Annotated in this window: 217 protein-coding genes, 2 tRNA genes and 1 riboswitch (2 of these 220 cut by a window edge); of the genes, 136 read left to right on the top strand and 83 right to left on the bottom strand. The window is 60.7% G+C overall.

Features of this window, described 5'->3' with window-relative positions:
* Together IPK09_10635 and IPK09_10630 are read right to left on the bottom strand one after the other, a co-directional pair.
* Nucleotides 1-400, bottom strand: partial view of a response regulator transcription factor gene (locus tag IPK09_10635; GenBank protein ID MBK7984072.1) — the 5' portion only. 332 nt of this gene lie to the left of the window's left edge; the window shows 400 of its 732 coding nt (coding positions 1-400); it begins with the start codon at nt 398-400; the stop codon falls past the left edge of the window.
* A 43-nt stretch (nt 401-443) separates the two neighbouring features.
* Entirely contained in the window at nt 444-1,643 is a 1,200-nt protein-coding gene (locus IPK09_10630; protein ID MBK7984071.1) for a histidine kinase, read from the bottom strand.
* Between the two features lie 168 nt (nt 1,644-1,811).
* On the opposite strand from IPK09_10630, the gene IPK09_10625 reads away from it, so the two are divergent.
* The 7 genes from IPK09_10625 (at nt 1,812) to IPK09_10595 (ending at nt 9,761) form a co-directional block, all read left to right on the top strand.
* On the top strand, nt 1,812-2,366 hold the full coding sequence (locus IPK09_10625; GenBank protein ID MBK7984070.1) for a GspH/FimT family pseudopilin: 555 nt from the start codon (nt 1,812-1,814) through the stop codon (nt 2,364-2,366).
* Nucleotides 2,367-2,579: 213 nt separating this feature from the next.
* A complete protein-coding gene (locus IPK09_10620) occupies nt 2,580-3,143 on the top strand; it encodes a GspH/FimT family pseudopilin (GenBank protein ID MBK7984069.1) in 564 nt (187 codons plus the stop codon).
* 37 nt (nt 3,144-3,180) lie between these two features.
* Entirely contained in the window at nt 3,181-3,699 is a 519-nt protein-coding gene (gene pilV / locus IPK09_10615) for a type IV pilus modification protein PilV (GenBank protein MBK7984068.1), read from the top strand.
* Between the two features lie 15 nt (nt 3,700-3,714).
* A complete protein-coding gene (locus IPK09_10610) occupies nt 3,715-4,587 on the top strand; it encodes a PilW family protein (GenBank protein MBK7984067.1) in 873 nt (290 codons plus the stop codon).
* A 17-nt stretch (nt 4,588-4,604) separates the two neighbouring features.
* The gene (locus tag IPK09_10605; protein MBK7984066.1) at nt 4,605-5,384 is read left to right on the top strand and encodes a hypothetical protein; all 780 of its coding nucleotides are present in this window, start codon (nt 4,605-4,607) and stop codon (nt 5,382-5,384) included.
* A 51-nt stretch (nt 5,385-5,435) separates the two neighbouring features.
* Complete coding sequence (locus IPK09_10600) at nt 5,436-9,224, top strand: hypothetical protein (GenBank protein MBK7984065.1); 3,789 nt, start codon at nt 5,436-5,438, stop codon at nt 9,222-9,224.
* A 96-nt stretch (nt 9,225-9,320) separates the two neighbouring features.
* A complete protein-coding gene (locus IPK09_10595) occupies nt 9,321-9,761 on the top strand; it encodes a type IV pilin protein (protein MBK7984064.1) in 441 nt (146 codons plus the stop codon).
* A gap of 60 nt (nt 9,762-9,821) precedes the next feature.
* On the opposite strand, the gene ispH is transcribed toward IPK09_10595, so the two are convergent.
* From ispH to murJ, 6 genes are all read right to left on the bottom strand, one after another.
* Nucleotides 9,822-10,775, bottom strand: a complete 954-nt coding sequence (gene ispH / locus IPK09_10590) for a 4-hydroxy-3-methylbut-2-enyl diphosphate reductase (protein MBK7984063.1) — start codon at nt 10,773-10,775, stop codon at nt 9,822-9,824.
* Between the two features lie 30 nt (nt 10,776-10,805).
* Complete coding sequence (locus IPK09_10585; GenBank protein ID MBK7984062.1) at nt 10,806-11,306, bottom strand: lipoprotein signal peptidase; 501 nt, start codon at nt 11,304-11,306, stop codon at nt 10,806-10,808.
* Entirely contained in the window at nt 11,306-14,140 is a 2,835-nt protein-coding gene (ileS, locus tag IPK09_10580) for an isoleucine--tRNA ligase (protein MBK7984061.1), read from the bottom strand. The genes IPK09_10585 and ileS overlap by 1 nt, the downstream gene beginning before the upstream one ends.
* A 66-nt stretch (nt 14,141-14,206) precedes the next feature.
* Entirely contained in the window at nt 14,207-15,184 is a 978-nt protein-coding gene (ribF, locus tag IPK09_10575) for a bifunctional riboflavin kinase/FAD synthetase (protein ID MBK7984060.1), read from the bottom strand.
* Nucleotides 15,185-15,314: 130 nt separating this feature from the next.
* Nucleotides 15,315-16,775 carry a cobalamin-dependent protein gene (locus IPK09_10570; protein MBK7984059.1) on the bottom strand — a complete coding sequence of 487 codons (1,461 nt, stop codon included), beginning with the start codon at nt 16,773-16,775 and terminating at the stop codon, nt 15,315-15,317.
* Between the two features lie 90 nt (nt 16,776-16,865).
* Nucleotides 16,866-18,407 (bottom strand): murein biosynthesis integral membrane protein MurJ, encoded by a 1,542-nt coding sequence (murJ, locus tag IPK09_10565; protein MBK7984058.1) that lies wholly within the window; start codon nt 18,405-18,407, stop codon nt 16,866-16,868.
* A 178-nt stretch (nt 18,408-18,585) separates the two neighbouring features.
* Between murJ and rpsT the strand changes: the two genes are divergently transcribed.
* Nucleotides 18,586-18,852 (top strand): 30S ribosomal protein S20, encoded by a 267-nt coding sequence (rpsT, locus tag IPK09_10560; GenBank protein MBK7984057.1) that lies wholly within the window; start codon nt 18,586-18,588, stop codon nt 18,850-18,852.
* Nucleotides 18,853-18,926: 74 nt separating this feature from the next.
* On the opposite strand, the gene IPK09_10555 is transcribed toward rpsT, so the two are convergent.
* The 5 genes from IPK09_10555 to rpsU form a co-directional block, all read right to left on the bottom strand.
* A tRNA-Ile gene (locus IPK09_10555) sits at nt 18,927-19,002 on the bottom strand.
* A gap of 48 nt (nt 19,003-19,050) precedes the next feature.
* The gene (gene rpoD, locus IPK09_10550) at nt 19,051-20,916 is read right to left on the bottom strand and encodes an RNA polymerase sigma factor RpoD (GenBank protein ID MBK7984056.1); all 1,866 of its coding nucleotides are present in this window, start codon (nt 20,914-20,916) and stop codon (nt 19,051-19,053) included.
* Between the two features lie 88 nt (nt 20,917-21,004).
* Nucleotides 21,005-22,747: a DNA primase gene (locus IPK09_10545; GenBank protein ID MBK7984055.1), complete on the bottom strand. Its 1,743-nt coding sequence runs from the start codon at nt 22,745-22,747 to the stop codon at nt 21,005-21,007.
* Between the two features lie 109 nt (nt 22,748-22,856).
* On the bottom strand, nt 22,857-23,303 hold the full coding sequence (locus tag IPK09_10540) for a GatB/YqeY domain-containing protein (GenBank protein MBK7984054.1): 447 nt from the start codon (nt 23,301-23,303) through the stop codon (nt 22,857-22,859).
* Nucleotides 23,304-23,342: 39 nt separating this feature from the next.
* Nucleotides 23,343-23,558, bottom strand: a complete 216-nt coding sequence (gene rpsU / locus IPK09_10535; GenBank protein MBK7984053.1) for a 30S ribosomal protein S21 — start codon at nt 23,556-23,558, stop codon at nt 23,343-23,345.
* A 110-nt stretch (nt 23,559-23,668) separates the two neighbouring features.
* Between rpsU and tsaD the strand changes: the two genes are divergently transcribed.
* Complete coding sequence (gene tsaD, locus IPK09_10530) at nt 23,669-24,685, top strand: tRNA (adenosine(37)-N6)-threonylcarbamoyltransferase complex transferase subunit TsaD (protein ID MBK7984052.1); 1,017 nt, start codon at nt 23,669-23,671, stop codon at nt 24,683-24,685.
* Nucleotides 24,686-24,742: 57 nt separating this feature from the next.
* Here tsaD and IPK09_10525 read toward each other — a convergent pair whose 3' ends face one another.
* Genes IPK09_10525 through IPK09_10515 form a run of 3 tightly spaced genes read right to left on the bottom strand, consistent with a single transcriptional unit; the run spans nt 24,743 to nt 28,871 of the window.
* A complete protein-coding gene (locus IPK09_10525; GenBank protein MBK7984051.1) occupies nt 24,743-26,095 on the bottom strand; it encodes a phosphomannomutase in 1,353 nt (450 codons plus the stop codon).
* Nucleotides 26,096-26,118: 23 nt separating this feature from the next.
* Nucleotides 26,119-27,543 (bottom strand): mannose-1-phosphate guanylyltransferase/mannose-6-phosphate isomerase, encoded by a 1,425-nt coding sequence (locus tag IPK09_10520; protein ID MBK7984050.1) that lies wholly within the window; start codon nt 27,541-27,543, stop codon nt 26,119-26,121.
* On the bottom strand, nt 27,540-28,871 hold the full coding sequence (locus IPK09_10515) for a UDP-glucose/GDP-mannose dehydrogenase family protein (GenBank protein MBK7984049.1): 1,332 nt from the start codon (nt 28,869-28,871) through the stop codon (nt 27,540-27,542). Before IPK09_10515 ends, IPK09_10520 begins: the two co-directional genes overlap by 4 nt.
* 247 nt (nt 28,872-29,118) lie before the next feature.
* Between IPK09_10515 and IPK09_10510 the strand changes: the two genes are divergently transcribed.
* The 5 genes from IPK09_10510 (at nt 29,119) to IPK09_10490 (ending at nt 35,610) form a co-directional block, all read left to right on the top strand.
* The gene (locus tag IPK09_10510; GenBank protein ID MBK7984048.1) at nt 29,119-30,171 is read left to right on the top strand and encodes an oxidoreductase; all 1,053 of its coding nucleotides are present in this window, start codon (nt 29,119-29,121) and stop codon (nt 30,169-30,171) included.
* A 98-nt stretch (nt 30,172-30,269) separates the two neighbouring features.
* On the top strand, nt 30,270-32,459 hold the full coding sequence (uvrD, locus tag IPK09_10505; GenBank protein MBK7984047.1) for a DNA helicase II: 2,190 nt from the start codon (nt 30,270-30,272) through the stop codon (nt 32,457-32,459).
* Nucleotides 32,460-32,539: 80 nt separating this feature from the next.
* The gene (locus IPK09_10500; GenBank protein ID MBK7984046.1) at nt 32,540-32,869 is read left to right on the top strand and encodes a DHCW motif cupin fold protein; all 330 of its coding nucleotides are present in this window, start codon (nt 32,540-32,542) and stop codon (nt 32,867-32,869) included.
* Nucleotides 32,870-33,086: 217 nt separating this feature from the next.
* Entirely contained in the window at nt 33,087-34,853 is a 1,767-nt protein-coding gene (locus IPK09_10495; GenBank protein MBK7984045.1) for a type II/IV secretion system protein, read from the top strand.
* 130 nt (nt 34,854-34,983) lie between these two features.
* Complete coding sequence (locus tag IPK09_10490; GenBank protein MBK7984044.1) at nt 34,984-35,610, top strand: outer membrane beta-barrel protein; 627 nt, start codon at nt 34,984-34,986, stop codon at nt 35,608-35,610.
* Between the two features lie 121 nt (nt 35,611-35,731).
* On the opposite strand, the gene IPK09_10485 is transcribed toward IPK09_10490, so the two are convergent.
* Nucleotides 35,732-35,932: a heavy-metal-associated domain-containing protein gene (locus IPK09_10485; GenBank protein MBK7984043.1), complete on the bottom strand. Its 201-nt coding sequence runs from the start codon at nt 35,930-35,932 to the stop codon at nt 35,732-35,734.
* Nucleotides 35,933-36,216: 284 nt separating this feature from the next.
* On the opposite strand from IPK09_10485, the gene glnA reads away from it, so the two are divergent.
* From glnA to IPK09_10460, 5 genes are all read left to right on the top strand, one after another.
* Nucleotides 36,217-37,626 (top strand): glutamate--ammonia ligase, encoded by a 1,410-nt coding sequence (glnA, locus tag IPK09_10480; GenBank protein MBK7984042.1) that lies wholly within the window; start codon nt 36,217-36,219, stop codon nt 37,624-37,626.
* Nucleotides 37,627-37,906: 280 nt separating this feature from the next.
* Nucleotides 37,907-38,965 (top strand): nitrogen regulation protein NR(II), encoded by a 1,059-nt coding sequence (glnL, locus tag IPK09_10475; protein ID MBK7984041.1) that lies wholly within the window; start codon nt 37,907-37,909, stop codon nt 38,963-38,965.
* Nucleotides 38,962-40,362, top strand: coding sequence for a nitrogen regulation protein NR(I) (gene glnG / locus IPK09_10470; GenBank protein ID MBK7984040.1), 1,401 nt, complete (start codon nt 38,962-38,964; stop codon nt 40,360-40,362). The genes glnL and glnG overlap by 4 nt, the downstream gene beginning before the upstream one ends.
* Nucleotides 40,363-40,377: 15 nt before the next feature.
* Complete coding sequence (trmL, locus tag IPK09_10465; protein MBK7984039.1) at nt 40,378-40,842, top strand: tRNA (uridine(34)/cytosine(34)/5-carboxymethylaminomethyluridine(34)-2'-O)-methyltransferase TrmL; 465 nt, start codon at nt 40,378-40,380, stop codon at nt 40,840-40,842.
* Nucleotides 40,843-40,950: 108 nt separating this feature from the next.
* A complete protein-coding gene (locus tag IPK09_10460; GenBank protein MBK7984038.1) occupies nt 40,951-41,610 on the top strand; it encodes a glutathione S-transferase family protein in 660 nt (219 codons plus the stop codon).
* A gap of 51 nt (nt 41,611-41,661) precedes the next feature.
* Here the strand turns inward: IPK09_10460 and IPK09_10455 are convergent, their stop codons facing one another.
* Both IPK09_10455 and IPK09_10450 read right to left on the bottom strand, forming a co-directional pair.
* Nucleotides 41,662-42,456 (bottom strand): hypothetical protein, encoded by a 795-nt coding sequence (locus IPK09_10455; protein ID MBK7984037.1) that lies wholly within the window; start codon nt 42,454-42,456, stop codon nt 41,662-41,664.
* A 53-nt stretch (nt 42,457-42,509) separates the two neighbouring features.
* A complete protein-coding gene (locus IPK09_10450; protein ID MBK7984036.1) occupies nt 42,510-42,755 on the bottom strand; it encodes a DUF2970 domain-containing protein in 246 nt (81 codons plus the stop codon).
* A 122-nt stretch (nt 42,756-42,877) separates the two neighbouring features.
* Between IPK09_10450 and IPK09_10445 the strand changes: the two genes are divergently transcribed.
* The 3 genes from IPK09_10445 to IPK09_10435 all read left to right on the top strand — a co-directional run bounded on the left by IPK09_10445 (nt 42,878) and on the right by IPK09_10435 (nt 45,738).
* Nucleotides 42,878-44,194, top strand: coding sequence for an acyl-CoA synthetase (locus tag IPK09_10445; protein MBK7984035.1), 1,317 nt, complete (start codon nt 42,878-42,880; stop codon nt 44,192-44,194).
* Nucleotides 44,184-44,489: a hypothetical protein gene (locus tag IPK09_10440; GenBank protein ID MBK7984034.1), complete on the top strand. Its 306-nt coding sequence runs from the start codon at nt 44,184-44,186 to the stop codon at nt 44,487-44,489. Before IPK09_10445 ends, IPK09_10440 begins: the two co-directional genes overlap by 11 nt.
* 67 nt (nt 44,490-44,556) lie before the next feature.
* Complete coding sequence (locus IPK09_10435) at nt 44,557-45,738, top strand: class I SAM-dependent methyltransferase (protein ID MBK7984033.1); 1,182 nt, start codon at nt 44,557-44,559, stop codon at nt 45,736-45,738.
* A 37-nt stretch (nt 45,739-45,775) separates the two neighbouring features.
* Here IPK09_10435 and IPK09_10430 read toward each other — a convergent pair whose 3' ends face one another.
* Together IPK09_10430 and IPK09_10425 are read right to left on the bottom strand one after the other, a co-directional pair.
* On the bottom strand, nt 45,776-46,543 hold the full coding sequence (locus IPK09_10430) for a class I SAM-dependent methyltransferase (GenBank protein ID MBK7984032.1): 768 nt from the start codon (nt 46,541-46,543) through the stop codon (nt 45,776-45,778).
* 9 nt (nt 46,544-46,552) lie between these two features.
* Nucleotides 46,553-47,404, bottom strand: coding sequence for a hypothetical protein (locus IPK09_10425; protein ID MBK7984031.1), 852 nt, complete (start codon nt 47,402-47,404; stop codon nt 46,553-46,555).
* A 350-nt stretch (nt 47,405-47,754) separates the two neighbouring features.
* On the opposite strand from IPK09_10425, the gene IPK09_10420 reads away from it, so the two are divergent.
* The 12 genes from IPK09_10420 to IPK09_10365 are packed head-to-tail and all read left to right on the top strand — an operon-like array spanning nt 47,755 to nt 57,703.
* Nucleotides 47,755-48,024 (top strand): acyl carrier protein, encoded by a 270-nt coding sequence (locus IPK09_10420; protein ID MBK7984030.1) that lies wholly within the window; start codon nt 47,755-47,757, stop codon nt 48,022-48,024.
* A gap of 37 nt (nt 48,025-48,061) precedes the next feature.
* Nucleotides 48,062-48,961 carry a lipid A biosynthesis acyltransferase gene (locus tag IPK09_10415; GenBank protein ID MBK7984029.1) on the top strand — a complete coding sequence of 300 codons (900 nt, stop codon included), beginning with the start codon at nt 48,062-48,064 and terminating at the stop codon, nt 48,959-48,961.
* The gene (locus IPK09_10410; protein ID MBK7984028.1) at nt 48,958-49,647 is read left to right on the top strand and encodes a YdcF family protein; all 690 of its coding nucleotides are present in this window, start codon (nt 48,958-48,960) and stop codon (nt 49,645-49,647) included. Before IPK09_10415 ends, IPK09_10410 begins: the two co-directional genes overlap by 4 nt.
* Nucleotides 49,647-50,438 carry a beta-ketoacyl synthase chain length factor gene (locus IPK09_10405; GenBank protein MBK7984027.1) on the top strand — a complete coding sequence of 264 codons (792 nt, stop codon included), beginning with the start codon at nt 49,647-49,649 and terminating at the stop codon, nt 50,436-50,438. The genes IPK09_10410 and IPK09_10405 overlap by 1 nt, the downstream gene beginning before the upstream one ends.
* Before the next feature lie 44 nt (nt 50,439-50,482).
* On the top strand, nt 50,483-50,884 hold the full coding sequence (locus tag IPK09_10400; protein ID MBK7984026.1) for a hydroxymyristoyl-ACP dehydratase: 402 nt from the start codon (nt 50,483-50,485) through the stop codon (nt 50,882-50,884).
* Nucleotides 50,881-51,438: an outer membrane lipoprotein carrier protein LolA gene (locus IPK09_10395; protein ID MBK7984025.1), complete on the top strand. Its 558-nt coding sequence runs from the start codon at nt 50,881-50,883 to the stop codon at nt 51,436-51,438. The genes IPK09_10400 and IPK09_10395 overlap by 4 nt, the downstream gene beginning before the upstream one ends.
* A gap of 25 nt (nt 51,439-51,463) precedes the next feature.
* Nucleotides 51,464-53,794 (top strand): MMPL family transporter, encoded by a 2,331-nt coding sequence (locus IPK09_10390; GenBank protein MBK7984024.1) that lies wholly within the window; start codon nt 51,464-51,466, stop codon nt 53,792-53,794.
* 9 nt (nt 53,795-53,803) lie between these two features.
* Nucleotides 53,804-54,994: a beta-ketoacyl-[acyl-carrier-protein] synthase family protein gene (locus tag IPK09_10385; protein ID MBK7984023.1), complete on the top strand. Its 1,191-nt coding sequence runs from the start codon at nt 53,804-53,806 to the stop codon at nt 54,992-54,994.
* Nucleotides 54,991-55,812, top strand: a complete 822-nt coding sequence (locus IPK09_10380) for a beta-ketoacyl synthase chain length factor (protein ID MBK7984022.1) — start codon at nt 54,991-54,993, stop codon at nt 55,810-55,812. The genes IPK09_10385 and IPK09_10380 overlap by 4 nt, the downstream gene beginning before the upstream one ends.
* On the top strand, nt 55,809-56,528 hold the full coding sequence (gene fabG, locus IPK09_10375; GenBank protein MBK7984021.1) for a 3-oxoacyl-ACP reductase FabG: 720 nt from the start codon (nt 55,809-55,811) through the stop codon (nt 56,526-56,528). The genes IPK09_10380 and fabG overlap by 4 nt, the downstream gene beginning before the upstream one ends.
* Nucleotides 56,529-56,534: 6 nt before the next feature.
* A complete protein-coding gene (locus IPK09_10370; protein MBK7984020.1) occupies nt 56,535-57,317 on the top strand; it encodes a glycosyltransferase family 2 protein in 783 nt (260 codons plus the stop codon).
* On the top strand, nt 57,314-57,703 hold the full coding sequence (locus IPK09_10365) for a hypothetical protein (GenBank protein MBK7984019.1): 390 nt from the start codon (nt 57,314-57,316) through the stop codon (nt 57,701-57,703). Before IPK09_10370 ends, IPK09_10365 begins: the two co-directional genes overlap by 4 nt.
* Nucleotides 57,704-57,992: 289 nt before the next feature.
* On the opposite strand, the gene IPK09_10360 is transcribed toward IPK09_10365, so the two are convergent.
* The 8 genes from IPK09_10360 to IPK09_10325 all read right to left on the bottom strand — a co-directional run bounded on the left by IPK09_10360 (nt 57,993) and on the right by IPK09_10325 (nt 67,215).
* On the bottom strand, nt 57,993-58,439 hold the full coding sequence (locus IPK09_10360; protein MBK7984018.1) for an EF-hand domain-containing protein: 447 nt from the start codon (nt 58,437-58,439) through the stop codon (nt 57,993-57,995).
* Between the two features lie 128 nt (nt 58,440-58,567).
* Complete coding sequence (locus tag IPK09_10355) at nt 58,568-60,832, bottom strand: AMP-binding protein (GenBank protein MBK7984017.1); 2,265 nt, start codon at nt 60,830-60,832, stop codon at nt 58,568-58,570.
* Between the two features lie 12 nt (nt 60,833-60,844).
* The gene (locus tag IPK09_10350; protein MBK7984016.1) at nt 60,845-62,437 is read right to left on the bottom strand and encodes a peptide chain release factor 3; all 1,593 of its coding nucleotides are present in this window, start codon (nt 62,435-62,437) and stop codon (nt 60,845-60,847) included.
* 84 nt (nt 62,438-62,521) lie between these two features.
* Nucleotides 62,522-63,658, bottom strand: a complete 1,137-nt coding sequence (locus tag IPK09_10345) for a methyltransferase domain-containing protein (GenBank protein ID MBK7984015.1) — start codon at nt 63,656-63,658, stop codon at nt 62,522-62,524.
* 2 nt (nt 63,659-63,660) lie between these two features.
* A complete protein-coding gene (locus IPK09_10340) occupies nt 63,661-64,425 on the bottom strand; it encodes an endonuclease III (protein MBK7984014.1) in 765 nt (254 codons plus the stop codon).
* 57 nt (nt 64,426-64,482) lie between these two features.
* Complete coding sequence (locus tag IPK09_10335) at nt 64,483-65,289, bottom strand: endonuclease (protein ID MBK7984013.1); 807 nt, start codon at nt 65,287-65,289, stop codon at nt 64,483-64,485.
* Entirely contained in the window at nt 65,282-66,616 is a 1,335-nt protein-coding gene (locus tag IPK09_10330; GenBank protein MBK7984012.1) for a DNA cytosine methyltransferase, read from the bottom strand. The genes IPK09_10335 and IPK09_10330 overlap by 8 nt, the downstream gene beginning before the upstream one ends.
* Nucleotides 66,617-66,642: 26 nt before the next feature.
* A complete protein-coding gene (locus IPK09_10325) occupies nt 66,643-67,215 on the bottom strand; it encodes a Uma2 family endonuclease (GenBank protein MBK7984011.1) in 573 nt (190 codons plus the stop codon).
* Between the two features lie 140 nt (nt 67,216-67,355).
* Here IPK09_10325 and purE point away from each other — a divergent pair, with 140 nt between their 5' ends.
* The 5 genes from purE to IPK09_10300 all read left to right on the top strand — a co-directional run bounded on the left by purE (nt 67,356) and on the right by IPK09_10300 (nt 73,687).
* The gene (gene purE / locus IPK09_10320; GenBank protein MBK7984010.1) at nt 67,356-67,853 is read left to right on the top strand and encodes a 5-(carboxyamino)imidazole ribonucleotide mutase; all 498 of its coding nucleotides are present in this window, start codon (nt 67,356-67,358) and stop codon (nt 67,851-67,853) included.
* Complete coding sequence (locus IPK09_10315; GenBank protein MBK7984009.1) at nt 67,850-68,962, top strand: 5-(carboxyamino)imidazole ribonucleotide synthase; 1,113 nt, start codon at nt 67,850-67,852, stop codon at nt 68,960-68,962. The genes purE and IPK09_10315 overlap by 4 nt, the downstream gene beginning before the upstream one ends.
* A gap of 90 nt (nt 68,963-69,052) precedes the next feature.
* Nucleotides 69,053-71,818: a valine--tRNA ligase gene (locus tag IPK09_10310; protein ID MBK7984008.1), complete on the top strand. Its 2,766-nt coding sequence runs from the start codon at nt 69,053-69,055 to the stop codon at nt 71,816-71,818.
* Between the two features lie 31 nt (nt 71,819-71,849).
* Nucleotides 71,850-72,929: a DUF2333 family protein gene (locus tag IPK09_10305; protein MBK7984007.1), complete on the top strand. Its 1,080-nt coding sequence runs from the start codon at nt 71,850-71,852 to the stop codon at nt 72,927-72,929.
* 2 nt (nt 72,930-72,931) lie between these two features.
* Nucleotides 72,932-73,687 carry a metal-dependent hydrolase gene (locus IPK09_10300; GenBank protein ID MBK7984006.1) on the top strand — a complete coding sequence of 252 codons (756 nt, stop codon included), beginning with the start codon at nt 72,932-72,934 and terminating at the stop codon, nt 73,685-73,687.
* Nucleotides 73,688-73,698: 11 nt separating this feature from the next.
* Here the strand turns inward: IPK09_10300 and IPK09_10295 are convergent, their stop codons facing one another.
* The gene (locus IPK09_10295) at nt 73,699-74,988 is read right to left on the bottom strand and encodes an NCS2 family permease (protein ID MBK7984005.1); all 1,290 of its coding nucleotides are present in this window, start codon (nt 74,986-74,988) and stop codon (nt 73,699-73,701) included.
* A gap of 299 nt (nt 74,989-75,287) precedes the next feature.
* Here IPK09_10295 and msrP point away from each other — a divergent pair, with 299 nt between their 5' ends.
* On the top strand, nt 75,288-76,196 hold the full coding sequence (gene msrP / locus IPK09_10290; protein ID MBK7984004.1) for a protein-methionine-sulfoxide reductase catalytic subunit MsrP: 909 nt from the start codon (nt 75,288-75,290) through the stop codon (nt 76,194-76,196).
* A 33-nt stretch (nt 76,197-76,229) separates the two neighbouring features.
* On the opposite strand, the gene IPK09_10285 is transcribed toward msrP, so the two are convergent.
* Together IPK09_10285 and IPK09_10280 are read right to left on the bottom strand one after the other, a co-directional pair.
* Nucleotides 76,230-76,877 (bottom strand): DUF3047 domain-containing protein, encoded by a 648-nt coding sequence (locus IPK09_10285; GenBank protein MBK7984003.1) that lies wholly within the window; start codon nt 76,875-76,877, stop codon nt 76,230-76,232.
* Nucleotides 76,874-78,349, bottom strand: a complete 1,476-nt coding sequence (locus tag IPK09_10280) for a hypothetical protein (protein ID MBK7984002.1) — start codon at nt 78,347-78,349, stop codon at nt 76,874-76,876. Before IPK09_10280 ends, IPK09_10285 begins: the two co-directional genes overlap by 4 nt.
* A 139-nt stretch (nt 78,350-78,488) precedes the next feature.
* Here IPK09_10280 and IPK09_10275 point away from each other — a divergent pair, with 139 nt between their 5' ends.
* Nucleotides 78,489-79,010, top strand: coding sequence for a 6-carboxytetrahydropterin synthase (locus tag IPK09_10275; GenBank protein ID MBK7984001.1), 522 nt, complete (start codon nt 78,489-78,491; stop codon nt 79,008-79,010).
* A 93-nt stretch (nt 79,011-79,103) separates the two neighbouring features.
* On the opposite strand, the gene IPK09_10270 is transcribed toward IPK09_10275, so the two are convergent.
* From IPK09_10270 to IPK09_10215, 12 genes are all read right to left on the bottom strand, one after another.
* A complete protein-coding gene (locus IPK09_10270; GenBank protein ID MBK7984000.1) occupies nt 79,104-79,445 on the bottom strand; it encodes a hypothetical protein in 342 nt (113 codons plus the stop codon).
* An 83-nt stretch (nt 79,446-79,528) separates the two neighbouring features.
* Nucleotides 79,529-81,823, bottom strand: a complete 2,295-nt coding sequence (locus tag IPK09_10265) for a HEAT repeat domain-containing protein (protein ID MBK7983999.1) — start codon at nt 81,821-81,823, stop codon at nt 79,529-79,531.
* A 404-nt stretch (nt 81,824-82,227) separates the two neighbouring features.
* Nucleotides 82,228-83,022 carry a thymidylate synthase gene (gene thyA / locus IPK09_10260; protein MBK7983998.1) on the bottom strand — a complete coding sequence of 265 codons (795 nt, stop codon included), beginning with the start codon at nt 83,020-83,022 and terminating at the stop codon, nt 82,228-82,230.
* Nucleotides 83,023-83,054: 32 nt separating this feature from the next.
* Entirely contained in the window at nt 83,055-85,790 is a 2,736-nt protein-coding gene (locus IPK09_10255) for a histidine kinase (protein MBK7983997.1), read from the bottom strand.
* Nucleotides 85,790-86,092 carry a hypothetical protein gene (locus IPK09_10250; protein MBK7983996.1) on the bottom strand — a complete coding sequence of 101 codons (303 nt, stop codon included), beginning with the start codon at nt 86,090-86,092 and terminating at the stop codon, nt 85,790-85,792. The genes IPK09_10255 and IPK09_10250 overlap by 1 nt, the downstream gene beginning before the upstream one ends.
* Nucleotides 86,093-86,155: 63 nt before the next feature.
* On the bottom strand, nt 86,156-88,255 hold the full coding sequence (locus IPK09_10245) for a PAS domain-containing protein (GenBank protein ID MBK7983995.1): 2,100 nt from the start codon (nt 88,253-88,255) through the stop codon (nt 86,156-86,158).
* A 4-nt stretch (nt 88,256-88,259) separates the two neighbouring features.
* Nucleotides 88,260-88,637, bottom strand: a complete 378-nt coding sequence (locus IPK09_10240) for a response regulator (protein ID MBK7983994.1) — start codon at nt 88,635-88,637, stop codon at nt 88,260-88,262.
* 39 nt (nt 88,638-88,676) lie between these two features.
* Nucleotides 88,677-89,000: a hypothetical protein gene (locus IPK09_10235; protein MBK7983993.1), complete on the bottom strand. Its 324-nt coding sequence runs from the start codon at nt 88,998-89,000 to the stop codon at nt 88,677-88,679.
* Nucleotides 89,001-89,440: 440 nt separating this feature from the next.
* Nucleotides 89,441-91,330: a tRNA uridine-5-carboxymethylaminomethyl(34) synthesis enzyme MnmG gene (gene mnmG, locus IPK09_10230; protein ID MBK7983992.1), complete on the bottom strand. Its 1,890-nt coding sequence runs from the start codon at nt 91,328-91,330 to the stop codon at nt 89,441-89,443.
* Nucleotides 91,331-91,399: 69 nt separating this feature from the next.
* Nucleotides 91,400-92,374 (bottom strand): ABC transporter substrate-binding protein, encoded by a 975-nt coding sequence (locus tag IPK09_10225; protein MBK7983991.1) that lies wholly within the window; start codon nt 92,372-92,374, stop codon nt 91,400-91,402.
* A 15-nt stretch (nt 92,375-92,389) separates the two neighbouring features.
* Nucleotides 92,390-93,091, bottom strand: a complete 702-nt coding sequence (locus tag IPK09_10220) for an ABC transporter permease (GenBank protein ID MBK7983990.1) — start codon at nt 93,089-93,091, stop codon at nt 92,390-92,392.
* Nucleotides 93,092-93,153: 62 nt separating this feature from the next.
* The gene (locus tag IPK09_10215) at nt 93,154-93,924 is read right to left on the bottom strand and encodes an ABC transporter ATP-binding protein (protein ID MBK7983989.1); all 771 of its coding nucleotides are present in this window, start codon (nt 93,922-93,924) and stop codon (nt 93,154-93,156) included.
* A 269-nt stretch (nt 93,925-94,193) separates the two neighbouring features.
* On the opposite strand from IPK09_10215, the gene IPK09_10210 reads away from it, so the two are divergent.
* A complete protein-coding gene (locus tag IPK09_10210; protein ID MBK7983988.1) occupies nt 94,194-94,931 on the top strand; it encodes a phosphoadenylyl-sulfate reductase in 738 nt (245 codons plus the stop codon).
* 117 nt (nt 94,932-95,048) lie between these two features.
* On the opposite strand, the gene IPK09_10205 is transcribed toward IPK09_10210, so the two are convergent.
* Nucleotides 95,049-95,849 (bottom strand): GGDEF domain-containing protein, encoded by an 801-nt coding sequence (locus tag IPK09_10205; protein MBK7983987.1) that lies wholly within the window; start codon nt 95,847-95,849, stop codon nt 95,049-95,051.
* 117 nt (nt 95,850-95,966) lie between these two features.
* Here IPK09_10205 and IPK09_10200 point away from each other — a divergent pair, with 117 nt between their 5' ends.
* Nucleotides 95,967-96,512 carry a hypothetical protein gene (locus IPK09_10200; GenBank protein ID MBK7983986.1) on the top strand — a complete coding sequence of 182 codons (546 nt, stop codon included), beginning with the start codon at nt 95,967-95,969 and terminating at the stop codon, nt 96,510-96,512.
* On the opposite strand, the gene IPK09_10195 is transcribed toward IPK09_10200, so the two are convergent.
* From IPK09_10195 to IPK09_10180, 4 genes are all read right to left on the bottom strand, one after another.
* Nucleotides 96,509-99,931, bottom strand: a complete 3,423-nt coding sequence (locus tag IPK09_10195) for a glycosyltransferase (GenBank protein ID MBK7983985.1) — start codon at nt 99,929-99,931, stop codon at nt 96,509-96,511. The two genes, IPK09_10200 and IPK09_10195, sit on opposite strands and share 4 nt — an antisense overlap.
* Nucleotides 99,932-100,092: 161 nt before the next feature.
* A complete protein-coding gene (locus tag IPK09_10190; protein ID MBK7983984.1) occupies nt 100,093-102,267 on the bottom strand; it encodes a discoidin domain-containing protein in 2,175 nt (724 codons plus the stop codon).
* Nucleotides 102,268-102,328: 61 nt separating this feature from the next.
* On the bottom strand, nt 102,329-103,144 hold the full coding sequence (locus IPK09_10185) for an ABC transporter permease (protein MBK7983983.1): 816 nt from the start codon (nt 103,142-103,144) through the stop codon (nt 102,329-102,331).
* Nucleotides 103,141-104,076, bottom strand: a complete 936-nt coding sequence (locus IPK09_10180) for an ABC transporter ATP-binding protein (protein ID MBK7983982.1) — start codon at nt 104,074-104,076, stop codon at nt 103,141-103,143. The genes IPK09_10185 and IPK09_10180 overlap by 4 nt, the downstream gene beginning before the upstream one ends.
* 242 nt (nt 104,077-104,318) lie before the next feature.
* On the opposite strand from IPK09_10180, the gene IPK09_10175 reads away from it, so the two are divergent.
* Nucleotides 104,319-104,693 (top strand): hypothetical protein, encoded by a 375-nt coding sequence (locus IPK09_10175; protein ID MBK7983981.1) that lies wholly within the window; start codon nt 104,319-104,321, stop codon nt 104,691-104,693.
* Nucleotides 104,694-104,725: 32 nt separating this feature from the next.
* Here the strand turns inward: IPK09_10175 and IPK09_10170 are convergent, their stop codons facing one another.
* Nucleotides 104,726-105,004 carry a hypothetical protein gene (locus tag IPK09_10170; protein MBK7983980.1) on the bottom strand — a complete coding sequence of 93 codons (279 nt, stop codon included), beginning with the start codon at nt 105,002-105,004 and terminating at the stop codon, nt 104,726-104,728.
* A gap of 251 nt (nt 105,005-105,255) precedes the next feature.
* On the opposite strand from IPK09_10170, the gene IPK09_10165 reads away from it, so the two are divergent.
* Genes IPK09_10165 through glcF form a run of 3 tightly spaced genes read left to right on the top strand, consistent with a single transcriptional unit; the run spans nt 105,256 to nt 109,123 of the window.
* Nucleotides 105,256-106,770, top strand: coding sequence for an FAD-binding protein (locus IPK09_10165; protein MBK7983979.1), 1,515 nt, complete (start codon nt 105,256-105,258; stop codon nt 106,768-106,770).
* Nucleotides 106,767-107,882: a glycolate oxidase subunit GlcE gene (gene glcE / locus IPK09_10160; GenBank protein MBK7983978.1), complete on the top strand. Its 1,116-nt coding sequence runs from the start codon at nt 106,767-106,769 to the stop codon at nt 107,880-107,882. Before IPK09_10165 ends, glcE begins: the two co-directional genes overlap by 4 nt.
* On the top strand, nt 107,882-109,123 hold the full coding sequence (gene glcF / locus IPK09_10155) for a glycolate oxidase subunit GlcF (protein MBK7983977.1): 1,242 nt from the start codon (nt 107,882-107,884) through the stop codon (nt 109,121-109,123). Before glcE ends, glcF begins: the two co-directional genes overlap by 1 nt.
* On the opposite strand, the gene IPK09_10150 is transcribed toward glcF, so the two are convergent.
* Nucleotides 109,112-110,752: a SagB/ThcOx family dehydrogenase gene (locus IPK09_10150; GenBank protein MBK7983976.1), complete on the bottom strand. Its 1,641-nt coding sequence runs from the start codon at nt 110,750-110,752 to the stop codon at nt 109,112-109,114. The two genes, glcF and IPK09_10150, sit on opposite strands and share 12 nt — an antisense overlap.
* Nucleotides 110,753-110,824: 72 nt before the next feature.
* Between IPK09_10150 and IPK09_10145 the strand changes: the two genes are divergently transcribed.
* The 5 genes from IPK09_10145 to IPK09_10125 all read left to right on the top strand — a co-directional run bounded on the left by IPK09_10145 (nt 110,825) and on the right by IPK09_10125 (nt 117,236).
* Nucleotides 110,825-111,031 carry a hypothetical protein gene (locus IPK09_10145; GenBank protein MBK7983975.1) on the top strand — a complete coding sequence of 69 codons (207 nt, stop codon included), beginning with the start codon at nt 110,825-110,827 and terminating at the stop codon, nt 111,029-111,031.
* Between the two features lie 300 nt (nt 111,032-111,331).
* Complete coding sequence (locus IPK09_10140; protein MBK7983974.1) at nt 111,332-111,799, top strand: bacterioferritin; 468 nt, start codon at nt 111,332-111,334, stop codon at nt 111,797-111,799.
* Nucleotides 111,800-111,801: 2 nt separating this feature from the next.
* Nucleotides 111,802-112,158: a ferrous iron transport protein A gene (locus IPK09_10135; GenBank protein ID MBK7983973.1), complete on the top strand. Its 357-nt coding sequence runs from the start codon at nt 111,802-111,804 to the stop codon at nt 112,156-112,158.
* Nucleotides 112,155-114,059 carry a ferrous iron transporter B gene (locus tag IPK09_10130; protein ID MBK7983972.1) on the top strand — a complete coding sequence of 635 codons (1,905 nt, stop codon included), beginning with the start codon at nt 112,155-112,157 and terminating at the stop codon, nt 114,057-114,059. Before IPK09_10135 ends, IPK09_10130 begins: the two co-directional genes overlap by 4 nt.
* Nucleotides 114,060-114,791: 732 nt before the next feature.
* Entirely contained in the window at nt 114,792-117,236 is a 2,445-nt protein-coding gene (locus IPK09_10125; GenBank protein MBK7983971.1) for a GNAT family N-acetyltransferase, read from the top strand.
* On the opposite strand, the gene IPK09_10120 is transcribed toward IPK09_10125, so the two are convergent.
* Both IPK09_10120 and xth read right to left on the bottom strand, forming a co-directional pair.
* Nucleotides 117,237-118,538, bottom strand: coding sequence for an AmpG family muropeptide MFS transporter (locus tag IPK09_10120; GenBank protein ID MBK7983970.1), 1,302 nt, complete (start codon nt 118,536-118,538; stop codon nt 117,237-117,239).
* Nucleotides 118,528-119,301, bottom strand: coding sequence for an exodeoxyribonuclease III (xth, locus tag IPK09_10115; GenBank protein MBK7983969.1), 774 nt, complete (start codon nt 119,299-119,301; stop codon nt 118,528-118,530). The genes IPK09_10120 and xth overlap by 11 nt, the downstream gene beginning before the upstream one ends.
* Nucleotides 119,302-119,383: 82 nt before the next feature.
* On the opposite strand from xth, the gene pyrE reads away from it, so the two are divergent.
* The 3 genes from pyrE to clpA all read left to right on the top strand — a co-directional run bounded on the left by pyrE (nt 119,384) and on the right by clpA (nt 122,798).
* Nucleotides 119,384-120,043 (top strand): orotate phosphoribosyltransferase, encoded by a 660-nt coding sequence (pyrE, locus tag IPK09_10110; protein MBK7983968.1) that lies wholly within the window; start codon nt 119,384-119,386, stop codon nt 120,041-120,043.
* Nucleotides 120,044-120,186: 143 nt separating this feature from the next.
* Entirely contained in the window at nt 120,187-120,513 is a 327-nt protein-coding gene (clpS, locus tag IPK09_10105) for an ATP-dependent Clp protease adapter ClpS (GenBank protein ID MBK7983967.1), read from the top strand.
* Nucleotides 120,514-120,548: 35 nt separating this feature from the next.
* Nucleotides 120,549-122,798 (top strand): ATP-dependent Clp protease ATP-binding subunit ClpA, encoded by a 2,250-nt coding sequence (gene clpA, locus IPK09_10100; protein MBK7983966.1) that lies wholly within the window; start codon nt 120,549-120,551, stop codon nt 122,796-122,798.
* An 87-nt stretch (nt 122,799-122,885) separates the two neighbouring features.
* On the opposite strand, the gene infA is transcribed toward clpA, so the two are convergent.
* Nucleotides 122,886-123,104 carry a translation initiation factor IF-1 gene (infA, locus tag IPK09_10095; protein MBK7983965.1) on the bottom strand — a complete coding sequence of 73 codons (219 nt, stop codon included), beginning with the start codon at nt 123,102-123,104 and terminating at the stop codon, nt 122,886-122,888.
* Nucleotides 123,105-123,203: 99 nt separating this feature from the next.
* Here infA and IPK09_10090 point away from each other — a divergent pair, with 99 nt between their 5' ends.
* From IPK09_10090 to IPK09_10075, 4 genes are read left to right on the top strand one after another with little or no spacing between them, the layout of a single operon-like run.
* Nucleotides 123,204-123,671, top strand: a complete 468-nt coding sequence (locus IPK09_10090; GenBank protein MBK7983964.1) for a flavodoxin family protein — start codon at nt 123,204-123,206, stop codon at nt 123,669-123,671.
* A gap of 47 nt (nt 123,672-123,718) precedes the next feature.
* Nucleotides 123,719-124,462, top strand: coding sequence for a monofunctional biosynthetic peptidoglycan transglycosylase (gene mtgA / locus IPK09_10085; protein MBK7983963.1), 744 nt, complete (start codon nt 123,719-123,721; stop codon nt 124,460-124,462).
* Entirely contained in the window at nt 124,441-124,722 is a 282-nt protein-coding gene (locus IPK09_10080) for a SelT/SelW/SelH family protein (protein ID MBK7983962.1), read from the top strand. The genes mtgA and IPK09_10080 overlap by 22 nt, the downstream gene beginning before the upstream one ends.
* A 50-nt stretch (nt 124,723-124,772) precedes the next feature.
* Complete coding sequence (locus IPK09_10075) at nt 124,773-125,288, top strand: disulfide bond formation protein B (protein ID MBK7983961.1); 516 nt, start codon at nt 124,773-124,775, stop codon at nt 125,286-125,288.
* A gap of 26 nt (nt 125,289-125,314) precedes the next feature.
* Here IPK09_10075 and hemL read toward each other — a convergent pair whose 3' ends face one another.
* Genes hemL through IPK09_10060 form a run of 3 tightly spaced genes read right to left on the bottom strand, consistent with a single transcriptional unit; the run spans nt 125,315 to nt 128,114 of the window.
* Nucleotides 125,315-126,601, bottom strand: coding sequence for a glutamate-1-semialdehyde 2,1-aminomutase (gene hemL, locus IPK09_10070; protein MBK7983960.1), 1,287 nt, complete (start codon nt 126,599-126,601; stop codon nt 125,315-125,317).
* Nucleotides 126,602-126,603: 2 nt separating this feature from the next.
* Nucleotides 126,604-127,230: a thiamine phosphate synthase gene (locus IPK09_10065; protein ID MBK7983959.1), complete on the bottom strand. Its 627-nt coding sequence runs from the start codon at nt 127,228-127,230 to the stop codon at nt 126,604-126,606.
* A complete protein-coding gene (locus tag IPK09_10060; GenBank protein MBK7983958.1) occupies nt 127,227-128,114 on the bottom strand; it encodes a hydroxymethylpyrimidine/phosphomethylpyrimidine kinase in 888 nt (295 codons plus the stop codon). The genes IPK09_10065 and IPK09_10060 overlap by 4 nt, the downstream gene beginning before the upstream one ends.
* Nucleotides 128,115-128,201: 87 nt before the next feature.
* On the opposite strand from IPK09_10060, the gene IPK09_10055 reads away from it, so the two are divergent.
* Nucleotides 128,202-128,366 (top strand): rubredoxin, encoded by a 165-nt coding sequence (locus tag IPK09_10055; protein MBK7983957.1) that lies wholly within the window; start codon nt 128,202-128,204, stop codon nt 128,364-128,366.
* A 13-nt stretch (nt 128,367-128,379) separates the two neighbouring features.
* Entirely contained in the window at nt 128,380-128,901 is a 522-nt protein-coding gene (locus IPK09_10050; GenBank protein MBK7983956.1) for an O-acetyl-ADP-ribose deacetylase, read from the top strand.
* Between the two features lie 53 nt (nt 128,902-128,954).
* Here the strand turns inward: IPK09_10050 and IPK09_10045 are convergent, their stop codons facing one another.
* On the bottom strand, nt 128,955-130,997 hold the full coding sequence (locus IPK09_10045) for an elongation factor G (protein ID MBK7983955.1): 2,043 nt from the start codon (nt 130,995-130,997) through the stop codon (nt 128,955-128,957).
* Nucleotides 130,998-131,292: 295 nt separating this feature from the next.
* On the opposite strand from IPK09_10045, the gene IPK09_10040 reads away from it, so the two are divergent.
* Nucleotides 131,293-132,342 (top strand): transglycosylase SLT domain-containing protein, encoded by a 1,050-nt coding sequence (locus IPK09_10040; protein ID MBK7983954.1) that lies wholly within the window; start codon nt 131,293-131,295, stop codon nt 132,340-132,342.
* A gap of 9 nt (nt 132,343-132,351) precedes the next feature.
* Here IPK09_10040 and IPK09_10035 read toward each other — a convergent pair whose 3' ends face one another.
* Entirely contained in the window at nt 132,352-133,116 is a 765-nt protein-coding gene (locus IPK09_10035) for a class I SAM-dependent methyltransferase (GenBank protein ID MBK7983953.1), read from the bottom strand.
* Nucleotides 133,117-133,226: 110 nt separating this feature from the next.
* Nucleotides 133,227-133,577: a phasin family protein gene (locus tag IPK09_10030; GenBank protein MBK7983952.1), complete on the bottom strand. Its 351-nt coding sequence runs from the start codon at nt 133,575-133,577 to the stop codon at nt 133,227-133,229.
* A gap of 384 nt (nt 133,578-133,961) precedes the next feature.
* Here IPK09_10030 and IPK09_10025 point away from each other — a divergent pair, with 384 nt between their 5' ends.
* Nucleotides 133,962-135,248, top strand: coding sequence for a citrate synthase (locus tag IPK09_10025; GenBank protein ID MBK7983951.1), 1,287 nt, complete (start codon nt 133,962-133,964; stop codon nt 135,246-135,248).
* Between the two features lie 103 nt (nt 135,249-135,351).
* Here the strand turns inward: IPK09_10025 and IPK09_10020 are convergent, their stop codons facing one another.
* A complete protein-coding gene (locus tag IPK09_10020) occupies nt 135,352-137,436 on the bottom strand; it encodes a D-alanyl-D-alanine carboxypeptidase (GenBank protein ID MBK7983950.1) in 2,085 nt (694 codons plus the stop codon).
* A gap of 328 nt (nt 137,437-137,764) precedes the next feature.
* Complete coding sequence (trmB, locus tag IPK09_10015) at nt 137,765-138,478, bottom strand: tRNA (guanosine(46)-N7)-methyltransferase TrmB (protein ID MBK7983949.1); 714 nt, start codon at nt 138,476-138,478, stop codon at nt 137,765-137,767.
* 232 nt (nt 138,479-138,710) lie between these two features.
* On the opposite strand from trmB, the gene IPK09_10010 reads away from it, so the two are divergent.
* From IPK09_10010 to IPK09_09980, 7 genes are all read left to right on the top strand, one after another.
* Entirely contained in the window at nt 138,711-139,043 is a 333-nt protein-coding gene (locus tag IPK09_10010; protein ID MBK7983948.1) for an H-NS histone family protein, read from the top strand.
* A 126-nt stretch (nt 139,044-139,169) separates the two neighbouring features.
* A tRNA-Gly gene (locus tag IPK09_10005) sits at nt 139,170-139,243 on the top strand.
* 131 nt (nt 139,244-139,374) lie between these two features.
* On the top strand, nt 139,375-140,178 hold the full coding sequence (gene dapB, locus IPK09_10000; protein ID MBK7983947.1) for a 4-hydroxy-tetrahydrodipicolinate reductase: 804 nt from the start codon (nt 139,375-139,377) through the stop codon (nt 140,176-140,178).
* A gap of 155 nt (nt 140,179-140,333) precedes the next feature.
* Nucleotides 140,334-141,476 (top strand): glutamine-hydrolyzing carbamoyl-phosphate synthase small subunit, encoded by a 1,143-nt coding sequence (carA, locus tag IPK09_09995; GenBank protein ID MBK7983946.1) that lies wholly within the window; start codon nt 140,334-140,336, stop codon nt 141,474-141,476.
* Between the two features lie 49 nt (nt 141,477-141,525).
* Nucleotides 141,526-144,750: a carbamoyl-phosphate synthase large subunit gene (gene carB / locus IPK09_09990; protein ID MBK7983945.1), complete on the top strand. Its 3,225-nt coding sequence runs from the start codon at nt 141,526-141,528 to the stop codon at nt 144,748-144,750.
* The gene (greA, locus tag IPK09_09985; GenBank protein ID MBK7983944.1) at nt 144,747-145,226 is read left to right on the top strand and encodes a transcription elongation factor GreA; all 480 of its coding nucleotides are present in this window, start codon (nt 144,747-144,749) and stop codon (nt 145,224-145,226) included. Before carB ends, greA begins: the two co-directional genes overlap by 4 nt.
* Before the next feature lie 19 nt (nt 145,227-145,245).
* Nucleotides 145,246-146,064, top strand: coding sequence for a trypsin-like peptidase domain-containing protein (locus IPK09_09980; protein MBK7983943.1), 819 nt, complete (start codon nt 145,246-145,248; stop codon nt 146,062-146,064).
* 85 nt (nt 146,065-146,149) lie between these two features.
* On the opposite strand, the gene IPK09_09975 is transcribed toward IPK09_09980, so the two are convergent.
* Complete coding sequence (locus tag IPK09_09975; GenBank protein ID MBK7983942.1) at nt 146,150-146,395, bottom strand: type B 50S ribosomal protein L31; 246 nt, start codon at nt 146,393-146,395, stop codon at nt 146,150-146,152.
* Nucleotides 146,396-146,599: 204 nt separating this feature from the next.
* Between IPK09_09975 and rimO the strand changes: the two genes are divergently transcribed.
* The 7 genes from rimO to ubiB all read left to right on the top strand — a co-directional run bounded on the left by rimO (nt 146,600) and on the right by ubiB (nt 153,678).
* Nucleotides 146,600-147,916, top strand: coding sequence for a 30S ribosomal protein S12 methylthiotransferase RimO (rimO, locus tag IPK09_09970; GenBank protein MBK7983941.1), 1,317 nt, complete (start codon nt 146,600-146,602; stop codon nt 147,914-147,916).
* A 293-nt stretch (nt 147,917-148,209) separates the two neighbouring features.
* A complete protein-coding gene (gene hslV, locus IPK09_09965; GenBank protein ID MBK7983940.1) occupies nt 148,210-148,752 on the top strand; it encodes an ATP-dependent protease subunit HslV in 543 nt (180 codons plus the stop codon).
* Nucleotides 148,753-148,818: 66 nt separating this feature from the next.
* Nucleotides 148,819-150,153, top strand: coding sequence for an ATP-dependent protease ATPase subunit HslU (gene hslU, locus IPK09_09960; protein ID MBK7983939.1), 1,335 nt, complete (start codon nt 148,819-148,821; stop codon nt 150,151-150,153).
* 9 nt (nt 150,154-150,162) lie between these two features.
* Nucleotides 150,163-150,519, top strand: coding sequence for a DUF971 domain-containing protein (locus IPK09_09955; protein ID MBK7983938.1), 357 nt, complete (start codon nt 150,163-150,165; stop codon nt 150,517-150,519).
* A 27-nt stretch (nt 150,520-150,546) separates the two neighbouring features.
* Nucleotides 150,547-151,296 carry a bifunctional demethylmenaquinone methyltransferase/2-methoxy-6-polyprenyl-1,4-benzoquinol methylase UbiE gene (ubiE, locus tag IPK09_09950; GenBank protein MBK7983937.1) on the top strand — a complete coding sequence of 250 codons (750 nt, stop codon included), beginning with the start codon at nt 150,547-150,549 and terminating at the stop codon, nt 151,294-151,296.
* A gap of 69 nt (nt 151,297-151,365) precedes the next feature.
* Nucleotides 151,366-151,977, top strand: coding sequence for an SCP2 sterol-binding domain-containing protein (locus tag IPK09_09945; protein MBK7983936.1), 612 nt, complete (start codon nt 151,366-151,368; stop codon nt 151,975-151,977).
* A gap of 27 nt (nt 151,978-152,004) precedes the next feature.
* Nucleotides 152,005-153,678: a ubiquinone biosynthesis regulatory protein kinase UbiB gene (gene ubiB / locus IPK09_09940; GenBank protein ID MBK7983935.1), complete on the top strand. Its 1,674-nt coding sequence runs from the start codon at nt 152,005-152,007 to the stop codon at nt 153,676-153,678.
* Between the two features lie 59 nt (nt 153,679-153,737).
* Here ubiB and IPK09_09935 read toward each other — a convergent pair whose 3' ends face one another.
* From IPK09_09935 to gpmA, 3 genes are all read right to left on the bottom strand, one after another.
* Nucleotides 153,738-154,283: a DJ-1/PfpI family protein gene (locus tag IPK09_09935; protein ID MBK7983934.1), complete on the bottom strand. Its 546-nt coding sequence runs from the start codon at nt 154,281-154,283 to the stop codon at nt 153,738-153,740.
* Nucleotides 154,284-154,316: 33 nt separating this feature from the next.
* Complete coding sequence (locus IPK09_09930; protein MBK7983933.1) at nt 154,317-155,678, bottom strand: S41 family peptidase; 1,362 nt, start codon at nt 155,676-155,678, stop codon at nt 154,317-154,319.
* 206 nt (nt 155,679-155,884) lie between these two features.
* Complete coding sequence (gpmA, locus tag IPK09_09925) at nt 155,885-156,631, bottom strand: 2,3-diphosphoglycerate-dependent phosphoglycerate mutase (protein ID MBK7983932.1); 747 nt, start codon at nt 156,629-156,631, stop codon at nt 155,885-155,887.
* Nucleotides 156,632-156,902: 271 nt separating this feature from the next.
* Here gpmA and IPK09_09920 point away from each other — a divergent pair, with 271 nt between their 5' ends.
* From IPK09_09920 to IPK09_09895, 6 genes are all read left to right on the top strand, one after another.
* A complete protein-coding gene (locus IPK09_09920; protein ID MBK7983931.1) occupies nt 156,903-157,241 on the top strand; it encodes a winged helix-turn-helix transcriptional regulator in 339 nt (112 codons plus the stop codon).
* Between the two features lie 69 nt (nt 157,242-157,310).
* Nucleotides 157,311-157,529, top strand: coding sequence for a DUF2892 domain-containing protein (locus tag IPK09_09915; GenBank protein ID MBK7983930.1), 219 nt, complete (start codon nt 157,311-157,313; stop codon nt 157,527-157,529).
* Nucleotides 157,526-157,987 (top strand): rhodanese-like domain-containing protein, encoded by a 462-nt coding sequence (locus IPK09_09910; protein ID MBK7983929.1) that lies wholly within the window; start codon nt 157,526-157,528, stop codon nt 157,985-157,987. The genes IPK09_09915 and IPK09_09910 overlap by 4 nt, the downstream gene beginning before the upstream one ends.
* A 26-nt stretch (nt 157,988-158,013) precedes the next feature.
* Complete coding sequence (gene grxC / locus IPK09_09905) at nt 158,014-158,268, top strand: glutaredoxin 3 (protein ID MBK7983928.1); 255 nt, start codon at nt 158,014-158,016, stop codon at nt 158,266-158,268.
* A 110-nt stretch (nt 158,269-158,378) separates the two neighbouring features.
* Complete coding sequence (gene secB, locus IPK09_09900) at nt 158,379-158,846, top strand: protein-export chaperone SecB (GenBank protein MBK7983927.1); 468 nt, start codon at nt 158,379-158,381, stop codon at nt 158,844-158,846.
* 4 nt (nt 158,847-158,850) lie between these two features.
* Complete coding sequence (locus IPK09_09895) at nt 158,851-159,858, top strand: NAD(P)-dependent glycerol-3-phosphate dehydrogenase (GenBank protein ID MBK7983926.1); 1,008 nt, start codon at nt 158,851-158,853, stop codon at nt 159,856-159,858.
* Nucleotides 159,859-159,885: 27 nt separating this feature from the next.
* On the opposite strand, the gene IPK09_09890 is transcribed toward IPK09_09895, so the two are convergent.
* Together IPK09_09890 and IPK09_09885 are read right to left on the bottom strand one after the other, a co-directional pair.
* Complete coding sequence (locus tag IPK09_09890) at nt 159,886-160,494, bottom strand: DUF2889 domain-containing protein (GenBank protein MBK7983925.1); 609 nt, start codon at nt 160,492-160,494, stop codon at nt 159,886-159,888.
* Nucleotides 160,495-160,534: 40 nt separating this feature from the next.
* The gene (locus IPK09_09885) at nt 160,535-160,747 is read right to left on the bottom strand and encodes a DUF1289 domain-containing protein (protein ID MBK7983924.1); all 213 of its coding nucleotides are present in this window, start codon (nt 160,745-160,747) and stop codon (nt 160,535-160,537) included.
* 641 nt (nt 160,748-161,388) lie between these two features.
* Between IPK09_09885 and IPK09_09880 the strand changes: the two genes are divergently transcribed.
* A complete protein-coding gene (locus tag IPK09_09880; GenBank protein ID MBK7983923.1) occupies nt 161,389-161,661 on the top strand; it encodes a hypothetical protein in 273 nt (90 codons plus the stop codon).
* Between the two features lie 65 nt (nt 161,662-161,726).
* Here IPK09_09880 and IPK09_09875 read toward each other — a convergent pair whose 3' ends face one another.
* A complete protein-coding gene (locus IPK09_09875) occupies nt 161,727-162,341 on the bottom strand; it encodes a hypothetical protein (protein MBK7983922.1) in 615 nt (204 codons plus the stop codon).
* A gap of 224 nt (nt 162,342-162,565) precedes the next feature.
* Here IPK09_09875 and IPK09_09870 point away from each other — a divergent pair, with 224 nt between their 5' ends.
* The 6 genes from IPK09_09870 (at nt 162,566) to IPK09_09845 (ending at nt 170,254) form a co-directional block, all read left to right on the top strand.
* Entirely contained in the window at nt 162,566-163,678 is a 1,113-nt protein-coding gene (locus IPK09_09870) for a pilus assembly protein PilM (GenBank protein MBK7983921.1), read from the top strand.
* A gap of 70 nt (nt 163,679-163,748) precedes the next feature.
* Nucleotides 163,749-164,252, top strand: coding sequence for a PilN domain-containing protein (locus tag IPK09_09865; protein MBK7983920.1), 504 nt, complete (start codon nt 163,749-163,751; stop codon nt 164,250-164,252).
* Nucleotides 164,249-164,926 carry a type 4a pilus biogenesis protein PilO gene (locus IPK09_09860; protein MBK7983919.1) on the top strand — a complete coding sequence of 226 codons (678 nt, stop codon included), beginning with the start codon at nt 164,249-164,251 and terminating at the stop codon, nt 164,924-164,926. Before IPK09_09865 ends, IPK09_09860 begins: the two co-directional genes overlap by 4 nt.
* Nucleotides 164,923-165,516 carry a pilus assembly protein PilP gene (locus IPK09_09855; GenBank protein ID MBK7983918.1) on the top strand — a complete coding sequence of 198 codons (594 nt, stop codon included), beginning with the start codon at nt 164,923-164,925 and terminating at the stop codon, nt 165,514-165,516. Before IPK09_09860 ends, IPK09_09855 begins: the two co-directional genes overlap by 4 nt.
* A gap of 31 nt (nt 165,517-165,547) precedes the next feature.
* A complete protein-coding gene (locus IPK09_09850; GenBank protein ID MBK7983917.1) occupies nt 165,548-167,794 on the top strand; it encodes a type IV pilus secretin PilQ in 2,247 nt (748 codons plus the stop codon).
* 33 nt (nt 167,795-167,827) lie between these two features.
* Nucleotides 167,828-170,254, top strand: coding sequence for a hypothetical protein (locus IPK09_09845; protein ID MBK7983916.1), 2,427 nt, complete (start codon nt 167,828-167,830; stop codon nt 170,252-170,254).
* 595 nt (nt 170,255-170,849) lie between these two features.
* Here IPK09_09845 and IPK09_09840 read toward each other — a convergent pair.
* The gene (locus IPK09_09840) at nt 170,850-174,221 is read right to left on the bottom strand and encodes a PASTA domain-containing protein (protein MBK7983915.1); all 3,372 of its coding nucleotides are present in this window, start codon (nt 174,219-174,221) and stop codon (nt 170,850-170,852) included.
* A 308-nt stretch (nt 174,222-174,529) separates the two neighbouring features.
* Here IPK09_09840 and aroK point away from each other — a divergent pair, with 308 nt between their 5' ends.
* Both aroK and aroB read left to right on the top strand, forming a co-directional pair.
* Nucleotides 174,530-175,060, top strand: a complete 531-nt coding sequence (gene aroK, locus IPK09_09835) for a shikimate kinase AroK (protein ID MBK7983914.1) — start codon at nt 174,530-174,532, stop codon at nt 175,058-175,060.
* A 27-nt stretch (nt 175,061-175,087) separates the two neighbouring features.
* On the top strand, nt 175,088-176,182 hold the full coding sequence (gene aroB / locus IPK09_09830) for a 3-dehydroquinate synthase (protein ID MBK7983913.1): 1,095 nt from the start codon (nt 175,088-175,090) through the stop codon (nt 176,180-176,182).
* Nucleotides 176,183-176,226: 44 nt separating this feature from the next.
* Here aroB and IPK09_09825 read toward each other — a convergent pair whose 3' ends face one another.
* The 3 genes from IPK09_09825 to IPK09_09815 form a co-directional block, all read right to left on the bottom strand.
* Nucleotides 176,227-176,826: a CBS domain-containing protein gene (locus IPK09_09825; GenBank protein ID MBK7983912.1), complete on the bottom strand. Its 600-nt coding sequence runs from the start codon at nt 176,824-176,826 to the stop codon at nt 176,227-176,229.
* A 77-nt stretch (nt 176,827-176,903) separates the two neighbouring features.
* A complete protein-coding gene (locus IPK09_09820) occupies nt 176,904-177,356 on the bottom strand; it encodes an NUDIX domain-containing protein (protein MBK7983911.1) in 453 nt (150 codons plus the stop codon).
* A gap of 19 nt (nt 177,357-177,375) precedes the next feature.
* The gene (locus tag IPK09_09815; GenBank protein ID MBK7983910.1) at nt 177,376-178,455 is read right to left on the bottom strand and encodes a uroporphyrinogen decarboxylase; all 1,080 of its coding nucleotides are present in this window, start codon (nt 178,453-178,455) and stop codon (nt 177,376-177,378) included.
* Between the two features lie 763 nt (nt 178,456-179,218).
* Between IPK09_09815 and IPK09_09810 the strand changes: the two genes are divergently transcribed.
* Nucleotides 179,219-180,487: an EAL domain-containing protein gene (locus IPK09_09810; GenBank protein MBK7983909.1), complete on the top strand. Its 1,269-nt coding sequence runs from the start codon at nt 179,219-179,221 to the stop codon at nt 180,485-180,487.
* A gap of 7 nt (nt 180,488-180,494) precedes the next feature.
* Nucleotides 180,495-181,094, top strand: a complete 600-nt coding sequence (locus IPK09_09805; GenBank protein ID MBK7983908.1) for a hypothetical protein — start codon at nt 180,495-180,497, stop codon at nt 181,092-181,094.
* Nucleotides 181,095-181,198: 104 nt separating this feature from the next.
* On the opposite strand, the gene IPK09_09800 is transcribed toward IPK09_09805, so the two are convergent.
* Nucleotides 181,199-183,481, bottom strand: a complete 2,283-nt coding sequence (locus IPK09_09800) for an NADP-dependent malic enzyme (protein MBK7983907.1) — start codon at nt 183,479-183,481, stop codon at nt 181,199-181,201.
* Between the two features lie 216 nt (nt 183,482-183,697).
* Here IPK09_09800 and IPK09_09795 point away from each other — a divergent pair, with 216 nt between their 5' ends.
* The 4 genes from IPK09_09795 to recD all read left to right on the top strand — a co-directional run bounded on the left by IPK09_09795 (nt 183,698) and on the right by recD (nt 192,591).
* A complete protein-coding gene (locus IPK09_09795) occupies nt 183,698-185,212 on the top strand; it encodes a fumarate hydratase (protein ID MBK7983906.1) in 1,515 nt (504 codons plus the stop codon).
* 117 nt (nt 185,213-185,329) lie between these two features.
* Nucleotides 185,330-186,988, top strand: a complete 1,659-nt coding sequence (locus IPK09_09790; protein MBK7983905.1) for a hypothetical protein — start codon at nt 185,330-185,332, stop codon at nt 186,986-186,988.
* Between the two features lie 26 nt (nt 186,989-187,014).
* A complete protein-coding gene (recB, locus tag IPK09_09785) occupies nt 187,015-190,632 on the top strand; it encodes an exodeoxyribonuclease V subunit beta (GenBank protein ID MBK7983904.1) in 3,618 nt (1,205 codons plus the stop codon).
* A gap of 21 nt (nt 190,633-190,653) precedes the next feature.
* Nucleotides 190,654-192,591, top strand: a complete 1,938-nt coding sequence (gene recD / locus IPK09_09780) for an exodeoxyribonuclease V subunit alpha (protein MBK7983903.1) — start codon at nt 190,654-190,656, stop codon at nt 192,589-192,591.
* A gap of 211 nt (nt 192,592-192,802) precedes the next feature.
* Here recD and IPK09_09775 read toward each other — a convergent pair whose 3' ends face one another.
* From IPK09_09775 to IPK09_09765, 3 genes are all read right to left on the bottom strand, one after another.
* On the bottom strand, nt 192,803-193,138 hold the full coding sequence (locus IPK09_09775) for a hypothetical protein (GenBank protein ID MBK7983902.1): 336 nt from the start codon (nt 193,136-193,138) through the stop codon (nt 192,803-192,805).
* A gap of 34 nt (nt 193,139-193,172) precedes the next feature.
* Nucleotides 193,173-194,090 (bottom strand): hypothetical protein, encoded by a 918-nt coding sequence (locus IPK09_09770; GenBank protein ID MBK7983901.1) that lies wholly within the window; start codon nt 194,088-194,090, stop codon nt 193,173-193,175.
* A 448-nt stretch (nt 194,091-194,538) separates the two neighbouring features.
* Nucleotides 194,539-194,769, bottom strand: a complete 231-nt coding sequence (locus tag IPK09_09765) for a hypothetical protein (protein ID MBK7983900.1) — start codon at nt 194,767-194,769, stop codon at nt 194,539-194,541.
* Between the two features lie 218 nt (nt 194,770-194,987).
* On the opposite strand from IPK09_09765, the gene rpsL reads away from it, so the two are divergent.
* The 32 genes from rpsL (at nt 194,988) to rplQ (ending at nt 213,277) form a co-directional block, all read left to right on the top strand.
* Nucleotides 194,988-195,362: a 30S ribosomal protein S12 gene (gene rpsL, locus IPK09_09760; protein ID MBK7983899.1), complete on the top strand. Its 375-nt coding sequence runs from the start codon at nt 194,988-194,990 to the stop codon at nt 195,360-195,362.
* A 27-nt stretch (nt 195,363-195,389) separates the two neighbouring features.
* Nucleotides 195,390-195,860, top strand: a complete 471-nt coding sequence (rpsG, locus tag IPK09_09755; protein MBK7983898.1) for a 30S ribosomal protein S7 — start codon at nt 195,390-195,392, stop codon at nt 195,858-195,860.
* 39 nt (nt 195,861-195,899) lie between these two features.
* Entirely contained in the window at nt 195,900-197,999 is a 2,100-nt protein-coding gene (gene fusA, locus IPK09_09750) for an elongation factor G (protein MBK7983897.1), read from the top strand.
* A 40-nt stretch (nt 198,000-198,039) separates the two neighbouring features.
* Nucleotides 198,040-199,230: an elongation factor Tu gene (gene tuf, locus IPK09_09745; GenBank protein ID MBK7983896.1), complete on the top strand. Its 1,191-nt coding sequence runs from the start codon at nt 198,040-198,042 to the stop codon at nt 199,228-199,230.
* A gap of 5 nt (nt 199,231-199,235) precedes the next feature.
* Entirely contained in the window at nt 199,236-199,550 is a 315-nt protein-coding gene (rpsJ, locus tag IPK09_09740; protein ID MBK7983895.1) for a 30S ribosomal protein S10, read from the top strand.
* 76 nt (nt 199,551-199,626) lie between these two features.
* Nucleotides 199,627-200,271 carry a 50S ribosomal protein L3 gene (gene rplC / locus IPK09_09735; GenBank protein MBK7983894.1) on the top strand — a complete coding sequence of 215 codons (645 nt, stop codon included), beginning with the start codon at nt 199,627-199,629 and terminating at the stop codon, nt 200,269-200,271.
* A gap of 9 nt (nt 200,272-200,280) precedes the next feature.
* Nucleotides 200,281-200,904: a 50S ribosomal protein L4 gene (gene rplD, locus IPK09_09730; GenBank protein MBK7983893.1), complete on the top strand. Its 624-nt coding sequence runs from the start codon at nt 200,281-200,283 to the stop codon at nt 200,902-200,904.
* Entirely contained in the window at nt 200,901-201,200 is a 300-nt protein-coding gene (gene rplW, locus IPK09_09725; protein MBK7983892.1) for a 50S ribosomal protein L23, read from the top strand. Before rplD ends, rplW begins: the two co-directional genes overlap by 4 nt.
* 42 nt (nt 201,201-201,242) lie before the next feature.
* Nucleotides 201,243-202,070, top strand: a complete 828-nt coding sequence (gene rplB, locus IPK09_09720; GenBank protein MBK7983891.1) for a 50S ribosomal protein L2 — start codon at nt 201,243-201,245, stop codon at nt 202,068-202,070.
* Nucleotides 202,071-202,146: 76 nt separating this feature from the next.
* Entirely contained in the window at nt 202,147-202,419 is a 273-nt protein-coding gene (gene rpsS / locus IPK09_09715; protein ID MBK7983890.1) for a 30S ribosomal protein S19, read from the top strand.
* A gap of 10 nt (nt 202,420-202,429) precedes the next feature.
* Entirely contained in the window at nt 202,430-202,759 is a 330-nt protein-coding gene (gene rplV / locus IPK09_09710; protein MBK7983889.1) for a 50S ribosomal protein L22, read from the top strand.
* Nucleotides 202,760-202,775: 16 nt separating this feature from the next.
* The gene (gene rpsC / locus IPK09_09705) at nt 202,776-203,459 is read left to right on the top strand and encodes a 30S ribosomal protein S3 (protein MBK7983888.1); all 684 of its coding nucleotides are present in this window, start codon (nt 202,776-202,778) and stop codon (nt 203,457-203,459) included.
* A gap of 63 nt (nt 203,460-203,522) precedes the next feature.
* Entirely contained in the window at nt 203,523-203,936 is a 414-nt protein-coding gene (gene rplP, locus IPK09_09700; protein ID MBK7983887.1) for a 50S ribosomal protein L16, read from the top strand.
* Nucleotides 203,936-204,130 (top strand): 50S ribosomal protein L29, encoded by a 195-nt coding sequence (gene rpmC / locus IPK09_09695; GenBank protein ID MBK7983886.1) that lies wholly within the window; start codon nt 203,936-203,938, stop codon nt 204,128-204,130. The genes rplP and rpmC overlap by 1 nt, the downstream gene beginning before the upstream one ends.
* The gene (gene rpsQ, locus IPK09_09690; protein MBK7983885.1) at nt 204,127-204,387 is read left to right on the top strand and encodes a 30S ribosomal protein S17; all 261 of its coding nucleotides are present in this window, start codon (nt 204,127-204,129) and stop codon (nt 204,385-204,387) included. Before rpmC ends, rpsQ begins: the two co-directional genes overlap by 4 nt.
* A 70-nt stretch (nt 204,388-204,457) precedes the next feature.
* Nucleotides 204,458-204,826 carry a 50S ribosomal protein L14 gene (gene rplN / locus IPK09_09685; GenBank protein MBK7983884.1) on the top strand — a complete coding sequence of 123 codons (369 nt, stop codon included), beginning with the start codon at nt 204,458-204,460 and terminating at the stop codon, nt 204,824-204,826.
* 18 nt (nt 204,827-204,844) lie between these two features.
* Complete coding sequence (gene rplX / locus IPK09_09680) at nt 204,845-205,162, top strand: 50S ribosomal protein L24 (protein ID MBK7983883.1); 318 nt, start codon at nt 204,845-204,847, stop codon at nt 205,160-205,162.
* Between the two features lie 10 nt (nt 205,163-205,172).
* On the top strand, nt 205,173-205,712 hold the full coding sequence (gene rplE, locus IPK09_09675) for a 50S ribosomal protein L5 (GenBank protein ID MBK7983882.1): 540 nt from the start codon (nt 205,173-205,175) through the stop codon (nt 205,710-205,712).
* Nucleotides 205,713-205,731: 19 nt separating this feature from the next.
* Nucleotides 205,732-206,037, top strand: coding sequence for a 30S ribosomal protein S14 (gene rpsN, locus IPK09_09670; protein MBK7983881.1), 306 nt, complete (start codon nt 205,732-205,734; stop codon nt 206,035-206,037).
* 97 nt (nt 206,038-206,134) lie between these two features.
* Nucleotides 206,135-206,533, top strand: coding sequence for a 30S ribosomal protein S8 (gene rpsH / locus IPK09_09665; protein MBK7983880.1), 399 nt, complete (start codon nt 206,135-206,137; stop codon nt 206,531-206,533).
* A 12-nt stretch (nt 206,534-206,545) separates the two neighbouring features.
* The gene (rplF, locus tag IPK09_09660; protein ID MBK7983879.1) at nt 206,546-207,118 is read left to right on the top strand and encodes a 50S ribosomal protein L6; all 573 of its coding nucleotides are present in this window, start codon (nt 206,546-206,548) and stop codon (nt 207,116-207,118) included.
* A 9-nt stretch (nt 207,119-207,127) separates the two neighbouring features.
* Nucleotides 207,128-207,502 (top strand): 50S ribosomal protein L18, encoded by a 375-nt coding sequence (gene rplR / locus IPK09_09655; protein MBK7983878.1) that lies wholly within the window; start codon nt 207,128-207,130, stop codon nt 207,500-207,502.
* A gap of 18 nt (nt 207,503-207,520) precedes the next feature.
* On the top strand, nt 207,521-208,024 hold the full coding sequence (gene rpsE, locus IPK09_09650) for a 30S ribosomal protein S5 (GenBank protein MBK7983877.1): 504 nt from the start codon (nt 207,521-207,523) through the stop codon (nt 208,022-208,024).
* Nucleotides 208,025-208,029: 5 nt separating this feature from the next.
* Nucleotides 208,030-208,212: a 50S ribosomal protein L30 gene (gene rpmD, locus IPK09_09645; GenBank protein MBK7983876.1), complete on the top strand. Its 183-nt coding sequence runs from the start codon at nt 208,030-208,032 to the stop codon at nt 208,210-208,212.
* Between the two features lie 4 nt (nt 208,213-208,216).
* Entirely contained in the window at nt 208,217-208,651 is a 435-nt protein-coding gene (gene rplO, locus IPK09_09640; GenBank protein ID MBK7983875.1) for a 50S ribosomal protein L15, read from the top strand.
* Nucleotides 208,652-208,657: 6 nt separating this feature from the next.
* Nucleotides 208,658-209,986 carry a preprotein translocase subunit SecY gene (gene secY, locus IPK09_09635; protein MBK7983874.1) on the top strand — a complete coding sequence of 443 codons (1,329 nt, stop codon included), beginning with the start codon at nt 208,658-208,660 and terminating at the stop codon, nt 209,984-209,986.
* 69 nt (nt 209,987-210,055) lie between these two features.
* A complete protein-coding gene (gene rpmJ, locus IPK09_09630; GenBank protein MBK7983873.1) occupies nt 210,056-210,169 on the top strand; it encodes a 50S ribosomal protein L36 in 114 nt (37 codons plus the stop codon).
* A 92-nt stretch (nt 210,170-210,261) separates the two neighbouring features.
* Nucleotides 210,262-210,618, top strand: coding sequence for a 30S ribosomal protein S13 (rpsM, locus tag IPK09_09625; protein ID MBK7983872.1), 357 nt, complete (start codon nt 210,262-210,264; stop codon nt 210,616-210,618).
* A gap of 42 nt (nt 210,619-210,660) precedes the next feature.
* Entirely contained in the window at nt 210,661-211,050 is a 390-nt protein-coding gene (gene rpsK, locus IPK09_09620; protein MBK7983871.1) for a 30S ribosomal protein S11, read from the top strand.
* Nucleotides 211,051-211,065: 15 nt separating this feature from the next.
* Nucleotides 211,066-211,686: a 30S ribosomal protein S4 gene (rpsD, locus tag IPK09_09615; GenBank protein ID MBK7983870.1), complete on the top strand. Its 621-nt coding sequence runs from the start codon at nt 211,066-211,068 to the stop codon at nt 211,684-211,686.
* A gap of 20 nt (nt 211,687-211,706) precedes the next feature.
* Complete coding sequence (gene rpoA / locus IPK09_09610; GenBank protein MBK7983869.1) at nt 211,707-212,822, top strand: DNA-directed RNA polymerase subunit alpha; 1,116 nt, start codon at nt 211,707-211,709, stop codon at nt 212,820-212,822.
* 74 nt (nt 212,823-212,896) lie between these two features.
* Nucleotides 212,897-213,277, top strand: coding sequence for a 50S ribosomal protein L17 (rplQ, locus tag IPK09_09605; protein MBK7983868.1), 381 nt, complete (start codon nt 212,897-212,899; stop codon nt 213,275-213,277).
* A 683-nt stretch (nt 213,278-213,960) separates the two neighbouring features.
* Here rplQ and IPK09_09600 read toward each other — a convergent pair.
* The 3 genes from IPK09_09600 to IPK09_09590 are packed head-to-tail and all read right to left on the bottom strand — an operon-like array spanning nt 213,961 to nt 217,899.
* Nucleotides 213,961-214,965: an NAD(P)H-quinone oxidoreductase gene (locus IPK09_09600; GenBank protein MBK7983867.1), complete on the bottom strand. Its 1,005-nt coding sequence runs from the start codon at nt 214,963-214,965 to the stop codon at nt 213,961-213,963.
* Between the two features lie 52 nt (nt 214,966-215,017).
* Nucleotides 215,018-215,704 (bottom strand): NrdJb, encoded by a 687-nt coding sequence (locus IPK09_09595; GenBank protein MBK7983866.1) that lies wholly within the window; start codon nt 215,702-215,704, stop codon nt 215,018-215,020.
* A 35-nt stretch (nt 215,705-215,739) separates the two neighbouring features.
* Nucleotides 215,740-217,899 carry an adenosylcobalamin-dependent ribonucleoside-diphosphate reductase gene (locus IPK09_09590; GenBank protein MBK7983865.1) on the bottom strand — a complete coding sequence of 720 codons (2,160 nt, stop codon included), beginning with the start codon at nt 217,897-217,899 and terminating at the stop codon, nt 215,740-215,742.
* 473 nt (nt 217,900-218,372) lie between these two features.
* Here IPK09_09590 and IPK09_09585 point away from each other — a divergent pair, with 473 nt between their 5' ends.
* Both IPK09_09585 and IPK09_09580 read left to right on the top strand, forming a co-directional pair.
* A complete protein-coding gene (locus IPK09_09585) occupies nt 218,373-218,981 on the top strand; it encodes a hypothetical protein (protein ID MBK7983864.1) in 609 nt (202 codons plus the stop codon).
* Nucleotides 218,982-219,021: 40 nt separating this feature from the next.
* Nucleotides 219,022-219,585, top strand: a complete 564-nt coding sequence (locus tag IPK09_09580; protein MBK7983863.1) for a hypothetical protein — start codon at nt 219,022-219,024, stop codon at nt 219,583-219,585.
* An 84-nt stretch (nt 219,586-219,669) separates the two neighbouring features.
* On the opposite strand, the gene metF is transcribed toward IPK09_09580, so the two are convergent.
* From metF to IPK09_09565, 3 genes are all read right to left on the bottom strand, one after another.
* Complete coding sequence (metF, locus tag IPK09_09575) at nt 219,670-220,542, bottom strand: methylenetetrahydrofolate reductase [NAD(P)H] (protein MBK7983862.1); 873 nt, start codon at nt 220,540-220,542, stop codon at nt 219,670-219,672.
* A 104-nt stretch (nt 220,543-220,646) separates the two neighbouring features.
* Nucleotides 220,647-222,065, bottom strand: coding sequence for an adenosylhomocysteinase (locus IPK09_09570; GenBank protein ID MBK7983861.1), 1,419 nt, complete (start codon nt 222,063-222,065; stop codon nt 220,647-220,649).
* A 17-nt stretch (nt 222,066-222,082) separates the two neighbouring features.
* A riboswitch (S-adenosyl-L-homocysteine riboswitch) is annotated at nt 222,083-222,162 on the bottom strand.
* 19 nt (nt 222,163-222,181) lie between these two features.
* Nucleotides 222,182-223,342, bottom strand: a complete 1,161-nt coding sequence (locus tag IPK09_09565; GenBank protein MBK7983860.1) for a methionine adenosyltransferase — start codon at nt 223,340-223,342, stop codon at nt 222,182-222,184.
* Nucleotides 223,343-223,516: 174 nt separating this feature from the next.
* Here IPK09_09565 and IPK09_09560 point away from each other — a divergent pair, with 174 nt between their 5' ends.
* The 4 genes from IPK09_09560 to IPK09_09545 all read left to right on the top strand — a co-directional run.
* Complete coding sequence (locus tag IPK09_09560; protein MBK7983859.1) at nt 223,517-224,080, top strand: hypothetical protein; 564 nt, start codon at nt 223,517-223,519, stop codon at nt 224,078-224,080.
* Nucleotides 224,081-224,169: 89 nt separating this feature from the next.
* A complete protein-coding gene (locus IPK09_09555) occupies nt 224,170-226,278 on the top strand; it encodes a DUF4214 domain-containing protein (GenBank protein MBK7983858.1) in 2,109 nt (702 codons plus the stop codon).
* A 203-nt stretch (nt 226,279-226,481) separates the two neighbouring features.
* Nucleotides 226,482-226,715 (top strand): MoaD/ThiS family protein, encoded by a 234-nt coding sequence (locus IPK09_09550; protein MBK7983857.1) that lies wholly within the window; start codon nt 226,482-226,484, stop codon nt 226,713-226,715.
* Between the two features lie 4 nt (nt 226,716-226,719).
* Nucleotides 226,720-226,791: the 5' end (the start) of a molybdenum cofactor biosynthesis protein MoaE gene (locus IPK09_09545; protein MBK7983856.1), read on the top strand. The gene runs 366 nt beyond the window's last position; the window shows 72 of its 438 coding nt (coding positions 1-72); the start codon lies at nt 226,720-226,722; its stop codon lies off the right edge, out of view.

Raw genomic sequence — 226,791 nt, 5'->3', positions numbered from 1 at the left:
CCGTTGCCGCGTCGCCGGTTGTCAGGCTCGCCAGCTGGGCGCGATTGAGGCGACTGGCGTTGGCCAAGGCCCGTTCCAGTCGCTCCAACCGCACTGGTTTGAGCAAATAAGCCACCGCTTGGGCATCAAGGGCTTCCAGAGCATGTTCGCCGTAGGCCGTGACGAAAATTACGGCAGGAGGCCGGGCGAGTGTCCCTAGCCGTCGCGCGGTTTCCAAGCCATCCACGCCCGGCATCTGAATGTCCAGTAGGACGATATCCGGCGCTGTAGTTTCCGCCAGCCGCAAAGCTTCTACGCCGTTGCTGGCCTCACCGCACGAATGATAGTCGGTAAGCTGATTGAGCAAGTCGCGTAATCGATCACGGGCAGGTGGCTCATCGTCGACAATTAATACGTTCATTCTTGGCATTCAAACCGACTGGTTTGCTACAAACGTATTGACATTATACAAAAATGCCGGGTTTTTGCCGAAAAACCGTTGTCATTGGAGCTTCTAGGGGGATTGAAAAAGCGATCTGGTAATAGCTGGGTGTTTCAGTAATTTCTAGAGGATTTGGAGCCTCATAAGCCAATTGTAGGCGTTGCCGGATATTTTGTTGCGCGATGCCGTGGCCCGGTCTCGCCATCGCACCTTCAGTCGAACGCGGATTGGCTACGGTGATTCGTAAAGCGCGAGCTTGTCGTTCGATGCGAATGATCAGCGTTCCGCCTTCTGGTAACGGTTGGATACCGTGGTGGATGGCATTCTCGGCCAAGGGCTGCAACAGCAAGGCAGGGGTCGGCAGGCCGAGTGGTAAGTCCTCATCCAGTTGCCAATCGACCTTTAACCGTTCGCCCAAACGCAGGCTTTCGATCGCGAGATAGCGGCGGGTGAGTTCGATCTCGGCCTCCAGGGTAATACGTTCTTGATAGGAGAGCGCCGAGCGCAACATGTCGGCCAAGTCGAGGACAGCTTGTTCGGCCCGGTCGGGTTGGCTGTGAATCAGGCTGGCGATGGTATTGAGAGCATTGAACAGAAAATGCGGGTGGATACGCGCTTGCAAGGCTTGCAAGCGCGCTCGCGCTTCGGCTTCAACATTGCGTTGCCATTGATGTTGGATGTAAAAATAACGTAATGCGATCAGGGTGATGATGCCGCCGATAGCGAGGTTGCGAATCAGCAGCATGGCGGGTGGTATCGAGGTTTTGACTAAATCGGCGGATGGTTTCATATACCACCCACCGAACAGTGAAAACAGCAGAATAATCAGTAATATCAAGCTCAGTACAGCCAGGGTCGCGAACGGAGTGTCAAGCCGGTTGAGCCAGCGTCTACACAAACACAAAGCAGCGGCAGCGGTTAGTGCAACCCATTGCACAAACAGCGAAACCAATGCCAGCTGATTCCAAAATGCAGTGAGGTTATCGATTTCAGTGAGGGCTAGAATCAGAGCAAACAGTTCGCCCAGCAAAACCATCCCGAAGACGACTTGGTTTGCGCAAAAATCTGGCAGGAAACCGGATTCTGTGCGTGGCTTGGGGGGTTCTAACGGTAATCGATCCAGCATGGGACGATTTTTATAAGGTGACGGATCAGGGACAAGCGGTGCTGGTTGTTTGGGCTGTTGGGCAAGGGTTTCAATTTTTTCAAAAACATTGATCACTCACATGGGCATTATAGTTGAGATGCTAGCTAGCTATGCTGGTTGTTATTGCGCTGGTGCGAGCGCGGCTATGGGCGCGATATGAAAAGTAAGGTGAATGCTTCATTCAAGGTAAAGGGCGTGATGGCTGCTTGTCTGTGTAGGCTTGATTGTCGTAAGGGGTTTACCTTGCTGGAGCTGATCGTGACTCTGGCGTTAGCGGCGCTCGTGCTGACCGTGGGCGTGCCGAACTTTCAGGCTTTGATTCAGGATAATCGCCAGACCGCCGCGATCAACCAATTAGTGGGTGCGCTCGGCCTGGCGCGTTCGGAAGCGGTCAAGCGCAACATTCGTGTCACATTGTGCAAGAGCGCCGATGGCCGTTGCTGCACTGTCGACGGTGGCTATCAGCAAGGCTGGATCGTGTTTGCTGATTCGAACGGCGATGCGATTCGCGACCCCACCACCTGTCGGAACAGTCCCATCACAAATGATCCTGAGCCCATCATTCGCGTTCATGGGCCGCTGGAGGCGGGATTGACTTTGATCGGAAGCGCTGGTGTGTCCGATTACGTGTCCTTTATTCCGGTCGGCGCCAGTCAAGCGCGCAATGGTGGTTTCCAGGCTGGTACCGTGACTTTGTGCGCGCCTCGGTATCTGGCGTCGGCGCGACGGTTGGTGCTGAGCAGAGGGGGGCGCGTGCGCGTCGAGCGGATGGTACCCGCCGCGACGGCAGGGTGCTAATAGAAGCCATCATAGTCGTTCAATGCGGTGACATGGCTTAAACATTACCGGCTGTCTGCTTCCCATTTATCTGCTAATTACTACCTTTTATCCCTCCATGGGAGTTTTGACGGGCTTGATTGTCTATCATGCGATACGTGTGAATGGCGATGGCGGCAGGCCCGGAATCGTGTAGCGGTGAGGCATGATGGAGAACGAGGTGAGCAAACAGACATGAAAAGCAACACGGGATTTACCTTGATCGAATTGGTGGTGACCATGCTGGTGGCTGTCATCGTATTGACGTTGGGGGTGCCTAGCTTTCAAGCGACGATCAACAACAACCGGCTGACAGCGGGGGCCAACGAGCTAGTGGGCGCGCTTCATCTGGCGCGCTCCGAGGCGATCAAGCGCAACGTTCGGGTCACGCTGTGCAAAAGTGCTAACGGTACTGGATGTACGGCGGTTGGCGGTTACGAGCAAGGCTGGATCGTGTTCGTCGATCCCAACAGCAACGCCACCGTCGATGCGGGCGAACTCGTCATCCGCTCTTACGGCCCACTAGCGGGCGGCATGACTATGCTGGGCGGAGCGAGCGTGGCCAATTACGTTTCTTATGTGTCGGCCGGTATGGCTCAACTTGTCGATGGCACCCCTTTAAATGCTACACCTGCGAATACTACGCTGACCCTATGTAAGGCTGGATTTGCGGATTCGGCGCGCCAGCTGGTGCTCGGTGTGGGAGGGCGCTCGCAGGTCAGCACGCAAGTGCCGGCAACCAATGCGGGTTGTTCGTAAGCCGTTGTTATCAGGTTTGTCACTTAAGGAGAGCAGCATGACGAAAACAAACAAGCCGTTTGGCAAAAGCTCCGCCGGTTTTACCCTACTGGAAGTGCTGGTGGCGTTGGTGGTTTTGTCCGTGGGTTTGCTGGGTTTGGCCAGCCTTCAAGTCAACGGCCTGCGTTTCAATCACAGCGCCTACCTGCGTACCCAGGCAACTTTGTTGGCCGAGGAACTCGCCGACCGTATGCGGGCTAACCGGCCCGGTTTTGTCGCCGGCAACTACGATAATCCTGCGAATCTTACCGTGGTTGCGGCCTGCCAAACCCCTGCTGGATGCACATCCGCGCAGATGGCTCAAACTGATGTCGCTCAATGGCGGCAATCATTGGCTGCTTTGTTACCGACCGGTCAGGGTGTGGTGTGCCTTGATACCGTGCCGGTCGAGCTCCCGGCCGCGAGCACGCCCGCCGCGCCGTCCTGCGATGGAGGCACGACTTACGCCATCAAGATTTGGTGGGATGACAACCGCAGCGGCGGTGCCAACCAACGTTTCATCGCCACCCTCAACTAGGGAGTCGAACCGATCATGCTTGGAGTTTATTTAAGCCCACGACCCTCAGTTGACTCTCGACCCGGATTCGCCATTCAAAGCGGCTATACCCTGGTCGAGATCATGGTGGCCCTGACGCTGGGTCTGGTAGTGATGCTCGGAGTCATTCAGGTTTTCATCAGCACCCAGCAGTCGGCTCGAATCCAGCAGGCTGCATCGCGCATGCAGGAAGATGGCCGGATGGCGATGGCCTTGTTAAGCCGCTACTTTCGAATGGGCGGTTATATCACTTATCCGTGGGACAAGGGGGGTACAGTTTGGAGCACGGCCATTAATGCGCGCGGCTTTCCAAGGGTCACCGGTATTTTTGCCGCTGGTCAGGTTGTGGCTGGTAGCACTATCAACGGGTCTGACGCCATACGGCTTCGCTATCAAGGTGCCGACGATGGATCGGTCACTACTTGTCTGGGCCGGATCATACCGGCCAATCAGATGGCGGACATCACTTTGAGCTTGTCACCCGCCAATCCTCCGCAAGGCCGAGCGCTGCTTTGCACCGATAACAACAATCCCGGCGGCGCCATAGCCCAGCCTCTCGTGGCTGGTTTGCAGGGCATGACCATTCAATACGGCCTGAGCCAGGGGGTTAATGGAGTCGATGCCAACGGGCGTCTAAGAGGCGCCACCGCCTACGTGACTGCTGCCCAGGTTCCCGCCAATCAATGGAATCTCGTGATTGGTTTGCGTGTTTCGCTGCTGGTGCAATCCGACCAGGATCGATTGACCCTGCAACCGCAGACTATCGTTTTCAACGGCGCTAACATCAACGCAGGTCCTAATCCTGCTCCTGATCGGCGAATGCGTTATGTCATGGGCACGACGATCAACGTGCGTAATCAAGCCCCTTGAGTGACGGGAGAAAGGAAATGAATCAGAGTTGTTATGCATTTTTGGGCGGGCCGGTCCGACAAAAGGGTGCTGCGTTGGTGGTGGGGTTGATTCTGTTGGTCGTCATCACGCTGATCGGGGTGAGCGCCATGCAGAGCACGACCTTACAAGAAAAAATGGCCGGCAATTTGCGGGACAGCAATCTGTCTTTCCAGGCAGCCGAAGTCGGCTTGCGTTTTTGCGAGAATATTTTGACGCAAGATTATCAATTTCAGGTGGCCGCGCTGAATCTGGGCGCGATCAATACTCCACCTCAAGCGCGGCCCTTGGATCAAACATGGCAAATTGATAATCCGGCCACACCGGTTGTGGAGGGTCCTGCGGTGTGGTTGTGGAGTCTAGACGAGAATCAAGCCGGCTTTCCAAATACCAACCTTCGGCTCGATCCTAATCCGAATCCGGCCAATGCGCCCTCCACCAGCACGCCCTTTTGGTGGGCTGAAGCAGGACGAGGCGCTGCTTGGTGGGCTGCGGCAAACAACATCCAGGTGCTTCCAGCCAACACTTTGGATGGTTTGTCCGCCAATCCAGGTTGCGTGATGGAGGCCTACATTTATGCGCCTACGGACACCACGCCGGCCGCTGCCGCTTTCAAAAGAAGTCGCGCCGCTGACGGCATCGTGGTCAGGAATGAAACCGCTTTTAGCCGCCAGCGCAACTATTATCGGATTACCGCGCGGGGTTTAGGCGGCAGCAATACGGCGGTCACCATGCTGCAAAGCGGTATTTACCGGCTGTATTACGTCGCGGCGCCTTGATGTCAATAGAAGATACCCGAATATCTATTAGATCTGAATCTGGAGAATTTTATGAAAACATACATGATTAGACGGCATAAATTAGCGATTGCGGTCGCGCTGTTTAGTAGCGGTTTGATGCAATCGACATCTTCTTACGCGGTGCTGCTCGATATTGCCAAACTCCCGCTGTTTATCGGCTCGATAGGAGTGCCGCCGAATGTGTTTATCACTCTGGATGATTCCGGCTCAATGGATTGGGAATTTACTACCATCAAACATTGGCACGCTAATTTCTATGATAGAGATGCGGCGACAGCGGGTAATTCTATTCCAACAAATTATTTTCCTTCTTCGGAAAAAAGATGGTATTACGACTCAAGTAACAAGTTTTCTTACTACTATAATAATGGCGATAATATCTACTCACCAGCAACATGTACGGCTGGCGCAAATAATAATGGGGTTATCGAAACTTGTGCCGCCAGCACTATTTTGGAGTACACCTATCCAAATAACACTAAGCGCTTGCGAGATTGGCGAATTTATTCATCAGCTCTCAATGTCCTTTACTATAACCCCGCCTCAACTTATGAGCCCTGGGAGTCCGGTAGTACAGGAGACGCCAGCTATACTAATGCTTGTAGCAATCCAGTTTGGGGTACTACGACCTGCCGCTATCCTCGCGATTTGAGTGCAACCGATTTTCGCTATGCGGTATGGAATGATGATAAAGGTTTTGATGCCACCAATAGTGTTCCAAATCGTGGTACCAGCATCGATATGACCCAGACCGCAAATGGTTATGTAGACTTGTGGGATACCTACACGCTATACACGGTCAAAGCAGGCGCCACCAATCAGATCGACATACAGACATTCAAGACCACCTTCTGCGCGAATACGACGCAGGCTACCACACCACCGAGAACTAATGACGCGCGCTGTTATGATGGTACCACCTATCGGTCAGGTCGGCTGTTGGTCGATCAAGACGGTACCACTGTCACGCTCTCTGGCTCCGGCGCTCAAGCGGCGTTAGGCGATCGTACCATTGCCCAAGTCAAACAGAACATCGCCAACTGGTATCAATATTCCCGCAAGCGGTCCTTCGTCGCCAAGGGTGCATTGGGTAAAGTCATCAACGCTTTCCCCAATTTTCGCTACGGTGTCAGTGTCTTGAATAACTGGAACGGTACTTGGCCAGATAATATTTTTGTCCAGATGCCAACGGCCGCGCAGCCGCCTTATACCGCTGAAAACACTAGTTTGCTGAGGAATCTTTACGGGTTTAAGTGGACGGGTAGTGGCACGCCATTGCCCGCCGGCTTGGAACGGACAGGCCAATATTATAATAATACCTTGTCAGGCAAGCCGACCCCCATTTTGTCGGCAAGTGCGGGCGGGCAATGCCAGCAGAATTTTTCCTTGATGACCACTGACGGGTTTTGGAACCAGAATATTAGCTCGATGGGCGATCAAGACGGCGATGGTAAAAGTAATACCGTGGCCGATGTGGCTTATCATTATTATCGGACCGATCTGAGCCCGCTTGATAATAAGGTGCTGAAAACCAAACAGGATCTTTTTGATACTACTTACATGTGGCAGCATATGGTCACCTTCGCCGTGGGATTCGGAGTCGATGGTCTACTGCCATATCCTACTAATAGCGGCTGGCCGGCGGCTGTCGAACCGTTGGATACTACTCTATTAAAGTACGGAGATCCGCCAAACGCCACGGAGAAAAATACGAACTGGGGTGATCCCACCGTTAATACGACGACTCCAGCCAAGATCGATGACATGTGGCATGCCGCCTATAACGGTCGCGGCGATTTTATTTCGGCCCGGAGTCCTGATGAACTGGTCGAAGGTCTCAGGCAAGCCTTGAGCAGCATTCAGGCTCGGGTCGGATCAGCGGCGGCGCTTTCGCTTAACCCAGGATTCGTGACCAATACCACCAACACCAAGGCCTATCTCGCCCGTTTCAACAGCGGTGACTGGACGGGGCAACTGATGGCAATCACCATCAATGGCGATGGAACCTTCGATATCGCGCTGCCCTTATGGGATACCGGTAAGCCCACTTCCGCCTTCGCCATGATGGCGCCCGCCAGCCGCAAAATCTTTACGCGCAAACCAGACGGTACCGGTATCGAATTTAAATGGGACCAGCTCGACAGCACCCAACAAGCCTATCTGAACACCAATCCGACCACTAGTATCAATGATGGGAAGGGCCAGCAGCGTTTGGATTTCATTCGCGGTAAAGGAGTTGTAGCGGCGGATAGCGCTTGGTTGAACACCAATAGTTTTCGCGAGCGCTCTAGCATGTTGGGCGATATCGTCCACTCCGATCCATTCTTTGTAGATGGAGAAACCCCTACGGTTTACGTCGGTGCCAACGATGGCATGTTGCACGCTTTTAACGCTAGCACTGGCGCGGAACTGTTCGCTTACATTCCTACGGCCATATTCAAGGGCTTGAGCGGATTGACTAATCGTTACTACAGTCACCAGCCTAACGTGGACGGTTCGGCAGTGGTCAAAATGATTGGTAATCGCAAAATACTGGTTGGTACCTTGCGCGGGGGTGGTCAAAGCGTGTTTGCTTTGGATGTAACCAATCCGAGCAATTTTAGTGCCAATGATGTGTTATGGGAGTACAGCGATAACGATCTGGGCTACACTTTTAGCAAGCCGACTATTGGGCAAATGGCTAACGGTACCTGGGCGGTTTTCCTCGGGAACGGTTATAACAACACCGAAGCGGACGGCAGCGCCAGCACTACCGGCAATGCAGCCCTTTACATTCTCCCTTTAGAGACGAATTTGAAGCTCGGTACCGCCATCAAACTCAATACCGGTAAAGGTCTCGCGACCGCGACCGATAGTAAACCTAACGGACTGGCAACGCCGGCCGTTATTTTCAACCCGATCGACCCGCAGACGGTCAACTCGGTGTATGCCGGCGATCTGCAAGGCAATCTATGGAAGTTCGATCTGAGCGGAAACGCGCCCGCCATCGCTTACAGCGGTAGCAATTGCGCCGCCAGCAACAGTTGCAAGCCTTTATTCACTGCCAAGAACGCGGCGAATCAAGTGCAACCGATCACGGTTCGCCCGGAAGTCGACACCCATCCGTATCGAGGTTATCTCGTGTACTTCGGAACGGGCAAATACATCGAATCCACCGACAACAGCAATATCAATCAGCCCACTCAGACCCTATATGCAATTTGGGATCGGAGTTGGGGTGAGATTGCTGGTGATCCGAGTCCGAGCAGTTTGTTACCACAGGATAGATCTCACTTGCTGGAACAGAAAATCTTAGGCAATGTCGATGGTTTTTACGTGACGAGCAACCAGCAAATTGCTTGGCACTCAGAGCTAAACAGCAATCCCACCGGAACCCCGCCAACGACTCATGTCGGCTGGTATCTGGATCTGATTTATGGCGCCGACAATCGCGGCGAAAAGCAAATAACGAGCGGACGGTTGCGCGATAAGCGGATCATTTTCAACTCGACGATTCCCTCGTCGAGCTTGTGCGAAGCCGGCGGTACCAGCAGTCAGTTTATTCTGGATGCTGTCAGCGGGTCGCGATTGAACATTTCACCCTTTAAAAACAAGAAGGAACCGGTGACGATCATGGTGGACGGCGAAACCGTTGAGGCGACGGTCAGCAGCATGCCTTCAGTGGACATTTTATCGGAACCGCTGCCGATCCAGAATCTGGAAACCCAGCAAGATTACATCATCTCCATGGGTAGCGCAGGCCAACCAAGCTCGACTGCGCTCGATACCGCACTTCAAGTCGTGGGCCGGCAGTCCTGGCGGCAATTACCTCAACAGTAATGTGATGAAAGCCGGGTAAATGACAGCTATGCCGCAAGCGCCGTGTTACGCGTGCGGCATTTTTTGATGATCTGAGCGAATTTGGATGGGCGTATCATGAAATCGAGGATGTTGGGGTTTACTTTGATCGAACTGATGATCGTGGTTGCCATCGTCGCTATCCTAGCGGCGATCGCTTATCCCAGCTATGAGGAAAGCGTGCGAAGATCCAGACGGACGGATGCCAAGGCGGTCCTTATAGAGGCAGCGCAATGGATGGAGCGATTTTATACCAGCAATCTCCGCTACGACCAAGATATTAATGGCGCGCTCGTCACCAGTGCTGGCCAGTTTCCAGGGTCCGGTCTGACAATGTCTCCCAGAGGAGGACCGGCTTTTTACAACATCGGTTTGCAAGCTGTTACCCAAAGTAGTTTTACGCTGCGAGCCGTTGCGGCCGGCGCGCAAAGCAACGATCCTTGTGGTAACTTCACTCTGACTGAGGCAGGAGTACGGAATGTTACCGGGTCGAGACCGGCGGCGGAATGCTGGCGCTGAGAGCTTTCTATTGAAAAATGCATAGTCGGTTCAACTCACCGGCTTTTTCGGCGCTTTGAATCAGGTGGGGCCAACGTATCGCAGATCTCTCGGCAGCGCGAAAACCACGTTTTCCTCGCGTCCGGTGCTTTCCATGACAGTGGCGGCGCCCAGTTCCCGCAGCCGGTCGATGACCTGGCGGACCAGCACTTCGGGCGCTGAGGCGCCGGCGGTGACGCCGATGGTGGCCTTGCCGGCCAGCCAAGCTGGGTCGATGTCGGCCGGGCCGTCGATCAGCCAGGCCGGGGTGCCTTCCTTCTCCGCCAGTTCCCGCAACCGGTTGGAATTGGAACTATTGCGCGAACCGACCACCAGCAACAGTTCGCAATGTTCCGACAGTTCCTTGACCGCATCCTGACGATTTTGGGTGGCGTAGCAGATATCATCCTTACGCGGCCCCTGAATCGCTGGAAAGCGTTCGCGTAGGGCGGCGACGATCCGTGCCGTATCGTCCACCGACAGGGTGGTTTGAGTGACGTAGGCCAGTTCGGCGGGATCGCGCACCGGCAATTTCCAGACGTCCTCAACGGTTTCCACCAGATACATTCGCCCGCCCTGGGCCTCGTCGTACTGACCCATGGTGCCTTCGACTTCGGGATGACCGGTGTGGCCGATCAGGATGACTTCGCGGCCGGCGCGGGCGTGACGGCTGACTTCCATGTGGACCTTGGTCACCAGCGGACAGGTGGCGTCAAACACCTTAAGGCCGCGCTGCGCGGCCTGTTCTTGCACGGTTCGTGAAACGCCGTGGGCGCTGAAAATCACCGTCGCGCCATCCGGCACCTCATCTAATTCCTCCACGAACAAGGCGCCGCGCTCGCGCAAGTTATCGACCACAAAGCGGTTATGGACCACCTCATGGCGCACGTAGATCGGCGCGCCGAACAGATCCAGCGCCCGTTCCACGATGCCGATAGCCCGATCTACTCCGGCGCAAAAGCCGCGGGGGTTGGCGAGATGAATATGAACGCTCATAGGGTTCTCCCGAAAAACGCGGGGCGTCAATCAGAAACCGTCGACCGGGTTTTTCTCGGTTGCCGCCTCTTTGGAAAACAGGCTGTCCAACACCAGCAGGACGGCGCCGACGGTGATGGCCGAATCGGCGACGTTAAAGGTCGGCCAATACCAGCGGTCGTAGTAGAGTTGAATGAAGTCGATGACGTGTCCCAGCCAAGCCCGGTCGATCAGATTGCCGAGCGCGCCACCCAGAATCAACGCCAACGCTGCCCCAAGCCGTTTTTCGTGCGGCTTGAGCCGCCACAGCCAAACGATCAGACCGATGCTGACCAGCGTGCTCAGGCTCAGGAAAAGCCAGCGTTGCCAACCGCCGGCATCCCGCAGGAAGCTGAACGCCGCGCCGGTGTTGTAGGCGAGCATCCAATTGAACGACGGCAGCACCGGCACCGGCTGGTGCATCACCAGCAGCGTTTCAGCGAGGTATTTGGTGGCTTGATCGAGCGCCACGACCGCCGCGCTCAACCAGCCGCACCATCGGGGCGCGGCCATCAGGCGTAACGCCGGATTTCGCCGCTGCCGGTCACATTCTCCACACAGCGACTACAGAGTTCGGGATGTTCGGCGTTCTGGCCCACATCTTCGCGGTGATGCCAGCAGCGCACGCATTTAGCGTGGGCGGTGGGCAGCACCCGGACGGCGAGCGCTTGGCCGTTGACTTGGACTTCGATGGCATCGGCCGGTCGCGCCGCCAGCGGATGCAGTCGGGCATAGGAGGTGATGAAGAAAAAGCGCAATTCGTCTTCCAGTTTGGCCAAGTCGGCGGTCAACGCGCCGTCGCAGTACAAATCCAGTTCCGCGTCCAGCCCGGAGCCGATGCCGCCGGCTACCCGCAATTTCTCCAGCTCTTTGCTGACCGCCTCGCGGACCGCGATCAGCCGCTCCCAATATGCCGCGTTGAACGGATCATTGTCAGCCACCGCTGACAGGCCGCTATACCAAGTCGTCAGAAACACCGACGGCCCGCGTTGGCCGGGCGCATTGCGCCAGATTTCCTCGGCGGTGAAGCTCAAGATCGGCGCCAGCCAGCGGGTCATCGCTTCCAGGATGTGATGCATCGCGGTTTGCACCGAGCGGCGAGCGAGGCTATCGCGCTGGGTGGTGTATTGGCGGTCCTTGATGATATCGAGATACAGGCTGCCCATGTCCACCGAGCAGAAGTTATGGATTTTCTGATAGATCAGATGAAACTGATATTGTTCGTAATGCTCCAGGATTTCGTCTTGCAAGCGGCGGGTGCGATCCACCGCCCACCGATCCAGCGGCAACATCCTTTCAGGTGGCACTTGATGCTGCGCCGGATCGAAGCCCTTGAGATTGGCCAGCAGGAAACGGGCGGTGTTGCGCATCCGTCGGTAAGAGTCGGCCATCCGCTTGAGGATTTCGTCCGAGACACCCATCTCGCCGCGATAGTCGGCCGCCGCCACCCACAGTCGCAACACATCCGCGCCCAGCGAGTTGACCACTTTCTGCGGCGCGACCACGTTGCCGAGCGATTTCGACATCTTGCGGCCGTGGGCGTCCACGGTGAAGCCGTGGGTCAGCAAGCCCTGGTAAGGCGCGACGCCGCGCATCGCCACCGACGCCAACAGCGAGGATTGAAACCAGCCGCGATGTTGGTCGGAGCCTTCCAGATACAGATCGGCGGGAAAGTGCAGTTCGGGGCGGCGATCCAGCACCGACAGATGGGTGGTGCCGGAATCGAACCAGACATCGAGCGTATCCCGAACTTGATCGTAGTCCGCCGCCGCCGCGCCCAGCAGTTCCGCTGGGTCGAGTTCAAACCAAGCGTCGATACCGCCCTGTTCGATGCGTTGCGCCGCTTGTTCCATCAGCATTTGCGTGTTCGGATGCAGTTCGCCGGTCTGCTTGTGGGTGAACAGCGTGATCGGCACGCCCCAATAGCGCTGGCGGGACACGCACCAGTCGGGACGGTTTTCCACCATGCCTTGCAGGCGCGCCTCGCCCCAGTCCGGCGTGAAGCGCAGCTTCTTGATTTCGTCCAGCACACGCGCGCGCAAGCCGTGCTGGTCCATGCCGATGAACCATTGCGGGGTGGCGCGGAAGATGATCGGGGTCTTGTGCCGCCAGCAATGCGGGTAACTGTGTTGCAGGCGCGCGACCCGCAGCAACATGCCGTGCGCTTTGAGGGCGTCGATGACCCGGTCGTTGGCGGCGAAGACATGCAAGCCGGCGAACAGCGGCACATCGGCCAGAAATTTACCGTCTGGACCCACCGGGTTGTCCACCGGCAGACCGTAGCGCGAACCAACCACGTAGTCCTCCTGACCGTGAGCCGGTGCGGTGTGCACCAACCCGGTGCCGGCTTCGGTGGTGACGTGCTCGCCCAGGATGACCGGCACTTCGCGGTCGTAAAATGGATGGCGCAAGGCCAAACCTTCCAGGTCCGCACCCACGCCGTAGGCGATGATCCGGTAATCGTCGATGCCCCAGCGCGCCAGCGAGTCCTGGAGCAACGGTTCAGCGACCAGCAGCCGTTCTTGGCCCCGGTCAGTTTCGACTTGCGCCACCACGTACTCGAAACCGGGATTGACCGCCACCGCCCGGTTGGCCGGCAGCGTCCATGGTGTGGTGGTCCAGATCACCACGGCCAGCGGGCCTTTGCCGTCGTGGCCTTCGACGTGGCGGCAGCGGGCCAGCAACGCTTCAGGGTCCGCCACCGGAAAGCGCACGTCGATGGCCGGCGAATCGCGGTCCTCGTATTCGACCTCGGCCTCGGCCAGCGCCGAACCGCAATCGATGCACCAGTACACCGGCTTGGAGCCGCGATAGAGGTGACCGTTGGCGATGATTCGCGCCAGCGCGCGCACGATGTCGGCCTCGGTGCGGAAGTCCATGGTCAGGTAGGGGTTTTGCCAATCGCCGAGCACGCCCAGGCGCTGGAAATCAATGCTTTGGCTGGCGACTTGTTCGGTGGCGAAGGCGCGACAGGCGGTGCGAAACTCGCGGGCGTCCACTTTAACCCCGACCTTGCCCAGCTTCTTTTCCACCACTTGCTCGATGGGCAGGCCGTGGCAATCCCAACCCGGCACGTAGGGCGCATCGAAGCCGCTCAAGGTGCGGGATTTGACGATGATATCCTTCAACACCTTGTTGACGGCGTGACCGATATGAATGGTGCCATTGGCGTAAGGCGGGCCATCGTGCAGCACGAATTTTGGCCGGCCGGCGAACTCGGCGCGCTGGCGTCGATATAAATCCAGTTCCCGCCACTGGCGCAGCGTATCCGGCTCGCGCTTGGCAAGGTCGGCTTTCATCGGAAAATCGGTGTGGGGAAGATTGAGGGTATCTTTGTAATCAGCCACGGCAAACCTCTAAAAACCAATGCGAAAAACCTCCGATCTTCATGAGAGCGAAGGCGGTTTATCCATTCACCTTTTAACTCCCTCCGGCGCTGAAAGGGCGGGGGGAAAGATGTCTCGCGCGGAAAAATAAGCCCGAGCGTTTTGTTCGTCTCGCTGAATTTGGAGCCGCAAGGCCTCCAGGGATTCAAAGCGCTGTTCGGGGCGCAGATAGCGTAGAAAATCCACTTTGGCGTGTTGGCCGTAGAGGTCGCCCCGATAATCGAGCAAATGGACTTCCAGGCGTTCGCGAGTGCCTTGCACGGTAGGGCGACGGCCGACGTTGGCGATGCCGGGCCAGGGTGGTAAGGCGCGCCCGCTCATCAGCACGGCGTAGACGCCGTAAACCGGCGTGACGCGCCGGTGCGGGTGGATGTTCGCGGTCGGAAAACCGATGGTGCGGCCGCGCTGGTCGCCGTAGGCCACCCGCCCGCATAGGTCGTAAGGTCGGCCCAGCAGCCGCATCGCTAGCTCTAGATCGCCTTGAGCCAAGGCTTGGCGGACGCGGGTGCTGCTGACCCGCTCGCCGTCCAGGAGATAACTATGGGTGTTCGAGACCGTAAAGCCGTGGCGCTGACCGGCTTCGACCAACATGGCGAAATCGCCGGCGCGGCGGTGGCCGAAGCGGAAATCATCGCCGACCACCAGATAGCGGACGCCCAAGCGCTCGACCAGCAAATCCTCGATGAAGCGTTGCGCCGACAAGGCCGCCAGCCGGTGATCGAATTCCAGACACAGCACCCGTTCGATGCCCAAGCCATCCAGCGCCAGCAATTTTTCCCGCAGGCGCATCAGTCGCGCCGGCGGAGCGGCGGGGCCGGCGAAGAATTCTTGCGGCTGCGGTTCAAAGGTGATGACCAAGCGCGGCAAACCGAGCTGGGAAGACGGTTCGGCCAGTTGGTTCAGAATCGCTTGATGGCCGAGGTGCACCCCGTCGAAATTGCCGATGGTGGCGACGCAACCCCGATGGCGGGGCCGCAAATTGTGCTGGCCGCGAATCAATTCCATGCTGGTCGTCGCTAGTGGGGGCGAGTTGCGGGCGAAAGTCGGCATTATAGGAACAATCGCTCGCTTCTTGACACAGCGGCGACCGTTCTTTTCCCGCGCGCGTCCCTGCGTCCGGTCGTCCGTAGCGCACTCAGGCCGACAAGGCGATACGCTGTCCCGGCCAGTCCCACAGTTCGCGCGGAAAATCGCGATACAGTTCCCGGAACGCTTGATCGTAACGCCGCTCGGCATTGATCGCCCGCGCCAGTTCCCAAGGCCGGATCGGATGGCGTTCGACCCGCAGCGGGTTGCGCCGCGAGGCTTCGCGCACCTGACGGGCGAACAGGTCGCTGAACTCGCGCAGCGGCAGGGTGGTGGGGGTCAGCGGATGCATACAGTCGTGCAGGTCGTAAGCGTCGCCGGCCCAGAACGAGGGCCGGGCCGCTTCATAGTCGGCGGTGCCGGGGGAGGGGGTGCACACCGTAAAACTGCACTGTACCGGCGGCATGGCGTTGACGTAGTTACGCAGGTGATCGAATTCGGCGTGACCGTATTCGGGGCGGACCATGAAGGCGGCATGACAGGCGATGCCCAGCTTGCGCAATGTTTCATGGGCGCGTTCGTTGTGCGAGACCGTGCCGCCCTTGCGCACCGCTTTCAATTCCTGGTTGGTGGTGAATTCGAAACCGACGAACACGCCATCCAAGCCAATTTCCTTCCAGCGGCGCATCAGGTCCGGGTAGCGCAGGATGGTGGTGGCGCGCGCCCAGGCGAAATAGCGTTTCTTGATCCCCCGTTTTTCGATGGCGTCGGCCAGCTCGAAGCCGTAGTTTTCGTCAATGAAATTTTCGTCGTCGGCGAAATAGACATGATCGACGCTGATGCGCGAGAGGTCCTCGGCCACCACGTCCGCCAGGCGCGGCATGTGGGTGGTGCCGCTTAAAAACGGCACGATGCAGAACGAGCAGGTCATCTTGCAGCCGTAGGAGGTGCGGGCCATCGCCACCCGCGGGTACAAGACCTGCCAGTCGCGCGGTTTCTCGCAGACCCAGACGCAGTAATAGGCACGGCTGTCCCACAGGTCCCGGCGCGGGATCGGGATGGTGCGCGGGTCGGGATAGCGCGGCCATACTTTGGCGGCTTGTTCGTCGAAAGTATCGCCGGTGAACAACAGATTGTGGATGCCTTCCGGTTCCTCGCCCTTGGCGAGCGCCGCCACCAGCGCACCGAACGGTCCGCTTCCTTCGCCGCGCACGATGTAGTCGATGTCCGGGATATTACAATCCGCCGGCGCGACGGTGGCGTGATGGCCGCCGACCACGATCCGCGTTTTCGGCGACAACCGGCGTACCGTACCGGCCAAGCGCTTCATGCGACCCGATTCGTGACTGTAAGCGGTAAAACCCACCAAGTCGGGCTTAAAGCGCGCCAATTCGCGCTCGAAGGTGGCTTCGGGGAAGCGGTACAACCTTAAATCGAGGACGCGGATTTCATGTTCGGGCGAAATCGCGGCGGCCAGATAGCCGAACTCCAACGGCTCCAGGCATTGGAAACGTTGCAGGCCGAGCACGGTCTTGAGATGGGCTTGAGGTTTGACGAGCAGAATCCGCATGGATCGTTCTCTCAGCGAGGGAGTACGCCTCACACTATAACTGAATCCTGAGCGATTTGGTCAGGTTACCGGACGAGCTCGCCAGCGCAATCAGTCCTGTCGCAGCATCAAGTGGCGCGGCCGGATGCCGACCGCCAGCACCGCCAGCACCAAGCTTGCGCCACCGGCCGCAATCAGCCAACTCAGATGCCACAGCCGGGCCTTGGCGCTGGCGTGAATCCAACTTTCGGGAGCGCCGACCCCCAACCACAGCACCAAGCCCATCACCAGATTGGCTATGAACAATTGCGCCAAGAACTTCGACCATCCGGCGCGCGGCTGATAAATTCCGCGTTTGCGCAAATTGTAAAATAGCAAACCCGCGTTGAGATAAGCGGCCAGCGACGTGGCCAGCGCCAAGCCGGCATGAGCCAGCGGCCAGACGAGCGCCAACACCATCACCGTGTTAGCGATCATCGCAATCACCCCATACTTGACCGGACTGCGGGTATCCTTGCGCGCATAAAAGCCAGGCGCCAGCACCTTGATCAGCATGAAAGCGACCAAACCGGACGCGAACGCCATCAGGCTGCGAGCGGACATGGCGACGTCGCGAGCGTCGAATTCGCCGTACTGAAATAAGGCTGCCAGCATCGGCCCCGACAGTAGGACCAGCGCCACGGTGGCCGGCATGCCGATCAGCAAGGCCCAGCGCAACGCCCAATCCAGGGTTTGCGAGAACCCGTCCGCCTCCGCGCTGGCGTGCTGCCGGGACAATTTGGGCAGGATGACCGTACCCAGAGCGACCCCGAAAATGCCGAGCGGAAACTCGACCAACCGATCGGAGTAGTACAGCCAACTGACGCTACCCGACATCAAAAAAGAGGCGACTACCGTATCGATCAGCAGATTGACCTGCGCCACCGAGGAACCAAAGATGGCTGGCAGCATCAGCTTCAGAACCTGTTGCACGCCCTGCGACGCCCAACCCCAACGCGGCCGGGGTAGCAGCTTGAGCTGACGCAAAAAAGGAATCTGAAACCCCAACTGGATAATTCCAGCAATGAACACCCCCCAGGCCAGACCGACAACGGGGCGCTCCATGTGGGGAGCGAGCCACAATGCGGCCGCGATCATGGTCAGATTAAGTAGCACCGGCGTGACGGCGGGAATAGCAAACTTGCCACAACTGTTCAGCACGCCGCCGGCGAAGGCGGTCAAGGAAATGAACAGGAGGTAAGGAAAGGTGATGCGTAGCATCTCCACGGTCAGTTCGTATTTGCCGGTGTCCGAGGTGAAACCGGGCGCGAACAGCAGGATCAATACCGGTGCCGCCAACACGCCAACGGCCGTGATGAGCAATAGAATCGCGCCGAGCGTGCCGGCGACCTGATCGACCAGAGCCTTCAGATCTTCCCGCGAGTGCTGGGTTTGGTATTCGGAAAATACTGGGACAAAGGCTTGCGAGAATGCGCCCTCCGCAAACAGCCGGCGCAGAAAGTTGGGGATGCGGAAGGCGACGAAAAAGGCGTCGGTGCCGGCGCCCGCCCCGAACATCTGCGCGTACACCATGTCGCGGATAAAGCCGGTAACCCGCGACAGCGAGGTCATGGCGCTGACGATGCCGGTGGATTTGAGGAGAGACTTGCTCATGAGGCTGCGATTCCGCGCGGTGAATTCAAAGGCGCGGATGATAGCGGGATTGGATAAGGCTGTCAGCGGCGCGGCCGGGTGGGGATTGACAGAACGGCGGGAACTGTCATCATTATCACCCTTTTTTGAACCCGAACCGTGCCACGTTTATCCTGTTGTGTCGTAAGGAGTCTTGATTTTGGCCAACACCGCTCAAGCGAAAAAGCGCGCCCGTCAGGCGGAAAAACACCGCCAGCACAATGCCAGCCTGCGTTCCATGTTCCGCACCTACGTCAAGCGGGTGCTTAAAGCGATTCAAACCGGCGACAAGAGCAAAGCCGAGTCCGAATACCAAACCGCCGTGCCGATGATCGACCGCATGGCCCGCAAGGGATTGATTCACGCCAATAAAGCCGCTCGCCACAAGAGCCGCCTGACCCATCACATCCGCGATATGCAGTCTTAAGCTGCATTTCTGGCCAAAGCCTTCGCTCGTTCCAATGAAAAGGCTTACGGCGCCATACCGCAAGCCTTATCGTTTGGTGGGCCCTGTAGGATTCGAACCTACAACCAAGGGATTATGAGTCCCCTGCTCTGACCGTTGAGCTAAGGGCCCGAAGGAATGGAAATTTTATCGGTCGTTTTACCGCTTTGCCAGCCGGGATCACTCCAGATCCAGAAAGCTGCGCAACTGCTCCGAACGATTTGGATGCCGTAGTTTGCGCAGCGCCTTGGCCTCGATCTGGCGGATGCGCTCGCGGGTCACATCGAACTGCTTGCCGACTTCCTCTAGGGTGTGATCGGTGGACATATCGATGCCAAACCGCATCCGCAGCACCTTGGCCTCGCGCGGGGTGAGCGTCGCCAGCACCTCGCGGGTCGCCTCGCGCAACCCTTCCACGGTCGCCGCTTCCACCGGCGACAGCACGCTTAAATCCTCGATGAAATCGCCCAAATGCGAGTCTTCGTCATCGCCGATCGGCGTTTCCATCGAAATCGGTTCCTTGGCGATTTTCAAGACCTTGCGCACCTTATCCTCCGGCATTTCCATGCGCTTGGCCAGCTCGTCCGGCGTCGGCTCGCGGCCCATCTCCTGCAACATCTGCCGAGAAATCCGGTTCAGCTTGTTGATGGTCTCGATCATGTGGACCGGGATGCGGATGGTCCGGGCCTGATCGGCGATAGAGCGGGTGATGGCTTGGCGGATCCACCAGGTGGCATAGGTCGAAAATTTATAACCGCGCCGGTATTCGAACTTATCGACCGCCTTCATCAAGCCGATGTTGCCTTCCTGAATCAAATCCAGAAACTGCAAACCCCGATTGGTGTACTTCTTGGCGATGGAAATGACCAATCGCAGATTGGCTTCCACCATCTCCTTCTTGGCGCGACGGGCCTTGGCCTCGCCGATCGACATGTGCCGGTTGATGTCCTTGATTTCATGGATCGACAATCGGGCTTCTGCCTCGATGGCCTGGAGCCGCCGTTGGGCTTCCAGCACCTCCTCGCGATAGTCGGATAAGGGGGGTGAGTATTTTTTGCCCGCTTGAATTTGCTCGTCCACCCAATCAAGCCGGGTTTCGTTTTGCGGAAAAGAGGTGATGAAGGTCTTGCGCGGCATTTGCGCCTTGGTGACACAAACGATCATCACGTCTTTTTCATGAGCGCGGATGCGCTCGGCGATTTCATGCAGGCTGGCGATCAATTGATCGAGCGTCTTTGGAACCAATCTAAATTGCAGAAAGCGGTCGCCAAGCTGCTGGCGCAGGGCTTGAGTCTGAGCGTCGCGGGGGCCGAGATCGTCCACGCTGGCCAGCGTCTGCTCGTACAAGACGCGCAAGTCCGTGAAGCGGCGCGCGGTCTCCTCGGGATCGGGGCCGTTTTCGACCACGGCTTGCGCGCTTTCCTCATCCTCATCGTCGGCGACCACCACTTCATCCTCGCCGACCACCGCATCCGGATCGTCGGCCGCTGCTAACAACACCTCCTCGTCCGGCAGCGGCGGCGTGATTTCCTCGACATCCTTGAAGCCGCTGATCACATCGGCGAGCCGGGTGCCGTTCTCACTGATCGAATCGTAAACTCGCAGCAGGGCGCCGGCGGTCAAGGGATAGCTGGCCAGCGCCGACAGCACCTGCGTCATGCCTTCCTCGATGCGTTTGGCGATCTGAATTTCGCCTTCGCGGGTCAGCAGCTCGACCGTACCCATTTCACGCATGTACATCCGCACCGGGTCGGTGGTGCGGCCAAATTCGCTGTCCACGGCCGCCAGCGCGGCGGCGGCTTCCTCGGCGACCACATCGTCGTCGGCGCTGACCGGATTTTCGTTGAGCAGCAGCGTCTCGGTATCGGGTACGAATTCATGGACTTCGATGCCCATGTCGTTGATCATCGCGATGATGTCTTCGATTTGCTCGGGGTCGACGATGTCATCGGGCAAATGGTCATTCACCTCGGCATAGGTCAGGAAGCCCTTTTCCTTGCCGCGGGCGATCAACTTCTTCAATTGCGATTGTTGCTGCTCGCTCATGACCTGTTCACATACTTAAAGTGGAAAAAATCCAAAACTTTAACTCTATCACAAAAGGCTATACTTGTTTCTGGCAATGCGAACAAAATTAGACCTTTTTTGCTTTTCCCAAGTTCCCCACCGCCGCCCGCTCTTCGGGGCTGAGCGCGCGGGGCGAACCGCGCTGCAATAACATGTCCGGCAAGCGTTCCCGCAGGTCACCCCGCCGCTCCAAGGCGGCGAGAATGTCGCTAAATTCTCGCTCGAACTGATAATCCTGTTCCGGGACTTCCGGCTCCCAAGCGGCCAGCCGCTCCAGAATGGTCCCTTCGCGCGTGTCCCGATAGCGCTCTAGCAGCGCCGCGGTGCTGAGCCGGGGATTGGCGCGCAACAGAGCGAGCAACTCCGCCAGCAGCTTGGTTCCCAATTCGCCGTCGTCTTGCAGCGCGAAATTGTTTTCGAGCGGTTGTTGCGCCAGCTCCGGCTTGTAGAGCAATAACGCGATGGCTTTACGCAAAGGCGTTCGGGTCAAGCGGAGACTGTGATCCGCCGCGGTGCTGGAGGCTGAAGGAGGCGGGCGTAACCGGGTGTTGCTGACCTGTGCTTCCTGCCGCAAGCGCGCTTCCATAAGCTCGCGAAAAGTTCCATCGGGCAGTTTCCCCAGAAGCGGTCGGGCCAGCTCGGCCAAGCGAGCCCGGCCGGCCAGCGTGTCGGGAGCGACTTGAGCGCGCAGTTCGGCAAACAGGTGCTCCGCCAGCGGCGTGGCGTTTTGCAACCGCCGCTCGAACTCGGCGCGGCCCTCGCCGCGGACCAGAGAATCGGGATCTTCGCCTTCGGGCAGCAACAGAAAACCGACCTGTCGGCCATCGCGCAGGAAGGGCAAGCTGATCTCCAGCGCCCGCCACGCCGCCGTGCGGCCGGCTCGGTCGCCATCGAAACAGAACACCAGATCGCCGGTCACCCGGAACAATCGCTCGATATGTTCGGCGCTGGTGGCGGTCCCTAACGTGGCGACGGCGTAGGAAATATCGTGCTGGGCCAGCGCCACCACATCCATGTATCCTTCGACCACCAGCAGCTGTCGCAAGTGCGGGTTATGGTGTCGGGCCTCATAAAGGCCATAGAGTTCCGAGCCTTTATGAAAAACCGGGGTTTCCGGGGAATTGAGATATTTGGGGGTGGTGGCGCCATCCAGCGCTCGCCCGCCGAAGGCGATAACGCGGCCGCGGCGGTCGCGGATCGGAAAGATGATCCGATCCCGAAAGCGGTCGCGCAAGCGACTGTGCTCGTCGCGGCTGGCCAAGCCGGCGGCCAGCAGATCTTCGGCGGTCGCGCCGGCCTCGCGCAAGGCGTTGCTGAGATGATCCCACCCAGGGGGCGCATAACCGATGCCGAAGGTGTTGGCGATCTGGCCGGTCAGGCCGCGCTGGCGCAGGTAATCGACCGCTCGTTGCCGCAACGGGTGCTCGCGTAACTGCTGGCGAAAGAAGCGCTCGGCCTGAGCCAGCCATTCCAACAGCGGTTTGATCGAAGGCCCCTGTACGCCGCCTTGAAGCGGGGGCAGGTCCAGACCTGCCAGACGGGCCAGCTCCTCGATAGTATCGATAAAATCCAGTCGCTCGTAGGCCATCAGAAAGCCGATGGCGTTACCGTGCGCGCGGCAACCGAAGCAGTGATAGAACTGCTTGCGGGGGCTGACCGAGAACGACGGCGTTTTTTCGGCGTGAAACGGACAGCAGGCCATGAATTCACGGCCCGCGCGCCGCAACGGTACCCGGCTGTTGACGATCTCGACGAGATCGGTCCGGGCGAGCAGTTGATCGAGGAACTCCTGGGGTATGCGTCCAGCCATAGCCCAAAAGCCTAGTGGATAAACGACCGGGCGTCAGCGGACAAGCGCAACAAAAGACCCGGAGTTTATGATGGATTGGGACGGTCGGCCGTTGGCGAGAAGCGGCGGTTCAACCGTCGAAGCGTGCCTTGACCCGCGCGCTGACCGCCGCCAGATCAGCCCGACCCTGCGCCTGATCCTTGATCAAGGCCATGACCTTACCCATGTCGCGCACCGACTGGGCGCCGGTGGCGGCGATGGCGTCGGCGATCAGTGCGTCGAGATCGGCCTCGGCGAGCGGCGCCGGCAGGTAAGATTGGATCAGGTCGATCTCGAAGTTTTCCTGGGCGGCGAGATCGGCTCGGCCGGCATTTTGGAATTGAGCCAATGATTCCCGGCGTTGCTTGAGCATTTTTTCCAGCACGCCGAACACTTGGCTATCATTCAGTTCGATGCGTTCGTCCACTTCCCGTTGCTTGACGGCGGCCAGGATCAAGCGAATCGCGCCGAGGCGTTCCTTCTCCTTGGCCCGCATGGCGTTTTTCATATCGTCCTGAATGCGGTCTTTGAGAGGCATGGTGAGAGGCTCGTGGCTGGGGGGGACGAACGGCGGGCATCAAAACATGCGGGTGCGGCGGGCGACTTCGCGGGAAAGCTTTTTCAGATGGCGCTTGACGGCGGCGGCGCGCTTGCGTTTGCGTTCCTGGGTCGGTTTCTCGTAAAACTCGCGGCGGCGGACCTCGGACAGTACGCCCGCTTTTTCACAGGAACGCTTGAAGCGGCGCAGAGCCACATCAAACGGCTCGTTCTCTTTGACTTTCACGGAAGGCATTAACTCAGCACCTCATGCATAATCTTAAGTGAGTCTTGGTAGATGTTGGACAATTGGAAAATGAAGAAGTGTAATCAAGCTTGTTGCCAAATGCAAAACCCGGACGTGGCATGTTGATTCTCGGCATCGAAACTTCCTGCGATGAAACCGGCGTAGCGCTTTACGACGGCGAGCGCGGCCTGTTGGCGCACGCCCTGCACAGCCAGATCGCCTTGCACGCCGAGTACGGCGGCGTGGTGCCGGAGTTGGCCTCGCGCGATCACATTCGCAAGACCTTGCCGCTACTACGCGAGATTTGCCAGCGGGCGGCGGTCGCGCCGGACCGGATCGAAGGCGTGGCTTACACGCGCGGGCCGGGGTTGATCGGCGCGTTGCTGGCGGGCGCGGCCATCGGGCGCAGCCTGGCCTGGGCTTGGCGGGTGCCGGCCATCGGGGTGCATCACATGGAGGGCCATCTGCTGGCGCCGATGCTGGAGCCAGAGCCGCCGGCTTTCCCGTTCGTGGCGCTGCTGGTATCGGGCGGTCACAGTCTGCTGATCGATGTGCAAGGCGTCGGCCAGTATCGAATCTTGGGCGAATCGGTGGACGATGCCGCCGGCGAAGCCTTCGACAAGACCGCCAAGCTGCTGGGCTTGCCGTATCCCGGCGGCCCAGCGTTGGCGAAGCTGGCCGAACGGGGCGATCCCCGGCGCTTCACGTTTCCCCGGCCGATGACCGACCGACCCGGTTGCGATTTCAGTTTTAGCGGCTTGAAAACGGCGGCCATCAATACGTGGCGAACGCTGGAGCCGACCCCGGAAAACCGGGCCGATGTGGCGCGGGCTTTCGAGGAAGCCGTGGTGGAAACGTTGGCGATCAAATGCCGCCGGGCGTTGAAAGCGACTCGCTTGCAGCGCTTGGTGGTGGCCGGTGGGGTAGGTGCCAACCGGCGCTTGCGGGAGCGGCTGCGGGAATTGACCGCCGAACTGGGCGGGCAGGTTTATTATCCCCGGCTGGAGTTTTGCACCGATAACGGCGCCATGATCGCTTATGCCGGCTGGCGGCGGCTGGCGGCCGGCCAGCATGAGGATGCGGCGATAGAGGTCATGCCGCGTTGGCCGTTGGATAGTTTGGCGGCGGTGGGCTGAGGGGCTGGCAAGGTTTGGGCTTAAGGACAGCCTTCATGCCAGGGGCCGCCTCACCGCTCAGCCTTCGATCAAGGTTCGCAGTTCATCGGTCCGGCGTTCCAGCAAGTTCGCGTCACCGCGCGTTTCGACGTTCAGCCGCAGCAGCGGTTCGGTGTTGGAGCAGCGCAGGTTGAAGCGCCAGTCGGCAAATTCCAGGCTGACGCCGTCGGTTTCATCCAGCATCGGTTGCCGGTCGGTGTAGGTCGAGAGAATTTCCCGGATTTTGGCCGGCGCGTCGGCGACTCGGAAATTGATCTCGCCGCTGCACGGAAACGCTCGCATTCGCGCGTCCACCAGCGCCGCCAGCGGTTGGCCGGTGCGACAGAGGTGTTCGGTCACCAGCAACCACGGAATCATGCCGCTGTCACAGTAGGCAAAATCGCGAAAATAGTGGTGCGCGCTCATCTCGCCCCCGTAGAGCGCGTCTTCCTGGCGCATCCGTTCCTTGATGAAAGCATGACCGGTCTTGCTCAGCACCGGCACGCCGCCCGCCGCTGTCACCTGTTCGACGGTGTTCCAAGTCAAGCGCGGATCGTGGATGATTTTCGCGCCCGGCCGTCGCGCCAGCAGCGTTTCCGCCAGCAGGCCGACCAGATAATAACCTTCGATAAAGCGGCCGCTGGCATCGAAGAAGAAACAGCGGTCGAAATCGCCGTCCCAGGCCAGCCCCAAATCGGCGCCGTGCTCGCGCACTGCTTGGGCCGTGGCGTTCCGGCATTCCGGCAACAAGGGGTTGGGAATGCCGTGCGGGAACGCGCCGTTCGGTTGATGGTGAATCTTGATGAATCGGATCGGCAGGTGCGGTTCCAGCGCGTCGATGATCGATCCCGCCCCACCGTTGCCCGCATTGACCACGACGGTCAGCGGCCTGAGCGCGCTGGCGTCGATATAACCCAACAGGTGGGCGATGTAGTCGGTTTTGTCCGGTCGGTTGACCAAAGCGCCCTGGCGTTTGGAGGCTGGAAAATCCTTGCGGGCGGCCAGATCGCGGATGGCGAACAGGCCGCTGTCGCCGCTGATCGGCTTGGCCTGTTCGCGCACCAGTTTCATCCCGTTGTAATCCATCGGATTGTGGCTGGCGGTGACCATGATGCCGCCGTCGAGCTGGTGGTGAAACGCGGCGAAATAAATCTCCTCGGTGCCGCATAAACCGATGTCCAGCACGCCCGCGCCGCCGTCCAGCAGCCCTTCGGTCACAGCCATGCTCAGCGCCGGGCTGTTCAGCCGCACATCGTGGCCGATCGCAATCCGGCGCGGGCGCAACAAGGCGGCGTAGGCCCGGCCGATCCGATAGGCCAAATCCTCGTTCAGTTCATCGGGAATCCGCCCGCGGATATCGTAAGCCTTGAAACACGTCAGTTCGGTGCCCATCGCTCCCTACGCCTCACGCCTTTTCAGGTTTCGCCGTTGCCTCGGCCATAGATGTCTTCGAAGCGGACGATATCGTCCTCTCCTAGATAGCTGCCAGACTGCACTTCGATGATTTCCAGGGCAATCTTGCCGGGGTTGGTCAGGCGATGCGACACGCCGACCGGAATGTAGGCCGACTGATTTTCGGTTAACAGAAAGGACTCATCGCCGCGATTGACGCGGGCGGTGCCGCTCACCACCACCCAGTGTTCGGCGCGATGGTGGTGCATCTGCGAGGAGATGGAAGCGCCGGGTTTGACCATGATGCGCTTGACCTGAAAGCGCTGGTCGAAATCGACCGAATCGTAGCAGCCCCAGGGTCGGTAAACCTTGCGGTGGCTGCGGCCTTCCGGGCGCTGGCTGGCTTTGAGCCGGTCGACCACATCCTTGACTTCCTGGACGCGCTCCTTGTTGGCGACCAGGATCGCATCGGCGGTTTCGACCACCACCAGATTGTCCACCCCGACCGTGGCGATCAACCGCGTGGCGGCGTCCACGTAGGTGTTGCGGCTGTCGACCGAGATCACGTCGCCGCGGGTGATGTTGCCGTCGCCGTCGCGTTCGCCGACTTCCCACAAGGCCGACCACGAGCCGACGTCGTTCCAGCCGACCGTCAGCGGCATGACCACCGCCCGATCGGTTTTTTCCATCACCGCGTAGTCGATGGAATCCTTCGGACAGGTGCCAAAGGTCGCCCCATCCAACCAGAGAAAATCTTGTTCGGCCCGGCTGGCGGTCAAGGACTCTTGGCAAGCCGTCAAAATAGCCGGGGCGAAGCGCTCCAATTCCGCCAGAAGCGCGGAGGCGCGGAACAGAAACATGCCGCTGTTCCAAGAGTAATCGCCTGATTCCTTATACTCTTTAGCGGTGGCGGCGTCGGGTTTCTCGACGAAGCGCTCCACCGCGCACACCCCGGAGTCATCCAGCGGCGTGCCGGCCTTGATGTAGCCGTAACCGGTTTCCGGCGCGGTGGGAACGATGCCGAAAGTGATCAGCCAGCCCGCTTCGGCGTGGGGGGCGGCTTTTGCCACAGCCGCGCGAAAACCTTCGCTGTCGGCGATGACGTGATCGGCCGGCAGGATCAGCAACAACGGATCGGCACTCTGTTGGCGGGCGTACAAGGCCGCCACCGCCACCGCCGGTGCGGTATTACGGCCGGTGGGTTCCAGAATCACCATCGCCGGATGGATGCCGACCGCGCGCAACTGCTCGGCGACCATGAAGCGGTGGTCCTGGTTGCACACCACCAGCGGTGCGGCCACGTCCGTCGCGCCGGCGATCCGCAGCGCGGTGTTTTGCAGCATGGTGTTTTCATCCACCAGCGGCAGGAACTGTTTGGGATAGGCTTCGCGCGACAGCGGCCACAGCCGGGTGCCGCTACCCCCGGACAGGATGACGGGAACGATCATGCGGTTTCACCTCGGCCGATGGCGTAGTAGCTAAAGCCCGATTCTTTCAGGTAGTCCGGGTCGTAAAGGTTGCGGCCGTCGAAAATCAGCGGTTGCTTGAGCTGCTGGCGAATGGCGTCGAAATCGGGGCTGCGGAACACGCTCCATTCGGTGACGATAATCAAGGCGTCGGCGCCGGTCAGCGCGTCCATCGGCTTGGCGCACAACTGAAAGTCGGGCCGTTCGCCGTGGATGCGGCGGGCTTCGTTCATCGCGGCCGGGTCGTAAGCCCGCACCGTGCAACCTTCTTTCCAGAGCGCTTCGAGCAGGTTGCGGCTGGGCGCTTCGCGCATGTCATCGGTGCCGGGTTTGAACGCCAAACCCCACAGCGCAAAGGTCCGCCCGCGCAGCTGGTTCTTGAAATGACGCTGGATTTTGGTGAATAAGACGTTCTTCTGCCGCTCGTTGACTGCTTCGACGGCTTGGAGCAGCGCGGCCTCGTAGTCGATCGAACGGGCGGTGTGTTCGAGCGCCTTGACATCCTTGGGAAAGCAGCTGCCGCCGTAGCCCGCGCCCGGATAGATGAAGTGGTAGCCGATGCGCGGATCGGCGCCGATGCCGATCCGCACCTTCTCAACATCCGCGCCCAGCCGTTCGGCCAGATTGGCGATTTCGTTCATGAAGCTGATCTTGGTGGCCAGCATGGCGTTGGCGGCGTATTTGGTCAGCTCCGCCGAACGCACATCCATCTCGATCAGCCGGTCGCGGTTGCGGTTGAACGGCGCGTACAGGGCGCGCAATTGTAAGGTGGCGCGGTGATCGTCGCAGCCGACGATGATTCGGTCGGGCCGCATGAAATCCTGGATGGCCGCCCCTTCCTTGAGAAATTCCGGGTTGGAAACCACCGAGAACGGGATAGTCTGGCCGCGTTCGGCCAGCGCGGCGGCGATGGTGTCGCGCACCACATCGGCGGTACCGACCGGCACGGTGGATTTATTGACCACCACGCGATAGCCGGTCAAGTGCTGGCCGATGGAGCGGGCGACCGCGCGGACGTGCTGGAGGTCGGCGGAACCGTCTTCGTCGGGCGGGGTGCCGACGGCGATGAACTGAAACAGGCCGTGGGCGACCCCTTCGGCCGTATCGGTGGTGAACCGCAAGCGGCCGCTGTCACCGTTGCGTTGAACCACGTCATCAAGGCCGGGTTCGTGGATCGGAATTTCGCCGCGCTGGAGCATTTCGACCTTGCGCGGGTCCACGTCCACGCACAATACGTCGTTGCCGACATCGGCGAAGCAGGCGCCGGTGACCAATCCGACGTAGCCGGAACCAAAAATCGTAATTTTCATATTTTCACTATATTTAAATAGGGAATTTCAAGAGTTTAATAGCAGCTGATAATGCCGTGTCTAGCATGGCTGGCACTGGGAGGTTGCTAATTGCTGTACTTAATTTATCACACCCCTGGTTAAGAAGTGCGCCTGTCCCGCTTGTGCGCTATATAAGTGACATCAAGGCGTTTGTGTGGGGTTCAAGGCGTGGGCTTTCTCAGGAATCGGTTTGAATTGATGGGCATGAACACTTTGGGGGGCGCCAATCATGCGCGATATCGAGGTGGGACTGATCGGCTATGGCATGGCGGGACGAGTCTTTCACGCGCCGTTCATCACGACCGTTCCGCGCTTGCGGCTGGCCAAGGTGGTCGAACGGCGCGGTGAGACCTCGCGCGAGCGCTATCCGTGGGTCGAGACCGTCAAGGATGTGGCTACCCTGTTGGCGGACGACCGCATTGAGCTGGTCGTGATCGCCACGCCGAGCGCGTCCCATTTCGAGCTGGCCCAACAGGCCCTACGGGCGGGCAAGCATGTGGTGGTGGACAAGCCCTTCACCCTCACCTCGGACCATGCCCAGCAACTGATCGATCTGGGACGACAGCAAAACAAACTCGTCAGCGCTTTTCAAAACCGGCGCTGGGACGGTGACTTTCAGACGGTCTGCCAAATCCTAAGGCAGGGTTTGCTGGGCCGCTTGGTGGAGTATGAAAGCCATTTCGACCGCTTCAGGAATTATTTCAGCGCGGAGCGGGCTTGGCGGGAACAAGCGGGGCCGGGCGGTGGGGTCTTGTTCGATCTCGGCGCGCATTTGATCGATCAGGCGCTGGTGTTGTTTGGCTTGCCGCAACGGCTGACCGCCGATATCCGAAGCCAGCGGGCGGCGGATGCGGCCGACGATCAGTTCGAACTGATCCTGCATTACGACAACCTCAAGGTCACCCTGAAATCCGGCTTGCTGGTGCGCGAGCCGGGGCCGCGTTTCGCCTTGCACGGCACCGAAGGCTCGTTCGTGAAGTACGGAGTCGACCCCCAGGAAGACGCCCTCAAGCGCGGGCTCGCTCCGCAAGGCGCGGATTGGGGCGCGGAGCCGGAGGCGCATTGGGGAAGGCTCAACACGCAAATCGGCGGCTTGCACTTCCAGGGCAAGATCGAAACCCTCAACGGCAACTACGCGCGTTATTACGAAAATATCTACCAGGCCATCACCGGACAGGCGGCGTTGATCGTCCTGCCGGAACAGGCCAAAAACACCATCCGCGTGATCGAATTAGCCCGGCAAAGCCATGCGGAACGGCGCACGGTCGATGTTTCCTGACCCCTGGACCGGTTCGGTAGCGGGTGGGGTTGGACGGTGTATCCGCGCCGCGCGGTGGCCCACAAGGGCTGGGGATGATTCTGCTAGAATCGCCTGTCATGGACGTTTCCTGGATTCTCGATGATCTCAACGAACCCCAGCGCGCGGCGGTGACCGCGCCGAGGGGTTATTTGCGGGTGCTGGCCGGCGCGGGCAGCGGCAAAACCCGCGTGCTGACCCGGCGCATCGCTTGGCTGCTGGCGGTGGAAAAGGCTTCGCCCTGGTCGATTCTGGCGGTGACCTTCACCAATAAGGCTGCCGCCGAGATGCGCGGGCGGGTCGAGTCGATGCTGGATCATCCCATCGGTGGCCTGTGGATCGGCACCTTCCACGGCATCGCGCACCGGCTGCTGCGCCAGCACTGGCAGGAGGCTCGCCTGCCGCGCGCCTTCCAGATTCTGGACAGCGACGACCAGTCTCGCCTGTTGAAACGGGTGTTGCGCGCCTTGAATCTGGATGAGAAGAAATGGCCGCCGCCACAAGTCGCCGGCTTCATCAACCGTTGCAAGGACGAAGGCCAGCGCCCCGCCGATCTCGACGGCGCCGACGATCCGGTCAAACGTCAGTACCAGCGCATTTATACCCTCTACCAGCAGGAATGCGAGCGCGGCGGCCTGGTGGATTTCGGGGAATTACTGCTGCGAGTCTACGAACTCTGGCGCGATGACACCGAACTGCTGGCCCATTATCGCGAGCGGTTCCAGCACGTCCTGGTCGATGAGTTTCAAGACACTAACACCATTCAGTACCACTGGGCGCGCTTGCTGGGCGGCGGTCAGGGCGATGTATTCATCGTCGGCGACGACGATCAATGCGTCTACGGCTGGCGCGGCTCGAAAGTCGAGAATATCCAGCGCTTCGCCGCCGACTTTCCCGGCACTCAAACCGTCCGTCTGGAGCAGAACTATCGCTCCACCCACAACATTCTCAAAGCCGCCAACGCGCTGATCGCGAATAACGCCGGACGGTTGGGCAAAAACCTGTGGACCGCCGACGGCGACGGCGAACCGATTCAGGTTTACAACGCCTTCAACGAAGTTGACGAGGCGCGTTTCGTGGTGGAACGCATCCGCCAGTGGGTGGAGCGGGGCGGGCAGCGGCGCGACGCGGCGATTCTGTACCGCTCCAACGCCCAATCGCGGCTGTTCGAGGAAACGCTGATCGGGATGGCGGTGCCGTATCGGATTTACGGCGGCTTGCGCTTTTTCGAGCGGGCCGAAATCAAGGATGCGTTGGCGTATCTGCGGCTGCTCGCCAATCGCGACGACGACCCCTCGTTCGAGCGGGTGGCGAACACCCCGCCGCGCGGCATCGGCGAACGGACCTTCGATCTGTTACGGGAGGCGGCGCGCGGCCAACGTATCTCGCTCTGGCAAGCGTCTTTACAACTGCTGGCGGAAGGCGGTTTGAGCGGGCGGGCCGCCAACGCCGTGCGCGGCTTCCTGAGCCTGATCGAAACCCTGGACGCCGACAGCCACGGCCATCCGTTGCCGGGACGAGTCGAACGCGCCGTCACCGGCAGCGGCCTATTGGCGATGTACGAACAGGCCAAGGCCGACAAGGGCGAGATGCGGGTGGAAAACCTGGAGGAGTTGATCAACGCCAGCGCTGATTTTATCACCCATACCGATCCGGTCACGGTCGGAGCCGATCCGGCCGAACCCGACTGGCTCAATGCCTTTCTCGCCCACGCCGCGCTGGAATCGGGCCAAGGCCAAGGGTCGACCAGCGACGATTGCGTGCAGTTGATGACCCTGCACATGGCCAAGGGACTGGAATTTCCAGTGGTATTCCTGGTCGGGCTGGAGGAAGGATTGTTTCCGCACGGTCGTTCCGTGGGGGAACAGCGCCAGTTGGAAGAAGAACGCCGCTTGGCCTACGTCGGCGTCACTCGCGCCCGCCAGCAGTTGTATCTGAGCTACGCCGAGCAGCGTACCTGGTACGGTCAGGAGAACTATCCGTCCCCTTCGCGTTTTGTCGGTGAAATTCCCGCCGATTTGATTCATAACGTGCGCGCCCGCGCGAAGCGGCGGGCGTTTAGCCCCGCGCCCGTGCAAACCGCGCCCGCGAAAGGTGTCGCCACCGCTGGGTTGCAAGCCCGGCAGCGGGTGCGCCATCCGCAGTTCGGCGACGGGGTGGTGCTGGAAGTCGAGGGTGCCGGCTACCACGCGCGGGCGCGGGTGGATTTTCCCAAGTCAGGCGGCTCCAAGTGGCTGGTGCTGGCTTACGCCAAGTTGGAAGTGTTGTGAGGGGTTGATGCGCGGCGCTTCGAGCGCGCGCTCGAAAGCTCTTAATTCAGGCTGTGACCCACAAGCAGGAACACTTAATCATGCAGATACAGGACATCCCTTTCGGCATCACCGATTGGTCGACGGTCGAGCCTACGAGCCATAAGGGTGAAACGGGATTTGCTTATTGGCGAACCCTGTATTTCGGGGACATTCGCGTGCGGATGGTCAAATATACCCCCGGCTATCTCGCGGACCATTGGTGTTCCAAGGGGCACCTTTTGCTGTGTCTTGAGGGAGAGCTTGAAACGGAGCTACAAGACGGACGCATTTACACGCTCACCCCAGGGACTAGCTATCAAGTGGCGGATGGCGCGGAACCGCACCGCTCCAGCACCAAAATCGGGGCCAAATTGTTTATTGTCGATTGAAATTATTTTGATGCAATTTTTCAAAAAATATTAGATACTAAGTGTAGTAAATTATACCCTAATAATAGAGTTTTTAGGTTTAATAGTCTCTTTTATCAGTCGATATACGGTTAAATTAAGCAATAATCTTGTGAATGCCCAAAATCCTCTCGCTTCGACCGTGCGCCCGTTTCCCAAGATCGCCGATTCCCGTCCCATCTCGCCCTCGAAGTCGCGCATGTCCGAACACCGTCTGACGGTCAAGGAAGTATTGGATGATTTAGTCGCCGACGGGCTGGTGGCCAAGGGCGACGCCGATCTGGCGCTGGCGGGTTCCAAACTGGAACGCGGCGAACTCCATCCGCTGGTGGTGGTCGCCAACAAAAAATTGCACCACCTCCAGCCGCCGCATCAAATTCTCAGTCTGGAAGTGCTGACCGAATGGTTGGCGAACAAGGTCGGATTGCCCTATCTGCGCATCGATCCGCTCAAGCTCGACATCGCGGCGGTGGAGCGGCTGTTACCGTTCATTTCCTTCGATTATGCCGCCCGCTATCAAATTCTACCGGTCGCGGCGGACGATGGCCGCGTGGTGTTCGCCACCACCGAGCCCTGGCTGACCGACTGGCAGAACGTGCTGGGACAAACCCTGCGCCGCACTATCGAACGAGTCATCGCCAATCCGCTGGATGTCAACCGCTACCAGATGGAGTTCTACGGCGTCTCGCGCTCGGTGCGCGGCGCGCTGAAAGGGACGGCGGAACCGGCGTCCGGCATCCTCAACTTCGAGCAGTTGCTGGAACTGGGCCGGCGCGGCGAGTTGAGCGCCGACGAGCGGCCGATCGTCCAGATCGTGGACTGGCTGCTGCAATACGCCTTCTCCCAGCGCGCCAGCGACATCCATCTGGAGCCGCGCCGCGAGCAAGGCAATATCCGCTTCCGTATCGACGGCGTGCTGAATGCGATCTATCAGCTACCGCCGCCGGTCATGGCCGCCGTCACCAGCCGCATCAAAATTCTGGGCCGGATGGATGTGGCCGAAAAGCGTCGGCCCCAAGACGGCCGGATCAAGACCCGAACGCCGGCCGGCCGCGAGATCGAATTGCGCTTGTCCACCATGCCGACCGCCTTCGGCGAAAAATGCGTGCTGCGCATCTTCGATCCCGATACGGTCACCAAAACCTTCGGCCAGCTCGGCTTCGCCCCCGCCGAGGAAACGGCCTGGAAGGACATGATCGCCCGGCCGCACGGCATCGTCCTGGTCACCGGCCCGACCGGCTCCGGCAAAACCACGACGCTCTACACCACGCTCAAGCAACTGGCCTCGCCGGAGGTCAACGTCTGCACGGTTGAAGATCCCATCGAAATGATCGCCCCGGAACTCAACCAGATGCAGGTGCAGCCGGGCATCGATCTCACCTTCGCCCACGGCATCCGCACCCTGTTGCGACAGGACCCCGACATCATCATGGTCGGTGAGATTCGCGATCTGGAAACCGCCCAGATGGCGGTGCAGGCCGCCCTGACCGGCCATTTGGTGCTGTCGACCCTGCACACCAACGACGCCGCCTCGGCCGTGACCCGCTTGCTCGATTTGGGCGTGCCGTATTACCTGATTCAGAACGTGCTGATCGGGGTAATGGCGCAACGTCTGGTGCGCACCCTGTGTCCCCATTGCAAGGCAGCCGACCAGATCGACGAGGTATTGTGGGGCGCGCTGGTCCGGCCTTGGCCCTTGCCCAAACCGGCGGCCATCAGAGCGCCGAAGGGTTGCCCGGAATGTCGCAATACCGGTTATCTAGGGCGCGTCGGTCTGTATGAGTTGCTGGCGGTGACACCGGGATTGCGCCGTTTGTTCCGGCCGGACATGGATGAGGAGACCTTGCGGCGCGGTGCGTTCGAACAAGGAATGCGGCCGTTGCGAGTCAGCGCGGCTCTCCAGATCGCCGCCGGCCTGACGACATTTGAAGAAGTGGTTCAGATACTGCCGCCCTTGGCTGACTAAAGAATATTGAGTTTTTGATACACTTTATTGTATTTTGACTAAATTGTTGCGAAAGTACACAATAGTTTTGTGTTTTTTGGTCGGATTTTGTTGGGCGATAAATCAATAACTGGGTATTAAGGAGCTTGTGATGTCTTCGAAAATGTTGAAGGGCATGTTGGCGGCGGCATTGGCTGGGGGTTTGCTGGCGGGAACCGCTCAGGCCTACGAGGCGGGGGATTGGCTGGGCCGGGTGGGTCTTTGGGGGGTCTTCCCGAAATCCGATAATCTCAATCTTGGGCCGGGCGCCGACCTCAACGTGGATGACGGCTACAGTCTCGGTTTCAATTTCACCTATATGGCGACTCCGAATCTGGGCCTCGAACTGATTCTGGCTTTGCCGTTCAGTCATGATGTCAAGCTTTCCGGGGCGGGCGATGTCGCCGACACCAAACACCTGCCGCCGACGCTGTTCGTGCAGTATCACTTCATGCCGCAAAGCAATTTTCGTCCTTATGTCGGTGTGGGTTTGAACTACACCATGTTCTTTGACGAAGGGACCAAAGGCGCTTTGGCCGGCAGCAAGCTGAAGCTTAAGGATTCGATCGGTATCGCGGGGCAGGTCGGTATCGATATCGACGTGGCGCCGAATTGGTTTGTGAATGCCGAAGTCAGCTATATGGATATCGATACCAAGGCCAAACTGGACGGAGCCAGCATCGGCACCGTGGAAATCGACCCGTGGGTGGTCGGCCTGAATGTGGGAATGCGCTTTTAAGTCATTGTTTCAGCGGAGGCGGGACTAGAGCTCGCCTCCGGCCCGCCGCCGGGGCGCGCGATGTCGTTTGTTTGGTCGCGCCAGCATTTTGCTGGCGAAGACGCCCGTTTCGATTCCTCCCTCATGCTTTTTCGGGATAACCCAGTTCTTTTAGCGTCGCGCCCAATTCGGTGTGGATATCGCTGTCAGCGTGTACCGTCACTCGGCCGGTCGGTACGTCTACCTGAACCTCTCGAACTTGCGGATGTTTGCCAAGCCCGGCGCGAATAGCGCTGGCGCAACCGTTGCACTTGACGTTCTGGGCCAGAAATTCGAGTTGCATGATGGCATCCTCCTAATAGCGTTGGTGCGTGCGAAGTATAAAGCTTGTCGCCATATTCCAACATTTTATGTGTTTGGCGTTACGTTGCGTCAAAATAGAGCGGACCGCGAAGCATATTGCACCAGTATAGTGCAAAGGGGCTGCCGGTCATCGGGTATCCAGCCTATAGATGACGGTCTAAGCTGCAAAAAATAGCGGTGGCATGGTTCGTGCTCCGCGATGGCAAACCGAGATTTTTCCCGCTCACGTTGTGATCGATTATTCAACCCGAGGAATCATTAATAATGAATGCTGCTGATGTGATGAGGTTGGTCGAGGAAAAAGGCATCAAGTTCGTGGACTACCGTTTCACGGACACGCGCGGCAAGGAGCAACACGTCACCGTACCGATTAGCGCCTTCGACGAAGAGGTCTTCGAAGACGGCAAGATGTTCGACGGCTCGTCCATCGCCGGCTGGAAGGGCATTCAGGAATCCGACATGATCCTGATGCCCGATCCAGTCACCGCCTGCATCGATCCGTTCTTCGAAGAGCCGACCCTGCTGCTGACTTGCGATGTGATCGAGCCCAACACCATGCAGGGTTACGAACGCGACCCGCGTTCGTTGGCCCGCCGCGCTGAAGCCTATCTGAAATCCACCGGCATCGCCGACACCGCTTTTTTCGGCCCGGAAAACGAATTTTTCATCTTCGATGACATCCGCTGGGGCGCCGACATCAGCGGCAGTTTCTGCAAGATCGACTCCTCCGAGGCCGGCTGGAATTCCGAGCGCGCTTATGAGGGTGGCAACTTCGGCCATCGCCCCGGCGTCAAGGGCGGTTATTTCCCGGTGCCGCCGGTCGATTCCCTACACGACATTCGCGGCGCGATGTGTCAGGCGCTGGAGCAGATGGGCCACACCGTCGAGGTGCACCACCACGAAGTCGCCACCGCCGGCCAGTGCGAAATCGGCGTGAAATTCAATACGTTGGTGCGCAAGGCGGATGAGGTGCAATCCTTGAAGTACGCCATCCAGAACGTCGCCCACAGCTACGGCAAGACCGCGACCTTCATGCCCAAGCCGCTGGTGGGCGACAACGGCAGCGGTATGCACGTCCATCAGTCGTTGGCTAAGGACGGCGTCAATCTGTTCGCGGGCGACCAATACGCCGGTTTGTCCGAGACCGCGCTGTACTACATCGGCGGCATCATCAAGCACGCCAAGGCGCTGAACGCGTTCACCAACGCTTCCACCAACAGCTACAAACGGCTGGTGCCGGGCTTCGAAGCGCCGGTCATGCTGGCTTATTCAGCGCGCAACCGCTCCGCTTCGATCCGCATTCCCTACGTCAGCAGCCCGAAAGGCCGACGCATCGAAGTGCGCTTCCCCGATTCCACCGCCAACCCCTATCTGGCGTTCGCCGCGATGATGATGGCCGGTTTGGACGGCATCCAGAACAAGATTCATCCGGGTGATGCGATGGACAAGGACCTCTACGATCTGCCGCCGGAGGAGGAAAAGCAGATTCCCAAGGTCTGTTTCTACTTCGACGAAGCGCTGGCGGCGCTGGACGCCGACCGCGAGTTCCTCACCAAGGGCGGCGTGTTCAGCAACGACTTGATCGACGCCTACATCACTCTGAAAACGGAGGATGTGACTCGGTTGCGGATGACGACCCATCCGGTCGAATTCGACATGTACTACAGCCTCTGATACACCCAGCAGCGGCCGGCGTCTCGCTGGCCGCCTGATACCCGCTGCCGGTAACGCCCCCAGTCGGGGGCGTCGTCTTTCACGGCGGCCGAATTTAGAATAACGTTCCGTATTGCACTAATTTGGTGCAATACCGGCGGTCGAGCGCGAACTGGCGGCAGGCTGGAGGCGACGCCTGCACCGAACGGGCGCAGAGGCCGCGTTCGGCTAAAACGGCCGAGTCCGGCGGTTGCCGCAAGGCTGGACTCACGAGCGCCAAACACTCAAAGGCGAGGCAAAGGTGTTGAAAGATGATTGCCGGCGGGTGGTGGATGGTCTGAGCATCGCCGTGTTGGTATTGGATCGGCGGCTGCGCTTGCTGTTCATGAACGCGGCGGCGGAGGCTTTGTTCGAACTCAGTTTCCGCAAGGCGTACAAGCTCGGCCTGCCGGAGCTGCTGGTCGGGGCTGAAGCGTTCGTCGGCGGCTTGCGGAACTGCTTGGCCAGCGGCCATCCCTACATCGAACGGGAATTGCATTTGGTGTTTCCGGCGGAGCGCGCCGTCACCGTGGACTGCACCGCCGCGCCGCTGCTGGAGCGCGATCCGCCGTCCGAGCTGTTGCTGGAGCTGCGCCAAGTGGACTGGCGGCTGCGCATCAACCGAGAAGAGCACATCCTGGCCCAGCACCACACCAGCCGGGCGCTGGTGCGCAATCTGGCGCACGAAATCAAGAACCCGTTGGGCGGGCTGCGCGGGGCGGCCCAATTGCTGGAGCGCGAATTGCCCGACCCGGCCTTGCGGGAATACACCGGCATCATCATCGGCGAGGCCGACCGGTTGCGCAATCTGGTGGATCGGATGCTCGGACCCAACCAACCCCACGCCTACGATGAAGTCAGCATCCACGAAATCGTGGAGCGGGTCTGCGCGCTGGTGGAAGCCGAGGACGCGCCCGAAATCCGCATCGAACGCGACTACGATCCCAGCATCCCGCCGGTGTGGGGCGACGCCGACCGCTTGATTCAGGCGGTGCTCAACGTGGTGCGCAACGCCGTGCAAGCGCTCGACGGTCGCGGCACGATCCTGTTGCGCACTCGGGTCCAACGTCAGTACACCATCGGCGCGAAACGCCACAAGCTGGTGGCGCGCTTGGATGTGATCGACGATGGGCCCGGCATTCCGCCCGAACAGCAGGAGCAGATTTTTTATCCGATGATCAGCGGCCGGCCGGACGGCACTGGCCTGGGTCTGTCCATCGCCCAAAACATCGTCAACCAGCACGGCGGTCTGATCGAGTGCGCCAGCCGGCCCGGTGAAACCGTCTTCACGCTGTTGCTGCCCTTGGGAAAGACCGGATGAGCAGAAAAGAGCACGTTTGGGTCATCGACGACGACCACGCCATTCGGTGGGTGCTGGAAAAGGCGCTACAGCGCGACGGCATGACGGTCGCGACGTTCGAAAGCGCGGCGGGCGTGCTGGACGCGCTCAAGCGGAGCCGGCCGGACGCGGTGATGGCGGATATTCGAATGCCGGGCATGAACGGGCTGGAGCTGCTGGCCCGCTTGCGCGAGCGCGTGCCGGAATTGCCGGTCATCATCATGACCGCCCATTCCGATCTCGACAGCGCGGTCTCCGCCTATCAGGGCGGCGCATTCGAGTATCTGCCCAAGCCGTTCGATGTGGACGATGCGGTGGCCCTGGTCCGCCGCGCCTGCCTCAGCTACCGCCAGCAGGGCGGCTCGCCGGAGCAAGACCAGCCGCTGCCGGACATCATCGGCGAAGCCCCGGCGATGCAGGAGGTGTTCCGCGCCATCGGCCGCTTGGCGCGCTCCAATATCACGGTGTTGATCACCGGTGAATCGGGCACCGGCAAGGAGTTGGTGGCTCACGCCCTGCACCGACATAGCCCGCGCGCCGACAAGCCGTTCATCGCCATCAATACCGCCGCCATCCCCCGCGATCTGCTGGAATCGGAACTGTTCGGCCACGAGCGCGGAGCGTTTACCGGGGCGCAGACCTCCCGGCAGGGGCGCTTCGAGCAAGCCAACGGCGGTACGTTGTTCCTGGATGAGATCGGCGACATGCCGGCCGAATTGCAGACGCGGTTGCTGCGAGTGCTGGCCGAGGGGGAGTTTTATCGGGTGGGTGGCCATACCCCGACGCGGGTCGATGTGCGGGTGATCGCCGCCACCCATCAGAACATGGAGCAACGAGTGCGCGATGGGCTGTTTCGCGAAGACCTGTATCATCGCTTGAACGTGATCCGGGTCCAATTGCCGTCGCTCAACCGTCGCCGCGAAGATATTCCGTTGTTGACCCGGCACTTTCTGAGCCAGGCCGCGCGGGAGTTGGGGGTCGAGCCTAAAGTATTGCGGCCGGAAACCGAAAATTATCTCGGCCGGTTGGAATGGCCGGGCAACGTCCGCCAGTTGGAGAATCTCTGCCGCTGGCTGACGGTGATGGCCTCGGGCCGGGAAATCCATCTGGAGGATTTGCCGGTGGAATTGCGGGAACGAACGCCGGGTACGGAAGGCAACGGCCCCGAGTGGGAAGCCGCGCTGCGGCTGTGGGCCAGTCAGAATTTGGCGCGCGGCGGGCAAAATCTGCTGGAGAGCGCCTTGCCCAGCTTCGAGCGGGTCTTGATCCGGGCCGCGCTGGAACAGACCGGTGGCCACCGCCAAGACGCCGCCCGCTTGTTGGGCTGGGGCCGCAATACCCTGACCCGCAAGATCAAGGAATTGCGGATGGATGGTTAAGCGGAATCGGGTTTGATGTTTGACGTGGCGCTGTTCGAGCCGGAAATTCCGCCCAACACCGGCAACATCATCCGGCTGTGCGCCAACACCGGCGCGCGGCTCCATCTGATCCGACCGCTGGGTTTTCAGTTCGACGACCGGCAATTGCGGCGCGCGGGCTTGGACTATCACGAATGGGCCGCCGTGCGCCTGCACCGCGATCTGGCGGCTTTTCTCGCCGAGGTGAAACCGGCGCGGTTGTTTGCGTTTACCACCAAGGGCGCGCGTCATTATCATACGGTCGCCTATCAGCCGGATGAGGTGTTGCTGTTCGGTCCTGAATCGCGCGGCTTGCCGGCTGAGCTTTTAGACAGTATTCCAGCGGAGCAACGCTTGCGCTTGCCGATGCGCACCACCGGTCGCAGCCTGAACCTGTCCAATGCGGTCGCCATCGTCTTGTACGAGGCGTGGCGGCAGCACGGTTTTGAGGGGGCGCTTTAACCGGTCATTTCGGCGGTGGAACCGAGGCCGTTGCCTTCCTGTGTCCAGCCGTTATGCTTTGATGGTATCCGCGCGGTGTGAACCCAGTCATCGTTGAGGGAGAGCGTCATGGCCTATCAGTTGATCAGTTTCGTGCTTTGCCCCTTCGTGCAACGTTCGGTGATTACCCTGAAGGAGAAACAGGTCCCGTTCGATATCACCTATGTCGATCTGCAAAATCTTCCGGACTGGTTCAACGCGATTTCGCCGATGGGAAAAGTGCCGGTGCTGCGGGTGGATGAAAAGCGGGTGTTGTTCGAATCGGCGGTGATCAACGAGTATCTGGACGAGACCAACCCGCCGCCGCTGCACCCGCAAGACCCCTGGCGGCGGGCGCACAACCGGGCCTGGATCGAATTCGGCTCCAACCTGATCGGCCGCCAGTACCGACTGCTGGTGGCGGCGGATGAAGCGGTTTTCGAACGGGAAAAGGACGGTTTGTTGGCCGATTTGCGCTATGTGGAACAGCAGTTGGGCGAAGGTCCGTTCTTTAACGGCGCGGCCTTTTCGCTGGCCGATACCGCTTACGCGCCGCTGCTCATGCGGCTGGAGATCATCGAACGCCATCATCCCCAAGGCTTGCTGGCGAAAACACCCAAGATCGCGAACTGGTGCGAAGCGTTGCTGGTCCGACCGGCGGTGCGGGAATCGGTGGTGGCGGATTTCGAGGAGCGGTTCGTCGCTTATTTTGCCGCGCAGGGCGGGTTTTTGGGGAAGCATCTGGGTTAAACAGCCCGCGTTCTCGGCCGGCTTGACGCCGGTGAATCCTGGCTATCGCAATCAATTGCCACCGGTTTCGCGCGGGTCGTCCAGCAAATACCGCCCGCACAGCTTATGGAACGCTTCTGACGTTCTGGGGCCGGCTATGCCGTCCACCTTCAAAAAGATACCGGGCAAAGTATTGAGGAAACGCTGCAACGCCTCGACGGTCGGGGAGGGTTCTCCCCGGTCGTAACGCAACAGCGGTCGGGCCGCTCGCTCGCCGGTGGCGACGAATTCGATCGCGCCGCGTTCCGCCAGCCGCCGCAGCAGCACCGCAACCCCGTACTGCCGGGGGGCGGCGGTTTCGCTCCAGGTGTCGTCAGTGACATATTTGCCCTGGCTGTAGTGGGTGGAATGGTGCCACAGATACGGCGAAAGCACCTCGGGATGGTGTAGCCGGTAGCCCCAGCCGCCGTGACCTTCCAACAGAAATAAAGTGCCGGCGATGCTCCAGTCGGCCCATTGGTCGAAATAACGCAGGCTCAATGCATCGGTGGCGCTGTCTTCCCAGGCGAACGGTGGTTCGCCTTGCGCTGGCCTGCCGTCCGGCAGATGGCGGGTGCGTTCGCTCAGCGGGTCGCCGTTATGCAAGTGAACGTTGAAATCGCGGTCGGTATCGGCGTAATGCAGCACCGCCACCACGAACCAGGGAAGCTTGAGCCGCCCCGCGACCGCGTGATAGCGGCCTCGGTCGGCCAGCAGCGCATCGACCAGTTCCTCGGCTTCGGCGGCGCGTTCGGGGCGGATATTACAGCTGGAAAACAGCCGTGCGTACTCGGCTTGCAGTTCCTCGGTGAGGACGATACGGCTCATCGTCGAAATCCGTTAGAGTCGTTGTGAAGGATAGGCGCTGGAACCGCTTCGGCTTAGCCGGTGGCGGCGCGCAGGGCGAGTTTGACCGCCAGCCAGATTCCCAAAATCAGCAGCACGGTCAGGCCCACCCCTACGATAAGGAAGTGAGCGGGCCGGCCATGCTGAAAATCTCGTTCCCGGTTGCGCGCGCTTTGCACGCCGAAGAACGAAGCCAATACGCTGAGGATGACATCCAGCGCACCGGGTGGCTTGTGGGAAATCTTAGGGTCGATCTGTGGAGAGGGATCGGGAGTCGGCATGATTTCAATATCGCTTCGGTACGGTCATGTGGAAGAAGCCCTTGCCCATTCTTACCGTCAAGCAAGGGCGAATTATCGTCGAACTTTGCTACATTAACGCATCAACCTCGCTCTCTTCCACGATGCCAGCCAAATTACCCTTGCTATCGATGAGCGCGCCGGGCGATTTAATCGCTTGGTGGCGCGATGGTCCCATCCGGCGCGAGCGGTTTTTGCGCCATGTCACCGCCGTCGCCCAGCATCTGCCGGCCGGGCGTTTCATCTTCAACCTTTGCGAGGACCGCTATCTGTTTCTGGTCGCTTTCGCCGCCGTGGGCGCGAACGGCCAAAGCAATCTGCTGCCCTCCAGTCGCGCCGAGTTGCACGTCCGGCGCGTCGCCGACGATTACCCCGACAACGGCCGAATCACCGATAGCGACATCGAGGCTTGGCTCGAAACGGCGACGGCTGGACCGGACGTTCCCGCCGTGCCGGAAGTGTCCAGCGATCAGGTGACGGCAATTGCGTTTACCTCCGGCAGCACTGGGCTTGCCAAACCGAATCCTAAAACCTGGGGTGAATTGATCGGCGGCGCGCGGCAAGCGCGGCAGCGCTTCGGCTTCGATCCGACCACCGCCATCGTGGCGACCGTGCCGCCCCAGCACATGTACGGCTTGGAAACCTCGATCATGGCTCCGCTGGCCAGCGGCGCGCGGGTCCACGGCGGCCGGCCGTTTTTTCCAGACGACATCCGCGCGGCGCTGGCGGCCGTTCCCGCGCCGCGCGTGCTGGTCACCACTCCGGTGCACCTGCAAGCGTGCGTCCAGGCCGGGTTGACGTGGCCGCGACCGGCGTTCCTGATTTCGGCGACCGCGCCGCTGTCGGATGCGTTGGCCGCGCGCGCCGAGGCGGCGTTCGGCGCGCCGGTGCTGGAAATCTACGGCTGCACTGAAGCGGGCTCCATCGCCAGCCGCCGCACCTTGGACGGCGACCGCTGGCGGCTTTACGACGGCTTCGAACTGCGCGACGGATCGCTTTCCGGCGCGCATTTGCCGGAACCGGTGCCGTTGAACGATCTCGTCGAACCGTGCGGCGCGGCGGAATTCAAACTGCTGGGCCGGCGGGAGGATGTGGTCAACATCGCCGGCAAGCGGACCTCGCTCGGCTATCTCAACCACCAGCTCAACGCTATCGACGGCGTGATCGAGGGCGTTTTTCTGACGCCGGAATCGGAAGAGGCGGAGGTCGTCCGGCTGGCGGCGTTGGTGGTCGCGCCCGATTTGAGCAAGCGGCAACTGCTCGCCGCCTTGGCCCAGCGCCTCGATCCGGTGTTTTTGCCGCGCCCGCTGGTCAAGGTCGACGCCCTGCCGCGCAATGAAACCGGCAAGCCGACGCGAGCGGCGTTGCTGGCGCTGCTGGCGGGATCGCATCCCGCCGCGTCCGTCCCGCATGACCGTTGAGCGGTTTTTCTCCATCCCTGACGATCATCCCAGCTTGGCCGGGCATTTTCCCGGCAATCCCATCGTGCCCGGCGTGGTGATCTTGGATGCGGTGCTTCGCGCCTTCAAATCCGAATATCCGAGCCGGAGCGCGCACGGAATGCCGGTGGTGAAATTTCTGACGCCGCTGCGGCCGGGGCAGGCGTGCGCGATCCGTTTTTTGGAGTCTAACGGCAAACTTCGTTTCGACTGCGTTCTTGAGGACGGTCGGCTGCTGGCGCAAGGTCAATTGCGCTGGGCTGATACAGTCCCTTGACCGGTCCGGAATATTTCAGCTCCACGCCCGTCCGTCCGCCGGAAAGCAAAGGTCTTGAGGAGGTTTGATGCTCGTCCGCGCCGCCGCCACCGATTCCGATCTGCGCGCCGAACTGTTGCCCGCCGAGCTGCTGCCGCTGTTCGACGAGCGCTTCATCGCCTCCTGCGATTTCATCGAGGAGTATGTGTTTCGGTTGGCGCTTGGGGTCGCGCGCGAGGTCGGGTTCGAGCGCGCGCTCGGCGCGGGTGGCACGGCGGCGGAAATCGCGCGGCGAACAGGTTTGGACCCCACGGTCGGGCCGCCGCTGGCGGATGGGCTGTTGCGCCTGCTGGCCGAGCGTGGCGCTATCGCAAGCAGCGGCGAGCCAACCCGCTTTCAAATCATCGAAGCCCTGCCGGACCTCGATCCGCTGAAAATCGAACAAGCGCAGGCCGCTCACGATCCCGCCGCGCTGCCGTCGTTTCGCTTGGCGACCTTGGCGGCCGAGGGATATCCCCGTGTGATGCGCGGCGAGGCGACGGGGGAAGAAGTTTTGTTTGCCGCCGACCGCATTTCGGCGTGGTCGGAGTATTTTTCCAATCACAATCCGCTCTACGCCATCAGCAATCACATCGGGGCCAGGGCGGTACTGGAGCGGTTCCCGCGGCCGCGCGGGACGCTGCTTGAAATCGGCGGCGGGGCGGGTAGCGGCGCCACGGCCTTGCTCGATGCCTTCGCGGCGGCGGGGATGACGGAGCGGATCGAACGCTATCGCTTCACCGAACTGTCGCCGCTGTTTTTGCGGCGCGGCCAGCGGGCGCTGATGGCCCGGCCCGACGCGCCGGGTCGGATCGGTTGCGGCGTGCTCGACATCGACCGGCCGTTGGCCGAGGCGGGGGTGGAGCCGGGCAGTCTGTCGGTGGTGTACGGCGTCAACGCCTTACACGTCGCGCGCGATTTGGCGTTCACCCTGGCGGAAATTCGCGCCGCGCTCGCGCCGGGGGGATGGGTGATCGCCTCTGAATGCGTGCGGCCGTTTCCGGGTCGAACGGTCTACGTCGAATTCGTGTTTGCACTGCTAGACTCTTTCCGTGCTCCGGTCTTGCAACCGCCTTGGCGGCCGAACGGCGGGTTTTTAACCCCCGAACAGTGGCTGGCGGCGTTTCGCGCGGCGGGTTTTGCCGAGCCGTTCGTCTGGCCGGATATTCCCCGGATTCGCGAGCGCTATCCGGCGTTGGTCGCGGCCGCCGTGGGCGCGGCCAAACGCTAGCGTTTTCACAGTGAGATCGGGCTAACGCGAGGCTCGCTCAATCTGCCGGGGTTGTCACGACGCCCTTGCGCCCGAAGTAAGCCCGAAACAGATCGAATTCGACATCGCAGCCCGCCTCATCGAAGCCGGCGTCGCGGATCGCCTGAACGATGGTGTCGGGCGGGACGCAGTTCTCGATGGTATCCCAGTAATAGCGCATCAGGGTTTGAGCGTCCTGTTGGCCGGTGGTCAGCCGGCTGAGCAGCGGGATCACCCGCCCCATATAGAATTTGATGACGCCTCGTTTCAAAGGAGTGGCGGGCCGGGCGATTTCCAGAATCAGCAACACGCCGCCCGGTCGCAGCACGCGATGAAATTCTCCAAACGTGAGGTTGAGATCGGCGACATGCCGCAGGGCGTAGCCCATGCTGACCATATCGCAGCAGGCGTCGGCGACCGGCAGTTGTTCCATCAAACCTTGCATCAGGGGAATGTTTAGAAGCCGTTTCACTTCGGCCAACATGCCGGCGCTCACGTCCAGACCGATCACCGCTTGGGGGTCGCCAGTGATCGCCAGCGCCTGTCGGGCGACCAGTCCGGTGCCGGTGGCGACATCCAGCACGGTCATGCCGGGTTTCAATCCGACACGTCCCAGCGCCCGGCGGCGGTACCAATTGCCCGATCCGAACGACATCAACTGGCAGATCCGGTCGTAGTGGCGCGCGGTGCGGTCGAACAGACCGCGCACGAACGCCGGGCGTTGCGCCAAATCCGGGTAATAGTCCGGCAAGGTCGGATGCGGTTCGAGCGGTTTTTCCGGTTTCAAGAGAGAATCCTAGGCGTGGTGGGCGGCGGCGGAGATCGCCAGCCCTTCGATTTCGAGCAGCAATTCCCGACGGCAGATCTCGGCGCGCAGAAACAGCAGCGGCACATTAGCCCCGAAGATGCGAACGATGCGCTCGCGCAAGGGTGCCGGGTCGAGTTCGGGCCGAACATAGATTTTCAGGAGCGTCAAATCCAGGGGTGTCGTTGCCCGCCGCTCGGCCTCCGCAAGCAAGGCTTCGAGATTAGCGAGCGTTTCATCCAGTTGCGGCAACAGCTCGTGATGCAAGCTGGCGTGGCCGACGATGCTGGCGGTGCCGGAAATATACAGATGGTCGCGGCCCTCGCCCCAGCTTTTCAAGACGGCGCGCGAAAATGAGGGGCTGCGGCGACCGTATTGAGAAGGGTAGTGAAAAGCGCTCACCTGGCGCGGGTTTTCGATCTGGAGACCGGGTTCGCGGGCGGCCAGCGCGTAGAGATGCAGGCTGCCGCCGCGCGTGCCGATGGCCGACGCCGCGGGCAGCCGGATCTCGAACTCGGCCAGTTCCGCCGCCAGCGCCTGATGCCGGCCCGCGCAAAAAGCCCGATAGCGTTCCAGACCGTCGCAAGCGCGGTTGATAGCGGGAAAATAATTCCAGATGCGCAAAAAATGCGGATAACCCAGCGCGCGGGCTTTGGCGAACAAACGGCGGTAGGCCACGGCGGTCAGCGGTTGCAAGGCGTCGGGGGCATATTCGTCCAGGCGCAATTGGAGGAACAGCACCTCACCGTCGCTGGCGTGATAGATCCCTTCCGTGAACCCGGTCCGCGCCGGCCGCGCGCCGAGCCAGACTTCGGCGGTGGCGGTGCAGCCTAATTCTTTCAATGCGACGGGACAAACGCGCGGGTCTGCTTGAGGTGTGACCCCCCGTCAAAGCAAAGTAGCGCCAGCAAGCGTTCGTCGTTTAGCCACTGGCCGCTTCGACCCTGTTCGCAATAAAAGACGGGGACAAGACTCATGCTGGCCCGCGCCGAGAAGCCGGTCGCGTGCTGGTTGTCAGCTCAAGGCGGTGGCGAAAAACAGGGGCGGGGATGGCCATTAAAATTCTGATTTCAGATCGATAAGGGCTATTTTTATCGGACATGATATAGTTTAGCAACGCATTCGCGAACCTTGACAGCACCACTACCTATAACCGCCACACGCGTTACAGTTCATATTTTACGAGGTTATCGATGGAACCACTTTCGCCATTCGAGTTGGAGGTGGCTCGACTGCTGGTCGAGACCCTGCATCTGGAAGATGTCAAACCGGAAGAGATCGCACCGGAAGAACCGCTGTTTGGCGAAGGGCTGGGTCTGGATTCCATCGATGCGCTGGAACTGGCGCTGGCGATTTCCAAAACCTACGGTTTTCAACTGCGTTCGGACGACAAGGAAAACCGGCGCGTGTTCGCCTCCTTGCGCGCCCTGAGCCAGCATATCGAGCAACAGCGGACCCGCTAAGGACGCGCGGTCAATCTCAGCCGGCGGACATGGCGCCGTGAGCCGGAATTGGGCGCGGTTGCCAGAGCGGGGCAGCCCGCTGGCGCTATGGTTGATTCGCGCCATCGCCCTGCATGTCGGCCGGCCCGTGGGCCGCGCGCTGCTGTATCCCATCACCTTGTATTTTTTGATGACGGCGGCCGCCGCGCGTCGGGGTTCGCAGCGTTTTCTGCGCCGCGCGCTCGGTCGGGAGCCGAGCTGGCGAGAGGTGTTCCGCCACATCCACTGCTTTGCCGCCACCATTCTGGATCGGGTCTATTTTTTGACGGGTCGTCTGGATGGCTTTCAGATCGAGATTCATGGCGGCCAAGCGATCCTGGATCAAGTGGCGTCCGGTCGGGGCTGCATTTTGCTGGGGTCGCATTTGGGCAGCTTTGAGGCGCTGCGGGGGATCGGTTCCACCGTGCGTCACTTGCCCATCAAAATTCTGATGAACGTCGAGCACAACCAAGCCATGACCCAGTTGTTTGCCGCGCTCAATCCTGCGTTGGCGCAAGCCGTCATCGCCATCGGTCGCCCGGAAACCTTGCTGGAGGTTCAAGACAGCGTGGCGCAAGGCTTCATGGTCGGCGCGCTCGGCGACCGGGTGGCGCAGGATGAAAAAACGATCCGCTGCCGGTTCTTCGGCCAGGAAACCGCGTTTCCCATCGGGCCGATCCTGCTGGCGGGACTGATAGGGTGTCCGGTGATCCTGTGTTTCGGCCTGTATCGGGGCGGCAATCGCTACGATGTCCATTTCGAAGTGCTCGCCGAACGGATCGCGCTGGAGCCGCGCCGCCGCCAAGAGCAGATCGCGATTTGGGTGCAGCGCTACGCCGACCGCCTGGAGCATTACGCTCGGCTCACGCCTTATAATTGGTTCAATTTCTACGATTATTGGGCTGAGGATTCCGCGTGAAAAGCAGGACGCCCGGAAAATGGTTTCTCCGCCAGCGCGATCTCGGTTGGGATGGCGCGGCGACGCTGGTGTTGTCCAATTTGGCGCTGCTAGCGACGGCGGGCTTGAGCGGGTTGTGGCTGTTGTACCGAGTTTGGCGGGTCGCTTGTGAGACGCCGATTGCCGGAGTCGAGGGAGATTGGATCGTGGTGTTGGGGGCGCGGCTGATCGGCGACCGCGCCGCGCCCGGCTACGCGCGCCGTTTGGGCCGCGCCGCCGCGCTGTACCGAGAAGATTCCCGGCGGCGCATTCTGCTGGTCGGCGGTCCGACTGGCGGCGACCGCAGCGAGGCCGAGTGCGGCCGGGATTTACTATGCGAGCTAGGCGTTCCGGCCTCCGCGGTGTTGCTTGAGGATCAATCGCTGAACACGCTCGATAATTTGCGCCGCGCCCGGCAGTTGCGCGCCGAACTGCGCGAGCGTCCTTTCGTGCTGATAACCAGCCGCTTTCATCTGGCCCGCAGCGGCGTGCTGGCGCGCGGTTTGGCGTTGCGGCCGGTGCTGTGCGCCGCCGAAGACCGGTTGCGCCACGATCCGGTGATGGTGTGGCGGTTGGCGCGAGAGGCTTACTATCTGCATTGGTACGCCGTGGGTAAGGCGTGGTCGCGCTGGACCGGCAACCGGCGCAGTCTGGCGCGAATCACCTGATGAGCGTGTATGTCAGCGGGGTGGGTTTGTGCGCGCCCGGCCTGCCGGATTGGTCGGTCGGGCGGGCGGTGCTGGCGGGATTGCAGCCCTACAGCCGGGACGCGGCGCCGCGCTTCGAACGGGTACGCCTGCCGCGCAACGAAGCGCGCCGGGCGACGCTGACCGTCCGACTGGCCTTGCAGGCAGCCGACGAGGCGCTGGCCGCCGTCGGTTTGGAAGCCGGGCAGTGCGGGGCCGTGTTCGCCTGCGCCGGCGGCAACACCGAAGCGCTGGATGCGCTGTGTCAGGCACTGATCCAGCCGGAACGCCTGCTGTCCCCCAGTCAGTTCAATCATTCGGTCCACAACGCGCCGCTCGGTTATTGGAACATCGCGGCCGGCTCGATGCGGCCGGCGCTCAGCATCGGCGCGTTTGACGCCTCGTTCGCGGCGGGTCTGCTGGAAGCGTTCGCGCTGGTGCGGTTGGAGCATCAGCCGATTCTCTTGGTCGCTTACGACACGCCGCCGCCGCCGGCTTTGCAGCCGTTCCGGGCGGTGGCCGTCGCGTTCGGGCTGGCGTTGTTGCTGGCTCCCGATCCGCTTCCCGGTAATATCGCCCGCCTGCGGAATTTGCGAATTCGCTCCGGTGCGGCCGAGTCATTAGCAGACGGGGAGTTGGAGCGCTTGCGCCTCGCCAATCCGGCCGCGCGTGGGTTGCCACTGTTGCGGCGGCTCGCTCGGGATCGCTCGGGCGCGGTCGCCTTGCCTTATCTGCCGGATACCCGACTCGAACTGGATGTGGAGCCCTGTTGATTGACAAAACGGAAATTCAACAGCTGATCCCTCATGCCGGGACCATGTGCTTGCTGGAGAAGGTAACGGCTTGGGACGAGCAAGGCATCGTCTGTCTGACCGAGACCCATTGCGATCCGACCAATCCGCTGCGCCGGCAAGGTCGGCTTGCCGTGATTCATGCGGTGGAATACGGCGGGCAAGCGGCGGCGATCCACGGGGCCTTGCGCGCCCGTAAGGCGGGCGACACCGCGCCGCTGGGCTATCTGGCCGCGCTGCGCGACGCGCGCTGGTTCGCCGATGAGTTGGACGCTATCGCCGCGCCGCTGGAGGTTGCCGCGCGCTTGGTGTTGGGCGAGGGCGGCCACTGCATCTATGCGATTCAGGCGAGCGCCGCCGGTCGTTTGTTGGCGGAAGCGCGCCTGACCATCGCGCCGCAGCCGACCGGTGGAGACGGTGACCGATGAAGCCCTGGATCATGCTGCTGTTGCTGGGCTGGCCGCTGGCCGGAGTCGGTCAGGACGGCTTGGATCAGGTCATGCGGCTGCTGGCGGCGGTGCCGGCGGTGGAAGGCGAGTTTCGGGAAGAAAAACAACTGGCTGTATTAAAAGAACCGCTGATCGCCACCGGAAAATTGTATTACCGCGCGCCGAATTTTCTGCGCAAGAAAACGCTGGCCCCGCAACCGGAGGATTACGAGGCCGACGGGGATTGGCTGACCGTCGAAACGCTCGCCACCGGTCGCCGTCAGTTCGACCTGAACGGTTATCCACAATTGCGACCGCTGGTGGAAGCGATCCGCGCCACCCAAGCCGGCGACCGGATGACCTTGGAGCGTTACTACCGACTGGAATTTCAGGGGACGCCCGCCGATTGGACCTTGCGCCTGATACCGCTCGCCGAGGAAGCGACCCGCTATATCACCGCTGTCATTTTGCGCGGCCAGAACGAACGGATTTCGAGTGTGGAAACGCTGGAAGCGGATGGCGATCGCAGCGTGATGAGCCTGACGGTTCGCTGAGCCCACGGTACTGGGGAGCAAGCGGTTGAATCTCGTGCGTCGCAAGTGGGTCCCGCTGCTTTGGTTGTTGGCCGTGCTGGCCTGCGGTTGGATCGTGGCGACCACGCCGGTGGTTGCGGATTTGACGCTGTTCGCGCCGCGCGCCGATCCGGTCGCCGAGCTGTTGTTGGAACAGTTGCGCAGCGGTCCGACCACCCGCTTGATCTTGTTGGGATTGGAGGGCGGTTCCGAGGCCGACCGCGCCGCCGTCAGCCGCCGGCTGGCGGAACGACTGCGGCCCGCTAGCGCCTTCGCGCGGGTGGCCAACGGCGCGGAAACCCTGCCCGATGCCGAGTTGCAGGCTTTGTTCGGCTGGCGTTATTTGCTCAGTCCGACCGTCGCGCCGGAACGCTTCACGGCGGAAGGCTTGCGCGCCGGCTTGCAGCAGCGGCTGGCGGAACTGCAATCGCCGCTGGCGGTGTTTCAGAAGCGTTGGCTGGCCGGCGATCCGACCGGCGAATTATTGAGCGTGCTGCGGCTTTTACAGGGCGGTTTGCGCGAACCGGCCAAACGGCTGGGCGTCTGGTTTGCGCCGGACGGCGCACGGGCGCTGTTGTTGGTCGAGAGCCGCGCCTCCGGGTATGATCTCGCCGCCCAGCGCGCCATCGTGAACACCATCCGCCAAGCCTTCGCCGCCGCCAGCGCCGGCACCGCCGTGCGCCTGCTGTTGAGCGGCCCCGGCGTGCTGGCCACGCTGTCCGAGGATCGGGTGCGCGCTAGCGCCGAATGGCTGAGCGGATTGTCCTTGGCGGCGGTGATCCTGTTGTTGCTGTTAGTCTATGGCTCGGTGCGCACGGTCTGGCTCGGTGCGCTGCCGATGCTGTCGGCGTTGCTGGCCGGCGCGGCGGCCGTGGATATGCTGTTCGGCAAAATGTATCTCATCACCCTGGCGTTCAGCATCACGCTGCTGGGGGAGACGTTGGATTATCCGACTTACCTGTTCAGCCACCGTCGCGCCGGGGACACGGTGGACGGCACGCTGCGCCAGTTGTGGCCGACGCTGCGGCTGTGCGTGGCGACCACCGCGCTGGGCTGTCTGGCGATGCTGGATTCCAGCTTTCCGGGGTTGAGTCAGTTGGGGGTTTATACCATCGCCGGTGTCGTAGCCGCCGTGGTGACGGCTCGCTGGGTGTTGCCAGCGCTTGTCCCACTAGATTGGAAACCTCCGCGACCGGCCGCCGTCGGCGACTGGGCCGATAGCTTGTTGCGGCCCCGGCCGCGGCTGGCGCTGGCGCTGGGCGGTTGCGGCGCGCTGGTGTTGCTGGGGCTGATCGTCAAAGCCCCGCCGCTATGGGAGAACGATCTGGCCGCGCTCAGCCCGGTGCCGCGTGAATTGCTGCGTTTGGATCAGGAATTGCGAACCGCGTTGGGTGCACCGGAGGTCGGCCATTTGATCGCCGTCACCGCTCCAGACGCCGAAACCGCCTTGCGCGCCAGCGAAACTGTGGGCGCTTATCTGGCGCGGCGGCAGGCGGAAGGCGCGCTGGCCGGTTACGATGGGGCCATGCGCTATCTGCCCAGTCTCCACACCCAACAGCAACGGCGGGCAGCCTTGCCGGAAGCGGAAGCGCTCGCCGCGAATTTGAAGGCCGGCTTGGCCGGATCGCCGTTCAAACCCGACCTGTTCGCGCCGTTTCTCGATGCCGTCGCCGCCGCCCGTACCGCGTCGCCGCTGAGACCTGATGAAGTGAAAGAGACCTTGCTGGGCGTGCGGGTCCGATCTTTGCTGGTTGCCGGTGAACGCGGTTGGACGGCTTTGCTACCCTTGAGCGGCGTCCGAAGCGCGGCAGAGGTGGCAATCGGCCTGCCGTCGCTGCCGGAAGGTCGGGCGTACTATCTGGATTTGCGCGCCGAGACCAATCGGCTGGTGACCGAATTCCGCGAAGCGGCCTTGCTGCGGTTGCTGTATGGCAGCGCGCTGATCGTGGCGGTGGTCTGGCTGGGTTTGCGCCGCTGCCGACACGTTGCGGCGGCCTTGGCGCCGGTCCTGCTGGCGCTGGTGTTCACCGTGGCGCTACTGCTGGCGCTCGGTGAGAGGCTGTCGCTGTTTCATCTGGTGTCCTTGCTGTTGGTGGTCGGCGTCGGCGTCGATTACGGCTTGTTCTTCAGCCGGCCCGCTACCGATATGGATTTGCGCCGCCGTACCCTGCACGCCTTGCTGGTCTGCTGTGGTTCGGCGTTGACGGTGTTTGCTATGCTTGCGACATCCGCGCTGCCGGCGTTGCGAGCCATCGGCTTGACCGTCAGTTTGGGAGTCGCCGCCAGTTTCATCGCCGCCCTGATCGTCGCGCGGCCCTTGTTGAACCGAATGAGTTGAATCATGGCCATCCAACCGCTTGCCATCACCGCTTGTACCGTGACCAACGCTCTCGGTCGCGGCCTCCCGGCTTCGCTGGCAGCGTTGCGGCGCGGCGAAAGCGGGCTGCGGCCGTGCGATTTTGAGGATGCCGCGCTGGCGACCTGGATCGGGCGGGTGGCCGGTCTGGAGGACGAGCCGCTGCGCGATGAATTCGCGGCGTTCGACTGCCGCAACAACCGGTTGGCGCGACTGGGATTGGAGCAGGACGGTTTTGCGAAGGCGGTAAAGGCAGCCCGAAGCCGCTACGGCGCCGACCGGATCGGCGTGTTCGTCGGCACCAGCACCTCGGGCATCGGCGCCACCGAGCAGGCTTACCGCCGGCGCGATCCGAGCACCGGCGCATTGCCGGAAAGCTTCGATTACCAGCATACCCATAACGTGTTTTCAGTCGCGGATTTCACCCGGCGCTGGCTGAACTTGACCGGTGTGGCGCTCGCGATCTCCACCGCCTGTTCCTCCAGCGCCAAGGCGTTCGCGTCCGCGTGGCGGCAGATGAAAGCCGGATTTTGCGAGGCCGCCGTGGTCGGCGGTGTCGACAGCCTGTGCCTGACGACCTTGTATGGTTTCAATGCCTTGGGTCTCGCTTCGCCTCAGCCGTGTCGGCCGTGGGATCGCGAGCGCGACGGTCTAAGCGTCGGCGAGGCGGCGGGGTTTGCGCTGCTGGAATGGGCCGAACCGGGGGATGGCCGGGTGCGGTTGCTGGGCTACGGCGAGAGCAGCGACGCCTATCACATGACCGCCGCCCATCCCGAAGGCGCGGGCGCGGCGCTGGCGATGCAGCAGGCGCTCGACCGAGCGCAAGTGCCGCCCGAACAAGTCCATTACATCAACCTGCACGGCACCGCCACGCCGTTGAACGACGCCGCCGAAGATCGGGCGGTGCTGCGGATCTTCGGCGCGGCAACGCCATGCAGTTCCACCAAGGGCTGGACCGGGCATACCTTGGGTGCGGCGGGTATCACCGAAGCTATTTTCGTGGCTCTTTGCCTGGAGCGCGGTTTGATCCCCGGCACGCTCAACACCCGCCAGCGCGATCCCGAACTGGGCGCGGGGGTGGTGCTGGGCAATCAAGAAAGGCCCTTGCGGCTAGCGCTCAGCAACTCCTTCGGTTTCGGCGGCACCAATTGCAGCCTGCTGTTCGGGCGGGACGGCGCATGACATCGCTCGCCGTCGAAAGCGTGGGTCTGCTGGCGCCGGGACTGGCGGGCTGGGCCGCCAGCCGGGCGGTATTGACTGGCGAGCGGCCTTACCAGCCCGAACCGCTGCCGGCGCTTTCCGCCGCTCTATTGCCGGCCAACGAGCGGCGGCGCGTCACCGCCACCATCAAGCTGGCGCTCCAGGCCGCGCAGGAGGCGATGACCCAGGCAGCCCTGCTCGACGCCGGGCTTTCCCCCGAAGCCCAGGGCGCGACGGCCGTGCGAGCGGTATTCGCGTCCTCCGGCGGGGACAGCGAGGTACTGGATAAAATCTGCACGGCGCTGACCCAATCCGACCGCCCGGTTTCGCCAGTGCATTTTCATCAGTCGGTACACAATACCCCGTCCGGTTATTGGTCCATCGCCACCGGTTGCACGCAACCTTCGCTGAGCCTGTCCGCCTACGATGGCAGCTTCGTCGGCGGCTTGCTGGAAGCGGCGGCGCTGGCGTGGGCGGAAGCGGCGCGGGTGCTGCTGGTCGCCTACGATTTGCCGCTGCCGTTTCCGCTGTCGGGACGGCGGGCGATCATCGCGCCGTTCGCGGTGGCCTTGCTGCTAAATCCGGCTTCGACTCGCCGAGGACTGGCGACGCTGCGGCTGGCGTCAATCGCGGATCAAACAGCGGATCGGCTGGAGGATGTCGCGTTGGAAACGTTGCGGGCGGCCAATCCCGCCGCGCGTAGCTTGCCCTTGCTGCGCGCCATCGCCCGACAGGCCGCGGGCCCGGTCGTATTGTCGGAAAGTGGCGTCCGCCTGCGCGTGGAGGTCGAGCCGGGATGAAGCGAGCTTTGGTGACCGGCGGCAGCGGCGATATCGGTCGAGCCATCTGTCAGCGGCTGGCGGCTGACGGCCTGCATGTCATCGTGCACGCTTTCCAGCACCCCGAACGGGCGACCGAGATAGCGACCGCCATTCAGGCGGCGGGCGGCTCGGCGGAAACCGTCACTTTCGATGTCGCCGACGAAGAGGTGGTGCGTCGCGGTCTGAATGGGTGCCTTGAAACTGGGCCGATTCAGGTGGTGGTCAACAATGCCGGCTTTCACGATGATGTCCCGCTGGCCGGTATGTCGTCAGCGCGGTGGCATCGAGTGATCGATGTCTGCCTGCACGGCTTTTTCAACGTCACCCAACCGCTGCTATTGCCGATGATCGGCACCCGCTGGGGGCGCATCATCAACATCTCCTCGCTGGCGGGAGTGACCGGCAATCGCGGTCAGACCAACTACGCCGCCGCCAAGGCCGGATTGCACGGTGCGACCAAGGCGCTGGCGCTGGAGCTGGCCTCGCGCGGCATCACGGTCAACGCCGTCGCGCCGGGCATCATCGCCGGCCAGGCCAGCGACGCCGTTTTCGACGCGGCCGCCATCAAGCGGCTGGTCCCGGCGCAACGGGCCGGCACGCCCGCCGAAGTCGCCGCGTTGGTGGGTTTTCTGGCCTCCGATGCCGCCGGCTATCTGACCGGACAAATCATCAGTCTCAACGGCGGCGTGGTCTGAACGACCATGCCGGTCGCGGTGCTGATTCCTGCCTATAACGAAGCCGCCACCATCGCCGAGATCGTCGGCCGCGCCCGCCGGCAGGTCGATTGGGTGATCGTGGTCGATGACGGTTCCCGCGACGCTACCGCCGCGCGGGCCGAAGCGGCGGGCGCGGTCGTGTTGCATCAAGCGGACAATCAAGGCAAGGGGATTGGACTGTGGCGCGGGATGCGCCACGCACTGGAGCAGGGTGCGACCGCCGTCATCACTCTGGATGCGGACGGCCAGCATCATCCCGAGGATATTCCCAAGCTGCTGGAGGCGCACCGGCGTTGTCCCGGCCGGCTGATCGTCGCCGCGCGGCTGAGCCACCGCGACCGCGCGCCCGGCGTGCGGCGCTTCGCCAACGGCATGGCTGATTTTTGGGTGTCCTGGGCGGTCGGTTATCCGCTGCGCGACACGCAATCCGGCTTTCGGTTGTATCCGGTGGAATTTCTGCGTCAGGCCAGCGCGCCCGAGCCGGGCCGGCACGGTTTTGTCTACGAAAGCGCTCTGTTGATCCAGGCCGCCCGCTGCGGCTGCTATCCGGCGGCGGTGGCTATCGAAACGCTCTACCTGGCGCAAGGTCGTCCCAGCCACTACCGGCCGTGGCGGGATACCTCGCGCATCATCAAGCTGGTGGCGGGGTTGTTGCTCAAACGGGCGATGTATCCCTCGGGTTTGCTGCGTTCTCTCCGGCTGCTACCATTAGCGGTAAATCCTGATGAAGCTTTGATAAAACAGCACGATAGTGAGAGCAAGCGATGAAAATAAAACTGTTGTTTCCTGTGATTGTCATGCTGGCGATGATCGTGGTCGGTTGCCGGAATAATCCCGTTTACACCGTTTCGGGTGCGCCGGTAACCACCAGCACGCGCAACTATGGAATGGGGGATGTGCGGGGCGCTATTCTGCGAGCGGGGGCTGCGCTGGGCTGGCAGATGAATGCGGTTAGGCCCGGACTGATCGTGGCGACGCTGCGGGTGCGGGAGCATATGGCGAAAGTGGAAATTCCCTATGACCGACACACCTATAGCATTCACTACCGCGACAGCGAAAATCTCGACTACGATGGGGCCAACATCCACAGCAACTATAACGGCTGGATTCAAAATCTGAGCCGGGAGATCAACACGCAACTCAGCCGCTTGTAAGCCTTATTTGCAATGGCCGCAACGTCATGGTTTTGATGGTCGCGCGGTTGCCAAGCGGTCGCTAATCTGATCTTTTTGAGGCTATCTGAATGCGAACGGACAAAGAGGATCGTGGACTTAAGCTCGTTCTCGTGCTGCCATGAGTACCTTACAGATCTTGCAGTCCGTCTTTTAAAGCTAAATCCTCGGTGCTTGTTTGCGAAGCACCGAGGAAACTAGGAAAAAATCTTTGATGGGTGTTTGAGGTCTTTAGTAGCCTGAGGCATGGCGATTCAATCAAGCGTGACACCTATCTGCCCGGCCTGCGCTCCGACTGATGCGCCGAGAATTCCTCCGCGCTGATGCTGCCATCGCCATTCCGATCGATCTGCTCGAAAGCCGGCGCGTTGCCCGCGTTTCTCATCGGATAACCCTGCCGGGCTTTGTCGCCGATTCTTTTCGCGCGCGCTTCGTTGAATTCCTGCATGACGATTTTCCCATCTCCGTTCAAATCATACTCCGCAAAGGCTGGCATGTTTTTTCCCATTCCCCGTCCCATGCCTTGCGCGGAGGCGATCACGGGAGCCGCCAGCACGGCGGCGAACACGATCCCTAATCCCATCACATTGATTTTAAAGTTCATCATGACCCACCTCCAGGTTTGAACCGTCGTCTGGCCCCGACGGAGCCTAGCGCGACGGTATGACCGACCGCCGGTTGTAGTATCCTTAATTATTTTATGAATATTAGACGCCATGCAGGTAACGGGGTTATTTCCAAAGCTGGAATTTTGTAACGATTTGTATCAGCCACTGCATCGGTTCTCGAACGTTCAACGGCAGCCTGACTTATTTATAAAATCCAACGGAGTCGGGTCCTGCTATTTCACTCCGACAAGGGAATGCTGAGGGTCGGGTTGAAAGCAGGTGAATGTCCGAGAGCTGTTGAGCTAGCGGGTTGTGAACCCGACAACGGTACGGATTTCGTCATTTGCTCAGCCAGGCGGCGGATGCCTGGATAATTTGGCTTGCCGGAGCCTAACAGCGGGATGGTGTCCACTGTTAACACTTGCCGGGGAAGGTAGAGTTCGCTCAGGCCCTGCGCGCGGGCAGCGGCGAGTAGTTCGCTGCGGTTGGCATGACGGCGGGTCGTCAGCAGCACGATCTGTTCGCCCTTGGCCGGGTCCGGCAGGTTGAGCGCCGCGTGCTGCTCCTCTGGCCAGCAGCCGGCGGCGAGCCGTTCGACCGCCGCCAGCGAGATCATTTCACCGCCCAGCTTGGCGAAGCGTTTGGCTCGGCCGAGGATGGTGATAAAGCCGTCCTCGTCGAAGCGCACGATATCGCCGGTGTTGTGCCAGCCCGGTCCACGGTTGGTCCGCGGTGGAATCCAATGGTCCGGCTGGTCGGGCAGCAGGTAGCCCGCCATGATATTCGCCCCGCGCACGTACAGCAGGCCGCCGTCGGCGATGCCTTCTACCGGTTCCAGATAATGTTCGATGCCCGGAAACAGCTTGCCGACCGTGCCACTGCGATGGTTGCGGTTGCTGTTGGCGGCCAGAACCGGGCTCGTTTCGGTCAAACCGTAACCCTCGTGGATGCGAATGCCGAATTTTTCCATCCACAACCGCCGGGTTTCATCTCGTAGCGCTTCGGCCCCCATAACGACAGCCCGCACGCTGAAAAAATCATAAGGATTGGCTTGACGGCCGTAGCCCATTAAAAAGGTATTGGTGCCGAACAACACCGTGGTCCGGCATTCGTAGGCCAGTTCCGGGATCACGCTGTAGTGTAGCGGCGAGGGATAAAGAATAACTCGCGCTCCCAGCAGCAGAGGCGTCAGAGTGGCGGTGGTCAAGCCGAAGGCATGAAACAGCGGCAGGGCGTTCAACGCCACGTCGCACGGAGTAAGGTCAAATACGGCGCGGGCTTGGGCGATGTTAGCCAGCAGGTTGCGATGGGTCAGCACCACGCCTTTCGGGGCGCGTTCGGAGCCGGAGGTGAACAGAATGACCGCCGGATCGTCCGCCTGAACCGGGCCGGACAGTCGGTGGAAGTTCCAGGCAGGTAGCAGCGCTCGCGCCAGTCCGCGCAACCGGACCGGCAGCGTCGCCCGCGACCGCAAGTCCTCTAGAAAAAGCACGGTGACCTGTTCGCTCAAGGCCGTGAGCTGGGCGTCCAGATTGGCGGCGGTGACGAAGGCCCGCGAGGTGCAGACCGTGCGGATTTGAGCGGTGTGACAAGCACCCAGCAACTCTTGGCTGCCAGCGCTAAAGTTGAGGATCACCGGCACTCGTCCGCGCAAGTGTAAGGCTAGAAAAGCGATGATGGCGGCGGCGCTGTTAGGCAGCAGCAGGCCGACCCTCATCCCCGATCCCTCTCCCACCGGCGGAGGGGAACGATCGAGCAAATCGGCGAGGACGAAGGCGCGGGCGAACAGCGAACGCCAGCCGAGCCGCTGTTGCTGGGCGTCCTCCAGCACCACGCGCCGGCCGCCGCGACGTTCCCAAGTTTCCAGCATGGCCGCCGCCAACGGTTGATCGATATTCATACCCGCGTAGGCCAGCGCGACCATCAATTCGTCCATCTGTCGGGCGAGCTGTTGGCGGCGGGCGCGATTGTTGGCGGCGCTCGCCGTCAGCCGGCGCGGCGGCAGCATGGTCAGACGGATGCGTGGCAGCAGCCGACGGTGGCGGGGGATGCCACGCAGTCGGGACAGCAGACTGTACTGCGCGCCTTCGATGTGGATCGGCAGCAGCGCGGCGTCGGCTTTGTCGGCAGCCAGCGCCGACCCTTCGTAAATCTTCATCAGCGCCCCGGTGACGCTGATCCGCCCTTCCGGGAAGACCGCCACCCGCTCGCCGGCCTTGAGATGCTGGATCAAGGTTTTCAGATAATGGGAATTGGTGGGATCGATGCTGACATGGCGGGTCACGGCGATGAACGGCTTCATCCACCAATGCCGGGCCATGTGGGTGTTGATCACGAAGATGGGCATGTCCGGCAGGAATGCGGCCAGCAGCGCGCCGTCCAGATAGGAGACGTGATTGGCGACGATCAGCAACCGGGCTTCGTCGCGCGGATAGTGCTCCCAGCCGCGCAATTCCACCCGGAACAGATGCTGGAACAGAAACCGGATCAGCCGTTGCAGCAGGCGGCGCATGGCTCAGTGCAAACCGTGTTCGCGGGTGGCGGCGAAGCGCACCTCGGGCCAGCGTTCCTGGGTCAGTTGCAGGTTGACTCGGCTGGAGGCGATGTACACCATCTCGCCGTGATGGTCGAGCGCCAGATTGTCGCGCAGCTTGTTCTGGAACTCCTCGAAGCGTTTCGGATCGGAACAACTGACCCAGCGGGCGGTGGTGACGTTGACGTTTTCGAAACCGCAATCGACCCCGTATTCACCGCGCAGCCGGAAGCTCGCCACATCGAATTGCAGCACCCCGACCGCGCCTAGAATAAGATCGTTGCTGTTGAGCGGCCGGAACAGTTGGGTCGCGCCTTCTTCGCACAATTGTTCCAAACCCTTTTGCAAGGCTTTCATTTTCAAGGGATCGCGCAAGCGGGCGCGACGGAACAGTTCCGGCGCGAAATCGGGCACGCCGGTAAAGCGCAACTCCTCGCCTTGGGTGAAGGTGTCGCCGATGCGGATGGTGCCGTGGTTGTGCAAGCCGATGATGTCGCCGGGATAGGCGACTTCGGCGTGTTCGCGCTCGGCGGCCATGAAGGTCAGCGCGTCGGGGATTTTGATGTCGCGGCCGAGGCGGACGTGGCGGGCTTTCATGCCAGGCTGATAGCTGCCGGAACAGATGCGCAGAAACGCGATGCGGTCGCGGTGCTGCGGGTCCATGTTCGCCTGAATTTTAAACACGAAGCCGCTGAAACTTTCTTCTTCTGGCGCGACCTCGCGGCTGGCGGCGGCGCAGGGTCGCGGCGGCGGGGCGCTCTCTATGAAGCCATCCAACATTTCCTGCACGCCGAAATTGGTCAGGGCGGAGCCGAAATACACCGGGGTCAGGCGTCCGGCTAGATAGTCGTCGCGATCGAAGGTGTGGCTGGCCCCGCGTACCAACTCGATTTCCTCACGCAAAGCTCGCACCCGTTCCAAGCCCAACGCCTGCTCAGCGGCGGGGCTGTCGAGACCTTGAATGGTGCGGCCGGTGTTGATGCGGCCGTCGCGCGAAGGGTCATAGAGGTGGATGAAATCCTGCTCCAGATGATAGACACCTTTCAATTCCCGGCCCATGCCGATGGGCCAAGTAACCGGCGCGCAGCGGATTTTCAGAATGTCTTCGACCTCATCCAGCAATTCGATCGGTTCGCGACCGTCTCGATCCAGCTTGTTGATGAAAGTGAAGATCGGAGTATCGCGCAACCGGCAAACTTCCATCAGCTTGATGGTCCGCTCCTCGACGCCCCGCGCGCAATCGATCACCATCAGCGCCGAATCGACGGCGGTCAGGGTGCGATAGGTATCCTCGGAAAAATCTTCGTGGCCGGGGGTGTCGAGCAGGTTGATGATGCGGTCGCGATAGGGAAACTGCATCACTGAGGAGGTCACCGAAATCCCGCGCTGTTGTTCCAATTCCATCCAATCGCTGGTGGCGTGGCGGGTGGCCTTGCGGCCCTTGACGGTGCCAGCCAACTGGATCGCACCGCCGAACAGCAACAGCTTTTCGGTCAGGGTGGTCTTACCGGCGTCCGGATGGGAGATGATGGCGAAGGTGCGCCGCCGGTTGAGTTCGTCGAGAAAGGTGGTCATCGGCAAGTCGAATCGAGCTGAATTTAGAAAATGCGCCGATTCTAACCGAAGTGCGGGATTGACGGGTTTGATGATTTAACTGACTCAGGAGGGATTGGCGGTTTCAATCAAAAACATGGCTTGAAGATAGGGCTGTATGGCGTCCCAGCGATCAGGGCTGAGGGTCGATTTTCTGAGCGGTTGCTGAAAGTGGGCAAGCAGGCGATTGGCCTTGAAATCGATGGCTGGATTTTCAAAGCCAAGTTTCTGACCGGGCTTGAGAGGTGGAAATGGAAACAAGGATAGGGCTTTTTTGATGACCGGATTTAGGGCGATGCAAATATCCTGCGTTTGTTTGGCGTGCTGCCAGGCTCGGCGCTTTTGGGTATCTTCCATGCACCCGGCGAAGAAGATGAAGTTGGTGGAGGGTCCATTATTCGACTCTATTTTCCTCAGTCTTTGAATTTCTTCTGCGGTATTGATGCAGGCGTTAGGATGAATGAACAGGATCGGTTCGAGTCGGGCTTGCTGAAGCGTATCCAGCAATTCATCGATTTTAAAGGTTTTCGCGTAAGGATGCAGGAACATGTCGGCGAGACCCCAGTCGAATTTGGATTCATAGTTCGATTCGATGCAGTCTCTAAAACGGCTATTTTCTTTGGCTTTTTTATAGAGTGCTCTTATTTTTTCTGCTTTGTCGATATGAAGGATTTTCATCGCCGTTCGAACCGCTTGAATAGATTGTCTCGCTTGTGTGCTATAGACCATAATCCTAGCGATTGCACCTTCTTCCAAGAGCGAGTGAAGCGATTTCAAGGCGAGGACGAGATCGGGAATATGGTGCAATACACCATAACAGTCGATGAAATGAAAGCGTTTTTCCGCTAAAAGAGATTTTGCATTCAGGATATCTCCCTCAATAAAGTCAATATTAAAGCAGAAGTGGAGTCGGGTATGCAGCTTGGCTCGGTCAAGGTTGGCTTTTGAAAGATCTAATGCGGTTATTTGAGCTTTTTTATTCGCAACGGCGGTGGGATAGGGTGAGAAACTGCCACAACCCGCCAGAAGAATCTTTTTGTCGTGCGCGGCGAGCCATTCGCCGTTGAAACGCGCCCACAAGGCATCGAGATTGAGGGCGTAGGTATCGCAAAGCCTGACCGAAGTCAGCAGCGAGAAGCGCGGATAGACGTATTTTTCATAGTGGGCTTTGACGGCTTGGCGAAGGGCTGCGGAATCGGCCATGTTCAACAGGTGGGAGTTATGAGTTTGAGTTCGGCGCGAGAGCGTTGCGGTTTTCGTGTGGCTCGGTCGCCCGCGCCGATCCGCCGGCAGCAGTGATTGATCGGGCAAGCGTCGCAAACCGGTGTGCTCGCCGTGCAAATCTCGCGGCCGAGCGAGATCAGGTTGACGTGCAGTGAAAACCGCAGTTCGAGCGGAATTCTGGACTGGAGCCGATCCGCGTCGTCCGACGTGCAGCGGCCGTCCTTTTGGGTCCGGCGCACCCAGCCCAACCGCCGGGCGATCCGCCAGCAGTGGGTGTCGACCGGAAACACCTGTCGGCCGAGCGCGTACAACAAAACGCAACGCGCCACTTTGTTGCCGACGTTGGGAAGCGCGGTCAGAAATGCTTCGGCATCGCGGTCGGTCATATCTCTTAGCGGTTCCAGGGTGGGAACGCCGAAACGGGTGGCGAGCGCGTCGAGGATCGCTCGGATCGCTCGCGATTTTTGACCGGATAGTCCGCCGGTCGCGATGGGCTTGGCGATGTACTCCGCCGGCGCTTCGGCCAAGTGGCGCGGGGTCGGAAATGCTTGTTTGAGTTGTTCGAACGTCCGGCGGTAACTGGATTCGGACGTCTTGGTGCTGCAAATGATAAACAGCAGTTCGTCCAACGGTTCCTTGAGGTTGTAATGATCGAAGTCGCCGTAACGCTCCGCCAGCGCGGCGGCTACTTGTCGGATGTTTTTTGGATAGCGCGCTGAACTCATGCTGGTCAGGCTGTCATTCAAGGGAGCATTCGCACCGGCAAATTGATTCGAGTGATGTCAAGCGCTGCGAAATCGCGATCACGATTTGGCGCGAATGTTGTAAGCACGCAGATCGTCGGCCGAAATGTCGGCGGCCGGTACGAGCCGGTAATGGCGCTCTTCCACAATTTTGATTCCGTCGCCTTCGGATACCAATTCGAACAATGCGATCCGGTTGTCCGACATAAATTGCGCGGAGATCGGACGGCAAAGCAAGGTCGGGAATTTTGCCTTGCAACAGGCGATGTCTTGCTGGGTTTGAACCGCGCCGTGCCGGTCGTTCCCGCCTTTGGCTTGCACAGGGATGACGAACTGCCGTCCGTGCCGGTCGATTCCGACATAAATTTCATCGACTTCGATTTGACCGATGCCCGCGACGGTAGTACGGAGATGGTTTTGCAACGAGTAAGTCGCCATGCCCAGAAAAATATCGACCAGACGGTTGTAACGAATTTTGGCAAGTAAAGCCTGTTCGTCCGTTTGGGCGTGGGCGGCGATGATTTCCGGAGTGGCGTCGGGGATTTTGACGCTGGCCAAATCATTTCGGGGAACGATGCGGTTGATCTCGGTCTTTCGGAACCGATATTTGGACCGGCCCGCGCCTTCGATGATCCATTCGCCGCTCTCACCGGCCGTTTGCCGGATAGATTCGGGCAAGTTCTTTCGATAACGAAACGAGTACAGTACGTCGCCGAGATTTTTAGGAGGTTTGATCGCGAGCTGTTCGGCGGTGCTTGCAAATTCTTCGCGCGTGAATTCGAACTCTTCGCGGCCGAGGGCGAAGTGTTTGAAAAACACGCTTTCGATAATGGCGCTGTAGCGGTCGGGGCCAGATTTTTTAACCAACAGGCAGCTCCAATTGCCGTTTCTCTTGGGATGCTCGCGGCGCGGTGTTGCGGGTACGCTGGGCAATGGTGTCGGCCGGCACGCCGAAATAAGCGGCCGCCTCGCTCATGTCGAACGCCAGCAATTTTTCGTTATTTTTCTCTAATCGAAGAAGCGGTTTTGGCTTTTGAGGGGTGTGGCCGAGCGCTTTAACGATCTCGCCCGCCACGGCCCGACCGAGCAGCGGCGGGACGCTATTGCCGATCTGCCGGAAGCCGTGCCATTTGGTGACGTGGAAGCGGAACCAGTCGGGATAAGAATGCAGGCGTGCGGCCTCGCGCACGGTGATAACGCGGTAGAGTCGGTGGTGGATGGGACGCGGCGAGGTAAACGCTCCGCGCGCGCTGTCGGTTCCGGCTCGCAGCGTGTTGCACAAGCCTTGCGGGGCGAGCCGGTGAAACCGGCTGACCGGCTCGACCTTGCCGGGCGGCGTTCCGGCAAACCGCCGGCGCGAGCGTTCGGTGTGCTCGGTGCGCAAGCTGGCCGTGAGCCGGCGAGAATCGAACGGTCGCGGATGGGCATAATCCGTCGGATCTTCATCCAAGCCCCTGAGCCGTCGAGCGTAGGGATGGGCGGTGTCAAAATCCACGGCGACCGAATCGGAAGCGAGCAACTCATCGAAGCGGTCGGCGTCGGGTAGGTCGTCGATGGCTTCGGCAACGTTCGTCCTATCGGACGGGTGCGGGTAGGACGGTAACGGCAACCCGCGTTTCGCGCCGATCAAAAACAGCCGGTGGCGGTCTTGCGGGACGGAAAAATCGGCGGCGTTGAGCACCCGATAAGGCAACAGCATGTCGTAGCCGGCGTCTTCAAACGCGCCGATCAGCTCGTGCAGAAACCGTCGGTGCGGGCCGACCGTCAGCCCTTTGACGTTCTCGAAAACGCAATAGCTCGGTTGGAGTTCGCGGACCAGCCGAACGAAGTGAAAGACGAGTTGGTTGCGGGGATCGTCCAGCGCCCGCTTGCCGATCAGTGAAAAGCCCTGACAAGGCGCGCCGCCGAAAACAACATCGATAGCTCGGTCGCCGATGCCCGCCTGACGCCGGATAGCGTCGCCGGTCAGACCGACGACGCTGGCGCACAACACGACCGAGTCAGGAAAATTAAATTGATGCACCGCGCAGTGGATCGGATCGATCTCAACGGCCGCCGCAACGTCGAAACCGGCTTGCTCGAAACCGAGCGACAAGCCGCCCGCGCCGGCGAACAGATCGATGCCGATGGGTCTGGAAAGCGTCAAGGCGCTGGCTCCTGGCGCGTCGCTTGCCGGATAGGCTCGATCATCCATCGAGCGCGTGCGGGTTGCAACACGGTTCAACCCTCCGCCCACAATTCGGCCAGTTGCAGGTCAAGTTCCTGAAACGGCGGGATGTTTGCGGTCTCTTGATCGCCGTACAAACCGATGACGACCCAACGTCCTTGCTCCAGGGCGAAGGCTTCCATCGAGCGGGCCAGCGGATCGACCAGCCACAGATGCGGCACGCCGTAACGGGCGTAAACCGGCATTTTAACCAGCCGATCTTCCCGCGCGGTCGAGGGTGAGAGGATTTCGCACACCCAATCGGGAACCACTTCGAAGCGATGGTCGCGAGGCACTTTGGGAAGCCGTTCGCGTCGCGATCCGGCGAGATCGGGTACCAGCACTTCACGATCTCTAACAAAGTGGAGTTCCGGCTCGACGATGATCCACCATCCGCCGGGTCCTCCTCGACCCTTGTGATAAGCCGCTCCGATATCAATTTCCAGGGATGCGCATACCAAAGCGTGAGGCCCAGCCGGGCGCGGCTGGGTATAAAGCTGGCCGTTGATGATCTGACCCACGATGTTTTCCGGCAATTCCGACAAGCGTTGATAAGGGGTTTTAGGTTCGGCGGCGACCGAGGGCATGATGTCGGCTCCTCATGCGGGACTTGATGCAGGATTTACTCTTTCCAGAGTTCCGGCGCAAGCTTTCCGAAGCGTGGAGCGGAGGTTAAGCTAGGCACCTGAACAATGAGAACCGCTATTCTGGCACGGGCGCGACAGGTATGAATCCATTGGTTGGCTTGATCATGGGCTCCACTTCCGACTGGAGCACGTTGGAGCACGCGGCGAGCACGCTGGAAGCGCTCGGCGTGGCGCACGAGGTTCGAGTGGTATCGGCCCACCGCACGCCGGATTTGTTGTTCGAATACGCCGAAACCGCCGAGAAACGCGGCTTGGAAGCCATCATCGCCGGCGCGGGCGGAGCCGCGCATTTGCCGGGCATGGTGGCCGCCAAAACCGTGTTGCCGGTGCTGGGCGTGCCGGTGCAATCGCAGGCGCTCAACGGCCTGGATTCGCTGCTGTCCATCGTCCAGATGCCGGGCGGCATTCCAGTCGGCGCGCTGGCGATCGGCAAGGCCGGCGCGATCAACGCCGCGCTGTTGGCTGGCGCGTTGCTCGGCAACAAATATCCGGCGATCCGCGAGGCGGTGCGCGAGTTTCGCGCCCGCCAGACCGCGCAGGTTCTCGCGCAGCCTGACCCCCGGAGCGCCACGCGATGAATATGGGTATCGTCGGTGGCGGGCAGTTGGCGCGAATGCTGGTTTTGGCGGGTTATCCGCTCGGTTTCGATTTCAAGGTGCTCGATCCTGCCTCAGATGCCTGCGCCGGACAGGTCACGGGCTTGATTCGAAGTCATTACGACGATGAAATCCAACTTGATCGTCTCGCCGACTGGGCGGAGGTGGTGACCTTCGATTTCGAGAACGTACCGGCCGCCGCTGCTCGGCTATTGGAAAAAAAGGTCAAGGTCCATCCATCGAGCGGAGTGTTATGGGTGGCTCAGGATCGGATGTACGAGAAAGGGCTGTTTTGGGAGATGGATATTCCGACGCCGGTTTTCGCCACGGTGGATAACCTGGAAGAATTGCAGGATGCCGTGGTGAAAACCGGCCTGCCCGCCGTGCTGAAAACTCGCCGGCTGGGCTACGACGGCAAGGGCCAGCGCGTGTTGCGCACCGCCGATGACATTGAGGTCGCCTGGCGGGAACTGGGTCATACCCCATTGATTCTTGAGGGTTTCATACCGTTCGAGCGCGAGGTGTCAGTGCTGGCGGCGCGCGGTCGAGACGGCGATATCGTTTGTTATCCGCTGGTGGAAAACCACCATCGCGACGGGATTCTGCGCTTGTCGCGCGTGCCGTGTGAAGCGCCGGAGCTGGAACGCGAAGGCTGGGATTACGCCCGTCGCTTGCTGGAGCGATTGCATTACGTCGGGCTACTGGCCATCGAGTTCTTTGTCCACGAAGGTCGGCTGATCGCCAACGAAATGGCCCCCCGCGTCCACAATTCCGGACATTGGACCATCGAGGGCGCGGAAACCAGTCAATTCGAGAATCATTTACGGGCGATTGCCGGCTTGCCCTTGGGATCGACCGCCGCGCGGGGGCCGTGCATCATGCTGAATTGCATCGGTTCGATGCCGGCGGCGGCGGCGGTGCTGGCGGTGCCGGGCGCGCATTACCACGCCTACGGCAAAGCGCCGCGCGCCGGCCGCAAAGTCGGCCATATCACGCTGCGGGCGGCCGATTCCGGCGCGTTGCAAGCCGGTCTGGAACGATTGCTGCCGCTGGCTGGTTATCCGCCCGATGAGTTCGGCGCAATCGAATGAAGCAAGCTGCGTTATACTCCATTCCCTTTACAAAATCCGCATCCCGCGCGCCCGCGCGTCCGTCCGAGTTCCACGCTACTAGAAGCCATCATGGATAAGACTTACGAACCGCACGCCATCGAACAACGTTGGTACGCCTTTTGGGAGGAGCGCGACCATTTCGCGCCCGGCGGTCAGGGCGCGCCGTACTGCATCATGATCCCGCCGCCGAACGTCACCGGCACCCTGCACATGGGCCACGCCTTCCAAGACACCATCATGGACGCGCTGACCCGCTACTACCGGATGAAGGGCTACAACGCGCTGTGGCAGCCCGGCACCGATCACGCCGGCATCGCCACCCAGATGGTGGTGGAGCGGCAACTGGCGGGCGAGAACAAGACCCGCCACGATCTGGGCCGCGAGGCGTTCATCGAACGGGTGTGGGCGTGGAAAGCCGAATCGGGCGGCACCATCACCCGCCAATTGCGGCGGATGGGCGCGTCGGTGGATTGGGCGCGGGAGCGCTTCACCATGGACGAGGGTCTGTCGGCGGCGGTGCGCGAAGTGTTCGTCCGGCTGTATGACGAAGGCTTGATCTATCGCGGCCAGCGGCTGGTGAATTGGGATCCGGTGCTGCATACCGCCGTGTCGGATCTGGAGGTGGTCAGCGCCGAGGAAAGCGGCTTCATGTGGTACATCCGCTACCCGCTGGCCGAGGGCGGCGGCGATCTGATCGTCGCCACGACGCGGCCGGAAACCCTGCTCGGCGATACCGCCGTGGCGGTGCATCCCGACGACGAGCGCTACAAGCGCTTGATCGGCCTACACGTCGCCTTGCCGCTGACGGATCGCCAGATTCCCATCATCGCCGATGAATATGTCGATCCGAGCTTTGGCACCGGCTGCGTCAAGATCACTCCCGGCCACGATTTCAACGACTACGCGGTCGGTCAGCGCCATAAACTGCCGATCATCAACATCTTCACCGCCGACGCCAAGATCAACGACAACGGCCCCGCCGCCTATCGCGGCCTGGATCGCTTCGAGGCCCGCAAGCGGGTGGTCGCCGCGCTGGAAGAGCAGGGGTTGATGGAGGAGATCAAGCCGCACAAGCTGATGGTGCCGCGCGGCGACCGCAGCCACGCGGTGATCGAGCCGTTTCTGACCGATCAGTGGTACGTCAAAACCGGGCCGCTGGCCGGGCCGTCCATCGCCGCCGTCAAGACCGGCAAGATCAAATTCATCCCGGAAAACTGGGAAAAGACCTATTTCGATTGGATGTATCGGCTGGAGGATTGGTGCATCAGCCGGCAAATTTGGTGGGGCCATCGCATTCCAGCCTGGTACGATCCGAGCGGCAAGGTCTATGTCGGCCGCAACGAAGCGGAAGTCCGCGAAAAGCATAAGCTCAGCCCAGACATTGCGCTCGAACAAGACCCCGACGTGCTGGATACTTGGTTTTCCTCCGCCCTGTGGCCGTTTTCCACCCTCGGCTGGCCGGAGAACACCGAGGCGCTTAAGACCTTCTATCCGACCAGCGTCCTCGTCACCGGCTTCGACATCATTTTCTTCTGGGTGGCCCGGATGATCATGATGGGGCTGAAATTCATGGGCGATGTCCCGTTTCGCGAGGTGTACATCACAGGTTTGGTGCGCGACCAGGACGGTCAGAAAATGTCCAAGTCCAAGGGCAATATCCTTGATCCGCTGGATTTCATCGACGGAATCACCCTCGATAAACTGGTCGCCAAACGCACGACTGGCCTGATGCAGCCGCAAATGGCGGCGCATATCGAAAAAGCGACTCACAAGCACTTTCCGGACGGCATCCGCGCCCACGGCACCGATGCCTTGCGCTTCACCTTCGCCGCGCTGGCGACCACCGGCCGCGACGTGATCTTCGATATGGGTCGGGTCGAGGGTTACCGCAATTTTTGCAACAAATTGTGGAACGCCGCCCGCTACGTGTTGATGAACACCGAGGGTAAGGACACCGGCCTCGACGGCGGCGCGGTCGAATTCAGCCAGGCCGACCGCTGGATTCGGTCGCGCCTACAACAGGCCATCGCGGAAACCCACGCGGCGGTGCAAGGTTATCGTTTCGATCAAATGGCGCAAGCGATCTATGAATTCACCTGGAACGAATTCTGCGACTGGTATCTGGAGCTGGCCAAGCCGGTGCTGACCGATCCCGCCAGTTCCGAAGCGGCCCAACGCGGGACGCGGCAGACGCTGGCGCGGACGCTGGAAACGCTGTTGCGGCTGCTGCATCCGCTGATGCCGTTCATCACCGAGGAAATCTGGCAGCGGGTCGCGCCGCTGGCCGGAGTGAGTGGTGAGACCATCATGCGCCAACCCTATCCTGAAGCCGACAAGGCGCTGACCGATGCCTCGGCGGTGGCCGATATCGAATGGCTCCAGCAATTTCTGCTCGGCGTGCGCCGGATTCGCGCCGAAATGAACATCGCCCCCGGCAAACCCTTGCCGGTGCTGTTACAGCACGGTTCGAGCGAGGATCGGGCGCGGCTGGAACGCCAGCGCCGCGCGCTGACGACCTTGGGCCGGTTGGAATCCATCGCTTGGCTGGACGAGGGGGATTCGGCACCGGATGCAGCGACCGCCTTGGTCGGCGGGATGAACGTGCTGATTCCGATGTCCGGTCTGATCGACAAGAATGCGGAAATTGCGCGGCTGAACAAGGAGATCGCCAAGCACCATCAAGAAGGAGAACGCCTTTCCGGCAAACTCGCCAATCCCAATTTCATCGACCGCGCGCCAGCGGAGGTCGTCGAAAAGGAACGTGTTCGCTTGCTGGAACTCCAAACGGTGATCGCCAATCTGGAAGTCCAACTGGCGCGCATTCGACAATTGTAAAAATCCATCTCACGAGATTAAAGGAAGCTTTATGGACTCTTACGATCCCTCCGGCCCTGGCAAACCCAAAATAACGGAGAAAGTCACCAAGGTCGCCACTTACTACAACCCGCGCACCTGGAAAGAGCGAGGCTTGTGGTGGACCTTGGGCCTGTTTTTGGTGACTTACGCGATCGCGGTGGGCGTGCTCGGCATCATCTGGTCGCGCTCGCCCGGCGAATTCGACCCGCGCGAGAGCGCCTTAACGCTCGCTCAAAACGATGAGAAAAAGTTAAAGACCGGCTATATCACCACCGCCACGACCATCCGCATCGCCGAGACGCTGCTGGACAAACCCGGCGGCTATCTCAGCAACGATATCGCCCCGCCCGGCGTCTATCTGGATAATATCCCGAATTGGGAATTCGGCGCGCTGACCGAACTGCGCGATCTGGCGCGCTCGCTGCGCAACGAATTTAGCCGCTCGCAAACTCAGTCGACTGAAGACAAGGATTTACAGGTCGCCGAACCGCAATTCAATTTTGATTCCGAATCTTGGATTTTACCGTCCACCGAATCGGAATATCGCAAGGGCATCGAGGCGCTTTATCGCTACCTTGGGCGCTTGTCCGACGAGCACGCGTTGGACGGTCAATTCTTCGCGCGCGCCGACAATCTGAGCACTTACCTGCAAGTGGTCGAGAAGCGGCTGGGTAGCCTGGCGCAGCGCTTGGCGGCCAGCGTCGGCCAAGTCAATTTCAATCTGAATTTGGCGGGCGATCCCAACGCCCGCCAGTCCACCGCCACGCCCGATCAATCCAAGGTCAAGACCCCCTGGACCGAACTGGACGATATCTTTTTTGAGGCGCGTGGCTATACCTGGGCTTTAGTGCACACGCTAAAAGCCATGGAATATGATTTCCGCGATGTGCTGGCCGGCAAGAACGCGGTGGTGTCGCTCAAGCAGATCATCCGAGAGTTGGAAAACACTCAGGCGTTCATTTGGAGTCCGATCATCCTGAACGGCACCGGCTTCGGACCGATGGCCAATCACTCGCTGATCATGGCGTCCTATATCTCGCGGGCCAACGCGGCGATCATCGACTTGCGGAATTTGTTGCTGCAAGGCTAAGAATGGCCGACTTCAACACCCACTTGATGGGGGCGGCGGCGGTCAGCGGCTTGGCCGCCACCGTGCTGGTGATGGCCGGCGCGGCGCCCCATCAAGCGGTGATCGGTTATTTCGTGCTCGGCGTCATCGGTGGACTGCTGCCGGATATCGACTTGCCCACCTCCATTCCGGTGCGGATCACCTTCGCGACGCTGGCGGTGGTGGCCGGGTTTTTGGTGGTGTTCACGTTCGGCCGTCGCTATTCGCTGGCGGAACTGATCGCGCTGTGGCTGGGCTGTTTCCTGCTGATCCGCTATGGTCTGTTCAATCTGCTCGATCGCTTTACCGTTCATCGCGGATTGGTCCATACCGTTCCGGGAGGAATCGGCTGTGGGCTGGCCACCACCGCCGTCGCGTTTCATGTTTTCAGCGCGTCCGCCGCGCACGCTTGGCTGTGCGGCGCGTTTCTCGCCTTGGGTTTCATCGTCCATCTGTTGCTCGATGAGTTTTACAGCGTCGATCTGTTCGGCCGCAAATTGCTCAAAAGCTCGTTCGGCACCGCCTTTAGCTTCGGCAGTCTGAGCCAACCGCTCGGCACCGCCGCGCTCTATCTCCTGGTCGCGGGGCTGTTCTTGCTCTGTCCGCCCCCCAAGGCGTTCGCCCAACTGGTGTTGGATGGGGAGACCTATCGCGGCCTCTCCCAGCGGCTGGTGCCGCGCGATAGCTGGTTTGCCGGCCTGCTGAATCAAGTTCCGCCGTACCGTCCCAGCGGCCGTTGAAGGCGCGGCCGTTACAACCAAAGGTAGCGCGCCAGGAACAAGCCGGCGATGGCGGCCATCGGCCAGCCGATCCGATGGGTTTGACCGGTCAGCAGTTTCAAGGCGACGTGGCCGAGCACGCCGAAGGCGATGCCGTCGGCGATGGAAAAGGTGAACGCCATCACCGTCACGCAGCACACCGCCGGGGCCGATTCGGTCAAGTCGTTCCAATCCAGTTCGGTGAGATCGCGCAACATCAGGATGGTGACATAGAGCAAGGCCGGCGCGGTGGCGTAAGCCGGCACCATCGCCGCCAGCGGCGCGAGCGTTAGACTCGCCAGAAACAGCAAGGCGACCACCACGGCGGTCAGTCCGGTGCGGCCGCCGGCGCTGATGCCGGCGGTGCTTTCCAAATAGCTGGTGGTGCTGGACGTGCCGAGCAGCGCGCCCGCGCTGATGGCGCTGCTATCCGCCAGCAAGGCGCGCTCCAACCGAGGCAGATGGCCTTTTTCGTCGAGAAAGCCGCCGCGCTGGGCGATGGCGATCAGCGTGCCGGAGGTCTCGAACAGGCTCATTAAAAAAAAGCTCAGCACCACGCCGAGCAGCGTCGGGTCCAGAGCCGCGCGGATGTCGGCTTTGAACAGCGTCGGAGCCAGCGAGGGCGGGGCGGAGAAAACGCCGTCGAACGCGCGTAGCCCCAACGCGACCGACGCTGCGGCGACCGTCAAAATGCCGATCAGCACAGCTCCGGGCACGCCCCGGCGATCGAGTGTCACCATTAGTAAAAATCCGGCCATCGCCAGCAGCGCCGGCGGCGCTTTGAGATCGCCCAACGCCACCAGCGTATCGGGATGGGCGGTGACGATGCCGGCGGCGTGCAAGGCCAACAGGCCCAGAAACAGACCGACGCCGGCGGTGATGGCGTGTTTGAGATTGGCTGGAAAGGCGTTGACGAACCATTCCCGAACCTTCAACAAGCTCACCACTACGAACAGCACGCCGGACAGGAACACCGCGCCCAGCGCCGTTTCCCACGGCAGGCCCATGCCCTTGACCAAACCGAAGGCAAAGACGGCGTTGATGCCCATGCCCGGCGCTTGGGCGATGGGATAGTTGGCCAGCAACCCCATCAGCAGGGAGCCGAGGGCGCTGGCCAGACAGGTGGCGACGAACACGGCGTCGCGATCCATGCCGGCTTGGCTGAGAATCTCGGGATTGACGAACAAAATGGCCGACATGGTGAGAAAGGTGGTGCAACCGGCCAAGATTTCGGTGCGCGCGGTGGTCCCGCGCGCTTGGAGTGCGAAGAAATTTTCCAGCATGATCGGAGTCGAAAAAGCGTGAACAGCGATGCGTTCGCAAAACCGGCGAACGTCCCCGGACGCGGACCGCGCCCCACCGAACCACCGGCCTGTCGCCAGCGCCCGGTCACGCGGCGGAGTATACGCAACTGATGCCGAAAAGAAGGCTGATGGGCTTTCATAAAGTAACGAATGGCGCGGGTTTCAAATCGCGCCTCCCTGCATCCAATAGCGATCCTGCAACGTAGAATTTATGAATTCCGCCGGAATTTCGATCAAAACCCTATCGTTGAACCGAGTGAAGAGATCCCATTGTGTTGATTAAAAAGCCCGCCGACATTTTTCCGTCCGAAATCACCCCGCCCGAACTATATGCCCGCCGCCGTGAGTTTCTGAAATCCGCCGCCATGCTGGGAGCGGCTGCGCTGCTATCGCCGTGGGGGGCGGGTAGCCCCGCCCGCGCGGCGGACGACGCTCTCAAGCCGACGCCCTACAAGGACATCACCTCTTACAATAACTTCGTCGAACTCGGTTCCGGCAAAACGGCCCCGGCGCAATATACCGGCAAGCTGCGCGCCAAGCCCTGGACCGTCGCGGTGGAAGGCCATTGCGAGAAACCCGGCCAGTACCCGCTGGAGGACTTTCTGGCCTCTCACAAGGCCGAGGAGCGCCTCTACCGCTTGCGCTGCGTGGAAACGTGGTCGATGGTGGTGCCGTGGCTCGGCGTGCCGCTCAATCAAATCCTGCCGCGCTTCAAGCCCACCTCGAACGCCAAATACGTCGAATTTACCACCTTGCTCGATCCTGAGCGGATGCCAGGTCAAAGAACGCGTTTGCTGGAGTGGCCTTATGTTGAAGGCTTGCGGATGGATGAAGCCATGAATCCGCTCACCTTGCTGGCGACCGGGTTATATGGAAAGGAATTGCCGGATCAGAACGGCGCGCCGCTGCGGTTGGTGGTCCCGTGGAAATACGGTTTCAAGAGCATCAAATCCATTGTGAAAATCCGCTTCACCGACCGCCAGCCGCAAACGACTTGGAATCAGGAAGCGCCTGACGAATACGGTTTTTACGCCAACGTCAACCCCAACGTCGACCATCCGCGCTGGAGCCAGCGGAAAGAGCGGCGGATCGGCGATTTCTTCCGGCGGGATACCCTGCTGTTCAACGGTTACGCCGATCAGGTTGCCGGCTTGTACGCCGGTATGGATCTGAAGAAAAATTTTTGAATCGCGGCGTGGCGGCGAAGGAGGCGGCCCCGCTCAACGCGCCGTGAAGTAAATATCGCCATACCAGGCCGTCGCGCTTTGGCCGCTGTTGTCGGTGTCGGTCATCAGGGCAACCGCGTCGATGGCGTCGATAGCTTCGCCAAACAGTTGCCGGAAGTCGGCGCGGATGTCGCGTTTTTCGCTGGCCCAGCGTCCGGCATCCTTCGTCCCTGACCGCAGCGCCATGACCCTGGCATTGCTGGTGAAGGCGTTGTTCCAGGTCGCGCCGGCGGGCTGGCTGCTGGACCAGACGTAAACCAGCGAACGGGTTTTCCAGAACGCCGCGCCACCGGAAACCACCACGTAAACCCGCGCTGGATAATCGTCGCCAGCCTTGGTGCGCTCATCGAGCCCGCTCAACACCTTATTGACGCGCCACGACCAATTGAGCCAAGGCGTGCGCTGCAAATCCACCCGGATTTCTCGATAGAGACCGGAAGCAGTGCCTCGGCTGTCGGCGAACAATGCCGGTTGGCCGCTCTGGTTATCGAAGGTATAGTGCGTTTCGCCCATGAAGGATTTGGTTTGCCAATCTTGCAGGTCGCCGGCGGAAAACCGGCCGATCAAGAGTTTTTCATCCGCCGCGACCGCGGCGATTGAGACCAGCAGCGCCAACGTTCCCAGCCCCGTTTCAAATTTCATCGCTCCCCCTTGGCGGGCTCAAACAACCGGTCCAATAAGTCTGCGTCATCGAAGTGACGTCGGCCCACGAATGCGATGGCGTGTCGGCCACGCTCTCGCATCGCGCCCGGCGACGGTACGCCGGTCGGCCACAGCAACCAGCGTTCGGCGCGTTCGCTGCCCGCTACCAGGCCATTCGGTCCAAACAGGCTGCGCCGGCCGTCATTTTCCACCGGAACGGCGTACAGCGCCGCATAATTCCGCTGGCCCAACGCCGTCACCGCGCCTGGCCGGTCGGCGTAAACCCGCTGTACATAATGGCTGTCGGAAGACAAACGGACCACCGGTCGTTGTCGATCGCCAGCAATGGGAGCGGGTTGCGGGACCAGCGGCGGTTCGGCCCATTGCGCCGTTTCCGGGCGCAGGTGTAAACCGGGGCCGGGGAACAGCAGGTGATAGCAGCCGCACGCATGAATGCTGTCGTACAGTAACGGCTGGCCCGTTCGATCCAGCGTGACCCGCCACAGCACGCCATCCAGCGGCCCGCCGAGTAGATCGAACGCACCGATCTTGGGGCGGGCGGCAAACCAGATCAAGTAATTCAGTTGCAATAACGACTCGCCTTGCCAGCGGGCATGGGAGACGAAGTGATAGCCGAGCGGTCGAGAGATGTCCACCGTTGGCGGACCGTTCGACCGCCAGTAAGGCGCGCCGGGCCGGTCGGCGTCGGTGGTGGTATCGATTTCCCAAACCGGCGCGTGAACGGCGAACAGGGTTTCCAGCCGAGCGGGCGTCGGTTCGGGAATGCCGAGGGCATCGTGCTGGAAGCTGGCGCGGCCGGGTAAGGCGACTGGAGCGGTTGAAGGCCCATAGCGGTACAATTGGCCTTGAACCGCCAGCGCCGCCAACGGTCGAGCAAACAGAGCGCGGGTTTCTTGTTGGTAATGGAATACCCCGTAATCAACCGGCAGCATCGTCAGCGGATAGAGGCCCAGCAGTTGGTTTGCGGTTGAATAATCATCCGAAACTCGGGCGCGTTTCCGAAGCAACGCCAGTCGCTCGGGATCGGCCAAGTCGGCGGTCCGCAAGGCGCTCGCGCACGTTTCCAGCAGAGCCGGAACGCTGCTGTCAGGCGCGTGGCGACCCTGCAATGCGCTTTGGCTCTCAGCCGGCAACGAGGCCCATTCGATCCGCCGAGCCTGCAAATCCAACTGGCTCAAGCGAGTGAGCCAGGCGGTGGTTTGCTCGGGTGTCAGCGCTGAGTCGCGGAAACCGGCCAAAAACCGGTCCACCCGCAGATAGAGGAAACCGTCGATGCGAGCGGGCGAGGAGGGGGCCGTCCCACGGTCCGCCACCACCGCATCCAGTGCGGCGTACAGCTCCAGACAACGGGCGCTGGCCGGATCGTTTGGCGAGCGTGGCACATGTGTGGCGCAGCCGGCGAGCAAGCCCGCCAACAGCAAGCCGGCCAGACGGTATTGGATGGGGTTCATCGGTGCTGTTTCGTCGGTTAGTGCTGCACTATAGACTTTTCGCTGGCCCGCTCGTTCCTCTGGCGGATGACGGTGCGGTGGCAGCGGGTTGGCTTGGTGAATTGACAGCGGGGCCAATGATTCCAACAGGAGCGACAGCATGAGCGGTCCAGACGAGCGGCAGTGGAAAATCCACATCCGCAAGGACAATCTGAAATTTTCGGCGGCGCACATGACGGTGTTTCCCGATGGCAGCAAGGAAGGCTTGCACGGGCATAACTATCAAGTCGAACTGGAAGTGGAGTTGGCCGAGCCGGCGTTGGCGCGGATGCTCAGCTATCAATCCTTCAAGCGAGTGCTGCGGTCGGTTTGCGCGGCGTGGGACGAAAAGATGCTGGTGGCCGGAGCCAATCCGTGGTTCGAAGCCCTGTCCGGCGATGGGGGCGAGTACGCTTTTCGGTTGTGCGGCAAGCGCTATGTGCTGCCGGTCGATGAGGTGGCGGTGTTAGCTGTGGACAACATCACCGCCGAGAATCTGGCTCGGTTATGCTTCGAGCAATTTTGGGAAAAATTAACAAAAGATCAGACGGTTGCCTGGCGAGAACAAATCTTCGCCGCCAGTCTGCGGGTCGAAGAATCACGCGGGCAAGGGGCGACCTACTCCGTCCGTTTCGGCCGCTGAGGGCGGGCTGGCGGCTCGTTCGGAGCGACCGCCCGGCCAGGGCGTGGGGACGGAGCCCTCGCGGAACGTGGTGCCGCGCCGGCGCGCCGCCGGTCACGGACCAGCCAAGGCCCGGTCGATTTTATTCACCCAGATCAGCGCCTCGTCCTGGGTCAGCAACCAAATCTGCAAGCTGTTACGGTAATCCTGCCAGGACTTTTCGACGCACTCGTTCATGGCGTCGGCATAGGTCGACACCGCTTTTTCGGGCGTATCGCCCAGGCTGGCGCTTTTTAGGTAAGCCGCGCCGTGGCGCAGGCAAAGCAAATACGTCTCCAAGCCTTTGCGCACCGAGCCGACGAGACTGAGGCTCAAAAGTCCGCTGACTCGCATCGTGCCCTGCCACGCCAGCAGGTTGGCAGCGTGTTGGCGGTCGAGCATGGTGTTGGTGTTCATTTTGTGATCTCCACCCCAGTTTATTATTGCATCGCACCATATTTTTAGACCGCGGTCAAGCGGGATGTTTCCGTCGGAGATCGTCAGTGGGATTGGCCTTCGTTTCGGTTCGGGCGGACCCGTAAGAGTTGGATAAAAACGTCGCTGACCGTGTGATCCTGGGTGTCGGCGGCGTAGTCGATCAGCCGTCGCTCCAGCGCGCGGGCGTCGCTCAAGGGCAGCAGTCGGGCCAGTTGCAGGTAGACGCCCCGGAACCGGGCATCGCCCAGATGTTTTTCCGGTTTGTCGTTTTCAGTTCCGAGAAACGCTTGGACGATGAAGAAATCCGTGATTTTGTCGTGTCGGAAATGCCATTCGTCGCACGGTTTGCCGCCTTCGACCATCGGGCGGTTGACGGTCATTTTGTGGCGTTCCAGGCATTGCAATTCCTTGGTGAATTGGCCGGCGGGCAGGGCGTCTTGGTCTTGCAGGCGCATTTGATAAACCGCTTCGGTGAATTTGCGCAGCGGAAAGTCGTGAAGCTGTTTTTGCCGATAATCTTCGGCCATGAGCCGATATTGCTGGTCTTGCAAACGGAACAGATCGGGGTTTTCGTCGCGCGCCAGCATGGCGGCCACCGAGGTCAGATCCATCGGGTTGGACAGCAGTTGGCGTATCGCCGCCAGCGTTTCTGGGGGTTGTTGGGGATCGAGGGTGGCGGTTAGGTAGCGCCGGCACGCTTGCTGGTAGGCGTCGCCGGTGATCCGGGCATCGTCGGGGAGGTGGTCTTGACGGGTCAGTAAAAAGGTCTCGATTTGGCTGTCGGTGAGGGGTTCGAGAATGTAGGTTTTGGCGGTTGCCGGCGGCGTCCATTCCAGCGGTTGGGCGCTCATCAGGATATTGCCCTTGAAATAGCTTTCTACGAATCCGGTGATTTTGGCTCGAGCGTCCGCCGAGACTTCGTTGAGACCGTCGATGCAGATGTCGAGCGCGCCGCTGTAGATCAAGTTGCGGAGGAAGGCGAGATCTTGGGCGGGGCCGTGCAGTTTGGCTTGAATGGCTTCCAGCACCCCGCCGCCGCATTTCTTCGCGGGCAGATACACCACCACGCGCCGGGCATGTTTGACCAGCGAGCGCAAGAACATCGTCTTGCCGATACCCGATTCACCTTCGAGGACGATCTGGTCACGGATGGCGGGGATCGCTTCGCGCAGCGGTTTTTGACGCCCGGAGGTTTTTTGCTTAACCAGTGAATCGGGGAAATAGGTCGACTCGTCGAAGGTGTCTAAGGCGACGTCGGCGATTAACGATGGCTTGAATGGCGCGAATAATTTCGCTCGCAGAAACGGAATCCAGGTGAGCGCGAAGCCGATATAGCCCAGCCCGATAAAGCGCCGTGCCCAAGGATTCCAGAAGAAGATGGCCTGCACGATGCGCGAGCGGGGATAGGCCGCGATTAGAGCCAGCCAGAACAGCGCATGGATTAGCGCGACCTTGGCGATGGTGAATGCATAATCGGCCGCTTCTATTGAGGCAATGACTTGCTGTACCGCCGCCGCGTGAGTGGAGCCGATTGCTGCAAGATTGGTTGCATGGGTCTTGAGCAAAGGTAGATCGTCAATTTTCCATCGGCCCGTTGTGGCGACGGTGGCGATCTGCGCTTCCAAATCGCGGCGTAATTTGGGAAAGGGTTCACTAAAAGGCCAAGCTTGTTCGAAAACGCGGAGCGTTTTAGCAGCTAAGCCGTGATCTTGAGCGATTGCGGCGATGGGTCGGGTGATCGGTTCGCCGATCCAAGCGATAAGTGTCTCGGTATCGGCGTTACCACCGCCAAGAAAATGAGCTAGAAATCGTGATTTGGAAACGAGAGAACTGTCATCGTAAACAATGGATAAAATGCTTGAGATTGATCTTAGCTCAAGAGGCCCTATCGCAATAAGCGCCCGAGATGCCGCCCAACGGGCATTCTTGTCGGAATCGCGCAGCAGCCGAGCTAGTTCGGGCGCTTGTTCCTTGGCCGCCGCGCCCATCGCTCCCAGCGCCTGGATCGCCGTCAGACGGACAGTCCAGTGGGGATCGCGCAGCAGCCGAGCTAGTTCGGGCGCTTGTTCCTTGGCCGCCGCGCCCATCGCCCCCAGCATCTCGACTGCTGCCTGCCGGACATTTTCGTCGGGATCGTGCAGCCACCTGGTCAGTTCGGGCGCTTGTCCCTTGGCCGCCGCACCCATCGTTTCCAGGGTTTGAGCCGCCGCCGCACGGACATTCAAATCGGGTTCGCGCAGCGACTTGGCCAGTTCGGGCGCTTGTTCCTTGGCCGCCGCGCTCATCGTTCTCAGGATTTGATCTGCCGTCAGGTGGGCACCCCGGGGATCGCTCAGTAGTTCCGTTAACCAGGGCATCAAACTCTTTGCTCTCCCGCCTAGGGCCGCGATCATCTCATGGATAGCCTCGGTTTCTTGAATTGCAGTGACCATCACTTTTGAGTTTTCGTCGTTCAAGGCCGCCCAGAAACCCTCCACTTTCCAGGCTAGTGGCTTTGTATCGTCCTCAGCGGCATGGCTGAAACCGACAACAGCTAGCAGACAGAGAAGGCAAATCCCGCTTTGAATCCGCATGTCCAATCCTTCGGCATTAACATCGTCAGTATCAAAACAGCACTGTCATATTAGCTCATCTGGCTAGGCAATCCGGCAAGCTCTTTGAGCGGCCAAACTGCTGCCTTGAAAATTCGGAGTTGATATCCGAATTTTCAAGATATTAGCCAAACGCCTTAAAATTTAATGAGTTGACTGCAAGCACGACCCTAAACCGCCACCGGCGCCTTGATGGCCGGATGGGACTGATAACCGATCACTTCAAAGTCTTCGTAGCGATAGTCGAACAGCGATTCTGGCCGGCGTCGAATCACCAGTCGTGGCGGTGGATAGGGTTGGCGGCCCAGTTGCAGGCGGGCCTGCTCCAGATGGTTCAAATACAAATGACAATCGCCGCCGGTCCAAATGAACTCGCCGACCTTGAGATCGGCTTGCTGGGCGACGAGGTGGGTCAACAGCGCGTAGCTGGCGATGTTGAACGGCACGCCGAGAAACAAATCGGCGCTGCGCTGGTACAACTGACAGGACAATTCCCCGCCCGCGACGTAAAACTGAAACAGCAGATGGCAGGGCAGCAACCGCATTTGCTCCAGTTCGCCCACATTCCAAGCCGACACCACGATGCGCCGCGACTCGGGATCGCGCCGCAGCAGCTCGACGGCGTTGGCCAATTGGTCGATGTGGCGGCCGTCCTTGGTTTCCCAGTCGCGCCATTGCTTGCCGTAGATCGGCCCCAAATCGCCTTGCTCGTCGGCCCACTCGTCCCAAATGGTGACGCCGTGTTCGTGCAGGTAACGGAGATGGGTGTCGCCGCGCAGAAACCACAACAATTCGTACACGATCGAGCGCAAATGCAACTTCTTGGTGGTGACCAGCGGAAATCCTTGGCGCAGGTCGAAGCGCATTTGGGCTCCGAACACGCTCAGGGTGCCCGTTCCGGTTCGATCCTGCTTGCGAGCGCCGCAAGTCAGCACCTGCCGCAACAGATCGAGATAAGCTTTCATCGTTGGGAAAAAGATGATTGACGATCCAGCCGTCATTCGCTGGAATGGGGTTTGCCGGGCAAGTCGACGATGAACGTAGAGCCTTGACCGATCTCGCTTTCCACCCAAATACTGCCGCCGTGATGTTCGACGATTTTTTGGCTGATCGGCAGTCCCAAACCGGTCCCCTTGGGCTTGCCGGCATGGGCGTCCGTGACTTGGTGGAATTTTTCGAAAATCAACTGATGCTGGTCGGCGGCGATGCCGGGGCCGTTGTCGATCACCACGACCCGCCAGCGGGTTTCCACTGGAAAGAGTTGAATGATGACTTTGCCGTCTTGATCCAGACAGAATTTCACGGCGTTCGACAGCAAGTTGATGATGACCTGAATCAAGCGGTCGCGGTCGCCAGCCATGATGACCGGCTTGTCGCCCAATTCCTCGGTCAAGGCGACCGACTTGTCGCGGAATAGCTGGCTGGTGGAGTTGATGGCGTCCTCAACCAGCGCCCGCAAATCGATGTCCTCAATGCGCCAGTCGATCCGGCCCGAATCGATCTTGGCCATGTCGAGCACTTGATTGATCAGCCGGGTCAGCCGCTCGCTCTCCTTGACGATGATCCCTAGGAACTGGCTGCGCTGCTCGACGGCCACATCGGGACTGGAGAGCAGGATTTCGGAAAACGCTCGGATCGAGGTCAGCGGCGTGCGCAGTTCATGGGTGACGGTCGAGATGAATTCGTCCTTCAGTTGATCCAATTTTTGCAGTTGGTTGTTGGCCTCGCGCAATTCGGCGGACGCCGATTCCAACTCGCGCGATTTCTGCTCCAACCGGCGGCTGTATTCGATCACCTGGGTGCTTTCATCGAGGATGGTCATCACCTCCTCGATGCTCAGCACCTCGCCCATCACGATCGAGGAGATCATCACCCGCGCCGAGGCCGCGCCGATCGCCCCGGCCAGCAGCCGTTCGGTGTAGTGAATCAGCCGGGAATCGGCTTCGAGTGGGTAGCCGTCGTGCTCCTGGGCGTACTGATCGAAGGCTTCGCTAGCGCGCTGTGGGCCGAGAAAACGCGCCAGCAGATCGTAGAGATCGGTGGTTTCCGCCACCCCCCGCCACAGCAGCGAATCGCCGTCGTGGCGGTCTTGTTCGAGCACGTTGACGAACTGGCTGCCTTGCACTTGTTCGATGGGGTCGGGCCGGCTCAGCATCGAACCGAACACCAAGCCGCCGATGTTGGCCAACATGCTCCAAAACACCGCGTGCATGTAGGGATCGAGGTGGTCGAGGCCCAACAGCGCGTAGGGTTTGAGCAGCTCCAAGCCGTAGGGACCTTGCTCGATGAAGCTCGCGTCCAACCAGCCGGAGCGGGCCATGGCCGGCAGCAACAGGGTATAGGCCCAGATCACGAACCCACCGCTCAAACCGATCAAGGCCCCGCGCCGGTTGGCTCGCTTCCAGAACAGGCCGATCAGAATCGGCGGCGCGAATTGGGCGGCGGCGGCGAAGGACACCAGGCCGCTGGTGACCAAAGCGTAGGATTCGCCGATAAAGCGGAAATACAGATAACCCAACAGGATCAACACCGCGATGCCGACGCGGCGGATGGCGAGCAACAGCCCCGACAGATCGCTGCGGCTCGCCAGCCACGGCGGGTTGGCGCGCAGCAAGATCGGCATCACCAGATCGTTGCAAACCATGGTGGACAAAGTGACGGTCTCGAACAAAATCATGCTGGTGGCGGCCGACAAGCCGCCCAGAAACGCCAGCAGCGCCAAATCCGGCTTGTGTTCGGCCATCGGCAGCGCCAGCACGAACATGTCGGCGTCGACCTGGCCGTTGGGAAAAGTCAACCGTCCGCCCAAGGCGATGGGCAGCACGAACAGGTTGATCAAGAACAGATACAGCGGAAACAGCCAGATCGCCTTGCGGATGTGCGTTTCGTTGACGTTTTCCACCACCAGCACCTGAAATTGCCGGGGCAGGAAAATAAAGGCCATCATCGATAGAAAGGTCAGCGACAGCCAGCCGCCGAAACCGCCCGGCACCACCTGAAAGCGCATCAGCGCCGCCAGTTCGGGCTTCTCGGCCGCCTGACGGAACAAATCGCTCGGCCCGCCGAACACGCCGAAAGTCACGATGGCCCCGACCGTCACGAACGCCACCAGCTTGAACAGCGATTCAAACGCCACCGCCGCCACCATGCCTTCGTGGCGTTCGGTGGTGTCGATGTGGCGGGTGCCGAACAAAATGGCGAACACGATCAGCACCAAGGCCACGTAAAAGGTGGTGTCGGTCCAGAACGGATGCTGGGTCGAGGCGGCCGCCATCGACACTTCGGGATATTGCCGCAGCAAGCTGAAACTGGTGGCGATGGCTTTTAGCTGGATCGAAATGTAGGGCAAGATGCCCAACACCACGATGATGGTGACCAAGCCCGCCAACAGGCCACTTTTGCCGTAGCGCGAGGCCACGAAGTCGGCGATGGAGGTGATGCGATGGATTTTGGTGATGCGCACGATCCGCCGCAGCACGAACCAAAACAGCATCGCCATCAAGGTCGGACCGAGATAGACCGGCAGATAGTCGATGCCGCTGCTCGCCGCCAGCCCCACGCTGCCGTAGAAGGTCCAAGCGGTGCAGTAGATCGCCAGCGACAAGGTGTAGATGTAGGGATTGGCGATGATCGAGCGGCCGATGTCGGCGCGATGGTCGCCGTAATAGGCGATGGCGAACAACACGCCCATGTACGCCAGCGCGCTGGCGATGATGATGCCGTCGCCCAACATCAGGCCCCGCGCTCCGAGTCGGCGTCGCCCGCCTCAGCGCGGTCGCCGGCGGCGGGCCGCGGCTGCGGCGGGACGTTCGGAGGTGTCGCGGGGCGTTGGTCGGGTTCGCGCACTTCCGAATGTTCGACCACGGCGATCAACAGCACGATCATCGCGAACCAAAACAGATAAAGGTAGAAATACAACAGGGGAATACCGAGCGGCATCCAGCTGGTATCGAACAGATCCAAAAACGGATAATTCAGCGCCATCACGCTGACGACGAACAAAATAACGATGTATTCCTTGGATTGTTGCCGCATAAATTGGCGCGTGGTACAGGATAAAGGCGCGGGATGTCGCCGCGGTTTCAGTGAAGATGAAACTTAAAAATTAGCTTGTGTCTTGCGAATTGCAACCATCTTGTCGGACGCCTCCAAGGCTTGCCCCAGGGTTTTGATACCCTGCGCCTCCAGCAAGTCCAGCAATTTGAGAAACACCCGCGCGGTGACCAGGGAATCGCCCAGCGCGTTATGGCGGTCGTGTACATCCACCCCCAAGCGGTCGGCGATCGCGTCTAGGTTGTGATCGTCGGTGTAATCGTGCAGGTAACCGGACAGCAATAGGGTATCGAGCACCGGATTGCCGAAGCGGGGCCCGCCCTTCTGTTCCTTGATCTTGAGAAATTTCATGTCGAAGGCGGCGTTATGAGCGACCAGCACGGTCTGATCGCCGCCGACGAAGGCGTGGAATTGCGGCAACACCATCGCGCTGCCAGGCTGGTCCTTGACCATATCGTCAGTGATCCCGTGAAAGCGGATCGTGGCCTTGGGAATCGTCTTGCCGGGATTGACCAGTCGGTCGAACTGTTCGCCCGCCAGCAAGCGGCGGTTGACGATGCGTACCCCGGCGATCTGAATGATCTCATCGCCCTGAGAAGGGGCCAGGCCGGTGGTTTCGGTGTCGAACACCACGTAAGTCAGCGCCGAGAGCGGATAATTGACCAGATCACCCCAATTGGCTCTTTCTTCATCGCCCAGCGAGAAGTCGTAGAACTCGGGACGATCCGGCAACGCCTCGGCCGGTTCCTTCCACTGATTGGCCGATGCTGGCAGCGGCAAGCGCAGCAGCGCGTAACCGGGCCGGCGATGGGATTGGCTCCACAACTCGCTGTTGTGGCGGCCTAATACTTCGCCCACCGTATTGGCGCCCACCAGATCCAGCACATGCTCGTCCAGCCAGCTTTCCAATTGGTCGGCGGGGACCGGTCCCCCCGCCCAGGTGATGTCCAGATAGACTCGACGGTTGCCCAGCAGGCACTCGATTTCGAAATCCTGACCGATTTCGCCAGCGTGCAACTGGCCGATCAGAAACTCCAGCAACAGCATGATCGAGTGGCTGTCGACGTGCAGCCACAGCGGCGCGCCCGTCGTCTTGATTTGCAAGCCATCGCGCTGCTCCAAGTGGCGGACCACGCTGCCGATGATATCGGCGGAATAGACGTTGTTCATCGGCCAACGATTGGCGTAGAGCGTGCGCAAATCAAGGGTCAGCTCCTGCAAGCGCTGGCTCAAGCGTTCGCTTTCCTCGACGATCACCCGCTGGAACGCCTGGCGTTGGGTCAGGTCCATGTCGCCGAACTGCAAGACGGTTTCCGCCGCCGCGCGCAAGCTGGCCAACGGCCGGCGCAGGTCTTCGGTGCGGGTCTTGATCGCGGAGCGATCCACTTGCTCGGTCACGTCGCGGAAGGTGACGACAAAGGTGGCGCCCCGGTCGGTCGCGCCCGGCAACAGGCTGATCCGGCAATGAAACATGGACTGATCGTCCACGGTGGCGCAGACGAACTCAGCGCCGCTGGCGGTGCTGCCGGCGCCGGCGTTCTGCTGGCGGTACTGGAGCAGTTGCAGCGTGCTTTCGACCGGCGCGCGGGTCCAAAGATCGTACAGAGAACGACCCAGCCCCAACCCCGAGCGGTTGGGCAATAACTTCATCGCCGCCGGATTGTAGAGCAGGATGCGAGCGGCGCCATCACAGACCAGCACGCCTTCGGACAACTCGCGCAGGACGGTTTCCAGGCGCGCCTTTTGTTCCTCGATTTCCTGGGTGGCGGTGACGGTGGCGGCCGCCACATCGCGCCGGGCGCTATGCAGGGCTTCACCCAATTCCAACAGCATGGGTGGGAATTCACCCAGCCAGTGCTGCTTGGGCAGTTCCAGGACGTAACCGGGATTGCTGCGGGTGATGATCCGGGCGCCGCGCGCCAAACCGCCGAGCGGGATGAAAAAGTGCCAGTCGAGCAGCGCCCACGCCACCGTGGCCGCGCCGACGATGGCGAAGGCGGCCAACACTGTCCAGAGCAAGAGCAGATCTTGCTCCTCGGAAGCGGGCACGCTTTGGTGGGTTTGCCATCCCAGCCAAGTCAGGGAGGCGAGAGTGAGGACGACCGGAATCAGCCACAGCAGCCAGAGCTTCGACCGGTACTTCATGGGACTAGCCGGCTTCCGCCAGCAGCTCGCGCACCCGTTCCACCACCTCCTGGGTGGCGAACGGCTTGGTGATGTAATCGTCCGCGCCCAGCGCCATGCCCTTCTCGCGCTCGACCTCACGCCCCTTAGCGGTCAGCATGATGATGCGCACGGCTTTCCAGTCCGGGTTGGCGCGGATGGCCTGACACACCTCGTAGCCGTTTTTCCGGGGCATCATGACATCGAGCAGAACCAGATCGGGCGTTTCGGCCGCGACGGCGGTCAGGGCCGCTTCGCCGTCGGAGGCGGTGCGCACCTGAAAGCCGGCCTGCTTCATCAAAAATTCCAAGGACAGGACGATGTTCGGCTCATCGTCCACGACCAGTATCTTATTCTTCGTCATGGCACCCCCGGTTGCCCAACGTTCTCGTTCGAAGGCGTATTATGACGGTTTTTCAGCGCTGTTTCTCTGGACGGTGGCGTTACGCGCCTCTGAAGGCTCGTCGTCCGCTTTCTTGTCCGGGCTTTCTTTGCCGCTGGTCTTGGCGACCGCTTCCCAGAACTTTTGCACCATTTCCATCGAGTGAAACTGAACGGGCAACAGCGGCTTGAAAAACTGATTGAACGATTCCAAGTTGAGCGAGCCGCGTTTGACGTTGTCGCGCAGGTTCTGCAAGACATCATCGTGCAGGGGTTGGATGTTCGGCAACCCCAGGAACTCGCGCATTTCCTGAGCGGTGGCCTCTACACTGACATTGACTTTCATCGGTTGATTTCCTCACGGGCGGGATGGTGGGTTTGGTCGCCGGGTCCGGCATCCAAAGGCCGCTTGACTACGCCAAGCATAGCAGGAAAACCAGCCGAGGCTTCCAAACAACGCCACGCTTTCAGAGGCGGCTGCAACCAACAATGACGGGCGAGCCAAGGCAAGGTTCCCGGCGGACGGGTGGGTAAATCGCGTCCGTCTGGATAGGCGCTTGCTCGGAGACGAGCACGGCGCGCGCCTGGAAAGCGGCGCAAGCGCTCTCAACTTTTCGTCGGCGCTGATGATCCCAGAAATTTTTCCAAAATGGTCGCCGGCTGGGACCGGTCGAACGGTTTGCTCAAGCAGTCATCCATGCCGGACCGGCGCCCAGGACTGGTCGCGAAACCTTTTCACGGCGTCGGCGGTCAGGGCGATGGCTCAAAATCAAGTCAAGCAACGGTCTAGGCAGTATTCCCGCGCAGCCGCCCTCGCTTGAGATGAACGAGCAACAGAGAAATAGCGGCAGGGGTCACGCCGGGGATGCGGCCCGCTTGGCCCAAGGTGTGAGGCCGCTGGCGGCTCAGCTTTTCGCTGACCTCGCGCGACAGGCCGCGAACTTGGCCATAATCGAAATCCGCCGGCAGCGCCAGTGCTTCGTGGCGGCGCTGGCGTTCGATCTCATCGCGCTGCCGTTCGATGTAGCCGGCATACTTGACCTGAATTTCCACCTGTTCGGCGACGTATGGGTCAACCTCTCCAGGCCCGACGCCGGGCAGGCTCATCAGCTCGGGGTACGTGACTTCCGGCCGGCGCAGCAGTTCGGCCGCCCGGCTTTCACGCCCCAAGGGTCCTTGCAGCACCCGTTGGAGGTCGGCCTCGGCGAACTGGGCCGGCCGAATCCACGTTTCGCGCAGCCGCTGGCTTTCCCGTTCGATGGCCTCGCGCTTGGCGGCGAAGGCGTGCCAGCGCGCATCATCCACCACGCCCAACCGGCGGCCAGTTTCGGTCAGCCGCAGGTCGGCATTATCCTCGCGCAGCAGCAAGCGATACTCGGCGCGGCTGGTGAACATCCGGTACGGTTCGCTGGCGCCGCGGGTGATGAGATCGTCGATCAGCACGCCGAGGTAGGCTTCGTCGCGGTGCGGCCACCATGGCTGCTCTTCTCGAACGAAGCGCCCGGCGTTGATGCCGGCCAGCAACCCTTGGGCGGCGGCTTCCTCGTAACCGGTGGTGCCGTTGATCTGGCCGGCGAAGAACAAGCCCCGGATCGCGCGGGTTTGCAGCGAATACTCTAAATCGCGCGGGTCGAAGAAATCGTATTCGATGGCGTAGCCGGGCCGGGTGATGTGGACCTTTTCCAAGCCCTCGATCGAGCGTACCAAATCGAATTGCACGTCGAACGGCAAGCTGGTGGATATCCCGTTCGGATAGAACTCGTGGGTCCGCAAGCCTTCCGGTTCCAGAAACACCTGGTGCGACGTTTTATCGGCGAAGCGGTGAATCTTGTCTTCGATGGACGGACAATAGCGCGGTCCGACCCCTTCGATGACCCCGGCGAACAGCGGCGAGCGATCCAGGCCGCCGCGAATGAAGTCGTGGGTGCGCTCGCTGGTGTGGGTGATCCAGCACGAGACTTGCGGTGGGTGTTCGGCGACCGAGCCCAAATAGGAAAACACCGGACAGGGGGCATCGCCCGGCTGTTCGGTCAGCCGTGAAAAATCGATGCTGCGTCCGTCCAGCCGAGGCGGAGTGCCGGTCTTGAGCCGACCGACCCGCGGCGCCAGTTCCCGCAACCGCGCGGCCAGCGCGTTGGCGGGCGGATCGCCGGCCCGGCCGCCTTCGTGGTTATCCATCCCGACGTGAATCCGCCCGGCCAGAAAGGTGCCGGCGGTCAAAATCACCGCCCTGGCGGCAAACTGGATGCCGCTTTGAGTGACGACGCCGGCAATGTGGTCGCCTTCGACGAGCAGATCGGTGGCGGCTTGCTGGAACACCCGCAAGTGAGGTTGGTTCTCGATGAGAGCCCGCACCGCCGTTTTGTACAGCAGCCGGTCGGCCTGACAGCGGGTGGCGCGCACCGCCGGCCCCTTGCGGCTGTTGAGAATGCGAAACTGGATGCCAGCGCGGTCGGCGGCTTGCGCCATCACGCCGCCGAGCGCGTCGATTTCCTTGACCAGATGGCCCTTGCCGATGCCGCCGATGGCCGGATTGCAGCTCATCGCCCCCACGGTCTCGATGGTGTGGGTCAGCAGCAGGGTGTTGGCCCCCAGCCGCGCGGCCGCCATGCTCGCCTCGGTGCCGGCGTGACCGCCGCCGATGACGATGACATCGAAGCTTTCGGGATAACGCATGATGGTTCAATCCTCTTTCCGCGTGTGCTGCCCGCGTGGCGCCGGACCAGCGCCCTGGCAACGACGGCCTCAATCCGGCAGCGGCAGTTGTATTGCGTAGTTGGACACCGGCAGCGCCACGGGGATCACGCCCTGCTTGACGAGAAATTGCGTGAAGCGCTTGTAACCCGCTTCATCCAACGCCGCTGGCCGTCGCGCCAGGTACGGCAGGGTATCGCGCCAGGCGCGACGGTTTAGTTCATCGTCCAGATTTTTGTATTTGTTGATAAACGCCTTCCAGGCGTCGTCCGGGTGATTGAGGATATAGAGCGTGGCTTGCTCCAACGCGGTCAGGAAGCGCCGCAGCCGGGGGTCGGTCAAGTTGTCGCGGTTGGTCACCAACACCAATTCGTCGTAGGGCGGGATGCCTTGTTCTTCGGGGTAAAATGCCCGGCCAGGTTTTTTGGCCAGATCGAGCTGGTTCAGTTCGAAATTGCGAAAAGCGCCGATCACCGCATCCACCTGTTTCGACAGCAGCGCCGGAGACAAGGAAAAATTGACGTTGACCAGGGTGACATCCTCGATTTTCAGGCCGGCTTTGGCGAGCATCGACTTGAGGAGCGCTTCCTCGAAGCCGCCGACCGAATAACCGATCTTGTGGCCTTTGAGGTCGGCGAGGCTTTTCACCGGCCCGTCTTTCAACACCACCAGCGAATTCAATGGAGTGGCCACCAGCGTGCCGATGCGCTTGATCGGCAGGCCGGCGTTGACGTGGACCAGCAATTGCGGTTGGTAGCTGACGGCGATATCCACCCTGCCGGCGGCGGCCAGTTTGGGCGGATCGTTGGGATCGGCGGGCGTTTGCAACTCGACTTCCAAACCCTCAGCGGCGAAGAATCCTTTTTCCTGAGCGATGACCAGCGCCGCGTGATCGGGATTGACGAACCAGTCGAGCATGACGGTCAGTTTCTTCTTGACGGGATCGGGTTGGTCGCCGGCCCAAGCCGCGGGGGCCAGCACGAGCAGGGCTAGCAACGGTAGAAAAGCGCGTAACAGTTTCGGCATGGTGTTCGCTTCCGTTCAGTCGGTTTCAGTTTCGGGACTAGGGCGATGCCAGGGCAACAAGCGTTTCGAGCCGGCATCCACCAGAAAATAAAGCCCAACCGCTAGCGCGGCTAGCACGAATAGGGCGGCAAACATCAAGTCTACCTGCATCCGACTGTTGGCGTGCAGCATCAAATAGCCCAAGCCGGCGCTGGAGCCGACCCACTCGCCCAGCACCGCGCCGATGGGCGCGACGGCGGCCGCCACCCGCAAGCCGGACGCCAGCGCCGGCAGCGCGGCGGGGATGGCGATATGGCGCAGCACCGCCCAGCGCCGCTGTTCCGGCAACATCACCTGGGCCAGATCGAGCCAGCCGCGCTGGGTATGGCGCAGGCCATCGTAAAAATTGGCGGTGACCGGGAAATAAATAACCAGCATCGTCATGGCGATCTTGGAGCTCATGCCATAACCCAGCCACAGCACCAGCAACGGCGCGATGGCGAACACCGGAATGGCCTGGGAGGCGATCAGCGCCGGCAGCAACCAGCGCCGCGCCCGCCGCGAATAACCCAAAACCAGCGCGCTGCCGCAGCCCAGCAGCGTGCCCAGCACCATGCCGAGGACGATTTCCAGGGCTGTAACCCCAGCATGATGGAACAATGATCCACTATGATGCCACAAACTGCGCGCCACCGCCCGCGGATCGGGTAGGATGTAGGGCGGTAAGTCGCCGAGCATGACGACCGCCTGCCAGACCAGCAGCAAACCCGCCAGCGTGGCCAGCCCGCGCCACAAGCTCTTCACGTCGCTTCCAGCCGGCGCAGAATGGCGCGATAGGCGGCCTGCACCGCCGGCTCGCCGGGGTCGCGTGGCGGCGTGCCGGGCAAATCGGGCAACGCTGACAGCGTGGCCGGCCGGCCGTTCATGATCAGAATATGCTCGCCCAACCGCAGCGCCTCCAGCGGATCATGGGTGACCAGCAATACGGTCTTCCCGGCCAACAGCTCGGCCGCCAGCGCTTGCAGGCGCAACCGGGTCAGGGCGTCCAAACCGGAAAACGGTTCGTCCATCAGCACCACCGGGCGATCTTCCATCAGAGTCCGCGCCAACGCGACCCGCTGGCGCATACCACCGGACAAGGTGTCGGGACGCGCCAGGGCTGCATCGGCCAAACCGACCCACCTCAGCAAGTCCAGCGCCCGCGTCCGATCCACCGGTTCTCCGCGCAATCGACCGCCGAGGGTGACGTTCTGCAAAACGTTCAGCCAAGGTAGCAGTAAATCCTGCTGCGCCATGTAAGCGACCCGAGCGGCGAGCGGCCGGCCGTCGCCGCCGCACAGTTCACCGCTGGCGCCGGGGGGCGTCAAGCCGGCCAGCAGCCGCAGCAGGCTGCTCTTGCCGACGCCGCTCGGACCGAGCAGACAAGTAAAGCTGCCACCGCTCAATTCCAGATTCAAACCGTCGAACAGCGTCATTCCGCCATAAACCAGCCGGGCGGCGCGCAAGCTGACAGCCAGGAGCCTTGGAGGCGGCGTTGCAGAGGCGACAATCGCGGGTTGTGATAGCGTCATCGAAGCGTCGGGTCAAGCCGACGCCATTCGAACGTCGGCAGCGATGAAGCGCGGCTTGGGGCGTGGCACGATTTGAAGTCGGATAACGGGCGGGCGTTCTTGGGCCAATGGTTGCGTCAACGGAATTATTTAAGAAGCTATTGGCATAAATATATAGATATTAATTCCTTTTAGATTGATCGCTGGGTTGTTAGTTTACTTGAAGAGCAAAAGACAAGCACGCGGACCACGCCTTTCGGCAGCCCGCTAACCGACAAGGCAGACAGGTAATGACTCAGGCAGTGGCACAACCTGGATTACGGGGGGACGGCACCGATCCAGGGTTCGAGCTCGAAACCATGAACCGCGAACTGGAGTCTTCGAACGCCGAGCGCCGGGTCGCCTGGGCCTTGGAAAACTTTCCGGGCCGTGTGGTGCTAACCTCCAGCTTCGGGGCTCAGTCGGCGGTTTGCCTGCACATGGTCGTCGCCCAGCAAGCGGATATTCCCGTCGTGCTGATCGATACCGGCTATCTGTTTCCGGAAACCTATCGCTTCATCGACCAGCTTGCCGAACGTCTGGCGTTGAATCTGCACATCTACCGCGCCCTCCACGGACCCGCTTGGCAGGAAGCCCGCTACGGCAAGCTGTGGGAACAGGGTTTGGACGGCATCGAACGCTACAACAGGCTGAACAAGGTCGAGCCGATGCAGCGCGCGCTCAAGGATTTAGACGCGGCGGCCTGGATTTCCGGCCTGCGGCGGCAGCAGGCGAAAAGCCGCCAGCATCTCGACGTGCTGCTGTGGCGCAATGGCCGTTGCAAGATCCATCCTCTGATCGATTGGACCGACCGCGACGTTTATCGTTACCTCACCCAATACGGCTTGCCCTATCACCCGTTATGGGAGCAGGGCTACGTCTCCATCGGCGATGTCCATACCACCCGCCGGCTGGTCGATGGCATGAGCCCGGAAGACACGCGGTTTTTCGGCCTCAAGCGCGAGTGCGGGCTGCACGAGCACGTTTGAGCGGCCGCCGGCGTGCGGTCAAAGACAGCGCGCTGGTCGCTGGTGAGAGCGCCAGGGATGTTCGGTCCCTGGCGCGCTTGCCCGGACGGTAAGTCAAAGGCGGTCCATGGTGTGATGCTAGCCACCGAGAGCCGTTTCTTGGCTTTCCTGGGCCGTGGCATCAAGCACGCTCGTCTGGTTTCTGCCATTTTTTTTTGCAAGATAAAGGGCTTTGTCGGCTTTGTTCAACAACGCCTCGATCGATTCTGTTTCCGCGATGAAAGCCGCTGCCAGGCCGATGCTGAGGGTATAATGAATCGAGATTTTATCATATAAGATCGGAGCGTCTTTGATTGCCGAATGCAAGTGCTCCGCCACTTTGAATCCGCTGTCGGCGAAGGTGTTCGGCAGAAGCGTTATAAATTCATCGCCACCCATACGGCCAAGCAAATCGCTTTTCCTCAGTACTGAGCCTATTGTTGTTGCAAATGATTTCAGGACCTTGTCGCCGGCGGCATGTCCGTACTGATCGTTGATTTCCTTAAAACGATCCACGTCTATCGCCAGTATGCAGAGTGGTTTGTGTTCGCGTTTTGCCAGATTGAGAAGAGCGTTGGCATTCTGCAAGAAAAAGTGCCGGTTCAAAAGGCCGGTCAAGGAATCATAGATAGCCAAATTCCTCATTTGCTGTTCGAGTCGGTGAGTCTTGAACAATAATCCCATCGGCCACCAGCTAGCAATAGGCGCGACGATCAGCGGAATGACGGCGGCTAGAATGAGGGATAGGGTCAGATCGATTTGAGGATAAATTTTTTTTAAAGGATAGCAAACCATGAAGGTCACGATATCCGAAATCAAAATGGAAAAAAGAGTGATGGATAGTACTGAATTTAAGTGTCCGATCTTGAGAAGGAGATTTTTCATGGAACCAGCAGTCACGCTTCTCGCCAGTGGATTTTAAACCGGAATGCATCGCAACCTCTGAACCGGCAATCAGATGAAACCAGAACGGCCTTGAGCGTGAGTGTACAACTCGCGCGGGGGAAAGTCAGCGGGATGAAAAACTCGATTTATTTCATCGGTGGCGCGAGCGCGTCCGGAAAGTCGACAGCCGCGAGAATGCTGGCGGCCAGAGATGGGCGCGCGGTCGTCGAGCTGGATAATTTTTACGATATTCTTGGAAAATTCGTCGACGATCAGGGCGCTTTGGAAAAAGTTACCGAGAAGATAGCTCTTGAGGTTATGGCGCGGCTTTTAGCCGCGGATGCGTTTTGTATTGTCGAAGGCGGCTGGATCGATCCCGCAAAGGCAAAAAAGCTGAAAGAAACTTCCGCTGGTCGCTTCTATCCGGTGTATTGCGGGTATCCGCGCCTGCAAGTGGAAGCGCGCTTCAAAATGATCAGAAAGGCAAAAGCGCACTGGCTGGCGGAAAAATCAGCAAAGGCAGCACATGCTTTTCTGCAAGAACAGCTAAAATTAAGCAAATGGTATCGAAAGGAATGCCAGAAATACGACCTGCCCTTTTTTGATTTCTCGACGGTTGAGGACGGCGCGGCCGCGCTGGGGGTTAATTACACGCGTTGGTGGGAATCAGCGGCTTAAGTAGCCTCCCGCACCGTCACCGTCGCTTTACGCTCCAATTTGCCCCAACCGACCAGGACACCCCGCAGGGAAGTCAGAGTGCTCTTGATGGCGACGTAGTACATCAACTGGCGATAGAAAAAGCGCTGCCAGAACAGCCAGACCAACAGGCTCCAACTCTCTTGACGCTCTAGCGTAAAAGCCAGCACGGCGGCCAGGTAGTCCGCTGTCACAAACAAGGCGTAATAGAACAGGACGCGCCAGAGCGCATCCGGTGAAAACTCAGCGGGATGTTGCCCGTAATTGAAGGCCGCGATGCCCAGCGACCAAACGAGCAGCAGATCCATGATCGGTGAAATCAGGGGGAAAAAGACCTGAAAGATGAAGATATTAGGCAGCGCCACAAAACCCAGTGCGCCGTGGCGCGGCCGGAACAATACATCGCGGTGTTTCCAGGCCGCCTGCATGGTGCCATACATCCACCGGTAGCGTTGGCGGATGAACCCGCGCACGGTGTCGGGCGCCTCGGTCAGCGCCACCGCTTCATCTTCATACGCGATGGCATGGCCCAGCTTGCGAATCTCCATGGTGAGGTCGGCGTCCTCCGCTAGCGTGAGGTGAGTGAAGCCGCCGGTCTGGACGATCAGCTCGCGCCGCCAGGCGCCCACCGCGCCGGGAACCACCGTGATGCAGTTGAGCACATCGAAGGCGCGTCGGTCCAGATTCTGGCTGGTGATATATTCCAGCGCCTGCCAGCGGGTGAGCAGGTTGACCCGGTTGCCGACCTTGGCGTTGCCAGCCACCGCCCCAATCCGTGGATCGGCAAAATGCCGGACTAATTTGTTGATGGTGTCGCGAGTGAAAACGGTGTCGGCATCCAAGGCCACGACGATTTCCGCGCGGGTCTGCGCCAGACCGAAGTTAAGCGCGGCCGGTTTGCCGCCGTTGGGTTTGGTAAAGACCCGCACCCGTGGCTCGTTTGCGAATGTTTCCCGGGCCACCCGATACGTGGCGTCGCCGGAACCGTCGTCGATCACAATAATTTCGAAGTGCTGGGGATGCTGGCTGGCCAACAGGGAAGCGATGGTCTGGGCAATGACTTTTTCTTCGTTGTAGGCGGGCACAATCACCGCCACCGAGGGCGCGTAGGTCGGGTCAAAGACCGCGCGCCGGCCGCGCCAGCGTTGATAGAGCGCGAGCACGCCGATAAACAGCAAACGGGCGATGCCGAGCACGATACCCAGTAAGAACAGCCAATGGACGAGCGCGGCCGCCCAGTTGAACACGCCGAACGCCGCCCCGTCCCACCAGGTTTGCCACCGACTGTCCGGCGGCACCAACGGCATGACCGCGTCGCGGCTGCGGCCCAGCAAATCCGAAACGGTCACAAACTGGAAACCCCGCTCGCGCAACGCCGCAACGATTTTGGGAACGGCTTCCACGGTTTGGTCGCGGTCGCCGCCGGCGTCGTGCAGCAGGATCATGTTGCCCTCGCCGCGTTCCGCCTCGGCCACGGTGCGCCGGACGATCTCCTCCACGCCGGGTCGCTGCCAATCGTCAGGGTCGATCTGCATCCCCACCACCAGATAGCCTTGTTCGGACGCCCACTCGATAGGGCGGAGCTGGTCGATGGTTTCGGGTTCGGCGTCGACCGCGTAAGGCGGGCGAAACAGCAACGAATGGCGACCCACCGCGCTGGCCAGCAGGCGCTGGGTCGCGGACAGTTCGAGCTGAAACTGACCCGAGGAAATGCTGGAAATGTTGGGATGGGTGAAGGTGTGATTGCCGATCTCATGGCCTTCATCGACCTCGCGGCGCAATAACTCGGGATTCAGCTCGCCGTTGACGCCGATGATGAAGAAGGTGGCCGGAACTCCGGCTTTGTGAAGCTCATCGAGAATCTGAGGGGTGTAGCGCGAATCGGGGCCGTCGTCGAAGGTCAAGGCGACCTTGCGCGGCGCGCCGCCGTGCCGGGTAATCATGTAGGGCGACGGAAATTGCGTGTAGTGTTCGGCGGTAATCAAGTTGCGTTTCGGGTCGAAGGTGAGGGTCCGAGCGCCCGGCTGCGGGCGGGCGGTGATTTCGAGGACCTCGCCCTGTCCTTCGTAATCCAGGCCGTAGCCGAAATGAATTTCGCTCAATGCCGCGGCGCGCGCCGCGTCCATCGGTTCGGTTTTGCCAAACACCCGCCAGAGCGCCGGATCTTCGCTGCCCAGACGCCAGAGCGCGACCCCGCGCGGGCGTATTGAACCCACCACCACCAACTGATTGAAAGCCGTTACGGCGTCCAACATCCAGACATGGTGGATGCGATCGTTGTCATCGGCGTAGTCGAATGTGGGATTGAGCGACACGGGATCGAGCCGGATAGCGCCTTCCGATTCCTTGGCGACCAGCACCGCTTCTTCAAAGGTCCGTTCCTCGGCGGGGTGGCCTTTTTCCCAATCGTAAGCGTAATTACCGATGGCGACGATCATTTTGGCGGCGGGTACGTCATGCTGGCGCTGGCGCAGCACCTTGGCGAACCAAGGCAGGCTGGCGATGGGGCCGGGAGTGCCGGTGGACCAGTGTTCGTCGTAGGCCATCAGGATTAGGTAGTCGGCGCTGCTGGCCAATTTGCGGTAGTCGAAGGCCGGATCGCTGGCCGGTACGTTGACCGAGACCGATAAATTCTTCGGATGGAACACGGTGTAGAGTTCGGCCATGAAGCGCTGGAAGTCGGGCTGAGCCTTGGTGGGAATGTTTTCGAAGTCGATGCTGACGCCGGCGAAATTGTGGCGTTCCACATAGGCCAGCAACTGCTCGATAACGCGCGTCCGCGCCGGCTGGCTGGCCAGCACCCGCCCCACTTTTACGCCTTCCCAGTCGCGACCGTTCCAGTTGTTGAGCAGCGGGATAATCGGCAAATCGGGATGGCGGGTGCGAATGTAGCTCGTGGCCTGCGACTGGCGGACGGGATCGTCTTCTCGCAACGAGCCATCCTCGGCCGCCAGGTGCAGCCATTCGGCAATCACCATATCCAGGCTGCCGAGATTCTGCTTGAGCGAGGTCATGCTCGAATCGTCCCAGTTCACGAAAAACCCGATGGCGAGTTGCGGTTTGTCCGCGATGAGACCCACTTTATGAACTTGAGCCGACAGCAGCTGCCGCAAATCGCGCTCGCGCTCCCGAGCCAACTTCAGCTTGGTTTTATGCAGGGCGCGCTCGCGGCGGGTGAGCGCGCGTTCGGGCGCTAGCGCGGGCAGGGCGGGAACGGCGTGAGCTCCTTGTGGCAAAAAACTGGCGCCCGGCAGGTTGAGCGCGGGCAGCACCGGACTGGCCAGGATGCTGACCAGAAGCCCCCCCAACAGCACCGTCAGGCCGAGCGCTGCCAGCATCATTCCCGCGCGCAGGCGCGGCCAGCGCTTGCGCGCGGGATCGAAGAAGACGGGCTTGACCATGACAGCGCCGCTTTCCGCTGGCGTTGCTGGCGCATCGATACTGGCTGGGTCTTCCGGTTTGAGCAGGGGTTGGGACATGTCGATAGCTTGCGGTCGAAAGTCGTTCGTCAGTCAGGTTGCGGGCGCTGTTGAAGGGCGGCGATGAAGCACGGTGCGGTCGCTCAAGATCGCGGTCCCGCGCTTCGAACCACCGTCAACGACCACGGTGGTAACCGCACGCTCACCGGAGCGCGGTCGGTCAGGCGGGTGTGCTTGGGCGGGCGACTGCGCGACGGTCGCCCGCGCTCGCCGTTCGCTTGCCAGCGGTACTGCGCGGCGGAAAACTGATAAAGATCGGCGGGGCCGAGCACCGGCGCAATAGTAGCGGATCCGGGTCCCGCGAAACGCAGCGCGATAGTCCAGTCTCGTTCCGGGTCCTTGTTGATTGCCAAAATCGCCCATCGTCGATCGGGACGCCTTACAGCATAAACGCTCAACGGCGATGGGTCATCTGAAATAGTATTATCCAGTCTGGCCGGATAAACCTCATGGGCCTGGGTCGGGTTCCCTACCCATTGGCGGTTCAATAAGGTTGCGGCGTGATAAGTTGCGGTGCGCGCCAAAATCCGGCGGCGCTCGTCCGCTAAAAACAGGGTGTTGTTACCCCAGGTTTCACAGTCCGGCCCCTGATAAATCGGGCTGGGCTCGTAGCCGTACAGATAGGCGGTTGCGCCGCCGAGGGTCAGGAAGGTTCCCACGGTATCGGCGTTGAACAAGGCGCCGGTCAGATCGACTTCCGCCTGAGCAGAGAACGCGGAATAGCCGTATTCGGTGATATAGAGCGGGATGTCGCGCGCTAATCCTTGCCGGTAAAGCTCTGCTATCCCGGAAGCCAGCAGCGCTGCCGCCTGTTGCAAGTGCGCCGCTGGCGGCTCGCAAACCTCATCGAAGGGATACCACTCGAAGGACAAGAATTGCAGTGCCGCCTGGCGGTTTCGTGCTTGCAAATAACCCAGCAAACGAGCCAGCCAAGGCCGGTCGGGCGCTACCGCGGTTCCCGACCACGCCATCATGGGTTGATCCCAGAGCGATTGGAACGAAGGGCCGCCCAGGGGGATGGTTGGATCGATTGCGCGCAGCGCCGCCGCCGTTTGCAGGTAGAGCGCGCCGTAATCCTCCGGTGCCGCGTACTGACCGTCCGGCTCCTCGCCGACTTCGATACCCCGCAGGGGATAGCCGCGCCGGCGCAGATAGCGCAGCAGGGCGGCCGCGTTGTCTGGCGTGTCGTAGAGCGCGCCTACCGCCATCAACACCGGCAAGCCGCGAGTCAGGCCGCTGGCCAATACTCGATCGATGCCCGGCTGTTCCACCGTTTTGTCCAGATCGCTGGCGCGGTGCCAGGGATCGGTGGAGGAAACGAAAAACCGGGTCTGGGTCTCGCGGGATTTACCGTGGCGCACCGCGTCGCGGAGTTGGCCGGTGGCATCCAGCGTGCCGAGGTAAATTTCCCGCACCGCATAGCCGAGCGCATCGCGCGGATCGTTGGCGGTCGGCGGGGCGGTGTGGGAGGCTTCTTCCAACACGATCCGCAGGAAACGCACGGCGATGGGCTGTTGGCTCAAGCGTAAGCTAACGTCGCCGCCACGACCTTGCAAGACCGCGCCTTCAGGAAAGGGTTGCCAGCGGCCGTCGGGATATTCGTCCGGGTCTTGCGGGTCTTCGCCGTCCCAGTACTGCACCGTGTAGCGCACCGCATACGGGTTACCCCAGGCGATGCGAATGCCGTCCACCGGCGTGCGACGGCCCAAGTCGGCCATCAACCACTGGGGATGGCGGCGGCTGTCTTCGCCGGTGTAACGGCGCTCCAGGTAGGGATTGCTCTTCCAGAAGGTGGCTAAATCGCCATCGCCGAGTCGCGAGTAACCGTTGTTTTCGGCCTGATCGATGGAGTTGCCGCGGCGCGGCAAGCGATAGCCGTAGGAGGTCAGGATCGGAGCGCCCGGCCGGTCGTCGGAGGTCCAGTAGCCTCGGGCGCGCGGGCGGTCGCTCCACCGCCCGCGCGGATTCCAGTGCCAAGCCTCGATCGCCAGTTCGGTGCGCAGCCGGTAGCTGAGCGCTCCCAGGCCCGCCGAGCGCATCGCGCGCAGGGTTGCCGGCTGATAGATGGCCGCGCTGTCGCCGCGCGAGTGGCCGTCTACCCCAGCGCCCAACGCGCGGGCGGGAATGAACGTGTTGACGGGACCGGCGCGAAGGTCGACGGTAACGTTGACAACAGGCGCCGCATGGCTTGGCGTAAGGCTGGCGCATAAAGCAACAATAGCGAACGCACATGCGGTACGTAATTTAAAAAGGCTCATGATTCAAATTCTTATGATGCCTTCGAGACGCGCGTTTTCAAGGCGATGCTCCGAAAAACCGTCAATCCTCTCCCAACACTCGCTTCCGCAACAGCCGCTCGTCGATGGGGATGAGGGTCAAGATCATCAGCAAAAACAGCCCGCAGGCCACCGCCAAGTGTTGGTTCAGCTCGCCGGCCAGCAGCAGGAAACGGACCCCTTCCGCCAGATGGTGCAAAGGGTTCAGCGTCAGCCAAGCCTGAATCCAGAGCGAGTCGCTTTCCAGCGGGAAGTAGGTGCTGCTGGCGAAAGCCAGCGGCATGATAACCAGAAAGAACGGGATATTCATGTGGTCGATGCTGGGCACCAGCGCCGTGAACAAGAGCCCCAACGCAGCGAAGGCCAGCGCGGCCAGAAACAGCAGCGGCAACACCAGCAGCGCGCTGGGCCAGTGCAGGTGCAGCCAGCCGGTCAGCGAGAACCCCGCCAGCACCAGAATCACGATCAGGGCATAGAAAGTGCCCAGGGTGGCGGCCCACAGCACCTCGCCCCAAACCACATGCTCCAGCCGCACCTGGGTGATGAGTTGCCCTTCCCAGGTTTTCTGGTAATGCATTCGGATGTAGGCCGCGAACAACGCTTGAAAGAAGGCGGTCATGAACGCGGTGTAGGCCAACATGCCGGGCGCCAGATAGGCCAGATAGGGTACGGGCCGCCCGCGCCAGGCGAATTCGGGAATGAAACCGCCCAGTCCCACCCCGAACGCCAGCAGCAGGATGATGGGTTCGAACAACGGCGGCAGCGCGGCGGTATACCAGTTACGGCGGTACACGGTCAGGTGCCGGCCCAAAACGGCGCGACTTTGCCACTGGAAGGCGGCGCGGTAATGGAACATCATGATTTTTGGGCCAGTTTCAGGAACAGATCGTCCAGCGTGGGCGGGCGGACCTCGAAGCGCAGCTCGCCGAAGCGGGCGCTGAACCGCGCGAGGCCCGGTCCATCCAGCGCCAGATGCAAACTGGAAAGTACCCGGCTGGGTTCCGACAAACCGGCTTGGCGCGCCCACTCGCGGACCGCCGGCGCGGCCGGATCGCGGGCGTCCAGCACCAGCATGTGCTCGCCGACCAGATCCCCCAGCACGGTCGGCGATTGGCCGGCCGCCACCGTCCGGCCTTCGCGCAGCACCAGCAGCTCGTCGGACAGCCGCTCGGCTTCCTCCATGTAATGGGTGGTCAGCACGATGCCCAAGCCGTCGCGCCGCAGGGTGTCGATCAACTCCCAGACTTCCAGCCGGGCTTGCGGGTCCAGCCCCGTGGTCGGTTCGTCCAAAAACAGCAAGCGCGGTTCGTGGACCAGGGCGCGGGCCAGCATCAGCCGGCGCCGGTAGCCGCCGGAGAGGATTTCGGGTTTGTCGTTCGCGTAGCGATCCAGGCCGAAGCGCTCCAGCAGCGCGCCGATCCGTCCCGCCCGCGCGGTCGGTCGGAGCCGAAAGTAACGGCTGACCTGCTCCAGATTGCCGCGCACCGTGAAATCGTTGTCGAAGGTGTCGTCCTGGGTGCAGACGCCCACGCGCCGGGACGCCGTTTCGGGATCGGCGCGGCGGTCGGTGCCCGCTATCCGAATCGTGCCGGCGTCGGGTTGAAGAAAGCCGTAGCACATCCGCAAGGTGGTGGTCTTGCCGGCTCCGTTCGCGCCCAGCACACCTAACACCTGACCGGCCTGGCAACTCAAGCCCACGCCATCGACGACGCGACGGCCGGCGAATTGCTTGACGAGCCCGACCGCCAGCAGGACCGGTTCTTCCGGCGTTTTTGGTTCATAGGCGTTCATCGCTGGGGATATCGTCCATCGTGTCGGGTTGTTTTGGGGTTGCAGCAGGGACTGAAACAGTTGAAATAAAGTTCCGAAGTCGAGAAATCAGGCTGAAATTTTCCGGTCGTAGCTTACAGGTCATGAACGGCAAGCGCTGGACCGTCGCCGCTGTTGCTGGTTGTTGGTTGCAAAACGAAGACGGCCGTTTGCTGGATTCGCTACTGGGTTGTCATCGACCGTTGTCGGAGCAGGAGGACGCCATGAACGCACTAACACCCGAGCGGCTTCGCCAGGAAAACTCGGTTTTTGCCGGCACCGGCGGCGTGAGTCAGGGCAACCGATCCAGCGGTTTTTTGCCGGCCTTTTACGATGCCGAAAGCGGATCGGTGGAAGTCGCCCGCTTCAGCAACGGCGCGCCTGCACCCATGCATTTGCTGGATGGCTTGCCCGAGGAGTGGGTGCGGCGCCAGCGCCCTTCGGGACGGGTGGTCGCCGTCAAGGATTCGGTGGTCGCGGGATTCCTGCGCCGAGGCCGCTTCTACACCCGCGAACAGGCTGCCCGCGCCATGAAGTCGCTGGCGGCTCACCGCTCCAGCAACGCTGCTTGCCCGTTGAATGGCCCCGGTTTGGATTGATCGAACCCCCGGCGAGGCCGGGGGTCTGGGGCTCAATAAACGTTAATGTGGCTGTGATCGTTGAAGCCTGAGTGCGTGATGCGAATATCGTTCAAAGGCTTGTTGGGAGTGGCGGCGACCCTGACCGCATACGCCTCGCTGCGGTCGTTGAAGCCGCTCAGCAGGATGCCAACCGGTTGGCGTTGCGTTCTGGGGTCGGGCTTGACGCTGGCGATGAAGTCTTCACCGCGGTCGTTGAAGGACTCGGCGTGAGCCGCGCTGGCAAGACCGCCGGCCAAGCCCAGCGCGATAGCAATAACTAAGGTTTTCATGATCTGTCTCCACGAGATAGTTGCAGGAACATCACTGTCTTTCGTCATCCGTCGGGCGCACTATAGGGTTTTAGGGATTTCGCAATGATTTCTTAATTGTTGAATTTGATTGCATTTGTAACCAGGTCTGCAACCGGCGGCAGCGAGACAAGGCCGCTGGAGTGCTGGTGAAACCCAGACCGTTTGTTCGGTATCCAAGTCGATGCGGCCGCGCGCGGTTCCACGCCAACGACCAAAAGGAGGCTCAGCTCATGAACGCGCTCCACGACCAGCCCGCCGGCGCTGTCCCGAAACCGCCGGATTGCGCCCTCATGTTGGCCGAGTTACGGACCGCGTTGCCCGGCCTGAGCCTGCTGGATCGCGTGGAGGAGGTGCGGCCTTACGAGTGCGACGGCCTGCCCGCCTACCGCCAGTTGCCCCAGGCGGTGGCCTTGCCGCGCACCGAGGCTGAATTGAAAGCGGTGCTGGAGATCTGTCGCAAGCACCGCGTGCCGGTGGTGGCGCGCGGCGCCGGAACGGGCCTTTCGGGCGGCGCCATGCCGCATGCCGAGGGCATCGTCGTATCGCTGGCGCGCTTCATGAAGATTCTGGAAATCGACCCCACAGCGCGGCTGGCGCGGGTCCAGCCGGGCGTGCGCAACCTCGCGCTGTCGGAAGCGGCGGCCCCCTTCAACCTGTATTACGCACCCGATCCTTCCTCGCAGATCGCCTGCACCCTGGGCGGCAACGTCGCCGAGAATTCCGGGGGCGTGCATTGCCTCAAGTACGGGTTGACCGTTCACAACGTGCTGGCGGTGCGCGCTTTGGTCCTGTCGGAAGAGGGCGTCGATGAAGTGACTTTCGGGAGCAAAGCGCCCGATTCGCCCGGTTTCGATCTGCTGGCGGCCATCAACGGTTCCGAAGGAATGCTCGCGGTCGCCACCGAAATCACCGTGCGGCTGACGCCGAAGCCGGAAACCGCGCAAGTTGTCATGGCCTCCTTTGCCACGGTGGCGGCGGCCTGCGACGCGGTGGCGGCGATCATCGCCGCCGGCATCATTCCGGCCGGTCTGGAAATGATGGACCGACAGGCTATCGCGGCGGTCGAGCCGTTCGCCCGCGCCGGTTACGATACCGCGGCGGCGGCGGTGCTGTTGTGCGAATCGGACGGCGCGCCGGATGAGGTGCGCCACGAGATCGAGCGGGTCCGACAGGTACTGGAAGCGGCCGGCGTCCGGCACATCCATGTTTCGCAAAACGAGGCCGAACGCTTGAGGTTATGGGCGGGTCGCAAGGCCGCTTTTCCGGCGGTCGGCCGCCTCACGCCCGATTATTTGTGCATGGACGGCACCATTCCGCGCAAGCGGCTGGGGGAGATGCTCTCGGCCATCGCGGCGATGGAACAGAAATACCGTCTGCGCTGTGCCAACGTCTTTCATGCCGGCGACGGCAACTTGCATCCGCTGATCATGTTCGACGCCAGCGATAAGGAGGAAGTGGCGCGGGCGCTGGCGTTCGGCGCGGACGTCCTCGAACTGTCGGTCGCGCTCGGCGGCACCATCACCGGCGAACACGGGGTCGGCATCGAAAAGCTGGCGCAGATGTGCGTGCAGTTCACGCCGGAGGAGCTGGCCGCGTTCGCCGGCGTTAAGGAGGCGTTCGATCCGTTGGGACTGCTCAATCCGGGCAAGGTGATTCCGACCATCGCCCGGTGCCGGGAATACCGTCAGACCGGTGGTGGCCAGCGTCGCAACGGTCGGCATCAAGCAGCGGGGGTCAAGCCATGAACTTGGGCATTCGAACCGTAGCGGCCGGCCGTCCCGCCGATCCGGTGCTGGCGAACTGGCAAGAACAGGTGCGTTCCGCCGTCGCCCAAGGAACAGCCTTGGTGATCGAAGGCGGGCGCAGTAAGTCTTTTTACGGTCGCCCCAGCGCGGGCGAGACGCTGGCCACCGCTGCCTACCAGGGCATTATCGACTACGAGCCGACCGAATTGGTGATCGCCGCGCGCTGCGGCACGCCTCTGGCCGAAATCGACGCCGCGTTGGCCGAGCGCGGTCAGCTGCTGGCTTTCGAGCCGCCCCGGTTTGGCGGTTCGCCGACCTTGGGCGGCGTGGTGGCCGCCGGCTTGTCCGGCCCACGCCGGATGGCGGTCGGCGCGGTGCGCGATTTCGTTCTCGGCGCGCGGCTCCTGGACGGCAAGGGCGAACTGCTGAACTTCGGCGGACAGGTCATGAAGAACGTGGCCGGCTACGACGTTTCCCGCTTGCTCGCCGGTAGCCTCGGTTGCCTCGGCGTGCTGGTGGAGGTCTCGCTAAAAGTCTTGCCCAGACCCCTTGAGGAAGCGACGCTGCACTTCGACTTGTCGGAAGCGGAGGCTTTCGACCGGTTTGAGGGCTGGGCTGGCCAGTCCTTGCCGATTTCGGCCAGCGCCTGGTTCGAAGGCGCGTTGCGGCTGCGCTTGTCCGGGGCCGGACCGGCGGTCGCCGCCGCTCGTCGGACGCTCGGCGGCGAGGTGCTGGAGGAGGGCGAGGCGCTGGCTTTTTGGACCGGCCTGCGCGATCAGACCGCTGCGTTTTTCGCGCTGGGTTCCGCCGCGCTGATCCGTCTGGCGCTGCCGGCCGGTACTCCAGTCATCCCCTTGCCCGGACCGCCTCTGATCGAGTGGGGTGGCGCGCAGCGCTGGTGTCGGACCGAGCCGAGCCGGCTGGCCGAACTTCGCGCGCTCGCCGTCGCTCGCGGCGGTCACGCCACCCTGTTTCGCGCCCCGTCCGGCCGTGACGCCGGCGCTGTTTTTACCCCGCTATCCGCCCCTCTGCTGCGCATCCACCGCGCGCTCAAACAGCGCTTCGACCCGGCGGGCGTGTTCAACCGTGGCCGGATGTATGCGGAGCTTTGATGGACACGCAACTGGTTGACTGGCTCCGCGATACGCCGGACGGCAAGGTGGTCGAAACCGTGTTGCGGGCTTGCGTACACTGCGGTTTCTGCAACGCCACCTGCCCGACCTATCAACTGCTGGGCGATGAACTCGACGGCCCGCGCGGGCGCATCTATCTGATGAAACAGATGTTCGAAACCGGCGAAGCGAGCACCAGCACGCTCGAACATCTGGACCGTTGTCTGACCTGTCGCAGTTGCGAAACCACCTGTCCCTCCGGGGTGCAATACCATAAATTGCTCGATATCGGCCGCAAGACCGTGGAAATGCTGGTGGCGCGTCCGGTCGGCCAGCGCCTGCAACGCCGCCTGTTGCGCACCGTCGTGCCCCATCCCACCGTGTTCAAGACGCTGGCGCGGGCTGGCAAGCTCGTCCGGCCCCTGTTGCCGGAATCGTTGTCGGCAAAATTGCCGCCGCGCGCCGCGCCCGCGCGCGAACGTCCGCCGCTACGCCACGCTCGCCGCGTGCTGATGCTGGAAGGCTGCGCTCAGCCCGAACTGTCGCCGAACACCAATGCGGCGGCGGCGCGCGTGCTCGACCGGCTCGGCATTTCGGTCGTGCCCACTACCGGAGGCGGTTGCTGCGGCGCTATCGATTTCCACCTGAACGCCCAAGATGCGGCCCGCGATCGCGCGCGCCGCACTATCGACGCCTGGTGGCCGGCTATCGAAGCCGGCGCGGAAACCATCGTCCAGACCGCCAGCGGCTGCGGCGCTTTCATCAAGGATTACGGTGAGTTGCTGCAAGACGATTCACGCTATGCGGCCAAAGCCGCGCGCGTCGGCGAACTGGCCAAGGATCTGGTCGAAGTGCTGCGCGCCGAGCCGCTCGATGTGCTGAAGTTGCGTGGCGGCGGACGGCTCGCGGTCCACTGTCCCTGTACCTTGCAGCACGCCCAGAAGCTCGGCGGCGCGGTGGAAGAGGTCTTGCGACGGCTCGGTTTCGAACTTACCGCCGTGTCCGACGGCCACCTCTGCTGCGGCTCGGCGGGAACCTACGCGCTGACCCAGCCGGAAATCGCGACCGCGCTGCGCGACCGCAAGCTGGACGCACTGGAAAGCGGCCAACCGGAAACCATCGTCACCGCCAATGTCGGTTGCCAAACTCATTTGAACGGCGCCGGCCGGACGCCGGTCCGGCATTGGATCGAACTGGTCGATGCCGCGCTCGCTCAGGAGCCGTCAGCGTCAATCCGGTGATGCCCTCAATCGGTTCAGATGGGCGTAAGGCGGCAGCGTTTGCAAGCGTCGATCCTCGATCGGGCCACCGACGGTGAAGTGATAGAGCGACTGCCACCCCAAACCTTCCAACCCCAGTAACCGATGCAGGGCGTCGTCAAAGAAACAGCCGATGCCGGTGGCGCGGATACCGGCGGCCTCGGCTTCCAAATAAAGAATCTGCCCCAACAGGCCAGTTTCCCAGAACAATTCCCGGTACACCCACGGGTTGCCTTGGAGCGGGCCGGCAAATTCGGTCAGAAAGCCGAGCGCGAAGCAGCAATCGGCGGCGATGTCCTGATGGCAGGAAACGGTTTGCGCGGCTTCGCGCGCGTCGCCGGTGGTCAGCCGGTAAAGCGGCAGATGCGCCGGCGCTGGTTCGACCCGCGACCACTCCCACTCGCCGTGCAGCGCTGCTTGCAATTCCGGCCACTTCTCCCGGTTCCGTAACAGCAAGTAGAGGCCCGGCGTTATCCCGTCGATCCGATGAACAAACAGCAGCGGATGGACGCGCGGCGGCCAAGGCCAGGCATCGAGCGGCGGAACCGCCGGGCGCGGCAGCAGCGCGTCCAGCATTCCGAACCAGCGTTCGGCCGGAAGCGAGGTCACGCCGTCGAACGCCACCGCGCTGCGGCGTTGGCGGATCAGATCGGCGGCGCGGGCGGCGCAACCGGATTCGATCGGCGGTGGACAGGCGGTCGGCTGGAAAGGGGGCGAGGGGCGAGCGTTCGGCCGATGGGCGGCCTGATCGACTTCCGCGATGCCGCGCCACTCGCGCTGGGAGTGGCTCAGACGATTGGCGCGGCCGGCAAAGTGAAGGCCAGCGGCCAGCGTGGCGGGCGACAAGTTCGCTGGCGGAGGTTCCGGGCCGAGCCACAGCGCAACTTCGGGATGCTCCAGTTCGGCGTCGGCGAAATCGTCAACCCGATTCAGTCCCAGCAATCCAGCAAGCGCGTCATCGCCCCAGCCATCGAGCAGTCGCGCCCGCCAGCCGAGCGCGGCGGCGGCGTAACTGATGGCGGCGATGGCGTGGCCGCAATCGTGCTGGCAGTAACGGTAAGCCCGCAAGCCGTATTTCCAGGTTTCCCGCCAATGGATGCCGGTTAGGGCCACCACCGCGCCGCCATGCAGGTCGCTGCCCCAGCTTGTTGAATCCGGTGCGGCGCGCTGCTCCAGAACGTGATCGTGACTCAGGTAGTGATGGACGCCGGCCGCCAAGCCGGGGAGGGTGGGGCAAATCAGATAGCCTTCGGTCGGATGCAGGTTGCCGCTCGATGGGTTGCAGCGCAGCGCCCAGCGCGACCCGCCGTGCTGCTTCCAGGCCGACAGTCCCAGCGACAGCTCGAATAAGATCGCCAGCGAATCCCGCTCCAACGGATACGGTGCTGGCCGCTCGCCCCGGCGCACGGACTCGAATGCGGCCGGCAGCGAATCGGCCCGCAACGGCAGTTCGAGTTGCGGCGCACCGGCGAAACGGCGGAACGGGTCGGGCTGATTGGCCCAATCCAGCCCGCCGGGGCCGGGCGCGTAATGGTCCAGATGATGTTTGCTCGCTTGGTGGTAGGCGATCACCCGCGCGAAGCGGTCGGAATCAAGGCGGTCGACTTTCATGTGGCGCTCGTCGGACGTGACTGGCAAGAGTAAGCTGCAAACAGGTTATCAGCTCGTGGGGAGATACAGCTTGTGAACGCTATCCACCTCATTTTACTGCTGTTCGCTGTGCCAATTGTGACTGTGGCGGCGGATGCGTGTTTCTGTCTTGAAACCAAGGACGATCACTTTCGCCATAGCTGTGAAATGCAGCAGCAGGGGCCTCGCCAGGGCGCGCAGTGCCGGGATGACGCCGGTAATCCCTATAAAACGACAATTGCAGCGAACGGCAAACCTTGAGGCCGCGCGCTGGTGTTACGCCAAACCCAGCTTTCCTTTATCAAGGACGAAAACCCCTCACTCCGCGATCCCCAGACTTGGAACCCGATGTGCTGGCGGCAGGACCATCGTCATTACGGTCCCAAATCCGGCGGGCGCGGATGGTAGAATTGCTCCAATTTTTATTTGAGAATGATTCTCATTTTTCCTATAATGCCTTCAAGTAAGACGTGAAAAGTTGAGCGGAACACTGTGGAATTTTAGCGTTTCGCCAGGAAGCGACCGTTCCCTCACGATCATCGACTAAAAGGCAGCATCGACATGAGCAAAGAAATCGACAAAAACGCCGCTATCGGCATTTTGAATCGCATCATGGAGCTAGAACTGGCGGGCGTGGTGCGTTACACCCACTACGCGCTGATGGTGTTCGGTTACAACCGCATCCCCATCGTCAGTTGGCTCAACGCGCAGGCCGATGAAAGCCTGCTGCACGCCCGGCAGGCCGGCGAGCTGATCACCGGCTTGGGCGGCCATCCCTCGCTCGGCATCGGCCCGCTGCTGGAAACGCACCAGCACGACATCGGCGCTATCCTGCGCGAATCCCTGGCGCATGAAAGAGACGCGCTCGATGCCTACTATCAACTGCTGGATTGCGCCGGCAACAAGGATGTGCGGCTGGAAGAATACGCCCGCACCCTGATCGCCGAGGAACTGACCCATCAGGATGAAGTGGACAAGATGTTGCGAAAGCCGGGTCAAACCCAAACCGCCGCGGAGGGGTCCGAATGAAAATGCGCGAACCGGCGCCGTCCGGCTCCGAGCCTCACTCTATCGGTGCGGCAAGTCCGACCCAGTGTTTGAGCCAGATGCGGCGCGGCGGTCTAGGCCGCATTCTGGCGGTGCGGGGCAGTGATGACAAGGATCAACGCGACATCGAACGTGGCTTGCTGGAAATGGGTTTTGTCGAAGGCGCGGCCGTTGAAGTTTTGCATTATGGCTTGCTGGGACGCGACCCGCTGGCGGTGCGCATCAATCAAACCATGACCGTCGCCTTGCGCCGTCGTGAGGCCGACGCCGTACTGGTCGGCCCGCTGCTTGAGCCAGTGACGAACGCGGGACCAGTCGTCCTGGAGTGCGCGCCATCATGACCGCCTCAACGCTGGCCGTGGATGGATTCAGATCCGCGCGTATCGCCTTGGTCGGCCCGCCCAACAGCGGCAAGACCACGCTGTTCAATACCCTGACCGGCGGCCGACAAAAAACCGCCAACTACCCCGGCGTCACCGTCGAGCGCAAGAGCGGTTTTCTGCACACGCCCGCCGGCCACGCGGTCGAAGTACTGGACCTGCCCGGCAGCTACAGCCTGCGCGCCCGCAGCCCCGACGAGGCGATCACTCGCGATGTGGTGCTCGGCCGGCAGCAGCGGGAAACCCTGCCGGACGCCATCGTTTGCGTGACCGACGCCACCAATCTCAACCAGCACTTGCGGCTGCTGCTGGAGCTCCGCCCGCTGGGCCGGCCGCTGATTCTGGCGCTCAACATGATGGACATTGCCCGGAAGCGCGGCTGCCGGATCGATACCGAGGCGCTGTCCCGCGAGTTGGGCATTCCGGTGGTGACCACCGTCGCCATGCGTAAAAGCGGCGTTCAAGACCTGCTCGGCCAAATCGATGCGTTGCTCGGTCGTTCGGTAGCCGGCGATGGCGCTACCGCCATCGCCGGCTGGCAAGAGCCCTCGCCGAACGCCATCCGCGCTTATCATCGAGAAGTCGAAAGGGTGCTGCGGGAAGCCGTAGTCCAGGAAGGTGCGCCGGCGCGTTTCACCCGCCAACTGGATGGCGTGCTGCTGCATCCGATAGCCGGTCCAGCGATCTTGCTTGCGTTGCTGTTTCTGATGTTTCAGGCGGTGTTCGGTTGGGCGCAAACGCCGATGGACTGGATCGACGGCGGCGTGACCGGCGTGCGGCAGTGGCTTGGCGCACACCTGCCAGACAGTTTGCTGAAAAGCCTGCTGGTCGATGGCATCATTGCCGGCGTCGGTGGGGTAGTGGTTTTCCTGCCGCAAATTCTGATTCTGTTTCTGTTCATCCTGCTGCTGGAAGATTCCGGCTACATGACCCGCGCCGCGTTTTTGATGGATCGTCTGATGAGCGCGGCGGGCCTGAACGGGCGGGCTTTCATTCCCTTGTTATCCAGTTTCGCCTGCGCCGTTCCCGGCATCATGGCGACCCGCGCCATCGCCCATCCGCTGGATCGCTTGGTCACCATTCTGATTGCGCCGTTGATGACCTGCTCGGCGCGGCTGCCGGTGTATGTGTTGCTGATCGCCGCGTTTATCCCCAACGTTACGGTCTGGGGCGGCGTTGGCTTGCAAGGTTTGGTCATGTTCGGGTTGTACGCGACCGGCATCGTCGGCGCGCTGGTGGCGGCGGCCGCATTGCGGCTGACGTTGCTGAAAGGCGGCCGGCAACCGTTGCTGATGGAGTTGCCAAGCTACAAATGGCCGAATCCCGCCAACGTGCTGCTCGGCTTGTGGGATCGGGTTAAAATCTTCATGCGGCGGATCGGCACCATCATCCTGAGCCTGATGGTGGTTCTCTGGTTTCTCTCGACCTTTCCCGCGCCGCCAGCGGGGGCGACAGAACCAGCAATTTATTACAGCTTCGCCGGCATGATCGGACGCGGGCTGGAACCGCTGCTGGCCCCCATCGGCTTCAACTGGCAAATCGCCATCGCCTTGGTGCCGGGTCTGGCGGCGCGCGAGGTGGCGGTGGCGGCGCTTGGCACCGTCTATGCCCTAAGCGGCGATGAAGGGATGGTGAGAGAGGCGCTGTCGGCGACGCTGGCTCAGAACTGGAGCTTGGCGACGGCGCTCTCGCTGCTGGCGTGGTACGTGTTCGCCCCGCAGTGCCTGGCGACGCTGGCCGCCGTCCGCCGCGAGACCAATTCCTGGCGCTGGGCCGTGTTCATGTTCGTCTATCTGATGGCGTTGGCCTATATCGCGGCCTTCATTACCTATCGGGTCGCATTGGCAATGGCAGGCGGCTGAGATGTGGCAAGACGCGCTCGCTTTTCTGATCGTGGCCATTGCCGCGCTGGCCTTGTTGCGGTCTTTTATTCCCGCTCGGCTATTCCGTGCGAACGGTTGTCGACAAGAAATGGATGGTTTGAACCGAAAGCCGCCAGCCCCTGGCGGATGTGGTGGTTGCTCCTTGGGGTCCGTTTGTTCGAAAGCGGCGGATCGGTGACTCGGAGTTACTTGATTCCGGCTCCGCAGATCGGCGGCGCAGGCCCGTCTGCTCCGCTGGAAATCCCGCTCTAGCATGATTTCCACTTGACCGGCGAAAGTGCGATCCGCTACCACCGCCATCACCTCGAAGCTGAGCCGCGGCGTGGAAGCGGTTACGGCCAAAATCCAATACATCGGCAACGCGATGTAGGGAAAAGTCAGCAGCGAAACCGCCCAGGCAATCGCACCTTGCGCGGTTCTCACGCCAGCGACGGCAGCACCCCCAGGGCATGAACGAGCAGCATCACCATGATCGTTAACAGCCTGACAAAATCTTGTTTCAGCATCGGTGCGCTAGCGTGGCGAACGAGTGCAAAGCAAATTGCTTTTGGCGGCTTGATACGTTGGATTAGGCGCAATTGCAACGATTGAGGCTTGTGGCCCGCATCCTGAAGTGATGGCGCTCGGTCCCGCCGTCCGTTCGGAAGGTCGTTGCATTTCCGATGGCCGCACCGTATATCCTTACTTCACTTAGGGTAAGGAGTTAGGGCGATGTCCGTCCGTTATTTGCGCTATCTGTACGATCCGGCTTCCGTCGCGTTGGTCGGGGCCAGCGAACGGCTCGGTTCGCTCGGTGAGGCGTTGGCTCGAAACCTGTTGGCCGGTGATTTCAAGGGCGAGGTGTTTTTCGTCAACCGCCGTCATCGCCAGGTGCGCGACCGGCCGGCTTACCGACGGCTCGCCGATCTGCCGGGCACGCCGGAGTTGGCGGTTATCGCCACGCCGGTGCGCACGATTCCCAGGCTGTTGCTTGAAGCGGGTCGCTGCGGGATCAAGGCCGTAATGATTGCGACACCTTACAATTTTCGTGGCAGCGATGAGACGGCGGTTTTGCGCGGGGCTTTACGGAAAGCCGCGCGCTCCTACAGCTTGAGTATTCTCGGCCCCGGCGGTGAACTCATCTCGCCGCGCCGCGGCTTTAATGCCTCGCTCGTTCCTCAAGCGCCTTTGCCCGGCCACCTAGCCTTGCTTTCCCAGTCCTCGGCGGCGCTGTCGCCGATCATCGAGTGGGCCAACACTCAGGGTATCGGCTTTTCCCACATCGTCACCTTGGGCGGACAGATCGATATCGATATCGCCGATCTGTTGGATCGTCTGATCGATGATGCGGATACCCACGTCATTCTGTTGGTGCTGGAAACCGTGGAGCACGTCCGACCGTTCCTGTCGGCGGCGCGGGCGGCGGCGCGCGTCAAACCGGTGCTGGTGGTGCGCGCCGGTCGGGGCCACGATGCGGTCTCTCGTCAGGCCGATGCGGTTTATGAGGCCGCTTTCCACCGGGCTGGAGTATTGCGGCTGCCGTCGCTGCCGGATTTGTGCTGGGTCGGCGCGACGCTGGTGTTTGATACGCCGATTGCGGGCGACCGGCTGGCGATTGTCGGTAACAGTCGGCTGTTGGGTCTGCTGGCTGCGGATACCTTGCTGGTCGAAGGCGGCCATCTGGCCCGATTCAGTCAAGAGACTGAGAATGCGTTGCGACGCCTCTCACCGGTCGCCATCAAGCCCCAGAATCCGCTCGATTTGGGCGATGATGCCGGCGTGGAGCGCTACGTTGCCGTTGTGGAGATTCTGCTGCGAGAGGGCGATGCCGATTGCGTGTTGGTATTGCATTCGCCCAACGTGCGAGTTTCAGCCGAAGACACCGCTGTAGCGCTAGCCGAGACCGTGAGCCGTTGGGACGAGCGCGGCGGATCGCGGCCTGGCGTGTTGGCCTGCTGGCTGGGCGCGGCTAGCGCCCGCGCTGCCCGACAACATCGGCACGCGCGCCACATCCCGACTTACGACACGCCGGATGAGGCGGTTCGCGCTTTCATGCAGTGCTGGCGTCGCCAGCAAAACCGTATCGGTTTGATGGCGACGCCAGCTTGGTTGCCGGAACCTGCAAGCGCCGGTCTGAACGCCGCCCGGCAACGGATTGACGCTCTGTCGGCGGCGGGTCGCGATGTGTTGGACGGTTCGGAGGCCGGCGCCTTGCTGGACGCTTACGGGATTTCGATGTCGCTGCCGGGGTTTAAGCCGGTGGGCCGCCCGTTAATGCTGAGCCTGCGCATGGTCGAGGATGCGCTGTTCGGCCCGGTATTGCTGCTGGCATCGGCCGAGCGTGACGCTCGTTGGGCCGATGGAGCCACTGTTGCGCTACCGCCGCTCGATCCGACGCTGGCGCGCGAGGCGATCCGGCATTCGCGGCTTTATCATCGGCTATGCGAGGCCGACGCCGCGCTGCCCGGCGTGTTGGATAGCGTCATTTTGCTGCTGGTCAAGGTTTCGCGGCTGATCGTGGATTTTGGTGAAGTCGTTGAATTGGAACTGAATCCGATCCTGTTAAGCACAGACGGAGCGAGCGTGGAAGCCGCTCGAATTCGGCTCGCGGCGACGGGATTTCCGCCCCACGAGCGGCTGGCGATCCGGCCCTATCCGCGCGAATTGGAAGAGACCGTTTCATTGCCGGACGGTTCGGTCCTGTTGATTCGCCCGGTGCGGCCGGAAGATGAACCGGCTTTTGTAGCCTCGTTCAAGCAGTTATCGACCGAGGAAGTGCGGATGCGCTTCATGCGCACGGTCACGGAACTGATCCATGAGGAAGCCGCTCGCTTGACGCAAATCGACTACGAACGCGATATGGCGCTGGTGGTGTTCCGCCAGCGGCCCGACCGGCCGCTGGAAAGCTGCGGGGTGGCGCGGTTGATGCGCGACGCCGACGGCGAGCGGGCCGAGTTCGCCATCGTCCTGTTGCGGGCCGCGACCGGGATCGGGCTTGGTAGCCTGCTGCTGCGCCGGCTGATCCGTTACGCGAAAGAGAGAGGCTTTCGCGAGTTGTTCGGAGAAATCCTGCGGGAAAACGAGCCGATGCTGGCGCTGTGCCGGGCCATGGGTTTCAGCATCGCGGTCTGTCCGGACGACGCCGGGGTGATGGTCGCGCGCTTGCCGCTGACGTGATTAGCGGCCGCCGGTTTTGGCGATGGCGGGTTGCGGCATTGCCCCGGACTGTTCCGCCTCCATCCAACTCCGAAACCGGGTCAGTAGCCATAAGCCCGGCACCGTGGCCGCCATGCAAAACAGAAAGAAGCCTTCCCAGCCCAGCCATTGGGCCAGATAGCCGGTCGGAGTGTTGACCACCACGCGGGGAATGCCCATTAGGCTGCTGAGCAAGGCGTACTGAGTGGCGGTGAATTTCTTGTTGGTGAGCGTGGCCATGAACGCCACATAAGCCGTGGTCGCCATGCCGCTGAACAGGTTCTCGCTGGTGATCGCCAGCGCCAGCCCCGGCAGACTGTGACCGAGCCGCGCCAGAATCACGAAGCCGATCAAGCCGATCGCCTGCAATACCCCAAACAGCCACAGCGCGCGATATTGACCCAGGCGCAATATCAAGACGCCGCCGAGCAGACCGCCGATCACCGTCGCCCAGAAACCAAACAATTTGACGATGGTGCCGATTTCGGTCTTGCTAAAGCCGAGATCCAGATAAAACGGCGTGGTCATTTGACTCGCCATCATCTCGCCGACCTTGTACAGCAGCACGAACAGCAAAACCAGCGCGGCGTCCTGGCGCGAGAAATACTCCACGAACGGCTGCACCACCGCCTCGCGCAAAGTGCGGGGCGTGCCGGCCGGCACCAGCGGTTCGACGCAAAACAGCGTCGTGATCAGACCGGGCAGCATCGCCGCCGCCATCACCCAATATACAGCGGAGAAGGGGATGAAGTCGGCCAAGATCAACCCGCCGCCGGAGGACAGCAACAAACCGATTCGGTAACCGTTGACATAAAGCGACGCGCCCAAGCCTTGTTCCTCGTCGCTCAACGATTCGCGCCGGTAGGCATCGATCACGATGTCTTGCGAGGCGGAAAAGAACGCCACCAGAAACGCCGCCAGCGTGACCAGCGGCAAACTCTCATAAGGGTCGGTAAAACCCAAACCGACGATGGCCGCCATCAGTGTCAGTTGGATCAGCAGCAGCCAGCCGCGCCGCCGGCCCATGCTGGCGATGGGAGCGAAACGATCCAGCAGCGGCGCCCACAGAAATTTCAGGGTGTAGGGCAAGCCGACCAGCGCGAACAAGCCGATGGTGCCGAGATCGACGCCGGCCTCCTTCAGCCACGCCTGCAATACCGATCCGGTGGCCAGTAGCAGCGGCAAGCCGGAGGAAAAGCCCATCAACAGCGCGGCCAGCATCCGCCCGCTGAGAAAAATTCGCAGAATATCGCCGCCGGAGCGCCGCTCGGTTTCAGAAGTCATAATCGTAATCCAGCGTCAGGGGCGCATGATCGGAAAAGCGCTGGTCGCGGTAGATGGCGGCGGCGCGCACCTTTTTCGCCAAGCCCGGCGTGATGACTTGATAGTCGATCCGCCAGCCGACATTGTTGTCGCGCGCCCGGCCGCGGTTCGACCACCAGGTGTATTGATCGGGGCGCGGATCGACGACCCGAAAGGCGTCGACCCAGCCCAGCGAACCGAACAATTTGCTCATCCAGGCGCGTTCCTCGGGCAGAAAGCCGGAATGGTTGCGGTTGGCCCGCCAGTTTTTCAGGTCGATTTCCCGGTGCGCGATGTTCCAGTCGCCGCAGAGGATGATGTGGCGGCCGCTGGCGCGCAGCGCTTGGAGCGGTTTGACCAAGCGTTTCAGAAAGTCGAATTTCACCGCCTGCCGTTCGGGGCTGGCGGAGCCGGAGGGTAGATATAAGGAAACCACGCTGAGCGCGCTGAAGCGCGCTTCCAGCCAGCGGCCTTCCGTATCGCATTCCGGCCAACCCAAACCGGTCAGAACCTCATCCGGCTCGCGCCGCGCGTACAGCGCGACGCCGCTGTAGCCCCGGCGCTTGGCGTCGTGATAGGAGCAGTGGTAGCCGACCGGATGGTAATGCGCGGGGGGCAACTGCTGGCTTTGCGCGCGGGTCTCCTGCAAGCAGACCACATCCGCTTTTTGCTCCTTCAACCAAGGATAAAGGCTCTTGCTAGCGGCGGATCGAATGCCGTTGACATTGAGCGTGATGACTCGCATGAGACGCTGATGCTCCACTGAATGGGTGATAAAGCGCGTTATGATAACGAGATTTATCTTTCCAAAGCCGGAATTAACCACCATGCGAGACTATCAGCGGGACTTTCTCGATTTCGCCATCGGCCGGGGCGTGCTGCGCTTTGGCGAATTTACCCTGAAATCCGGGCGGATCAGCCCCTATTTTTTCAACGCCGGCGCGTTCGCCAGCGGCGCGGCGCTGGCGCGGTTGGGTCGGTACTACGCCGCCGCCATCGCCGCTGCCGACTTGCAATTCGACACCTTGTTCGGTCCGGCCTACAAAGGCATTCCGCTGGTGTCGGCGGTCGCCATCGCGCTGGCCGAACAGCACGGCCGCGACCTGCCTTGGTGCTTCAACCGCAAGGAAGCTAAGGATCACGGTGAAGGCGGAACGCTCGTCGGCGCGCCGTTGCAGGGTCGAGTGCTGATCGTGGATGATGTCATCACCGCCGGCACCGCCATCCGCGAAACGATGGATATTTTAAACGCTCACCAGGCTATTCCGGCGGGTGTTTTGATCGCGTTGGACCGGCAAGAGCGCGGCCAGGGCGAGCTGTCGGCGGTGCAGGAAGTCGAGCGCGCCCACGGCATCGCGGTAACCAGTATCGTCAGCCTGAACGACGTGGTGGTTTATCTGGCCGAACGGCCGAATCATGCGACCTACCTGAAAACGATGCGCGATTATCAGGTACGTTACGGGTCTGCGCATCGCCCGGATTTTTAAATGCGAAAGGCCCTTGAGGAAACTTATAGGCCGCGTATTATCTAAATGTCAGTCCATGACAACCGTCGGCACAGGGGTTCTTGTGCCGCCGTCAGGCGCCCGAATATCATTCATTCGTCATCAGCAAAAGCAATACGAGCGGCATGAGTCAGGAACGGTCCTCATCTTCCCATCCAGATCGCGGCCTCGTGGTGGAACCGGCCAAGCCCAAGCTGAAGCAGCCGCGACTGTACAAGGTGGTTTTGCTGAATGACGACTATACTCCGATGGATTTCGTGGTGCAGATTCTGGAGAATTTTTTCGCAATGAACCGGGAGAAAGCGACCCAAATCATGTTGCACGTTCATACTCGTGGTCGAGGGGTGTGCGGGGTCTATACTCATGATATTGCGGAAACTAAGGTAGCGCAGGTGAACGAGTTCTCCCGCCGGCACCAGCATCCGTTGTTATGTACCCTAGAAGAGGCTTGAATCCCATCACCCCAGCGCGATTCGAGGTGTGAGTTATGTTAAGCAAGGATCTGGAATTTTCCATCAATCTTGCTTTCCGCGAGGCGCGAGATCGGCGCCATGAGTTCATGACCGTGGAGCATTTGTTGTTGGCGCTGCTGGACAATCCGGCGGCTTCCGAAGTATTGCGGGCGTGCGGCGCCCATCTGGACAAGCTGAAACGTGACTTGCAGACCTTCATCCGCGACAACACCCCGGTGCTGAGCTCCGATGACCCGCGCGAGACCCAACCGACGCTGGGGTTCCAACGCGTGCTGCAACGTGCGGTGCTGCACGTGCAATCCTCCGGCAACAAGGAAGTGACCGGCGCCAACGTGCTGGTGGCGATCTTCGGGGAGCAGGAATCGCAGGCGGTGTATCTGTTGAAGCAGCAGGAAATCAGCCGGTTGGACGTGGTGAATTTTATCTCCCACGGCATTTCGAAAAATTCCGACGAACAGGATTCCGCCGCGCCGCAAAGCGAGGAGAACACCGAAAACCAGAATGCCAAGCCGCTGGAAAACTTTGCCTCCAACCTCAATGAAATGGCCCGGCAAGGCCGCATCGATCCCTTGATCGGTCGCCGTGAGGAGGTCGAGCGCACCGTGCAGATCCTGTGCCGGCGGCGCAAGAACAATCCGCTGTTCGTCGGCGAGGCCGGAGTCGGCAAGACCGCCATCGCCGAGGGGCTGGCCAAGATGATCGTGGATGGCGAAGTGCCGGACGTGCTGCGCAACGCCACTATTTATGCGCTGGATTTAGGTTCCCTGGTGGCGGGCACCAAATATCGTGGCGATTTTGAAAAGCGGCTGAAATCGGTGTTGGCGCAACTGCGCAAGGAGCGGAATGCGGTCCTGTTCATCGACGAGATTCATACCATCATCGGCGCCGGCGCGGCTTCCGGCGGGGTAATGGATGCCTCCAACCTGATCAAGCCGATGCTGGCCTCGGGCGATCTGAAATGCATCGGCTCGACCACCTATCAAGAATATCGCGGCATCTTCGAGAAAGACCGGGCGCTGGCCCGGCGCTTCCAGAAAATCGACGTGTCCGAGCCGTCCATCGAGGAAACTTATCAGATTTTGCGCGGCCTCAAGACCCGGTTCGAGGAGCACCACGACGTCAAGTATGCCGATAAGGCGTTGCGGGCGGCGGTGGAGCTGTCGGCGCGCTATATCAACGACCGCCATCTGCCCGATAAGGCCATCGATGTGATCGACGAAGCCGGTGCCAGCCAGCGGTTGCTGCCGGTCGCCAAGCGTAAGAAAGTGATCAACGTGATCGATGTCGAAACCATCATCGCCAAGATCGCCCGCATTCCGCCCAAGACGGTCTCATCCTCGGACAAGGACGTGCTGCGTAATTTGGAGCGGGATCTCAAATTGGTGGTGTTCGGTCAGGACGAGGCCATCGACATGCTGGCCAACGCCATCAAGATGGCGCGCGCCGGCTTGGGCAACGAACAGAAGCCGATCGGCTCTTTCCTGTTCGCCGGCCCGACCGGGGTCGGCAAGACCGAGGTTACCCGCCAGCTCGCCCGGATCATGGGCATCGAGCTGATTCGTTTCGATATGTCCGAATACATGGAACGGCACACCGTCTCGCGGTTGATCGGCGCGCCGCCCGGCTACGTCGGTTTCGATCAGGGCGGCCTGATGACCGACGCCATTCTCAAGCACCCGCACGCGGTGTTGCTGTTGGACGAGGTCGAAAAGGCGCATCCCGATGTATTCAACCTACTGTTGCAGGTGATGGACCACGGCACCCTGACCGACAACAACGGCCGCAAGGCGGATTTTCGCAACGTCATCGTCGTCATGACCACCAACGCCGGCGCCGAGCAAATGGACCGGCCCTCGATCGGTTTTACGATGCAGGATCACAGCACGGACGGCATGGAAGCGATCAAACGGCTGTTCTCGCCGGAGTTCCGCAACCGGCTGGACGCCATCGTCCAATTCAAAGGCTTGACGCCGGTCACCATCGCGCAAGTGGTCGACAAATTCTTGATCGAACTGGAAGCTCAGTTGGAATCCAAGAAAGTCACCGTGGAAGTGGATCGGGCGGGGCGGGCTTGGCTGGCCGATCACGGTTACGATCCCAAGATGGGCGCGCGGCCGATGGCGCGGATCATTCAGGAAAACATCAAGCGGAAGCTGGCCGAGGAATTGCTGTTTGGCCGGCTGGTGAACGGCGGTCATGTCGCCGTCACCGTGCGCGATGGCGACCTGCAAGTGGAAATTGCCGAAGAAGAAGCGGTGCCGTAGGTCGAAACGCGGCTGCAGGCGGCAACCCGGCGCAAGGAAGGATTGATGGCTGGCGTTTCAGGGGGGAAGCAGGCGATGGCGGAGCGTTCAACGCCCGCGATAGGTGATGCGCCCCTTGCTCAAATCATAAGGGGTCAGTTCCACCTTGACCTTGTCGCCGGTCAGGATGCGGATGTAGTGCTTGCGCATCCGGCCGGAAATATGCGCCGTAACCACATGACCGTTTTCCAATTTTACCCTGAACATGGTGTTAGGCAGGGTATCGACTACGGTGCCTTCCATTTCGATATGGTCTTCTTTCGACATACTACCTCGCTGATCAACCGTTCTTAGCTATTGTAAAAGACCCGCAACCATAGCGGAAATTCCGTGGCGCGGCAAGTACATGACCGGAAGGATGCTGTCGTGACCGAACCGCGCAAACACCTGCTGATCGTTTACCATTCCCAGACCGGCCATACCCGAACCATGGCCAGGGCAGTGCTGCGCGGCGCGCGGCGGGTGGTTGAGGTCGAAACGCGACTGAAAATGGCGTTGCGGGCCGGTCTGGACGATCTGTTGTGGGCGCACGGCTTGTTGCTGGGTACGCCGGAGAATTTCGGCTATATGTCCGGGGCGCTGAAAAATTTTTTGGATCGCACCTATTATCCGGCGCAGGACCGGATCAGCGGCCTGCCGTATGCCGTGTTCATCAGCGCCGGCAATGATGGCGCTGGCGCCCTGAGCGGCATTGAGCGCATCGCGCGCGGCTACCCGCTAAAACCGGTCTGCGATCCGATCATCGCCCGCGGCGAGCTGAACGCCGCTATTTTGCAGTCTTGCGAGGACTTGGGCGAAACCATGGCTTCAGGGGTGGCGTGGGGGGTCTTTTGAGGAAACGGCGGTGGAGGTGGCCACTCCGTTTCAACGCCGCCCGACGGCTGCCCGCGGCCACACCGAGCCGAGGGGTCCGGCTCTGGCGCGGGTTCTGGCGCGGGTTGGCGGGCTTTGTGGCGGCTTCGATGCTGCTGGTTCTGACGTTGCGCTGGTTGCCGTTGCCGACATCGAGTGTGATCGTCCAAAACGGAATCAAGGCGTTGTGGGCGGGGCAGGGCGGTGCGGTCCGCTACGATTGGACACCGTGGACGGCGATCTCGCCCTATGCCGCGCTGGCGGTGATCGCCGGTGAAGACCAACGGTTTCCCGCGCATTACGGTTTCGACCTCGTGGAAATTCAGGAGGCGCTGGACGATCGGGAAGAAGGCCGACCGTTGCGCGGCGCCAGCACCATCAGCCAGCAGGTGGCCAAAAATCTGTTTCTCTGGTCGGGGCGCAGTTTCATCCGCAAGGGCTTGGAAGCCTGGTTCACCGTGCTGTTGGAGCTGCTTTGGCCCAAGCAACGGATTTTGGAAGTTTATTTGAATATCGCCGAGTTCGGGGATTACACCTTCGGGGTGGAAGCGGCCAGCCGGCGTTTTTTCAACAAGCCAGCGGCGCGCTTGACGGCGGGCGAGGCCGTGCGGCTGGCGGCGGTGTTGCCCAATCCAATGCGTTATCGGGTGGATAAGCCTTCCGCTTACGTGGTAAAACGCCAGCGGTGGATCGAGCGGCAAATGGAGCAATTGGGTGGGGTGGCCTATCTCGACAAGCTGAGGGCGCAAGCATGGAACCAAAACCGCGAGTGAGCATCACCTATTGCACGCAATGCCGGTGGCTGTTGCGCGCCGCATGGCTGGCGCAAGAACTGCTGACCACCTTCGAGGATGAGCTGGGGGAAGTGGCGCTGCGGCCCGGTACGGGCGGCGTTTTCGAGATCCGGCTGGCGGACGAGCGCGTGATCTGGTCGCGCAAGCAGGAAGGGCGCTTTCCCGAGGCCAAGGAAGTCAAGCAGCGGCTCCGCGATTTGATCGCGCCGGAGCGGTCATTGGGTCATTCGGATCGCTGAATCTTCAACATTCAAAGGCTGATGGGATGATCATGCAGGATTCTTCAGTAATGGACCCCGCTGCCGGAAGTGTTGGCGGGTTGTCCCGGCGCCGGCTGAATGCGTTGGGTTTTCTGATCTGCGCGCTCGCCTTGGGCTATGCCTATTACGCGCAATACGGTCAGGGTATCGCGCCTTGTCCGCTGTGTATTTTGCAGCGGCTGGCGTTGCTGGCGGTCGGATTGGCGTTGCTGGCGGCGGCGGTTCACAACCCGCGCGATACAGGCGCGAAGGTTTATGGCGTTTTGATCGACCTCGCGGCGACCGTCGGTATGGCGATTGCGGCCCGCCATGTGTGGCTGCAACAGTTGCCGCCAGACCAAGCGCCGCGCTGCGGACCGACCTTGGAGTATATGCTGCGAACCTTTCCGCTCGGTGAGACCCTGCGGGAAGTGCTGACCGGTTCCGGCGAATGTGCCAAGGTCGATTGGGCCTTGCTGGGAATAAGTATGCCGGTGTGGAATTTACTGCTGTTTATCAGCCTGGGCACGATCGGTTTGTTGGGTAACTGGCGGTTGCGGCGCTGAATCCCGCTAAACCGGTTGGGCTGGTCTTAGATGCGCGCGAAAACCCGGCGGGCGGCGCTGAGAGTGGCGTCAATATCAGCGCCGGTATGGGCCGAGGACAAAAATCCCGCCTCGAAAGCGGATGGCGCCAAGTAAACACCTTCCGCGAGCATCCCGTGAAAAAACGCCTTGAACCGTCCGACATCGCAGGCGACCGCTTGTGCGTAGCGGGTAACCGGCTCTTGCGTGAAAAACACCCCAAACATGCCGCCGACCGCATTCGCCGTCAGTGGCACCCCCGCTTCACGAGCGGCGGCGACCAGTCCATCGCACAGTTGTCGGGTTGTGGCCGACAGACGGTCGTGGAAGCCGGGCGCGGCGATCAAGTCCAGCGTCGCCAACCCCGCCGCCATCGCCACCGGATTGCCCGACAGCGTGCCGGCTTGATAGATCGGCCCAAGCGGCGCCAGTTTTTCCATGATCGCCCGCCGGCCGCCGAACGCGCCGACCGGCATCCCGCCGCCGATGATCTTGCCGAGCGTGGTCAGATCGGGCTTGACGCCATAGAGCGCCTGCGCGCCGCCCGGCGCAACCCTAAAGCCGGTCATCACCTCATCGAAAATCAGCACGCTGCCATAACGGTCACAAAGCTCGCGCAAGCCCGCCAGAAAGCCGGGCGCGGGCGGAATGCAGTTCATGTTGCCGGCGACCGGCTCGACGATGACGCCCGCGATTTCCGCCCCGATCTGCTCGAAGACTGCCGCAACCTGTGACAAGTCGTTGTAATCCAAGGTGACGGTGTAAGCAGCCAGCGCTTCCGGCACGCCGGGCGAAGTCGGCACGCCCAGAGTCAGCGCGCCGGACCCCGCCTTGATCAGCAGCGAATCGGAATGGCCGTGATAACAGCCCTCGAATTTGATCAGGGTGTTGCGGGAACTGAAGCCGCGCGCCAGCCGGATGGCGCTCATGGTGGCTTCGGTGCCGGAATTGCACATCCGCACCAGCTCCATGGATGGTACTAATGCTTGAATGGTGCGCGCCATTACGGTCTCGATAGCGGTAGGCGCGCCGAAACTCAGGCCGTCGGCGGCCGCTGCCTGAACGGCGCCAACCACGGCGGGATGCGCGTGGCCGGCAATCATCGGCCCCCAGGAGCCCACATAATCGATGTAACGGCGATCGTCCTCATCGTACAGATAGGCGCCCGCGCCGCGTTTGAAAAAAATAGGTGTCCCGCCGACGCCGCGAAAGGCCCGGACTGGCGAATTGACACCGCCGGGAATATAGCGCTGCGCGTCGTCGAACAAGGTTTTAGAACGGCTCATGGCGGTCATCCTCACGTGAAAAGCGCGGCGAAGCGGCGAGCCGCGTCCTGGATGTCAGGCTGGGCGAATACCGCGCTGATCACCGCTAAGGCGTCAGCGCCGGCTTCCAGCAGTGCGGGCGCGTTGTCGAGCGTGATGCCGCCGATGGCGACGACGGGTACCTTCAAGCTGACTTTGGCTTCTCGCAGCAGGCCGAGGGGGGCGCGAATTTCGTCGGGTTTGGTGGGCGATGGGAAAAACGCGCCGAACGCCACATAATCCGCGCCGGCCCGTTCGGCGTCCAGCGCCAGAGTCAGGCGGTCGTAACAGGATATCCCGATCAGCGCGGTTTCGCCCAAGCGCGCGCGGGCCGTTGCAAAAGCAGGATCATCTCGGCCGATGTGAACGCCCGCCGCGCCGACTTGAGCGGCCAGTTCCACATCGTCATTGACGATCAATGGGATCTGATGGCGCCGGCATAGCTGGTTCAAGCCATGCGCTTGGGCCAGCCGCCGACCGCCGTCTTCGCTTTTGTCGCGATATTGAACCCAGCGCGCGCCGCCCACTATCGCTTGCTCGACCGCCGCGAGCAGCCGCTCGTCGGGCAGCAACACGGCATCGGTGATCGCGTAAAGCCCTCGGCAGACTGGTTTCTTCATGAACGATCTCCGCGAGAGGTGGCCCAAAACAGGCGGTTGGGCAACCATTGTCCGCCGCCCGTTTTATAACCGGCCTCCAGCGACCGCCACGTATAATTCTGCGCTTTAAGGAGGGCGGAAAGCGGGGTGCTTGAGTGCGGTTCGTGGCCTTGTGCGAGCAAAGCCGCGATGGCGGCGGCCAAGGTGCAGCCGGAACCGTGGTAGCTATCCGGCAGGCGCGGCCAGCGAAAGGTGTCCAGCAGCCGATTATTGCCATAGAGGTTGTTGATGACCTCATCGCTCGGTTCGTGTCCGCCAGTGATCAGGACATATTGACAGCCGCGCGCCAGCAAGGCCATGGCGCAGGCGTTCAGCGTATCGGCTTCGGGGGCCAGCCGACGCGCCTCGATGCTGTTGGGAGTGAGGACAGTGGTCAACGGCAGCAGCAGGGTTTGAATGGCGGCGACCAGATCCTTGTCGGCCAGTTCGGTGCCGCCGCCCGCCGCCAGCACCGGATCGAGCACCACAGGGATCTTGGGATAGGCGCTCAAGAGCGTATGAAGGGCGGCGGCATTCTCCGCGCTACCGATCACGCCGATCTTGAAGGCCGCAACCGGCATATCATTCAGGATCGCGTTCGCTTGGGCCAGTACCAGCTTGGCATCGACCGGCAGTAGCGCCTTGACATTATGGGTATCCTGTACGGTCAGGGCCGTGACCACGGGCGCGGGGTGGCAGCCTAAACTGACGAGCGTTTCGATATCGGCACAGAGGCCAGCACCGCCGCTGGGGTCGTTCCCCGCCAGCGTCATGACCACCGGAATAGAGGCCGGGTTTACAGGGATCAAGCCGGAACTCCTGAGTCGGGGGATTGATTGCGTAGCAGGCTGAATTCTAACAAACATCACGGGTTTTTCGGGATTCATCGGCGTGGGACAATACCGTTTGCGCAAGCTGCCAACAAACCACTGTAATCGGAAATTACGAATGATATGAAGAAATATATGTGTTTGATTTGTGGATTTATTTATGATGAGGAGAAAGGTTGGCCCGAGGATGGCATTCCGCCGGGGACCTCTTGGGACGAAGTGCCGCTGACGTGGACCTGCCCGGAATGCGGCGCGACCAAGGATGATTTCGAGATGGTCGAGATTTAACCGGAGCACCGACATGACGGCGGACGCTGAGCGAATCAAGCTGGTTTCGGACGACATTACCCAGTTGCGAGTGGATGCCATCGTCAACGCCGCCAACCGTTCGTTGCTGGGTGGCGGCGGTGTGGATGGAGCCATCCATCGCGCCGCCGGCCCGGAACTGCTGGCCGAGTGCCGGGCCCTGCAAGGTTGTGAGACCGGTCAGGCCAAGATCACGCGCGGTTACCGCTTGCCGGCGCGTTACGTCATTCACACGGTCGGTCCGATCTGGGGGGGCGGGGACCGAGGCGAACCGGAATTGCTGGCGTCTTGCTATCGCAACAGCCTTGAACTCGCCATGGAAAACGGCGTGCGCACCCTCGCGTTTCCCGCCATCAGTTGCGGCGTGTACGGCTATCCGCTCGCGGCGGCGGCGCGGATCGCGCTGCGGGAAGTCCGCAAGTTCCTGGCCGGCAACGAGCAACTTGAGACGGTCTATCTGGTGTGTTTTGGCGCGGAGGTGCGGGAGGCTTACCAGCAGGCGCTGCGGGAAGTGTGATCGAGCGATCTTGCAAGGCGCAAGCCGGGATGAACCGGCCCGCGCCCGAACGATCAGTTTTCCTGCTGTTTCTTGTGGGCGGCTTGCAGCTTTTGCTGGATGTCGCCCGGCACCGGATCGTAATGGCTGAGTTCGATGTTGTACGAACCGTGGCCGCCGGTCATGGATTTCAATTGCGACTCGTAACCTTCCAGCTCGGCCAACGGTACTTGGGCGTTGATGATGCTCATGCCGCGCGGGCCGGCGTCGGTGCCGGCGATGCGGCCGCGCCGGCTGGACAAATCGCCGGTGATCGCGCCGACGCTGTCGGCCGGAGTGCGCACTTGCAGGTTGACGATGGGTTCCAGCACCAGCGGTTTGGCTTTGCTGACCGCATCCAGGAACGCCTCGCGTCCGGCGGTGATGAAGGCGATTTCCTTGGAGTCGACCGGATGGTACTTGCCATCGTAGGCGATGGCGCGTACGTCCTGCATCGGATAGCCGGCAATGGCGCCTTCCTGCAAGGCTTCGCGCACGCCTTTCTCCACGGCGGGCAAGAACGAGGTGGGGATGGTGCCGCCCACGACGGCGCTGACGAACTCGAAGCCGGCATCGCGCGGCAGCGGCTCGATGCGCATGTACACCTCGCCAAACTGGCCAGCTCCGCCCGTTTGTTTCTTGTGGCGGTGATGGCCTTCGGCGTTCTGGCTCACGGTTTCCTTATAGGCGATCTTGGGCGGCTTGGTTTCGACTTGCAAGTTGTAGCGTTGCTGCATCTTTTCCAGGGTGATGCGCAGATGCAGGTCGCTCAAGCCCCGTAGGACGGTTTCCTTGGTATGGGCGTTGTGCTCCAGCGCCAGACAAGGATCTTCTTCCAGCAGCTTGTGCACGGTATCCGATAGTTTTTGCTCGTCGCCGCGGGTGGCGGCGCGGATGGCCAGACCGAACAGCGGCGTCGGAAAACGCAGTGGCTGTGGGTGGATTTGATCGTCGTCGTGGGAATCGTGCAACACCACGCTGCGATGGATGTCGTCTACCTTGGCCACGGCGCAAATATCGCCCGGTATGCCGGCCATGACTTCCGGGTGTTCCTTGCCGTGCAAGTGAAACAGGTGGCTGACCTTGAACGGCTTGCGGCCGTCGCCGATATACAACTGGTTGTCCTTGTTGAGCGTACCTTGATAGATTCGGAAGATGCCCAGTTTGCCGATGAACGGGTCGATGACCACTTTGAAGACATGCGCGATCACATGCTGTTGCGGGTCGGGCGCGGGATAGACCTGCTGCGTTTTTCCCTCGCCTTTCAAGAACGGTTCGGGAGTGCCCTCGGTCGGGTTGGGCAATAGCTTGACGAACACGTCCAATAGCTCTTTCACACCCGCCCCGGTGCGCGCCGAAACGAAACAAATCGGAATGAGGTGACCTTCGCGCAAGGCTTTTTCAAAGGGCGCGTGCAGCTGGTTGGGCTGGAGATCCTCGCCCTGATCCAGATAGAGCGCCATCAATTCCTCATCCATTTCCACCACTTGATCGATGAGAGCGGAATGAGCGTTGGCCACGCTGGAAAAATCGCTGTCGCCGACGGGGTTGAAGAAGCAATCGACCACTTCGGCGCCACCCTTGGCCGGCAGGTTGATCGGCAGGCATTCCTTGCCGAAGCTGTCTTGAATCTGGCTCACCAACCCGGCTAGATTGAGGTTTTCGGCATCGATTTTGTTGACGACGATCATCCGGCACTGCCCGCGCTCGCCGGCGCGTTCCATGATCCGTTGCGTGACGGATTCGATACCGGTTTGAGCGTTGATGACCACGGCCACCGTTTCGACCGCCGGCAATACGGCGATGGCTTGACCGAGAAAATCCGGAAAGCCGGGCGTATCGATCAGATTGATGTGGGCATCGTGATAGTCCAGATTGACCAGCGCCGAGTCCAGCGAGTGTTGGTGCGCTTTTTCTTGGGGGTCGAAATCGCAGACCGTATTCCCCTTCTCAACAGCGCCGGGAGCGGGGAGTTTGCCGGCGTGGTGCAAAATGGATTCCACCAGCGTGGTTTTTCCAGCCGCGCCATGCCCGGCTAGAGCAATGTTGCGGATGGACTCGGTGGTGTAGCTGACCATCATGGCCTCCTGTCGGATCGGGTTCAGGCAATAGCGAATAAGGTGCTTGGGTCTTAATAGTGAAGTAAAAAGTCTACAGGAACGGTCGAGGTTTCTCAGCGGACCTCATCATTTTTTTGCAATGATCGCGATTTATAGCTTAAAACGCGCGCCGGCGCGAAGGCGGGCTGGCAAGACTTTTGCTAAGAGTTATGGATGGAATTTCAGACAAAAAGCGCTTAGCATGGGTAAAACTATGAATCACGTCTGCCGGATGAGGGACTTGATGAAGTTACATTATTTTCTTGTGGTTGGCATGGCGGGCCTCTACGGCACTGCCGTACATAGCGCCGCTTCAGGCCCGGATTGGCTCAGACTGATCAAGGGAGCGCCGATGGCTCAGACCGAATGGGCGGCGCGCTACGAGCACGGCGAAGGCGTCGCCCAGGATTACGGCCGCGCGATGCAACTCTACTGCGCGGCGGCGCGGCGCGGCCACGCGCCCGCGCAATATCAACTGGGCTGGATGTTCGCCAACGGCCGCGGCGTGACCCGCGATGATGCGCAAGCAGCCGCTTGGTTTCGGCTGGCGGCGTCGAAGGGCGATGCTCCGGCGCAACGGATGCTGGCGCGGTTAGGAGGTCTGGCCAAAACCAAGCGAGCAATCTGCGCTGAACCGGTCGATCCGACCCGCCGGCCGCCACCGCCCTTGCAGCTCGCCGCCGTCCGACGCGGCCCCCCGTCGCCGAAACGGGCGCAGGTCGAGGCGATGGTGACGCGCCTGGCGCCGAATTATGGCTTGCAACCGTCCTTGGTACTGGCGGTGATCGAGGCGGAATCCGGCTTCAACGCGCAAGCGCGTTCGGACAAGGAGGCCCAGGGTTTGATGCAATTGATCCCCAAAACCGCCCAGCGCTTCGGCGTGCAGGACCCCTATGACCCGGTGCAAAACCTGCACGGCGGCATGGCCTATTTACGGTGGTTGTTGGCTTATTTTCGCGGCGATGTCCGTCTGACGCTGGCCGGCTATAACGCGGGAGAAGGGGCGGTGGTGCGTTACGGCGGAGTTCCCCCCTATGCCGAAACACGCGCCTATGTCGAGAAGATCACCCGCGCCTACGGCCAACTGTCGCATCCGCCGGTAGCGCCCGTGGCCCGACCCGCATCGTTGACACGGGTTCCGTTTGCGGCTTCCGCGCTGCCGGTAAGCCCGCCGCTGTGGGCATCCCGCTGGGTCGATTCGACGGGAAATAGCGGCCAAAACTCCGTGGTCAGACAGTTTGGTGGTGCTGCGGTAGTGCTTCCAAATCCGCTTTCTGGCCCAGTAGCAGCCCCCAGAGAGGCTTTACCTCAAGCAGTACGGTAAAAAGCTTTGTCAAACCCGCGCGTTTCCTGACGAGGGCTTGGTGAGGTAGATGTCGAAGCGGGTGTTTGGCGCGCTGGTTTGAAAATCCGGCGTCGGACCTGACAGGGTTGGAGCCCAACGGGGTCTTTTTACCACGACCCGCCGGCGGGCGCAGGCCAGCGCGGTAGCCAGCAGGCTGGAAGCGTCTTGGTCGTCACCGACCAGCGCCCGCAGCAAGCGCATCTCCTTTTTGACCAGCGCCGTTTTCTGGCGATGCGGATACATCGGGTCCAAATAAACCACGTCAGGGCGCTGTTCCGCCGAAAGCTTCGGTAAGTAATCCCGGCTATCCGCTCCGATCAGATGCAGCCGTTGCCGAACCCAAGGCCCGATCTCCTGATCGCGCGCGGCGCGCGCTAGCCCATCGCGCAACAACGCCGCAATGATCGGCGACCGCTCCAGCAAATAGACGGTGCAACCCAGACTGGCCAAGACAAAGGCATCGCGCCCCAGGCCGGCCGTGGCGTCGATGACAGTGGGGACGGTGTTAGCCTTGAGTCCGACCGCCCTGGCCAGCGGCTGGCCGCGCCCGCCGCCGAAGCGGCGCCGGTGGGCGGCTTGCCCCAGAACGAAATCGGCATAGATGGGCCCGGAACCGCCGCGTGTCAGCTCTCGTAGCTCCAGCCGATCAAGAGTCAAACAAAGACCGTGCGTACAGCCGGCGGTATCGTTGGCGGCGCTGGCCAGCGGTAGCCCCAGCTCGGTGGCTAAGATGGCGGAGGGGTGTTCGAGCAAGGGAGATTCGGCGAAAACCCCGACGGAGATGGGTTGGTGCAACTCGCGCTCAACGGTGTTGATTACCCAAGGACCCGCAACGGTGGAGGATCGGCATTGAGGTCTTGAGGTCAGGCGGCCTTGGGTAGTAGGTCATCTAGCACGGTTATTGCGAGATCATCCATTTCGGCCGCAAACCAGCTAGCGATGCCCGAGATGGCTCTGGTGTCGCTCAACAGCTTTTGCCGGACGGTTTCGGCGATCCCCGTTTGGCGCTGGCAAAAATCCTGCAAGCTGGCGATATCGGTGATTTCGGCGGCGGCTTTCAACTGGTTGAGGCTGATCTTCAGATAGGAGTTTAAGGCGCTCATCTGAAAAACCACCAGTTTTTCGGTATTTGTCGCTGCCGCTCGATTAAGTCTGACCAAGGGTTCCGCCAGGATTCGAGAAACTTCCAGTAGTTTAAGTAGCGTTGCGATCACGGTGCTCCCCTTGAAATTGCTGCAATGCAATATACAGCAATGATTGCTGCATCGCAACATTCATGGTCCGTCACTGCGGCTCATCCAGGAGGCGAGGTATCCGGCCGATCCTCCCCTTCAACAGCGCCGTGGCGGTGAGGCTACCCCCGGTGCCTTGAGGGCGGTTGCCTGCGACCCTGATGCGCTGGGTGACCGGCCGGCAAAATGTGGCCTGTTCCAAGAATATTTTGCAGTGCAATAGCTTCTGTTAAAATCCTAATTCCCCATATTGAAAAAATGGTTTAGAGCGCTTAACAGCTGTTGGAGCGGGCTCGTTCGACCAAAATCTCGCTAGCGCGCTGCTGGCTCGCCCTGATTCACCGGCCGACCTTTGAGGTACTAACTATGACAACGATCACCTTTAAAGATGAAGTCACTGGAAAAACGGTGCAAATGCCGGTTTTGGAACCGATTTATGGCTCTCCCGTGGTCGATATCGGCCGGCTGGCTAAAGAGTTCGGTTATTTCACCTACGATCCCGGCTTCATGTCGACGGCCAGCTGTCAGAGCACCATTACTTACCTGGATGGCGACAAGGGCGAGCTGCTATATCGCGGTTATCCCATCGAGCAACTGGCCGAGAAATGCAATTTTCTGGAAGTCTGTTATTTGCTGCTCTACGGGGATTTGCCCAGCGCTGAAAAAAAACAGGTTTTCGAGACCAGCATCACCCGCCATAACCGCATCCGTGAAAATCTTCGCCGCTTTTTTCACGGTTTCAACTATGACGCCCATCCCATGGCGATGATGACGGCCGTGGTTAGTTCGCTGTCTGCGTTCTTTCACGACCGGCTCGACATTCAGGATTATGAAGACCGGATGGTGACCGCCCGCCGGCTGATCGCCAAGATGCCGACCATCGCCGCCGCCTGCTACAAACACAGTATCGGCGATCCTTCGATTTATCCGCGCGACGATCTGAGCTACACCGGTAATTTGCTGTACATGATGTTTAGCTTGCCCGGCAAGCGTTACGAGATAAACCCGGTCGCGGAGCGGGCTCTGGATGTGCTGTTCACCCTACATGCCGATCACGAGCAGAATGCCTCCACCTCGACAGTCCGGTTGGCCGGTTCTTCCGGCACCAATCCTTATGCGGCGATCGCCGCGGGCATCGCCTGCCTGTGGGGTCCAGCGCACGGCGGCGCCAACGAGGCGGTGATTCGCATGTTGGATGAAATCGGTCAAGTATCGAATATCGACGGCTTCATCGCTAAGGTCAAGGACAAGAACAGCGGCGTGCGCCTGATGGGCTTCGGTCACCGTGTTTACAAGAATTTCGATCCGCGCGCGCGAATCATCAAGGACATCTGCCATGAAGTGCTGGCAAGCTTCGGGCACGATCCACGCCTCGATTTGGCCATGCGCTTGGAAGAAATCGCCCTGAGCGATCCGTATTTCATCGAGCGCAAGCTGTATCCCAACGTGGATTTTTACTCAGGCATCATCTACAGCGCGCTGAAGATTCCGGTCGAGATGTATACCGTGATGTTCGCCATCGCGCGGGCCGCTGGCTGGATCAGCCACTGGATCGAGATGATCACTGAAAAAGACCAGAAAATCGGTCGCCCGCGCCAGCTTTATGTCGGTGAAACCCGGCGTGATGTGCCGCTGTTGCGCGAGCGTGCCTAAGGAAGGGCGAGACTCTGGTTGGCCGGTGGGAGTGCGATGAAAAGGGCGATTCAACGGAATCGCCCTTTTTTTCAAAGTGTGAGCAGGATCGGCTGAATAAAGATTAGATCCGCCGCTTGACGCCTTTTTGCGGAAGCTTGGGGCTGGTCGGTTCGACTCGCGCAATGACCTTGGGGGCTGCCGCGCGTTTATCCGATTTTACGAGGATGGGAGCCACCGGTTTATTGGGCGCGGCCGTTTTGCTGTCCTTGAGGGCGGGGGTTCCCGCCCCGTTGGCTTTGGTTTTGCCAGCTGCCAGCGGAGCCTTTAAGGTGGAGGAGCGGCTGTCGGCAGGGCCTTTTTCTTTGCCGGTCGCGATGATCGGTTTGGTCGAGCCTATCGCCCTACCTGGAGCCGCCGCCAGTTTGATGGGGCTGGCTGGACTGCTGGAAACGGCCGGTTTGATGGGGCTGGCTGGCTTGCCGGCGGCAAGCTTGCTGGGATTGGAGGCTGGTTTACCGGGAGCCGCCGCTTTCGATGAGGCTAGCCGGGCTTTCAGTTTGGTGCGACTGGGAGCGTGGTCGTCTTCGGTCGATGCCTGACGCATGATGGCCGGGCGGTCGAGAATCGGTGTGGTGGCGACAGGCTCACGTTGGAGCTTGGTGGGTTCCGGTTTATCGTCCTCAGCCGACCATCGAATCATGGCGATGCGCTCTGAGTTCGGAGCGTTGGTCGTGGCCGGCGGGCGTCGCAATGAGCTCAGCTCCGCTTCATCCTCTTTAGCCGTCGATTGAGCCATAACCTCGCGTTTTGGAGGTGGAGGCGTGGCAGCGGCGAGCGCGGGCCGGACCTTGATCGGCTCCAGTTCATCGTCCTCAGCCGCCGCTTGCGCCTTGGGCGTAGGCTTAGGCGGTGGAGCGGAGGTGGCAGTCGCGGCGACGGTGGGCCGGGCCTTGATCGGCCCCAGCTCATCCTCCTCGGCCGCTGCTTGGGCCTTGGCCGTTGGTTTGGGAGGCGGCGTGGTGGCAGCGGCAACGAGAGCGGGTTTGGGCTTGATAGGCTCTAGCTCATCCTCTTCGGACGTCGCTTGGCTTCTGGTCAGCAAGGCTGAATTCGAAGATGGGACCGGCGCGCGTCGGCTTGTGGCGCGATTAGCCATTGCGGTGGGGGCCGCCCAGGTGCGATTAGATGTCGGGGCTGCTGCTGATAGGGTTCGTCCCATCAACGGTTCAGGCTCATCTTCCTCAAGCTCCGGTTGTAGCATGGCCAAGCGTTCCGCGTCAGGCGTGATGACGGGCGTGCGACGGACCATGATGGGCTGCGGCTCGGTCACGGGCTGCACCGGAGCGGGGGGCGCCAGGCCGTAGCGGGCAAATCCGTAGTCGAGCAAGGTATGGGCATCCTGCCACAAGGTTCCACTGCTGGGACTGCCCAACAGCGAAACGATCAGGCGGACACCGCCGCGATCGACTTCGCCGACGAAACAACGGCGCGCCTTGAGCGTAAAACCGGTCTTACCGCCGCGCGCGCCTTCGTAAGTGGCCAGCAACCGGTTGTGATTCATCACCGGCACCAGCCGCGAATCGTTGTAAGGGCCTTGCCCGGAATCGATGCGCAACACCGCGCTACGGGTGCGAACGATGTCGGTAAACATCGGATAATTCATGGCGTGGCGGAAAATCAGCGCCAAATCATAGGCTGTAGAATAATGATCCTCGTCGGGCAGGCCATGCGGGTTCATGAAGTGGCTATTGCGCGCGCCGAGGCTCCAAGCCTTGCTGTTCATCAAGCTGGCAAAGCCATAAACTGAACCACCGGCGGCTTCAGCCAGGGTTTCGGCGGCGTCATTACCCGACTTCAGCATCAAGCCGTACAGCAAATCATGGGTCGAGGCCATCTCGCCGGCGTGCAAGCCAATGCGGCTAGGCACGGTGCTGGCGGCTTGCGCGCTGGCCTGCACCCGAGCATTCGGGTCGAGATGCTCCATGGCGACCAGCGCGGTCAGTACCTTGGTGGTGCTGGCGGGCGGCAAGCGCAGATGAGGCTCTTTGGCGAACAGGATTTCGCCCGTGTTGGCATTCATCAGCACGACGGCTCGGGCGGCGACCTCAGGCCCTCCAAACGTGCCCCAGCCTTCCTGGGCCAGTACGGAGTCCATCGCCAGCAATCCCAAGGCTGCGCCCAGTATCCAGGAGCGCGGCTCCCACATGCGGGCTTTTCCAAAAAAAATTCCAAAAACATCTGCTTAACCTCGTCGCCGACTGAAATTCGGGCTTGCTTATCCCGCTTTACTAGAGATAAAAACCCGGCCATTCTACTTGCTTGATGCGATAGTCATTAATTTTGGACAAAAACTTGCTAATCGGCCAGCGTTCTTTATAGAAAAAAGTTTGCGTTGACCGTTTGTCGTGCTAATGGCCGCCCGCACGCCTGTCGAGCGCCGACAGGGAGCGGCAAATAGCCGGGTGCCGGCAGCCGTATTTAAAAGAGCTTGGCAAGCCCACGCTATTCTTTGCCGCCGAGCGATCATTTTTTGATCATTGGCTGGACTTTGCAAACAGTATTTCCCACACAGGATGTCCCAAGCTTTTAGCACGCTGTTCGAATTTCGTTGAAAGTCGATAAGGCGGATTCGGGATAAATTCACTATCGGCTGCCATGTTTTTCAATTCAGGGACGGCCGTCAGGATTTTCAAGGCGGCGCGCGCGTAGCTTTCGCAGTCAGTGGCGATATGCAGCATTCCAGCGGCTTTGAGCTTACCAGCCAATAAGGAAGCGAACGCCGGCTGGATAAGGCGGCGCTTGTGATGGCGGAGTTTGGGCCAGGGGTCAGGAAAGAAAATTTGGACGCGGTCCAAACAAGACTCCGGCAAATATCGCTCCAGTATTTCCACGGCGTCGAAACAAATAACTTTTAGATTGCGCAATTCCAGTTCGGCGGCGCGCAGCAACAAGTGTCCGGCCCCCGGACGATACACTTCTATCCCGAGGAAATCCATCTCGGGATTGGCGGCGCAGGTAGTGGCTAAGGATTCGCCATCACCAAAACCGATTTCCAATACCAGTGAGGCGTGGCGGCCAAACAGTTTCGCCGGCTCGATAGGGGATAAAGAAATCTCTATACCGAAACGCTCCCATAATTGGTGAAAGGCTCGTTGTTGGGCGCTGGTAATGCGCCCCTCGCGCCGCACAAAGCTTTTGATGCGGTGCAGCGGATGGTCGGCGGTCTTGAGATTATTATATAAAATCATGATTTATATTTAATTTAATTAAAAGTAGGCGTGTTTTTCAGTAGGGTTAAGGGTACTGTGCGGTGTGGCTATTGCTATTATCAGGGATCGTTTTACGATAGGTGGCGAATTTATCGAGTCGAAAGATGCGCGAAGCAATTGCGAACGCAAAAACAAATGCCCTACAATAGTCTGGTGAAAGCATTCACGCACATTGCAAACTACACACATTAACAACGGCAAAAGTAAAATCATGAGCAATTCTATCGAAGATATCATTAAATCCTCTTCCATCGAAGATCTTCAGTCTCTGATCAGGAGAGCTGAAGAGGAGATTAAGTACAAGAAGATTGATGAAATAGAGGCGATCCGTAACGAATGGCTGGCCAAAGCTAACCAGCTTGGGATGCAGCCGGAAGAAATCTTGCAATATGCCGGCCGCAAGCGGAAATCCACCGGCAAGCCCAAGTACCGTAACCCCGCCGATCCCCAACAAACCTGGACGGGCCATGGCAAAAAACCGGGCTGGCTCAAACAAGCGCTTGAGAATGGGGCAAATCAAGAAACGTTCCGCATCCCTGAATAGCGTTTTTCTGGATTTTCTGACCATGCTTTGCTGTGGCAACCTTGCCACAGGCCTATTTTATCGTTAGGATACCGCTCCCGCCACTCTGTAATGAGTGGGTTGGATTAATGTGGACGGAACCCTATTGCGGGTGTAGTTCAATGGTAGAACCTCAGCTTCCCAAGCTGATGGCGTGGGTTCGATTCCCATCACCCGCTCCAATCTCCAGGGTTACGTCGCGGCGTGGCCCTTTCTTTATTGGGCGTTCCGAATTTTGCGTCGGAATGGCTGGGGGGTTCGCTCGACCTGAACGGGCGAGGCCCTCTGGCGATTCCCTGGGAGAGTATCCGGTATGATTCGTGTCGCGATCGCCGGCGCCGCCGGGCGCATGGGCCGCATTCTAGTCGATGCCTGCGCGCAAGCGGAAGGTGTTTGCTGCGCGGCCGCCTCAGAGCAGACGAACAGCCCCTTCATCGGAGCGGATGCCGGAGAAGTCGCGGGAATCGGTCGTTTGAACGTGGCGATCACCCCGGAGCTGGCATCGCTGGTTGATCGCTTTGATGTCTTGATCGATTTTACCCGACCGCCGGCGACGCTGGCCCATCTTGCATTCTGCAAGACAGCCGGCAAGGCTATGGCGATCGGCACGACCGGTTTTTCCGCCGACCAGAAAGCCGAGATCGCCGCCGCCGCCGAGCGCATTCCCATCGTTTTCGCGCCGAATATGAGCGTCGGGGTCAATCTCTGTTTCAAATTACTGGAACTGGCGGCGCGGGTATTGGATGATGGCGTGGATATCGAGATCGTCGAAGCCCATCACCGCCACAAGGTCGATGCGCCCTCGGGCACCGCGCTGGCGATGGGTCAAGTTGTAGCCAAAGCGCTCGGTCGAGATCTGGAGCAGTGCGCGGTTTATGCGCGGGAAGGGGTCACTGGCGAGCGGGCGCGTTCCACCATCGGTTTTGCGACGGTGCGCGCTGGCGATATCGTCGGCGAACACACCGTGCTGTTCGCCGATGTGGGCGAGCGCATCGAAATCACCCATCGCGCCTCCAGTCGGATGACCTTCGCCAAGGGCGCGGTGCGGGCCGCCGCCTGGCTCGCCGGCCGCGAACCCGGCCTGTTCGACATGCAGGATGTGCTCGGCTTGCGTTGAGATGCTTGGCCGCGCGGTGAGCGTCTCTACATGGCTAGAGCGGCACGGCGCGATTTGGTAGACTCGGAACCTCGTTAGACCCATCCTTTTGCATTGCGTCGAAGGAGCGGATTGCCACCGCTCCTTTCTTGTGCGCGTCTGTTTTGGAGGCTCCCTTGAGGAAACCCGCGCTTCTGGCTCTGGAAGACGGTAGTCTGTTCCGGGGCGAGTCCATCGGTGCCGATGGTCACGCCCAGGGTGAAGTCGTTTTCAATACCTCGATCACCGGTTATCAGGAAATCCTGACCGATCCTTCTTATTGTCGGCAGATCGTGACGCTGACCTATCCGCACATTGGCAACGTCGGCAGCAATCCGGGCGATGAGGAGGCGGCCCGCATTCATGCCAGCGGCTTGGTGGTGCGGGATTGTCCGCCGCTGGCGAGCAACTGGCGCAGCCGGCAACCCTTGGATCAATATCTGCGCGAGCGGGGAGTGATTGCGCTGGCCGGTATCGATACTCGCCGGCTGACCCGGTTATTGCGGGAAAAAGGCGCGCAAAACGGCTGCATCATGGCCGGTGACGCGCTCGATGGCGAACACGCATTGCGACAGGCTCGCGCGTTTTCCGGCCTGAAAGGGATGGATTTGGCGCAAGTGGTCAGCGCGGGCGAGCCTTACCACTGGAATGAAGGCGTTTGGCGTTTGGCGACGGATGGCTTCCCGATAACGCGCGAAGAACGCTATCACGTCGTCGTCTACGACTATGGCATCAAACGCAACATCTTGCGCGAGCTGGCGCGGCGCGGCTGCCGGCTCACCGTGGTTCCGGCCCAAACGCCGGCGCGCGAGGTTTTGAAGCTGAATCCTGACGGCGTGTTCCTTTCCAACGGCCCCGGCGATCCCGAACCCTGCGATTACGCCATCGCCGCAATCCGCGAGCTGTTGGACCAGGCGATCCCGATTTTCGGCATCTGTCTCGGCCATCAGTTGCTGGGGCTGGCCAGCGGGGCGCGCACCGTAAAGATGAAATTCGGCCACCACGGCGGCAACCATCCGGTGCAGGATCTGGACAGCGGGCAGGTCATGATCAGCAGCCAGAACCACGGTTTCGCAGTGGACGAAGCGACCTTGCCGGCGAATCTGCGCCCCACCCACCGATCCTTGTTCGACGGCTCGCTGCAAGGCATCGCCCGCACCGACCGACCGGCGTTCGGCTTTCAGGGGCATCCCGAGGCCAGTCCCGGCCCGCACGACGTGAAACCCTTGTTCGATCATTTCATCGCGTTGCTGGACGCGCGGGCCGCCGCGCGGTCTTGAGGTCGTTCGCTTCGCCCGCCGCTCGTGGTTTTTGCCTTCAGGACACATCATGCCCAAGCGCACCGATTTACACAGTATTCTGATCATCGGCGCCGGTCCCATCGTGATCGGCCAAGCCTGCGAGTTCGACTATTCCGGCGCGCAAGCCTGCAAGGCCTTGCGGGAGGAAGGCTATCGGGTGGTTCTGGTCAATTCCAACCCCGCCACCATCATGACCGACCCCAACATGGCCGGTGCGGTCTACATCGAGCCGATCCACTGGCGCACGGTGGCCCGGATCATCGCGCGCGAGCGTCCCGAAGCGCTGTTGCCGACCATGGGCGGCCAGACCGCGCTGAACTGCGCGCTGGATTTGGCGCGCCACGGAGTGCTGGCGCAATACGGGGTCGAGATGATCGGCGCTTCGCCCGACGCCATCGACATGGCCGAGGATCGGGACCGGTTTCGCAAGGCAATGCACGAGATCGGCCTGCAAACGCCGCGCTCGGTCATCGCTCACACTCTGGAAGAAGCGCTGAGTCGGCAGGGCGAAATCGGCTTTCCGACCATCATCCGGCCCTCGTTTACCCTGGGTGGCAGCGGCGGCGGTATCGCTTACAACCGCGAAGAACTAGTGGAGATCGTGGAGCGCGGTCTCGACTTGTCGCCGGTGAGCGAAATCCTGCTGGAGGAATCGGTGCTGGGTTGGAAGGAATTTGAGATGGAGGTGGTGCGGGACCGGGCCGACAACTGCATCATCGTCTGCTCCATCGAGAATCTCGACCCGATGGGCGTGCACACCGGCGATTCCATCACCGTCGCCCCCGCCCAGACCCTCACCGACAAGGAATATCAGATCATGCGCGACGCCTCCTTGGCGGTGCTGCGCAAGATCGGGGTCGATACCGGCGGCTCCAACGTCCAGTTTGCCATCAATCCCGCCGACGGGCGCATGGTGATCATCGAGATGAATCCGCGCGTGTCCCGCTCCTCGGCGCTGGCCTCCAAGGCCACCGGCTTTCCCATCGCCAAGGTGGCGGCCAAGCTGGCGGTCGGTTATACCCTTGATGAGTTGAAAAACGAGATCACCGGCGGGCGCACCCCGGCCTCGTTCGAGCCGAGCATCGACTACGTGGTGACCAAGGTGCCGCGCTTCAACTTCGAGAAATTCCCGCAGGCCGATCCGCGCTTGACCACCCAGATGAAATCGGTGGGTGAGGTCATGGCGATCGGTCGCACCTTTCAGGAATCGATTCACAAGGCGTTGCGCGGCCTGGAAATCGGCGCTGACGGTTTCAACGAAGTGCTTGACGCCAGCCATCCTGACCCCCATACGCTGCTCAAACAGGAACTGGGGGTGCCAGGTCCGCGCCGCATCTGGTTCGTCGCTGAAGCCTTCCGACTGGGTTATTCGGTCGCTGCCTTATACGAGCTGACCTGGATCGATCCCTGGTTTCTGGCCCAGATCGAGGAACTGGTGCGGGTTGCCGGCGAGGTTCGCTCCCAGGGCTCGACCGCCTTGCGGGATCGAGAACGGCTCTATTTTCTCAAGCGCAAAGGCTTTTCCGACAGCCGGTTGGCGACGCTGACCGGCGGCAACGAGACTGCGGTACGGCGGCTGCGCGATGAGTTGGACGTGCATCCGGTCTACAAACGGGTCGATTCCTGCGCCGCCGAATTCGCCACCGGCACCGCCTACTTGTATTCGACCTACGAGGAAGAATGCGAGGCCGAGCCGACCGAGCGGGCCAAGATCATGGTGTTGGGCGGCGGACCCAACCGCATCGGTCAGGGCATCGAATTCGATTACTGTTGCGTGCACGCCGCCCTGGCGCTGCGCGAGGACGGTTTTGAAACCATCATGATCAACTGCAACCCGGAGACGGTGTCCACCGATTTCGATACCTCCGACCGGCTGTATTTCGAGCCGCTGACGCTAGAGGACGTCCTGGAGATCGTGCGCAAGGAGCGGCCCCAGGGGGTGATCGTGCAGTACGGTGGCCAGACGCCGCTGAAGCTGGCCCGGCCGCTGGAAGCCGAAGGCGTGCCGATCGTCGGCACCAGCCCGGACGCCATCGACCGCGCCGAGGACCGGGAGCGTTTCCAGCAGATGATCGACCGGCTCGGCTTGCGCCAGCCGCCCAACCGGACCGCCCGCCAACCGGAGGAAGCGGTGCGGCTGGCGCGGGAAATCGGTTATCCGCTCGTGGTGCGGCCGTCCTACGTGCTGGGCGGTCGCGCCATGGAAATCGTTCACGCCGAAGAAGATTTGCTGCGCTATATGCGGGAAGCAGTGCAGGTTTCCAACGACTCGCCGGTATTGTTGGATCGCTTTCTCAACGATGCGGTCGAGGTGGATGTCGACGCCCTCAGCGACGGCCGCGAGGTGGTCATCGGCGGCATCATGGAGCACATCGAGGAGGCCGGCGTGCATTCCGGCGATTCCGCCTGTTCGTTGCCGCCCTTTTCATTAAGCCCCGCCGTGCAGGACCGGTTACGCGAACAAGTGCGAGCGATGGCGCTGGAATTGGGCGTGATCGGCTTGATGAACACCCAGTTCGCCATTCAGGGCGAGGATATTTACGTCCTGGAAGTCAATCCGCGCGCCTCCCGCACCGTGCCTTACGTGTCCAAAGCCACCGGCCGACCGCTGGCCAAGATCGCCGCTCGCTGCATGGTCGGTAAAAGCCTGGCCGAGCAACAGGTATCAGGCGAGGTGATTCCCGCCTATTATTCCGTGAAGGAAGCGGTGTTCCCCTTCGTCAAATTTCCCGGCGTCGATCCCTTGCTGGGACCGGAAATGAAATCCACCGGCGAGGTCATGGGCGTGGGGCGCAGCTTCGGCGAGGCCTTCGCCAAAGCGCAACTCGGCGCGGGCGACCAGTTGCCGCGCGGCGGGCGCGCCTTCATCAGCGTGCGCGATGCCGACAAGGCGAAGGTGGTGGAGGTGGCCCGTGAGTTGGAACGCCTCGGTTTTGCCTTGGTCGCCACCAAGGGTACGGCCGCTGCCTTGCGGGCGGGCGGCCTGCGCTGTGAGACCGTCCAGAAAGTAGCCGAGGGGCGGCCACACATCGTGGATATGATCAAGAACGAGCAGGTTCAGCTGATCGTCAATACCACCGAGGGCAAACAGGCCATCGCTGATTCTTTTTCCATTCGCCGCGAAGCGTTGATGCGCAAGATCAGTTATACCACCACCATCGCCGCCGCGCGCGCGACCTGTCAGGCCCTACGCGAGATCGATAACGAAAGCGTAAGCTGCCTTCAGGATTTGCACCGGGAATTGCACGCATGACGACTAGAGTACCGATGACCGCCTCCGGAGCCGCCCGATTGCGCGCGGAACTGCATGAGCTGAAAGCCGTGGCGCGACCGCGGATCACCGCCGCTATCGCTGAAGCGCGCAGCCACGGCGATTTGAAGGAAAACGCCGAATATCACGCCGCCCGCGAGCAGCAGAGTTTCACGGAAGGCCGCATTGCCGACATCGAAGCCAAGCTGGCCAACGCCCAGATCATCGACGTCACCACCTTGGCGCCATCGGATAAAGTGGTGTTCGGCTCGACTGTGGTGCTGAACGATGAGGACAGCGGGGAAGAAAGCCGCTATCAGATCGTCGGGGAGGATGAAGCCGACATCAAGGACGGCAAGATTTCTTTCGGCTCGCCCATCGCCCGCGCGCTGATCGGCAAACAGGTCGGCGATGTGGTTGACGTTAAAACCCCCGGCGGCCTCAAAAGTTACGAGATTGTCGGCGTACAATATCTATAATAAATATTTTCAATGATTTATGTCGAGCATAAAGCGGTTTGTTGGCGGTTGGCGCTTGCGGCGAGCATTCTTGGCAGGGTCGTTGCTGTGGATGCTCCTGCTCCTGCCGGCAATAGCGGTGCGAACGGCCAGTCTGGCCGACACCCTGACGAAGATCAAATCCAGCGTTGTGGCGGTTGGCACGGTGCAGCCCGCCCGCCAACCTTCGGCGCAGTTTCTGGCGACCGGCTTCGTGGTCGGCCAAGGGGGTCACGTCATCACCAACGCGCACGGCTTGCCGGATTTGCTCGACCCGCAAGGTAAGGAAACGCTGGCCGTTTTCATCGGTCGCGACAAGCAGATCGAGTCGCGATCGGCGATCAAGGTCGCCATTGACCCCGTTCACGACCTCGCGCTGCTGAAATTCGAGGGCGCTCCGCTGCCGCCGTTACGCCTGGGCGAGTCAAAGCCATTACGCGAGGGTGATGAGGTCGCTTTGACCGGTTTTCCGCTCGGCGTCGTGCTCGGCCTGTTTCCGGTGACGCATACCGGAATCGTGGCCGCTATCAGTCCGATTGCGATACCGGCGGCGGAAGCGGCGCAATTGGACGGTCCTACCCTCAAGCGCTTGCGGCAGGAGCCTTATAAGGTTTTACAGCTCGACGCCACGGCTTATCCCGGCAACAGTGGCAGCCCGCTTTATGAACCGGGCACCGGTCGGGTCGTTGGCGTTGTCAATAAGGTCTTTGTCCAGCAAAGCAAGGAAGCCGCCTTGGATAAGCCGAGCGGCATCACGTATGCCATTCCGATTCGTCACGCCCAAGAACTCCTCAAGCGAGCCGGAGTGCAAGCCAAATAGCAGGCGCTCGTCGCGGTCATGCCAAGCCGACGATCCGCGCGGTGCTTTGAAAGCTGGAAAGTCGAGTGAGAGTAGGAAGCGGCAATCAGCGCAGGCCGTATTTGCGACGGAAGCGATCCACGCGGCCTGCGGTATCGACGATTTTCTGCTTGCCGGTATAGAAGGGGTGGGAGTGGCTGGAGACTTCCACCTTGACCAGGGGATACTCCTTACCGTCCGTCCACTTGATTTTGTCTCGGGTGCTGATGGTGGACCGCGTCAGAAAAGCGAAATCGGTCGAAATGTCTTGAAACACGACTTCGCGATACTCGGGATGAATGCCTTTCTTCATGGCTGCCGAACCTTCCCAATGCTACTGTTTGCCTGCCCGTGACGCGCCGCTTGCCGCGCGCGGGATGATATCTGGTAAGCTGCTAAACCACGTAATATACCGATTTTCCGGGCTGGCTCGCAAGCAACGTTTCAATGGGTTCGGGCCTGTCGTTTCGGGGTCCGGCAGTGGATTTTTTGCAATGGGCAAGGTGGGTAAGGGTTGATGAATCAGGAACCCAAGATCGGTTTTGTCAGCCTCGGTTGTCCGAAGGCGTTGGTGGACTCCGAGCAAATCATCACCCAATTGCGGGCCGAGGGTTACGGAGTGGCGCCGACTTACGCGGCGGCGGATTTGGTGGTGGTCAACACCTGCGGTTTTATCGACGCGGCGGTGGCTGAATCGCTGGATGCCATCGGCGAGGCGCTGGCCGAGAACGGCAAGGTGATCGTGACCGGCTGTTTGGGCGCCAAAGGCAGCGTGGTGCGCGATCTGCACCCCAGCGTGCTGGCGGTCACCGGGCCGCACGCCTGCCAGGAAGTGTTGGCGGCGATTCACAGCCACCTGCCCCGACCGCATGATCCCTTCCTGGATTTGCTGCCGCCGCAGGGGATCAAGCTGACGCCGCGCCACTATGCCTATCTCAAGATTTCCGAAGGTTGCAACCATCGCTGTAGCTTCTGCATCATTCCACAGCTGCGCGGCGATTTGGTCAGCCGACCGGTCGGCGACGTGTTGCGGGAGGCGGAAACCCTGGCGCGGGCCGGCGTCAAGGAATTGCTGATCGTTTCTCAGGATACCAGCGCCTATGGGGTAGATATGCGCTATCGAACCGGTTTCTGGAACGGCCGGCCGCTCAAGACCCACTTGACGCCGCTGGCGGCGGCGCTCGGCGAGCTCGGCGTGTGGGTGCGGTTGCATTACGTCTACCCGTATCCCCATGTCGATGAATTGATCCCGTTGATGGCGGAGGGCAAGCTGTTGCCTTATCTGGACGTGCCGCTCCAGCACGCCAGCCCGCCTATCTTGAAAGCCATGAAGCGGCCGGCCAATACCGGCAACACGCTGGAACGGATTCGCCGCTGGCGGGAGCGCTGTCCCGATCTGACCTTGCGCAGCACCTTCATCGTCGGCTTTCCGGGCGAGACGGCGGCGGATTTCGAACGCTTGTTAGCTTTTCTGGCCGAGGCCGAACTGGATCGGGTGGGCTGTTTCACCTACTCGCCGGTGGCGGGCGCCGCCGCCAACCAATTGGCCGCTCCCGTTCCTGATGAGATCAAGCAGGAACGGCAGGCGCGCCTGATGGAACTACAAGCGAGCATCAGCACCGAGCGCCTGCGCCGCAGGATCGGCCGGACGGTCACGGTGCTGGTGGATGGCATCGATGCCGAGGGGTCGGCTATCGCCCGCTCCGCCGCCGATGCGCCAGAGATCGACGGCGTGGTCGCTATCGAGGGCGGCGGGGCTCTTGCGGTCGGCGAATTTGTCGACGTGCGGATCGTGGCTACCGACCAACACGATTTGTACGCGGAACTGCTCTGACGACAGGAGGCCGTTACCGGACTGCGGGACACTGACCGACGAGCGCGCTGAGGCCCATTGAACTTTTTGAAGTCGTCCCCATCTTAGAGGATAAGCGTAAGCCCTTACGCCTGTCCGCTTCCCTCCCTGAGCGGGCTAGTCCGGTCAGCAAGACCGGACCACTTATTCGCCCCGGTTCCATTCCCCCTTGTAACCGGGGCTTCTTTTTGAAAGAGGGCTCCCCAAGGAGCCGGCCGGGAATCCCGGACGCGGTATCGTGTACAATCCCGCGCAATAGTTACGAGGCACCTCTTATGGAATCCATGCATGGCACCACGGTATTGGCCGTGCGCCGTAACGGTCGGGTCGTGATCGGCGGCGACGGTCAGGTGACGCTGGGCAATACCGTGATGAAAGGCAACGCCCGCAAAGTCCGGCGTTTGTACCAGAACAAGGTGATCGCCGGTTTCGCGGGCGGCACCGCCGATGCATTCACTCTGTTCGAGCGTTTTGAAGGCAAGCTGGAAAAGCACGGTGGCAACCTGACCCGCGCCGCCGTGGAAATGGCGAAAGACTGGCGCACCGACCGCATCTTGCGCCGCTTGGAAGCGTTGTTGATCGTCGCCGATCTCGGTACGACTCTCATTCTGTCCGGTAACGGCGATGTCATCGAACCGGAGCGCGAGCTGGCGGCGATCGGTTCCGGCGGCAGCTACGCGCAGGCCGCCGCTCAGGCGTTGCTGGAACATACCGAACTCGACGCGCGCACCATCGTCGAGCAGGCCTTGAAAATCGCCGCCGGCATCTGCATATACACCAACGAGAATCTAACCTTTGAAGAATTGGCGGGCGCGTGATCCGATCTTCGCGACGGATGCGTCCGCCGTCCTGTTTTCGCTTTTTCCCAAGACGGTAGCTGCATCATGTCGGAGATGACCCCTCGAGAAATCGCCCAGGAATTGGACAAGCACATCATCGGCCAGGATGCCGCCAAGCGCGCGGTGGCCATCGCCCTACGCAACCGCTGGCGGCGGATGCGGGTGAATCCCGATCTGCGCAACGAAATCACCCCCAAGAACATCCTGATGATCGGCCCGACCGGCGTCGGCAAGACCGAGATCGCCCGGCGGCTGGCCAAGCTGGCCAATGCCCCGTTCATCAAGGTCGAGGCGACCAAATTCACCGAAGTCGGTTATGTCGGCCGGGATGTCGAGTCCATCATCCGCGACCTGATGGACGGCGCGGTAAAGATGGTGCGCGAAGAGGAAATGCAAAAGCTGCGGCACCGGGCCGAGGAAGCCGCCTTCGAGCGGGTGCTGGATGCGCTGTTGCCGCGCCCACGCGGCGTCGGTTTCGCCAACGAACCACCCGCGCCCGATCACTCGGTCACCCGCCAGAAGATGCGCGAGCGTTTGCTCAAGGGCGATTTGGACGACCGGGAGATCGAAATTGAAGTGTCGGTGCGGCCGATGGGCGTGGAGATCATGGCGCCGCCCGGCATGGAGGAGATGACCAACCAGTTGCAGAGCCTGTTTCAGAATCTGAGCAGCAACCGGACCCGCAGCCGCAAGCTCAAGGTCAAGGACGCCTTGAAGCTGCTTCAGGAAGAGGAAGCGGCCAAGATGGTCAACGAGGAAGAACTCAAACTTAAGGCCCTGGCGGCGGTCGAGCAGAACGGCATCGTATTCATCGATGAAATCGACAAGGTGGCCAAGCGCGGCGAATACGGCGGTCCCGACGTGTCGCGCGAGGGCGTGCAGCGCGATCTGTTACCGTTGGTCGAAGGCTGCACCATTTCGACCAAGTACGGCATGGTGCGCAGCGATCATATTCTGTTCATCGCCTCCGGCGCGTTCCATCTGGCCAAGCCGTCCGATCTGATTCCTGAATTACAGGGCCGCCTGCCGATCCGGGTCGAGCTAAGCGCCTTGAGCACCGAGGATTTCGTGCGCATCTTGACCGAACCCGACGCATCGCTGACCGAACAGTACGCCGCGCTGCTGGAAACCGAGGAGGTCAAACTGGAGTTTGCGGCCGACGGGGTGCGGCGCCTCGCCGAAATTGCTTGCCAGGTCAACGAGCGCACTGAGAATATCGGCGCGCGGCGCTTGCATACCGTCATGGAGCGTCTGCTGGAAGTGATTTCCTTCGAAGCGCCCGACCGCGCCGGTCAGACCGTGACCGTGGATCGCGCCTATGTGGACGCGCATCTGGGCGAGCTGGTCAAAGATGAAGACCTGACCCGTTATATCTTGTAAGGATCGACCATGAGCGTTCGTCCGACCGAAATCAAATTGCACCAAGCCTCCCGCGTGCTGGAAGTCGCTTTTGAGGATGGCACTCGCTTTGAGTTGCCCTGCGAGTATCTGCGGGTATTTTCCCCCTCCGCCGAAGTGCGGGGCCACGGGCCAGGTACGGCGACGCTGGTCACCGGCAAGGAAAAGGTCAACATCAACGCCATCGAACCGGTGGGCCATTACGCCGTGAAGTTGGTGTTCGATGACGGCCATGCCTCCGGCTTGTATTCCTGGAACGTGCTGCACGAATTAGGCGCCGAGCAGGAAAGCAACTGGCAAGATTATCTGCGTCGGCTGGCCGAAGCCGGCTACCAACGTCAAGTCTGAGTTCCCACAACCGAGATGTCCGACAGCATGGAACCGCCTGAGACCACGCATTTCGGCTACCAGACGGTGGCCCCTGACGAAAAGGCCCGCAAGGTGGCCGGCGTCTTCGATTCGGTCGCCGGCAAGTACGACCTGATGAACGATTTGATGTCGTTGGGCGTGCATCGCTTGTGGAAACGTTTTGCCGTGCGGTTGTGCGGGGTGCGGGCCGGGGAACGGGTGCTGGATCTGGCCGGCGGCACCGGCGATCTGAGCAGCCGGCTGTTGCCGCTGGTCGGAGCGAAAGGGTGGGTCGTGCTATCGGATATCAACGCCAACATGCTGGCCGAAGGCCGACGGCGGCTGGTCGATGAGGGTGTGGTCGGCAATGTCGCCTACGTGCGGGCCGACGCCGAGACGCTGCCGTTTCCCGCCAACAGCTTCGATTGCATCACCATCGCGTTCGGCTTGCGCAACGTCACCTACAAGGAGCGCGCCTTAGCCGCCATGCACGCCGCGCTCAAACCGGGCGGGCGGGTGGTGATTCTGGAATTTTCCCATCCGGTCGCGCCCGGCTTGAAGCCCGCTTATGACCTATACTCCTTCTCGGTCTTGCCGGTGCTAGGCAAGTGGGTGGCCAACGACGCCGCCAGCTACCGCTATCTGGCCGAATCCATCCGGATGCACCCGGACCAGCAGACGTTGTTGGGCATGATGGAGGCAGCGGGGTTCGAGCGCTGCCAGTATTTCAATCTGAGCGGCGGCATCGTGGCGGCGCATCGCGGCTACAAATTCTGATTTCGAGCGTCTTATAGCCTCCTTTGCGGGGCGATTTTGAATATCTTATTGTTATTTTGAGGATTTTTTGTGACGCCCGCTATTGTCACCACCCGTTTGGAAGCCGCGCTGAACCACTATTTACGCCTCGATCCCGACAGCTTGCCACGGCTGGCACGCTTGGAGGGCAAAGTCATCGCTGTCGAATGGGTGGGTTTGGGTCAGTGCTGCTACCTGCGGGCTGACGCGGGCCGGATTCAGGTGATGAACCATCATGAAGAGGAGCCTTCGGTGTGGATTCGCGGCACGCCGCTGGCGCTGTTCCGGCAATGGCGCGGCGTTTCGGGCGAGGCCCGAGATCTCGTCATTGAAGGCGATACGGCCGTGGCGGCACAGTTGCGAGCGTTGCTGGCGCGTTTGGATGTCGATTGGGAGGAGCAGCTCGCGCGCCGAGTCGGTGATATCACCGCCCATCAATTAGGCAATTTCTGGCGCGGCTTGCAAGGTTGGAAGCGGCGAACGTCCGATGTGTTGGCGCGAGATGGCGCTGAATATCTCCAGCAGGAATTGCGTGCGTTACCCCCGCCTCATGCTGTCGAGCGTTTTCTGAGTGCCGTGGATACGCTGCGTGAGGATGCCGACCGCCTGGCGGCGCGAGTCGAGCGCTTGCGCCGGCATCTGGCTGGCGTCGGTCCGACCTGAAGCCCCCGTTCCAGGCGTAAAGACGGCATGTTCGGCCCCGCTCAACTGTTGCGGTTGCTGCACATCAACCGGGTGCTGGTACGTCACGGTCTGGACGAGATTATCTTTGCCACGCATCTGTTCCGGCCGGTCGGCTTTTTGCGCCATCTGCTGCCTTGGAACTGGCTGCCCCGCCAGCAGTCCGAGCTGTCGCGCGGCGCCCGAATCCGGCTGGCGTTGGAGGATCTGGGACCGATCTTTGTCAAGTTCGGTCAGATGCTATCCACCCGCCGCGATTTGTTGCCCGATGACATCGCCCTGGAGCTGGCCAAGCTGCAAGATCAGGTGCCGCCGTTTCCCGGCGAACAAGCCCGCGCCATCATCGAAAAGGCCTACGGACAGCCGCTGGAAACGGTGTTCGACGACTTTGGGTTTCAGCCGCTGGCCTCGGCGTCCATCGCTCAGGTCCATGCCGCCCGCCTGCGCGGCGGACGCGATGCGGTCGTCAAGGTCTTGCGGCCAGCGATCGAGAAAATTATCCGCCGCGATGTGGAACTCCTCTACCTCATCGCTGGTTTGGCGCAGCGCTACTGGAAGGAGGGTCGGCGGTTGCGACCGGTCGAAGTGGTGGCGGAATACGAGAAGACCATTTTCGACGAGCTGGATTTGGTCCGCGAAGCCGCCAACGCCAGCCAGTTGCGGCACAATTTTCAAAATTCGCCGATCCTGTATGTGCCGGAAGTGTTTTGGCCGGAAACCCGCCGCAACGTGCTGGTCATGGAGCGGATTTATGGGATTCCGGTGGGCGATATCGCCGAATTGCACCGGCGCGGCGTGGATATGAAAAAACTGTCGGAACGGGGTGTGGTGATTTTCTTCACCCAAGTGTTCCGCGACAGCTTTTTCCACGCCGACATGCATCCGGGCAATATTTTCATCAACGCCGAAGATCCGACCGACCCGCGTTATATCGCCGTGGATTTCGGCATCATCGGCACGCTCAGCCCCACCGACCAGCATTATCTGGCCGATAATTTTCTGGCGTTTTTTCAGCGTGACTACCGCCGGGTGGCGGAACTGCACATCGAGTCGGGCTGGGTGCCGGCGGAGACTCGGGTGGATGAATTCGAGTCGGCCATTCGCACCGTGTCGGAGCCGATCTTCGACCGACCGCTCAAGGACATTTCCTTCGGCGGTTTCTTGTTGACCTTGTTTCAGACCGCTCGCCGTTTCAACATGGAGGTGCAGCCGCAATTGGTGCTGCTGCAAAAGACGTTGCTCAATATCGAAGGCTTGGGCCGCCAGCTCGATCCCGAACTGGATTTGTGGAAAACCGCCAAACCGTTTCTGGAAAGCTGGATGCGGGAACGGGTCGGCCCGTGGTCGGTCATCAAGCGCATCAAGCACTACATCCCGCGCTGGGCCGACCAGACGCCGGATTTGCCAAACTTAGTCTATGGCTTGCTGCAAAAGGCCAATTCCGGCGAGATCGCCGTGCGGTTGCAGAAACAGGAAATGGAGCAGCTGCGCCGGGAAATACGGCTAGCCAACCGACGCAGTTTCCATGCGGTGGTGGGAGCGGCGTTGATCGTCAGCGCGGCGGTGCTGCTGGATTTGGACAGCGCCCGCTCGATCGGCCTTTGGCAGATGCCGCTGCTGGCTTGGTTGGCGGCCGGCGCCGGGGTCGGTCTGCTGGTCGGGGCATGGCTAAAGCAGGCTTGACCGCCCTGACGGCGCGGGGCGCTGGCCGTGTCGCAAGGGCGATCGCTCGGAGGAAATGATCAAGAGCGTTGCAAGGCGGCTTCGACCTCGTCGCGCGTGCCGCGCCCGCACAGAAGCTCGATCAGCACCAGCGCGAAATCCATGGCCGTGCCGGGTCCGCGCGAGGTGAGGAAGGTGCCGTCGCGCACCACGGCGGCGCTGCTCAAGCGAATTTCCGACTGGCCGTCGAGGATGCCAGGATAGGCCGTGGCTTCCCGGTAGTTCAATAGCCCGGCGCTGGCCAGGACCTTGGGCGCGGCGCAAATAGCGCCGATGTAGCGGCCTTGTTCGGCTTGCCGCCGCAGTAGGGTTGCGATGCGCTGGTCGGCTTCCAGGCGCTGGGCGCCACCCAGACCGCCGGGCAGCACCACCAAATCGAAATCGCGGTCCAGCACCGCGTCCAGAGTCACCTCGGGAAGCAACACCACGCCGCGCGATGCGGTCACCGCACCTTGCTCCAGACCGGCCACCACCACCGTGACGCCGGCGCGCCGCAGCAGGTCAATGAGGGTAACGGCCTCCAGTTCTTCGCAACCTTGGGCGAGCGGGATGAGAACGGTAGCCATGCGTTTTCTCCTGTAAACGGGCGAGCGGGCGAATCAACCACTTTTGCGATTATGCAGCAGGGTCATGCCTTTGAGCAGGTTCAAGGCTTCATAGAGTTGGTAATCGTTTTGCGCCAGGTCGCCCTCGGCGTTGGGCGTCTTGGCGGGATCGGAAAGGGTTTTGGGGTCGGGCGGAACGTCCGGCGGCTCGCTTTCGGGCTTGTCGGAGCGGTCGTTGCGCAGATGGCCGGTCAGATCGGCCTCCTTGATGAAATCCGGATCGGCACTGTCCGCGCTCCCGATCTTGAGCGGCTTGAGCTTGATGTCGGGCTCGATGCCAGCCGCTTGGATGGAACGGCCTTTCGGAGTGTAATAACGGGCGGTGGTCAGCTTGACCGCGGTACCGTTACCCAGCGGCAGGATGGTTTGTACGGAGCCCTTGCCAAAGGTCCGCTCGCCTAGGATCAGCGCGCGATGATGGTCCTGGAGCGCGCCGGCGACGATTTCCGAGGCCGAGGCCGAGCCGCCGTTGACCAGCACCACCATGGGCGCGCTTTTCAGCAGGTCGCCGGGAGTGGCTTTGTAGCTTTGATCGGAACCGTTGCCGCGCCCCTTGGTTTCGACGATCACGCCGTCGTCCAGAAAATCGTCGGCCACATCCACCGCGCCGTTCAACACGCCGCCCGGATTGTTGCGCAAATCCAGCACCAACCCTTTCAACGGCGCTTTATTCTGCTGTTCGAGCGTTTGCAGGTCATGTTGCAGGTTCTGGGCGGTTTTGGCCTGAAACTGGGTGACCCGCAAATAGGCGAAGCCCGGTTCCAACAAGCGGCTCTTGACGCTCTTGACCTGAATGACTTCCCTGACCAGCTTCATTTTCAACGGTTTTCTCAGGCCTTCCCGAATGATGGTCAGGGTGATGGCGGTGTTGGGCTTGCCGCGCATCCGCTGGATGGCGTCAGAGAGCGCCATCCCTTTGACCGACGTGTCATCGAGCCGGATGATGAGGTCACCGGAGCGGACGCCCGCCCGCGCGGCCGGGGTGTCGTCGATGGGGGTGATGACTTTGATGAAACCGTCTTCCTGGCCCACTTCAATTCCCAAGCCGCCAAACTCGCCGGAGGTGCCGACCTGCAAATCTTGGAAAGCTTCGGCATCCAAGAACGCCGAGTGGGGGTCGAGGTTGCTGAGCATCCCGCGAATGGCGTTTTCTAGCAGGTCCTTGTCCTTGATCGACTCCACATAATCCTGCTTGACGGCGTCGAGCACGCCGGTGAACGTGCGAAGCTCATCCAGCGGCAGCTTGTTTTCCAACGGAGTGTCTTTCTCGGCTCGGACCGTAGGCAGGGCCGTCAGCGAGACACCCGCCAGAAAACTCAAGGCCAGCGCCAGACCGTGTCGGGTTGCAGCACTCATTTTTCGCTCCAAACTTCTATTGATTGCAGCAAGGAAGCCCAGAAGGCTTTGGCGAATCGCTTGGCTAAGACAATGGATCGAGCTTCAAAATTGCGCGGTCGGAAAAATTCTAGCGGTGCTCGATGTGGGGCTGGTGCGCTAAGGCCCGGCGTCGCGTTGGTTGTTTGCTGGCGCCGGGCGCTAGAGACAGGTAGGAACGCCGATGGCTATTTGGCTTTACCTTGGTTGGCGACCGCGTCCATCAGTTTCTTGAGTTCCTCGGGGTCGGCAAGGTAATAGTTCTTGATGGGCCGCAAGTTTTCATCGAGCTCGTAGACCAGCGGCACGGCGGTCGGAATGTTCATGGCGACGATGGCGTCGTCAGGTATGTTGTCAAGGTATTTGACCAGCGCGCGCAGGCTGTTGCCGTGGGCGGCGATGATGACCCGCTTGCCGGAACGGATGGCCGGCACGATGGTGTCGTGCCAGAACGGAAGCACCCGGTCGATGGTGGTTTTGAGGCTTTCGGTGGCGGGCAGCACGCGCGGATCGAGACCGGCGTAACGCGGGTCCTTGGTCGGATGGCCTGGATCGTTCGGGTCCAAGGGCGGCGGCGGGATGTCGAAGCTGCGCCGCCAAATCTTGACCTGTTCCTCGCCGTGCTTGGCGGCGGTTTCGGATTTGTTCAGGCCGGCCAAGGCCCCGTAATGGCGCTCGTTGAGCCGCCAGCTCCGCTGCACCGGAATCCAGGCCAGATCCAATTCATCGAGCACGGTCCACAGGGTGTGGATGGCGCGCTTCAGCACCGAGGTGAACGCCACATCGAAAACGTAGCCTTCCTTCTTGAGGGCTTGACCGCCTTTTTTCGCCTCCTCGCGACCCTTTTCGGACAAGTCGACATCGACCCATCCCGTGAAGCGGTTTTCCAGGTTCCATTGGCTTTCGCCGTGGCGGATGAGTACGATTTTATACATGAATGCCTCCTCGATGCAGAGCGGTTATTGTCGTTATCGGATTGGAAGTGACAGGCGACGCCAGGCGCTACAGCCGAACTCGCCGGGGTTGGCGGTGAGCCGATCCAGTGAAATTCCCTGGAAATTCCGTCGGCCGATGATACGCTGGGGCGACCGATTTCGCCAGTCGAGAGCCGGAGTAACTTCTCAGGATCGCTATATTAAGCTATGCTAATATGCAAATCATCAAAACAAAGCTGGGTCATTCATGGTACGCAGCGAGTGTGCGGGAATGTCGGATGACGGCGCTCCGGTCGGTGTCTCGCCAGCGGATTTTTTGATGACGCGCGATGAGGACATCGAACGGGCCTCGCGCTCCCTCAAAGCGATGTCGCATCCCTTGCGTCTGAAGATTCTCTGTATTTTGGGGGGCCAGGAAGTCGGCGTTCAAGAAATCGTCGAGCATGTCGGAACCTCGCAAAGCAACATTTCCCAACATCTGGCCATCTTGCGCGATAAGGGTATTCTCACCTGTCGCAAGGACGCCAACCGCGTCTATTATCGGGTCGGTGACGCCCGCACGCTGCGGTTGATCGGGATGATGCGGGACGTGTTCTGCGCGCGGCTTTGATCGGTACCGCTCGGGCGCTGGCGGATCGATACCGGTCGGTCCCCCGGCGCTCGCTCATCGAGGTCAAGCATGAACAGTGAAAGAATCATCCGGATCATGGCGGGTTCCTTTGTCTTGTTGTCTCTGCTGTTGGGCGCGCCGGCCAGCCCGCTTTATCACAGCGGCTATTGGTTATGGTTCACGGCCTTCGTCGGCTTGAATCTGTTTCAAAGCGGTTTTACCCGATTTTGTCCGGCGGAACTGATTTTATGGAGGCTGGGGGTTCCTAAGACCGGCGATCGGACTTGAGCGGCATCGAGCGATTCCCAGGAGTTTTCATGAGTGATCTTTCCGAATTTGCTTTACAGAATTGGCTGTTGTTCATGGCGTTTTTCGTTATTTTGGGTCTGCTGGCGGGCAATGAAATCCTGCGCAAGCTCCGCGGCGTCACCGCGCTCAACGCTGCCGAGGCGCTCCGTTTGATCAACGATCAGGAGGCGTGGATCGTCGATATTCGAGACGGCGCCGAATACCGAGAGAGCCATATTCCGCAAGCCCGCCATATCCCGTCTGCTTCGCTGCTGGAGCGGTTGAGCGAGCTGGGCAAGGCCGGCGACAAACCGATTATCGTGTATTGCCGCACTGGAACGACTTCACAATCCGCCTGCGCCCAGCTTAAGAAAAATGGCATTGGCAACGTGTATAGTTTGAATGGCGGGCTGCCTGCCTGGGTGGATGCGCACCTGCCGGTCGACCGTAAGAAATAGCGTTTCCAAGGCGCCGCTGCCTCGTCATGCCCGACATCATCGTCTATTCCAGTCCGTTTTGCCCTTATTGCCGGCGGGCGCGAGCGCTGCTGGACAGCAAGGGAGTGCGTTACACCGTGTTGGATGTCGGTCAGAACCCGCAATTATGGGACGAGATCGCGCAGCGCACCGGCCGTGACACGGTGCCGCAGATTTTCATCGGCGGCCGGCATGTCGGGGGTTGCGATGAGTTGTTCGCCTTGGATCGGCGCGGCGAACTGGAGCCGCTTTTAAACGACTGAGCCAGCGTCAGCCCTCGCGCTCTCGATCGGGCGGCAGTGAGGATGGCGCCGGTCGGTTTTCTGTGCTGTCACACTTCAAATCAGGCTTATCCACTCACAAGGCATTGCGCATGAGCGAACAACCGCAGGTGTCCCAGCAGTTCGATATTCAGAAGGTATATATCAAGGATGTCTCGCTGGAGACGCCCAATTCCCCGGCGATTTTCAACGAACAATGGCAGCCGCAGAGTGAAGTGCGGTTGGAAACCGGTGCCACGCCGCTAACCCAGGAGCTGTTCGAAGTCGTGCTGACCGTCACGGTGACCTCGAAACTCGGCGAGCGTACGGCGTATTTGGCCGAGGTCCAACAGGCTGGCCTGTTTACCCTCAAAGGCTTCGATGACGCACAAATGGGTCACATGCTGCACGCCTTCTGTCCGAACATCCTGTTCCCTTTTGCGCGGGAGGAACTGGCTTCCCTGATCGGCAAAGGGGGGTTTCCACCCCTGCTGCTCAATCCGATCAATTTCGATGGTCTTTACATGCAGCGCCTGCAACAGCAACAGGCGGCGGCGGGCGCTGCTCCGGCGCCGCACTAAGAGTATGAACGCCGCCGCGCCGGTCACCGTGCTGGGTGCGGGCTCCTGGGGTACGGCCTTAGGGTTATTGCTGGCGCGCAACGGGCATGCGGTTCGTTTGTGGGGGCATGATCCCGCTGAAGTCGCCGCGCTGTGCGGCGACCGGGAAAACCGCCGTTACCTGCCGGGTGTTCCGTTTCCTGCCGCGCTGCATGCGGGGTCGGATCTGGCTGAGGCAGTGGCTGGGTCAGCACTGGCGTTAGTGGCGGTGCCTAGCCACGCTTACGGCGAAACGCTGGCTCGGCTGCGCGTGCATTTGTCGCCTCGTATCAGTCTGGCTTGGGCGACTAAAGGCTTGGAGCCGGGTAGCGGTCGGTTCCTGCACCAGGTGGCGGCGGAGCTCCTGGGGCAAGCTTGGCCGACGGCGGTCATCTCCGGTCCCAGTTTCGCCCGCGAAGTCGCGCTGGGTCTGCCGACCGCGGTGACGGTCGCCGCGCGAGATACCGCGCACGCGCGCCGGGTGGCGGCTTGGTTGCACGGCTCCAATTTGCGCGCCTATACCAGCACCGATGTCATCGGCGTGGAGTTGGGCGGGGCGATCAAGAATGTTTTGGCGATCGCCGCCGGCATCGCCGACGGTTTGGGGTTTGGGGCCAACGCCCGAGCGGCGCTTATCACCCGTGGGCTGGCGGAGATGGCGCGACTTGGCTTGGCGGCGGGAGGGCAACGCGAAACCTTCATGGGGCTGGCCGGCATCGGCGATCTGGTGCTGACCTGTACCGACGACCAATCGCGCAACCGTCGCTTCGGGCTGGCGCTCGGGCGAGGCGAGAAGGCTGAGACGGCGTTCGCCGCCATCGGTCAAGTGGTGGAAGGCGCGGCCACGGTGCGGGAGGCGTTGCGGCTGGCCCGGCACTACCGAGTCGATATGCCGATTGCCGAACAAGTCGATCGGGTGCTGCACCACGGTCAAAACCCCCGGCGAGCGGTGGAAAGCCTGCTGGCTCGCGATCCGAAGCCGGAGATTCTTTAGCGGGCGATGGGCCTTCAAGCCCTTCCCTCAGGTGATGCAATCATCCAACAGCGGCCGGTTTCTGACATCGCTGTGATCGTTTGAGCCGGTATAGTCGCGCGGCCAACGCTTTTTGACGACCGGGCTGGTGCTGGCCAGGGCGTGACAGGTGTTCAGAACGGGCGGAGCCGAGCGTTGTTCCGGCGCTTTGACGTCTTCCTCATCGTAGCGTTTGCCGTAGAGGGTTTGGAACATGGTGGTGGCGACAGGACCCAATAATTCGGTCATGTGCGTGCAACCATTGATCCCGGCGAACAATTCTCGCAGTTTGAGCGACCAGCCCGGTCCGATGCGGACCCCGATCAGCTGGCGGTAACGGTCGGTGATCGCGGGACAAAGCGAGAAGGGTGAACCGTCGGTGCGCGCTTCGATGTCGTGAATGCGGAACTGGCTGTCCACGGTCAGGCGTATCCACATGTCATGCAGCGCATCGCCGGGTTCCAGCGTCCCTCCCCGGTCTTCGTTGGGAAACGCATAGGTTTTCGTATCGACCATCCGCCCCTCGATATCCCACAGACCATCTGCGCGGCGATAGCCCCAACACTGAACGGTGCGGTTGTGAAGCAAATGGCGAGACGCGGGCTCTGAAAGCGGCATGAGGTTCTCCTGGGAAATTCATCGGCGGGGCCGCACGGTTTCAGTCGAAGAAAGTACCATCCATGAGGCGCTGCAAGCGGTTTTCCACATCGGTCAGGACGGCTTGTTTTTGCGTGGGGTTGTAATCCCACCAAGCACTAATTTCGTCCAAGGTACGAAGACAGCCGTCGCATAATTGAGTTTGGGGATTGATCGCACAGACGCCGACGCAGGGAGAGGGTGGATCGCTGAGGGAAGCAGGGCTGTCGGTCATAACCCAATTGAGAAGGAGTGGCTGGCGGTGAATCCAAGGTCGGATGATACCGCGAAGGCGCTGAGGAATCCACGAAGGACCAACGGCCCGGCGGATGCCTTTTAGTAAAGGGGGTGGATTGTTTGTTGCGGCTGGATTGGGAAAGGACGTCGGCTCCCGGCCGACCCTTCAGAGGAGGGTCGGCCGCGAAGAGTTCGAGGAGTTTTGATTGTGGGTTATCGAGTGTGCTGGTCAAGGCACGCGCTAGGGCGCTTTGGTCGGACGGTGGCAGGCCGACCCTCGATCCTGTGTGGTGGTTTTAAGGCTCCTCTCCGTCTTCGCGGCTAACCATGTTAAAGGTTGAGGCCCGGCGCTCGGCGCCAATGCCGTCATGATCGTATGTACTTAACTCCATCAAGATAGCCAAAGGTTCGGGTGATCGTAAATAGGGATAAACCACTACCCACCTACGTTTTGAAGGATCGCTCGGGTGTCATGCCAAGAGCGACAATAATCCTATTTTTATAAAGGTTGTACTTGTTTGGAGGAGGGACTAGGTTTAACCTGTAGTCGGCTCTCTTCACCAAAGAGCGACCGTACTTGCTGTCTGTTCTCTCCTTGGTAGGGCGCTGGTAAGCCACGAAATTTAGAGGAGGAACGCCATGTTGACGTATCAAGATTGTGTAGAGGCGAGCGATCTGACCGAAGAGGAAATCGAAGCGGTTGCCCAGCACGAACGTCTGCCGGAGATGGCGGCTTTGGAGATGGGCAGCTACTTGGTGCATAGCCCCGAGGGTGTCCCGATGCTGAAAAGGATTATTCTGGATGATATCGAGGCAGCGCGCCGGCGCGGCCACCCTGAGCAAGCCCTTGAGTTAAAGCTGGTGCTGAAACATTTTGTGGATACCCACCCGAGTTCCGCAACCGCCGCTTGAACAGATCTCAGTCAAAAAAGCCGCTGTTCGCCACGAAGCTTTGCAGGATCTGTTCAGGACCGCGCCTAGGGCGAGTCGGAAAATAATAGTAACTCCACTTCGGTCGGGCCGGCGCGCCGTAAAGGTCGGCCATCGACCGAACTGCGCGGCGGTTCCCGTTCGTCCAAAGGCGCGAAAACCGTCAGATCGATGAGCGTGTCGCCGGCCCTGAAGCCAAAGACCGGCAGGATGACACGATCGCCGTTATTCAGCTTGAGGCGGCGTTCCGAAGTTTCCAAGGGAATGTGATGCTCCATCAAAAATAGCAGGACATCCTTGGGGGTATCAGCAAACAGGTGGAGCTGAATGTCGGAGTGGGAGCCGGCAGTGCCGCTCAACACCGATCCGACGAGCTTGGGGCGAAAGCGCGCCAGAAAACTCATGGCTTCCAAAGCAGTCTGGCGCAACTCGCGCAAGCGATCTACCTGCCGTTCGGCATGGAACAAGCGTTGATGTTCGAGCACGGCCTGTTCGATTTGGGCATTATCAGGTAGGGCCGCTTTATCATCGATCATCAAGCGCACGGCCGCCTTGCGCTTGGCGGTGCGAAAATCCTTGATCCCTTCCTCTGCCATCAAGCGGGCGCATTCCTGGGCCAGCAAGGTTTTGAGGCGGTGGTGGTCGCGATGACGGCGGGCCATGGATAAACTCCGAGAGTGCGGTGAGGGCTAGCAAGCGGCCATAGTCAAGACGAATCGTCAGCCAGACCCACCATTACTGTGGTCTTTTTCTACCACATCGGTAGCGTTCCAGCGTACAATCTTGACATTATTTCCTGCTAGCGTCACATTTTTCATGTTTTGATTTGGGTTGTTTGCTATATTCACCAAGTGGGTTTGATTCGTCCAATCCGATTGAGTAGAGGATGCATAAATTGGCTCTGTTCACGCGTAAAGAACCCATTTTGGGCATCGATATCAGTCCCTCAGCGGTCAAGCTGATCGAACTGAGCCGTTCCGGGCAGCGGTTTCGGGTCGAGGCCTTCGCGATCGAACCGCTTGGTGAAGGGATGATGGAAGACCGTAATTTGACCGATCCCACTGAGGTCGGCGAAGCGATCAAGCGCGCGTGGCGCAGATCCGGCACTCGGCTGCGACGGGCCGCGGTCGCCGTGCCAACCTCCAGCGTCATCACCCGCGCCGTACCGATGCCGGCGGAGTTTAAAGAGAGCGACATCGAAGCCAATATGCCAATCGAGGCCTCTCAGTATATTCCGTATCCGATCGAAGAGGTTTACCTGGATTTTGAAGTAAAAGGACCTTCTCAGGCCAACAGCGAGATGCAGGATGTCATGCTGGTGGCTTCCCGCCGAGAAAACGTCGACACTCGGGAGGCCGCTCTTAAAGAAGCGGGCTTGGTTCCAGAGGTCGTGGATGTGGAAGTGTACGCTCTGGAAAATATGTTTCGCTTGCTCGCGGATACGCTCCCCAAGGCCGAAAGCGGAAGCGGATCGATCAGTTTGGCCAAGGGGCGGGACGGGTTGACCGCTCTGGTCGATATCGGCGCGGCAATGACCAATCTGTACATCCTGCAACAGGACCGGGTCATTTTTACCCGCGAGCAGGGGTTCGGTTGCGATCAGCTCACGCTGCGGATCGCCGAATTCTACGGACTGCCCCGCGAGCAGGCCGAGCACATGAAACGCTCCGGACAAGGCGCCGATGATTTGGCCATGGCGGTGTTGGATCCGTTCAAGCAAATGCTGGCCGAGCAGATCGGGCACGGCTTGCAATTCTTTTTTTCCTCCGACCAGTATGTCTCCGGCCGCTATAATGTGGATACTATTGTTCTGGTAGGCGGAGGTGCCATGATCATGGGATTGGATCGGGTGGTTGCGGACGTTTTAGGCATCGCCACGGTGGTCGCCAATCCGTTCAAGAACATGGGCAGCGCCGTCAGGGTCAACAGCGGCGCCTTGCTGCGCGATGCGCCGCTGCTGGCGATTGCGGGAGGGTTGGCCCTGAGGAGCTTCGACTGACATGACGCGCATCAATTTATTGCCTTGGCGCGAAGCGCGCCGCGCCAAGCGGCAGCGCGATTTGCTCGCGATGCTGGCCGCCGCGGCGCTGGGTGCGATAGGTCTCGTATTCGCGGCCTACGTTGAAGTCAACCATCGCATCGAGTATCAGCAAGAACGCAATAATTACCTGCGCGGCGAGATCGCCCGGCTCAAAAAAGCAGCTGAAGAGTTGCAGGAGTTACAAAAAACCAAGAACCGGCTGGTGGAGCGTCTTAACGTCATCCAGAAATTACAGACCAGCCGTCCCGGCATGGTACGGATGTTGGATGAGCTGGTGCGATTGATCCCGCAAGACATTTTTTTGACGGGATTCAAGACGGCCGCCAATCAAGTCACGCTCAATGGTATCGCCCGGTCCGACAACATCATATCCGATTTTATGAAAAGCCTGCGGGGCGCCAATCTTTTTGGTGAACCGGTGCTGCAAGTGATCGAAACCCGCAACGTGAACAGCGTGCAGACACGGGTATTCGAGCTGATCGTCCCGCTCAAGCTGGAGGCGAATCAAGCAGAAGGGAGAGGTAAAACATGAGGCTATCCGAGATCAACCTCAATGATTTCGATCTTCGAGAGGCGGGCGATTGGCCACTGGCGGGCAAGGTGGTGCTCGCGATTCTGGTTATTGCTGCCGTGCTGGGCGCCGGTTATTACTTTTTTACCAGCGACCAACTGGCCGAATTGGAGCGAGTGACCAACGAAGAGCAGCAACTGCGGCAAGATTTTATCGAAAAACAGCGGGTGGCCGCCAATCTTGAATCGTTTCGGGCGCAGCTGAAACAGATGGAGGCGGATTTGCAGGTCATGTTGGGGCAATTGCCGACCGGGACCGAAATGCCTGAGTTGCTGGAGAACATCTCCAATACCGGCAAGAAAAATGGCTTGGAATTTGAGTTGTTCAAACCGGAGGCCGAACAGCCCAAGGATTTTTACGCCGCCAAACCGATCACCATCAAAGCGCGGGGCAGCTACCATCAGTTCGGCGCTTTCGTCAGCGGGGTGGCGGCTTTGCCCCGAATCGTGACTTTGGAGAACTCGACGTTGGTTCGTGCTGCCCCCGTCAGCGCCAAGGGAACAAAAACGGGCAAAGGAGACAATGCCGGACAGGTCGACATCCAGGCCACCTTGCAAACTTATCGATATATGGAAGAGGGCGGTACTCCGTCTGCGGCCGGGCAGCAGAAAGGACAGGGGGCTGTTAAGAAATGAATATCGATTCTCAACCGGGCTGCATCGCCGCATCCGTTCGGGAGAGGGTGTTGCTGGTGGCGGCGCTCGTCACGCTGGTTGGTTGCGCGCAGCAGGATTTGACCGAGGTGCAGCAGTTTGTGGAGAACACCAAGCGCAGCACGCCGATCAAGAAGCCTGATCCACCGCCGGAGATCAAGCCCTACACGCCTTTTGCCTATACGGCTCAGGGGGTCAAGGACCCATTCCTGGTGGCGCCGTTCGCGCAGGAAGAAGAGCTGGAGATGACCCGGGAAGCAGCGGCGGTGCAGAGCGCCAATTACACCGGCGTCCGGCCCGATCCAAACCGGGTGCGGGAGGAACTCGAAAAATATTCCCTGGGTTCTCTCAAGATGATGGGGACTTTTCGGATAGGGGGTAACATGGGATTGTGGGCGTTGGTGTTGGCTCCGGACGGCGTCGTGCATCGAGTTCAGAAAAATAATTACTTGGGCACCAACCACGGCAAGATTCTCAATATTACGGAGCAGCGGGTTGATCTGAAGGAGATCGTTCCGGATGGGCCCGGACGCTGGCAGGAACGGGATGCGTTCCTGTCGCTTACCCAATGATGAAGGGGGAAGTGTCATGACAAGCAGGTCCATGAGCGAAGGCCAACATGACCGGCGGTCGGATGGCGGGTGGCCGCTAGGGTGGCTGCCGCTAATAGTCCTGATTTTGGGGTTAATCCTGATGGGAGGATGGACTCCGCTGGCGATTGCCGCCGATCCGCCCGTGGGGCAATCAATATTACAAGCGGTGGATATCAGCCCGCTAGCCGGAAACCGCCTGCAACTCCGGTTCCGGTTGTCGGGGCCGCCAGCCAAGCCGCCAAGCAGTTTCACCATCAACGAACCTGCCCGGATCGTCTTGGATTTTCTGGATACGCGCAACGGGCTCAGTACGCGCCAGCAGACTATCAATGTAGGAGTCGCTGACAGGATCAGCGTGCTGGAAGGCTCCGACCGAACCCGAGCTTCGTTGAATCTGGCGCGCTTGGTGCCGTACAACGTTCAGGTGCAGGGCAACGCCGTGGTATTGACCTTGGATAATGCCGGAACGGCCGCCGCCAAGACGCCGGCGGCGACTCCAGGGGCCTCGGTCGCGGCGGCGGCGGCCTCGCGCAAGGCGGTCCAGCCGGTTGCAGCCCCGGTCAGCGCGGCGCCGCGTAATATTAGCGATGTCAGTTTCCGACGCGGGCCGGGCGGTCAGGGCGTGGTGACGGTCAAACTGTCCAATTCCGCCATTCCGGTCGATGTCAGGCAGGAAGGCACGCAGATTGTCGCTGATTTTCAAGGCGCTTCGTTACCTGGCGGCCAGCAGCGGCGCTTGGACGTGACCGATTTTGCAACGCCGGTCACGACTGTTGAGGCAGTCAATCGCGGCAGTAACGCTCGGCTGAGCATTCAACCCAGTCCACCCTTTGAATATTTGGCCTATCAGGCCAACGATCTTTACGTGATCGAGGTGCGTCCGCCGCAGAAAACGCCCGAACAGGAAGAAAAGGAGGCCCAACTCGATCCTTCCAAGAAAAAATATAAGGGTGATTTGCTGTCGTTGAACTTCCAAGATATCGAAGTGCGGGCGATCCTACAGATTCTGGCGGACTTTACCGGCTTGAACATCGTGGTCAGTGACAGCGTCAAAGGCAACCTGACGTTGCGCCTGCAAAATGTACCCTGGGATCAGGCGTTGGACATCATCCTGCGCACCAAGGGGTTGGCCATGCGCCAAAACGGCAATGTCGTCTTCATCGCGCCCACCGAGGAAGTCGCGGCGCGTGAAAAACTGGATCTAGAGTCACGCAAGACGGTGGAGGAATTGATCCCGCTGCGCACCGAAATTATCCAGATCAATTATGCCAAGGCGGCGGATCTAAAGAATCTTTTGAAAACCGCTGGAGAGAAAGGCCAAGCTCAAAGCATATTATCGCCGCGTGGTGATGTTGCGGTGGACGAACGAACTAATACCTTGATCATCAAGGATGTCCCCGACAAGATTGCCGAAGTCCGCGTCTTGGTGTCCAAGCTCGACATCCCGGCCCGCCAAGTGTTGATTGACTCACGGGTGGTGATCGCTAGCAACGACTTTAGCCGAGATTTGGGTGCGCGGTTTGGAGTGACGGGTGTCAGGAAGACCGGGAGCGGTGTCAACGCAGTGAGCGGCACTTCGACGGGTACCGATACTATTGTGAATAGTGCGGTCAATAATTTGATTGCAACCGGTCAACCGTTCCCAGCGCAGATTCCGGGCCTTGGCCAACGTTTGGGGGTAAATTTGCCGGCGGCAGGCCCTAGTTTGGCCTTTGCGATTTTGGGAGCCGATTACCTGGTTGATCTGGAGTTGTCCGCCTTGCAGGCGGAAGGTCAAGGTGAGGTGGTTTCCAATCCAAAAGTGGTGACGGCGGATTTGAAAAAAGCCACTGTTCTGCAAGGGCGGCAGATTCCTTATGCGACAGTGAGCCAGGATGGGACCAAGGTCGAATTCAAGGATGCGTTTCTGAAATTGGAAGTAACACCCCAAATCACCCCGGATGATCGCATCAAGATGGACCTCAAGGTTTCGAAGGACGAACAGGGCGTCAATGTCGCGACCTCGACGGGAACGCAGCCGACCATTGACAAACGCGAGCTCGAAACCCAAGTGATGGTGAATAACGGTGAAACCGTGGTGTTGGGAGGCGTTTTCGAGCAGACCAAGAATGATAATGTCAGCAAGGTCCCGCTGTTAGGCGACGTACCGCTTTTAGGGTATTTGTTCCGCAATACCAATAAAACGAATACCAAGCGCGAGTTGCTTATTTTTGTAACGCCGCAGATCCTGAAAAACGGTACCGTTGCCGAGCGTTGATGGATGACTGTAATGTCACGAGTGAGTGGAGCCATGCGAATTTTTATAGATAGCCTAAAAGGGGTTGTTGTCCGGCTATTCCTGTTAGCGCTGATGCTGATGGGTTGGCAGATGAATAACGCGCTCGCCGCCGGATTCTTCGGACCTGATCCAGCTTCTGTGCAAATAGCGGCTGATAAGACCACATTGCCGGTTAACATCAATAACCTAGGGCCACAAATTGGCGGACCTTACACCAATACGATCACGGTCACCGTCAAGAAGAATGGCAACTTAATCGCCACTCCCATCAATGTTGCTATCTCAGGCGGTCTTTCTAGTGGCGCGCTGTTCTATCTTGACGGTGATCCTGAGCATGAAAGATGCCCGGCAGGAGCTACTTGCCCTCCTTCTCCCAAGATCCCCATCGCTTTTCGCCAAATAGCGTTTGAGAAGGCAACAGGGATCGCGACCTTTCACTTTCACGCGAGCAATGTGCCAGGCCCAGTCGTTATAACGGCATCAGCGGCCGATCCCGCAACGGGCCAAGTCTTGAGCGCCAGCTTGACGATCACTGTGACAGGCGGTGGTGGCAGCGGTGGTGGCAAACCGTCCGCAGTCACTTTCCTCATGGATCCAGGCCCTATTTATATTCGCACCAATCCAGTGGGAACCACGAATGCGGGTCAGAGCAGCGTCAAACTGTTCCAGGTTTTTCTAAGCGATGACTTTGGTCAAGCGATCAACCAAGGTGGGGGCAATCCTTTACGGATTGAGATGCTGGCAAACCGCCCCAATGGCGGTGAATGGTTGAGCGCGACTGACGTCAAGGGTAACGCCCAAGAAGGGGCTACCGTATTCAGTGGCTTATTCGGCGGTCCGGCGACAGTCGCTTTGCACAGCGGAACACTACCCGGTACGGTGGTGATCGCCGCCACGGCAGACCGCGCCGATAACAACGTCGACAATGGCATTCAAATACCCATCACGAATTATGCCACCGTCTCGATTGGGACCGGTCAGATCGCAGCGCTGACCTTTACCGGACCCTTCGCCGATGCGGTATTTGCGGGCAGGAACAATTTGCTCGCTATCGACGGGCAGTGTGGCGCAGCGCCTTGCGACAGCGTCTGGAATGGCGTCTATAGCCGCGTCGTTTCGGTCATTGCCAGCGATGGTTTTGGCAATCCGCCCCCGGAGGGAACACCGATCACCTTCCGCTTGATCGACTCGCCGTTGGATATGCTCAAGAACCGTTATCCCGATCAAGGGCATGGCGAGTTTGCCATTACCGGATACACCGGCGATCCGCGTGAAGGGGGTTTGGAATTCTTTGCGCCCAACCGCACGGTCAAGCGCACCACTTCAGATACCTTGAATCCGTTTATGGTGCCAAACGGTGTTTCGTTTGCGATTGCCGATCCAATGTGTTTGCTGATGTTGCAGGATCCGGAAATCATTAATTCAAATCCCAGTACGATCAACGGCCTGCCCTCGGAAGGCCGGCTCGAATATCATGGTGGAAGCCGGATTATTACTGGGCGGGCTGGAAACATGTTGCTCGTCAATACACCTTTCAAGCAGGTCAGCCAAAATGTAGGCGCTAATATTTGGTACACGGTTGGTTGTCCGCCGCATAAGGGTAACGTGGCGAATTTCGATACCAGTGAAATTGTGGTATCGACCAACGCCAGTGGCGTGGCTAGCACAGTGATGAACTACCCCGCCAGTCAAGTGGGCCGACGCTTTATGCTGGCGGCTGAATCGGACGGTGGCCAAGTGGGTGCGGTGCTGACTCATTGGTATCTAGGCATTCCGGACAATAGTATTGTGACCATTGCCCAACCTCCACAATTGGCCTCCCAAATCGCGCCTTTGGTAAGTGATCAGGTATGGCCGCCACTCATCTCGGTCGTTCAAACGATGGAGCCGGGTTCAGCGCTTAATTTGCCGGTTACCTTGCAGGTTTTGGATGGCGGGTTGGTATCGAGCGGCGCGCTACGGCGGACTCCGCTGCCGGGTATACCGATTGCGGTGGATGTCGTGATCAAAGATCCTGCGGAAACGGCGGCAATTGTCGCGGAAGAAGCGTTAGCGAAAGCACAGGCGTCGTTTGATAGTTTCGTTGCCGCTAATCCAGGGGTTTGCGATCAAGTGGCGACCCCGACCAATCCGACCCCAGCGCCCAGAGATGCTGAAAAATGCACCAAGCAGACAGGATTGGCAGCTGCGGTGGAAACCGCGAAAACTGCTGCTGTGGAGGCGCGTCTCGCCGCGAATTTGCACACGCCTACCGCTTCGGTAACGCCCAAAACTGTGGTAAGTGGCGCGGGAGGTTATGCAAGAATGGTTCTGAATGTGAGCGACTTGCCTACGGATGGCAGCGTGGACTTCTTCTTCTCCACGGTTGGCCCCGAAATCCGCAGTCAAACGCTTCAGATCACGGTACAGCCACCGCAGGCAGCGGCGCCAGCACCGTGAAATAGCTAAAACTGAGACTGACAGGCGAGCTACTTATTCGGTTGTCAGTCGGTTTTGCAACTATGACCGGCGGTAATCCCGCCGGTTTTTTATTGGCCGATCAGCGAATCCGCTCAGTCTAAAAGCAGTTGGCCTGTGCTTTGGGGATGGCAGCGGCTCGAACAGACCGTCGTTCAACGATTACTTTAGCCCAGTCAAATACTGATCTGTTTTGTGGCCTCACTGTAAGCCCTGACCCGGCACACCCTCGGTATTCTGAGCGTTCCTTGCAATCTGTGCCAACATGCTGGGCTTGCTCCAGCGTCCTTCGAATGTTCAGCTTCTTATTGATGGGTGGTAGGGTTGTGAGTGGCTGATATAAAGATAGAACTGGGAGCGAGACTGCGTCGTCGAAATGGAAAGACCGTATTCAACGGCGCTAAGTAGATCATTGTGGGATGAGCAAAACCAGCAGCGGCCTATAGCGGAAGGTAGCATGTGAGCGTTGGCATCAGCTATTACCGTAAAAAGCAGCGTTGCGCTTGATGCGTGACGTGATAAAAAAGGCCGCGAAGTCATCGCGGCCTTAGGATAAATCAGGCTAAATCAGGTTAAATCAGGGAGGATTCCCGGAGAACTTATTGATCGAGTACGTGGCTTCCGCCACGTCCGAATCAGCCCACGTATCCTTAAAAGCGACCGCCTTTATAACAAAGGTTCCGCCACTTTGCGGGGTCGGTGGGGTCAGTTCGATGGTTTGTCCATTGTTGATCAGCGTTCCATTGCTAGAGGTCGGAATGCTGCCATCGGTGGTGTAACGGATGGAGGCATCCGGCGTGGCCGTCTTAATCGTGACCTTCACCGATCTTTGAAATGAGCCACCCGGTGGATCGAAGGTGGGTTTCTCGACCCCCACCAGCGGGCCAACGAACTGACCGAAAGCCCACGGCCCCAATCCTACCGATACCGTAGTCATCACCGCATTGCTGCGACCGTCGATCACGGAAACCGTATTGTCATCGGTATTGGCGACATAGACCCGTTTGCTGTCTTGGCTAACCGCGACGCCGTAGGGCTTCTTGCCGACCGGCACGACGCCGACCACCGCGTGATTGGCCGTAGTGTCGATCACGAACAAGCGGTTGCCCGCGCCGTCGGTGACATAGAGCCGGTTACCGTCCGGGCTGACGGCTATACCGCGCGGCACCAAAGGCTGCGGCGCGCCGCCGAACTCATCGAGCGTGATCACGCCGATCACCCGGTTGAACACCGTATCCACGACCGAAATCGTTCGATCACCGGAATTGGCGACGTAGACCAACATGCCATCGGGATGGACGGCGACACCCTCCGGCGCCGAGCCGACCGCCACCGAACCGACCTGCATCTTCAGATCCGCATCGAAGATCGACAGCGAGCCAACGCATTGGTCGGGATTGACGTTCACCGGCGGGCGCGCCACCAACGCGTCGCATTGGTCGACATAAGGATTGGTGGCGTCGTCCGAAAACGAGTTGACCGTGCGGTTGGTGACATACACCAGCGGCCGTAGCGGATTCGGATGCGTCGCCACGCCGCGCGGGAAGGAGTTTGCCGCCAACCTGGGCACGTTAAGATCGGTAAACGGCTGATTGGTGGCGGTGTCGATGATCGAAAGGCTGAAGCTGCCTTCGTTGGCGACGAATACCCGCTCGCCGGTGGGGCCGACCGCGATGCCCAACGGCGCCGCGCCGACTGGAATGGCGCCGATCACCCGCCGTTCGGTCAGATCCATGACCGTGACCGAACCCGCGTTCCGCCCGAATTGAGGGCGGTTGACCACGAAGAGCTTGGTTCCATCCGGGTGAACGGCGATTCCGCTAGGTCCGCTAGCGCCGATACCCGCCGGGATATTATCGACAAGCTTGTCGGTTGCCGGGTTCAGGATGGAAACCGTGCCGCCCGCGTAATTGGTGATGTACGCCGGTCCGCTCAGCAGGGTGTACGCATAAGGACCGAAGGAGATCATCAGATTGACCCGGCCGTTGACCGGTAACACGGTATCGGGTGCCGGATTTTGACGGGTCACCTGCCCGGCGGGGACGTCTTGATGGCGCTCGTTGGCGACCAAGCCTACCCGCAAACCCGCTTTGACGATCTTCGCGGTGGCTGCGGCGAGCGTCAGACCATGAATATCCGGAACCTGCGCTTGCGGGCGGGCGCTCGGATCGTCCGGCACCGGACCCAGCGAGACCACCAAATTGACCGGCCAGCCCACCGGGGCGAGTGCGGTCATGAAGGGGTTCTGGCTGATGATGCGGTCTTTCTCAACGGTATTGCTGGTCTGGCGGGAGACCGCACCCACGGTCAGACCGGTGCTATTGAGTACGACAGTCGCGTCAGCCAGCGTCATCCCGACCACCTTCGGAGTGGCCACGGGCGGCTGCGCGCCGGAAGACACGACCAAGTTGACCGTGGTGTTATAGCCGATCAGGGTGCCGGCGGCCGGGAATTGGGCCGCCACTTTTCCGGCCGGAACAGCGGAGCTTTGTAAGGTTACGGAACCAATTCCGGACAGGCACGTTGCAAACAGGATTTCACGGGCGTCTTCGACCGTTTGATTGACGACATCCGGTACGGCGCACTGCTGGGGCTGAGACAAGCCATCGGATACGATCAGGTTGACCGCCGAACCCAGTTGGGCTTGCTGGCCGGCTGCTGGATCAGTGCCGATGGCGAGGCCGGGCGCCGTGGTTGGATCAGGTTGTCTCTGGACGTTGCCGATAGTGAAACCGGCATTGAGCAGAATGGCTTTTGCGGCGTCTTCCAGCAATCCTTTGACATCGGGAATGGTGACCACGCCAGCCGGACCCAGGGACACCGTCAGGCTGACGACCACGCCGGCAGCCACCAAGGTGCCGGCGGCCGGACTTTGGTCGATGACCGTACCGGCAGGTACCGTGGCGTCATATTTCTGAATGATCGCCCCGACGATCAGGCCACTGTTGTGAATGGCGGCGGTGGCGGCGGTTTTTTGAAGGCCCTTGACGTCTGGCACGGGAATATCGCCAGGTGTTACCGGCGGAGGCGAGGGCGGTGCGGTAGGCCCGGAGGAGACAGTCAGATTGACAGGGGAAGCAGGCGCAGCTTGCGAGCCGCCGCTGGGATTTTGAGATAGAACGGTTCCGGCGGGAACGCTATCGCTGGCGGACAAGGTCACGGTCCCAAGCGTCAGGCCGGCGCCGGTTATCGCGGTTTGAGCGCTGGCGAGCGGCTGACCGACGACATCGGGCACCGCGGTTGGAGTGAAGCCCGCGGATACTACGATGGCGACCGGGCTGCCCGGCTTGACTTTGATGCCTCCCACCGGATCTTGTTTGATGACGGTGCCCGCCGGAACGGTGGTGCTGGTTTCGGTGGTTACGGTGACGGTGAGGCCGGCGGTCTGGATGGCGGAAACGGCGGCGCTTTGCGAGAGGCCAACGACCTCCGGAACCGTGGCGTCCAAACCTGAGCCGGAAGACACCACGATGGCGATGGCGCTGCCGGGAAAGACATTAAGCCCGGCCGTAGGGTTTTGGCTGATGACGGTGCCGGCCGGTACGGCGAAGCTGGCCGCGGTGGTCACGGTGGCGGTCAGGCCCGCCGCCTGAATCGCTTGTAGCGCGGCGGCTTGGCTGAGCCCGACCACGTTGGGCGCGGTGGTGGGAGGAGCCAGCGTCAGGTTGACGGCATCACCCGGCAAGGCGCACGCGCCGGCTGCGGGGGTTTGAGTGACCACGAGATCCGTGGCGGTGCTGCCGGCCGGAGTTACCGTGCCGACAGTCAGACCAGCACCTGTTAGAGCGGTGGCAGCGGCGGTCTGCGTCTGTCCGACGACATTCGGTACGGCGACGTTCGGAGCGGTGATGGTAGGAGTGCAAGCGCCGAACGCCAGATGGGTCGATAGGATCAATCCCATAAAAACCAGCAGGCACGACGTGCACAGGAATCCGATTTTTGATCTCATTAGAAAAAGCTCCCCGCTTTAAGGCATTGCAGCGCTGGTACACCTGCCCTGTTCGGAAGGCGCGGTCTGAGAAAGCCGCGTCATCCTCCCTGTTAATAAAGCAAGTATAGCACCATTATTTTGAAACTTTTTTATAGCAAACGTGGTGCCAATGACAATTTATATCGGTTATCTAGCGCCAAGCTGTCGAAACTGCTTACGTCAATCCCCGGTTGCCGCGTCGGTTGGAGCAACGGGGCTGATATTTTGATTACAATGCATGAATATCGAACATCCGGCCAAGCGCGCACCGTACGTACCTCATATCCATGTCTCCCGTTCTCTCTCGCATTTTCCTGGTCGGTCTGATGGGTGCCGGCAAGACCACCGTCGGCCGTCGGTTGGCGCAGACGCTGCGGCGGGATTTCGCCGACAGCGATCACGAAATCGAACGCCGGGCCGGAGCGAGCATCCCGCTCATTTTCGAGCTGGAAGGCGAGGCGGGGTTCCGGTCCCGCGAAAAAACCATCATCGCCGAGCTCACCCAGCGTCCGGCCATCGTGCTCGCCACCGGCGGCGGCGCCGTTCTTAACGCCGACAACCGCCGCTGTCTGATCGGGCGCGGCTTCGTGGTCTACCTGTGCGCCTCGGTGGACGAACTGCTGCGCCGCACCCATTTCGATAACAACCGCCCGCTGCTGAACACCGCCGATCCTCGGACGCGCTTGGTACAACTGCTGGAGCAGCGGGACGCGCTCTACCGAGAAGTGGCGGATTGCGTTATTTCAACCGAAGGCCGGCCATTAAAACAAGTCGTGCGGGACATCCTGCGCCGGCTGGAGGATGATGATCGACCTTGAAACCTTACTAGAATCCCGCTTGACCTTATGAAAACGCTTCACGTCGAACTCGGCGACCGCCGTTATCCCATTTACATCGGCCCCGATTTGCTGGATCGAGCCGATCTATGGCGAGCCCATATTCCGGGCCAGCAGGTGTTGGTGGTCAGCAACACCACGGTTGCTCCGCGCTACCTCGATCGCGCCCGCGCGGCGCTGGCCGGGCTGCGCCATGAAGCGATCATCCTCCCCGACGGCGAGCAATTCAAGACGTTGGATGTTCTGAATGAGGTATTTACCGCTCTGTTGGGTCAGCGCTTCGACCGCAACTGCACGCTGTTGGCTCTCGGGGGCGGCGTGATCGGCGATATGGCCGGTTTTGCGGCGGCCTGCTACCAGCGCGGTGTTCCCTTCATTCAGATTCCCACTACGTTGTTAGCGCAAGTCGATTCCTCGGTCGGCGGCAAAACGGCCGTCAACCATCCTCTGGGCAAAAATATGATCGGCGCGTTCTATCAGCCGCTTTGCGTGGTGGCCGATACGGAGACGCTGACCAGTTTGCCCGACCGCGAGCTCAGCGCCGGCTTGGCCGAAGTCATCAAGTACGGCCTGATTCGCGATTTACCATTTCTGGAGTGGCTGGAGCAGCACATCGAGCGGCTACTCGCCCGTGAAGCCGCCGCGCTGACCGAAGCCATCGAACGTTCCTGTCGCAACAAGGCCGAGATCGTCGCCGCCGACGAGCGGGAAACCGGCGACCGCGCGCTGCTCAATCTCGGTCATACCTTCGGTCATGCCATTGAGACCGGATTGGGCTACGGGCGCTGGTTGCACGGTGAGGCGGTGGCGGCGGGGTTGCTGCTGGCGGCCGACCTGTCGGCGCGCTTGGGCTGGTTGGGCGGGGAGCAAGTGGCGCGGGTTCGGGCGTTGCTCGCCCGCGCCCGATTGCCGCTGGAGCCGCCCGCGGAATTGGCCGCCGATGATTTTCTGCGGCTGATGGCGGTGGATAAAAAGGTCAAGGATGGCCAGCTGCGCTTGATCTTGCTGCGCGGTTTGGGACGCGGGGTCATCGCCGATGGCGTCGATCCGCGCCTGTTGCGAGCAACGCTGACACAGCGGCCTCTTGGAAAGGCGGATCAGTGAGCGCAATCCGCCTGGCGGTGCTATCTCCCTATAGGAAAGCGCGGCTACTTGGGGGTTTTCGCGTTCTCAAGATCGGAGTAAGTAGTGGCACGGTGCGAGCGGTCGATGTCCAAACCGAGTTGCAGGCCGATCTGGGACAGGGAGAAAATTCCGCGCACCGCCGGTTTTCCGGTCCGGGGATCGGTGTCCAGCGCCATCGCGTGCTGGCGGTTGACGTGGCGCAGCGTGGCGATGATATCGCCCACGCACGCCTTCGCCACGTCCTCCATCAATAGCACCTCCAGCTTGGGCTTGAGGGTCATGATATCGGCGACCAGCAAATCTTCCCAAGCGCCGCCGGCCTTGGCCAGGATACGCTTGGGCTTGTCGCCCTCGATATCGCGGCTGGTGAGCAATCCCACGACCTGCCCGTCGGCGTCGCGCACCAACAGCATCCGAACGCCGCGCTTGACCATCATTTCCAGGGCCTTGTTGGCGGGTGTGGACAGTTCTGTCGTGTAAGCGGTGACCTGGCTCAGATCGGTCATGACGCTGATAGCCGGATCGTCCTCGGTGACGTGCTCCGGCAGCTGTTGCCTCGGCCGAAAGTAACCGGCGCCGCTTTCAAAATGATGAAACGGAAGCAGTTGATACGGTTGAGGCATGGGAGATCTCCATAAGTGGGGGATGGGTTCGGGGAAAACCGAGCGCTGAATCATGGTCGGGCGGCGGGGCTCGTCGGTTAGCGCCGCCGGGCGAGCCGGGCCATGATCTCGTCCGTCCAGTCCAGAATCGCGCGCACGCGCGGGGTCAGCAAGCTCCAGGCTTCCGTGTGGTCGACCCAGCGGAAGTCGCTATGTTCCGGCCGGCCGAGTTGCGGGTTGTCGGGCAACCGAACTTCGGTCGTGGTGGATTCGGCGAGGTAATAGCGCGCGACCTTGCGACCCTGATTATAGGGGTAGGTTTCCCGGTAGACATCGCCCCAGCGAAAACGAAGCTCGGTCAGGGTGGTTTCCTCCTCCACTTCGCGGATGGCCGCTTGCAGGGGCGATTCGTCCACTTCCACCACGCCCTTGGGGAAATCCCAATAGTTGTAGGCTTTCAGGAGCAAATAATCGTAATGATCGCGGTTCCAGTGGACCACCACGACACCGGAAGACAAGATCCGGGTGTAGGCGGGTTTGAGGTTGGTCATGCGCATCACTTCGCGCCGCTCATGCTATCGCTTGGGAATGATAGGGCACGCTCGCCTCACGCGCGGCCTCGACCAGCACCCGAACATGTTCGGGATCAGTCCAAGGCTGAATGCCGTGGCCGAGATTGAAAACGTGGCCGTCGCCAGCGCCGAAATCAGCGAACACGCGCGCGGTCTGCGCACGAATGCCCTCAGGCGCGGCGGCCAGCACGGCGGGATCGAGATTGCCCTGCAACGCGACGCGCGCGCCCACCCGGCGACGGGCTTCACCCAAATCCACCGTCCAATCCACGCCCAGCGCATCGCAGCCGGTCGCGGCGAGATCTTCCAGCCAAGCGCCGCCACCCTTGGTAAACAGAATGACCGGTATTCGTTGTTGCTCGGCCTCCCGGTTCAGACCGGCGACGATGCGCGCCATGTATTCCAACGAAAATTCTCGATAGGCGCGCGGTGAGAGAATGCCGCCCCAAGTATCGAATACCATCAACGCCTGCGCGCCGGCCGCCGTTTGGGCGTTTAGATAGGCCGTGACTGCTCGGGCGGTGACCTCCAACAGTTGATGCAAAAGTTTCGGTTGATCGTAGAGCAGCCCTTTAACGCAGATGAAATCCTTGCTGGAACCCCCTTCGACCATGTAAGTCGCCAGCGTCCACGGACTGCCCGCGAAGCCGATCAAAGGGGCTCGACCGGCCAATTCACGGCGGATCAGCCGTACCGCGTCCATCACGTAGCGCAGTTCAATTTCGGGATCGGGCGCGTCCAGGCGGGCGATGTCGGCCGACGAGCGCACCGGCCGGGCGAAGCGCGGCCCTTCGCCTTCGCTGAACGACAGGCCAAGCCCCATGGCATCGGGGATGGTCAAGATGTCGGAAAACAAAATAGCGGCATCGAGCGGAAAGCGTTCCAGAGGTTGCAAGGTCACTTCACAGGCCAGTTCCGGCGTCTGGCACAATGTCAAAAAACTGCCGGCTCGGGTGCGGGTGGCGCGATATTCCGGCAAATAGCGGCCGGCTTGGCGCATCAACCAAACCGGTGTCCGATCGACCGGCTGTCGCAACAGTGCCCTCAGCAGGCGGTCGTTTTGCAACGGCTGCTTCATGAGAACGGTGTTCGCTGCTGGGGTATCACGGCGATAAAATCAAGTCGCGGCGCCCTTGGAGAACGCGCTGCGGTACCGAGCAACAAAGGCTTCGACGGGTTCATGCGTGCCAATAATCCAGAGTCCGGTCGGTAAAATGATGTGGAGCGCGCTCCAAAGCCGATGGCCGGTTGGCGCTGGCGATCGGATAGGGCAGAGTGTCGCAAACGCAGGCAGCCTCCCCGCCGTGCAGGACCACGCTCAAATAAGTGTAGGCGGCTGAGCCAGTGAATACCGCGATATTGGCATGATTCCTTGGAGCGTCAAAAAATCGGCGCAACCCGAACCGGCGATTTAGGTCTTGTTTTGAGACGGCGCTGGCCAAAGTGCGGTTCTTTGCAAGCGCGGGGCGGACAGCGCTTGCAGAGCTGGAGCCGTCGCTAGCGGCGCACCTGATCATTGAATAAAACATGCTGGTATCGGTTCCCGGATATCGACAGTCGGAACATTCCTTGCAAAAGGTGAAGCGCTGCTGCTGAGTATACTGCCAAGGTGGGGGTTCGGAAAACCCGCTGACGGCTTACATTTTGAATTAAAAGGGTTTTAATCAAAGCAAAATTTATTCGGCACAGTGGCCGACGGGTTGACGAAAAATTGACGATGCGAGCCATGCTTACCAACAGCGCTTTGGAACTGGGCGGCTTCGAAAGGGCCGGTCAGTTTGCCATCGTGAGACCGAGATCGCGGTTCGGTCCAAGGCCGGGTCGTAGCGGAGCCTGCTGTCATGACGGCTGAAAATGCTGATCAGGCCGAAAATCCTATTTTCCTCGGACGGCAGCCCATTCTGGATCGGAGCCAGCGGATCGTCGCTTACGAGCTGTTGTTCAGGAGCGCGGGCGGAGGGAATGCCGCCGTCATCGAAGACAATTTCACGGCGACCGCCGAGGTCGTGGTTCGAGCGTTCGTCGAGTTTGGATTGAGCAACGTATTAGGCGATTGTCAAGGATTTATCAATGCGGACGAACGCTTCCTCGCCAGCGATGTGGTCGATCTGCTGCCGGCGGAACGGGTCGTGCTGGAGATCCTGGAAACCGTCGAATTCACCCCTGCAATAGTGGCGCGGCTTCGCGAGCTCAAGCAAAAAGGATGGCGGTTGGCTTTAGACGACTTCACCCGCATTCAAGCCGAACAAATTCCGATCATGGATCTGGTGGATGTGGTGAAGGTGGATTTGCTGGCGCTGGAAGCCGGCCAGCTTCCCGCCATCGTCCAGCACCTCAAACGCTGGCCCATCCAATTGTTGGCTGAGAAAATCGATGACGGCGAGCAATTTCAAACCTGCTTCAAACAGGGCTTCGAGTTTTTTCAAGGCTACTATTTCGCCAAGCCGACGGTTCTGGTCGGCCGCCGCATCGATCCGGCCCGCGTCGGCGTGCTGCGCTTGATCAATCTGGTGGTCGGAGATGTCGAGGCCAGCCAGCTCGAACACGAATTCAAGCGCTATCCGAATCTGACCTACAACCTGCTGCGGCTGGTGAATTCGGTCGCGTTTGGATTGCCGGGCAAGATCGATTCCTTGCGTCATGCGATTGCGATGCTGGGGCGCAGACAACTGCAACGCTGGTTGCAGTTGTTGTTGTTTACCCAGCGGGCCGAGGGCGCCTCACCGGGACAGCCGTTATTGACGCTGGCCGCCACCCGTGGCAAGTGCATGGAGCTGATGATGGGCAGCATCGTTCCCGGAAACCGCGGGCAGGCCGATCAAGCCTTCATGGTCGGGGTGCTGTCGTTGTTGGATGCGCTGTTTGGCGCGCCGCTGCCGGAACTACTCAGAGAGCTGAATCTGGCCGATCCGGTGCGCGCGGCGTTGTTGGACGGCGAGGGGGTGTTGGGGCGGTTGCTCGGAATCGTCCGATCGTTCGAGCGCAATCAATTTGGTGAGTTGGCCGGCCGGTTGCGGGAATTTCCGCAACTGCCGCTTTCTCACTTCAATCAGATGCAATTGCAGGCCCTTGGATGGGCGAGTGAAGTATCAGCTTCTAACGGGGAATAATTGATTTATGTCAGAAAATAGTTTGGCGGGTTCGACCGCTCGTAACCCCGATCTCGACTGGAGTCAGATTCGGGAAACCATTTTGATGTTGGCGCTTTCCGTGGCGCAGATCGAAATGTCGATGCGCGACAGCGACGGTTCGGTGGAAGTCTTGAGTAATTCCTTTACCTCGATGATGGGCCAGGTCAAGCTGATCGAGAGGACCGCTGCTTCCCTGCCGGAAACGGCGGAGACCGCCGCCGTCCGCACCGCCATCATCGAAAATTGTAATATGGTCGGTGAGATGATGCGGTCCGCCATCGTGGCCTTTCAATTTTATGACAAGCTCAGCCAACGCCTGGGTCATGTCAACGGCAGCATGAGCGTTCTGGCGGACCTGATCGCCGACCAGCGCCGGCTGTATAATCCTTACGAATGGATGGGGATGCAGGAGAAGATCAAATCCCGCTACACCATGGAAGAAGAACGGCTGATGTTCGACGCCATCATGCAGGGCAAGACCGTCAAACAGGCCCTGAAGCTCTACGTTCAAGCCATGGAAGAACGTAAGAACAAAAAGGGCGGCGCGAGCGCCAGCGGTGATGAGGAAGAGATCGAGCTGTTTTAGCCACGGTCCACAATCGTCCAAATAGGGACAAAGTCCCGCCATCCCGCTTCAAGCATTCCCTGTAAAGCCTCTCGTCCGTATGGGAGAGAGGCTTTTTGGTGCGATCAAATCGAGCGTTGGTGGAGCGCGTATTCCTGCGCGTCGACCGTGGCGATCGCGGTCATGTTGATGACCCGTCGCGCCGTGGCCGAGCGGGTCAGGATATGGGCTGGCTTGGCCAGGCCGAGGGTGATGGGTCCTACCGAGATGCCGTTGGTCACTTCCTTGAGCAGGTTGTGAGAGATGTTGGCCGCATCCGCGTTGGGCATAATCAGCAGGTTGGCCGCGCCTTTCAGCCGAGAATGCAGGAACGTCCGGCCGCGAAGCTCCTCGGATAGCGCCACATCCCCGCGCATTTCTCCATCCACCTCCAGGTCGGGCGCCCGCTGGCGGATCAGTTGTAACGCTTCCGCCATCTTGCGCGCCTGCGGCGATTTGTGCGACCCAAAGCTGGAGTAAGAGAGCAGCGCGACTTTCGGTTGGACGAAGCGGCCCACCTCCTCCGCCGCCAGCAGGGTAATGTCCGCTATTTCCTCGGCGGTCGGCTCGGCATTGATGTCGGTGTCGCAGAAAAACAGCGGGCCGTGCGAGGTGATCAGCATGTTCATGGCCGCCGGCGTTTTGACGCCCTCGCGCAAGCCGACGATATCCAACACATAATTGATATGATCGGGATAGCCGCCGATCAAACCGCAGATCAAGGCGTCGCCGTGGCCCAGCCGCAACAGCAGCGCGCCGATCACCGTGGCGCGGGTGTTGACCCGCACGCGAGCCTTGTTGGGATCGACGCCGAAACGGCCGCGCAATTGATGGTATTCCTGCCAGCACTCCTCGTAATACGGATTATTTTGAGGGTCGATCACCTGGAAATCCTGGTCGGGGCGGATGCGTAACCCCAATTCGGCGATCCGCTGTTCGAGCCGCCAGCGCCGCCCGATCAGAATGGGCTTGGCCAGCCCGTCGTCGATGACGCCTTGAATCGCCCACAGCATCCGCTCCTCCTCGGCCTGAGCGTAAATCACTCGCTTGCGGTCGGCCTTGGCGCGCTCGAAAATCGGCCGCATGATCTGGCCGGAGCGGTAGACGCGCTGGCTCAGAGTGGTGTGATAGGCGGTGAAATCTTGAATCGGACGGGTCGCCACGCCGCTTTCCATCGCCGCTTTGGCAACCGCCAGGGGCAGGGTGAGCAACAGGCGCGGCTCGAACGGTTTCGGGATCAGATATTCCGGCCCGAAGCTGATTTGCTGGTCGCCGTAGGCGGCGGTTTCTTCCTGGGAATGCGGCTCGCGGGCGAGGTCCGCCAAGGCGCGCACGCAGGCCAGTTGCATCGCCTTGTTGATGGTGGTCGCGCCCACATCCAACGCGCCCCGGAAAATGTAGGGGAAGCACAACACGTTGTTGACTTGATTCGGATAGTCGGAGCGGCCGGTGCCGATGATGGCGTCGGGCCGCGCGGCCTTGGCCTCTTCCGGCATGATCTCAGGCACCGGGTTGGCGAGGGCCATGATGATGGGCTTGTCGGCCATGGTTTTGACCATCTCGCCGGTCAGGACCCCGGCTTTGGACAAGCCCAGGAAGACATCCGCGCCGACGATGGCTTCGCGCAAGGTGCGCGCCGCGGTGTCGGCGGCGTAAGCCGCTTTCTCCGCATCCAGCTTGCCGCGTCCTTGATAGATGACGCCCTGGCTGTCGCACACGATGACATTTTTCCGCTGCAAGCCCAGGCCGAGCAGCAGATCGAGGCAGGCGATGCCCGCCGCGCCGGCGCCGGAGGTGACGACCCGCACCTCGGCGATGTTCTTATCGATCAGCGACAAGGCGTTGAGCACGGCGGCGGCGGTGATGATGGCGGTGCCGTGCTGGTCGTCGTGAAACACCGGAATCTTCATCCGCTCGCGCAGTTGGCGCTCGATATAAAAGCATTCCGGGGCTTTGATGTCCTCCAGATTGATGCCGCCGAAGCTGGGCTCCAAGCTGGCGATAATCTCGACGAGTTTGTCCGGATCGCGCTCGCTGATTTCGATGTCGAACACGTCGACGCCGGCGAATTTCTTGAATAAGACCCCCTTGCCTTCCATCACCGGCTTGGCCGCCAGCGGGCCGATGTCGCCCAGGCCGAGCACGGCGGTGCCGTTGGTGATCACCGCGACCAGATTGCCGCGGGCGGTGACGGTGGATACCTCGCGCGGGTCTTCGACGATGACCTCGCAGGCGGCGGCGACGCCGGGCGAGTAGGCCAGCGCCAGATCGCGCTGGTTGGCGAGCGGTTTGGTCGGCGCGACCTCAATCTTGCCGTAAGGCAACATGCGGTGGTAGCGCAGGGCGCTTTCGTTGAAATCGTCAGCCATGGGCGGTGGGTTCCTTGAAAGTTGGGCGGCGGAGTCAGCCCCGAAATCGGCGATCAGGTTTGGCGCGGGACCGGGTAAAATTAGATTGTAGCAACTTGTCGGCTCGCCGCCGCCGGAACAGCGCCGCTCGAAAGACGCGAATGCGTTAAAATGAATGCTGCCATAATAATTCCGGGCGCGGCTTTGCGCCTCATTCCTCGCTTGTGGGAGTCCATCATGACCACCATCCGTCAAGACGATTTCATCCAAAGCATTGCCGATGCCTTCCAGTACATCAGTTATTACCACCCGGTCGATTACATCAAGGCGCTGGCGCAAGCCTACGAACGCGAGCAAAGCCCGGCCGCCAAGGACGCTATCGCGCAAATTCTGATCAACTCGCGGATGTGCGCCGAGGGCCACCGCCCGATCTGTCAAGACACCGGCATCGCCCTGGTGTTTCTCAAGGTCGGCATGGACGTACATTGGGACGCCGCGCTGTCGGTGCAGGAGATGGTCGATGAAGGCGTGCGCCGCGCCTATCTCAATCCCGACAACAAACTGCGCGCCTCGGTGCTGCGCGATCCGGCCGGCAAGCGCCAGAACAGCAAGGACAACACCCCGGCGGTGGTGCATTACGAAATCGTCCCCGGCCACCATGTCGAGGTGATCTGCGCGGCCAAGGGCGGCGGTTCCGAGGCCAAATCCAAGTTCGCCATGCTCAACCCCTCCGACGATCTGGTGGACTGGGTGCTGAAGACCGTGCCCTTGATGGGCGCGGGCTGGTGTCCGCCGGGCATCCTCGGCGTCGGGATCGGCGGCACGCCGGAAAAGGCGTTCATGCTGGCCAAGGAATCGTTGATGGCCCCGGTCGATATTCAGGAGTTGATCGCCCGTGGTCCCAAGAACCGGGCCGAGGAACTGCGGATCGAGCTGTATGAGAAGGTCAACGCGCTCGGCATCGGCGCGCAGGGCCTGGGCGGTCTGACCACCGTGCTGGACGTGAAAGTGCTGGATTATCCGACCCATGCCGCCAACCTGCCGATCGCCATGGTGCCGAATTGCGCCGCCACCCGCCACGTCCATTTCCACCTTGACGGCAGCGGTCCGGCCAAACTGGAGCCGCCGAGTCTGGAGGACTGGCCGAAATTGACTTACGCGCCGGCCAACGCCCGCCGGGTCGATCTGGCGACCGTCAGCCGCGAGGAGGTGGCCGGCTGGAAGCCCGGCGAGGTGCTGCTGCTCAACGGCAAGCTGCTGACCGGCCGTGACGCCGCCCACAAGCGGATGACCGACATGCTGAATCGGGGTGAGAAACTGCCGGTCGATTTTACTGACCGCTTCATTTACTACGTCGGCCCGGTCGATCCGGTGCGCGATGAAGTGGTCGGCCCGGCTGGCCCGACGACCGCGACCCGCATGGACAAGTTCACCCGGCAAATGCTGGAACAGACCGGCTTGCTGGGGATGGTCGGTAAGTCCGAACGCGGTCAGGTCGCCATCGACGCGATTAAAGACAACCGGGCGGTCTATCTGATGGCGGTCGGTGGCGCGGCGTATCTGGTCTCCAAGGCGATCAAGGCCGCCAAGGTGCTCGCGTTTGGAGATCTCGGCATGGAGGCGATTTACGAGTTCGAGGTCAAGGATATGCCGGTGACGGTGGCGGTGGATTCGCAAGGCTCCAGCGTCCACAAGACCGGGCCGAAGGAATGGCAGGCGAAGATCGGCAAGATTCCGGTGGTGGAAGCGTAACGGTTCGACATCGTGGGTAGGGTTGTTGTAATGACTCTACCCAGCTTGATGGCCGAGGTCATTTAGAGAGCTTGGTGAGAAACAGCACGGCTCGATAAACAGGTCAGTAGCGAACTCGTGAGCGAAATCACTCCAATCAATTCCGTCCTGGTCCGCCATTTCCGGCAGATCCTGCTATGGCCCTTGCAGATCATGCGCGCTCGGGCCGGGGAGCCGCACCTCCCGAAATACTGGGAGCTCCTGGAGGAGATGGGCGACGCTTGTCCCTGGCGCGAGGTGGACGACGAATTCGGCGACCCCGATGATTTTCAGGAGCGTCATTACAAGGAATTCATCACCTTTCTACCCTACGTGCAGCGCTTTCTCTACGGCGAGGGCGGCAGTCGCGAGGGCCGCTCCGGCTACGGCAAATCGCCGATCCGGGTCTTCCGACGCCGCGATATCGCCCGCATGAGGGTTATGCTCGACCAAAAAACGCCGCCGCTGCTGTTCCAAGTGGCGCACGTCGACCTGCATTTCTTTTACGATCTCGACATCATCATTCTGGCGGTGGAGTTCTTCGCCAACGATCTGCCGCTACTGTTGGTCCAAGAGGTGCTATTCAAGGTCGGGCGGGCGTATCCGGCGTTTTGGGAAGCGGATGGCACGGGCGGGCAATGCCCGTATCGGGTGGAATGGCTGTCCGCCATCGGCGAAGTGCTGGCGGTGTCGGATTACGAAAACCGTCGAAAATATTTGCAGTTCGTCTGCTGGAACCGTTCGCCCAACGTCGCCGCGCACTGGGAATTTTTACTGCGGCCCTTGAGCCTTTATAACGCGGGCGAGCAGGGGGTCTTGAGATACCGGCAAATCGAATATCATCGGATGCCGCTGTTGGCTTATATCGGCGTCAACGATCCACAGGCCCTGACCCGCGGCGATTTTGCCCGACTGGCTTTGATCGCCAAGTCGGGCCCTTCCGAGACCTTGCCGTATTCCGAAACCGAGATGGTCAATTTCGAACGGCACTACTGCTACGACAAATTTTGGGATCCGACGAATCCGGCGCTCAGCAGTCGCTATCTGTGCTGCGGTCATGCCTTCGTGGTGGTGGGCAAGGCCAGCGAGCGCTTTTTCGCCGATCCCGAGACCGGCCTGCTCGGGCAGTTTCGCCACCAATATTTCCTGGTCAATCTGATCGCCCATTTTCACAAGGCGACCTTGATGCTGTTTTCGGAATGGCTGGTGATGGCGATCAGCCAGCTCGATATCCGCGACATGGATTCGGTCAAGACCTTCAAGCGAGAAATTCGCCGGATCATGGAAACCTTCCTGCGCTTCACCCACCGTTACTGGTTTCACGAAGTGTCTAATCAGGCGCAAGCGCGCGATCTGTTCCGCATGTTGACCGGCCATCTGGATACCGACCGGATTTATGAGGATGTCAGCGCGGCGGTGAAGGAGATGAATCAATACCTGGATAGCGACGGCTTGCGGCGCCAGGCGAACACCGTGGTCCGCTTGACCGTGGTGACCACCTTGGGGTTGATCGCCACCGTCGCGACCGGCTTTCTCGGGATGAATATCTTTGATGAAGCGGATAATCCTATCTGGGGCAAGATGCTGATTTTCTTTGGCGTTCTCGTGCCCAGCATACTGTTGGTGATCTACGCCGTGACCAAGTCCAAAGCCTTGTCGGATTTTCTGGAAGCCTTGTCGGACGATCGCTTGCGCTGGCGCGATAAATGGGCCGTGTTGTTTCGCGTGTTTTACCAGCCTCGGGACAAACGAGGTTGATGGCTGTCGTTTGAGGCGCGGCCGCAATGGAACGCCTCGATCCGCTTTACATCCCGCTGAACGATTTCAATCTGGTCGAGGCCAGCGCCGGGACCGGAAAAACCTATACGCTCACCGCGTTGTACCTGCGGCTGGTGGTCGAGGCGGCGATTCCGGTCAACCGGATTCTGGTGGTCACCTACACCAACGCCGCCACCAAGGAATTGCGCGACCGCATCCGCGAGCGGCTGGGGCAACTCCGGCTGGCTTTCCTGGGCGGGCACGCGCCTGAGGACGACGAACTCGCCACCCGCCTGCTGGATTTACTGCCGGACCGGGACTTGGCCGTCCGGCGTTTGGCCAATGCCGCCCGCGGCTTCGACGAAGCCGCCATCTTCACCATTCACGGGTTTTGCAAGCGGGTGCTCGGCGACAACGCCTTTGAAAGCGGCTTGTCGTTCGACACCGAACTGATGGCCGACACCGGCGAGTTATTGCAGGAAATCGTCGATGATTTTTGGCGGCGGGAGCTGTATGCCGCCTCGCCGGCGGTCGTGCGGTATTTCCTGGATGAGCGCTCCAGTCCCGAACGCTTGCTCGGCGAGATCGAGCGGCATTTGGGCAAACCGTATTTGCAGGTGGTGACGCCGGGTGGCGAACAGGATGGCGCGGCGCTGGAACAGCGCTTTGTCGGGGCGTTTCAACACGCCAAGGCGTTATGGCTGCAAGAGCGCGCCGGCATCGAGGCGTTGTTGCTGAAATCACCCGCGCTCAACCGGCAAAAGTACGGCTTGAAGTCGTTGCCCGGCTGGTTCGAGACCCTACACCGATACCTGAGCTCGGAAACGCCCGGACCGGCCTTGTTCGCAAAGTTCGGCCAGTTCACGACGACCAAACTGCAAGACTCCGCCAACAAAGGCAAAACCGCGCCCCAGCACCCTTTCTTCGACGCTTGCGAAGCGCTGAAAACCGCTTGCGAGGCCCTGGCGGAGTACTGCCGGTATCAGATTCCGGTCAAGTTGTTGGCTTACTGCAACGCCGAGCTGGCGGCGCGCAAGCGGCAACAGCAACTGCAATCCTACGACGATCTGCTGATCGACCTGCATGACGCCTTGCACGAACGCCGCCGAGGGACGGCGCTGCTCGACACCTTGCGCCGCCGCTACCACGCTGCCCTGATCGACGAATTTCAGGACACCGATCCGGTGCAATACGCGATTTTTCAGCGCATTTACGCCGGAACCAGCAAGCCCGTGTTCCTGGTCGGCGATCCAAAACAGGCGATTTACAGTTTCCGGGGGGCGGACATTTTCGCCTACCTGACCGCCCGCCGCGATGCGCCGCGCCGCTACACCCTCGATGTGAACTGGCGCTCCGATCCGCGCTTGCTGGCAGCCCTGAATGCGATCTTCGGCGCGGCCGGCCGACCGCCGTTTTTGTTCGAAGGTATTCCGTTTCACCCAGCGCGGCCGGCCGAGCGAAAACGCCGCGAACCGCTGTGGTTACAGGGTCGCCAGGAAGCGCCGCTCCAGCTTTGGCTGCTGGAAGCGGAGGGCGACAAGCCGGTGACCAAGGGGCTAGCCAACGAACGCATCACCCAAGCGACCGCTTCCGAAATTGCCCGGCTGTTGAATTGGGGGGCTCGCAACCAAGCTCGCATCGGCGAACGCCCGGACGCAGAGGATGGCCGGGCGCTGGCCGGGGGCGATATCGCCGTGCTGGTGCGCAGCCACCGACAGGGGCGCCTGATCCGCGATGCCTTATTGCGCCTGGGCGTGCCCAGCGTCCAGCACGCCGATGACAGCGTGTTCCTGTCCGAGGAAGCGCGCCAGTTGGACTGGTTGTTGGCGGCGGTGGCGGAGCCGGGCAGCGAGGGTGGGGTACGCGCTTTGCTCGCCTCTGACCTGTTCGGCCTGAGCGGCGAGGTGCTCTATCAGTTGCGCGAGGACGAACGAGCCTGGGCGCGCTGGCTGGAAAAGTTACAGGATTACCGACAGTTGTGGTTCGAGCGCGGTTTCATGCGCTTTTTCCGCGCCTGGCTGATCGGCGAAGGCATCTCGCAACGGCTGTTGGCTTTTCAGGACGGCGAGCGGCGGTTGACCAACTTGCTGCATCTGGCCGAACTGCTGCATGTGGCCAGTCGGGTCCGGCCCGGCTTGACCGGCTTGGGCAAGTGGCTCGGCGAGCGCCGACGCTTGCCCGGCGGTCAGGACGAAGCGCAGCAGTTACGGCTGGAAAGTGATGAAAACTTGGTGCGGATCGTCACCGTCCACAAAAGCAAGGGTCTGGAATATCCGGTGGTGTTCTGTCCGTTTCTGTGGAGCGGCCGGTTGCAGGCCGCGGATAGTAAAAACAGCACCTTGCTGTATCACGATCCCCACGACCCGAGTCGGACCTTTCTCGCGTTCGGCGTGGGCGAGGCGAGCGAGGCCCGCCAGCACGCGCGGGGCGAGGAAATGGCGGAAAACCTGCGGCTTTGCTACGTCGCGCTGACCCGCGCCAAGCAGCGCTGCTATCTGGTGTGGGGCCAGATCAAGGATGCGGCGACTTCACCGCCCGCGTGGCTGCTCCATCATCCGCCGGTGGTGGGACCGTCGCAGGATGCGTTGGAAGTGACCCGGCAACGCTTCGAGGAGCTCACCCCGCAGGCCTTTTACGGTGATTTGCAGACCGCTTTCACGGCGGCGCTGGATGAAGCGGTAGCTATCAAAGCCTTGTCGCGGGATGTGGGCCAGCGCTATCAGCCGCCGACGGCGGTCGAACCCGAGTTGCAGGCGCGGCTCTGGACGGGTTCCTTGGCGGAGTCCTGGCGGGTGAGCAGCTTTACCGGGCTGGCCGTCGGCCATTCTGGCGAACTGCCGGATTACGATATGGCGACCGCTGTTGTGGAACCGGTCGATTCGGGTGAAGCTGCCGCCGCGGTTCCCGGTCACGGCATTTTTGATTTCCCGCGCGGCGCGCGGGCGGGAACTTGCCTGCACGCGATTTTCGAGCGCCTGGATTTCACCCAGAGCGACCCGGCACGGTTGGAGGAGTTGGTAGAGCGAATGCTAAAGACTCACGGTTTGGACGCGACGGCGTGGACGGCGGCGGTGTCGGGCATGGTGCGACGGGTGCTGGAGACGCCGCTCGACGCGCGCGGCTTGCGGTTGGCGACGGTTTCAGCGGATCGGCGGCTAAACGAACTGGAGTTTTATTACCCGCTCGCCAACCTCCGCGCCGATGGCTTGCGACGAGTTTTGAGCCGGCACGGTCGCGCCGGTCCGTGGCGTGAGCTGATCGAAACCTTGGAGTTCAATCCCTTACGCGGTTATATGAAGGGCTTTATCGACTTGGTGTTCGAGGCGGACGGCCGGTTTTATCTGGTCGATTACAAGTCCAACTGGCTCGGTCCCGAACCGGCCGCCTACCGACGCGCGCGGTTGGAGGAGGCGATGGCCCGTGAAGCCTACGTGCTGCAATACCTGATTTATACGGTGGCCCTGCATCGTTATTTGCGCCTGCGCGTGCCGAATTATGATTACGAGCGGCATTTCGGCGGTGTGTTCTATCTGTTTCTGCGCGGCATGGGGCCGGAACTGGGAGCGGATTGCGGGGTGTTCCGCGACCGGCCCGCACCGGCGTTGGTGGAAGCGTTGGATCGGTTGATAGCGATGGGTCGCTAAGCGTTTGCGTCCAGCGGAGTGATGGCGGTAGTGAGCGAATCTCAGGGCCCGGACGATCCCGTGGCGGTTTTGCACGGTCTCGGCCTATTGGCCGATCTCGATGTGCACTTCGCCCGCTTCGTCAGTCGGTTGGCCGGCTGCGGAGGCACCGCATCCGAGAAAGCGGGTCCGACGGTGCGGGCGCCGCTGGAACTGGCGGCGGCGCTGGCCAGCCGCGCCACCGCTCAGGGCGATGTATGCGTCAATCTGCGGCAGTGGGCGTGGCGCTGGAACGCGGGAGCCGTCGGATCAGCCGCGGTCGCGTCGCCCCCGATCGACGAATGGCTGAAAAATTTGCGCGCCAGCCCTGTGGTCGGTTGGCCGGGCGAGCGCCATCCCCTGATTCTCGACCGACGCGGACGGCTTTACCTTTATCGTTATTGGGGCTACGAGCGACAACTCGCCGGTGATTTACTCGAACGCACCAATACGGATTTGGCGGGAACGGATGAGGCGCGCTTGCGCGCTGATCTCGACCGCTTGTTTCCCCGGCCGGCGGAATTAAAGGGACCGGATTGGCAGAAAGTCGCGGCGGCGGTCGCGGCGCTCAAGCAGGCGTGCGTGATTTCAGGCGGACCCGGCACCGGCAAGACCAGCACGGTGTTGCGCATTCTAGCTCTGCTGGCCGCACAGGCCGGAGCGCGACCGTTGCGCATCGCGCTGGCCGCGCCCACGGGCAAGGCGGCGGCGCGCTTGCAGGAGTCGGTCCGCGCCGCCAAACCGGCGTTGCGGCTGGCTTCGGAGCAAGCGGCGCAAATTCCCGAGGAGGCGTTCACCTTACACCGGCTGCTCGGCGGCCGGCCGGATTCGGCGTCGTTTCGCCATCACGCCGAAAATCCGCTGCCGCTGGATGTATTGGTGGTGGATGAGGTGTCGATGGTCGGCTTGGCGTTGATGGCCAAGACCGTCGATGCGCTGCCGCCGGAAGCGCGGTTGATTTTGCTGGGCGATAAGGATCAATTGGCCTCGGTGGAAGCCGGTTCGGTGTTGGGCGAGATTTGCGCCGGGGCCGGCCGGTTTTCGCCGGCGTTTCGAGAGCGCTTGGCGGCGGTGACCGCCGAGGCCCTGCCGGAGGGTCGAGAGACCACCTCGCCCTTGGCGGATGCGATCGTCTTGCTGCGCCACAGTTTTCGCTTCGGCGCGGCCAGCGGCATCGGCGCGCTGGCGCGGGCGGTGAATCGCGGCAACGCGGCCGAAGCGCTGGCGTTGTTGCAAGATGTTCGATATGAGGACATCGATTGGCGTTTGCTGGAGGATGGCGAAGCTCTGCCCGAACGTTTGGCGCACCCCATAGCGGCCGGATTCACGCCCTATTTACAAGCGGTGGCGAGCGGCGCGGAGCCGTCGGTCGTGTTCGAGCGGTTCAACCGCTTTCGGGTGTTGGGGGTGTTGCGCAACGGGCCGTTCGGCGTGGTGGCGCTGAACCGGCTGTGCGAGACGGTCTTGCACGAGCGGAGCTTGCTCGATAGCCGCCAGCCCTGGTATGCGGGCCGGCCGGTGATGATCGTGCGCAACGATTATAACTTGCGACTGTTCAACGGCGATATCGGCATCACCCTGCCAGACCCGCACGATTCCGGGCGGGTAAAGGTCTATTTTCTGGGCAGCGACGGCGCCTTGCGGGGGTTCGTCCCGGCGCGGCTGCCGGAACATGAGACCGTTTACGCGATGACGGTGCATAAAAGTCAGGGTTCCGAGTTCGATCATGTGGTGCTGGTGACGCCGGACGAGCCGTCGCCGGTGCTCAGTCGGGAACTCATCTACACGGCGCTGACCCGCGCCAGGCAGAGGGTGAGTTTTTACGGGGTTCTAGCCGTGTTCGCGGCGGCGGTGGAGCGGCGGTTGCGGCGCTCGTCCGGGTTGCGAGATCGACTGTGGCTGGAGCCGAGGCTGGGCGGGCGCGGGACGCTTTTCCAATAGCGGTCGGCGTTGAGATACCCTAGGGTTTGGTTGCCCAGCCCCGGTTGTTCCGCTGCTGTGAAAGATTGGGTTTCGGCGTGGTCCTTGCCGGACCAGGTGGCCTCGCGGCTGGTTTTGACAGCGGGGGAAGAAAGCGGGTTAGCGGGAATCAAAGCGGCCTGTCGGGATATTAAGCTTCAGCCCTTTCGTTAGGCCGCCTCGTAAACAGTACCTAATGCGAGATGGTTTTCTCAGTCACGTTGGTGATGGTTACTTTGCCGTTTGAGGCGACCTTGACTTCGTAGCTGCGTACATCCTCGCGCCCCTCCTGTAGGAGGTGGACCGAATACGAAGTCGTCGAGTTCTGAACGACGCGGCTGATTCCACCGCCGCCGCGCATGGAATAATTCTTGTCCACGTCTTCGAGTATCGCTTGGTAAATACAAACTGATTGTTTGATCGCGTCCATCTTACAGTTCCTCGTTGCTATGGCATCGGCGCTCGCTTTCTTCGACGGCAAAAACCCGGTCAGCCAGAAAATCGCCACTAGCGCGGCGGCAAAGGCCATGGTCCTACTTGTTACCGGCATCTTCGTTCCCTCGTCAGGCGGCCCGGCGGACAGGCCGTATCGTAATCATCTTGCCCGCTTGTACTTCGGCGGCGGTGCGCGGGTAGTGCCTCTTCATCTTAGCAGGCCAGACCGAGGTTATTGAGGCAATTGGCATCTGTAGGGTCTGGCGCGGCACAAAGCCAGGAATCGATTTAAGGGCTGTGTTAAGCACGGTCATAAGCAAATCCACATGCGCGAAATTCCGCAAGGCCTCTCGCCAGGGATACGCATTTTCTTCCCTAAGCTCCATCCCCGATCCCATTACCGCCTTCATGTCAACATCGGCAATCCCGTAACAGGCCGAGGCATTGGTGTCGGTTGAGGGAAGGCAATGCGGCTTGCCTACATCAACGTGGTCGAGGCCTAAAAGGTGGCCTACCTCATGCACATGAGCGCGCTGCATCACTGGCTTGCTTTTGCTGTCGGTTTTCTTCTGGACGAGGTTTGTATCCTTACTGTCGTAGAGCGTTGAATGCGAGCCGAACCAGTTCTCGCTCGCATGAAGGCGCACCACGTCGATCGTGTGGTGGTTGCCGGTCACACCCGCATCGTTGCCGATCAATTTGAACCGGCACCAAACGTTCGGGTAATAGGTCTCCCCGCCTTTGGTAAAGGCAAAGGCCCCGACATCGTTGATTAACCAGAACTTGCCGTGCCAGAAAGATTCGGCGGATTGCGTAAAATTCGTCTTCCATGTCTTCCAGGAGGCGTCGGTCCATTTGATGATCTTGCGCGCGGGTTTGGTGGCATCGCCATAGTCGTGATAGCTTCCCTCGGCCGCGCCGCCCGCGGGGTTAATCTGGCGAAAACCCATCTTGAGCGTGAGCGTGAGCTCCGCGTTGTTGTAGGGGTCGCAGACATCGGTGTTGAGTTCGGCATCGAACCGTTTGAAAGACAGCTTGCTTTTCATCGATTTCTCCGAAAATCGCGGCAGTGATGAAGTAAAGAGGGTAAAGCTGAAAAGTAAGGTAATCGAATCGTTCGTTTATCGCCGTCCTAACGGGATAAAAGAAAGCAGCGAGCGCTTGGGTCGGATGCCTGCCAATATTTCGAGATCGTTGCCCACATATCCTTTTTGTAGCCTTCGCGTCGCGGCGACCATTCGTCGGTTTGTTAGTTTGGTTTGCTCATAAATGGGCGGTTTAATCAAGAACCATGCCAGGCCATGTAAGCTGCGCTGGCGCTATCGAGGATTGCACGGTCCGACTTTCACGGCGCGTTTCAAAAGGCAATGAGGTACTGAGCGCTGGTGGCGGAGAGTATGGGTCTGCTGGAGGCCAGAATGACCCGGTAATTTTGAGCGGTTCGGGCAGGGTTGGTCTTGTAATGGAGCTTGGCAGCCAAATTCCAAGGTCGACCTATCGGGAGGCATCAATCGGCGCACCGGCGAACGGCGAACAGTCCAAAATTCGGGCTGCCGCCCCGACATTTTTCAACGGCGACACCGCCAGCACGCGCGGTTTGAGCGTTTCGCCAGCCGCGTTCAACAGCTTGATAAGCGCCGGATAAAACCAGGTCTCCTTGACGCCGCCGCCGGTGGTCCGGATTTCGGCCAGGGCGACGAAATAAGTTTCAGCGGGTGAGTTCATGGCGGCGGTCGCGATGGTGGGATGGTGAGGACATTGCCAAAGCCGGATTGAACGGGGCGAGAGAACGTTGAATTACGGCATTTTCCGCCAGATGATCGAACTTGACATGCTTGGGTCGCCTGCTTATAGTTCCGCCTCTTTGCAAGCCCGGATATTTTGACTAGCGCAGGCCCGCTGCCGGGCACACCGAATTTCTAGTTCGATTGGAGTAGGGGGCGATGGCCACAATCAATCAGTTGGTACGCAAGCCGCGCGCCAGCAAGCAAGCCAAAAGCAACGTGCCGGCGCTCGAAAGCTGCCCGCAGAAGCGCGGCGTATGCACCCGCGTTTACACCACGACGCCCAAAAAACCGAATTCCGCCTTGCGCAAGGTGGCGCGCGTGCGCCTGACCAACGGCCAGGAAGTGACCAGCTACATCGGCGGCGAAGGCCACAATTTGCAAGAGCACTCGGTGGTGCTGATCCGCGGCGGCCGCGTCAAGGACTTACCCGGCGTGCGCTACCACATCGTGCGCGGCAGCCTGGACACCTCCGGCGTCACCAAGCGGCGGCAGGGGCGTTCCAAGTACGGCGCCAAGCGGCCCAAGACCTGAAATTCGCTTTAGCAGATCGAGACGGTTATGCCGAGAAGAAGAGAAGTTCCCAAGCGCGTCATTCTCCCCGATCCCAAGCACGGGAGCGAGATGTTGGCCAAGTTCGTCAACATGGTCATGGAGCGCGGCAAGAAATCCGTTGCCGAAAGCATCGTCTACGGCGCGCTGGATGCCATGGCCGAGAAGGGCAAGGAAAACCCTATGCAGACGCTGGAGCAGGCGTTGGATAACGTGCGGCCGGTGGTCGAGGTGAAGTCCCGCCGGGTCGGCGGCGCCACCTATCAGGTGCCCATCGAAGTGCGCTCGATCCGCCGCAACACCCTGGCCATGCGTTGGCTCATTGACGCCTCCCGCAAGCGCGGTGAAAAATCCATGGCCCGCCGGCTGGCCGGCGAGCTGCTGGATGCCGCCGACAGCCGCGGCGCCGCCGTCAAGAAGCGTGAAGACGTGCATCGCATGGCGGAAGCCAACAAAGCCTTCGCCCATTACCGATGGTAAGTCCGAAGGATTTCCGAAGGCTAGAAGGATTATAGAGTCGTGGCACGTAAAACCCCCATCGAGCGCTACCGCAACCTCGGCATCATGGCCCACATTGATGCCGGCAAGACCACGGTGACCGAGCGCATCCTGTTTTACACGGGCGTCTCCCACAAGTTGGGTGAGGTGCACGATGGCGCGGCGACCATGGATTGGATGGTGCAGGAGCAAGAGCGCGGCATCACCATCACCTCCGCCGCGACCACCTGTTTTTGGAACGGCATGGCCGGCCAGTTCGACGAGCATCGGGTCAACATCATCGACACCCCCGGCCACGTCGATTTCACCATCGAAGTCGAGCGTTCGCTGCGGGTGCTGGACGGCGCCTGTGCGGTGTTCTGCGCGGTCGGTGGCGTCGAGCCGCAATCCGAGACCGTCTGGCGCCAGGCCAACAAGTACGGTGTGCCCCGGCTGGCGTTCGTCAACAAGATGGACCGGGCCGGCGCCGATTTCCTGCGGGTGGTGGGCCAGATCCAAAGCCGCCTGGGCGCCAAGCCGGTGCCGGTGCAACTGCCCATCGGCGCGGAGGACCAATTCAAGGGCGTGGTCGATCTGGTCAAGATGCAGGCCATGAACTGGGATGAAGACAGCCTCGGCATGAAGTTCGAGTACGTTGACATCCCCGCCGGGCTGAAAGCCGATTGCGAGACGTGGCGGGAAAAGATGGTCGAGGCCGCCGCCGAAGCCTCCGATGAATTGATGGAGAAGTACCTGGAAGGCCACGCGCTCAGCGAAGAAGAAATCTACGCCGGAATTCGCGCGCGCACCCTCAAGGGCGAGATCGTCCCCGCCTTGTGCGGGTCGGCGTTCAAGAACAAGGGCGTGCAGGCGATGCTGGACGCGGTGATCCGCTACCTGCCGTCGCCGGTTGATAAACCGCCGGTCAAGGGCGTGCTCGATGACGCCGCCGAAAGCGCGGGCGAGCGCCCGGCCGACGACAGCGCGCCGTTTGCTTCATTGGCGTTCAAGATCGCCACCGATCCTTTCGTTGGCACCTTGACGTTCATCCGCTGCTATTCTGGCGTGGTCAATTCCGGCGATACGGTTTACAACCCGATCAAGAGCCGGCGCGAGCGCATCGGCCGCTTGGTGCAGATGCACGCCAACAGCCGCGAGGAAATCAAGGAAATCCGGGCCGGCGATATCGCGGCTTGCGTCGGCCTGAAGGACGTGACCACCGGCGATACGCTGTGCGATTCCGATAAGGTCATCACCTTGGAGCGGATGGAATTTCCCGAGCCGGTGATCTCGGTGGCGGTCGAACCGAAAACCAAGGCCGATCAGGAAAGGATGGGTGTGGCGCTCAGCAAGCTGGCGCAAGAAGACCCGTCGTTTCGGGTCCACACCGATCAGGAATCGGGGCAGACCATCATTTCCGGCATGGGCGAGCTGCATCTGGAAATCATCGTCGACCGGCTCAAGCGCGAGTTCAAGGTCGACGCCAACGTCGGCAAACCGCGCGTCGCCTACCGCGAAACCATCCGCAAGGCGGTGGAGCAGGAAGGCAAGTTCGTGCGTCAGTCCGGCGGTCGCGGCCAGTACGGCCACGTCTGGCTGAAGCTGGAGCCGCGCGAGCCGGGCGCCGGCTACGAATTCGTCAACGCCATCGTCGGCGGCGTGGTTCCCAGGGAATATATCCCCGCCGTGGACAAGGGCGTGCAGGAACAGATGGAGAAAGGTGTGCTGGCCGGCTATCCGGTGGTGGATGTCAAGGTCACGATTTTCGACGGCTCCTACCACGAAGTGGATTCCAGCGAAATGGCCTTCAAGGTCGCCGGTTCGCTGGGCTTCAGGGAAGGCGCGCACAAGGCGGGCGCGATCTTGCTGGAGCCGATCATGAAAGTGGAAGTGGTCACCCCCGAGGATTACATGGGCGACGTGATGGGCGATCTCAACCGCCGGCGCGGCATCCTCCAGGGCATGGACGATTCGCCGTCGGGCAAGGTGGTCCGCGCCGAGGTGCCGTTGGCCGAGATGTTCGGTTACGCGACCGACTTGCGCTCGGCCACCCAAGGTCGCGCCACCTATTCGATGGAATTCGCCAAATACCACGAAGCTCCCGCCGCGATTGCGGAAGCGGTCGTCAAGAAATCATCCTGAACTATTGTGTTGAACATTTGTATCGGTCGGAGTGAGTACGGTGTCCAAAGAAAAGTTTGAGCGGAGCAAGCCGCACGTGAACGTGGGGACGATTGGCCATGTGGACCACGGGAAGACGACGCTGACGGCGGCGATCACGCGGGTGATGGCCTCGAAGTTCGGGGGCGAGTTCAAGGCCTACGACCAGATTGACTCGGCGCCGGAAGAGAAGGCGCGGGGGATCACGATCGCCACGGCGCACGTCGAATACGAATCGCCCAAGCGGCACTACGCGCACGTCGACTGTCCGGGGCACGCCGACTACATCAAGAACATGATCACCGGGGCGGCGCAGATGGACGGAGCGGTGCTGGTGGTGTCGGCGGCGGACGGGCCGATGCCGCAGACGCGGGAGCACATTTTGCTGGCGCGGCAGGTGGGCGTGCCCTACATCGTGGTGTATTTAAACAAAGCCGACATGGTGGACGACGCCGAGCTGTTGGAGCTGGTCGAGATGGAAGTGCGGGAGCTCTTGTCCAGCTACGACTTCCCCGGCGACGACCTGCCGATCGTCACCGGCTCGGCGCTGAAAGCGCTGGAAGGGGACGGCGGCGAGCTGGGGGAGCCCTCGATTTTCAAGCTGGTCGACGCCATGGACGCCTACATCCCGCAGCCGCAGCGCGAGATCGACAAGCCCTTTCTGATGCCGATCGAAGACGTGTTTTCGATCTCCGGGCGGGGCACGGTGGTGACCGGGCGGATCGAGCGGGGCAAGGTCAAGGTGGGCGAAGAGGTGGCCATCGTCGGCATCCGGCCCACGGTCAAGACCGTCTGCACCGGGGTGGAGATGTTCCGCAAGCTGCTCGACCAGGGCGAGGCCGGGGACAACGTTGGGGTGCTGCTGCGCGGCACCAAGCGGGACGAGGTGGAGCGGGGCCAGGTGCTGGCCAAGCCCAACACCATCACCCCGCACACCCACTTCGAAGCCGAGGTCTACGTGCTGTCCAAGGAAGAAGGCGGGCGGCACACCCCGTTTTTCAAGGGCTACCGGCCGCAGTTTTACTTCCGCACCACCGACGTGACCGGCTCGGTCGACCTGCCCGAAGGGGTCGAGATGGTGATGCCCGGCGACAACGTGCGCATGACCATCAACCTGATCGCGCCGATCGCCATGGACGAGGGCTTGCGCTTCGCCATCCGCGAGGGCGGCCGCACCGTCGGCGCCGGCGTCGTCGCTAAAATCATCGAGTGAGCGCCATGACCACCAGCCAGCGTATCCGCATCCGCCTGAAGGCTTTCGACCACCGGTTGATCGATCAGTCGGCGCGGGAGATCGTCGAAACGGCCAAGCGTACCGGCGCTCAGGTGCGCGGTCCCATCCCGCTGCCGACCAAGATGGAACGCTTCACGCTATTGATTTCGCCGCACGTCAATAAGGACGCGCGCGACCAGTACGAGCTGCGCACCCACAAGCGTCTGATGGATATCGTGGATCCCACTGACAAGACAGTCGATGCGCTGATGAAGCTCGATCTCGCCGCCGGCGTGGACGTGCAGATCAAGCTGAACTAGACGCGACTCATGCGGCTCATGAGGGGCGGCCTTCCCCTCCTCTGACCGGCGGTTATCGATTGAGAGGTTTACTAAAATGGCACTAGGACTCGTCGGCCGCAAGGCTGGTATGACGCGCGTGTTCACGGAGGACGGCGCCTCGATTCCGGTTACCCTGATCGAGGTCGAACCCAACCGGGTGACGCAGGTCAAGACCGAACAAACCGATGGTTATCGGGCGCTGCAAGTGACGGTCGGCAGCCGCCGCGCCAGCCGGGTGACCAAAGCCATGACCGGCCATTTCGCCAAGGCGGGCGTCGCTGCGGGTCGCGGTTTGTGGGAGTTTCGCCTGAGCGGCGATGAGGGCGCGGGCCTTGAAGTCGGCGCCGAGTTGAAAGTGGATTTGTTCCAGGCCGGACAGAAAGTCGATGTGACCGGCACCAGCATCGGCAAGGGTTTTGCCGGCGCCATCAAGCGCCATCATTTCCGCAGCCAACGCGCCACCCACGGCAACTCGCTGTCGCATCGCGCGCCGGGTTCCATCGGCCAGAACCAGAGTCCCGGCCGGGTGTTCAAGGGCAAGAAGATGGCCGGTCACCTGGGCGCGGCCCAGCGCTGCACGCAGAATCTGGAAGTGGTCCGGGTGGATGTCGAGCGCAACTTGTTGGCGATCAAGGGCGCGGTGCCCGGCGCCAAGGGTGGCGATGTCCTGGTCAGGCCCGCCGTCAAAGTGCGTCGCTAAGGAGCCGTCATGGAACTTCAGATCAAGAACCCGAGCGGCGCGGCCGGGCAGTTGAGCGTCTCCGACGAGACCTTTACCCGGCCGTTCAACGAAGCGCTGGTCCATCAAGTGGTGGTCGCCTATCTGGCCGGCGCCCGCGCCGGTACCCGCGCTCAGAAGAACCGCGCCCAAGTCAGGGGCGGCGGCATCAAACCGTTCCGCCAAAAGGGCACCGGCCGCGCCCGCGCCGGCACCACCCGCGGTCCGCTGTGGCGGGGCGGCGGCGTGACCTTCGCGGCCCGGCCGCAAGATCATTCGCAAAAGGTCAACAAGAAGATGTACCGCGCCGCCATGCGCGCCATCTTCTCGGAACTGCTGCGCCAGGAGCGCTTGCTGGTGGTCGACACGCTCGAATTTCCCGAGATCAAGACCAAGCGGATGATCGCTCACTTGGCCTCCCTGGGCCTGGCCGATCAAGGCCGCATACTGCTGGTGAGCGAAGAGGTGGATCTCAACCTGTATCTATCGGCCCGTAACCTGCACAACGTGGCGGTGAGCGATGTGGTCGGCTTGGACCCGGTGGCTTTGGTGGGGTCCGATAAGGTCGTGATGACGACGGGCGCCTTGCGGCGCGTCGGGGAGTGGCTGGCATGAACAATCAGGAGCGGTTGCTGCAAATTCTGTTGGCCCCGCACGTGTCCGAGAAAACCAACCGGCTGGCCGAGCGGCACAATCAGGTGGTGTTCAAGGTGTTGCCGGACGCCAGCAAACCGGAAATCAAGGGCGCCGTCGAGATGCTGTTCAACGTCAAGGTCAAAAACGTCACGGTGCTCAACGTCAAAGGCAAGCGCAAGCGCTTCGGGGCCTCCTACGGACGGCGTTCGGACTGGAAGAAAGCCTACGTATCCTTGGAAGCCGGCCACGAGATCGACTTCCTGGTGGCGGAGTGAGGGCGGCCTTCGCCCCGGTATGTGAGAAAAAGGTAAACCCCAATGCCCATCGTCAAGACCAAACCGACTTCGCCCGGCCGGCGCTTCGTGGTCAAAGTGGTCACGCCCGGCCTGCACAAGGGCCGGCCCCACGCACCGTTGCTGGAAAAACAAACCCGCAACGGCGGCCGCAACAACATGGGCCGCATCACCACCCGGCATCAGGGCGGCGGTCACAAGCAGCACTATCGGTTGATCGATTTCAAGCGGGATAAGGACAACATTCCGGCGCGGGTCGAGCGGCTGGAATACGATCCGAACCGCAGCGCCCACATCGCGCTGTTGCTCTACGCCGACGGCGAACGCCGGTACATCATCGCGCCGCGCGGCGTCGGAGTCGGCGCGGCGCTGCTGTCCGGTCCGGCCGCGCCGATCAAGCCGGGCAACACCTTGCCGTTGCGCAGCGTGCCGGTCGGCAGTCAGGTGCACTGCGTGGAATTCCGGCCCGGCAAGGGCGCGCAGATCGCCCGCAGCGCCGGCGCCTCCGTGCAACTGGTGGCCCGCGAGGGCAGCTATGCGACCTTGCGCTTGCGTTCCGGGGAAATCCGCAAAGTCCATGTCGACTGCAAGGCGACCATCGGCGAGGTCGGCAACGAAGAACACAACCTGCGCTCCTTCGGCAAGGCCGGGGCCAAGCGCTGGCAAGGCATCCGGCCGACCGTGCGCGGCGTGGCGATGAATCCGGTGGATCACCCGCACGGCGGCGGCGAGGGCCGCACCTCCGGCGGCCGCCACCCGGTTTCGCCCTGGGGCTTGCCGACCAAGGGCCACAAGACCCGTTCGAACAAGCGCACCGATAAGTTCATCGTGCGCCGGCGTAAAGCGAAATGATGCAGAGTGCCGTCCGGCTTGAGAGCGACGGCCGCCCCCGCCGAATTGCGGGCGGGCAACCGAGAGGATAAGTAACGTGCCACGTTCGATTAAAAAAGGACCGTTTGTCGATCTCCACCTGATCAAGAAAGTGGAGCAGGCGGTTGCGACCAACACCAAACGACCGATCAAAACGTGGTCGCGGCGTTCGATGATCCTGCCCGACATGGTGGGCTTGACCATCGCCGTCCACAACGGCCGCCAGCACGTCCCGATCCTGATCACTGAAAACATGGTCGGTCACAAACTGGGCGAGTTTGCCGCCACCCGCACTTATCGCGGTCATGCCGCCGATAAAAAAGCGAAATAGGGAGCGTTCCATGCAAGCCGTCGCCATTATGAAACAAGCCCGCATTTCGCCGCAGAAAGCCCGGCTGGTGGCCGATCAGGTCCGCGACCTGCCGGTGAGCCGCGCCCTGGAAATCCTGCGCTTCAGCAATAAGAAAGCGGCCCAGCTGATCAAGAATGTACTGGAATCAGCCATCGCCAACGCCGAACACAACGAAGGCGCCGATATCGATGAGTTGAAGGTCGCCACGATTTGCGTGGATGGCGGCCCGGTGCTGAAGCGTATGCACGCCCGCGCCAAGGGCCGCGGTAACCGGGTCCTCAAACGGACCAGCCATATCACCGTGACCGTCGCCGAATAATCAGGAGCGAGCAGACATGGGCCAGAAAGTCCACCCCACAGGCATACGGTTGGGCATCGCCTCCGACTGGACGTCCAAGTGGTATGCCGGTAGCAAGAGCTATCCCGATCTGTTGGAAACGGATCTCCAGGTGCGCCAGTATTTGAAAAAGAAGCTGGCCAACGCCTCGGTCAGCCGGATTCAGATCGAGCGGCCGGCCCGCTTGGCGCGCATCACCATCCACACCGCCCGCCCCGGCGTGGTCATCGGCAAGAAAGGCGAGGATATCGAGGCGCTGCGCCGCGATGTGTCGCGGATGATGGGGCTGGATATCAAGGACTTGCAAATTAACATCGAGGAAATCCGCAAGCCGGAGCTCGACGCGCAACTGGTGGCCGAGAGCATCGCCCAACAGCTGGAGCGGCGGATCATGTTCCGCCGGGCGATGAAGCGGGCGGTGGCCAACGCGATGCGGCTGGGGGCGCTGGGGATTAAAATTCAAGTGTCCGGCCGGCTGAACGGCGCCGAAATCGCCCGCAGCGAGTGGACCCGCGAGGGCCGGGTGCCGTTGCACACCTTGCGCGCCAATATCGATTATGGCTTGGCTGAAGCCCAAACCACCTACGGCGTGATCGGCATCAAGGTCTGGATTTTCCGGGGTGAAGTCTTTGGTTTCGAGCGCCCGGGCGAGCTGAAGTCCGACAAGGCGGCCGCCGGTTGAATTAGAGGGTTACGGAACTCCGCGCGAAACCGCGGAGTTCCTTCGTTATAGACGAGACAGACTATGTTACAGCCGAAAAGAACGAAATTCCGAAAACAGCGCAAGGGGCGCAATACCGGTGTCGCGACCAGCGGTACTGGGGTCAGTTTCGGCGAGTACGGGCTGAAGTGCACCACGCGCGGGATGTTGACCGCCCGCCAGATCGAGGCGGCGCGGCGCGCCATCAACCGCTACATCAAACGCGGCGGCAAGGTGTGGATCCGCATTTTCCCGGACAAACCCGTCACCAAGAAACCGCTGGAAGTGCGCATGGGCAGCGGCAAGGGCAACGTCGAATTTTGGGTGGCCAGGGTCAAGCCCGGCCGGGTGTTGTATGAGGTGGAGGGAGTGGACGAAACCATCGCCCGCGAAGCATTTCGCTTGGCGGCGGCCAAGCTCCCGGTGCAGACGATTTTCGTGACCCGGACGGTGATGTGATGAACGCGAGCGAATTGCGGCAAAAAACTCGGGATGAATTGCAGCAGGAACTGCTGGCGCTATTGCGCGAACAGTTCAACCTGCGGATGCAGCGGGCCACGGGTCAGACCAGCAAGCCCCATCTGTTCCGACAGGCGCGGCGCAACATCGCGCGGGTCAAAATGGTGTTGAGCGAGAAGGCGGACAAGGCATGACGGCGGAAACTCAGGCGGAGCGCACCCTGACCGGGCGCGTCACCAGCAACAAGATGGACAAGACCATCACCGTGGCCGTCGAACGGCTGGTCAAACATCCCGTTTACGGTAAATACATCCGGCGCACCACCAAGCTGCACGCCCACGACGAGCAAAACCAGTGTCGGGAAGGCGATTTGGTGACGATCAAACAGTGTCGCCCGCTAGCCAAGACCAAGGCTTGGACTCTGGTCGGGGTCATCGAGCGCGCCCAATGATCGCCACGGTTCGGTATGGCGCCGGCGGCCGGCTGGTATTTTCCAAACTCCGCGAACGGAATGGTCAACCATGATTCAGATGCAAACGATGTTGGAAGTCGCCGATAACAGCGGCGCCCGCCGGCTGATGTGCATCAAGGTGCTGGGCGGTTCGCACCGCCGGTACGCGCATATCGGCGACGTCATCAAAGTCAGCGTCAAGGACGCGATCCCGCGCGGCAAGGTCAGCAAGGGCGAGGTTTACAACGCCGTGGTGGTGCGGACCCGCAAGGGCGTGCGCCGGCCGGACGGCTCGCTGATCCGCTTCGACGGCAATGCGGCGGTGCTGCTCAACAACAAACTGGAGCCGATCGGCACCCGCATCTTCGGGCCGGTCACCCGCGAGCTGCGCGGCGAGCGATTCATGAAAATCATTTCCCTGGCCCCGGAAGTGCTGTGAGGCGGGAGGAAGGCGGCAATGCGTAGAATTCGAAAGGACGATGAAATCATCGTCATCGCCGGCAAGGACAAAGGCCGGCGCGGCAAGGTGGTGCGGATGGTGGATGGCGAGCGCGTCATCGTCACCGGCATCAATATGATCAAGCGCCACACCAAGCCCAATCCGGCGCGCAATATCGCCGGCGGCATCGTCGAGCGCGAGGCGGCGGTTCACGTCTCTAACGTGATGCTGTTCAACCCCGTCACCAAGAAGGGCGATCGCATCGGTTTCAAAGTGCTGGAGGACGGCCGTAAGGTGCGCTACTTCAAGTCCAACAACGAAGTCGTGGATGTCTGAGGAAACGGCCATGGTCCGACTGCAACAATTTTATCGCGAGACGGTGGCGCCGAAGCTGCGCGAGCAATTCAACTATCAAAACGTCATGGAAGTGCCGTGCATCACCAAGGTCACGTTGAACATGGGCGTCGGCGAGGCGGTGGCCGACAAGAAGATCATGGAGCACGCGGTCGGCAACCTGACGCAAATCGCCGGTCAGAAACCGATCGTGACGCTGTCGCGCAAGTCCATCGCCGGATTCAAGATCCGCGCCGGCTGGCCGATCGGCTGCAAGGTGACGTTGCGACGCGACCGCATGTATGAATTTCTGGACCGGCTGATCAACGTCGCCATCCCGCGCATCCGCGACTTTCGCGGTTTCAGCGCCAAGGCTTTCGACGGCCGCGGCAACTACAGCCTCGGCGTGCGGGAACAAATCATCTTCCCGGAAATCGATTACGACAAAATCGACGCCATCCGCGGCCTCGATATCACCATCACCACCACCGCGCGCACCGACGAAGAAGGCCGCGCGCTGCTGGCGGCGTTCAATTTTCCGTTCAGAAATTAAGGCTTGGAGTCAGAGCGCCATGGCGAAACAGAGTATGATCAACCGCGAAGCCAAGCGGGTGCGCGTCGTCGGACGCTATGCCGCCAAGCGCGCGGAATTGAAGGAAGCGATTCGCGATCCGGCCACGGACGACGCGCGGCGGCGGGACGCGCAGCGGCAACTGCAGGCCTTACCGCGCGACGCCAGCCCGGTACGCTTGCACAACCGCTGTCGGCTGACCGGCCGGCCCCACGGCTTTTATCGCAAATTCGGTTTGGCCCGCAACAAGCTGCGGGAAGCGGCCATGCGCGGCGACGTGCCGGGCCTGCACAAGGCAAGCTGGTGAACTCCCAACCCGGCGAATTCGATCCAACACTTAAGTTCAGGGCTTGCCCCGCCGCCGGCGGTGGTCCCGCGACTGACCCTTGGAGTAGAGAACCATCATGAGTATGACGGACCCCATCGCGGACATGCTGACGCGTATCCGCAATGCCCAGGCCGCCGCCAAGACCCAGGCGAGTATGCCGTCTTCAAAATTGAAACTGGCCGTCGCTAAGGTGCTACGCGATGAAGGTTATATCACCGATTTCACGGTGGCGCGCAACCCGGCCAACCAGCCGGAATTGACCGTCGTGCTGAAATATTTCGAAGGCCGGCCGGTCATCGACCGAATCGAGCGGGTCAGCCGCCCCGGCCGGCGGGTGTTTCGCGGCAAGGATGAGTTGCCCAAGGTGATGAACGGCTTGGGTGTGGCCATCGTGTCCACCCCGCAGGGGTTGATGAGCGACCGCGCGGCGCGGGCGGCCGGTCACGGCGGCGAAGTGCTGTGCGTGGTGGCCTAAGGGAGCAACGTCATGGCAAGCGTACTCAAGGAAAACAAAATTCGCACCTCGCGAGTCGGTAAGAAACCGATTCCGGTGCCGGCCGGCGTCACCGCCACCATCGAGGGTCAGCAGGTGACTCTCAAGGGTAAGAACGGTTCGGCGCAGCTGGCGGTCCATGCCTGGGTGGAAGTCCGGCAGGACGGCGGCGAGCTGAAGGTCAATCCGCGCGTGCTGACCAACGAGGCCAAATACCGGGCGATGACCGGCACCATGCGCGCCTTGCTCAACAACATGGTGACCGGCGTCAGTCAAGGGTTTCAGCGCAAGCTGCAACTGGTCGGGGTGGGTTACAAGGCGCAAGCCCAGGGCAAGGTGTTGAACCTGACCTTGGGATTTTCCCATCCGGTCGAATTCGCGGTGCCGGACGGCATCACCATTCAGACCCCCACTCAGACCGAAATCATCATTCAGGGCGTGGATAAACAGCAGGTCGGCGAGGTCGCCGCCAAGATCCGCGCCTACCGGCCGCCCGAGCCTTACAAGGGTAAGGGCGTGCGTTATTCGGATGAGACCATCATCCTGAAAGAAGCCAAGAAGAAGTAAGGACTCGCCATGGACAAGAAAGCAGCCGACAAGAAAGCCGCGCGCCAGCGACGCGGGTTGCGAGCCCGATACAAGATTCGCGAGCTGGGCGTGCATCGCCTGTGCGTGCATCGCACGCCGACGCATATTTACGCCCAGATCATCCTGCCGGAGCGGGGCGGCGACCGCACTTTGGCGGCGGCTTCCACTCTGGAACCGGCGCTGCGGCAGGGCCTCAAAAGCACCGGCGACATCGCGGCGGCCAAGGTGGTCGGCAAAGCCATCGCCGAAAAGGCCAAGGCCATCGGCATCGCTCAAGTCGCCTTCGATCGCTCCGGCTTCATGTATCACGGTCGGGTCAAGGCGCTGGCCGATGCCGCCCGCGAGAACGGTTTGGAGTTTTAAGGAACACACAGCATGGCGATGAACGTAGAAGGTTCCCAGAATACCGACGGCCTGCAAGAGAAACTGATCGCCGTCAACCGCGTGGCTAAGGTCGTCAAAGGCGGCCGGCAATTCGGCTTCACCGCGCTGACCGTGGTGGGCGATGGCAACGGCCGGGTCGGGCTGGGCTACGGTAAGGCCCGCGAAGTGCCGATGGCCATTCAAAAAGCCATGGACAAGGCCCGCAAGAACATGTGTAAGGTCCCGTTGAACGGCACCACCTTACAGTATCCGATCACCGCCGAGCACGGTGCGGCGCACGTCTTCATGCAACCGGCGTCGGAAGGGACCGGGATCATCGCCGGCGGCGCCATGCGCGCCGTGTTCGAAGTGGTGGGCGTCAAGGACGTATTGGCCAAGTGCATCGGGTCGCGCAACCCCATCAATGTGGTGCGGGCGACCATCCACGGACTGAGCGTCATGAAATCCCCCGATTACCAAGCCGCCAAACGCGGTAAAACCGTCGACGACATTCGGAGTTGAGGACCATGGCCGGCAAAGTGAAAGTGACCTTGGTCAAGAGCGCGCACGGGCGTCTGGCCGCGCATCAGGCCTGCGTGCGGGGCTTGGGCTTGCGCAAGACCCAGAGCAGCGCGGTGGTGATCGATACCCCAGAAAACCGGGGCATGATCCGCAAGGTGTCGTATCTTTTGAAAGTCGAGGAGGCTTGACCCCATGCGTCTCAATACCCTGAAGCCCGCTCCCGGCAGCCGGCCGGACCCGCAGCGGGTCGGGCGCGGCATCGGTTCCGGGCTCGGCAAGACCGCCGGACGCGGCCACAAGGGCCAGCACGCGCGGGCCGGCGGCTATCACAAGGTCGGTTTTGAAGGCGGTCAGATGCCGTTGCAACGGCGCTTGCCCAAGCGCGGCTTTCACTCCATGAAAGCCAAGGACACCGCCGAGATCCGCTTGGGCGCCTTGAACAAAGTCCAGGCCGAGATCATCGATCTGGCGGCGCTCAAAGCGGCCAATCTGGCGCCGATTTTTGCCAAACAAGCCAAGGTGATCCTTTCCGGCAAGCTGACCCAGGCCGTGAAGCTGCGTGGTTTGGCGGCCACCAAGGGCGCTCGCGAGGCGATACTGGCGGCTGGCGGGACGATCCTTGAGTAACTAATTATGGCGACCGCCCTGCCGGATCTCGGCAAAATGACCGAATTGCGCCAGCGCCTGCTGTTTTTGCTGGGGGCGCTGGTGGTGTTTCGCATCGGCACGCATATTCCGGTGCCGGGTATCGACCCGCACGCCATGGCGCAATTGTTCGACCAGCAGCGCGGCACCATCCTGGATATGTTCAACATGTTCTCCGGCGGCGCGCTCAGCCGGTTGAGTATTTTCGCGCTGGGGGTGATGCCGTACATCTCGGCCTCCATCATCCTGCAACTGATGTCGATGGTGGTGCCGTCCCTGGAGCAGTTGCGCAAGGAGGGCGGGGCGGCCGGCCGCCATAAGCTGACCCGCTACACCCGTTACCTAACGGTGGTTTTGGCGACGTTTCAGGCCGTCGGCGTGAGCGTGGCCTTGCAAAATCAGATGGTCGGCGGCGGTTCGGTGGTGATCGCGCCGGGCGTCGGTTTCATCGTGACCTCGACCATCAGCTTGGTGACCGGAACGCTGTTTTTGATGTGGTTGGGCGAACAGGTGACCGAACGCGGGATCGGCAACGGCATCTCGATGCTGATTTTCGCCGGTATCGTCGCCGGGTTGCCGCACGCGGTGGGGGGGACCTTGGAATTGGCCCGCACCGGCGAATTGCATGTCATGCTGGTGCTGTTCCTGTTGGCGGTGACGGTGCTGGTGACCGGTTTCGTGGTGTTCGTCGAGCGCGGCCAGCGGCGGATTACGGTCAATTACGCCAAACGCCAGCAGGGCCGGCGGATGTATGCGGCGCAGACCACCCATTTGCCGCTGAAATTGAATATGTCAGGCGTGATTCCGCCCATTTTCGCCTCCAGCCTGATTTTGTTTCCGGCGACCTTGGGCAGTTGGTTCGGCAATGCGCCGCACATGGAATGGTTGCGGGATCTCAGTTCGACCCTTTCGCCAGGACAGCCGCTTTACGTGTTGTTCTATGCGGGTCTGATCATCTTCTTTTGCTTTTTTTACACCGCCTTGGTTTTCAATTCCAAGGAGACCGCCGACAATTTGAAAAAGTCGGGCGCTTTCATTCCGGGGATCCGGCCAGGCGCTCAGACCGCCAGCTATATCGACAAGGTGCTGACTCGTTTGACCCTGATCGGCGCCGTCTACATTACCGCGGTTTGTTTGTTGCCTGAGTTCTTGATCCTGTATTGGCGGGTGCCGTTCTATTTTGGCGGTACTTCGTTATTGATTATCGTGGTGGTGGTCATGGACTTCATGGCACAGGTTCAGGCGCATTTGATGTCGCATCAATACGAAAGCCTGTTGAAAAAGAGCAGCTTCAAGGGTCAAGGTTTGATGCGGTGACGGCTGCCGTCACCGTTTGGTCCGCGCCGCCGGTTTTCGGAGGGCGCCCGTCAAGTTTGGAGAACAACGTTGAAAGTGCGTGCCTCAGTTAAAAAAATCTGTCGTAACTGCAAGATCATCCGGCGCGACCGCGTGGTGCGGGTGATTTGCAAAGACGCCCGTCACAAGCAGCGGCAGGGCTGAATCACGATTTATGATTGCTTTACCGCGCTGGGTAAGCTAAATTCCCGTTCTTTGCGCGGCAGGCACCCAGTCGGTGGGAGGAGCTTTACAGCATGGCCCGTATTGCAGGTATCAACATTCCGGTCAACAAACATACCGCCATCGCGTTGCAAGCGATTTACGGGATCGGCAACACCCGCGCCCATCAGATTTGCAGGGCTGCCCAGGTTGCTCCGGAGGCTAAGGTTCGCGATTTGAATGAAGCGCAAGTGGACGCGCTGCGCGCCGAAGTGGGCAAATATATCGTCGAAGGCGATCTGCGCCGTGAAGTGTCCATGAGCATCAAGCGGTTGATGGACCTGGGTTGCTACCGCGGGCTGCGCCACCGGCGCGGGTTGCCGGTACGCGGCCAGCGCACCCGCACCAACGCCCGGACGCGCAAGGGCCCCCGCCGCGCGGTTCGCAAGTAAACCGTCTGAATTGTTTGGAATGCCGCTGGCATAGGTTGGAGCATGGCAAAACCGGTTACCAAGACGCGCAAGCGCGTCAAGAAAAATGTGGTGGATGGCATCGCCCATATCCACGCCTCATTCAATAACACCATCATCACGATCACGGATCGTCAGGGCAACGCGCTCGGTTGGGCGACCTCGGGGGGTTCGGGCTTTCGCGGCTCCCGCAAGAGCACGCCGTTCGCGGCGCAAGTGGCCGCCGAACGGGTCGGTAACGTGGTTAAGGAATTCGGGGTCAAGAACCTGGAGGTCAATGTCAAGGGGCCGGGCCCCGGTCGGGAATCCGCCGTGCGCGCCCTGAATGCCGCCGGCTTCAAGATCATGAGCATCATGGACGTGACGCCGATCCCTCATAATGGGTGCCGTCCCCCGAAACGCCGTCGCGTCTAGTCCAGGAGTCATACCGTGGCGAGATATCTCGGTCCCAAGTGCAAGTTAAGCCGCCGGGAAGGGGTGGATTTATTCTTAAAGTCCGCCGCCCGACCCATCGAGTCCAAATGCAATCTGGAGCGGCCGCCCGGCCAGCACGGCGCGCGGCGTCCCCGCTTGTCCGACTATGGTTTGCAGCTGCGCGAAAAACAGAAGCTGCGTCGGATTTACGGCGTGTTGGAGCGGCAGTTCCTCAATTATTACAAGGAAGCCGCGCGCCGCAAGGGCTCCACCGGTGAGAATTTGTTGCGGCTGCTGGAGTGCCGTCTGGACAACGTCGTCTATCGGATGGGGTTTGGCAGCACCCGTGCCGAAGCGCGGCAATTGGTATCCCACCGGGCGATTACCGTCAATGGCCAGCGAGTCAACATCCCGTCCTATCAGGTCAAGCCGGAAGACGTGGTGGCGGTTCATGAAAACAGTCGCCCCCAGACCCGTATCCAGTACTCGCTGCAACTCGCCCAAGGCCACGGATTCGCCGAGTGGGTGGACGTAGACGTGAGCAAGATGAGCGGGGTGTTCAAACGGATTCCCGATCGTGGGGATTTGCCCCCCGATATCAACGAATCATTGGTCGTGGAGCTTTACTCCAAGTGATCGACTCCGAGGGAAAGCGGATGGTGGGTGCATTTGATTTGCTAAAACCGACCCGTGTCGAGGTGGAAAAGCTGGCCCCTCGGTTGGCGCAAGTCACCGTGGAACCGCTGGAGCGCGGCTTTGGCTACACGCTCGGTAATGCCTTGCGCCGGATTTTGCTCTCTTCCATTCCCGGCGCCGCTATCGTCGAGTGTGAAATCGAACAAGTGCTGCATGAGTACTCCACCATCGAGGGTGTGCAGGAGGATGTCATCGACATCCTGCTCAATCTTAAGGGCGTGGCGGTGATCTTGCAGGAAGGGGCCGAGGAAGCGCATCTGACTTTGACCAAAAAGGGTCCGGGGCCGGTGGTGGCCGGGGATATCGAGGTCAGCCATGCCGTTGAGATCATCAATCCCGAGCATGTCATCGCCCATCTGACCAAGAGCGGCGAACTGAGCATGCGGCTCAAGGTGGAGCGCGGCTGCGGTTATTCGCCCGCGACCCAGCGCGAAGGCGTCGAGAGTGAGACGCGCTCCATCGGTCGGTTGCGGCTGGATGCATCCTTCAGCCCGATCGAGCGGATCAGCTATCGGGTTGAAAGCGCCCGCGTCGAGCAGCGCACCAATCTGGATAAGTTGGTCCTGACGCTGGAAACCAACGGCACTATCGATCCTGAGGAGGCGATCCGCACCGCCGCCCGCATTCTGTTGGATCAGTTATCGGTGTTCGTCGATCTGAAGGGCAAGCGCGACGAACCGCTGCCCCCGCCGCCGGTGGATATCGACCCCGTACTGATGCAGCCGGTCGATGACCTGGAGCTGACCGTGCGTTCGGCGAACTGCCTGAAGGCAGAGAGCATCTATTATATCGGCGATCTGGTGCAGCGGACGGAATCGGAATTGCTCAAAACGCCGAATCTCGGCAAGAAATCCTTGACGGAGATCAAGGATGTGCTGGCGAAATATAAGTTGTCGCTCGGTATGAAGATCGATAACTGGCCGCCGCCCAATCTGAATCTGGAACAGGCCGCCGAGCAACGCAATGCGGCGGCGCGGCGGTCGAGCAACGCCTTGGCCGGCGATGTCCTGGAGATCGATAAGGCCTCCAAGCTGGATGCGCGGCTGGGCGCTGAGCCGGACGACGCCGAGGATTGAGAACTCGCGTCGGTTGGTCTTCCTCCTTGAGATTTTGTGAACATCCGTTTTTAGGTTTTTAAGGAATTGGTATCATGCGCCATCGCAAAGCCGGTCGTAAACTCAATCGCACCAGCAGCCATCGTAAGGCCATGCTGCGCAACATGGCCGCTTCGCTGTTCACGCACGAGGTCATTCGGACCACCTTGCCTAAGGCCAAGGAATTGCGTCGGGTCGCCGAACCGTTGATTACCCTATCCAAGCAAGATAGCGTTGCCCACCGGCGGCTGGCGTTCGACCGCTTGCGCGACCGCGGGGTGGTGACCAAGCTGTTCAACGAACTCGGGCCGCGCTTTCAAGCGCGTCCGGGCGGTTATTTGCGCATTTTGAAGTGTGGGTTTCGGGTCGGTGACAACGCGCCCTTGGCCTATGTCGAGCTGTTGGACCGGCCAAGGGCCACTGCGGCGGCCGAGTGAGCGCTCGCTACCGTAAGCTACCTAACAAGCCGGCATTCGCCGGCTTTTTTACAGCGGCGCGCCAAGCGGACTTGATATTCCAAAGCGTCGCTGGGGTGCGGGACGGTCACCGTGGCAGCCTTCATCCGCCGTCGAGCGAGCGACGAAGCTCGACCGGCGTGCAATAGCCTCCTGTCATCTCTAGCTGGAGACAGCTTCGCGCAGTTGAAGGCTGAGTCCCTGGATGACCAAAAGGTTATAGCGCGCTTCGATCCTGTCTTGATAGGGTCCGAAGCATTCGCCGAGGATCTTGAACCACCATCCACCTCGTTCGAACCAAACGAAGGGATGTTTGAATTTGTAGTTTCCACGCATGTCGTCAACCTCTCACCTGTAAATGCCATCCGCAGGCGAACCCATCTGGCGAAATTCATCATATCCTTGGACATCGCTTGCTGTTGACTGTCCGCTTGTGGGATCGAACACCGTCAAGCAACTCAAGCATAATGGTAGTTGATGAGCGCGCGCTGAACAGGCAGTTCCATCACGCTAGAAACGGCGACTCAACTTAATCTAATAACAGCACAAATACCGCTTTGTTGCAATGCAGAATAAGCGAAATTGCTAGGAAATTGACCGGTGGCGGGCCGCTTTCGACGGCCAGCGCCAGTAAAGAGGTGAGAAAGCGTGGCGTCGTGCGGGATTCAATCGATTTGGAGCAGCAGTTTTCCGATGTGACGGTTGGATTCCATCAAGACGTGGGCGGCGGCGGCTTCAGTCAGCGGAAAAACCTGGTGGATGACGGGCTTGATCGCACCTTGAGCGACGAGCGGCCAGACGGTTGTTTGCAGCTTTTGAGCGATGAGCGCCTTGTCCGCGACCGGCCGGGCGCGCAGGGTGGAACCGGTGATGGTGAGCCGCTTCATCATCACCGGCGCCAGATTCAATTCCATTTTGGCCCCGCGCAGGAAGGCGATATACACCAGCCGGCCATCCACCGCCAGCGCGCTGAGATTGCGTTGTACGTAATCGCCGCCGACCATATCGAGAATGACATCAACTCCGCGGTTGTCGGTCAGCGCTTTGCTCGCTCGGACAAAATCGTCCTGACGGTAGTCGATGGCCCGCTCGGCACCCAACTCCAGACAAGCCTGGATTTTTTCAGGACCGCCAACCGTGGCGAACACGCGCGACCCCAAAGCCTTGGCGAGCTGGATCGCCGTGGTGCCGATGCCGCTGGTGCCGCCGTGAACCAACAGCGTTTCGCCGGGTTGCAACCGCGCTCGGTCGTAGAGGTTGCTCCAGACCGTGAAGAAGGTTTCCGGTAGGGCGGCAGCTTGTTGGAGGGTCAAGCCGGCCGGTACTGGCAGGCATTGCAGCACGGGCGCGGTGCAGTATTCGGCGTAGCCGCCTCCGGTCAGCAAGGCGCAGACTCGATCGCCGATTTTCCAGGTCTCGACCTCTTCACCCAACGCGACGACCGTGCCGGCCACTTCCAGACCGGGGATGTCGGACGCGCCTGGCGGCGGCGGATAGCCGCCCTGTCGCTGCAAGCAATCGGGGCGGTTGACGCCAGCGGTAGCCACCTTAATCAGAACCTCACCGGTTGCCGGTTGGGGTAGCGGACGCTGGCGGGGAACCAGGTTTTCCGGGCCGCCGGGTTCGGTGATTTCGATGACCGTCATCTGGTCGGGCAATTTTGAATTCATCAGACAGTCTCGGACAGGTTTGGGGTGAGCGCTGGAAGTGGGCGAGCTCACTTCAAGAGCATTTAGAGTCGCCGCAGTTGAGGCAGGTCAGACAGCCGTCCATCACGATGACCGCCTTGGTCTGGCATTTTCCGCACAAGGTCGATTCCGGGGGAAAGCTGTCTTCGCCCGCATCCTCGATGGCTTTCATCCCGACTTCATACTTGTTGCGTTGCTCGACGATGAGCTTGCGCTGGTGCGCGTCTGGGGTATCTGCTTCCAGCAAGCCGATCGAGCGCATGTGCGATTCGATGACATCGCCGATTTCCGCGACCAGCGAAGGCATATACTTGCCGCCTTTCTTGAAGTAGCCGCCTTTGGGATCGAACACCGAGCGCATTTCTTCCACCAGAAAGGTGCAATCGCCACCTTTGCGAAACACGGCGGAGATGATGCGAGTCAGGGCGACGATCCATTGAAAATGCTCCATCGCCTTAGAATTGATGAAGATTTCGAAAGGGCGACGCACCTCGTGCTCGGTGCCGCGATTGAGGATGATGTCATTGATGGTGATGTAAAGAGCGTGATCCGATAGCGGGGTTTTGACCTTGTAGGTCGCCCCGGACAGCGTTTCGGGTCGGGCCACGCTTTCGTGCATGTGCTGCACGGGATCGGCCGGGGGGCTTGTCAGCGCCGGCGAGGCTTGGTCGGGTTTGACAACGTGGTAAGCGACGATTTTTTTGTCGATTTTGATGGCCATATCATGCCTCCAATGCCGGTCGGCGCCGTGGGATTTCACCATTTACCATAATAGCCTTCCTTGAGGGCGTCGAATAAGTTAGCGGCGGTGTGAGTTTCACCGTCATATTCGATCTCGTCGCTTCCCTTGACCTCGATTTCCGAGCCATCCTCCAGCACAAAGCGATAGAGGGTGTTCGCCAAATCCTGTTCCTTGACCAGCACGCCCTGAAAGGCGGAAGGATTGAAACGGAAGGTCGTGCAGCCCTTCAAGCCTTGTTCGTAAGCGTACAGATAGATGTCCTTGAAATCCTCATAGGGGAAATCGGGCGGTACGTTGGCCGTTTTAGAAATACTGGAGTCGATCCACTTCTGAGCGGCGGCTTGAATGTCCACATGCTGTTTCGGGCTGACCGCATCGGCGGCGATGAAATAATCGGGCAAGCGTTGTGCGGGCGTTTCAGAGTCGGGTATGGCCTTGGGATTGACCAGATGCCGGTAAGCCAGCAGCTCGAAGGAAAAGACATCGACTTTTTCCTTGGTTTTCTTGCCCGGTCGGATGACGTTGCGGAAATAGTGATGGGCGAAGCTGGGCTCGATGCCGTTGCTGGCGTTGTTGGCCAGCGACAGCGCGATGGTGCCGGTGGGTGCGATCGAACTGTGATGGGTGAAGCGCGCGCCGACGCGGGCCAGCTCCTCGACCAAGTCCGGCTCGATCTCCGCCACCTGCTGGAAATAGCAGCTATAGCGGGCGTGCAGCACCTTGCCCTTGACCGTATCGCCCTCCTTGAAACCGTCGCGGGCCAGTTCCGGGCGCTTGCGCAACATTGCGGGGGTGATGGTGAACTCCTGTTCGAGGATCGGGGCTGGGCCTTTTTCACGCGCCAGTGCCAACGCGACCCGCCAGCCGGTCAGCGCCATTTCCCGAGTGACCTGTTCGGTGAAAGCCAGCGATTCCGGCGAGCCGTACTTCATGCGCAGCATGGTCAAGGTGGAGCCCAGCCCCAAGTAACCCATGCCGTGCCGGCGCTTGCCGAGGATTTCCTGGCGCTGCCGCTCTAGCGGCAGGCCGTTGATCTCTACCACGTTATCGAGCATCCGAGTAAAAATGGCGACAACGTTTTGATAGGTTTCCCAATCGAAACGGGCTTCCTCTGTAAAGGGATTTTGGACGAATTGGGTGAGATTGATCGATCCTAAAAGGCAAGAGCCATAGGGTGGGAGAGTTTGTTCGCCACAAGGATTCGTCGCCCGAATGTTCTCGCAAAACCAGTTATTATTCATCTCGTTGGCACGGTCGATCAAGATGAATCCCGGCTCGGCGTAATCGTAGGTGGAGGCCATGATCACGTCCCATAGCCGGCGGGCGCGGATTTTTCGATAAATCTTGCAGGCCACTTGACCTGCTTCGTTGACCGTCAAGCCCTCCGTGGTCGGCCAGTCGCGCCAGACGATTTGCTCGGGGTCGCGCAGGTCGATACGGTCCTGTTCGACTTCCTTAGCCAGCAGCGGAAACGCCAGCAGCCAGTCGGTATCGTGCTTGACCGCTTCCATGAACTCGCGAGTGATCAACAGCGACAGGTTGAATTGCCGCAAGCGGCCCGCTTCACGCTTGGCGCGAACGAACTCCATGACATCGGGATGGCCGACGTCAAAGGTGCCCATCTGCGCGCCTCGCCGCCCCCCGGCCGAAGACACCGTGAAACACATCTTGTCGTAGATATCCATGAACGACAGCGGTCCTGATGTGTAAGCGCCCGCGCCCGAGACATAAGCGCCGCGCGGCCGCAAGGTCGAAAACTCGTAACCGATCCCAGCCCCCGATTTGAGGGTCAAGCCTGCCTCATGAACTTTACGCAAAATCGCATCCATCGAATCGCAAATGGTTCCCGAGACTGTACAATTGATGGTGGAAGTGGCGGGCTTGTGCTCCCAGGCGCCGGCGTTGGAGATGATGCGGCCGGCCGGAATGGCCCCGTGCCGCAAGGCCCATAAAAATTTTTCATGCCATAGCGCGCGTAGTTCCGGGGTGACTTCCACCTCCGCTAGTGCCTTGGCCACGCGCTGGTAAGTGCCGTCGATGGTTTCATCGACCGAACGCCCATCCTTGGCCTTGAGACGGTATTTTTTGTCCCAAATATCCCAGGACGCTGGTTGCAACGGCACATCGGCGGCGGCGGTCGGACGGTCTACGGGGTGCAGATGGGCAGTTTTCATGGCCGGTGTTCTCCCTGGACTTGCGATTCGTGAATGGCGATTTATGAATTGCCCGGCTCGCTGCTGTCAGCCTCGGCCGAATCCTGTCTTGATGCAGGTTCGCCAGATTCTAGAGGATGCTGAAAAAAATTCCAGAAAATTTCTATATGCTGTGGTGTTGTTTGTTAGATACTACAATATAATGTGTTTTTAGGTTTAATTAAGCCGTTGTTTCAACTGACAATCGACCCCGATGAAGAAAGTGTTCGGAGACGGAAGCAGGGCTGAGTGGAAACCTTGTTGTCTAAGGGGTGGCACCAGTGGTATAACCGGCTAAAATTCTGCTGATCATCGCCGATATACGGATACAAAAAGCCGAGGGAGTAACCATGAAAATCTCTTATGCGACTCTACTAATCTTGTGCCTGGGTCTGGGGGCCTGTGCATCCCAAGTGCCAGTTGCAACAACTTACCCCATATCGTTCCAAAGGAAGATGCAGGCCGCCGAACATTGGGACATCTTGGCTGCCGATGTGGCCAATCGGCTGCGCGATACGTTGCTGATCGGCCCGGCCCCCGCTGCTGGCCAGCCATCAAAATACTCCGTCGCCTTGCACATCCAGCCGCCCCAATATAACAGCGAATTTGGCGTGGCGTTTCATAACCTGTTGATCACCCACCTTTTAGAGCAAGGGTTCCTGGTCAGTGAGAATCCGACGGACGGTTGCTACGAGGTGACCTATGGGATTCAGGTCGTGACGCATAAGGATCGCGGCTTCATCCGGCCGATGCCCGGCTTGTTCACCGCGCTGACCGGCAGCGTGCTGGTGTTGCGCGCCACCGGTGATAACAATCCGGCGACCGCCGCGATGCTGGGGGCGGTCGGTCTGGATGTGGCGACCGGGTATATTACCGACAATCCGAACAGCGAGATCATCATGACCACGTCGGTGATGAACGGTGCGCGTTACATCACCCGGCTGCGGGACATTTACTACATCAGCGACAACAACGTCGATCAGTACATCGCTCACGCGCCGGCGCCGGTGACCACCCGCATCGTGGAGATGGTTGGATGCCCTTCGGGTATCCAATGCCAGTGACCCGCCGTGGCTCGATTTGGATCACAGAGGTAGTGAGACTATGAATTGGAATGTAATGGGCTTGCGCGGGGCGGCGACGTTGTTGGTCGCGTTCAGCTTGGGAATTCTGGGGTGCGCTTCGTCGTCCGACGACTTGCCTGCCCGTCCGATCGTGCAGGATGCCAACTTGGTCGATGCCAACTATAAGGCGGCCGATGCGTTGTTGGCGCGGGCGCCTTGGCTTAAGGAGCGTCACGAGCCATTGTTGGCGGCCACGTTCGTGGACATCAACAATCTTGACACGTCATCGGGTTTGGGCCGGGTGATCGGCGAACAGCTCGGCTCCAAGTTCGCGCAACAGGGGTTCACGGTGGTCGAGATCAAGATGCGCAACAACATCTTTATCAAGGAAGGGGCCGGTGAATTCGCGCTGTCGCGGTCGATCCGGGAGATCAGCCAATCGCACAACGCCGCCGCCGTCATCGTGGGAACGTATGCCGTCGCCCGGCAATCGGTGTTCGTCCAAGCGCGGCTGATCCGCGCCATCGACAACCTGATTTTGTCGTCTTACGATTACGTATTGCCACTCGGTCCCGACGCCAAGGCATTGTTGGCCGCGCAGTAGTTTGCCGCGGGCCGGGTTCTCGGTCCGGTTCGGTCTTCTTTTCGCCAAACGCCCTTTCCGCTTCAGGGGAAGGGCGTTTTTGTCTTAGGGCGGTCCGGCCGATGGCTCGGTCAGCCCCAGATTCTGGCAAACCGCCAGTGTCGGCTCCGACCGATTCAGCGTATAGAAGTGCAAGCCGGGCGCGCCACCCTCCAGCAGGCGCCGGCATAACTCGGTGACGATCTCCAAGCCATAGGCGCGAATGGCCTCAAGATCGTCGCCGTGGCTTTCCAGCCGCCGGCGGATCCAGCGCGGGATTTCCGCCCCGCAATTGTCTGAAAAGCGAGCCAGTTGGATGAGGTTGGTAATCGGCATGATACCGGGCACGATGGGTAAGTCCACGCCGAGTTTTTCACAGTCGTCCACAAAGTGGAAATAGGATTCCGGATTATAGAAATATTGGGTGATGGCGCTGTTGGCGCCGGCTTCGACCTTGCGCTTGAAATTGAGTAGATCGCGCGTGGCGCTCGTGGCTTGCGGATGAAATTCCGGATAAGCCGCAACCTCGATGTGAAAGTGATCGCCGGTTTCGGCGCGGATGAACGCCACCAATTCGTTGGCATAGCGGAACTCGCCGAACTCGCGCATACCGGACGGTAGGTCGCCCCGTAGCGCCACGAGGTGGCGGATCCCTTGGCCGCGATAGGTTTCGAGAATGTCCCGGATGCCCGCGCGGGTGGAGGCCACACAGGTCAGGTGCGGAGCGGCATCCACGCCGCTGTTCGCCCGGATGCCTTGGACCGCCTGGAAGGTGCGCTCGCGGGTCGAACCTCCCGCGCCGTAAGTCACCGAAAAAAAAGTCGGCTGTATCCGCATCAGCGCGCGGCGCGCGGCGGCCAATTTGCCCATGCCTTCATCGGTGTTGGGCGGGAAAAATTCACAACTGAAAATCTTGGGATGGCGTTTCTGGGATTCCATGAGCGGGCTGCCAAGCGCTAAAAACAGGTGAACGGCCGGGACGGCCGCTCGAAACAGGCGACGGGCGCGAAAAGTCGCGCCCTTTTATCCCGGAAGAATCCCGCTCAATAGCGGTAATTTTCAGCTTTATACGGTCCGTCCGCCGCCACGCCGATATAAGCGGCCTGCTCCGGCGTCAGCGCGGTCAGGTCGGCGCCGATCCGCTCCAGATGCAAGCGGGCCACTTTCTCATCCAGCTGTTTGGGCAGTACGTAAACCTTGTTTTCGTAGCGGTTGCCCTGAGTGAACAACTCGATCTGCGCCAGCGTCTGGTTGGTGAAGGAGTTGGACATCACGAAGCTGGGATGTCCCGTGGCGCAACCCAGATTGACCAGCCGCCCTTCGGCCAGCAAGATGATGCGCTTGCCGTCGGGGAAGATGATGTGATCGACCTGCGGCTTGATGTTTTCCCAGCGGTATTGCTTGAGGCTGGCGACTTCGATTTCGGAGTCAAAATGGCCGATGTTGCAGACGATGGCCTGATTCTTCATCCGCGCCATGTGCTGGTGGGTGATGACGCTGACGTTGCCGGTGGCGGTGACGAAAATGTCGGCTTTAGCGGCTGCGTCGTCCATCGTGACCACCCGATAGCCTTCCATCGCCGCTTGCAGGGCGCAGATCGGGTCGATTTCGCTGATCCACACCGTCGCGCCCAGACCCTTGAGCGATTGCGCGCAACCCTTGCCGACATCGCCGTAGCCCAGCACCATCGCAATCTTGCCGGCGATCATCACGTCGGTGGCGCGCTTGATGCCGTCCACCAGCGATTCGCGGCAGCCGTAGAGGTTGTCGAATTTGGATTTGGTCACCGAGTCGTTGACGTTGATGGCGGGGAAGGGCAGCCGGCCTTCCTTTTCCATCGTGTACAGCCGGTGGACGCCGGTCGTGGTTTCTTCGGTCACGCCCTTGATGTTGGCCTGGATTTTGGAATACCAGCCGGGCTGCTGGTCCAACTGCTTGCGGATCGCGGCGAACAGGACCTGCTCTTCCTCACAGGTCGGGTTGGCGATCAGCGCGCGATCTTGTTCCGCTCGCGCGCCGAGCGTGACCAGCAAGGTGGCGTCGCCGCCGTCGTCCAGAATCATGTTGGGCGTGCCGCCGTCGCTCCATTCCAGAATGCGATGGGTAAAGTCCCAGTATTCTTCCAGCGATTCGCCCTTGTAGGCGAAGACCGGAATGCCGTCGGCGGCGATGGCGGCGGCGGCGTGATCTTGGGTGGAAAAGATATTGCAGGACGCCCAGCGGATATCCGCGCCCAGCGCCGCCAGCGTTTCGATCAGCACGGCGGTCTGGATGGTCATGTGCAGCGACCCGGCGATGCGGGCGCCTTTCAGAGGCTGCTGGTCCTGGTATTCAGCCCGGATCGCCATGAGACCGGGCATTTCGGTTTCGGCGATGGCGATTTCCTTGCGGCCCCAGTCGGACAGGGACAGATCGGCAACGTAATAATCAGCAAAAGTTTTTTCGCGCACGACGGCGTTCATAACGTACTCTCCATACGGTCGAACGGGCGCCGTTGGCTGTGAAAGCCGCGCCACGCCGAGCCTGACGGAGTCAACCGTTGCAGCGCCCCTCGGCGTGGGGACAGGAAAAGAAGGGCTTACAATCCGGCCGCGTCGCGCAAGGCGTCGGCCTTGTCGGTGGCTTCCCAGGTAAATTCCGGTTCTTCGCGGCCGAAATGGCCGTAAGCGGCAGTCTTTTGATAAATGGGACGAATCAGGTTCAGCATTTTGACCAGGCCGTAGGGCCGCAGATCGAAATGGCCGCGCACGATGTCCACCAGCCGGTCTTCATCGATTTTGCCGGTGCCGAAAGTGTTGACGCTGATCGAGGTCGGCTCGGCCACGCCGATGGCGTAGGACACCTGGATTTCGCAGCGCTCGGCCAGTCCGGCGGCGACGATGTTCTTGGCGACGTAACGGCCGGCGTAGGCGGCGGAACGGTCGACCTTGGAGGGGTCCTTGCCGGAGAACGCGCCGCCGCCGTGATGGGCCGCGCCGCCGTAGGTGTCGACGATGATCTTGCGGCCGGTCAGCCCGCAGTCGCCGACCGGACCGCCGATCACGAAACTGCCGGTCGGGTTGATATGATATTGGGTGTGCTTGTCCAGCCATTCCGCCGGCAGCACCGGCTGGATGATGTTCTCCATCACTGCTTCGCACAACAGTTTGTAGCTGATGTCGGGATCGTGCTGGGTTGACAGGACGACGGCTTCGATACCGACGACCTTGTGATCCTGATAGCGGAAGGTGATCTGACTTTTGGCGTCGGGCCGCAACCAAGGCAGTACGCCGCTCTTGCGCATTTCGGACTGGCGCTGCACCAACAGATGGGCGTAAGTGATCGGGGCGGGCATCAGCACATCGGTTTCGTTGCAGGCGTAGCCGAACATCAAGCCCTGATCGCCGGCGCCTTGTTCTTCCGGGCTTTTGCGGTTGACGCCCTGGGCGATGTCGGGCGATTGTTTGCCGATGCAGGACAGCACCGCGCAGGTCGCGCCGTCGAAGCCGACCTTGGAGTTGTCATAGCCGATGCCGACTACGGTATCGCGCACGATTTTGTCGAAGTCTACCCACGCCGTCGTGGTAATTTCGCCAGCCAGGACGACGACGCCCGTTTTGATCAAGGTTTCACAGGCGACGCGACCGCTGGCGTCCTCGGCGAGGATGGCATCCAATACGGCATCGGAAATCTGGTCGGCGATTTTGTCCGGATGCCCTTCTGAAACGGACTCGGAGGTAAACAGGTAGTTTCGACTCATAAGGGGGTAGATCCTCGAACCACTAATAACAAGAGGCTGGCGTATGATCGTTGAAAAAAGAGCAAGCAATTTGAACAAAACAGTTTACCGAAAAAATAGTGCATTTGCATCTCGGTTTTTTATTCTATTTTGTTATGTTTATGTTTCTGAATAGACCTTTACCTTTTGCCGTTCATGCCCGATTCACTGATTGAAGAGCCGGTATTGACCTGCGTTGAATTGGGCCGCGCGGCGTTGGTCGAGCTGCTCGGCCGTTACGGGCTTGGCGTGGTCTGGCTGGCGTGCGATGCGGTGATTCCGGGCAGCTATTGGGGCGAGCGCGAGGCGGGGTTGATCGCTGATCGCCTATTCGTGCGCGACGATACCCCGGTGCATTCCGCCTTGCATGAAGCCTGTCATTACATCTGCATGGACCCCGGACGCCGGGCAAGGTTGCATACCGATGCGGGTGGCGAGTGCGACGAAGAGAACGGCGTCTGCTATCTACAACTCTTATTGGCGGATGAGTTGCCCGGCGTCGGTCAGGCGCGGCTGTGCGCCGACATGGATGCGTGGGGCTATACTTTTCGGCTCGGTTCGGCCCGTGCTTGGTTCGAGCAGGATGCTGAAGAGGCGAGGCTCTGGCTGTGGCAAAATGGGCTGATCGATCAGACGGATCGGCCGATCTGGCGGGTGCGGCAGGCCTCGCCGCGGCGAAATGCGAGTGAGGGTCGGAGATCGAGCGGTGCGAGTGGGTGATCGCCGAGATCGGTGTGGCGGGCTTCACAAATTCAAATAAGCCTGATGCCTCATTTTTACAATTGATAACTTGAGAGAGGAAATCGTGTATGAACGTTCGATCCGTCCGCGGCCGGTCGCGGCGAGTTTTGGGCTATTGGGGGGCCATCAGCACAGTTGCCGTACTTTTTGGAGCGCCTTTAAGCTATGCGGCCACCTTTACGGTCGCGAATCTCAGCGACAGCGGCCTCGGTTCGCTGCGGCAGGCGGTGTCCGATGCCAATAACACCGTCGGCGCGGACACGATCGTTTTTCAGGCGGGTCTTAGCGGCACTCTGTCGACGTCAGGGGGGTTTGTCATTAATGATCCGTTGACCATTATTGGCGCGGCACCCAATGTAACGATCAGTGGTAACAACGCCCAGCGCATCTTCACCATCAATAGCGGCAAGACAGTTTTTCTCTCGACAATAAAGCTTCAGAATGGGGGAATTAATAATGCTGGAACACTGTTTTTGCAAAACAGCACCATTCAATCTAGCAAATGGTCTGGCACGGATGGAGGCGGCGCTATCAGTAATAGCCTATCGAGTAGCGTATTGACAGTCAGCTATTGTGTTTTAGAGGGTAATTCGACTCCTGATGGTCTTGGCGGCGGCATCTTCAATCGCGGGAAATTGACGGTCAATAATACGGTTCTGTCCGCCAATGCGGCGACTACGCGGAGCGGCGGAGCTATTTATAACTTAGGTGCGTTGACGGTCAATAACAGTACCTTTACCGGCAATTTAGCCGGGCGTTACGGCGGTGGATTAAAAAATGATGATACTGCCGCCACAATGACGATCACCAATACCACTATTAACGCAAATACCGCCCAGGGTGGTGGCGGGGGTATCAACAACGAAAACGGCGTCTTGACCCTCTATAATAGTACTATTTCAGGGAATGGGGCTTTGAGTGCCGTTATTACCGACGGCGGCGGCGGTCTTAGAATTAGAGCGGGTACCACAATCGTATTGAATAGTACTATAGTTAATAACACGGCTCCCTCATCCAGAGGCGGCGGTGTTTTTAACGCATCGCTCGATTTTTCAGCGGGCAATAGTGTAATAGCAGGCAACAGCGCGGCGACAGGGGCTTCGGTTTATAATAGTAGTGGGGTTTTTAAGTCTCGTGGCCGTAATGTCTTTGGCGAGAACGGCGTCTCTGGGTTGAGCAACGCCAATACGGCTGTGGGTGATATTGTCCTTCCTGGTGCGATCGGTACGGCCATTGGCTCTTTAGCAAACAACGGGGGGCCCACGCTGACTCAGCTACCCGTTGCGGGCGGTTCGTTGATCGATGCCGGTGATAACGCTTTGGCGCAATCGGCAGCGCTTGGGGCGGATCAACGGGGCTACCGACCGCGGATCGTCAACGCCGCGGTGGACATCGGCGCGGTCGAGATCGGCGCGTTGCCCGCCGAACAAACCTTGATCGGACACTACTACCAATCGATTCTCAATCGCGCGCCCGATCCCAGTGGCTGGGCCTATTGGCAAGGGGAAGTGAGCCGGCTGCAAGGGTTGGGAGTGGACGTACAAGAAGCCTTTCGGGTAATGGCAGGCTGGTTCTTCTACAGCGCTGAATACCTGGCTCGAAACACCAACGACAGCCAATACGTCACCGACCTGTACCGGACCTTCTTCCAGCGCGATCCCGACAGCGGTGGCTTGAATTACTGGATCGGTCAACTGACTCAAGGGATGCCGCGCCCGGTCGTGCTGTTCTCCTTCCTGTTCTCCACCGAATTCGGCAGCTACATGCAGGGGTTGCTGGGCAGCACCGCCAGCCGCGCCGAGGTCTACGCCGTGGTGGACTTCTATCGTGGCTTCCTCAACCGGCTGTCCGACACCAGCGGCTTCACTTACTGGGCGGCCCGGTTCCGTGCCGCGCAGTGCCAGGGAGCGGCGGCGGTCAACAATGAAGTGAACAGCATTTCCACCCAGTTCCTGGGCAGCGGGGAGTACTTGAACCGCAGCCGCGGCAACCGCGACTATGTGGCTGACCTGTATTATGCCTTCCTGCGGCGAGGCGGGGACTTGGAGGGCTTCAACTATTGGGTCGGCCAGTTGGACGGTGGCCTCAAGAGCCGAGAACAACTGCGCGGGGAATTCCTGGGTTCCGCCGAGTTCCAAAACCGGGTCGCCCAGATCATCAGCCAGGGCTGCCTGTAGGCCATCCCTCAAGGGCCAGGGACCTGTGGGGTTGCGTGTTTTTCAAGCGCAAAAGCGACAATAAACTGGAGTGAGTGCGACCGTAAAGCAACAGGGGTTGTAACAAACCTCATTCCGTAGGGATCGTGTTGGCCGTTTCGCTGGGCGTGGCCGCATCTCCATCTCCAAACGCCTGGAAGCGGGGGTTGATCAAAAATTCCGTCATGACCGTACAGATCAAATATTTCGCCAGCCTGCGCGACCGTTTAGGTCGCGCTGAAGATCGGCTTTCCGTAGCCGAAACAACCACGGTTGCCGAAATTTGGGCAAGGCTGTGGCCGGAAACGCCGTTGCCGCCGAATACGCTGGCGGCGGTCAATATGGAATACGCCAGCCTGGAACAAACCGTCCGCGATGGCGATGAGGTGGCGTTCTTCCCGCCGGTGACAGGAGGGTAGAGGAGTGAAGGTCGAATTGCGGGATGCGCCCTTCGAACCGCTGGTGGAATTGGGGTGTTATCAAGCCGGTCAGCTC

It is taken from the genome of Candidatus Competibacteraceae bacterium, assembly GCA_016713505.1.
GTDB lineage: Bacteria > Pseudomonadota > Gammaproteobacteria > Competibacterales > Competibacteraceae > Competibacter_A.
The sequence above is the reverse complement of the archived record's forward strand: the minus strand, read 5'-3'. Positions and strand labels throughout refer to the sequence as shown.

Excerpts from the sequence above, each read along its gene's own strand:
- IPK09_10200 (MBK7983986.1), top strand. The coding sequence starts at position 95,967 with ATGAAAAACTCGATTTATTTCATCGGTGGCGCGAGCGCGTCCGGAAAG.
- rpsQ (MBK7983885.1), top strand. The coding sequence starts at position 204,127 with ATGACGGCGGAAACTCAGGCGGAGCGCACCCTGACCGGGCGCGTCACC.
- IPK09_09860 (MBK7983919.1), top strand. The coding sequence starts at position 164,249 with ATGAGGCTATCCGAGATCAACCTCAATGATTTCGATCTTCGAGAGGCG.
- IPK09_09865 (MBK7983920.1), top strand. The coding sequence starts at position 163,749 with ATGCTGGCCGCCGCGGCGCTGGGTGCGATAGGTCTCGTATTCGCGGCC.
- IPK09_10620 (MBK7984069.1), top strand. The coding sequence starts at position 2,580 with ATGAAAAGCAACACGGGATTTACCTTGATCGAATTGGTGGTGACCATG.
- IPK09_09580 (MBK7983863.1), top strand. The coding sequence starts at position 219,022 with ATGAATTGGAATGTAATGGGCTTGCGCGGGGCGGCGACGTTGTTGGTC.
- rpsE (MBK7983877.1), top strand. The coding sequence starts at position 207,521 with ATGAACGTAGAAGGTTCCCAGAATACCGACGGCCTGCAAGAGAAACTG.
- IPK09_09890 (MBK7983925.1), bottom strand. The coding sequence starts at position 160,494 with ATGCCGCTTTCAGAGCCCGCGTCTCGCCATTTGCTTCACAACCGCACC.
- IPK09_10310 (MBK7984008.1), top strand. The coding sequence starts at position 69,053 with ATGGATAAGACTTACGAACCGCACGCCATCGAACAACGTTGGTACGCC.
- glnA (MBK7984042.1), top strand. The coding sequence starts at position 36,217 with ATGAATGCTGCTGATGTGATGAGGTTGGTCGAGGAAAAAGGCATCAAG.
- IPK09_10360 (MBK7984018.1), bottom strand. The coding sequence starts at position 58,439 with ATGGCGTCTAATATTCATAAAATAATTAAGGATACTACAACCGGCGGT.
- IPK09_09855 (MBK7983918.1), top strand. The coding sequence starts at position 164,923 with ATGAATATCGATTCTCAACCGGGCTGCATCGCCGCATCCGTTCGGGAG.
- IPK09_09975 (MBK7983942.1), bottom strand. The coding sequence starts at position 146,395 with ATGAAGAAAGGCATTCATCCCGAGTATCGCGAAGTCGTGTTTCAAGAC.
- IPK09_09570 (MBK7983861.1), bottom strand. The coding sequence starts at position 222,065 with ATGAACGCCGTCGTGCGCGAAAAAACTTTTGCTGATTATTACGTTGCC.
- IPK09_10420 (MBK7984030.1), top strand. The coding sequence starts at position 47,755 with ATGGAACCACTTTCGCCATTCGAGTTGGAGGTGGCTCGACTGCTGGTC.
- IPK09_10020 (MBK7983950.1), bottom strand. The coding sequence starts at position 137,436 with ATGTGGGAGCCGCGCTCCTGGATACTGGGCGCAGCCTTGGGATTGCTG.
- rplW (MBK7983892.1), top strand. The coding sequence starts at position 200,901 with ATGAACAATCAGGAGCGGTTGCTGCAAATTCTGTTGGCCCCGCACGTG.
- IPK09_10165 (MBK7983979.1), top strand. The coding sequence starts at position 105,256 with ATGAACGCGCTCCACGACCAGCCCGCCGGCGCTGTCCCGAAACCGCCG.
- trmB (MBK7983949.1), bottom strand. The coding sequence starts at position 138,478 with ATGATTTTATATAATAATCTCAAGACCGCCGACCATCCGCTGCACCGC.
- glcE (MBK7983978.1), top strand. The coding sequence starts at position 106,767 with ATGAACTTGGGCATTCGAACCGTAGCGGCCGGCCGTCCCGCCGATCCG.
- rpsK (MBK7983871.1), top strand. The coding sequence starts at position 210,661 with ATGGCAAAACCGGTTACCAAGACGCGCAAGCGCGTCAAGAAAAATGTG.
- hslU (MBK7983939.1), top strand. The coding sequence starts at position 148,819 with ATGTCGGAGATGACCCCTCGAGAAATCGCCCAGGAATTGGACAAGCAC.
- IPK09_10365 (MBK7984019.1), top strand. The coding sequence starts at position 57,314 with ATGAAAATAAAACTGTTGTTTCCTGTGATTGTCATGCTGGCGATGATC.
- mnmG (MBK7983992.1), bottom strand. The coding sequence starts at position 91,330 with ATGCGTTATCCCGAAAGCTTCGATGTCATCGTCATCGGCGGCGGTCAC.
- IPK09_09775 (MBK7983902.1), bottom strand. The coding sequence starts at position 193,138 with ATGGCCTTTGCCGCCGCGCTAGTGGCGATTTTCTGGCTGACCGGGTTT.
- IPK09_10210 (MBK7983988.1), top strand. The coding sequence starts at position 94,194 with ATGACTCAGGCAGTGGCACAACCTGGATTACGGGGGGACGGCACCGAT.
- glnG (MBK7984040.1), top strand. The coding sequence starts at position 38,962 with ATGAGCAGAAAAGAGCACGTTTGGGTCATCGACGACGACCACGCCATT.
- IPK09_10075 (MBK7983961.1), top strand. The coding sequence starts at position 124,773 with ATGGACCCCGCTGCCGGAAGTGTTGGCGGGTTGTCCCGGCGCCGGCTG.
- IPK09_10040 (MBK7983954.1), top strand. The coding sequence starts at position 131,293 with ATGGCGGGCCTCTACGGCACTGCCGTACATAGCGCCGCTTCAGGCCCG.
- IPK09_10050 (MBK7983956.1), top strand. The coding sequence starts at position 128,380 with ATGACGGCGGACGCTGAGCGAATCAAGCTGGTTTCGGACGACATTACC.
- rplC (MBK7983894.1), top strand. The coding sequence starts at position 199,627 with ATGGCACTAGGACTCGTCGGCCGCAAGGCTGGTATGACGCGCGTGTTC.
- pyrE (MBK7983968.1), top strand. The coding sequence starts at position 119,384 with ATGCGAGACTATCAGCGGGACTTTCTCGATTTCGCCATCGGCCGGGGC.
- rpmD (MBK7983876.1), top strand. The coding sequence starts at position 208,030 with ATGGCCGGCAAAGTGAAAGTGACCTTGGTCAAGAGCGCGCACGGGCGT.
- IPK09_10345 (MBK7984015.1), bottom strand. The coding sequence starts at position 63,658 with ATGGCCGATTCCGCAGCCCTTCGCCAAGCCGTCAAAGCCCACTATGAA.
- clpS (MBK7983967.1), top strand. The coding sequence starts at position 120,187 with ATGAGTCAGGAACGGTCCTCATCTTCCCATCCAGATCGCGGCCTCGTG.
- IPK09_10585 (MBK7984062.1), bottom strand. The coding sequence starts at position 11,306 with ATGGCCGCGCCCCGATGGTGCGGCTGGTTGAGCGCGGCGGTCGTGGCG.
- gpmA (MBK7983932.1), bottom strand. The coding sequence starts at position 156,631 with ATGTATAAAATCGTACTCATCCGCCACGGCGAAAGCCAATGGAACCTG.
- glcF (MBK7983977.1), top strand. The coding sequence starts at position 107,882 with ATGGACACGCAACTGGTTGACTGGCTCCGCGATACGCCGGACGGCAAG.
- IPK09_10215 (MBK7983989.1), bottom strand. The coding sequence starts at position 93,924 with ATGACGCTATCACAACCCGCGATTGTCGCCTCTGCAACGCCGCCTCCA.
- ispH (MBK7984063.1), bottom strand. The coding sequence starts at position 10,775 with ATGAGCGTTCATATTCATCTCGCCAACCCCCGCGGCTTTTGCGCCGGA.
- IPK09_10300 (MBK7984006.1), top strand. The coding sequence starts at position 72,932 with ATGGCCGACTTCAACACCCACTTGATGGGGGCGGCGGCGGTCAGCGGC.
- rpsC (MBK7983888.1), top strand. The coding sequence starts at position 202,776 with ATGGGCCAGAAAGTCCACCCCACAGGCATACGGTTGGGCATCGCCTCC.
- IPK09_10245 (MBK7983995.1), bottom strand. The coding sequence starts at position 88,255 with ATGAAGTACCGGTCGAAGCTCTGGCTGCTGTGGCTGATTCCGGTCGTC.
- IPK09_09895 (MBK7983926.1), top strand. The coding sequence starts at position 158,851 with ATGAACGCCGCCGCGCCGGTCACCGTGCTGGGTGCGGGCTCCTGGGGT.
- IPK09_10405 (MBK7984027.1), top strand. The coding sequence starts at position 49,647 with ATGAGCGTGTATGTCAGCGGGGTGGGTTTGTGCGCGCCCGGCCTGCCG.
- recB (MBK7983904.1), top strand. The coding sequence starts at position 187,015 with ATGGAACGCCTCGATCCGCTTTACATCCCGCTGAACGATTTCAATCTG.
- IPK09_10400 (MBK7984026.1), top strand. The coding sequence starts at position 50,483 with ATGTGCTTGCTGGAGAAGGTAACGGCTTGGGACGAGCAAGGCATCGTC.
- rpmC (MBK7983886.1), top strand. The coding sequence starts at position 203,936 with ATGAACGCGAGCGAATTGCGGCAAAAAACTCGGGATGAATTGCAGCAG.
- IPK09_10255 (MBK7983997.1), bottom strand. The coding sequence starts at position 85,790 with ATGTTGGGCGACGGCATCATCATCGCCAGCGCGCTGGCGTACATGGGC.
- rpsL (MBK7983899.1), top strand. The coding sequence starts at position 194,988 with ATGGCCACAATCAATCAGTTGGTACGCAAGCCGCGCGCCAGCAAGCAA.
- IPK09_09800 (MBK7983907.1), bottom strand. The coding sequence starts at position 183,481 with ATGGCTGACGATTTCAACGAAAGCGCCCTGCGCTACCACCGCATGTTG.
- rpsJ (MBK7983895.1), top strand. The coding sequence starts at position 199,236 with ATGACCACCAGCCAGCGTATCCGCATCCGCCTGAAGGCTTTCGACCAC.
- IPK09_10250 (MBK7983996.1), bottom strand. The coding sequence starts at position 86,092 with ATGCGGCAACAATCCAAGGAATACATCGTTATTTTGTTCGTCGTCAGC.
- murJ (MBK7984058.1), bottom strand. The coding sequence starts at position 18,407 with ATGAGCAAGTCTCTCCTCAAATCCACCGGCATCGTCAGCGCCATGACC.
- IPK09_10595 (MBK7984064.1), top strand. The coding sequence starts at position 9,321 with ATGAAATCGAGGATGTTGGGGTTTACTTTGATCGAACTGATGATCGTG.
- IPK09_10325 (MBK7984011.1), bottom strand. The coding sequence starts at position 67,215 with ATGCCCTCGGTCGCCGCCGAACCTAAAACCCCTTATCAACGCTTGTCG.
- aroB (MBK7983913.1), top strand. The coding sequence starts at position 175,088 with ATGAAAACGCTTCACGTCGAACTCGGCGACCGCCGTTATCCCATTTAC.
- rpsN (MBK7983881.1), top strand. The coding sequence starts at position 205,732 with ATGGCGAAACAGAGTATGATCAACCGCGAAGCCAAGCGGGTGCGCGTC.
- IPK09_09875 (MBK7983922.1), bottom strand. The coding sequence starts at position 162,341 with ATGGCCCGCCGTCATCGCGACCACCACCGCCTCAAAACCTTGCTGGCC.
- IPK09_10180 (MBK7983982.1), bottom strand. The coding sequence starts at position 104,076 with ATGAACGCCTATGAACCAAAAACGCCGGAAGAACCGGTCCTGCTGGCG.
- rplV (MBK7983889.1), top strand. The coding sequence starts at position 202,430 with ATGCAAGCCGTCGCCATTATGAAACAAGCCCGCATTTCGCCGCAGAAA.
- IPK09_10330 (MBK7984012.1), bottom strand. The coding sequence starts at position 66,616 with ATGGATGATCGAGCCTATCCGGCAAGCGACGCGCCAGGAGCCAGCGCC.
- IPK09_10315 (MBK7984009.1), top strand. The coding sequence starts at position 67,850 with ATGAATATGGGTATCGTCGGTGGCGGGCAGTTGGCGCGAATGCTGGTT.
- IPK09_09930 (MBK7983933.1), bottom strand. The coding sequence starts at position 155,678 with ATGAGTGCTGCAACCCGACACGGTCTGGCGCTGGCCTTGAGTTTTCTG.
- IPK09_10350 (MBK7984016.1), bottom strand. The coding sequence starts at position 62,437 with ATGACCACCTTTCTCGACGAACTCAACCGGCGGCGCACCTTCGCCATC.
- IPK09_10010 (MBK7983948.1), top strand. The coding sequence starts at position 138,711 with ATGAGCAATTCTATCGAAGATATCATTAAATCCTCTTCCATCGAAGAT.
- IPK09_10445 (MBK7984035.1), top strand. The coding sequence starts at position 42,878 with ATGCCAGCCAAATTACCCTTGCTATCGATGAGCGCGCCGGGCGATTTA.
- IPK09_10540 (MBK7984054.1), bottom strand. The coding sequence starts at position 23,303 with ATGCCTCTCAAAGACCGCATTCAGGACGATATGAAAAACGCCATGCGG.
- IPK09_10370 (MBK7984020.1), top strand. The coding sequence starts at position 56,535 with ATGCCGGTCGCGGTGCTGATTCCTGCCTATAACGAAGCCGCCACCATC.
- IPK09_10170 (MBK7983980.1), bottom strand. The coding sequence starts at position 105,004 with ATGAAAACCTTAGTTATTGCTATCGCGCTGGGCTTGGCCGGCGGTCTT.
- IPK09_10125 (MBK7983971.1), top strand. The coding sequence starts at position 114,792 with ATGTCCGTCCGTTATTTGCGCTATCTGTACGATCCGGCTTCCGTCGCG.
- IPK09_10220 (MBK7983990.1), bottom strand. The coding sequence starts at position 93,091 with ATGCTCGGCGACTTACCGCCCTACATCCTACCCGATCCGCGGGCGGTG.
- IPK09_10500 (MBK7984046.1), top strand. The coding sequence starts at position 32,540 with ATGCAGATACAGGACATCCCTTTCGGCATCACCGATTGGTCGACGGTC.
- ubiE (MBK7983937.1), top strand. The coding sequence starts at position 150,547 with ATGGAACCGCCTGAGACCACGCATTTCGGCTACCAGACGGTGGCCCCT.
- IPK09_09845 (MBK7983916.1), top strand. The coding sequence starts at position 167,828 with ATGCGAATTTTTATAGATAGCCTAAAAGGGGTTGTTGTCCGGCTATTC.
- IPK09_10515 (MBK7984049.1), bottom strand. The coding sequence starts at position 28,871 with ATGAAAATTACGATTTTTGGTTCCGGCTACGTCGGATTGGTCACCGGC.
- IPK09_10235 (MBK7983993.1), bottom strand. The coding sequence starts at position 89,000 with ATGAAAGTCAATGTCAGTGTAGAGGCCACCGCTCAGGAAATGCGCGAG.
- hslV (MBK7983940.1), top strand. The coding sequence starts at position 148,210 with ATGGAATCCATGCATGGCACCACGGTATTGGCCGTGCGCCGTAACGGT.
- IPK09_10545 (MBK7984055.1), bottom strand. The coding sequence starts at position 22,747 with ATGGCTGGACGCATACCCCAGGAGTTCCTCGATCAACTGCTCGCCCGG.
- IPK09_09560 (MBK7983859.1), top strand. The coding sequence starts at position 223,517 with ATGCCCGATTCACTGATTGAAGAGCCGGTATTGACCTGCGTTGAATTG.
- IPK09_10600 (MBK7984065.1), top strand. The coding sequence starts at position 5,436 with ATGAAAACATACATGATTAGACGGCATAAATTAGCGATTGCGGTCGCG.
- IPK09_09955 (MBK7983938.1), top strand. The coding sequence starts at position 150,163 with ATGAGCGTTCGTCCGACCGAAATCAAATTGCACCAAGCCTCCCGCGTG.
- IPK09_09915 (MBK7983930.1), top strand. The coding sequence starts at position 157,311 with ATGAACAGTGAAAGAATCATCCGGATCATGGCGGGTTCCTTTGTCTTG.
- IPK09_10045 (MBK7983955.1), bottom strand. The coding sequence starts at position 130,997 with ATGGTCAGCTACACCACCGAGTCCATCCGCAACATTGCTCTAGCCGGG.
- IPK09_10120 (MBK7983970.1), bottom strand. The coding sequence starts at position 118,538 with ATGACTTCTGAAACCGAGCGGCGCTCCGGCGGCGATATTCTGCGAATT.
- IPK09_10285 (MBK7984003.1), bottom strand. The coding sequence starts at position 76,877 with ATGAAATTTGAAACGGGGCTGGGAACGTTGGCGCTGCTGGTCTCAATC.
- IPK09_09565 (MBK7983860.1), bottom strand. The coding sequence starts at position 223,342 with ATGAGTCGAAACTACCTGTTTACCTCCGAGTCCGTTTCAGAAGGGCAT.
- xth (MBK7983969.1), bottom strand. The coding sequence starts at position 119,301 with ATGCGAGTCATCACGCTCAATGTCAACGGCATTCGATCCGCCGCTAGC.
- rpoD (MBK7984056.1), bottom strand. The coding sequence starts at position 20,916 with ATGAGCGAGCAGCAACAATCGCAATTGAAGAAGTTGATCGCCCGCGGC.
- IPK09_10270 (MBK7984000.1), bottom strand. The coding sequence starts at position 79,445 with ATGAACACCAACACCATGCTCGACCGCCAACACGCTGCCAACCTGCTG.
- IPK09_10055 (MBK7983957.1), top strand. The coding sequence starts at position 128,202 with ATGAAGAAATATATGTGTTTGATTTGTGGATTTATTTATGATGAGGAG.
- IPK09_10175 (MBK7983981.1), top strand. The coding sequence starts at position 104,319 with ATGAACGCACTAACACCCGAGCGGCTTCGCCAGGAAAACTCGGTTTTT.
- IPK09_10135 (MBK7983973.1), top strand. The coding sequence starts at position 111,802 with ATGCGCGAACCGGCGCCGTCCGGCTCCGAGCCTCACTCTATCGGTGCG.
- rpoA (MBK7983869.1), top strand. The coding sequence starts at position 211,707 with ATGGTGGGTGCATTTGATTTGCTAAAACCGACCCGTGTCGAGGTGGAA.
- IPK09_10240 (MBK7983994.1), bottom strand. The coding sequence starts at position 88,637 with ATGACGAAGAATAAGATACTGGTCGTGGACGATGAGCCGAACATCGTC.
- hemL (MBK7983960.1), bottom strand. The coding sequence starts at position 126,601 with ATGACCGCCATGAGCCGTTCTAAAACCTTGTTCGACGACGCGCAGCGC.
- IPK09_09600 (MBK7983867.1), bottom strand. The coding sequence starts at position 214,965 with ATGAATTCAAAATTGCCCGACCAGATGACGGTCATCGAAATCACCGAA.
- IPK09_09850 (MBK7983917.1), top strand. The coding sequence starts at position 165,548 with ATGAGCGAAGGCCAACATGACCGGCGGTCGGATGGCGGGTGGCCGCTA.
- IPK09_10080 (MBK7983962.1), top strand. The coding sequence starts at position 124,441 with ATGGAACCAAAACCGCGAGTGAGCATCACCTATTGCACGCAATGCCGG.
- IPK09_10490 (MBK7984044.1), top strand. The coding sequence starts at position 34,984 with ATGTCTTCGAAAATGTTGAAGGGCATGTTGGCGGCGGCATTGGCTGGG.
- rplN (MBK7983884.1), top strand. The coding sequence starts at position 204,458 with ATGATTCAGATGCAAACGATGTTGGAAGTCGCCGATAACAGCGGCGCC.
- IPK09_10275 (MBK7984001.1), top strand. The coding sequence starts at position 78,489 with ATGAGCGGTCCAGACGAGCGGCAGTGGAAAATCCACATCCGCAAGGAC.
- IPK09_10455 (MBK7984037.1), bottom strand. The coding sequence starts at position 42,456 with ATGAGCCGTATCGTCCTCACCGAGGAACTGCAAGCCGAGTACGCACGG.
- IPK09_10460 (MBK7984038.1), top strand. The coding sequence starts at position 40,951 with ATGGCCTATCAGTTGATCAGTTTCGTGCTTTGCCCCTTCGTGCAACGT.
- IPK09_10495 (MBK7984045.1), top strand. The coding sequence starts at position 33,087 with ATGTCCGAACACCGTCTGACGGTCAAGGAAGTATTGGATGATTTAGTC.
- IPK09_10485 (MBK7984043.1), bottom strand. The coding sequence starts at position 35,932 with ATGCAACTCGAATTTCTGGCCCAGAACGTCAAGTGCAACGGTTGCGCC.
- IPK09_10525 (MBK7984051.1), bottom strand. The coding sequence starts at position 26,095 with ATGGGCACCGAACTGACGTGTTTCAAGGCTTACGATATCCGCGGGCGG.
- rpsM (MBK7983872.1), top strand. The coding sequence starts at position 210,262 with ATGGCCCGTATTGCAGGTATCAACATTCCGGTCAACAAACATACCGCC.
- ubiB (MBK7983935.1), top strand. The coding sequence starts at position 152,005 with ATGTTCGGCCCCGCTCAACTGTTGCGGTTGCTGCACATCAACCGGGTG.
- IPK09_10025 (MBK7983951.1), top strand. The coding sequence starts at position 133,962 with ATGACAACGATCACCTTTAAAGATGAAGTCACTGGAAAAACGGTGCAA.
- recD (MBK7983903.1), top strand. The coding sequence starts at position 190,654 with ATGGCGGTAGTGAGCGAATCTCAGGGCCCGGACGATCCCGTGGCGGTT.
- IPK09_09590 (MBK7983865.1), bottom strand. The coding sequence starts at position 217,899 with ATGAAAACTGCCCATCTGCACCCCGTAGACCGTCCGACCGCCGCCGCC.
- IPK09_10060 (MBK7983958.1), bottom strand. The coding sequence starts at position 128,114 with ATGTTTGTTAGAATTCAGCCTGCTACGCAATCAATCCCCCGACTCAGG.
- uvrD (MBK7984047.1), top strand. The coding sequence starts at position 30,270 with ATGGACGTTTCCTGGATTCTCGATGATCTCAACGAACCCCAGCGCGCG.
- dapB (MBK7983947.1), top strand. The coding sequence starts at position 139,375 with ATGATTCGTGTCGCGATCGCCGGCGCCGCCGGGCGCATGGGCCGCATT.
- IPK09_09770 (MBK7983901.1), bottom strand. The coding sequence starts at position 194,090 with ATGAAAAGCAAGCTGTCTTTCAAACGGTTCGATGCCGAACTCAACACC.
- IPK09_10130 (MBK7983972.1), top strand. The coding sequence starts at position 112,155 with ATGACCGCCTCAACGCTGGCCGTGGATGGATTCAGATCCGCGCGTATC.
- IPK09_09935 (MBK7983934.1), bottom strand. The coding sequence starts at position 154,283 with ATGGCTACCGTTCTCATCCCGCTCGCCCAAGGTTGCGAAGAACTGGAG.
- IPK09_10280 (MBK7984002.1), bottom strand. The coding sequence starts at position 78,349 with ATGAACCCCATCCAATACCGTCTGGCCGGCTTGCTGTTGGCGGGCTTG.
- carB (MBK7983945.1), top strand. The coding sequence starts at position 141,526 with ATGCCCAAGCGCACCGATTTACACAGTATTCTGATCATCGGCGCCGGT.
- rplQ (MBK7983868.1), top strand. The coding sequence starts at position 212,897 with ATGCGCCATCGCAAAGCCGGTCGTAAACTCAATCGCACCAGCAGCCAT.
- IPK09_10520 (MBK7984050.1), bottom strand. The coding sequence starts at position 27,543 with ATGATCGTTCCCGTCATCCTGTCCGGGGGTAGCGGCACCCGGCTGTGG.
- thyA (MBK7983998.1), bottom strand. The coding sequence starts at position 83,022 with ATGAAAGCTTATCTCGATCTGTTGCGGCAGGTGCTGACTTGCGGCGCT.
- pilV (MBK7984068.1), top strand. The coding sequence starts at position 3,181 with ATGACGAAAACAAACAAGCCGTTTGGCAAAAGCTCCGCCGGTTTTACC.
- IPK09_09825 (MBK7983912.1), bottom strand. The coding sequence starts at position 176,826 with ATGCCTCAACCGTATCAACTGCTTCCGTTTCATCATTTTGAAAGCGGC.
- IPK09_09815 (MBK7983910.1), bottom strand. The coding sequence starts at position 178,455 with ATGAAGCAGCCGTTGCAAAACGACCGCCTGCTGAGGGCACTGTTGCGA.
- IPK09_10065 (MBK7983959.1), bottom strand. The coding sequence starts at position 127,230 with ATGAAGAAACCAGTCTGCCGAGGGCTTTACGCGATCACCGATGCCGTG.
- IPK09_10265 (MBK7983999.1), bottom strand. The coding sequence starts at position 81,823 with ATGCCCTGGTTAACGGAACTACTGAGCGATCCCCGGGGTGCCCACCTG.
- IPK09_09795 (MBK7983906.1), top strand. The coding sequence starts at position 183,698 with ATGACCACCATCCGTCAAGACGATTTCATCCAAAGCATTGCCGATGCC.
- IPK09_09585 (MBK7983864.1), top strand. The coding sequence starts at position 218,373 with ATGCAGGCCGCCGAACATTGGGACATCTTGGCTGCCGATGTGGCCAAT.
- IPK09_09555 (MBK7983858.1), top strand. The coding sequence starts at position 224,170 with ATGAACGTTCGATCCGTCCGCGGCCGGTCGCGGCGAGTTTTGGGCTAT.
- IPK09_10225 (MBK7983991.1), bottom strand. The coding sequence starts at position 92,374 with ATGCCGAAACTGTTACGCGCTTTTCTACCGTTGCTAGCCCTGCTCGTG.
- IPK09_09820 (MBK7983911.1), bottom strand. The coding sequence starts at position 177,356 with ATGACCAACCTCAAACCCGCCTACACCCGGATCTTGTCTTCCGGTGTC.
- rplF (MBK7983879.1), top strand. The coding sequence starts at position 206,546 with ATGGCAAGCGTACTCAAGGAAAACAAAATTCGCACCTCGCGAGTCGGT.
- purE (MBK7984010.1), top strand. The coding sequence starts at position 67,356 with ATGAATCCATTGGTTGGCTTGATCATGGGCTCCACTTCCGACTGGAGC.
- rpsG (MBK7983898.1), top strand. The coding sequence starts at position 195,390 with ATGCCGAGAAGAAGAGAAGTTCCCAAGCGCGTCATTCTCCCCGATCCC.
- clpA (MBK7983966.1), top strand. The coding sequence starts at position 120,549 with ATGTTAAGCAAGGATCTGGAATTTTCCATCAATCTTGCTTTCCGCGAG.
- IPK09_09880 (MBK7983923.1), top strand. The coding sequence starts at position 161,389 with ATGTTGACGTATCAAGATTGTGTAGAGGCGAGCGATCTGACCGAAGAG.
- IPK09_10185 (MBK7983983.1), bottom strand. The coding sequence starts at position 103,144 with ATGATGTTCCATTACCGCGCCGCCTTCCAGTGGCAAAGTCGCGCCGTT.
- IPK09_09810 (MBK7983909.1), top strand. The coding sequence starts at position 179,219 with ATGACGGCTGAAAATGCTGATCAGGCCGAAAATCCTATTTTCCTCGGA.
- rplD (MBK7983893.1), top strand. The coding sequence starts at position 200,281 with ATGGAACTTCAGATCAAGAACCCGAGCGGCGCGGCCGGGCAGTTGAGC.
- secB (MBK7983927.1), top strand. The coding sequence starts at position 158,379 with ATGAGCGAACAACCGCAGGTGTCCCAGCAGTTCGATATTCAGAAGGTA.
- IPK09_09840 (MBK7983915.1), bottom strand. The coding sequence starts at position 174,221 with ATGAGATCAAAAATCGGATTCCTGTGCACGTCGTGCCTGCTGGTTTTT.
- IPK09_10570 (MBK7984059.1), bottom strand. The coding sequence starts at position 16,775 with ATGCGGATTCTGCTCGTCAAACCTCAAGCCCATCTCAAGACCGTGCTC.
- IPK09_09920 (MBK7983931.1), top strand. The coding sequence starts at position 156,903 with ATGTCGGATGACGGCGCTCCGGTCGGTGTCTCGCCAGCGGATTTTTTG.
- IPK09_09980 (MBK7983943.1), top strand. The coding sequence starts at position 145,246 with ATGTCGAGCATAAAGCGGTTTGTTGGCGGTTGGCGCTTGCGGCGAGCA.
- rplE (MBK7983882.1), top strand. The coding sequence starts at position 205,173 with ATGGTCCGACTGCAACAATTTTATCGCGAGACGGTGGCGCCGAAGCTG.
- IPK09_10305 (MBK7984007.1), top strand. The coding sequence starts at position 71,850 with ATGGACTCTTACGATCCCTCCGGCCCTGGCAAACCCAAAATAACGGAG.
- fabG (MBK7984021.1), top strand. The coding sequence starts at position 55,809 with ATGAAGCGAGCTTTGGTGACCGGCGGCAGCGGCGATATCGGTCGAGCC.
- IPK09_10440 (MBK7984034.1), top strand. The coding sequence starts at position 44,184 with ATGACCGTTGAGCGGTTTTTCTCCATCCCTGACGATCATCCCAGCTTG.
- IPK09_09765 (MBK7983900.1), bottom strand. The coding sequence starts at position 194,769 with ATGAACTCACCCGCTGAAACTTATTTCGTCGCCCTGGCCGAAATCCGG.
- infA (MBK7983965.1), bottom strand. The coding sequence starts at position 123,104 with ATGTCGAAAGAAGACCATATCGAAATGGAAGGCACCGTAGTCGATACC.
- IPK09_09870 (MBK7983921.1), top strand. The coding sequence starts at position 162,566 with ATGCATAAATTGGCTCTGTTCACGCGTAAAGAACCCATTTTGGGCATC.
- IPK09_10450 (MBK7984036.1), bottom strand. The coding sequence starts at position 42,755 with ATGCCGACTCCCGATCCCTCTCCACAGATCGACCCTAAGATTTCCCAC.
- IPK09_09885 (MBK7983924.1), bottom strand. The coding sequence starts at position 160,747 with ATGACCGACAGCCCTGCTTCCCTCAGCGATCCACCCTCTCCCTGCGTC.
- IPK09_10295 (MBK7984005.1), bottom strand. The coding sequence starts at position 74,988 with ATGCTGGAAAATTTCTTCGCACTCCAAGCGCGCGGGACCACCGCGCGC.
- metF (MBK7983862.1), bottom strand. The coding sequence starts at position 220,542 with ATGGAATCCCAGAAACGCCATCCCAAGATTTTCAGTTGTGAATTTTTC.
- greA (MBK7983944.1), top strand. The coding sequence starts at position 144,747 with ATGACGACTAGAGTACCGATGACCGCCTCCGGAGCCGCCCGATTGCGC.
- rplO (MBK7983875.1), top strand. The coding sequence starts at position 208,217 with ATGCGTCTCAATACCCTGAAGCCCGCTCCCGGCAGCCGGCCGGACCCG.
- IPK09_09550 (MBK7983857.1), top strand. The coding sequence starts at position 226,482 with ATGACCGTACAGATCAAATATTTCGCCAGCCTGCGCGACCGTTTAGGT.
- secY (MBK7983874.1), top strand. The coding sequence starts at position 208,658 with ATGGCGACCGCCCTGCCGGATCTCGGCAAAATGACCGAATTGCGCCAG.
- IPK09_10395 (MBK7984025.1), top strand. The coding sequence starts at position 50,881 with ATGAAGCCCTGGATCATGCTGCTGTTGCTGGGCTGGCCGCTGGCCGGA.
- IPK09_10610 (MBK7984067.1), top strand. The coding sequence starts at position 3,715 with ATGCTTGGAGTTTATTTAAGCCCACGACCCTCAGTTGACTCTCGACCC.
- IPK09_09595 (MBK7983866.1), bottom strand. The coding sequence starts at position 215,704 with ATGGCCATCAAAATCGACAAAAAAATCGTCGCTTACCACGTTGTCAAA.
- trmL (MBK7984039.1), top strand. The coding sequence starts at position 40,378 with ATGTTTGACGTGGCGCTGTTCGAGCCGGAAATTCCGCCCAACACCGGC.
- IPK09_10605 (MBK7984066.1), top strand. The coding sequence starts at position 4,605 with ATGAATCAGAGTTGTTATGCATTTTTGGGCGGGCCGGTCCGACAAAAG.
- rpsH (MBK7983880.1), top strand. The coding sequence starts at position 206,135 with ATGAGTATGACGGACCCCATCGCGGACATGCTGACGCGTATCCGCAAT.
- grxC (MBK7983928.1), top strand. The coding sequence starts at position 158,014 with ATGCCCGACATCATCGTCTATTCCAGTCCGTTTTGCCCTTATTGCCGG.
- IPK09_10195 (MBK7983985.1), bottom strand. The coding sequence starts at position 99,931 with ATGGTCAAGCCCGTCTTCTTCGATCCCGCGCGCAAGCGCTGGCCGCGC.
- rplB (MBK7983891.1), top strand. The coding sequence starts at position 201,243 with ATGCCCATCGTCAAGACCAAACCGACTTCGCCCGGCCGGCGCTTCGTG.
- tsaD (MBK7984052.1), top strand. The coding sequence starts at position 23,669 with ATGTTGATTCTCGGCATCGAAACTTCCTGCGATGAAACCGGCGTAGCG.
- rplP (MBK7983887.1), top strand. The coding sequence starts at position 203,523 with ATGTTACAGCCGAAAAGAACGAAATTCCGAAAACAGCGCAAGGGGCGC.
- IPK09_10150 (MBK7983976.1), bottom strand. The coding sequence starts at position 110,752 with ATGAAAGTCGACCGCCTTGATTCCGACCGCTTCGCGCGGGTGATCGCC.
- IPK09_10380 (MBK7984022.1), top strand. The coding sequence starts at position 54,991 with ATGACATCGCTCGCCGTCGAAAGCGTGGGTCTGCTGGCGCCGGGACTG.
- IPK09_10435 (MBK7984033.1), top strand. The coding sequence starts at position 44,557 with ATGCTCGTCCGCGCCGCCGCCACCGATTCCGATCTGCGCGCCGAACTG.
- rplX (MBK7983883.1), top strand. The coding sequence starts at position 204,845 with ATGCGTAGAATTCGAAAGGACGATGAAATCATCGTCATCGCCGGCAAG.
- aroK (MBK7983914.1), top strand. The coding sequence starts at position 174,530 with ATGTCTCCCGTTCTCTCTCGCATTTTCCTGGTCGGTCTGATGGGTGCC.
- ribF (MBK7984060.1), bottom strand. The coding sequence starts at position 15,184 with ATGGAATTGATTCGCGGCCAGCACAATTTGCGGCCCCGCCATCGGGGT.
- rplR (MBK7983878.1), top strand. The coding sequence starts at position 207,128 with ATGGACAAGAAAGCAGCCGACAAGAAAGCCGCGCGCCAGCGACGCGGG.
- rimO (MBK7983941.1), top strand. The coding sequence starts at position 146,600 with ATGAATCAGGAACCCAAGATCGGTTTTGTCAGCCTCGGTTGTCCGAAG.
- rpsU (MBK7984053.1), bottom strand. The coding sequence starts at position 23,558 with ATGCCTTCCGTGAAAGTCAAAGAGAACGAGCCGTTTGATGTGGCTCTG.
- IPK09_09805 (MBK7983908.1), top strand. The coding sequence starts at position 180,495 with ATGTCAGAAAATAGTTTGGCGGGTTCGACCGCTCGTAACCCCGATCTC.
- IPK09_10140 (MBK7983974.1), top strand. The coding sequence starts at position 111,332 with ATGAGCAAAGAAATCGACAAAAACGCCGCTATCGGCATTTTGAATCGC.
- IPK09_10190 (MBK7983984.1), bottom strand. The coding sequence starts at position 102,267 with ATGAGCCTTTTTAAATTACGTACCGCATGTGCGTTCGCTATTGTTGCT.